Annotated in this window: 219 protein-coding genes, 5 tRNA genes, 1 other RNA gene and 3 pseudogenes (2 of these 228 cut by a window edge); 120 read left to right on the top strand and 108 right to left on the bottom strand. The window is 42.5% G+C overall.

Annotated features, from left to right (window positions below; translation table 11 throughout):
* Both F899_RS11655 and F899_RS11650 read right to left on the bottom strand, forming a co-directional pair.
* Positions 1 to 383: the 5' end (the start) of a DNA primase gene (locus tag F899_RS11655; RefSeq protein WP_005222907.1), read on the bottom strand. 1552 nt of this gene lie to the left of the window's left edge; the window shows 383 of its 1935 coding nt (coding positions 1-383); its start codon is at positions 381 to 383; its stop codon lies off the left edge, out of view.
* Between the two features lie 190 nt (positions 384 to 573).
* Positions 574 to 1563: an outer membrane protein assembly factor BamD gene (locus tag F899_RS11650; RefSeq protein WP_004814916.1), complete on the bottom strand. Its 990-nt coding sequence runs from the start codon at positions 1561 to 1563 to the stop codon at positions 574 to 576.
* A 71-nt stretch (positions 1564 to 1634) separates the two neighbouring features.
* On the opposite strand from F899_RS11650, the gene rluD reads away from it, so the two are divergent.
* From rluD to F899_RS11635, 3 genes are read left to right on the top strand one after another with little or no spacing between them, the layout of a single operon-like run.
* Entirely contained in the window at positions 1635 to 2687 is a 1053-nt protein-coding gene (gene rluD, locus F899_RS11645; RefSeq protein WP_005222903.1) for a 23S rRNA pseudouridine(1911/1915/1917) synthase RluD, read from the top strand.
* A gap of 40 nt (positions 2688 to 2727) precedes the next feature.
* The gene (gene pgeF / locus F899_RS11640; RefSeq protein WP_005222902.1) at positions 2728 to 3468 is read left to right on the top strand and encodes a peptidoglycan editing factor PgeF; all 741 of its coding nucleotides are present in this window, start codon (positions 2728 to 2730) and stop codon (positions 3466 to 3468) included.
* Between the two features lie 40 nt (positions 3469 to 3508).
* On the top strand, positions 3509 to 4069 hold the full coding sequence (locus F899_RS11635; RefSeq protein ID WP_004814919.1) for a flavodoxin family protein: 561 nt from the start codon (positions 3509 to 3511) through the stop codon (positions 4067 to 4069).
* 59 nt (positions 4070 to 4128) lie between these two features.
* Here F899_RS11635 and smpB read toward each other — a convergent pair whose 3' ends face one another.
* On the bottom strand, positions 4129 to 4608 hold the full coding sequence (gene smpB, locus F899_RS11630) for an SsrA-binding protein SmpB (RefSeq protein WP_004891982.1): 480 nt from the start codon (positions 4606 to 4608) through the stop codon (positions 4129 to 4131).
* A 139-nt stretch (positions 4609 to 4747) separates the two neighbouring features.
* Here smpB and coaD point away from each other — a divergent pair, with 139 nt between their 5' ends.
* From coaD to F899_RS11610, 5 genes are all read left to right on the top strand, one after another.
* A complete protein-coding gene (gene coaD / locus F899_RS11625) occupies positions 4748 to 5239 on the top strand; it encodes a pantetheine-phosphate adenylyltransferase (RefSeq protein ID WP_004814921.1) in 492 nt (163 codons plus the stop codon).
* A gap of 1 nt (position 5240) precedes the next feature.
* Entirely contained in the window at positions 5241 to 5504 is a 264-nt protein-coding gene (locus F899_RS11620; protein WP_034434081.1) for a YfhL family 4Fe-4S dicluster ferredoxin, read from the top strand.
* Between the two features lie 26 nt (positions 5505 to 5530).
* Positions 5531 to 5908, top strand: an RNA gene (gene rnpB, locus F899_RS15205) — RNase P RNA component class A.
* A gap of 72 nt (positions 5909 to 5980) precedes the next feature.
* A tRNA-Met gene (locus F899_RS11615) sits at positions 5981 to 6057 on the top strand.
* A gap of 128 nt (positions 6058 to 6185) precedes the next feature.
* Positions 6186 to 7076 carry a hypothetical protein gene (locus F899_RS11610; RefSeq protein ID WP_005222899.1) on the top strand — a complete coding sequence of 297 codons (891 nt, stop codon included), beginning with the start codon at positions 6186 to 6188 and terminating at the stop codon, positions 7074 to 7076.
* Here the strand turns inward: F899_RS11610 and F899_RS11605 are convergent.
* Complete coding sequence (locus tag F899_RS11605; protein ID WP_008305086.1) at positions 7071 to 7694, bottom strand: CatB-related O-acetyltransferase; 624 nt, start codon at positions 7692 to 7694, stop codon at positions 7071 to 7073. The two genes, F899_RS11610 and F899_RS11605, sit on opposite strands and share 6 nt — an antisense overlap.
* A gap of 103 nt (positions 7695 to 7797) precedes the next feature.
* On the bottom strand, positions 7798 to 8193 hold the full coding sequence (locus F899_RS11600; RefSeq protein WP_004891993.1) for a RidA family protein: 396 nt from the start codon (positions 8191 to 8193) through the stop codon (positions 7798 to 7800).
* A gap of 141 nt (positions 8194 to 8334) precedes the next feature.
* On the opposite strand from F899_RS11600, the gene F899_RS11595 reads away from it, so the two are divergent.
* Positions 8335 to 8916 carry a TetR/AcrR family transcriptional regulator gene (locus F899_RS11595; protein WP_004891996.1) on the top strand — a complete coding sequence of 194 codons (582 nt, stop codon included), beginning with the start codon at positions 8335 to 8337 and terminating at the stop codon, positions 8914 to 8916.
* A gap of 78 nt (positions 8917 to 8994) precedes the next feature.
* On the opposite strand, the gene greA is transcribed toward F899_RS11595, so the two are convergent.
* The 3 genes from greA to carA all read right to left on the bottom strand — a co-directional run bounded on the left by greA (position 8995) and on the right by carA (position 13955).
* On the bottom strand, positions 8995 to 9471 hold the full coding sequence (gene greA / locus F899_RS11590) for a transcription elongation factor GreA (RefSeq protein ID WP_005222895.1): 477 nt from the start codon (positions 9469 to 9471) through the stop codon (positions 8995 to 8997).
* A gap of 97 nt (positions 9472 to 9568) precedes the next feature.
* The gene (gene carB, locus F899_RS11585) at positions 9569 to 12799 is read right to left on the bottom strand and encodes a carbamoyl-phosphate synthase large subunit (protein WP_005222893.1); all 3231 of its coding nucleotides are present in this window, start codon (positions 12797 to 12799) and stop codon (positions 9569 to 9571) included.
* A 13-nt stretch (positions 12800 to 12812) separates the two neighbouring features.
* Positions 12813 to 13955, bottom strand: coding sequence for a glutamine-hydrolyzing carbamoyl-phosphate synthase small subunit (gene carA / locus F899_RS11580; RefSeq protein WP_004814933.1), 1143 nt, complete (start codon positions 13953 to 13955; stop codon positions 12813 to 12815).
* Between the two features lie 308 nt (positions 13956 to 14263).
* On the opposite strand from carA, the gene F899_RS11575 reads away from it, so the two are divergent.
* Both F899_RS11575 and F899_RS11570 read left to right on the top strand, forming a co-directional pair.
* A complete protein-coding gene (locus F899_RS11575) occupies positions 14264 to 14755 on the top strand; it encodes a hypothetical protein (protein WP_005222891.1) in 492 nt (163 codons plus the stop codon).
* Positions 14756 to 14854: 99 nt separating this feature from the next.
* Entirely contained in the window at positions 14855 to 15076 is a 222-nt protein-coding gene (locus F899_RS11570) for a hypothetical protein (RefSeq protein WP_051061899.1), read from the top strand.
* 102 nt (positions 15077 to 15178) lie between these two features.
* On the opposite strand, the gene F899_RS11565 is transcribed toward F899_RS11570, so the two are convergent.
* Complete coding sequence (locus tag F899_RS11565; protein ID WP_005222888.1) at positions 15179 to 15718, bottom strand: DOMON-like domain-containing protein; 540 nt, start codon at positions 15716 to 15718, stop codon at positions 15179 to 15181.
* An 11-nt stretch (positions 15719 to 15729) separates the two neighbouring features.
* A complete protein-coding gene (yhbY, locus tag F899_RS11560; protein WP_004814942.1) occupies positions 15730 to 16053 on the bottom strand; it encodes a ribosome assembly RNA-binding protein YhbY in 324 nt (107 codons plus the stop codon).
* A 196-nt stretch (positions 16054 to 16249) separates the two neighbouring features.
* On the opposite strand from yhbY, the gene rlmE reads away from it, so the two are divergent.
* The 5 genes from rlmE (at position 16250) to F899_RS11535 (ending at position 20993) form a co-directional block, all read left to right on the top strand.
* Complete coding sequence (gene rlmE / locus F899_RS11555; protein WP_005222886.1) at positions 16250 to 16900, top strand: 23S rRNA (uridine(2552)-2'-O)-methyltransferase RlmE; 651 nt, start codon at positions 16250 to 16252, stop codon at positions 16898 to 16900.
* Between the two features lie 129 nt (positions 16901 to 17029).
* Positions 17030 to 18919 carry an ATP-dependent zinc metalloprotease FtsH gene (gene ftsH / locus F899_RS11550; RefSeq protein ID WP_004814946.1) on the top strand — a complete coding sequence of 630 codons (1890 nt, stop codon included), beginning with the start codon at positions 17030 to 17032 and terminating at the stop codon, positions 18917 to 18919.
* 108 nt (positions 18920 to 19027) lie between these two features.
* Positions 19028 to 19642 carry a GNAT family N-acetyltransferase gene (locus F899_RS11545; protein ID WP_005222883.1) on the top strand — a complete coding sequence of 205 codons (615 nt, stop codon included), beginning with the start codon at positions 19028 to 19030 and terminating at the stop codon, positions 19640 to 19642.
* Between the two features lie 76 nt (positions 19643 to 19718).
* Positions 19719 to 20573, top strand: a complete 855-nt coding sequence (gene folP / locus F899_RS11540) for a dihydropteroate synthase (RefSeq protein ID WP_005222881.1) — start codon at positions 19719 to 19721, stop codon at positions 20571 to 20573.
* Between the two features lie 105 nt (positions 20574 to 20678).
* A complete protein-coding gene (locus tag F899_RS11535) occupies positions 20679 to 20993 on the top strand; it encodes a DUF5713 family protein (RefSeq protein ID WP_004814952.1) in 315 nt (104 codons plus the stop codon).
* Positions 20994 to 21022: 29 nt separating this feature from the next.
* Here F899_RS11535 and F899_RS11530 read toward each other — a convergent pair whose 3' ends face one another.
* The 3 genes from F899_RS11530 to F899_RS11520 all read right to left on the bottom strand — a co-directional run bounded on the left by F899_RS11530 (position 21023) and on the right by F899_RS11520 (position 22765).
* Positions 21023 to 21712, bottom strand: a complete 690-nt coding sequence (locus F899_RS11530; RefSeq protein WP_005222879.1) for a hypothetical protein — start codon at positions 21710 to 21712, stop codon at positions 21023 to 21025.
* 92 nt (positions 21713 to 21804) lie between these two features.
* Positions 21805 to 21890, bottom strand: a tRNA-Leu gene (locus F899_RS11525).
* Positions 21891 to 22036: 146 nt separating this feature from the next.
* Positions 22037 to 22765: a hypothetical protein gene (locus tag F899_RS11520; RefSeq protein ID WP_004814955.1), complete on the bottom strand. Its 729-nt coding sequence runs from the start codon at positions 22763 to 22765 to the stop codon at positions 22037 to 22039.
* 174 nt (positions 22766 to 22939) lie between these two features.
* Between F899_RS11520 and F899_RS11515 the strand changes: the two genes are divergently transcribed.
* Positions 22940 to 23446 (top strand): hypothetical protein, encoded by a 507-nt coding sequence (locus F899_RS11515; RefSeq protein WP_005222876.1) that lies wholly within the window; start codon positions 22940 to 22942, stop codon positions 23444 to 23446.
* Between the two features lie 31 nt (positions 23447 to 23477).
* On the opposite strand, the gene F899_RS11510 is transcribed toward F899_RS11515, so the two are convergent.
* The 3 genes from F899_RS11510 to F899_RS11500 form a co-directional block, all read right to left on the bottom strand.
* Positions 23478 to 23756: a hypothetical protein gene (locus F899_RS11510; protein WP_005222873.1), complete on the bottom strand. Its 279-nt coding sequence runs from the start codon at positions 23754 to 23756 to the stop codon at positions 23478 to 23480.
* A 43-nt stretch (positions 23757 to 23799) separates the two neighbouring features.
* Positions 23800 to 25125 carry a polyamine export protein PaeA gene (locus tag F899_RS11505; RefSeq protein WP_004892036.1) on the bottom strand — a complete coding sequence of 442 codons (1326 nt, stop codon included), beginning with the start codon at positions 25123 to 25125 and terminating at the stop codon, positions 23800 to 23802.
* 127 nt (positions 25126 to 25252) lie between these two features.
* Positions 25253 to 26242 (bottom strand): LysR family transcriptional regulator, encoded by a 990-nt coding sequence (locus tag F899_RS11500; protein WP_004814962.1) that lies wholly within the window; start codon positions 26240 to 26242, stop codon positions 25253 to 25255.
* Between the two features lie 675 nt (positions 26243 to 26917).
* Here F899_RS11500 and F899_RS11495 point away from each other — a divergent pair.
* The 4 genes from F899_RS11495 to F899_RS11480 all read left to right on the top strand — a co-directional run bounded on the left by F899_RS11495 (position 26918) and on the right by F899_RS11480 (position 34004).
* Positions 26918 to 28519 (top strand): isocitrate lyase, encoded by a 1602-nt coding sequence (locus tag F899_RS11495; RefSeq protein WP_005222870.1) that lies wholly within the window; start codon positions 26918 to 26920, stop codon positions 28517 to 28519.
* Between the two features lie 256 nt (positions 28520 to 28775).
* Positions 28776 to 31877, top strand: a complete 3102-nt coding sequence (locus F899_RS11490) for a multidrug efflux RND transporter permease subunit (protein WP_005222868.1) — start codon at positions 28776 to 28778, stop codon at positions 31875 to 31877.
* 125 nt (positions 31878 to 32002) lie between these two features.
* Positions 32003 to 33331, top strand: a complete 1329-nt coding sequence (gene mgtE / locus F899_RS11485) for a magnesium transporter (protein WP_004892043.1) — start codon at positions 32003 to 32005, stop codon at positions 33329 to 33331.
* Positions 33332 to 33410: 79 nt separating this feature from the next.
* The gene (locus F899_RS11480) at positions 33411 to 34004 is read left to right on the top strand and encodes a DUF4112 domain-containing protein (protein ID WP_004892045.1); all 594 of its coding nucleotides are present in this window, start codon (positions 33411 to 33413) and stop codon (positions 34002 to 34004) included.
* 69 nt (positions 34005 to 34073) lie between these two features.
* On the opposite strand, the gene htpX is transcribed toward F899_RS11480, so the two are convergent.
* Positions 34074 to 34979: a protease HtpX gene (htpX, locus tag F899_RS11475; RefSeq protein WP_004814968.1), complete on the bottom strand. Its 906-nt coding sequence runs from the start codon at positions 34977 to 34979 to the stop codon at positions 34074 to 34076.
* 170 nt (positions 34980 to 35149) lie between these two features.
* Entirely contained in the window at positions 35150 to 35956 is an 807-nt protein-coding gene (locus tag F899_RS11470; RefSeq protein ID WP_008305700.1) for a lytic transglycosylase domain-containing protein, read from the bottom strand.
* Between the two features lie 559 nt (positions 35957 to 36515).
* Here F899_RS11470 and ttcA point away from each other — a divergent pair.
* Both ttcA and F899_RS11460 read left to right on the top strand, forming a co-directional pair.
* Complete coding sequence (gene ttcA / locus F899_RS11465) at positions 36516 to 37442, top strand: tRNA 2-thiocytidine(32) synthetase TtcA (RefSeq protein WP_004814970.1); 927 nt, start codon at positions 36516 to 36518, stop codon at positions 37440 to 37442.
* Positions 37443 to 37668: 226 nt separating this feature from the next.
* Entirely contained in the window at positions 37669 to 38052 is a 384-nt protein-coding gene (locus F899_RS11460) for an SCP2 sterol-binding domain-containing protein (RefSeq protein ID WP_004814972.1), read from the top strand.
* A 62-nt stretch (positions 38053 to 38114) separates the two neighbouring features.
* On the opposite strand, the gene F899_RS11455 is transcribed toward F899_RS11460, so the two are convergent.
* On the bottom strand, positions 38115 to 39230 hold the full coding sequence (locus tag F899_RS11455; RefSeq protein ID WP_004892055.1) for an MltF family protein: 1116 nt from the start codon (positions 39228 to 39230) through the stop codon (positions 38115 to 38117).
* A gap of 367 nt (positions 39231 to 39597) precedes the next feature.
* Between F899_RS11455 and greB the strand changes: the two genes are divergently transcribed.
* Entirely contained in the window at positions 39598 to 40092 is a 495-nt protein-coding gene (gene greB, locus F899_RS11450) for a transcription elongation factor GreB (protein WP_004814978.1), read from the top strand.
* Positions 40093 to 40180: 88 nt separating this feature from the next.
* Positions 40181 to 40271, top strand: a tRNA-Ser gene (locus F899_RS11445).
* Positions 40272 to 40308: 37 nt separating this feature from the next.
* Here F899_RS11445 and F899_RS11440 read toward each other — a convergent pair.
* Positions 40309 to 41268: a LysR substrate-binding domain-containing protein gene (locus F899_RS11440; protein ID WP_004892057.1), complete on the bottom strand. Its 960-nt coding sequence runs from the start codon at positions 41266 to 41268 to the stop codon at positions 40309 to 40311.
* 241 nt (positions 41269 to 41509) lie between these two features.
* Between F899_RS11440 and F899_RS11435 the strand changes: the two genes are divergently transcribed.
* The 5 genes from F899_RS11435 (at position 41510) to epmA (ending at position 47861) form a co-directional block, all read left to right on the top strand.
* Positions 41510 to 42733: an acyl-CoA dehydrogenase gene (locus tag F899_RS11435; protein ID WP_004892060.1), complete on the top strand. Its 1224-nt coding sequence runs from the start codon at positions 41510 to 41512 to the stop codon at positions 42731 to 42733.
* A gap of 226 nt (positions 42734 to 42959) precedes the next feature.
* Positions 42960 to 44390: an MFS transporter gene (locus tag F899_RS11430; protein ID WP_004892063.1), complete on the top strand. Its 1431-nt coding sequence runs from the start codon at positions 42960 to 42962 to the stop codon at positions 44388 to 44390.
* Positions 44391 to 44442: 52 nt separating this feature from the next.
* Complete coding sequence (locus tag F899_RS11425) at positions 44443 to 45681, top strand: CaiB/BaiF CoA transferase family protein (protein WP_004814986.1); 1239 nt, start codon at positions 44443 to 44445, stop codon at positions 45679 to 45681.
* Positions 45682 to 45822: 141 nt separating this feature from the next.
* Positions 45823 to 46890, top strand: coding sequence for a 4-phosphoerythronate dehydrogenase (locus tag F899_RS11420; protein ID WP_004892065.1), 1068 nt, complete (start codon positions 45823 to 45825; stop codon positions 46888 to 46890).
* The gene (gene epmA / locus F899_RS11415; RefSeq protein WP_004814990.1) at positions 46887 to 47861 is read left to right on the top strand and encodes an EF-P lysine aminoacylase EpmA; all 975 of its coding nucleotides are present in this window, start codon (positions 46887 to 46889) and stop codon (positions 47859 to 47861) included. The genes F899_RS11420 and epmA overlap by 4 nt, the downstream gene beginning before the upstream one ends.
* A gap of 174 nt (positions 47862 to 48035) precedes the next feature.
* Here the strand turns inward: epmA and F899_RS16005 are convergent, their stop codons facing one another.
* The 8 genes from F899_RS16005 to ahcY form a co-directional block, all read right to left on the bottom strand.
* The gene (locus tag F899_RS16005; RefSeq protein ID WP_305790509.1) at positions 48036 to 48119 is read right to left on the bottom strand and encodes a hypothetical protein; all 84 of its coding nucleotides are present in this window, start codon (positions 48117 to 48119) and stop codon (positions 48036 to 48038) included.
* A gap of 60 nt (positions 48120 to 48179) precedes the next feature.
* On the bottom strand, positions 48180 to 48305 hold the full coding sequence (locus F899_RS15940) for a hypothetical protein (RefSeq protein WP_017401631.1): 126 nt from the start codon (positions 48303 to 48305) through the stop codon (positions 48180 to 48182).
* A gap of 199 nt (positions 48306 to 48504) precedes the next feature.
* Positions 48505 to 49737: a multifunctional CCA addition/repair protein gene (locus F899_RS11405; RefSeq protein ID WP_004814992.1), complete on the bottom strand. Its 1233-nt coding sequence runs from the start codon at positions 49735 to 49737 to the stop codon at positions 48505 to 48507.
* Positions 49738 to 49820: 83 nt separating this feature from the next.
* Positions 49821 to 52100, bottom strand: a complete 2280-nt coding sequence (locus F899_RS11400) for an NADP-dependent malic enzyme (protein WP_004814993.1) — start codon at positions 52098 to 52100, stop codon at positions 49821 to 49823.
* A 138-nt stretch (positions 52101 to 52238) separates the two neighbouring features.
* Positions 52239 to 55115: a putative bifunctional diguanylate cyclase/phosphodiesterase gene (locus tag F899_RS11395; RefSeq protein WP_005222862.1), complete on the bottom strand. Its 2877-nt coding sequence runs from the start codon at positions 55113 to 55115 to the stop codon at positions 52239 to 52241.
* Between the two features lie 195 nt (positions 55116 to 55310).
* Entirely contained in the window at positions 55311 to 56021 is a 711-nt protein-coding gene (locus tag F899_RS11390) for a 16S rRNA (uracil(1498)-N(3))-methyltransferase (RefSeq protein WP_005222854.1), read from the bottom strand.
* Between the two features lie 106 nt (positions 56022 to 56127).
* Positions 56128 to 56964 (bottom strand): methylenetetrahydrofolate reductase [NAD(P)H], encoded by an 837-nt coding sequence (gene metF / locus F899_RS11385; protein WP_005222853.1) that lies wholly within the window; start codon positions 56962 to 56964, stop codon positions 56128 to 56130.
* Positions 56965 to 57155: 191 nt separating this feature from the next.
* Positions 57156 to 58538, bottom strand: coding sequence for an adenosylhomocysteinase (ahcY, locus tag F899_RS11380; RefSeq protein WP_004814998.1), 1383 nt, complete (start codon positions 58536 to 58538; stop codon positions 57156 to 57158).
* 227 nt (positions 58539 to 58765) lie between these two features.
* On the opposite strand from ahcY, the gene F899_RS11375 reads away from it, so the two are divergent.
* Entirely contained in the window at positions 58766 to 59803 is a 1038-nt protein-coding gene (locus F899_RS11375) for a DUF4917 family protein (protein ID WP_004892078.1), read from the top strand.
* 26 nt (positions 59804 to 59829) lie between these two features.
* On the opposite strand, the gene F899_RS11370 is transcribed toward F899_RS11375, so the two are convergent.
* From F899_RS11370 to radA, 6 genes are all read right to left on the bottom strand, one after another.
* Positions 59830 to 60354 carry a tetratricopeptide repeat protein gene (locus F899_RS11370; RefSeq protein ID WP_004815000.1) on the bottom strand — a complete coding sequence of 175 codons (525 nt, stop codon included), beginning with the start codon at positions 60352 to 60354 and terminating at the stop codon, positions 59830 to 59832.
* A 97-nt stretch (positions 60355 to 60451) separates the two neighbouring features.
* Positions 60452 to 60790 carry a DUF3325 domain-containing protein gene (locus tag F899_RS11365; protein WP_004815002.1) on the bottom strand — a complete coding sequence of 113 codons (339 nt, stop codon included), beginning with the start codon at positions 60788 to 60790 and terminating at the stop codon, positions 60452 to 60454.
* Positions 60787 to 62475: a PepSY-associated TM helix domain-containing protein gene (locus F899_RS11360; RefSeq protein WP_004815005.1), complete on the bottom strand. Its 1689-nt coding sequence runs from the start codon at positions 62473 to 62475 to the stop codon at positions 60787 to 60789. The genes F899_RS11365 and F899_RS11360 overlap by 4 nt, the downstream gene beginning before the upstream one ends.
* A gap of 1 nt (position 62476) precedes the next feature.
* Positions 62477 to 62821: a hypothetical protein gene (locus F899_RS11355; protein ID WP_034425018.1), complete on the bottom strand. Its 345-nt coding sequence runs from the start codon at positions 62819 to 62821 to the stop codon at positions 62477 to 62479.
* 248 nt (positions 62822 to 63069) lie between these two features.
* Entirely contained in the window at positions 63070 to 64077 is a 1008-nt protein-coding gene (locus F899_RS11350; protein ID WP_004815009.1) for a Tim44 domain-containing protein, read from the bottom strand.
* A 121-nt stretch (positions 64078 to 64198) separates the two neighbouring features.
* A complete protein-coding gene (gene radA / locus F899_RS11345) occupies positions 64199 to 65584 on the bottom strand; it encodes a DNA repair protein RadA (protein ID WP_004815011.1) in 1386 nt (461 codons plus the stop codon).
* Between the two features lie 187 nt (positions 65585 to 65771).
* Here radA and F899_RS11340 point away from each other — a divergent pair, with 187 nt between their 5' ends.
* Positions 65772 to 66200 (top strand): hypothetical protein, encoded by a 429-nt coding sequence (locus tag F899_RS11340; protein ID WP_005222850.1) that lies wholly within the window; start codon positions 65772 to 65774, stop codon positions 66198 to 66200.
* Between the two features lie 75 nt (positions 66201 to 66275).
* Here the strand turns inward: F899_RS11340 and F899_RS11335 are convergent, their stop codons facing one another.
* On the bottom strand, positions 66276 to 67622 hold the full coding sequence (locus F899_RS11335; protein WP_004815015.1) for an alanine/glycine:cation symporter family protein: 1347 nt from the start codon (positions 67620 to 67622) through the stop codon (positions 66276 to 66278).
* 322 nt (positions 67623 to 67944) lie between these two features.
* On the opposite strand from F899_RS11335, the gene F899_RS11330 reads away from it, so the two are divergent.
* From F899_RS11330 to xerA, 5 genes are all read left to right on the top strand, one after another.
* The gene (locus tag F899_RS11330) at positions 67945 to 69348 is read left to right on the top strand and encodes an amino acid permease (protein ID WP_004815018.1); all 1404 of its coding nucleotides are present in this window, start codon (positions 67945 to 67947) and stop codon (positions 69346 to 69348) included.
* 131 nt (positions 69349 to 69479) lie between these two features.
* Positions 69480 to 69713 carry an LPS translocon maturation chaperone LptM gene (gene lptM, locus F899_RS11325; protein WP_026056785.1) on the top strand — a complete coding sequence of 78 codons (234 nt, stop codon included), beginning with the start codon at positions 69480 to 69482 and terminating at the stop codon, positions 69711 to 69713.
* A 24-nt stretch (positions 69714 to 69737) separates the two neighbouring features.
* Positions 69738 to 70982 carry a diaminopimelate decarboxylase gene (lysA, locus tag F899_RS11320; RefSeq protein WP_005222848.1) on the top strand — a complete coding sequence of 415 codons (1245 nt, stop codon included), beginning with the start codon at positions 69738 to 69740 and terminating at the stop codon, positions 70980 to 70982.
* A 12-nt stretch (positions 70983 to 70994) separates the two neighbouring features.
* Positions 70995 to 71840, top strand: a complete 846-nt coding sequence (dapF, locus tag F899_RS11315) for a diaminopimelate epimerase (protein ID WP_004815025.1) — start codon at positions 70995 to 70997, stop codon at positions 71838 to 71840.
* Positions 71841 to 71949: 109 nt separating this feature from the next.
* Entirely contained in the window at positions 71950 to 72876 is a 927-nt protein-coding gene (gene xerA, locus F899_RS11310) for a site-specific tyrosine recombinase/integron integrase (RefSeq protein ID WP_004815027.1), read from the top strand.
* A 26-nt stretch (positions 72877 to 72902) separates the two neighbouring features.
* Here the strand turns inward: xerA and F899_RS11305 are convergent, their stop codons facing one another.
* Entirely contained in the window at positions 72903 to 74612 is a 1710-nt protein-coding gene (locus tag F899_RS11305) for an amidase family protein (protein WP_004815030.1), read from the bottom strand.
* 320 nt (positions 74613 to 74932) lie between these two features.
* On the opposite strand from F899_RS11305, the pseudogene F899_RS16055 reads away from it, so the two are divergent.
* Together F899_RS16055 and F899_RS11300 are read left to right on the top strand one after the other, a co-directional pair.
* Positions 74933 to 75031, top strand: a pseudogene (locus tag F899_RS16055) (recombinase XerC); the annotation flags it as partial.
* A 197-nt stretch (positions 75032 to 75228) separates the two neighbouring features.
* Complete coding sequence (locus F899_RS11300) at positions 75229 to 75609, top strand: hypothetical protein (protein WP_004815031.1); 381 nt, start codon at positions 75229 to 75231, stop codon at positions 75607 to 75609.
* 56 nt (positions 75610 to 75665) lie between these two features.
* Here F899_RS11300 and F899_RS11295 read toward each other — a convergent pair whose 3' ends face one another.
* Positions 75666 to 76160 (bottom strand): Lrp/AsnC family transcriptional regulator, encoded by a 495-nt coding sequence (locus F899_RS11295; RefSeq protein WP_004815034.1) that lies wholly within the window; start codon positions 76158 to 76160, stop codon positions 75666 to 75668.
* A gap of 114 nt (positions 76161 to 76274) precedes the next feature.
* Here F899_RS11295 and F899_RS11290 point away from each other — a divergent pair, with 114 nt between their 5' ends.
* The 6 genes from F899_RS11290 (at position 76275) to F899_RS11265 (ending at position 83663) form a co-directional block, all read left to right on the top strand.
* On the top strand, positions 76275 to 76880 hold the full coding sequence (locus F899_RS11290; RefSeq protein ID WP_005222846.1) for a LysE family translocator: 606 nt from the start codon (positions 76275 to 76277) through the stop codon (positions 76878 to 76880).
* A gap of 553 nt (positions 76881 to 77433) precedes the next feature.
* Complete coding sequence (locus F899_RS11285; RefSeq protein WP_004815037.1) at positions 77434 to 78186, top strand: electron transfer flavoprotein subunit beta/FixA family protein; 753 nt, start codon at positions 77434 to 77436, stop codon at positions 78184 to 78186.
* An 18-nt stretch (positions 78187 to 78204) separates the two neighbouring features.
* On the top strand, positions 78205 to 79137 hold the full coding sequence (locus F899_RS11280) for an electron transfer flavoprotein subunit alpha/FixB family protein (protein ID WP_005222844.1): 933 nt from the start codon (positions 78205 to 78207) through the stop codon (positions 79135 to 79137).
* Between the two features lie 42 nt (positions 79138 to 79179).
* Entirely contained in the window at positions 79180 to 79617 is a 438-nt protein-coding gene (locus F899_RS11275) for a hypothetical protein (RefSeq protein ID WP_228127803.1), read from the top strand.
* Positions 79618 to 80203: 586 nt separating this feature from the next.
* Entirely contained in the window at positions 80204 to 83179 is a 2976-nt protein-coding gene (gene gyrA / locus F899_RS11270) for a DNA gyrase subunit A (protein ID WP_005222840.1), read from the top strand.
* 67 nt (positions 83180 to 83246) lie between these two features.
* Positions 83247 to 83663, top strand: coding sequence for a DUF4878 domain-containing protein (locus F899_RS11265; RefSeq protein WP_034434269.1), 417 nt, complete (start codon positions 83247 to 83249; stop codon positions 83661 to 83663).
* Positions 83664 to 83688: 25 nt separating this feature from the next.
* On the opposite strand, the gene F899_RS11260 is transcribed toward F899_RS11265, so the two are convergent.
* From F899_RS11260 to F899_RS11240, 5 genes are all read right to left on the bottom strand, one after another.
* Entirely contained in the window at positions 83689 to 84783 is a 1095-nt protein-coding gene (locus tag F899_RS11260) for an ABC transporter permease (RefSeq protein WP_005222836.1), read from the bottom strand.
* Complete coding sequence (locus F899_RS11255) at positions 84780 to 85910, bottom strand: ABC transporter permease (protein ID WP_005222834.1); 1131 nt, start codon at positions 85908 to 85910, stop codon at positions 84780 to 84782. The genes F899_RS11260 and F899_RS11255 overlap by 4 nt, the downstream gene beginning before the upstream one ends.
* Positions 85910 to 86995: an HlyD family secretion protein gene (locus tag F899_RS11250; protein WP_005222832.1), complete on the bottom strand. Its 1086-nt coding sequence runs from the start codon at positions 86993 to 86995 to the stop codon at positions 85910 to 85912. The genes F899_RS11255 and F899_RS11250 overlap by 1 nt, the downstream gene beginning before the upstream one ends.
* A gap of 11 nt (positions 86996 to 87006) precedes the next feature.
* Positions 87007 to 88470 carry a TolC family protein gene (locus tag F899_RS11245; RefSeq protein WP_005222831.1) on the bottom strand — a complete coding sequence of 488 codons (1464 nt, stop codon included), beginning with the start codon at positions 88468 to 88470 and terminating at the stop codon, positions 87007 to 87009.
* A 129-nt stretch (positions 88471 to 88599) separates the two neighbouring features.
* Positions 88600 to 89526 (bottom strand): hypothetical protein, encoded by a 927-nt coding sequence (locus F899_RS11240; RefSeq protein WP_005222829.1) that lies wholly within the window; start codon positions 89524 to 89526, stop codon positions 88600 to 88602.
* Positions 89527 to 89780: 254 nt separating this feature from the next.
* On the opposite strand from F899_RS11240, the gene serC reads away from it, so the two are divergent.
* A complete protein-coding gene (serC, locus tag F899_RS11235; RefSeq protein WP_005222827.1) occupies positions 89781 to 90863 on the top strand; it encodes a 3-phosphoserine/phosphohydroxythreonine transaminase in 1083 nt (360 codons plus the stop codon).
* 608 nt (positions 90864 to 91471) lie between these two features.
* On the opposite strand, the gene F899_RS11230 is transcribed toward serC, so the two are convergent.
* A complete protein-coding gene (locus tag F899_RS11230; protein WP_004815058.1) occupies positions 91472 to 92401 on the bottom strand; it encodes a hypothetical protein in 930 nt (309 codons plus the stop codon).
* Between the two features lie 229 nt (positions 92402 to 92630).
* Between F899_RS11230 and F899_RS11225 the strand changes: the two genes are divergently transcribed.
* Both F899_RS11225 and F899_RS11220 read left to right on the top strand, forming a co-directional pair.
* The gene (locus F899_RS11225) at positions 92631 to 93134 is read left to right on the top strand and encodes a YaiI/YqxD family protein (protein WP_163165409.1); all 504 of its coding nucleotides are present in this window, start codon (positions 92631 to 92633) and stop codon (positions 93132 to 93134) included.
* Positions 93135 to 93149: 15 nt separating this feature from the next.
* Positions 93150 to 94052, top strand: coding sequence for a DMT family transporter (locus tag F899_RS11220; protein ID WP_005222823.1), 903 nt, complete (start codon positions 93150 to 93152; stop codon positions 94050 to 94052).
* A 10-nt stretch (positions 94053 to 94062) separates the two neighbouring features.
* On the opposite strand, the gene F899_RS11215 is transcribed toward F899_RS11220, so the two are convergent.
* Positions 94063 to 94629: a PilZ domain-containing protein gene (locus F899_RS11215; RefSeq protein ID WP_004815068.1), complete on the bottom strand. Its 567-nt coding sequence runs from the start codon at positions 94627 to 94629 to the stop codon at positions 94063 to 94065.
* A 26-nt stretch (positions 94630 to 94655) separates the two neighbouring features.
* Between F899_RS11215 and F899_RS11210 the strand changes: the two genes are divergently transcribed.
* The 3 genes from F899_RS11210 (at position 94656) to F899_RS11200 (ending at position 99117) form a co-directional block, all read left to right on the top strand.
* The gene (locus F899_RS11210; RefSeq protein ID WP_004815071.1) at positions 94656 to 95891 is read left to right on the top strand and encodes a lipoprotein-releasing ABC transporter permease subunit; all 1236 of its coding nucleotides are present in this window, start codon (positions 94656 to 94658) and stop codon (positions 95889 to 95891) included.
* The gene (gene lolD, locus F899_RS11205; RefSeq protein WP_005222821.1) at positions 95884 to 96567 is read left to right on the top strand and encodes a lipoprotein-releasing ABC transporter ATP-binding protein LolD; all 684 of its coding nucleotides are present in this window, start codon (positions 95884 to 95886) and stop codon (positions 96565 to 96567) included. Before F899_RS11210 ends, lolD begins: the two co-directional genes overlap by 8 nt.
* Positions 96568 to 96663: 96 nt before the next feature.
* Positions 96664 to 99117: a DNA internalization-related competence protein ComEC/Rec2 gene (locus tag F899_RS11200; RefSeq protein WP_005222819.1), complete on the top strand. Its 2454-nt coding sequence runs from the start codon at positions 96664 to 96666 to the stop codon at positions 99115 to 99117.
* Here the strand turns inward: F899_RS11200 and F899_RS11195 are convergent.
* Positions 99104 to 100114, bottom strand: coding sequence for a lysophospholipid acyltransferase family protein (locus F899_RS11195; protein ID WP_005222817.1), 1011 nt, complete (start codon positions 100112 to 100114; stop codon positions 99104 to 99106). The genes F899_RS11200 and F899_RS11195 overlap by 14 nt on opposite strands.
* A gap of 128 nt (positions 100115 to 100242) precedes the next feature.
* Between F899_RS11195 and sppA the strand changes: the two genes are divergently transcribed.
* The gene (sppA, locus tag F899_RS11190) at positions 100243 to 101265 is read left to right on the top strand and encodes a signal peptide peptidase SppA (protein ID WP_004815079.1); all 1023 of its coding nucleotides are present in this window, start codon (positions 100243 to 100245) and stop codon (positions 101263 to 101265) included.
* Positions 101262 to 102068, top strand: a complete 807-nt coding sequence (locus tag F899_RS11185) for an alpha/beta fold hydrolase (RefSeq protein WP_005222815.1) — start codon at positions 101262 to 101264, stop codon at positions 102066 to 102068. The genes sppA and F899_RS11185 overlap by 4 nt, the downstream gene beginning before the upstream one ends.
* Before the next feature lie 56 nt (positions 102069 to 102124).
* On the opposite strand, the gene purN is transcribed toward F899_RS11185, so the two are convergent.
* Together purN and purM are read right to left on the bottom strand one after the other, a co-directional pair.
* Positions 102125 to 102754, bottom strand: coding sequence for a phosphoribosylglycinamide formyltransferase (gene purN / locus F899_RS11180; RefSeq protein WP_005222814.1), 630 nt, complete (start codon positions 102752 to 102754; stop codon positions 102125 to 102127).
* A 4-nt stretch (positions 102755 to 102758) separates the two neighbouring features.
* Positions 102759 to 103829: a phosphoribosylformylglycinamidine cyclo-ligase gene (gene purM / locus F899_RS11175; protein WP_005222811.1), complete on the bottom strand. Its 1071-nt coding sequence runs from the start codon at positions 103827 to 103829 to the stop codon at positions 102759 to 102761.
* 134 nt (positions 103830 to 103963) lie between these two features.
* On the opposite strand from purM, the gene cxpE reads away from it, so the two are divergent.
* The 5 genes from cxpE (at position 103964) to F899_RS11155 (ending at position 110358) form a co-directional block, all read left to right on the top strand.
* Complete coding sequence (gene cxpE / locus F899_RS11170) at positions 103964 to 105184, top strand: chloramphenicol efflux transporter CxpE (RefSeq protein ID WP_005222810.1); 1221 nt, start codon at positions 103964 to 103966, stop codon at positions 105182 to 105184.
* Positions 105185 to 105198: 14 nt separating this feature from the next.
* Positions 105199 to 105903 (top strand): DnaA regulatory inactivator Hda, encoded by a 705-nt coding sequence (gene hda / locus F899_RS11165; protein WP_004815088.1) that lies wholly within the window; start codon positions 105199 to 105201, stop codon positions 105901 to 105903.
* Between the two features lie 123 nt (positions 105904 to 106026).
* Positions 106027 to 107334: a rhombotarget A gene (gene rbtA, locus F899_RS11160; RefSeq protein WP_005222809.1), complete on the top strand. Its 1308-nt coding sequence runs from the start codon at positions 106027 to 106029 to the stop codon at positions 107332 to 107334.
* The gene (locus tag F899_RS15825) at positions 107318 to 107896 is read left to right on the top strand and encodes a hypothetical protein (RefSeq protein WP_005222808.1); all 579 of its coding nucleotides are present in this window, start codon (positions 107318 to 107320) and stop codon (positions 107894 to 107896) included. The genes rbtA and F899_RS15825 overlap by 17 nt, the downstream gene beginning before the upstream one ends.
* Before the next feature lie 11 nt (positions 107897 to 107907).
* Complete coding sequence (locus F899_RS11155; protein WP_005222807.1) at positions 107908 to 110358, top strand: CSLREA domain-containing protein; 2451 nt, start codon at positions 107908 to 107910, stop codon at positions 110356 to 110358.
* A 90-nt stretch (positions 110359 to 110448) separates the two neighbouring features.
* On the opposite strand, the gene F899_RS11150 is transcribed toward F899_RS11155, so the two are convergent.
* The 5 genes from F899_RS11150 to F899_RS11130 all read right to left on the bottom strand — a co-directional run bounded on the left by F899_RS11150 (position 110449) and on the right by F899_RS11130 (position 113736).
* Positions 110449 to 110847, bottom strand: coding sequence for a DUF3106 domain-containing protein (locus tag F899_RS11150; protein WP_004892165.1), 399 nt, complete (start codon positions 110845 to 110847; stop codon positions 110449 to 110451).
* The gene (locus F899_RS11145; RefSeq protein ID WP_004815094.1) at positions 110837 to 111154 is read right to left on the bottom strand and encodes a hypothetical protein; all 318 of its coding nucleotides are present in this window, start codon (positions 111152 to 111154) and stop codon (positions 110837 to 110839) included. Before F899_RS11145 ends, F899_RS11150 begins: the two co-directional genes overlap by 11 nt.
* Positions 111151 to 111765, bottom strand: a complete 615-nt coding sequence (locus tag F899_RS11140; RefSeq protein WP_004815096.1) for an RNA polymerase sigma factor — start codon at positions 111763 to 111765, stop codon at positions 111151 to 111153. Before F899_RS11140 ends, F899_RS11145 begins: the two co-directional genes overlap by 4 nt.
* Positions 111766 to 111933: 168 nt before the next feature.
* Positions 111934 to 112710 carry a TrmH family RNA methyltransferase gene (locus tag F899_RS11135; RefSeq protein ID WP_004892167.1) on the bottom strand — a complete coding sequence of 259 codons (777 nt, stop codon included), beginning with the start codon at positions 112708 to 112710 and terminating at the stop codon, positions 111934 to 111936.
* 51 nt (positions 112711 to 112761) lie between these two features.
* Positions 112762 to 113736 carry a class 1 fructose-bisphosphatase gene (locus F899_RS11130; RefSeq protein WP_004892169.1) on the bottom strand — a complete coding sequence of 325 codons (975 nt, stop codon included), beginning with the start codon at positions 113734 to 113736 and terminating at the stop codon, positions 112762 to 112764.
* Between the two features lie 181 nt (positions 113737 to 113917).
* Between F899_RS11130 and F899_RS11125 the strand changes: the two genes are divergently transcribed.
* Positions 113918 to 114103: an NF038105 family protein gene (locus F899_RS11125; RefSeq protein WP_004815102.1), complete on the top strand. Its 186-nt coding sequence runs from the start codon at positions 113918 to 113920 to the stop codon at positions 114101 to 114103.
* A gap of 78 nt (positions 114104 to 114181) precedes the next feature.
* Here the strand turns inward: F899_RS11125 and pal are convergent, their stop codons facing one another.
* The 8 genes from pal to F899_RS11090 all read right to left on the bottom strand — a co-directional run bounded on the left by pal (position 114182) and on the right by F899_RS11090 (position 121807).
* Positions 114182 to 114754 (bottom strand): peptidoglycan-associated lipoprotein Pal, encoded by a 573-nt coding sequence (gene pal / locus F899_RS11120; protein WP_004815103.1) that lies wholly within the window; start codon positions 114752 to 114754, stop codon positions 114182 to 114184.
* A 40-nt stretch (positions 114755 to 114794) separates the two neighbouring features.
* A complete protein-coding gene (tolB, locus tag F899_RS11115; RefSeq protein WP_026056787.1) occupies positions 114795 to 116078 on the bottom strand; it encodes a Tol-Pal system beta propeller repeat protein TolB in 1284 nt (427 codons plus the stop codon).
* Positions 116079 to 116282: 204 nt separating this feature from the next.
* Positions 116283 to 117521 (bottom strand): cell envelope integrity protein TolA, encoded by a 1239-nt coding sequence (gene tolA, locus F899_RS11110; protein ID WP_005222803.1) that lies wholly within the window; start codon positions 117519 to 117521, stop codon positions 116283 to 116285.
* A 3-nt stretch (positions 117522 to 117524) separates the two neighbouring features.
* Positions 117525 to 117974, bottom strand: coding sequence for a protein TolR (gene tolR, locus F899_RS11105; RefSeq protein ID WP_004815110.1), 450 nt, complete (start codon positions 117972 to 117974; stop codon positions 117525 to 117527).
* Positions 117974 to 118672: a protein TolQ gene (tolQ, locus tag F899_RS11100; RefSeq protein WP_004892180.1), complete on the bottom strand. Its 699-nt coding sequence runs from the start codon at positions 118670 to 118672 to the stop codon at positions 117974 to 117976. The genes tolR and tolQ overlap by 1 nt, the downstream gene beginning before the upstream one ends.
* A 27-nt stretch (positions 118673 to 118699) precedes the next feature.
* On the bottom strand, positions 118700 to 119107 hold the full coding sequence (ybgC, locus tag F899_RS11095) for a tol-pal system-associated acyl-CoA thioesterase (protein ID WP_004815113.1): 408 nt from the start codon (positions 119105 to 119107) through the stop codon (positions 118700 to 118702).
* A 225-nt stretch (positions 119108 to 119332) separates the two neighbouring features.
* Entirely contained in the window at positions 119333 to 119728 is a 396-nt protein-coding gene (locus F899_RS15435; RefSeq protein ID WP_005222800.1) for a hypothetical protein, read from the bottom strand.
* A gap of 741 nt (positions 119729 to 120469) precedes the next feature.
* Positions 120470 to 121807: an amidohydrolase gene (locus F899_RS11090; protein ID WP_171063885.1), complete on the bottom strand. Its 1338-nt coding sequence runs from the start codon at positions 121805 to 121807 to the stop codon at positions 120470 to 120472.
* Positions 121808 to 122167: 360 nt separating this feature from the next.
* Between F899_RS11090 and F899_RS11085 the strand changes: the two genes are divergently transcribed.
* Entirely contained in the window at positions 122168 to 123397 is a 1230-nt protein-coding gene (locus F899_RS11085; protein WP_005222795.1) for an acetamidase/formamidase family protein, read from the top strand.
* A 247-nt stretch (positions 123398 to 123644) separates the two neighbouring features.
* Positions 123645 to 124361 (top strand): hypothetical protein, encoded by a 717-nt coding sequence (locus F899_RS11080; protein WP_005222793.1) that lies wholly within the window; start codon positions 123645 to 123647, stop codon positions 124359 to 124361.
* Positions 124362 to 124385: 24 nt separating this feature from the next.
* Here the strand turns inward: F899_RS11080 and F899_RS11075 are convergent, their stop codons facing one another.
* The 4 genes from F899_RS11075 to F899_RS11060 form a co-directional block, all read right to left on the bottom strand.
* Positions 124386 to 125354 (bottom strand): IS30 family transposase, encoded by a 969-nt coding sequence (locus F899_RS11075; protein WP_005804963.1) that lies wholly within the window; start codon positions 125352 to 125354, stop codon positions 124386 to 124388.
* Between the two features lie 123 nt (positions 125355 to 125477).
* A complete protein-coding gene (gene ruvB, locus F899_RS11070; protein WP_004815124.1) occupies positions 125478 to 126485 on the bottom strand; it encodes a Holliday junction branch migration DNA helicase RuvB in 1008 nt (335 codons plus the stop codon).
* A gap of 244 nt (positions 126486 to 126729) precedes the next feature.
* A complete protein-coding gene (ruvA, locus tag F899_RS11065; RefSeq protein ID WP_004815126.1) occupies positions 126730 to 127332 on the bottom strand; it encodes a Holliday junction branch migration protein RuvA in 603 nt (200 codons plus the stop codon).
* 117 nt (positions 127333 to 127449) lie between these two features.
* Complete coding sequence (locus F899_RS11060; RefSeq protein ID WP_004815127.1) at positions 127450 to 128790, bottom strand: deoxyguanosinetriphosphate triphosphohydrolase; 1341 nt, start codon at positions 128788 to 128790, stop codon at positions 127450 to 127452.
* Positions 128791 to 129294: 504 nt separating this feature from the next.
* Between F899_RS11060 and purL the strand changes: the two genes are divergently transcribed.
* Together purL and F899_RS15935 are read left to right on the top strand one after the other, a co-directional pair.
* The gene (purL, locus tag F899_RS11055) at positions 129295 to 133128 is read left to right on the top strand and encodes a phosphoribosylformylglycinamidine synthase (protein ID WP_004815130.1); all 3834 of its coding nucleotides are present in this window, start codon (positions 129295 to 129297) and stop codon (positions 133126 to 133128) included.
* 788 nt (positions 133129 to 133916) lie between these two features.
* Positions 133917 to 134042, top strand: coding sequence for a KGW motif small protein (locus F899_RS15935; protein WP_004815134.1), 126 nt, complete (start codon positions 133917 to 133919; stop codon positions 134040 to 134042).
* Between the two features lie 303 nt (positions 134043 to 134345).
* Here F899_RS15935 and F899_RS11045 read toward each other — a convergent pair whose 3' ends face one another.
* A complete protein-coding gene (locus F899_RS11045) occupies positions 134346 to 136088 on the bottom strand; it encodes an FAD-dependent oxidoreductase (protein WP_004815136.1) in 1743 nt (580 codons plus the stop codon).
* Positions 136089 to 136258: 170 nt separating this feature from the next.
* On the opposite strand from F899_RS11045, the gene F899_RS11040 reads away from it, so the two are divergent.
* The 3 genes and pseudogenes from F899_RS11040 to F899_RS11030 all read left to right on the top strand — a co-directional run bounded on the left by F899_RS11040 (position 136259) and on the right by F899_RS11030 (position 139090).
* On the top strand, positions 136259 to 137140 hold the full coding sequence (locus tag F899_RS11040) for a LysR family transcriptional regulator (RefSeq protein WP_004815141.1): 882 nt from the start codon (positions 136259 to 136261) through the stop codon (positions 137138 to 137140).
* 17 nt (positions 137141 to 137157) lie between these two features.
* Positions 137158 to 137475: a YqfO family protein gene (locus F899_RS11035; RefSeq protein WP_004815142.1), complete on the top strand. Its 318-nt coding sequence runs from the start codon at positions 137158 to 137160 to the stop codon at positions 137473 to 137475.
* Positions 137476 to 137622: 147 nt separating this feature from the next.
* Positions 137623 to 139090: pseudogene (locus F899_RS11030) on the top strand (carotenoid oxygenase family protein).
* Positions 139091 to 139330: 240 nt separating this feature from the next.
* Here the strand turns inward: F899_RS11030 and F899_RS11025 are convergent.
* Together F899_RS11025 and F899_RS11020 are read right to left on the bottom strand one after the other, a co-directional pair.
* The gene (locus F899_RS11025; RefSeq protein WP_004815147.1) at positions 139331 to 140125 is read right to left on the bottom strand and encodes a nitroreductase family protein; all 795 of its coding nucleotides are present in this window, start codon (positions 140123 to 140125) and stop codon (positions 139331 to 139333) included.
* 73 nt (positions 140126 to 140198) lie between these two features.
* Positions 140199 to 140999, bottom strand: a complete 801-nt coding sequence (locus tag F899_RS11020) for an enoyl-CoA hydratase (protein ID WP_004815149.1) — start codon at positions 140997 to 140999, stop codon at positions 140199 to 140201.
* A 101-nt stretch (positions 141000 to 141100) separates the two neighbouring features.
* Here F899_RS11020 and F899_RS11015 point away from each other — a divergent pair, with 101 nt between their 5' ends.
* Positions 141101 to 141670 (top strand): nicotinate-nicotinamide nucleotide adenylyltransferase, encoded by a 570-nt coding sequence (locus F899_RS11015; protein WP_005222785.1) that lies wholly within the window; start codon positions 141101 to 141103, stop codon positions 141668 to 141670.
* A gap of 47 nt (positions 141671 to 141717) precedes the next feature.
* Positions 141718 to 142278 carry a YceI family protein gene (locus tag F899_RS11010; RefSeq protein WP_005222783.1) on the top strand — a complete coding sequence of 187 codons (561 nt, stop codon included), beginning with the start codon at positions 141718 to 141720 and terminating at the stop codon, positions 142276 to 142278.
* A 36-nt stretch (positions 142279 to 142314) separates the two neighbouring features.
* Here the strand turns inward: F899_RS11010 and F899_RS15820 are convergent, their stop codons facing one another.
* The 6 genes from F899_RS15820 to dapD all read right to left on the bottom strand — a co-directional run bounded on the left by F899_RS15820 (position 142315) and on the right by dapD (position 146217).
* Positions 142315 to 142515: an ArgP/LysG family DNA-binding transcriptional regulator gene (locus tag F899_RS15820; RefSeq protein WP_265596643.1), complete on the bottom strand. Its 201-nt coding sequence runs from the start codon at positions 142513 to 142515 to the stop codon at positions 142315 to 142317.
* 381 nt (positions 142516 to 142896) lie between these two features.
* A complete protein-coding gene (locus F899_RS11005) occupies positions 142897 to 143355 on the bottom strand; it encodes a peroxiredoxin (protein WP_005222781.1) in 459 nt (152 codons plus the stop codon).
* An 82-nt stretch (positions 143356 to 143437) separates the two neighbouring features.
* Positions 143438 to 143845 carry a hypothetical protein gene (locus F899_RS11000; RefSeq protein WP_004815159.1) on the bottom strand — a complete coding sequence of 136 codons (408 nt, stop codon included), beginning with the start codon at positions 143843 to 143845 and terminating at the stop codon, positions 143438 to 143440.
* 16 nt (positions 143846 to 143861) lie between these two features.
* Entirely contained in the window at positions 143862 to 144530 is a 669-nt protein-coding gene (queC, locus tag F899_RS10995; protein WP_005222776.1) for a 7-cyano-7-deazaguanine synthase QueC, read from the bottom strand.
* A gap of 30 nt (positions 144531 to 144560) precedes the next feature.
* Positions 144561 to 145271, bottom strand: coding sequence for a 7-carboxy-7-deazaguanine synthase QueE (gene queE, locus F899_RS10990; RefSeq protein ID WP_005222774.1), 711 nt, complete (start codon positions 145269 to 145271; stop codon positions 144561 to 144563).
* Between the two features lie 124 nt (positions 145272 to 145395).
* Positions 145396 to 146217 carry a 2,3,4,5-tetrahydropyridine-2,6-dicarboxylate N-succinyltransferase gene (dapD, locus tag F899_RS10985; RefSeq protein WP_004815162.1) on the bottom strand — a complete coding sequence of 274 codons (822 nt, stop codon included), beginning with the start codon at positions 146215 to 146217 and terminating at the stop codon, positions 145396 to 145398.
* A gap of 377 nt (positions 146218 to 146594) precedes the next feature.
* On the opposite strand from dapD, the gene carO reads away from it, so the two are divergent.
* Positions 146595 to 147293, top strand: a complete 699-nt coding sequence (carO, locus tag F899_RS10980) for an ornithine uptake porin CarO (RefSeq protein ID WP_005222772.1) — start codon at positions 146595 to 146597, stop codon at positions 147291 to 147293.
* A 233-nt stretch (positions 147294 to 147526) separates the two neighbouring features.
* Here the strand turns inward: carO and F899_RS10975 are convergent, their stop codons facing one another.
* The 7 genes from F899_RS10975 to F899_RS10945 form a co-directional block, all read right to left on the bottom strand.
* The gene (locus tag F899_RS10975) at positions 147527 to 148450 is read right to left on the bottom strand and encodes a CysB family HTH-type transcriptional regulator (RefSeq protein WP_004815164.1); all 924 of its coding nucleotides are present in this window, start codon (positions 148448 to 148450) and stop codon (positions 147527 to 147529) included.
* Between the two features lie 54 nt (positions 148451 to 148504).
* Positions 148505 to 149566 (bottom strand): sulfate/molybdate ABC transporter ATP-binding protein, encoded by a 1062-nt coding sequence (locus tag F899_RS10970; protein ID WP_005222771.1) that lies wholly within the window; start codon positions 149564 to 149566, stop codon positions 148505 to 148507.
* 11 nt (positions 149567 to 149577) lie between these two features.
* Entirely contained in the window at positions 149578 to 150471 is an 894-nt protein-coding gene (gene cysW / locus F899_RS10965) for a sulfate ABC transporter permease subunit CysW (protein ID WP_004892240.1), read from the bottom strand.
* On the bottom strand, positions 150468 to 151301 hold the full coding sequence (cysT, locus tag F899_RS10960) for a sulfate ABC transporter permease subunit CysT (RefSeq protein ID WP_004815168.1): 834 nt from the start codon (positions 151299 to 151301) through the stop codon (positions 150468 to 150470). The genes cysW and cysT overlap by 4 nt, the downstream gene beginning before the upstream one ends.
* 86 nt (positions 151302 to 151387) lie before the next feature.
* Positions 151388 to 151993: an RBBP9/YdeN family alpha/beta hydrolase gene (locus tag F899_RS10955; protein WP_005222770.1), complete on the bottom strand. Its 606-nt coding sequence runs from the start codon at positions 151991 to 151993 to the stop codon at positions 151388 to 151390.
* Positions 151994 to 152024: 31 nt separating this feature from the next.
* The gene (locus tag F899_RS10950; protein WP_004815172.1) at positions 152025 to 153038 is read right to left on the bottom strand and encodes a sulfate ABC transporter substrate-binding protein; all 1014 of its coding nucleotides are present in this window, start codon (positions 153036 to 153038) and stop codon (positions 152025 to 152027) included.
* A gap of 177 nt (positions 153039 to 153215) precedes the next feature.
* Positions 153216 to 154223: a sulfate ABC transporter substrate-binding protein gene (locus F899_RS10945; protein ID WP_005222769.1), complete on the bottom strand. Its 1008-nt coding sequence runs from the start codon at positions 154221 to 154223 to the stop codon at positions 153216 to 153218.
* A gap of 160 nt (positions 154224 to 154383) precedes the next feature.
* On the opposite strand from F899_RS10945, the gene pabC reads away from it, so the two are divergent.
* The 4 genes from pabC to F899_RS10925 all read left to right on the top strand — a co-directional run bounded on the left by pabC (position 154384) and on the right by F899_RS10925 (position 157359).
* Positions 154384 to 155196: an aminodeoxychorismate lyase gene (gene pabC, locus F899_RS10940; RefSeq protein WP_005222768.1), complete on the top strand. Its 813-nt coding sequence runs from the start codon at positions 154384 to 154386 to the stop codon at positions 155194 to 155196.
* Between the two features lie 3 nt (positions 155197 to 155199).
* Positions 155200 to 156252 carry an endolytic transglycosylase MltG gene (gene mltG, locus F899_RS10935; RefSeq protein ID WP_005222767.1) on the top strand — a complete coding sequence of 351 codons (1053 nt, stop codon included), beginning with the start codon at positions 155200 to 155202 and terminating at the stop codon, positions 156250 to 156252.
* A gap of 9 nt (positions 156253 to 156261) precedes the next feature.
* Positions 156262 to 156867, top strand: a complete 606-nt coding sequence (gene tmk, locus F899_RS10930) for a dTMP kinase (protein WP_005222766.1) — start codon at positions 156262 to 156264, stop codon at positions 156865 to 156867.
* Positions 156868 to 156936: 69 nt separating this feature from the next.
* Positions 156937 to 157359, top strand: a complete 423-nt coding sequence (locus F899_RS10925; protein WP_005222765.1) for a PaaI family thioesterase — start codon at positions 156937 to 156939, stop codon at positions 157357 to 157359.
* Between the two features lie 397 nt (positions 157360 to 157756).
* Here the strand turns inward: F899_RS10925 and nadB are convergent, their stop codons facing one another.
* The gene (gene nadB / locus F899_RS10920) at positions 157757 to 159400 is read right to left on the bottom strand and encodes an L-aspartate oxidase (protein ID WP_171063884.1); all 1644 of its coding nucleotides are present in this window, start codon (positions 159398 to 159400) and stop codon (positions 157757 to 157759) included.
* A gap of 228 nt (positions 159401 to 159628) precedes the next feature.
* On the opposite strand from nadB, the gene F899_RS10915 reads away from it, so the two are divergent.
* From F899_RS10915 to F899_RS10865, 11 genes are all read left to right on the top strand, one after another.
* Positions 159629 to 161014, top strand: coding sequence for a Do family serine endopeptidase (locus tag F899_RS10915; RefSeq protein ID WP_005222762.1), 1386 nt, complete (start codon positions 159629 to 159631; stop codon positions 161012 to 161014).
* A gap of 121 nt (positions 161015 to 161135) precedes the next feature.
* Positions 161136 to 161591 (top strand): acyl-CoA thioesterase, encoded by a 456-nt coding sequence (locus F899_RS10910; RefSeq protein WP_005222761.1) that lies wholly within the window; start codon positions 161136 to 161138, stop codon positions 161589 to 161591.
* 235 nt (positions 161592 to 161826) lie between these two features.
* A complete protein-coding gene (gene lepA / locus F899_RS10905) occupies positions 161827 to 163644 on the top strand; it encodes a translation elongation factor 4 (protein WP_004815191.1) in 1818 nt (605 codons plus the stop codon).
* A 20-nt stretch (positions 163645 to 163664) separates the two neighbouring features.
* A complete protein-coding gene (gene lepB, locus F899_RS10900) occupies positions 163665 to 164492 on the top strand; it encodes a signal peptidase I (protein ID WP_005222760.1) in 828 nt (275 codons plus the stop codon).
* A gap of 27 nt (positions 164493 to 164519) precedes the next feature.
* Positions 164520 to 164891 (top strand): DUF4845 domain-containing protein, encoded by a 372-nt coding sequence (locus F899_RS10895; protein WP_004815195.1) that lies wholly within the window; start codon positions 164520 to 164522, stop codon positions 164889 to 164891.
* The gene (rnc, locus tag F899_RS10890) at positions 164863 to 165561 is read left to right on the top strand and encodes a ribonuclease III (RefSeq protein WP_004815197.1); all 699 of its coding nucleotides are present in this window, start codon (positions 164863 to 164865) and stop codon (positions 165559 to 165561) included. Before F899_RS10895 ends, rnc begins: the two co-directional genes overlap by 29 nt.
* Positions 165561 to 166589: a GTPase Era gene (era, locus tag F899_RS10885; protein WP_004815199.1), complete on the top strand. Its 1029-nt coding sequence runs from the start codon at positions 165561 to 165563 to the stop codon at positions 166587 to 166589. Before rnc ends, era begins: the two co-directional genes overlap by 1 nt.
* Positions 166590 to 166606: 17 nt before the next feature.
* Positions 166607 to 166804, top strand: a complete 198-nt coding sequence (locus F899_RS10880; RefSeq protein WP_005222759.1) for an NF038104 family lipoprotein — start codon at positions 166607 to 166609, stop codon at positions 166802 to 166804.
* An 11-nt stretch (positions 166805 to 166815) separates the two neighbouring features.
* Complete coding sequence (gene recO / locus F899_RS10875; RefSeq protein ID WP_005222758.1) at positions 166816 to 167526, top strand: DNA repair protein RecO; 711 nt, start codon at positions 166816 to 166818, stop codon at positions 167524 to 167526.
* A gap of 13 nt (positions 167527 to 167539) precedes the next feature.
* Entirely contained in the window at positions 167540 to 168265 is a 726-nt protein-coding gene (gene pdxJ / locus F899_RS10870) for a pyridoxine 5'-phosphate synthase (protein ID WP_005222757.1), read from the top strand.
* 12 nt (positions 168266 to 168277) lie between these two features.
* A complete protein-coding gene (locus F899_RS10865) occupies positions 168278 to 168931 on the top strand; it encodes a MiaE family protein (protein WP_005222756.1) in 654 nt (217 codons plus the stop codon).
* 337 nt (positions 168932 to 169268) lie between these two features.
* Here the strand turns inward: F899_RS10865 and F899_RS10860 are convergent.
* Positions 169269 to 169344: transfer RNA gene (locus F899_RS10860), tRNA-Asn, on the bottom strand.
* A 236-nt stretch (positions 169345 to 169580) separates the two neighbouring features.
* Here F899_RS10860 and F899_RS10855 point away from each other — a divergent pair.
* Positions 169581 to 170024, top strand: a complete 444-nt coding sequence (locus tag F899_RS10855; protein WP_005222755.1) for a hypothetical protein — start codon at positions 169581 to 169583, stop codon at positions 170022 to 170024.
* Positions 170025 to 170046: 22 nt separating this feature from the next.
* Here F899_RS10855 and F899_RS10850 read toward each other — a convergent pair whose 3' ends face one another.
* Entirely contained in the window at positions 170047 to 170478 is a 432-nt protein-coding gene (locus F899_RS10850) for a PaaI family thioesterase (RefSeq protein ID WP_005222753.1), read from the bottom strand.
* A gap of 154 nt (positions 170479 to 170632) precedes the next feature.
* Between F899_RS10850 and F899_RS10845 the strand changes: the two genes are divergently transcribed.
* Entirely contained in the window at positions 170633 to 171043 is a 411-nt protein-coding gene (locus tag F899_RS10845; RefSeq protein ID WP_005222745.1) for a GFA family protein, read from the top strand.
* A gap of 106 nt (positions 171044 to 171149) precedes the next feature.
* Here the strand turns inward: F899_RS10845 and F899_RS10840 are convergent, their stop codons facing one another.
* Together F899_RS10840 and map are read right to left on the bottom strand one after the other, a co-directional pair.
* Positions 171150 to 172385 (bottom strand): pyridoxal phosphate-dependent aminotransferase, encoded by a 1236-nt coding sequence (locus F899_RS10840; protein ID WP_004815219.1) that lies wholly within the window; start codon positions 172383 to 172385, stop codon positions 171150 to 171152.
* A 254-nt stretch (positions 172386 to 172639) separates the two neighbouring features.
* The gene (gene map / locus F899_RS10835) at positions 172640 to 173467 is read right to left on the bottom strand and encodes a type I methionyl aminopeptidase (protein ID WP_004892289.1); all 828 of its coding nucleotides are present in this window, start codon (positions 173465 to 173467) and stop codon (positions 172640 to 172642) included.
* 208 nt (positions 173468 to 173675) lie between these two features.
* Here map and rpsB point away from each other — a divergent pair, with 208 nt between their 5' ends.
* From rpsB to F899_RS10820, 3 genes are all read left to right on the top strand, one after another.
* Positions 173676 to 174422, top strand: coding sequence for a 30S ribosomal protein S2 (gene rpsB / locus F899_RS10830; protein WP_004892292.1), 747 nt, complete (start codon positions 173676 to 173678; stop codon positions 174420 to 174422).
* Between the two features lie 141 nt (positions 174423 to 174563).
* Positions 174564 to 175442, top strand: a complete 879-nt coding sequence (gene tsf / locus F899_RS10825) for a translation elongation factor Ts (protein WP_004815225.1) — start codon at positions 174564 to 174566, stop codon at positions 175440 to 175442.
* 85 nt (positions 175443 to 175527) lie between these two features.
* A complete protein-coding gene (locus tag F899_RS10820; RefSeq protein WP_034434069.1) occupies positions 175528 to 176043 on the top strand; it encodes a DUF3465 domain-containing protein in 516 nt (171 codons plus the stop codon).
* A gap of 33 nt (positions 176044 to 176076) precedes the next feature.
* Here F899_RS10820 and F899_RS10815 read toward each other — a convergent pair whose 3' ends face one another.
* The 7 genes from F899_RS10815 to F899_RS10785 form a co-directional block, all read right to left on the bottom strand.
* Positions 176077 to 176532 carry an Mpo1 family 2-hydroxy fatty acid dioxygenase gene (locus F899_RS10815; protein ID WP_004815228.1) on the bottom strand — a complete coding sequence of 152 codons (456 nt, stop codon included), beginning with the start codon at positions 176530 to 176532 and terminating at the stop codon, positions 176077 to 176079.
* A 230-nt stretch (positions 176533 to 176762) separates the two neighbouring features.
* Positions 176763 to 177374 (bottom strand): septal ring lytic transglycosylase RlpA family protein, encoded by a 612-nt coding sequence (locus tag F899_RS10810; RefSeq protein ID WP_004815231.1) that lies wholly within the window; start codon positions 177372 to 177374, stop codon positions 176763 to 176765.
* Between the two features lie 288 nt (positions 177375 to 177662).
* Positions 177663 to 178664: a lytic murein transglycosylase B gene (gene mltB, locus F899_RS10805; RefSeq protein ID WP_005222739.1), complete on the bottom strand. Its 1002-nt coding sequence runs from the start codon at positions 178662 to 178664 to the stop codon at positions 177663 to 177665.
* Positions 178665 to 178959: 295 nt separating this feature from the next.
* Positions 178960 to 179610, bottom strand: coding sequence for a hypothetical protein (locus F899_RS10800; protein WP_005222737.1), 651 nt, complete (start codon positions 179608 to 179610; stop codon positions 178960 to 178962).
* Positions 179611 to 179629: 19 nt separating this feature from the next.
* Positions 179630 to 180445 carry an NADPH-dependent 7-cyano-7-deazaguanine reductase QueF gene (gene queF, locus F899_RS10795; RefSeq protein ID WP_005222735.1) on the bottom strand — a complete coding sequence of 272 codons (816 nt, stop codon included), beginning with the start codon at positions 180443 to 180445 and terminating at the stop codon, positions 179630 to 179632.
* Positions 180445 to 181218 (bottom strand): ABC transporter permease, encoded by a 774-nt coding sequence (locus F899_RS10790; protein ID WP_004815236.1) that lies wholly within the window; start codon positions 181216 to 181218, stop codon positions 180445 to 180447. Before F899_RS10790 ends, queF begins: the two co-directional genes overlap by 1 nt.
* Entirely contained in the window at positions 181215 to 182150 is a 936-nt protein-coding gene (locus tag F899_RS10785) for an ABC transporter ATP-binding protein (protein ID WP_005222733.1), read from the bottom strand. The genes F899_RS10790 and F899_RS10785 overlap by 4 nt, the downstream gene beginning before the upstream one ends.
* A 189-nt stretch (positions 182151 to 182339) precedes the next feature.
* On the opposite strand from F899_RS10785, the gene F899_RS10780 reads away from it, so the two are divergent.
* The 11 genes and pseudogenes from F899_RS10780 to F899_RS10725 all read left to right on the top strand — a co-directional run bounded on the left by F899_RS10780 (position 182340) and on the right by F899_RS10725 (position 194039).
* Positions 182340 to 182415, top strand: a tRNA-Arg gene (locus F899_RS10780).
* Between the two features lie 278 nt (positions 182416 to 182693).
* The gene (locus F899_RS10775; RefSeq protein ID WP_005222732.1) at positions 182694 to 183626 is read left to right on the top strand and encodes a LysR family transcriptional regulator; all 933 of its coding nucleotides are present in this window, start codon (positions 182694 to 182696) and stop codon (positions 183624 to 183626) included.
* A gap of 99 nt (positions 183627 to 183725) precedes the next feature.
* Complete coding sequence (tcuA, locus tag F899_RS10770; protein WP_005222730.1) at positions 183726 to 185120, top strand: FAD-dependent tricarballylate dehydrogenase TcuA; 1395 nt, start codon at positions 183726 to 183728, stop codon at positions 185118 to 185120.
* Between the two features lie 3 nt (positions 185121 to 185123).
* Positions 185124 to 186269, top strand: a complete 1146-nt coding sequence (gene tcuB / locus F899_RS10765) for a tricarballylate utilization 4Fe-4S protein TcuB (RefSeq protein ID WP_005222728.1) — start codon at positions 185124 to 185126, stop codon at positions 186267 to 186269.
* A 96-nt stretch (positions 186270 to 186365) separates the two neighbouring features.
* Positions 186366 to 187358, top strand: a complete 993-nt coding sequence (locus F899_RS10760) for a Bug family tripartite tricarboxylate transporter substrate binding protein (RefSeq protein WP_005222727.1) — start codon at positions 186366 to 186368, stop codon at positions 187356 to 187358.
* 53 nt (positions 187359 to 187411) lie between these two features.
* Positions 187412 to 187858 (top strand): tripartite tricarboxylate transporter TctB family protein, encoded by a 447-nt coding sequence (locus F899_RS10755; RefSeq protein WP_155757029.1) that lies wholly within the window; start codon positions 187412 to 187414, stop codon positions 187856 to 187858.
* Between the two features lie 13 nt (positions 187859 to 187871).
* Positions 187872 to 189370, top strand: a pseudogene (locus F899_RS10750) (tripartite tricarboxylate transporter permease).
* A gap of 49 nt (positions 189371 to 189419) precedes the next feature.
* On the top strand, positions 189420 to 190472 hold the full coding sequence (locus tag F899_RS10745) for an AbrB family transcriptional regulator (protein WP_155757028.1): 1053 nt from the start codon (positions 189420 to 189422) through the stop codon (positions 190470 to 190472).
* 14 nt (positions 190473 to 190486) lie between these two features.
* On the top strand, positions 190487 to 191425 hold the full coding sequence (locus tag F899_RS10740) for a DUF4116 domain-containing protein (RefSeq protein WP_005222722.1): 939 nt from the start codon (positions 190487 to 190489) through the stop codon (positions 191423 to 191425).
* Positions 191426 to 191485: 60 nt separating this feature from the next.
* Positions 191486 to 192697: a DcaP family trimeric outer membrane transporter gene (locus F899_RS10735; RefSeq protein ID WP_005222720.1), complete on the top strand. Its 1212-nt coding sequence runs from the start codon at positions 191486 to 191488 to the stop codon at positions 192695 to 192697.
* Positions 192698 to 192879: 182 nt separating this feature from the next.
* A protein-coding gene (locus F899_RS10725; RefSeq protein ID WP_155757027.1) for an IS3 family transposase occupies positions 192880 to 194039 on the top strand; the annotation gives its coding sequence in 2 pieces (ribosomal slippage) (positions 192880 to 193114 and positions 193114 to 194039; 1161 coding nt in all).
* Between the two features lie 459 nt (positions 194040 to 194498).
* Here the strand turns inward: F899_RS10725 and F899_RS10720 are convergent.
* Both F899_RS10720 and F899_RS10715 read right to left on the bottom strand, forming a co-directional pair.
* Positions 194499 to 194726 carry a hypothetical protein gene (locus F899_RS10720; RefSeq protein WP_004815297.1) on the bottom strand — a complete coding sequence of 76 codons (228 nt, stop codon included), beginning with the start codon at positions 194724 to 194726 and terminating at the stop codon, positions 194499 to 194501.
* 114 nt (positions 194727 to 194840) lie between these two features.
* Positions 194841 to 195050, bottom strand: coding sequence for a cold-shock protein (locus F899_RS10715; protein WP_004815299.1), 210 nt, complete (start codon positions 195048 to 195050; stop codon positions 194841 to 194843).
* Positions 195051 to 195577: 527 nt separating this feature from the next.
* Here F899_RS10715 and katE point away from each other — a divergent pair.
* A complete protein-coding gene (gene katE, locus F899_RS10710; RefSeq protein WP_005222714.1) occupies positions 195578 to 197698 on the top strand; it encodes a catalase HPII in 2121 nt (706 codons plus the stop codon).
* Positions 197699 to 197912: 214 nt separating this feature from the next.
* Here katE and F899_RS10705 read toward each other — a convergent pair whose 3' ends face one another.
* Positions 197913 to 198458: a serine O-acetyltransferase gene (locus tag F899_RS10705; protein ID WP_005222713.1), complete on the bottom strand. Its 546-nt coding sequence runs from the start codon at positions 198456 to 198458 to the stop codon at positions 197913 to 197915.
* A gap of 509 nt (positions 198459 to 198967) precedes the next feature.
* Here F899_RS10705 and F899_RS10700 point away from each other — a divergent pair.
* Positions 198968 to 199192: a hypothetical protein gene (locus F899_RS10700; protein ID WP_004815310.1), complete on the top strand. Its 225-nt coding sequence runs from the start codon at positions 198968 to 198970 to the stop codon at positions 199190 to 199192.
* A 472-nt stretch (positions 199193 to 199664) separates the two neighbouring features.
* On the opposite strand, the gene F899_RS10690 is transcribed toward F899_RS10700, so the two are convergent.
* From F899_RS10690 to F899_RS10680, 3 genes are all read right to left on the bottom strand, one after another.
* A complete protein-coding gene (locus F899_RS10690; RefSeq protein ID WP_005222708.1) occupies positions 199665 to 200015 on the bottom strand; it encodes a hypothetical protein in 351 nt (116 codons plus the stop codon).
* A gap of 206 nt (positions 200016 to 200221) precedes the next feature.
* Positions 200222 to 200875 carry a hypothetical protein gene (locus tag F899_RS10685; protein WP_005222705.1) on the bottom strand — a complete coding sequence of 218 codons (654 nt, stop codon included), beginning with the start codon at positions 200873 to 200875 and terminating at the stop codon, positions 200222 to 200224.
* Between the two features lie 87 nt (positions 200876 to 200962).
* Entirely contained in the window at positions 200963 to 201661 is a 699-nt protein-coding gene (locus F899_RS10680; RefSeq protein ID WP_004815320.1) for a DUF3820 family protein, read from the bottom strand.
* A gap of 345 nt (positions 201662 to 202006) precedes the next feature.
* On the opposite strand from F899_RS10680, the gene F899_RS10675 reads away from it, so the two are divergent.
* Both F899_RS10675 and glyA read left to right on the top strand, forming a co-directional pair.
* Positions 202007 to 203236, top strand: coding sequence for an alpha/beta hydrolase (locus tag F899_RS10675; protein ID WP_005222703.1), 1230 nt, complete (start codon positions 202007 to 202009; stop codon positions 203234 to 203236).
* A gap of 154 nt (positions 203237 to 203390) precedes the next feature.
* Entirely contained in the window at positions 203391 to 204644 is a 1254-nt protein-coding gene (gene glyA / locus F899_RS10670) for a serine hydroxymethyltransferase (protein ID WP_004815326.1), read from the top strand.
* Positions 204645 to 204780: 136 nt separating this feature from the next.
* On the opposite strand, the gene F899_RS10665 is transcribed toward glyA, so the two are convergent.
* Complete coding sequence (locus F899_RS10665; protein ID WP_005222701.1) at positions 204781 to 205329, bottom strand: hypothetical protein; 549 nt, start codon at positions 205327 to 205329, stop codon at positions 204781 to 204783.
* Positions 205330 to 205451: 122 nt separating this feature from the next.
* Here F899_RS10665 and rnk point away from each other — a divergent pair, with 122 nt between their 5' ends.
* The 5 genes from rnk to ahpF all read left to right on the top strand — a co-directional run bounded on the left by rnk (position 205452) and on the right by ahpF (position 210779).
* On the top strand, positions 205452 to 205850 hold the full coding sequence (rnk, locus tag F899_RS10660) for a nucleoside diphosphate kinase regulator (RefSeq protein WP_005222699.1): 399 nt from the start codon (positions 205452 to 205454) through the stop codon (positions 205848 to 205850).
* Between the two features lie 228 nt (positions 205851 to 206078).
* On the top strand, positions 206079 to 206870 hold the full coding sequence (locus F899_RS10655) for a hypothetical protein (protein ID WP_005222697.1): 792 nt from the start codon (positions 206079 to 206081) through the stop codon (positions 206868 to 206870).
* A 16-nt stretch (positions 206871 to 206886) separates the two neighbouring features.
* Positions 206887 to 208014 (top strand): toxic anion resistance protein, encoded by a 1128-nt coding sequence (locus F899_RS10650; protein ID WP_005222695.1) that lies wholly within the window; start codon positions 206887 to 206889, stop codon positions 208012 to 208014.
* Between the two features lie 40 nt (positions 208015 to 208054).
* Positions 208055 to 208975, top strand: coding sequence for a hypothetical protein (locus F899_RS10645; protein ID WP_005222693.1), 921 nt, complete (start codon positions 208055 to 208057; stop codon positions 208973 to 208975).
* A gap of 238 nt (positions 208976 to 209213) precedes the next feature.
* Entirely contained in the window at positions 209214 to 210779 is a 1566-nt protein-coding gene (ahpF, locus tag F899_RS10640) for an alkyl hydroperoxide reductase subunit F (protein ID WP_005222690.1), read from the top strand.
* Between the two features lie 268 nt (positions 210780 to 211047).
* Here ahpF and F899_RS10635 read toward each other — a convergent pair whose 3' ends face one another.
* The 3 genes from F899_RS10635 to F899_RS10625 form a co-directional block, all read right to left on the bottom strand.
* Positions 211048 to 211302, bottom strand: coding sequence for a YfhL family 4Fe-4S dicluster ferredoxin (locus F899_RS10635; protein WP_004815339.1), 255 nt, complete (start codon positions 211300 to 211302; stop codon positions 211048 to 211050).
* Positions 211303 to 211304: 2 nt separating this feature from the next.
* On the bottom strand, positions 211305 to 212714 hold the full coding sequence (yegQ, locus tag F899_RS10630) for a prephenate-dependent tRNA uridine(34) hydroxylase TrhP (RefSeq protein WP_004815341.1): 1410 nt from the start codon (positions 212712 to 212714) through the stop codon (positions 211305 to 211307).
* Positions 212715 to 212842: 128 nt separating this feature from the next.
* The gene (locus F899_RS10625; RefSeq protein ID WP_004815344.1) at positions 212843 to 213259 is read right to left on the bottom strand and encodes a Cd(II)/Pb(II)-responsive transcriptional regulator; all 417 of its coding nucleotides are present in this window, start codon (positions 213257 to 213259) and stop codon (positions 212843 to 212845) included.
* An 85-nt stretch (positions 213260 to 213344) separates the two neighbouring features.
* Here F899_RS10625 and F899_RS10620 point away from each other — a divergent pair, with 85 nt between their 5' ends.
* Positions 213345 to 213959 carry a cation efflux transmembrane domain-containing protein gene (locus tag F899_RS10620; protein WP_004815345.1) on the top strand — a complete coding sequence of 205 codons (615 nt, stop codon included), beginning with the start codon at positions 213345 to 213347 and terminating at the stop codon, positions 213957 to 213959.
* A gap of 62 nt (positions 213960 to 214021) precedes the next feature.
* On the opposite strand, the gene F899_RS10615 is transcribed toward F899_RS10620, so the two are convergent.
* Positions 214022 to 214801, bottom strand: coding sequence for a ferredoxin--NADP reductase (locus F899_RS10615; RefSeq protein WP_004815348.1), 780 nt, complete (start codon positions 214799 to 214801; stop codon positions 214022 to 214024).
* Between the two features lie 105 nt (positions 214802 to 214906).
* Between F899_RS10615 and tsaA the strand changes: the two genes are divergently transcribed.
* Positions 214907 to 215614 carry a tRNA (N6-threonylcarbamoyladenosine(37)-N6)-methyltransferase TrmO gene (gene tsaA, locus F899_RS10610; RefSeq protein ID WP_005222688.1) on the top strand — a complete coding sequence of 236 codons (708 nt, stop codon included), beginning with the start codon at positions 214907 to 214909 and terminating at the stop codon, positions 215612 to 215614.
* 43 nt (positions 215615 to 215657) lie between these two features.
* Here tsaA and F899_RS10605 read toward each other — a convergent pair whose 3' ends face one another.
* Positions 215658 to 216917, bottom strand: a complete 1260-nt coding sequence (locus F899_RS10605; protein WP_005222687.1) for an MgtC/SapB family protein — start codon at positions 216915 to 216917, stop codon at positions 215658 to 215660.
* Positions 216918 to 217145: 228 nt separating this feature from the next.
* On the opposite strand from F899_RS10605, the gene F899_RS10600 reads away from it, so the two are divergent.
* The 4 genes from F899_RS10600 (at position 217146) to F899_RS10585 (ending at position 221472) form a co-directional block, all read left to right on the top strand.
* Positions 217146 to 218903: a type IV pilus assembly ATPase TfpB gene (locus F899_RS10600; RefSeq protein WP_005222686.1), complete on the top strand. Its 1758-nt coding sequence runs from the start codon at positions 217146 to 217148 to the stop codon at positions 218901 to 218903.
* Positions 218904 to 219006: 103 nt separating this feature from the next.
* Positions 219007 to 219369, top strand: coding sequence for a NirD/YgiW/YdeI family stress tolerance protein (locus F899_RS10595; RefSeq protein WP_005222685.1), 363 nt, complete (start codon positions 219007 to 219009; stop codon positions 219367 to 219369).
* A 119-nt stretch (positions 219370 to 219488) separates the two neighbouring features.
* The gene (locus F899_RS10590) at positions 219489 to 220154 is read left to right on the top strand and encodes a response regulator transcription factor (protein ID WP_004892490.1); all 666 of its coding nucleotides are present in this window, start codon (positions 219489 to 219491) and stop codon (positions 220152 to 220154) included.
* A 7-nt stretch (positions 220155 to 220161) separates the two neighbouring features.
* Positions 220162 to 221472 carry a sensor histidine kinase gene (locus tag F899_RS10585; protein WP_005222684.1) on the top strand — a complete coding sequence of 437 codons (1311 nt, stop codon included), beginning with the start codon at positions 220162 to 220164 and terminating at the stop codon, positions 221470 to 221472.
* Positions 221473 to 221568: 96 nt separating this feature from the next.
* On the opposite strand, the gene hemP is transcribed toward F899_RS10585, so the two are convergent.
* On the bottom strand, positions 221569 to 221739 hold the full coding sequence (hemP, locus tag F899_RS10580; RefSeq protein WP_004815360.1) for a hemin uptake protein HemP: 171 nt from the start codon (positions 221737 to 221739) through the stop codon (positions 221569 to 221571).
* A 142-nt stretch (positions 221740 to 221881) separates the two neighbouring features.
* Here hemP and F899_RS10575 point away from each other — a divergent pair, with 142 nt between their 5' ends.
* Positions 221882 to 222781 (top strand): thiamine phosphate synthase, encoded by a 900-nt coding sequence (locus F899_RS10575; protein WP_005222683.1) that lies wholly within the window; start codon positions 221882 to 221884, stop codon positions 222779 to 222781.
* 29 nt (positions 222782 to 222810) lie between these two features.
* On the opposite strand, the gene F899_RS10570 is transcribed toward F899_RS10575, so the two are convergent.
* Positions 222811 to 223350 (bottom strand): tetratricopeptide repeat protein, encoded by a 540-nt coding sequence (locus tag F899_RS10570; protein WP_005222681.1) that lies wholly within the window; start codon positions 223348 to 223350, stop codon positions 222811 to 222813.
* Between the two features lie 13 nt (positions 223351 to 223363).
* Complete coding sequence (gene mrcB / locus F899_RS10565; RefSeq protein WP_004815363.1) at positions 223364 to 225757, bottom strand: penicillin-binding protein 1B; 2394 nt, start codon at positions 225755 to 225757, stop codon at positions 223364 to 223366.
* Positions 225758 to 225983: 226 nt separating this feature from the next.
* Between mrcB and F899_RS10560 the strand changes: the two genes are divergently transcribed.
* Positions 225984 to 226886, top strand: coding sequence for an NAD(+) kinase (locus tag F899_RS10560; RefSeq protein WP_004815364.1), 903 nt, complete (start codon positions 225984 to 225986; stop codon positions 226884 to 226886).
* A gap of 3 nt (positions 226887 to 226889) precedes the next feature.
* Positions 226890 to 227162 (top strand): YeaC family protein, encoded by a 273-nt coding sequence (locus F899_RS10555; protein WP_004815365.1) that lies wholly within the window; start codon positions 226890 to 226892, stop codon positions 227160 to 227162.
* Positions 227163 to 227220: 58 nt separating this feature from the next.
* Here F899_RS10555 and F899_RS10550 read toward each other — a convergent pair whose 3' ends face one another.
* Entirely contained in the window at positions 227221 to 228222 is a 1002-nt protein-coding gene (locus tag F899_RS10550; RefSeq protein ID WP_005222670.1) for a glycosyl transferase family protein, read from the bottom strand.
* Between the two features lie 414 nt (positions 228223 to 228636).
* Here F899_RS10550 and F899_RS10545 point away from each other — a divergent pair, with 414 nt between their 5' ends.
* Positions 228637 to 229980 carry a dicarboxylate/amino acid:cation symporter gene (locus F899_RS10545; protein ID WP_004892515.1) on the top strand — a complete coding sequence of 448 codons (1344 nt, stop codon included), beginning with the start codon at positions 228637 to 228639 and terminating at the stop codon, positions 229978 to 229980.
* Between the two features lie 167 nt (positions 229981 to 230147).
* Positions 230148 to 230686, top strand: the beginning of a protein-coding gene (locus F899_RS10540) for an acyl-CoA dehydrogenase family protein (protein WP_005222669.1). The gene runs 604 nt beyond the window's last position; only the first 539 of its 1143 coding nucleotides appear in the window; the start codon lies at positions 230148 to 230150; its stop codon lies beyond the right edge, outside the window.

Genomic DNA, 230686 nt, shown 5'->3' with positions numbered 1-230686 from the left:
TTGGTTGCTGCCTTTGGCGCAGACGGTTTTGTTGCAGCTTTAGGCTTCGCTGCTTCACGCTTATATTTAAGCTTGCTGGATTCCTGATTATCTTTAGGTAATTCAATGCCGGTCTGACTGGACAGGTCTTTCATCACTTCAATGAAATTACGGTTACCAATGTCCATTAAAAAACGGATGGCATTACCATTGGCCTGACAGCCAAAACAGTGGAAATACTGCTTGTCACGGTAAACGTGGAAAGAAGGCGATTTTTCCTGATGGAAAGGGCAACAGCCCGAATAGGTACGGCCAGTTTTTTTTAATTTCACGAACTGACCAATCACATCGACAATGTCGGTGCGATCGAGAATCTGATCAATCGTATGTTGAGGAATGGCCATAGTTTGCTGAGCTTCTCGTGCTGCGTTTATAAGGTGTAAATCATTGAAAAATTAAGAGTAGGAATTAAGCCGGCTCTATATAAATTCCTTTGTATACCTTTTGCACGATTTGTTCAAGCGTTGCTCAGAAATGGCAAAAGGGCAAGTATGATACCTTGCCCTTTGCAAAATTGCACCTGTAACAGTCGGCTTATTCAGCAGTCGGCTCAGGCTGTTCAGTTTCAGTGTTTTTAGGACGATCTAACAAACCAAATGACATGCGATTGGTCAGGCTGCGTTCCTGTTTTGGTTCCGGAATATTGTCAGAACCTGAGTAGGTACGCGCTTCCTTACCGAAGATCCCTAAGGTTGCACGGTTAAAGAAACTGCCTTCACTGCGTGCCGAACTTAAGTCCACTGTACCATCGGCATTCACCAGATTTGGATAGTTCAGTTTCAGCACTTCGATATATTGCTGTGAAGTCGCTTTATCACCGAGCTTGTCATAGCCATAGGCAATGGTCGCCAGAGCTTCCGGAGTTTGTGGCACTTGTGGGTAGTGTTCAATCACCCATTGCGCACGTTCAACAGCCGCAAGGTAGGCTTTACGCTTGATATTAAAACGCGCCGCATTCATTTCGTGCTCAGCCAGTTCCTGACCAATAAACTTCATACGTTGAGCAGCATCAACTGCATATTCGCTTGAAGGATAGCGACGAATGAAATCGACAAAATTCTGATAAGCCACTTTCAGATAGCTGACATCGCGGTGTGACTGTTTCAGTTTGGTATAGCGCAGCAGACCGTTATAGTTCTGCTCCATGTTGGCTACACCACGCACATAGTAGGCATAGTCCACATTTGGATGTTGTGGGTTCAGGCGGATGAAGCGTTCAGCCAATGCCACTGCACCTTCAAAATCCTTTTGCTGGAATTTGACATAGATCAGATCCAGTTGCGCCTGAGCTGCATACTGACTGGTAGGGAAATAGGTTTCCAGACCTTCAAGCTGACGTGCAGCATCACTATATTGCTGACGATCAAGCGCTTTTTGTGCTTTTTGAATATAAACCTGTTCGCTGGCTTCAGGGCCTTTATCCACGACGTCTTTTTTTGTTGGATTACTGCTACAGCCTACCATTGCCGATGCAACGCCTAACGTAATTGCAAGCATTGTCATTTTATAATGTGGTAGCGACATAAAAATTCCTCTGTTAATACGGGCAATGAGCTACAATTGCACTATTAAACCACTTTTGTCTGAATGAGCAAATGAGTCAAGCACAATCTTCCAATTCTAATTTCCCTGAAACTGATTTTAATTTACTTGAAGATTCTGAGGATGCAGATAACCATACTTCAGACACAACTGCAACACGTTTAGCGTTGCAATTTCAAGTGGATGAAACCTATCTGGGCCAGCGTATCGATCAGGTTGCCGCGATCGTATGGAGCGATTTTTCCCGCGAAAAGCTGAAACAGTGGATTAAAGACGGTAATTTATTGGTCAATGGCCAGCCTGTAAAGCCTAAATACAAATGTGATGGTTTTGAAACGCTTACATTAAATGTTGAGCTTGAAGCACAAACCCGCAGCCTTCCTGAAGATATTCCACTGGATATCGTCTATGAAGATGATGACATTATTGTGGTCAACAAACCAGTTGGCATGGTCGTACATCCGGGTGCAGGCAATAGTTCTGGTACTTTGGTAAATGCGTTATTGCATCATTATCCAAAATCAGCAGAACTGGCGCGTGCCGGTCTGGTGCACCGTATCGATAAAGATACCTCGGGTTTACTGGTCGTTGCGAAAAACCTTGAAGCGCAATTCTCTTTAAGCCGTCAGCTTGAGAAAAAATCGGTGTACCGTGTTTATGATCTAGTTGTATATGGCAACATCATTGCCGGCGGTACCATTGATGAGCCAATCAAACGTCATCCGGTAGATCGTGTCAAAATGACCGTACTTCCAGGTGGCAAAGATGCAGTCACGCATTACAATGTGAAAGAACGCTTCCAGCACTTTACCCGTGTTCAAGCGCGTCTGGAAACTGGTCGTACTCACCAGATCCGTGTGCACTTTAGCTATATCGGTTATGGTCTGGTAGGTGATCAGGTGTATATGCCGCGTGTCCGTATGCCAGCTGGTGCTTCAAAGTTGCTTGAAGATACCTTGCGTGGCTTTAAACGTCAGGCACTGCATGCTGCGACTTTAGGTCTGAAACATCCACGGACCAAAGAAGAAATGACCTTTAATGCGCCGTGGCCAGAAGATTTCACCAATCTGGTTGAAGTGCTGCGCAGCGAAAACAAGGCTTATTAATTTCTTCATTTCCAGCATTGGTCATTAAAAGGGAAGAGACATGCAATTTGTACAAGGTTTGCCTCAAGGCGTTTATGTGGGTCAGACCCGTGTTCATCATGAACAGGTACAGCCATCGGAGCAGCCAGAACTGGCGGGCTTTAACCTGGCATTGCATGTCAATGACAATCCGGCGCGTGTGCAAAAACACCGCATCCAGTTGCTAAAAGACTTCCAGCCTTTTGGCGTGGATAAAATCACCTGGATGACCCAAACCCATAGCACGATTTGTCATACCATCAATAAGCAGATGCCATTTGAGGCGCTGATCGGTGATGGTCTGGTGACGCAGCGCAAAGCGCACGCCTTGATGATGATGACCGCAGACTGTTTACCTGTGGTACTGGGAAATGCAGATGGCACAGAAGTTGCCAATTTACATGCAGGCTGGCGCGGGCTGGCAGGTGGGATTGTGGAAAATACCATTGCTGCCATGCAGAATCACCCAACCTGGGCATGGCTCGGTGCGGCGATTAGTCAGCCGTGTTTTGAAATTGGCGCAGAAGTAAAAGCAGCTTTCTGTTCCAAATATCCTGAACTGGACAGTGCATTTCAGGCAGGAGAGCAGACAGACAAGCACTATGCCGATCTGTATGCAATTGCCCGTTATATCCTGAATCAACATGGTATCAAAACCGTGCTGGGGGGTGATCAGTGCTCTTACCGTCAGGCAGATGAATACTTCTCTTATCGCCGTGAAGCCAAGACCGGACGTATGGCAACATTCGTGTTTATGGCTTGAAAATGTTAAACTTGACTGAAATTCTTGGTTTTTAAGTATTATGTCCCTATCTTCCCAATCTGTTGCGATTGTTTATCACAGTCCTTATGGACACACGGCTAAAGTGGCAAATTTCATTGCCGATGGTGCACGGGAAACCGGTGTTCAGGTGCATATGATGAATGTCGAACATATAGACTGGGAGGTGCTGGACGCCGCAGATGCCATTATTTTTGGCTGTCCAACTTATATGGGGAGTCTGACTTCGGCGATGAAGCTGTTTATGGAACAGTCTTCGAAACGCTGGCTGGCACGTGCATGGCAGGGCAAGCTGGCAGCAGCTTTTACCAATGGCGGCGGTCTCAGTGGCGACAAGCTGGCTGTCTTGCAGCAGATTAATCTGTTTGCCATGCAGCACGGCATGTTATGGGCAGGTTTGCCATTAATGCCAACTGGACGTAGCGTAACTGACCTGAATCGTATGTCCAGCTTTTTAGGTTTGATGACTCAATCGGATAATGCACCTGTTGAAGTAACCCCACCTGAAGGGGATTTAAAAACTGCGCTCTGGTTCGGTGAATATATTGCCTTGACGCTGGCCCGTATGAATCTGAAGGCTTAGTTGGATTCATAAAAAAACCTCCATTTTATGGAGGTTTTTTTATAGGTATTATGTAACCATTATCGATGGAAAATTCGCGCTTTGTCACGTTGCCAGTCACGGTCTTTCTCAGTTGCACGCTTATCATGCAGCTGTTTACCTTTTACCAAGGCAATTTCCAGTTTGGCATTTGGACCTTTCCAGTAACAAGCCAGTGGTACGCATGAATAACCCTTCTGGTTAATTGCACCCAGAAGTTTTTCAATTTCACGGCGATTCAGCAACAGTTTACGGGTACGCGTCGCTTCAGGTACTACATGGGTAGACGCACTCAATAGTGGCTGAATCTGGGCACCAAACAGGAAAGCTTCACCGTTTTTAAAGGTGATATAGCTCTCCACGATGGTCATACGACCAGCACGCAAGGATTTTACTTCCCAGCCTTGTAAGGAAAGTCCAGCTTCAAATTTTTCTTCAATAAAATAATCGTGACGGGCACGTTTGTTTAGCGCAATCGTTCCGCCGTTATTTTTTTTAACTACAATACTTGCTTTCGCCATAATCTGATACTTCCAAACTTGCTGCTATTGTACCGCAACTTTAATTGAGTTGAAGTTTTTAAATTGATGGAGTTTCTTCGCCAAAAAATCAAGATTTTGTTAAAATGGAAAACTTACACAATAAACAGAGTAAAAATGGATGACTAAAACTCGTGTAATTTATCCGGGGACCTTTGATCCGATCACTAATGGCCATATTGACCTGGTGACCCGTGCAGCAAAGATGTTTGATGAAGTGGTGGTTGCAATTGCGATTGGACATCACAAGAATCCGGTATTTAGTCTGGAAGAGCGAGTTGAGCTGGCCCAAGCGTCGTTGAGCCATTTGAACAATGTTGAATTTGTAGGATTTGACGGCCTGCTGGTGAATTTCTTCCGTGAGCAGAATGCTACAGCAGTCCTGCGTGGTCTGCGTGCAGTGTCAGATTTTGAGTATGAATTTCAGTTGGCCAATATGAACCGTCAGCTGGATTCACATTTTGAAGCGGTATTTTTAACCCCTTCAGAACAGTATTCCTTTATTTCATCCACTCTGGTGCGTGAAATTGCCCGCTTGCGAGGGGACGTAACCAAGTTTGTTCCGCCAAACGTGGTTGCTGCCTTCGAGCGTAAACTTCAACAAGGTTGGTAGCGTGTCTTTATATATCACCGATGAATGCATCAACTGTGATGTCTGTGAACCTGTATGCCCGAATGAGGCAATTTATATGGGGGAACTCATTTACGAGATCAATCCTGATCTGTGTACCGAGTGCGTCGGACATCATGATAAACCGCAGTGTCAGTTATTCTGTCCTGTAGACTGTATCCCGCTGGATCCGAACCATGCAGAGACGCAGGAACAGCTTCAAGCCAAGTATGAAAAACTGACTGCTCAAAAAACATCAAGCAATTAGTTGCCAGATTTGATACTATGCGGCTCGAAGTGAGCCAGACGATCGCTGCTGTGGAGATCTCCGTGATTGAAGCAGGGGAGGAAAGTCCGGGCTTCATAGGGCAAGGTGCCAGGTAACGCCTGGGCGGCGTGAGCCGACGGAAAGTGCAGCAGAGAGTAGACCGCCTTCATTATGGTTCTGAGCAATCGGAATCGGAGGTAAGGGTGAAAGGGTGCGGTAAGAGCGCACCGCATGACTGGCAACAGTTCATGGCATGGTAAACCCCACCGGAAGCAAGACCAAATAGGGATCCTTTAGGCATGGCCCATGCTGGATCCGGGTAGGTCGCTTGAGCGTATGAGTGATTGTACGCCTAGAGGAATGATCGTTCTCGACAGAACCCGGCTTATCGGCTCACTTCACCAAATTTTGATCAATCAGTGCATTATGGGGTTGACGTTTTTTTTAGAAAAACTCATAATGCGCGCACAGTTTAAGGCTATGTAGCTCAGTTGGTTAGAGCACCGCACTCATAATGCGGGGGTCACAAGTTCAAGTCTCGTCATAGCCACCATATTCTGAAAAACCCACTCCAATTGAGTGGGTTTTTTTATACCTATAAGAATTACAATGATAAAATGAGTGGAAATTAAGCAACTCGGTTAAAAATACTTAATAAAATTTTATGAAGTGAAGATTTAAATGATTTTAGAAAAGCGTAAAAAGTTAGCAGAAGATTGGGGCAGTAGTGGAATCTCTCATATTGAAGAATCTATTTGGAGTTCGACGATTCAACAAAAAGATTTGAATAAAATTAGAGAGTTTTTATCTAAGAATAATTTTAAATATGTCGATATTAGTATTGTTAGACCACTGAATAATAAGACTGAGCAAACTAAGTTTAGAACTCATTATGATGAACTTGGTCGGTGCTTTAGTACGAATTATGGTATTTGTATTCCAGCTAATAGTAATAATTTAAAACTAACTGTTGGATTGGAAAGTGAATTAAAAAATCAGGAATGTCAGGATAAAACGCTTTATATAATAAATAGTTTAAGAATTATATTTGGAATACCTATTGCTCGCGAATTAATGTTTACATCATTGGCTCAAATTGAAAGTTTTCTAGATACAGGTATAAATTCTGAATTGGGATATGCTTCAAAATTTGATGTTCAGAATCTAAATCTCTATGAAGAGATTGAATATTCAGAACTACGTGAATTGCCAATAGATGCACTAATTCTTTTAGATAAAGCATTTCAGCAAAAGTTTCCTAAAGAACGTTTTATATTAATGTGGGTAGCATTTGAAGCAATTATTAATTCTTTACCAAATTTGAAAATGAATGGAAATAAACGTCAAAAGTATTTTCAAGAAGAATTAGCATCTGAAATTCTGAACCAAGAAATTATAAGATTACGAGACTTTAGACATATTGTATTTAAAGAGGCTAAATTTAAAGATGAAGAAGTTGAGGAAATTAATTGGTCTTTATATATGGCAATACAGCTAGCAATTTTAAGTGATTGTCCGCAAAGACAGGCTTTTTTAAATGGATATGAGCAATATGTTCTTAATAAGTCATAAATTTTTAAAATATTGAACCAATTTATCAATATCATCCGTCTGCAACTGTTCATGCATTTTTAAAAACTGCTTTTGATCGATATCATAAATTTTAAGGGAAAGCAGTTTGTCTATATCTTCCTGTGGGAAACGATATTTAATAATTTTTGCAGGTACGCCACCAACCACTGCATAAGGTGGCACATCTTCAGTCACGACAGCCCCCGTTGCGACCACAGCACCTTCACCAAGCTTTACACCCGGCATAATCATGGCACGAGAGCCGATCCAGCAGCCATCACCAATGATCGTATCACCAGCAAGCTCAAAACCCCGTGTATCGAACGGAAACGCTGAAATCCAGTCGATACGGTGCAATTGGTTGCTACCCATCATAATCACACATTCTGCGCCAAAACAGACGAAATTACCGATATAAAGCTGATCAATCGGCTTCTCAGGCGTTGCAGGCTTATCATGTAAATAACGCACAACACAACGCTCAAAGCCCTGATCCCAATAGGCTGAATAGTAGGAATAATTCCCTTTAATATGAATATTCGGGTTCTTCACGGTTTTTGAGATGAACTCAAATTCACACCAATGATTCACAGGCGAATTAATTAACTTTTCAGACATAGAGGCAAGAACAATAAAATGGGTCATTATACCGAATTGCGCTGCAAGCTGAATTAACAATCTCAATCTAGTCCGTGAAGAAAATTTTAAAGTAAATGCTGATCTAAGTGCTTTGAGGGATACGTGCAATGACTTTAATTTCAAAATCAAAACCAGCCAGCCAAGTCACGCCCACAGCCGTCCAGTTTGGGTAAGGCTTTTGGGTAAAAATCTGGTTTTTAACTTTCATAATGCTTTCAAATTGCTGCTCAGGATCAGTATGAAAAGTGGTGACATCGACAATATCATCAAAAGTACAACCAGCCGCTGCCAATGTCGCAGCTAAATTTTCAAAAGCCCGTTCTACCTGTTTTTCAAAATCTGGTTCAGGAGAACCATCTTCACGGCTACCGACCTGACCTGAAACAAAGAGTAAATCTTGCGATTTGATCGCAGCAGAATAACCATGTTGTTCATACAGGGCATGGCGGTCTTGGGGAAATATTGCAGTTCTAGTCATGGCTATTCTCTTTAAAAAAATTACTATGAAAATCCTTTCTTAAAGCGTCTGGCAGTTTCACATACGCTTCGTATGTAAACATAATTGACATACGTAGCGTATGTCAATTAAAATTTTTATAATGCTGAAGTGAGAATAGAAATGTCTGTTCGTGAATTAAAAATGGCCGAGACCCGTAAAAAACTGATTCAAGTGGCACGCCGTGCATTTGGGGAATATGGCTATGCAGAGACTTCAATGGATAAACTCACGGCAGAAGCAGGGCTGACCCGTGGTGCGCTATATCATCATTTTGGTGATAAAAAGGGCTTATTTTCTGCGGTGGTCGATCAGATTGATTCAGAAATGGCTTCATCTGCCCAGCAACATCTGGAGCAGCCTGATGATCTTTGGGAAGGATTGATGCTTGAAGGACGCACTTATATTGAACATGCATTAAATGCTGAGTTTCAACGGATTGTGCTGCGCGATGGCCCGGCCGTACTCGGTGATCCAGCACATTGGCCAAGTCAAAATAAATGCCTACAGTCAACACGTGAATGTGTAGAACAGTTACTGGCTGAAGGTCGATTAAAACCAGTCGATGCGCTTGCTACTGCGGTCTTGCTAAATGGCGCAGCAATGAATGCAGCACTGTGGGTGGCATCCAGCGATGATCCTGCACAGGTTTTACCTCAGGCTTTACAGGCATTTGAAGCATTGGCTTCTGGCTTCTTAAAATAAAACCGATAGAAATTTTCAGGATTAATAAAAAACCCCTCAAGCGAGGGGTCTTACAGCCTAAAAATATCTAAATAGAAATTAGATATATTCAACTTTGGAAATTTCGTATTCCACTTCACCTTGTGGTGTCACGATTTTCACTTCATCGCCTTCGTTTTTACCTAAAAGGCCACGTGCGATCGGAGAGTTCACAGAGATCTTGTTGATCTTAAAGTCTGCTTCGTCATCACCCACAATTTTGTAAGTTTTTTGTTCTTCAGTGTCCAGATTTTCAATGGTCACTGTTACGCCAAATACAACACGGCCGTTTTGTTCTAGTGCTTTAACATCAATCACCTGGCAAGCACCAAGTTTACCTTCGATGTCCTGAATACGACCTTCACAGAAGCCCTGTTGTTCACGTGCAGCATGATACTCTGCATTTTCCTTTAGATCTCCATGTTCACGTGCTTCAGCAATTGCGGCTGTAATACGCGGGCGATCAACAGTTTTTAGCTGATGTAATTCTTTTTCCAAGGCAAGTTTGCCTTCAGGAGTCATAGGATAACGTTGCATAGTTGTCCCTCAAAATTAGGTATGTAAGTAAAATACAAAGTGTATAAATGAAAAAAAGCCCGCCACCGAGAAGGTGGCGGGACTTCTCAGTAACGAATTAACCTACTGTTAAATCTTGCAAACGATATACATCCATCGGCAATTTAATTGCTAAAGCTTGGCATACTGCATCCGCACCATTCAAGGTAGTTGTGTTATACACTTTACCTTGAAGTGCGGAACGACGGATCGAGAATGAATCTTCCTGCGCTTTTTTACCTTCAGTCGTATTGATTACAAGGTGGATTTCGCCGTTTTTGATACGGTCCACAATGTTTGGACGACCTTCAGTTACTTTGTTTACGCGTTCACATTCAAGACCAGCTTCGCTAATCACTTTAAATGTACCATCAGTTGCAAGAATCTTGAAGCCTAGGTCAATCAATTGTTTCGCAATGCCTGCTGCACGAGGTTTATCTGAGTCACGTACAGAAATGAATGCGTGTTTCACTTCACCTTCTGTCGGAAGACCAGGTAGACGTTCGTTCGCACCTAAAACAGCTTTATAAAATGCTTCACCGAATGTTTTACCAACGCCCATGACTTCGCCTGTAGATTTCATCTCAGGACCAAGGATCGGGTCAACGCCAGGGAATTTGTTGAATGGGAACACTGCTTCTTTGACAGAGAAGTGTTCAGGGATAATCTCTGAAGTAAAGCCTTGTGACTCTAGAGATTGACCCGCCATACAACGTGCAGCCACTTTCGCTAAAGATTCGCCGATACACTTAGAAACGAACGGCACAGTACGTGATGCACGTGGGTTCACTTCCAGGATGTAAACGTCTTCGCCTTTAACCGCAAACTGAACGTTCATTAGACCAATTACGCCAAGTTCTTTTGCCATTGCAATTGTTTGACGACGCATTTCGTCCTGAATCTCTTTAGACAGAGAATAAGGAGGAATCGAACATGCTGAGTCACCTGAGTGAATACCTGCTTGTTCAATATGCTGCATGATGCCGCCAATCACAACGTCTTTACCGTCAGAGACACAGTCTACGTCAACTTCGATTGCATCATCCAGGAAACGGTCAAGCAGAACAGGCGCTTCGTTTGATGCTTGAACTGCATCACGTAGGTAGCGTTTAAGTTCTTCATCGTTATAAACGATTTCCATCGCACGGCCACCAAGGACGTAAGATGGACGTACCACAAGTGGGTAGCCTACTTTAGATGCTTCAGCCATACCTTCTTCAGCAGATTTTACGATGCTGTTGTTTGGTTGACGAAGTTGCAGACGTTGAATCATTTGCTGGAAGCGTTCACGGTCTTCTGCGCGGTCAATCGCATCAGGCGATGTACCAATGATTGGCGCACCCGCTTCTTCTAAAGCACGAGCCAGTTTCAAAGGTGTTTGACCACCATACTGAACGATAATGCCTTTTGGCTTCTCGATACGTACGATTTCAAGCACATCTTCAAGTGTAATTGGTTCGAAGTACAAACGGTCAGATGTGTCGTAATCCGTAGAAACAGTTTCAGGGTTACAGTTCACCATGATGGTTTCATAGCCGTCTTCACGCATTGCAAGGGCAGCGTGTACACAGCAGTAATCGAATTCGATACCTTGACCGATACGGTTAGGGCCGCCACCAATCACCATGATCTTGTCACGAGTCGATGGATTTGCTTCACATTCTTCATCGTAAGTTGAATACATGTAAGCTGTATCAGATTCGAATTCTGCAGCACAGGTATCGACACGTTTGTAAACTGGCGTTACGCCCAGGTTCCAACGGTGTTTACGGAATTGTTTTTGTGAAATACCCATCAAGTTCGCAATGCGAAGATCTGATAAACCTTTACGTTTGAACCCACGGATATTGTCCGCATTCAAGTCACCAAAACCTAAAGTTTTGATCTGGTTTTCAGTTTTGATAATGTCTTCGATTTGGATCAAGAACCAGCGGTCGATGTTGGTCGCAGCAAATACTTCGTCTAGAGTGAAACCGTGACGGAATGCATCGCCCACGTACCAGATACGCTCAGGACCTGGAACTTTAAGCTCTTGTAAGATTTTCTCACGCGCGCCTTCAGTACCCGCTTCGATTTTCTCATCAAAGCCAGATGCACCGACTTCAAGACCACGAAGCGCTTTTTGCATAGACTCCTGGAAGTTACGACCAATGGCCATCACTTCACCTACAGATTTCATCTGAGTCGTCAAAGTTGCATCAGCTTGCGGGAATTTCTCGAAGTTGAAACGAGGAATTTTCGTTACAACGTAGTCAATCGCAGGTTCGAATGATGCAGGAGTTGTACCACCAGTGATGTCATTTTTCAGTTCATCAAGCGTATAACCCACAGCCAGTTTCGCAGCGATTTTCGCAATTGGGAAACCAGTTGCTTTAGACGCAAGCGCAGATGAACGAGAAACACGCGGGTTCATCTCGATCACAACCATACGGCCATCTTTCGGGTTAATACCGAACTGAACGTTAGAACCGCCTGTTTCTACACCAATTTCACGAAGTACAGCTAGAGAAGCGTTACGTAGTAACTGGAATTCTTTATCTGTAAGGGTTTGAGCAGGCGCAACAGTGATCGAGTCACCTGTGTGCACGCCCATTGGGTCGAAGTTTTCAATGGTACATACAATGATACAGTTGTCGTTTTTGTCACGAACAACTTCCATTTCATACTCTTTCCAACCAATGAGTGATTCATCGATCAATAACTGTTTGGTTGGAGAAAGATCGAAACCGCGTTCACAGATTTCAATGAATTCTTCTTTGTTGTATGCGATACCGCCGCCTGAACCACCCATGGTGAATGATGGACGGATAATCACAGGGAAACCGAAGCGCGCTTGAATTTCTAAAGCTTCTTCCATTGATTCGGCAATGTCTGCTTTTGGACATTCAAGACCAATTTTACGCATTGCCTGGTCGAACAGTTTACGGTCTTCAGCTTTTTCAATTGCTTCTTTGGTCGCACCGATCAACTCAACATTGTATTTTTCTAAAATGCCGTGCTCATCAAGGGCAAGGGCACAGTTCAATGCTGTTTGACCACCCATTGTAGGAAGAACTGCGTCTGGACGTTCTTTCTCAATGATTGCTGCAACAGTCTGCCAGGTAATCGGTTCGATATACGTTGCATCTGCCATTGCAGGGTCAGTCATAATGGTTGCCGGGTTAGAATTCACCAAAATAACACGGTAGCCTTCTTCACGAAGCGCTTTACACGCTTGCGCGCCTGAATAGTCAAACTCACACGCCTGACCAATCACAATAGGACCAGCACCGATAATTAAGATGCTTTTAATGTCTGTACGTTTAGCCATGATGCTTCCTTAATTACTTCTTAGATGCTTCGATAAGTTCGATGAAATGATCGAACAATGGTGCGCAGTCATGTGGACCAGGGCTTGCTTCAGGGTGACCCTGGAAGCTGAACGCAGGTTTGTCTGTGCGATGGATACCTTGGTTAGTACCATCAAACAGTGAGCGATGAGTCACACGCAATACCGCAGGCAAGGTGCTTTCATCCACTGCGAAGCCGTGGTTTTGAGAAGTAATCATCACTGTACCAGTTTCAATGTTTTGTACAGGATGGTTGGCACCGTGATGGCCGTGAGGCATTTTCACAGTCTTGGCACCGCTTGCAAGCGCAAGAATCTGATGACCCAGGCAAATCCCGAATACAGGAATATTGCGGGCATCTTCTACAATTGTTTTTACAGCTTCAATTGCGTAGTCACATGCAGCTGGATCGCCAGGGCCGTTCGACAGGAACACGCCATCTGGATTCAGTGCAAGTACGTCAGCAGCAGGAGTTTGCGCAGGCACAACGGTCAATTTACAACCGCGATCTGCAAGCATACGTAAGATGTTGGTTTTGACACCGTAATCGTATGCAACAACATGGAATTTAAATTCTGGTTGAGCGAAGCCTTTACCTAAAGTCCATGAACCTTCAGTCCATTCAAAACCTTCAGGATCACAGCATTCTTTTGCAAGGTCTAAACCATTCAGACCACCGAATGCGCGTGCTTTTTCAAGTGCTTCTTCTTCAGTGATGTTTTCGCCTGCAAGGATACAACCGTTTTGTGCACCTTTATCACGCAAAATTCGAGTTAATCGTCGCGTGTCGATGTCAGCAATAGCCACTACATTGTGCTGTTCTAGATATTCACCTAGTGATTGTTCAGCACGGAAGTTACTGTGTAATAAAGGAAGGTCACGGATAATTAAACCGTTTGCCCATACTTTATGAATACGACCTGATTCTGCGTCTTCTTCGTTGCAACCCGTATTACCGATATGTGGGTAAGTTAAAGTTACAAGCTGCTGTGCATAACTTGGATCAGTCAAAATTTCTTGATAGCCAGTCATGGCAGTGTTGAAAACGACTTCACCAGTCGTACAACCCGATGCGCCAATCGAAGTACCTTTAAAGATAGTTCCGTCGGCAAGGGCTAAAATTGCTGGGGTGCTCAAACCAAAGCTCCTGAAATTTAGGCTGTAAAAAAGCGAGTAGACGAAAAAAAAGGAAGGTTAATTTTTAAACCTACCCTCCTATGTCTGCTCGCTTGAACTTAACACGGCATTATACGCAGTAACACCTGCTAAGTCCAATAGCTTTGCTGCAAAAGTATGAGATAAATGGCTTGCTTTTTGCTTGAAAGTCTGTTTCGTGATCAATGTTAAAAAATGTAACCATTTAATAATTGTCAGACAAATCAAGTCTTAAATTTTATCGAATTTACTAATATGAAAGCGTCAAAACATAACTAAAGGCAAAAGACATGGCTACCACAACTAAAACTACAACATCTAAAAAAAATCTGAATGTCGTTGTCACTGAAACTGCCGAGCAGCTTGAAAAAGCAGCAATAGAGGCGAAAGAGCAGGCAGTGGAAACGCTTGGCGAAAGCAAAGAAAATATTGAAGCTGAAGTAAAAAAACTGAGCAATACTGTGACTGATCAGCTGACCCAGTTTAAACAGGATTTACTACAGCGCATCGATACCCTGAAAGAGCAGTTGTTTGGCTCACAAAAAGAGTTGAATGAACTGACCAGCTTTATCAAAACCGAATGTAATGCGGTCATTGATGATCTATCGAAACTCGGTAAAGAATTAAAAGAAGATGTCACCCAGATTTCGACCAAGCATAAGGATCATCTGGCAGATACCCTAAAACGCTCTAGAGACAGTACGATTGAAGTTTTGAAAAAAGTTAAACCCGTCGTTGTAAAAGGAGAAACCGAAGAAAAAGAAACTGATCTAAAAAGTTAAACAAGCAACAAAACAAAAAATCAGCCGAAGGGGAGCATCTATGTTCTCCTTTCGTATTAGACGCAACACTGACTCATAAAACAACAATAGGGGGTCATGATGCAACATCATCTTATAGCGGCAATATTGCTACTTGCCTTGATCATGGTTTTAAATCTTGAAACCTGGAAAAGCCGTCTAGCCTATCTTGCCATGGTAATACTGAGTTTTAGCTATTTCAGTGTTTTACAGGCCGCAGTTTCCATTATTGCGGTTACTATGATTCTGATTTTTTACGCTGCTGTGACAGCAGTACAGAGAAATGCAAGACTACATCACTAATCCACTTACCCTGAACTTCAGGCAAAATAAAAAACGTGAGACCGATGAGCCTCACGTTTTTATATTTTTATCATTTGTGTACTACAGGAGAGTATTTACATCCTAGAACACATGTAACCAGTCACGCTTGTTATGAAAGTCTGCCTGTGGACTGCTGTGCTGCATGGCATAGTATTGATCGCCTTGTGAGGTTTTCAATACAGCAGACAAGCCCAGGAATAGATCAGTCCATTTTAGCTTGTTCAGGGTCATGAAATCGGTTAGATCCAGGCTGACATTGAGTCCATAATGGGTACGCTTGAGCTGGTTCAGGTCGATATCATAAGCCGCTTGTGGCGGCATTTCTTCTGGATAACGGTATTCTTCAAACTGATAGGCTTGCCAGGCCTGAGAAGGAGAGAGATTGATTTCGCGATAAAAATCTTCGTCCTTTACCCCAATAAAAATTTCAAAACACGTCTGTTCCCAGAGGAAGTCCTGACGGGGATGTGCTGCGACCAGTTCTGGCCAAAGCACATACTGGTTCGGATCGCGTAGCCAAAAACCCACATTTAACGTAGATGGGCCTTGCTGTTCAATCGCGCCGACCAGCGAGATCGCCTGAAAACGACGATCGAATGCATTCAGTTCGTAACTAGCCATAGATCCTGAACTTAGTTAGACAAGTGCGCAAAGCGAACAAGGTTAGACAGTTTTTGGTTCTGTTTCGGCGCTTTTTTGTAAAGCAACGCGATTTTACCAATGGTTTGTACGATTTCAGCACCTGTTGCTTCAACAATCTCAGTAATGAGAACAGCACGTGCTTCACGATCTTCAGCCACAACTTTCACTTTAATCAGTTCGTGGTCGTTAAGCGCACGCTCAAGTTCTTCGATCACATTTTCAGTCAGGCCTTTGTCACCAAGCATTACCACCGGGTTTAATGCATGTCCGATTTGACGTAAACGTTTACGTTCCTGAATAGATAAAGACGCCATGAGAGATAACCTGATTTTTAAAACGGCTTAGTATAGCAAAAGCAAAAAACAAACGCTTTATATTCTCAGGAAATAATCGGTGCCATCACATAAAAAATCCAACCAACTGTCTTAGATTTAGATACAGATCAATACTGCAAATCATGTGTTTTTCACGTACAATTAATAATTGGAAGTTTTTTTTATTTAGAGAGTTATGGCAACACGCATTACCAACCAGAAGTTATCCAAAAGTAGTCGTGCGTGGATGAGAGAGCATCTCGATGACTTTTATGTGAAGAAAGCGCAAAAAGAAGGTTATCGGGCACGTGCAGCGTATAAACTTCTTGAGATTCAAGAAAAATACGGCATTATCAAACCAGGTATGACGGTTGTCGATCTGGGCGCAGCGCCAGGAAGCTGGTCGCAAATTGCTGGTAAACTGGTCGGTTCTAAAGGTCTGGTGATCGCATCGGATATCCTGGAAATGGATGCACTGCCAGATGTGACCTTCCTGCAAGGTGACTTTCGTGAGCAGGAAGTGTTCGATAAATTGTTAAATATTTTAGATGGACGTACGGTAGACGTTGTAATTTCCGATATGGCCCCCAATACATCAGGTAATAAGGCTGTAGATCAACCGCGTCAGATCTATCTCTGTGAACTGGCCCTGGACTTTGCCAACAAGGTTTTAGGTCCTAAAGGTCAGTTTATTGTTAAAGTCTTCCAGGGCACTGGCTTTGATGAATTCCGTAAGGAAGTTGTTAATAGTTTTAATGTTCTGAAAACGGTAAAACCTGCTGCATCGCGTGCTCGCTCGAAAGAAGTCTTTCTGGTGGGGCAGGGGCGCAAGAAGGCTTCTAAATAAAGTCTACTTGCCAACACGCTAAAAATTGTGCATTTTGTACGTTTTTAATAATTGCAAGTTGAACAAACTTGGAAATTCAGGTCACCCGCGAGGGCATGATCAAATTAGATTGGAAATGGGAATAAAGCTTTGAGCGATCTTTTTAAGAATGCCGTATTGTGGCTCGTGATACTGGGTGTGCTGGTGCTCATCTTCAGCAACGTCAGTGATCGCAATCAGCCGACAACAATGAACTATTCAGAGTTTGTTGCAGCGGTGAATGACGGCCAGATTAAGCAAGTGACAATAGATGGCGAAAGAATTCGTGGTGAGAAATCAAACGGTTCCGAATTTGAAAGTATTCGTCCGGCAGTTCAGGATCCTGAACTGATGCCAAATCTCATCAAGAACAATGTGGTTGTTGAAGGTACTGCACCACAACGCCAAGGCTTGTTGATGCAGTTGCTGATTGCAAGTTTCCCTGTGCTCTTAATCATTTTGTTATTCATGTTCTTTATGCGCAACATGGGTGGCGGTGCAGGCGGCAAGAACGGCCCGATGAGCTTCGGTAAGTCAAAGGCAAAAATGCTGTCTGAAGACCAGATTAAAGTCACCTTTACTGATGTTGCAGGTTGTGATGAAGCAAAACAGGAGGTCGTGGAAATCGTTGACTTCCTGAAAGATCCTGCGAAATTCAAACGTCTGGGTGCCACTATTCCTAAGGGCGTCCTGATGGTGGGTCCTCCGGGTACGGGTAAAACCTTGCTTGCAAAAGCGATTGCAGGTGAAGCGAAAGTTCCATTTTTCAGTATTTCCGGTTCTGACTTCGTAGAAATGTTCGTGGGTGTCGGTGCATCTCGTGTACGTGATATGTTCGAACAGGCGAAACGCCATGCGCCATGTATCATCTTCATCGATGAGATTGATGCTGTTGGTCGTCATCGTGGTTCAGGTACAGGTGGTGGTCACGATGAACGTGAACAGACCCTCAACCAGATGCTGGTTGAAATGGACGGTTTCGAAGGCAATGAAGGGATTATCGTCATCGCGGCAACTAACCGTGCCGATGTACTGGATAAAGCCTTACTTCGTCCCGGTCGTTTTGACCGTCAAGTGATGGTTGGCTTGCCAGACATTAAAGGCCGTGAGCAAATCCTGAATGTTCACTTGAAGAAACTGCCGTCTACAACGGGTGTGGATGTGAAAGTCCTGGCTCGTGGTACTCCTGGTTTCTCTGGTGCGCAGTTGGCAAACCTTGTAAACGAAGCAGCATTATTCGCGGCACGTCGCAACAAGAATACTGTCGACATGCATGACTTTGAAGATGCTAAAGACAAGCTGTATATGGGGCCTGAACGTAAATCGATGGTACTTCGTGAAGAAGAGCGTCGTGCTACGGCTTACCATGAAGCAGGGCACGCAATTGTTGCGGAAATGCTGCCAGGTACTGACCCTGTGCATAAAGTAACGATCATGCCGCGTGGTTGGGCATTAGGTGTAACCTGGCAGTTGCCTGAATTTGACCAGACCAGCCATTACAAAGATAAAATGCTGAATGATATTTCGATCTTGTTCGGTGGTCGTATTGCAGAAGAAGTCTTTATTAACCAGATGTCGACTGGTGCCTCAAATGACTTTGAACGTGCAACCAAAGTTGCGCGTGCGATGGTGACCAAATATGGTATGTCTGACAAGTTAGGCGTAATGGTCTATGAAGATGACTCGCAACAGTCATTTATGGGCAGCATTGGCAGTCGTACGATTTCTGAAGCGACTCAACAGCAGGTTGATGCTGAAGTACGCCGTATCATCGATGAGCAATATAAAGTGGCTCGTGATATTCTGGAAAATAACAAAGATATCGCGCATGCCATGGTGAAAGCGTTAATGGAATGGGAAACAATTGATCGCGAGCAAATCCGAGACATTATGGAAGGTCGTGAGCCTAAGCCACCTAAGGTCTATGTTTCAGATAATCCTGTAATTGATGTAACACCGAAGGATGGGCCGTTGACTCCTCCACCATTACCAGCTAATTAAGCAGAAAATAAAATAACCACCTTCGGGTGGTTTTTTTATGGCAATGATTTGGATTGTTTTGGCGTGATGCTATATTCAGCTATAAAAAACTAATGAGCAAAAATAAAAATGACAATACCTGTTTTGGAATCCCGTATTTATCAGTTACGTTTAGAAGCGCTGACTTGGAAGCATTTTACAGATTTAGAAGGAGCTTGTGCTGAAGGAGATTTGGGCGAAGTGCTTTATAATTCTGTACCTTACTTAAGCGAATTAAAACAATATGTACAGCAAGCTTTGGTTCAACAAGCTCAGGGTACAAGGATGGCTTTTGCTGTGATTGATTTAACATCGGGTCGAGCGATTGGAACCACCAGTTATCATGATATCAAGCCTGAAATTCCACGTGTGGATATTGGTTATACCTGGTATGCACAGCGTTATCAGCGTACCTATGTGAATCGGGTCTGTAAATATCTTCTTTTAAGTCATGCCTTTGAAGAGCTTAATGCTCGGGTAGTAGGCTTTCGTACGGATCATCTGAATCTAAAAAGTCAAAAAGCAATTGAAGCTCTAGGAGCTAAACGGGATGGCATCATTCGATGTCATATGTTGCGTAAAGATGGTCAGACAGTGCGGGATAGCTATATCTATAGTATTTTAAGAAGTGAATGGGTAGAGGTAAAATCACAGTTACAATCTAAGCTTATGCAATACTCAAATAAACCGCAGTTTGAAATTTAATTCTGGCTTGTTTCAGCTTTGCTTTATATCGCTATCCATACGACAATACGCCAGTTATTGGATTTAGGATGAAAACATGCAGCTGATGCCGTTATTACCACGCGTATGGACATTTGAACACTTAACACTGGATCTGTCCCAGCCGCATGTGATGGGAATTCTGAATGTTACACCGGATTCATTTAGTGATGGGGGCAAACATAATTCTCAAGATGCTGCAGTAGCGCGTGCATTAGAAATGATGGCAGAAGGTGCAACAGTTATTGATGTGGGTGGCGAGTCGACCCGTCCGGGTGCATCGGCGGTTGAAGTAAAAGAAGAAATTCGCCGTGTAGTGCCTGTGGTTGAAGAACTGGCCAAGCACAATGTCGTGATTTCAATTGATACTTCCCAGCCAGAAGTGATTAAGGCTGCAGTGAAAGCTGGAGCACATATCTGGAATGATGTTCGTGCACTGACACGACCGAATGCCTTGGTAACTGCTGCTGAGTTGGATATTCCGGTCATTATTATGCATATGCGTGGTGAACCTACTACGATGAATAATCTGGATCAGTATCAAGATGTCACGCTTGATGTCATTGCGGAATTAAAACAGCGCGTGCAGGATGCTTTAGATGCCGGGGTGAAAGCTGAACACATTATGATTGATCCCGGTTTTGGATTTGCCAAAAATGCTGAACAGAACCTGAAACTACTGAATGAATTGTACAAACTAACTCAACTTGGTTATCCAATATTGTCGGCGTTGTCACGTAAACGCTTTATTGGACAGGTGCTGGATGGAGCAGAAGCCGTAGAACGCGCAGTGGGGTCAGTAGCAGCACACTTGCTAAGTATTCAACAAGGTGCCTGCATGGTACGTGTACATGATGTTAAAGCGACAGCAGATGCGATTAAGGTCTGGAAGGCAATGCAAGCCGCGGTTTAATTATTGGCTAGATTGCATGTTAGGCGGCGTGCTGTTTGGCTTTTAAGCGGCAATATGGTATATAGGGCACGCTTAATTTTTAGTTATAGTTTTAGAGTGCCTGTAATGTTTGCAGATTTACTTCTCCCAATGTTCGATGATGAATATTATCCCGATATTCTGGTTGCTGAAGTAAAGCAGCACATCGAACGTTTTGCCAAAAAGGTGACAAAATCTGGTTTATCTAAATATGAGATTTATCAGTTTGCCAATGCGACTGTGGCAGAAATCAATGAAATGAAGCCGCAGTTCGAAGACCTGGATTCCTCTTTAGATGATACCGCAGCAGATTATATTGCTGAAGCCATGATGATGGTGGTGCAGGAACAGGGATACTTCGAAGTTGAAATGGAAGAACTGGTCGCTACCCGCGAATGGTAAAAAAAAGCCCTGTTTTCACAGGGTTTTTTTTAATGATCTAAAAATGCTTCTTTAAAATTTTTATAATGAATTTCATCCAGCAGTTTCTGTTCTTCCTGCATGCAGCGTTGATGTAATTCCAGATAATATTTTTTTAAATCCTTTTGCAGTGGCACAGGTTCCGGCTCTTTGCTTTGCGACTGTTGATAAGACCAGTAAGCCAATTGACGGATGTGCTGCAAACGTACCAGCAGGGTGCTGCGGGTAGAACTTCTAAAGCCGGGCTCAATTAACACCGCTACAAAACTGCTGAAGGCAAGTAGACCCAGGCAAGGTAAAGCAATGAACGCTGAATGAAAATACTGGTAATTGATCAGTGACAGAACAACAATCAGGGTTTGAATATATAAACAGGATTGCAGGCGCTTTGCGTAGCGTACAGAACTGTACTTGGCCTGAAACTGGGCACGCCAGATATAAGGATAGAGCATACTAATAAGTACGATCGTACCTGCACTAATGGCCTGATTCTTTGAATCCATAAAGTCTGGATAAAAAGGCAGGGAAAAGCACAGACCACAAAATGCTGTAATCAGCATCAAAATCCCGATACGCAAATATAAATACGGATCAATGGTTTGATTCAAATATTTATAGCGGCTATAGCTAAGTCTGCAAAAGAATGCATCAGGATGGCGTAACTGTAATCTGGCTAGATCGAAAGAGCGGGGTGCGGACATGAGGAGGCACACTCTATTTATAAATTTCAGGCACAAAAAAACCAGCTCATTGCTGGGTTTCTGCATTTGCACCATTTTAAACTGAATCAAAATGGTGCCCGAGGCCAGACTCGAACTGGCACGCTTTGTGGGCGGGGGATTTTAAATCCCCTGTGTCTACCGATTTCACCACTCGGGCATGCGCGCCATCATAGATGAGCAGCGAGAACTTGGCAAGATGATTTCTTATTATTTGTTTTATTTTCAGGCAATTTAGCCATTAAAATTTAAAAGAAAGCAAAGCTGATGTTATTCAAAGCTTTAAATTTCAATAAATTAATCGATTTACAGCATTTCATCCAGATAACTGTCCACATCAATATGTTTAATGCTTTTACAGTACTGGTGTTCAGATTTGAATAACTGGCTATATAGGTCGGCATAGCGGTTTAGCTGACGCTTGAGTACTTCATATTCAGGACTTTGAGCCGAAGTCATATAGAGTTTTAATCGGGTTCTCAGGCTTTGTTTGTATGCCCAGAAACACACACGACGCAGTTGATGCAGCTGATAATATTCACTGTCCTGACTGTTTTGACGAAACAGATTTTCCTTATAAAAACGCACAAAGCCAAAACTGACACCAAAGAACAGGAGCGCCCACATCACAAACTGACTTTGTAAAAATTGAATATTCAGGGCAGACAGAATGACGATTACAGCAAGCTTGACAGGACTATGTCGTAATAGTTGATAAAGTGAATGCGAAGAATGTCGAATCTGTTTAATGACCAAAGGAACAATCACCATCAAGAATAAAAGAATTGCCAGAATGGCATAGGCTTGTGCCTGAAAGTTACTCAGCTCAGTAAAATTACTCAGGAAAATATCTTTCAGTACGAAACTGATTGGCACAAAAATCATGCTCGCCAATAGCCAGGGAATAAATTCACGACGGTCATCCAGTACACCTCTGGTCTTGATCTGGCTATAAAACAGGTAATTGTGCTTAAAAGCCGCTGGATAGAGCCGCTGAAGTTGCTGAAGCAGCACATTGACTTGTTGGTTTTGCATGTATGAAGTCGGGCAGGAGATGGATGAGTAAGATTACTATAAAGTAAATTGCTGAATTTTTCCGAAAAATTGCAATGCGCAATTAAATCATCTCACTTGCAACAGGATTTTGTCTTTTTGTCCGGGAATTATGCGAAAATAGCCTATTGTAAATATTATTTGTAAGGGCAGTTCATGACTGATCAATCTCCTGAGACTTTAAGCGACATCGAAATTCTGGACCTGTTACAGGCAATGAAAAACGATGAATTAGATACCGAAGCGAAAGAAGCTATTCGTCAGGGTGGTAAAGCGGGTCGTCAGGAAGCGCATAAACAGGCGCTGGTTAGATTGCATCAGTCATTTGAAGAAAAATTTGTTGAAGCAGTGTCTATCGCGCTTCATTTGAATGAAGCTCAGATCAAAAAGATTCGTTACAAGAAAGACCGTATCCGTATTTTAAAGGCGCGTGGTATTGATTACCTGGCGATTGATGGTGCGGAAACTGCATTTGTATTGGCACAGATCGCGCAGGCTATTGTGCGTGAAGATGCAATCGTGACGCATGACCTGCATAATATTTTCCCATTCTGGAAAGAAGGCTGGCCAATGGTGCAGTTCGATAATGCCTATAAAATTCTGGAAGATGATATTCGTATTCACTACCAGGCAGTATTAGATGCATTGATCAGCAAATACTGATTCAAATGAAAAAGCACCTTAGGGTGCTTTTTTAATCTCTATAGATCAGGGCAATCAGCCAGCTGACCGGTAGAATAAACACTCTCCACCAGCTAATAAGTGGCCAGTAAAAATATTCACCCCACGTCAGGGTGGAATCAAAGCCACGTCGTCTGCGTTCATGCGGATAAGGAATTAAAATTACAGTAAAAACCAGCAGGCCAATTCCTGCCAGTATTAAAATCGGATTCTTTTCCTGCATAAAAAAGAAATACAGCAGATAAATTCCGGAATAAAAACTGAGACAGGCCAACAAGGCAGACAGATTCATCCAAGTTCCTTTTTATTATTGATTTTAAAAGAGAAGAATCAGATTAGCCTGATTCTTCCTCAATATTATTTTTATTGGGTTCCAGTAAGCGAGTCACCAGTAACTGGTCAATTTTGAAATGATCGACATCGACAACTTCAAATTTATAACCCGCATGAATCACGATATCAGCCGGACGTGGAATCTTGCGCAGCTTGTACATCATAAAACCAGCCAGCGTTTCATAATTTTCTTCATCTGGCATTTCATCAATGCCTAAGGCATGTTTCATGTCTTCAATTGGCGTACTGCCTTCAATCAGCCATGAATCAGCATCACGTTTAAAGATCTGCTGATCTTCTTCCATTGGTGTTACCCAGTCACCCATTACGGTAATCATGATGTCAGACAGGGTAATCACACCCACGACAAGTGCATATTCGTTAATGACCACTGCAAACTTTTCTTTGCTCGAACGGAAGCGGTCCAGAAGTTCGGATAAGGTCAGAGTGTCCGGAATCATCAACACATTACGAATGGTAGATTCATTCAGCTGATTGATTTTCTGGTTGTTGAGAATACGGACCAGAATGTCTTTGGCATCGACATAGCCAATTACCTGGTCGATATTTTCATTACAGACCAGAAATTTGGAATAAGGATATTGCGCCAGCTTTTGACGAATACTGTCTTCAGCTTCAGTCAGGGTAAAGAACACCACATTTTCACGTGTGGTCATACTGGAAGGAACATTACGTTCTTCAAGTTCAAACACGTTTTCAATAAAGTGGTGTTCCTGCTTTTGTAGTACGCCAGCCTGAGCACCGGCATCCATCACGGCAGAAATATCTGCAAAGGTAATATTGTCATCCCGGATCGTATTGACTTTGAATAACCGGAACAACAGATTGGCAATGGCATTAATTATCCAGGCCAATGGCTTGCAGATTTTAATAAAAATTTGAATCGGGTTGATAACTGCGACTGAAATTTTTTCCGGTGCAATCATTGCCAGGCGTTTTGGCATCAGATCAGCAAACAGAATGAATAATGAAGTCACCAGAGTGAAAGATAAGGCGAAGCTAATGTTCTCGGTCCAAGGACCATCATATATACGCGAGACAAATTCGGCGATATAAGGACGGAAAGCCCCTTCACCCAGAATACCGCCGAGAATGGCGACAGCATTTAAGCCAATTTGGGAGGCAGCAAAGAAGTCTGCTGAGTTTTCCTGTAAATCCAGCACTTTCTGGGCACGGACGTCGCCTGATTCGGCCAAAATTTTAAGTTTGACCTTACGGGCACCTGCGAGTGCGATTTCAGTCAGTGATAAAAAACCAGCCCCCGCGATGAGTATTAAGATAATCACGATGTTTTGAAAGAGGCTCACGTAATCCACCTGTGGATTGATATTATCTTGGAATATTTTTAACACAAAAAAGGACTTGAGGTGTAAAAACAGATCTCAAGTCCTTACAGTATAAGCTTAAAAAATAATAATTTATGCGAAATTCATTTTAATAAGGTGAAAATTGCGAATTATTCTGCATAAATTCACGATTCTCTTCTTCAATCATCTGGCGCGCTACATACAAAATCAGCTGACGCAACCAGCGATGTGCCGGATGATGATGCAGTAATGGACACCATGCCATCTTCAGTTCAAATTCAGGAATATAGAAAGGGGGATCTTTAAGTAGCAAATTATGGTTCTTGGCTTGCAGGCGGGCAATACGCGTTGGTAGCGTTGCTACCAGATCTACATTTGACGCCAAAAGTCCCGGCATCTGATAGTGACGGGTAAATACTGAAATCTTACGTTTTTGCCCAATACGTTCCAGCGCCTGATCAATCCAGCCAAGTCCGGCCTGCTTTTCAGGATTAACCCCGAAACCCACGCCCATGCCGGTTTTAGATACCCAGATATGCTGTGCATCTAAATAGCTTTTCAGGTTCAGGTTACCAGCAGCAGGGTGTTTATTATTTAACAGACAAGAAAAGCTGTCACGCCACACCAGTACCTGATGGAAACTTTGCGGAATTTCATTAAACCGGTTAATCGCCAGGTCAACCTTACCTTGTTCCATGTCACGATAAGACACATCACTAGGTGTCAGGAAGTCCAGAACAACATTGGGTGCTTCAGAGCGTAAAGCCTTGACCAGGCGCGGTACCAGCGTCGCTTCAGCATAATCTGAAGTCATGATACGAAATACACGATTTGAGGTATAAGGGCGGAACTCGGTACGGGGTTCCAGAATCATGGACAGATCAGATAGGGCATCGCGAATACGTGGCTGCAGTTCGAGTGCACGTTCAGTCGGTGTCATCCCTTCAGAAGAACGGATCAGGAGGGGATCATTAAATAAATTGCGCAGACGACGCAAAATGTTACTCATGGCAGGCTGGGTCACGCCAAGTTGCTCAGCTGCACGTGTGACATTTTTTTCGCGAAGAAGTACATCAAGATAAATTAATAGATTGAGATCGACCCGCTCCAGATTCATAAAAAAAATACCGAAAATAAAATCATGAAATTATAGTGATTATGCCATAAGTACTGCGGCTTGTGTACGTGACTGATGAAAAAAAAGCCACCGAATTTATAGCAGTTTTTATTCATTTTCAAGCAAGAGGAGTCTATTAATCAAGTCTGGGTTTTTTCTGTCAATTTGGTCAATTACCGGATCGAACTGGATACCTGTTTTTAGTTAAATCAGGGTAAGTGAAAATGATTTCAAGACAAGAAATGAGTCAATGATTAATAATATATAAATTATGTGAAATATATAGTTTTGCATTAATTCAGTTTGCCGGAAATATAAAGGAAGACTGGCAAAAAAGACCAAAAAAATTAGGTCATCAAGCGAGTCAAGACTTAAGTCTAATGAATATTTTATATTCAATAAGCTGAAATTTTAGACAAAAATCTATTTTAAAAATTCAGAAATAAACTATTAATTACAATAATTTATATAAAAATGATCAATATATGATTAGACTTTCATCTACATATTTTTTAAATAAATAGTGATAATTCTTGCAGAATATTGGATTAATTTTTTTATTGCATCTAATCTCTAAACATCGCAACGAGCTGACTAAAATCTAAACAAAGTTTTGAGGGTCTGATTTTAGAACAACGTTGCAGAAAAATCCTAATATTATTACAGGAATATATCATGACTACATATCAAACAGCGATTGATGCAATCCGCGAATTAAAAGCGAAATTCGGCAACACTTGGGCAGACATCAGTCCTGAAGATGCTGCGCGTATGCAACTTCAGAACCGTTTCAAAACAGGTTTAGACATTGCAAAATACACAGCAGCAATTATGCGTCGTGATATGGCTGCTTATGATGCTGACTCTAGCAAATACACTCAATCTCTGGGTTGCTGGCACGGTTTCATCGCACAACAAAAAATGATTGCGAACAAAAAATACTTCGGTACAACTGAACGTCGCTACATCTACCTTTCTGGCTGGATGGTTGCAGCACTTCGTTCAGAGTTCGGTCCACTTCCTGACCAATCTATGCACGAAAAAACTTCTGTTCCTGCATTGATTGAAGAAATCTACACATTCTTACGTCAAGCTGACGCGAAAGAATTGAACGATCTGTTCCGTTCACTTAAAAAAGCTCAAGAAGCTGGTGACACTGCTAAAGCTGCTGAAATCACTTCTCAAATCGACAACTTCCAAACTCACGTTGTGCCAATCATTGCGGACATCGACGCTGGTTTCGGTAACGAAGAAGCAACTTACTTACTAGCGAAGAAAATGATCGAAGCGGGTGCTTGTGCACTTCAAATCGAAAACCAGGTGTCTGACGCGAAACAATGTGGTCACCAAGCGGGTAAAGTAACTGTTCCACACGAAGACTTCATCGCGAAAATCCACGCGCTTCGCTATGCATTCCTGGAAATGGGTCTAGACGACGGTATCATCGTTGCACGTACTGACTCTGAAGGCGCTGACTTGACTCAAAAAATCCCAGTGGTTAAAGAGCCAGGTGACATCGCTTCTCAATACATCAGCTACTTAGATACAACTGAAATTGACATTTCAGAAGCGCAAGAAGACGAAATCCTGATCAAACGTGATGGCAAACTTCACCGTCCAAAACGTCTTGCTTCTGGTCTGTACCAGTTCCGCGAAGGCACTCAAATCGACCGCGTTGTACTTGACTGTGTAACTAGCCTTCAAAACGGTGCTGACCTTCTTTGGATCGAAACTGCGACTCCAAACGTAGCTGAAATCGCTCACATGGTTAACCGTGTTAAAGAAGTTGTTCCAAATGCGAAACTTGTTTACAACAACTCTCCATCATTCAACTGGACACTGAACTTCCGTCAACAAGCGTACGACCGTTGGGTTGCTGAAGGTAAAGACGTATCTGCATACGACCGCGCTAAATTGATGAGCGCTGAGTACGACGATTCTGAATTGGCTGCTGAAGCTGACGAAAAAGTACGTACATTCCAAGCAGACGCTTCTCGTGAAGCAGGCGTGTTCCACCACTTGATCACTCTGCCTACTTACCACACAGCTGCTCTTTCTACTCATGAGCTTGCTCAAGGTTACTTCGGTTCTGAAGGTATGTTGGCTTATGTTGCTGGCGTACAACGTAAAGAAATCCGCGGCGGTATCGCTTGTGTGAAACACCAAGCAATGGCTGGTTCTGACATCGGTGACGACCACAAAGAAATCTTCGCTGGTGACAACGCGCTTAAAGCGGGTGACGATGCGAAAAACACAATGAACCAATTCTCTGCTTAATCAGCTCTGAATCGATTCTAAAAAAACCCTGCGCAAGCAGGGTTTTTTTATGCCTAAAATAAAATGAATAACCTTATAAATTGTTGAAACAGCTAGATGAAAGGCAAAATCTTCATATTTTCTTCATGATTCAATTTTATACATATTTTTCTGTGATCAAGCCTTGCATTCTCTAGGCCACTGCCTGAATATCCTTAAGCTGACTCAATAATGCAACGCTTTCCATAATTCATTAAATTCAAAGTGATTCAGACTTATGCTGTCTAAGTTTTTCATTCATCGTCCTATTTTTGCAGGTGTGTTGGCCATTGTAGTCATGGCCATTGGACTTTTTGCGGTGATGAATTTACCTGTGGAACGTTATCCGGATATTGCACCACCGCGAGTGACCGTATCGGCAACCTATTCCGGCGCATCTGCGGAAACGGTGGAGGAGAGCGTGACCCAGGTACTGGAACAGCAGATTAAAGGCATTGATCACTTGCTGTATTTCAGTTCCAGCAGCGATTCCTCCGGGCGTAGCCGGATCAATATCAGCTTTGAAAACGGGACTGATCCAGACACGGCTCAGGTACAGGTACAAAATGCGATTAATGGGGTGCTAAACCGCTTGCCTGAAGATGTACAGCGGCAGGGTGTGAATGTGTTCAAGTCGTTGGGCGATACGCATATGGTGATCAGCCTGTATGACGAATCCGGGCGCAGTGACAATATTGCCTTGTCGGACTACCTGATGACACATCTGGAACAGGACATTTCCCGGATTGAAGGCATTGGTGAGGTGGATGTTTTTGGCTCGCAATATGCCATGCGAATCTGGCTGAATCCACTGAAACTGAAACAGTATAACCTGATGCCTAGCGATGTGCGTGCTGCGATTGAATCACAGAATACCCAGGTCGCAGCTGGTGCTGTGGGCGATCTGCCTACGGTCGAGGATCAGTATCTGAATGCCAAGGTAACTTCGGGCACGCGACTCAGAACTGTAGAAGAATTTGAAAATATCATTGTAAAGTCTGCCCGGGATGGCAGCTTTATCTATTTAAAAGATGTAGCACGTGTTGAACTCGGTGCAGAAAATTATCAATCCTATAGTACCAATAATGGTTATGCATCCGCAGGTCTGGCGATCTCGCTGGCTTCCGGTGCCAATGCCATCGCGACCTCAGAACGAATCAAGGCGGAAATTGCCCGTCTGTCTAATCAGTTGCCGGAAGGCTATAAGATTGCCTATCCACGAGATAACACGCCATTCGTTCAGGAATCCATTAAGGAAGTCCTTAAAACACTGGTTGAAGCCATCATCCTGGTGATTGTGGTGATGTTTATTTTCCTGCAAAACTGGCGCGCTACCCTGATTCCAGCAGTCACTGTGCCAGTGGTTTTACTCGGTACTATGGCAATCTTGTATGCTCTTGGGTTCAGTATCAATACCCTGACTTTATTTGCCCTGGTTCTGGCAATCGGCCTGCTGGTGGATGATGCTATTGTCGTGGTGGAAAACGTTGAACGTCTGATGCATGAGAAGCAGCTGACCGCCAAGGAAGCAGCACTGGAATCCATGCAGGAAATTAGTGGGGCTCTGGTCGGTATTACTTTGGTATTGACGGCAGTATTTATTCCTATGGCGTTCTTTGGTGGTTCCACCGGGGTTATTTATCGTCAGTTTTCCATTACGCTGGTTGCTGCCATGACCTTATCACTGATGGTGGCCCTGATTCTGACACCAGCCCTGTGTGCCCTGATTCTCAAACCAAATCCGAATCCGGCACGCTGGGTGCAATGGTTTAACCATAAATTGGAAAGTGTTAAGCAGCGTTATCTGAAACTTTCTAATGTCACCCTACAACATAAGGCCATCTGTTTAATTTTATTTGCCGGTTTGGTTGCTGTATTTGGTCTGTTCTATAAGGCTTTGCCAACCAGCTTCCTGCCAAGTGAAGATCAGGGAACGCTTAGCATTCAGGTGCGCCTGCAAGAAGGTGCGCCGCTAAAAAATACGGTGGCCACCGGAGAAAAGATTCGTGAATATTTCCTTGAACAGGAAAAAGACAATATTAATCTGGTGATGATGCGTTATGGCCGTAACTTCTCGGGTACCGGTCAGAATCTGGCAACCGGTTTTGTGGCACTGAAACACTGGGATGATCGTCCTGGCGAGGAAAATACTGCGCAAGCTATTCGTGAACGTGCCTTAAAACATTTCCGTGGTTTTAAGGATGCACAGGTCAATATCAATATGCCAGCTTCAGTCAGCGGTCTGGGACAAACTGATGGACTGGAATTCTGGATTCGGGATATAGAGGGAAATGGCCGTCAATATCTGGAACAGCAATTTAAAGAACTGGAAGAAAAAACCAAACAATATTCAACGTTTGAAAATCTGGGTAAGCGCTCCAATCCGGAGAAGGCTGAATTAAAGGTTAATATTGACCAGAAACAGGCCATGGCCAATGGCCTGACCCAATCCGCGATCAACAGTACACTTTCTGCTGCCTGGGGGGGTAACTATGTCAATGACTTCATCGACCGAGGCCGGATTAAACGGGTAATGATGCAGGGTGATGCAGAATTCCGTTCCAAACCTGAAGATCTGGCGATGTGGCATGTGCGCAATGACCAGAATCAGATGGTGCCGTTCAGTAATTTTGCGACGGTAGACTGGAGCGGTGGCCCGGAAGTGGTAAATCGTTTTATGGGTTATACCGCTTTGCAGATGGAAGCGGATGTCACCAAAGATACCAGTACTGGTGAAGCAATGCGGGATGTAGAAGCATTAGTGGCCGATCAAAAAGGTATTGATGTGACCTGGAGTGGATTGTCCTTCGAAGAAAAACAATCCAGCAATCAGGCCATCTGGCTGTATGCGATTTCGATTGGCTTTATCTTCCTGTGTCTGGCTGCACTCTATGAAAGCTGGAGTATTCCAACTGCGGTAATGTCAGCAATTCCACTGGGTATTGGTGGGAATATTATTTTCAGTTATTTCGCAGGCTTTCCGAATGATATCTATTTCCAGATTGCCTTACTGACCACAATTGGTCTGTCCTGTAAGAACGCCATTCTGATTGTAGAATTTGCTGCTTTGGCAGAGCAGCATGGCAAATCCGTTGTCGCGGCAGCATTGGAAGGTGCAAGCTTGCGTTTACGTCCAATTTTAATGACGTCGTTGGCCTTTGGTGCCGGAATTCTACCACTGGTGTTTGCCTTTGGTGCCGGGGCGGTCAGCCGTCAGGAAATCGGGGTTAGTGTTCTGGGTGGGGTAATCTTTGGAACTGTGTTAGTACTGATCTTTATTCCATTTATGTATGTGATGATCCGTAGCCTGTTTCAGAAGAAAAAGCAGGAACTGAATTAAGATGCCTGTCATCTACCTTCAGCTATAAAGATCAATGAAGTAACACCATGCTTCACTCAGCTGAGGCATGGTGAATGAAATTAGAATATAAAAATACATGATAACAAGAGGGCAGCAGCGCGCAGATGGATCAGCAAGTTGAACAGGTACGGGAATTATTAAAATTGCATCAGACAGGTGCAGACCAGCAGCTAGCACAATTGAATATCGCCGATCAGGCAAGGCTATTAGCCGAACTGAAACCAGCTGAACGGCAGCATCGCTTTGAGCAGCTGCAACGCCCGGTAGAAGTCTTTGAATACTTGCCTCTGCATCAGCAGCTTCAGCTTACGGCATCATTATCTCTCGAAGAACTGGTGGCCTTACTGGATGCAATGCATTCGGATGACTTTATTGACCTGTATAAACAGCTGCCTCTTTCGGTACAGCAGCAATTGCTGGGCAAGCTTTCAGCACAGTCATGTCAGGTACTGAAAGTACTCCATGCCTATCCGGAGGAAACTGCCGGTGCATTGATGAGTTCGGATTATTTGACGCTGCCTCCTGAACTCAGCATGAACGAGGCGATTGAAACGCTACGTGATATCGCTGGAAATCATGACACGCTGTATCTGATCTATATTGTAGATGCACAGCAACATCTGCTGGGGGTAATTTCATTACGTCAAATTATTCAGGCACTGCCTACCGCGACTATTGCCGAGGTTATGACGAAAGAAGTGATTTATGGCACGGTGGATGAAGATCAGGAAAAGATTGCACGCACACTGGCTTATTACGACTTTATTGCCTTGCCAATTGTTGATACTTCCAAAAAGCTGGTCGGGATTGTGACTTATGACGATGCCATGGATATTGCCGAGGCCGAGAGCACGGAGGATTTCCAAAAAGCAGGTGCGGTGTCACCGCTAGATCAACACAGTATCAAAACTGTGCCGATTTTATCGCTGTATAAAAAGCGGGTATTCTGGCTGGTACTGCTGGTGTTTGGCAGTTTGCTGTCCAGTTTTGGTATTGCCAAATATGAGGACATCATTGCGGAACATATCGTATTGGTATTTTTCCTGCCGCTGCTGGTGGGAAGTGGCGGGAATGCGGGTTCTCAGTCTGCTACATTGATGGTTCGGGCATTGGCAACTGGTGATGTACAGTTTTCAGACTGGTTCCGTCTGGTTGGACGGGAGTCTCTGGTGGCGCTGTGTCTTGGTCTAACTATGGCCTGTGCAGTGTCGATTCTGGGTTATATCCGGGGCGATCTGATGGTTGCCGTAGTACTTGCCATCAGTATGACCGGGATTGTTTTACTCGGCTGTCTGATCGGCATGAGTCTGCCATTTGTCTTGAATAAGCTGAAACTCGATCCTGCCAGTGCTTCAGCGCCACTGGTGACATCGATCTGCGATGCCAGTGGGGTGGTGGTGTATTTGTTCGTGGCATCCAGACTTTTGTTTTAAGTTAATAAAATTACGCTATATTTTTGATATCTAATTAGGTTAGGCTGAATCATTACACAATGATAAACGGGTTGTTCCGATGATTGAGACAGACAACAGCAACTCACCAAAACTGACACAACAGGAAGTCATTCGCCTGGAACGGGATTTGGCCAAGTTTGCCAATATGATGGACTCCGTAGTCCGGATTCCGTTTACCAAGCAGGGTGTTGGTGCTGATGCTGCACTCAGTACCGTACCTGTGGCGGGAGATCTGGCTGGTTTTGCCTTGACCTGTTATGCCATTTATAAGGCACGTCAGATCGGAGTGCCACAGTCCAAACTGAATCCGGTCATTAAATTGGCAACCATGGACGCCGTGGTCGGTTTCATTCCCGTGGCTGGAACCATCTTCGACATTTTTATCCGTCCTAGCCGTAAGGCCTTAGATATCGTGCATGATCATATCCGTGAGGAATACCAGATCCACACGGATCGGCATGTGGTACATCCTTTTCTGCATGAAAAACTGGAACAGAAACAGCAGCAGTCTGCATTCTGGCGCAATCCAGTGGTTGCCTGGATCTGGATTCATATTCCGGATATTCTGGGTACCATCTTCCTGATTCTGTTTGTACTGGCAATTGGCTGGGGCGGGATGGCCCTGTATCAATGGATCAGTCAAACTGCTTAAACACAAAAGTATAAATAAAAGAAAAGCCTCCGTCAGGAGGCTTTTCGGTATAGCGTTGTGCTCAGTAGATTAAGGACAATCAAGCTGATGCAAAGCGGCTACACGTTGTTCAATCGTTGGATGTGTCTGGAACAATGCAGCTAAGCTGAAACCTTGTTCTTGACCTGCTGAAATTGCAAAGGCTTTCATTTCTTTCGGCATGGCATCTGGCATTTCAGATTCTGCCTGTAAGCGTAATAGCGCAGAAATCATGGCCTGTTTACCTGCTAAACGTGCACCGGCTTCATCGGCACGGTATTCACGATGACGTGAGAACCACATCACGATAGCGGATGCCAGGATACCAAATACGATATCAAGCACAATGGTAATCACGAAGAAAGCAATTCCTGGTGCTTCACCATCTTCACGGCCAAATACGTTACGGTCGATAAAATCACCAGCAACACGGGCAAAGAACATGACGAAGGCGTTGACCACACCCTGAATCAGAGCAAGTGTTACCATGTCACCATTGGCAACGTGACCAATTTCATGGGCAAGTACAGCACGTAACTCATCTTTGTTCATGCGTTCTAGCAAGCCTGTAGAAACAGACACCAGTGCATCGTTTTTGTTCCAGCCGGTCGCGAAGGCGTTTGACTGGTAAGATGGGAAAATACCCACTTCTGGCATTTTAATACCAGCGCGCTGAGATAGCTGTGCTACTTCCTGTAATAACCATGCTTCTGCCTGGTTACGAGGAGCATTCGGATCAATCAGTTCAGTACCAGTAGTCTTCTTCGCCATCCATTTAGACATGAATAGTGAGATTAAAGAGCCCACCATACCGAACACAAAACAGATCACTAGCAGGTTGCCTAGATTCAAGCCACCCGCGCCATGGTAACTACCGACACCGAAGAGTGACAAGATAATGCCAGCTACAACCAGTACCGCGAGGTTGGTTAGCAAAAACAAACCAATCCGCATCATTGAGAAATCCTCTTATTATAGAAAAATAATCTGATTAGCAAATTACAATCATTACCCTCAATATGAGGTGAAATGACTCAAATTTCAAGAAAAAAAATAGTAAATTACGCAGAATTTACCTCCTCACCATGATCAATCAAAACTTAGGATGAATGATGAAGAGGAGGGGCTTAATCGTTGATATATATTCTGGCGGATGCAGTGGCATGTGCGGTGGCATAAGATCCGGCAGGCGCATCAGTGAAGCTGCCATCTGCATTGGCAATGATCTGACGCTGATAATTGCTGGCTTTGATGGTAGGTGCTGCTGACGTTTTATAATTGGCAGAGCTGGCCAGAATCTTGGCGGTTTCAACCGGTGCCGCAGCGGCAGTCAGATTAACGCCACTGGAATATAGATTGTGATACCGGCTGGTCACACGGCGTACATAGTCTTGTGTTTCGCGGAAGGGGGGGATACCGCCATATTTGCTGACATTGCCTTCACCAGCGTTATAACCTGCCAGTGCTAAAGCGGTATTACCATTAAAACGTTTCATTAACCAGGCCAGATATTTGGCACCTGCCATAATATTCTGATGCGGATCATAAGCATTGGATACATTAAAGCGGCGTGCGGTAGCAGGCATGAGCTGCATTAGTCCCTGAGCACCGACTGGAGAACGGGCATGGACATTAAAGCCGGATTCAGTATGCATTACAGCCTTGATCAGACCTTCAGAAATACCGTGCTTTTGTGCAGCCTCACGGATAATTGAATCAAAGGCATTTTTGTTTTTGCTATAGCTCGGCAATACCGAAGCCTCACTTGAGCCCCAGTTGCTATAGCTATGAATGTTACTGTCCGGATAATAGGTCTTTTTTTCTACTTTTAGATTACTGTAGCGACCTTTATTATTCGTCAGCAGGGTAACACCATTGCTATCTTTCATTTGATAGATCGTCTGACCTGCATGCGAAAAAGCAGCAGTTCCCATCAAAATATAAAGACAACTTAGTACAGAAGTCCCCTTAAACCACAAATTTTTATTCATTGTAAGTATATGTATTGAACATTTGTCCCCAAAACTTACTACAGAGTTTAACAAAATTTACTGTAATGAAAAGTGATGAGCGACGCATTTATAAACAAGTTTGTAAATGCAAGTCCCTAATGTTGAAGAACTAACCAAAAAAAATATTTATTTTTTTTTAATATGGCTTTCTTGACACACTTAAGTTATTGATTTTAAATATAAAATAAATTGGTTAAAAAATGATCAATTTAAATAGAACCCTTATTTTTGGGGCCGATAAAGCTGTCAAGTCGTTTTAAATCCACAAAGTTATCCACAGGTTTTGTGGAAAACTGTGGAAAAGTCCAAAACATAAGCATCCTGGATAAAAAATGAACTGTTTCGTTCAATTTATCAATCTAAATAAAACATGAAGTTTAGAGTATTACTTCAATAACAGGAAAATAAATTCTTTTGATGCGAGAAGCACCCGAATCGGATAAAATTGCGCGGTATTTTTATTTATGGGTTATTCTCGTCTATGTACTCGCCAGTTGAATCCGAGCAAGGATTTAATTTCAAACCGGAATTGCCAACAAGCTCTGCCTATTACCGTTTGTTGAAAAAGCTTCGCCGTCAGGTCGGACACGCTATTCGTGACTTTAAAATGATCGAAGATGGCGACAAGGTCATGGTATGTATTTCTGGTGGTAAAGACAGCTATACCTTGTTAGATATCATGCTGCAGTTCAAGCGTATCGCACCTATCAACTTTGATGTGGTTGCAGTAAACCTGGACCAGAAACAGCCGGGCTTCCCTGAAGATGTATTACCACGTTATCTTGAAGAAAATAACATTCCGTATTACATCCTGGAAAAAGACACTTACAGCATTACCAAGAAGCTAACGCCTGAAGGCAAGACTTACTGTGCCGTATGTTCTCGTCTGCGCCGTGGCTCGCTGTATGGTTTCGCGCAAGAAATTGGTGCGACCAAAGTTGCGCTCGGTCATCACCGTGATGACATCCTGGCGACGTTCTTCCTGAACCTGTTCCATGGCGGCAGCTTAAAAGCGATGCCACCAAAACTGTTGTCTTCAGACAAGAAGAACATCCTGATCCGTCCACTGGCTTATGTGGAAGAGAAGGACATCATCAAATATGCCGAGATGCGTCAGTTCCCGATCATTCCGTGTAACCTGTGTGGTTCTCAGGAAAACCTGCAACGTGCCATTATTAATGACATGCTGCGTGACTGGGATAAAGCTCATCCGAAACGTCTGCACAGCATTTTCGGTGCACTGCAAAATGTTTCACCGTCACAACTGGCTGACCGTGAACTGTTTGACTTCGAGGCACTCGACAGCCAACGTGAATTCGACTTTAAAGATTCTTGCTCAACTGAAGAAGCAGTAGAAGGCGAAAGCAAACGAATTAATATGGTCAACCTCGGTTTTGCTGCGGATTAAGACCTTTTTGACGGGTATTCATTCAAGTTGAATGCCCGTCAAGCCTTATCAATCAAGGCGATGTACATAAAAACAGAAAGATAATGACAAAAATTGAACGCTGCGTACAAAATTCGTTAGCCATTCGACAAATGATCATGTTATAACAATCTGCAAGCGCAATAGCGTCAACAATGATGTTGTCTGGATAGACGACACACACGAACTAATAAATTGAGGAAAGATCATGCCTGCTTTTTTAACTGATGATTGGTTTTCAACTGTAGAAACTCTGACTGCTCAAGCAGGTGACCTAAACCTGGCGCCAGCGCTTGCGAATCTTGCAATCAATCTGGTGGTTGCGGACGCTACAGGTAATACTGAATTATCTTTAGATGGTGGAGCGATCAAAAAAGGTCTGTCTTCAAATGCGAAGACTACGCTGAACATGGATGCAGAAACTCTGCGTAAAGTATTCCTTGAGTTTGACATGGCTGCTGCAATGCAAGCATTCATGACCGGTAAGATCAAGGTTCAGGGGGATATGTCTCAGCTGATGGCATTGCAAACTGCAAAACCAAGCCAAGAGCAAAAAGATCTGTTCAAGAAAGTGCTTGAACAAACAACCTGATCAGTCCTATCTGCATAAAAAAAGCTTACCCCAGGGTAAGCTTTTTTTATGGCTTGAATAAATTAGATATTCACAAGCTCTGAACTTTTAATCTGTTCCAGATAAGAACGGATACGGGTTACATATTGCAACGCCTGACGATAACGGCCATTACTGGCTTTGTTATGCTCCAGATAGCTATACAGGTTCACCCAGTTATCCGGATCCTTACCCTGGTTACGGATACTGTTCTGAATTTTCTGAACTGCACCCGGACCCATGTTATAGGCTACTAAGGCATACCAGTTACGGTCCGGCATAGGAATATGCTCAAAGCGTGACAGCATCTTGTCATAGTATTTCGCACCGCCCTCAATACTTTGAACAGGATCGGTACGGTTATTTACACCCATTGCCTTTGCGGTTGAGCTTGTCAGCATCATCAGACCACGGACACCGGTCGGGGACACGGAGTTTGGCTTGAGATAAGATTCCTGGTAGCCGATCGCGGCGAGCAGATGCCAGTCCAGGCCGTATTGCTGTGCAGATCGCTGGAAGCTGGCCTTGTAAATGGGGAGGCGCTGGCTAAGATCCTGATGGATATTATCCTTGAAATGCTCCTCGACTACATTCTGATTGTAAAAGGAAGCGAGCTGATTGATTGCGCCGCTTTGCTTGCTGTTACATACGAAATTACTTGCAGTCTGGCTCAATGGATCATTGGCTGATTTGAAAACCCAGTTCAGGTTGGCATTCAGGCCTTTAGACGACAGAGAACTGCCATCACCACAAGTTGCAGAGAATGACGTCAGTTTACGCGCTTCAATGCTGCTGATACTGCTTGTAGTCATTGCCATGTTGGCTTTGCCTTGAGCAACCATTTTCAATGCAGTGGCATCATCGCTGACTGTTTTGAAATCCAGTTTTACATTCATGTTTTTGGCATAGTTACGAACCAGATCATAACCAAAACCATGCAGGTGACCGCCTTCTTCAAACACTGTGGTCGGGCTCTTCACAGCAACGACAGTAAGCTTATTGCTGTTAACGACACTATCAAACTGATGTGCTGGTGTTTTACTTGCATTGATGGCGTGGAATGGAACAAGCGCAGTGCTCAATACAAGAATTTTTACAGGGAGAGAGGAAAATAAAGATCTTAGGCAAAGCCTCGACCCAGAAGATGAACTACTGTGCATGTTGTCTCCGCTACAAGTAATTTATGCCCTCGAAAGTTTTAGGCAAAAGACACCACAGAACTTTCTTAAAGTTGATAAATTCAATTAGGGTTGGGCAGTCATGACGTCATTCAAAATGACTTGGGATTAAACGGCAATGTGTAGAAAAACTACACAGAGTAAAAAATAAACAAAGTTAATTAGATGTGCGCATGGTAATGATCAAAAAATAGATTGTCAAATTTTGTACGCAAAAATGTTTAAAAATGTAATTTAAGTATTTAAAATCATTGGAAAATTTTTTTAGTATTATGTTTGCTTGTTAAAATAGCCAATAAAATAGGGCAGTTAGCAAGGAAAATGATGTCATGAGTGGTGTAAGAAAACGATGAAATCCAATTTGATTACCCGTGGTGGGCATGACAAATTAGTGGCAGAACTTAAATATCTGTGGCATGAAGAACGACCGGAAATCACTAAAAAAGTGAACTGGGCCGCCAGCCTCGGCGACCGTTCTGAAAACGCTGATTACCAGTATAACAAGCAGCTGTTACGCAAGATCGACCGTCGTGTCCGTTATTTGGGCAAACGTCTGGAAGAGCTACGGATCATTGACTTTTCACCTGAGCAGGAAGGGAAGGTTTACTTTGGTGCTTGGGTCGAAATTGAAAATGAAGCCGGAGAACAAAAGACTTTACGTATAGTGGGAGTCGATGAAATTTATGACCATCATCCACAGCATATTTCGATTGATTCGCCAATGGCACGTGCGCTGCTTGGCAAGCAGGTTGATGATGAAGCAGAAGTAATAACACCCTCTGGTAAGAAAGTCTGGTTCATCAATACCATCCGCTATGAAAAGCCTGAAAATTCAGCAAATTGACCGAATTGATTTTATTTTGTGCATTTGATAGCTAAATTTCTCAAAAATATTTGCCAAGCCGGATTTTTATTTATATGATGGCGCCCATGGAAGCGTGGCAGAGCGGTTTAATGCACCGGTCTTGAAAACCGACGAGGGCTTATACCCCTCCGTGAGTTCGAATCTCACCGCTTCCGCCAGATTTGCAAAACCTCAGTCGAAAGATTGGGGTTTTTTTTATGGGGCTTCAGAATCAGCCTGAATGGGTTCTTGCTGTAGTTCTTCTTTCATCCAGTTTACAAATCTGGCAATGAGCGTGGAATGTTCATTATGGGCATGAATCAGGTGATAGGCCCGGCGTCGTTCCAGTTTCTGATCAGAAATTTTCACCAGTTCTCCACTGGCGAGTTCTGTTTCAATTAACATCTGCGGAATCAGGGCCATTCCCATATCATGTTTGGCTGCAACGGCAAGCATAGAAAATAATTCATGCCGCTGTCCGCCTAAAGGATTTGGATGTTTTACCTGATGCAATTCGAACCAGTCCTGCCAGATTGTGGGGCGGGTCGTCTGTTGTAAAAGCGGTAACTGTAATAGCTGTTCAGCACTCAGTATTAAATGTGGTGTGTTAGCTGTTACATTCATTTTTAAATGTGTTTTGATGAGACTGGGTGAACAGACAGCAACCACATCTTCATGCATCAGGAAATGGCTGGTAATTCCAGGCCACTGTGCGACCTGTTCTGGTGTGCCTGCATAAATGGCAGCATCGAAGATAGTTTCATGAAACAGGAAGGGGCGTGTGCTGGTTTCCAGATGTACAGTAATTTCCGGATGACGCTGCTGGAAACGATGTAGCTTAGGTAATAGCCACCGGGTTGCAAAAGTAGGAACAACCCCCAGTTTCAGCGTACCGCCTTGACCTTTATGTTCTATGACATCCAGCGTAGCTTGTTCCAGACTTATTAATAAAGGTTTGATACTTTCATAATATTGCTGTCCTGCTGCGGTCAGTTCCACGCCATGACGCGTACGGCTAAACAATTGTACCTCGAGTAATTCTTCCAGATGCTGGATCTGGCGTGAGATCGCACTCTGCGTCAGAAAGAGCTCCTGTGCAGCATGGGTATAACTGGCATGGCGTGCTGCAGATTCGAAGCACATGAGGCTTTGGGTAGAAGGGATTTTCCGGCGCATAATTTCCTCCTTGAAAATATCGTCCTATCACAAAATGACATATTAAACTTAAACCTATATACAACTTTGGTCTACAGCGTTGAGTTAATCAGGCTTCAAGGGTTGTTGATTAAAAGGCTTATATCTCAGTTATGCAATTAACGCATATCTACATGCTAAATACTCGTTTGAAAGCTATTTCATTCCTGCCTAGGATCAAGTCAGAAGATCGAGAACAATGGACAGTTAAGCAGAGGATGCGATGAATCAAATGGTCAATACAAAAAAAGCCCAGAAAAACTATTTTGACTGGCAAGACCCATTTTTACTGGAGCAGCAACTGACAGAAGAAGAGCGCATGATTATGCAATCTGCACGCGCTTATTGTCAGGGGAAGCTTCAACCACGTGTATTGGAACAATTCCGTCATGAACAGACTGATCCGAATATTTTCCGTGAGATGGGTGAGCTCGGCTTGCTAGGACCGACGATTCCTGAACAGTATGGTGGTGCCGGGTTGAACTATGTCAGCTATGGCCTGATTGCACGTGAAGTTGAACGTGTCGATTCAGGTTACCGTTCTATGGCCAGCGTACAAAGCTCGCTGGTGATGGTGCCAATCAATGAATTTGGTTCTGAAGAGCAAAAACAGAAGTATTTGCCAAAACTGGCAACTGGTGAATATATCGGCTGTTTCGGCCTGACTGAACCAGATCATGGTTCAGATCCGGGCAGCATGATTACCCGTGCCAAGAAAGTCGATGGCGGTTACCGCTTAACTGGCGCAAAAATGTGGATTACCAATAGTCCGATTGCCGATGTATTTGTAGTATGGGCGAAAGAAGTCTCTGTTGAAGGTAATGTTGGGGATATTCGTGGCTTTATTCTGGAAAAAGGCTGGGAAGGTTTATCTGCACCAGCGATTCACGGCAAAGTGGGTTTGCGTGCTTCGATCACCGGCGAAATCGTGATGGATAATGTATTTGTTCCAGAAGAAAATGCGTTTCCGGAAATTCGTGGCTTACGTGGACCATTTACCTGTCTGAACAGTGCACGTTATGGCATTGCCTGGGGTGCGATGGGCGCAGCTGAATTCTGCTGGCATACTGCGCATCAATACACCATGGACCGTAAACAGTTTGGTCGCCCATTGGCAGCCAACCAGCTAATTCAGAAAAAACTGGCGGATATGCAAACTGAAATCGCGCTTGGCTTACAGGTCGCTTTACGTTTTGGCCGTATGAAAGATGAAGGGATTGCTTCGGTAGAAGGAACTTCACTGATCAAACGAAATAACTGTGGTAAAGCCCTGGATATTGCTCGTGTTGCGCGTGACATGATGGGCGGTAACGGCATCTCTGATGAATTTGGTGTGGCACGTCATCTGGTCAACCTGGAAGTGGTGAATACCTATGAAGGTACCCATGATGTACACGCACTGATTCTCGGTCGTGCCCAAACAGGTATCGCAGCTTTTTCTAATTAATTTATTTTCTAAATTCGGGATGCTCAGGGTTGAGCATCCTTAGGGCTTTTGTCCCTAAAAAACGGTCAATAACTTAAATAAAGGATTCATCGTGAAGCTTTCTTGTCATTCTCAGTATTAATAAGCAGAAGTTCATAAGATGTAAGCAGAAAAAGAATAAAGAACGCTGCTGTAAACCTGAAGACAGAGGAATGTCGATGACTCATTTGGGAAAATGAGGTAATACATGAACAACGAAAATCAAAATAGTCTCCATCAGGACGCTGTTGCCTTGGGTATAAAGCTGCCGAATAATGTCGGCACAGCTCATCGCATTCATGCCCATACCTGGAAACTGGCATTTATCTTCGCATTCGTCTCTCTGGTGATTGACGGTGTGGATATTATGCTGTTGTCATTTAGCTTGACCAGTCTCAAAGCAGAGTTTGGCCTGACTTCATTTCAGGCCGGAATGCTGGGGAGTGCCTCTTTGGCCGGGATGGCACTTGGCGGGATTACGGGTGGATGGGCATGCGACAAGTTTGGACGGGTAAAAACCATCGCCTGGTCAGTCGTGTTTTTCTCAATTATGACCTGTATCTTAGGTTTCACTCAAAGCTATGAGCAATTCATGGTACTTCGTTTTATTGGTGCATTCGGCTTGGGTTCACTGTACATGGCCTGTAATACCTTGATGGCAGAATATGTACCGACCAAATACCGCACTACAGTACTAGGTACCTTACAGACGGGTCAAACTGTCGGTTATATCGTGGCGACTTTGATGGCTGGTGCGATTATTCCAGACTATGGCTGGCGCATGCTGTTCTACGTGACAATCATTCCCGCCGCTTTTGCATTGCTATTTATGCGTTTTGTGCCAGAGCCAGCATCCTGGCAGGAAGCGAAAATCGAGCAGGCGAAACGTAAAGCGCTGAAACTGGAAAATCCAGAAACAACAGTTACTGCTCAACAACCATCAGAAAGCATTTATAAGCGTATCTTTGGTCATCAGTCGCATCGCCGTATGTTCCTGTTATGGATGACAACTGCCGCATTTCTGCAGTTTGGTTATTACGGTGTCAATAACTGGATGCCGACCTATCTGGAAACCGAACTCAATATGAATTTCAAAGCCTTGACTGGCTATATGGTCGGTGCTTATACCGCCATGATTCTGGGCAAGATTATTGCCGGTTATGCAGCGGATAAATTTGGACGTCGTATTACCTTTGTATTTGGTACGGTCAGTACAGCGGCTTTCCTGCCAATCATCATTTTCTATAATACCCCAACCAATATTGCCTACTTATTGATTACTTTCGGTTTCCTTTACGGAATTCCATACGGTGTCAATGCAACTTATATGGCTGAAACCTTTTCAACTGATGTACGCGGTACGGCAATTGGTGGGGCCTATAACATGGGCCGTCTAGGTGCTGCGATTGCACCGGCAACTATCGGTTTTATTGCCGCAGGTGGTTCATTCACCATGGCATTTATCGTGATGGGAACTGCGTACTTTATTGCCGGGGTGATTCCAGGATTGTTCATTCGTGAGCGTCAATATGATCCACAACAGTCCAGTCTGGTGAAGCCGGCTGAAGCAGAAAATGGTGATTCAACTGGATCAGTGGCTGCGAAAAAACCAACTCGTCCAGCGACTGCAAGTCAGTAATCATCAACATTATAAAGGCTGGGTTTCCTGGCCAATGAAAAAAGGATTGAGTATGAGTGCATTAAAAGGAATACGTGTACTGGATTTAAGCCGAGTACTGGCAGGACCATGGTGTGGACAAATTCTGGCAGATCTGGGTGCTGAAGTGATTAAGATCGAGCGTCCAGGTGTGGGGGATGATACCCGCATGTGGGGACCGCCGTGGATGAAAACGCCATCTGGTGAAAATACCCGTGAGGCAGGCTATTTTCAGTGTGCCAATCGTAATAAATATTCGGTCACTGTCGATATTGCCTCTGAACCAGGACAGGAACTCATCCGGGATATTGCCAAAACTGCCGATGTGGTGATTGAAAACTATAAAGTGGGTGCATTAGCGCGCTATGGGCTGGATTATGAAAGCTTAAAGGCCATTAATCCGAAGCTGGTGTATTGTTCGATTACTGGCTTTGGCCAGAACGGGCCTCGTGCCGAAGAGCCGGGTTATGACTTTATTATTCAGGGCATGTCAGGTCTGATGAGCATTACCGGTGAAGCAGATGATGTCCTGGGTGGTGGTGCGCAGAAGGTCGGTGTAGCGGTTGTGGATATTCAAACCGGGCTGTATGCGACCATTGCCATTCAGGCTGCGCTGTTGGCTCGTCATCATACAGGTAAAGGTCAATATATTGATATGTCTTTGCTGGATGTACAGGTAGCTGCTTTGGCCAATCAGGGGATGAACTATCTAACTTCAGGCACGGCACCAAAACGAATGGGAAATCATCATCCCAATATTGTGCCTTATCAAACCTTTAAAGCCAAAGATAAGGAATTTATTATCGCCTGTGGCAATGATAAGCAATTCCGGGATTTATGCATGGCAATTGAGTTACCTGAACTTTTGCAGGATGAAAAATTCCAGCGCAATCAGGATCGGGTGAAACATCGTGATGAACTGATTCCCTTATTGTCAGAATATTTTCTTGCAAAGAATGCCAAAGACTGGGTTGATGCCATTCACGCGGTCAAAGTCCCCGTCGGTGTGATTAACTCGATTGAAGATGCTTTGAATGAGCCCCAAGTTGCTGCACGGGAAATGCTGGTAGATTTACCGCATCCTTTAAACGCCCAGTTTAAAATGATTGGTTCACCGATCAAGCTGTCGGATACACCTGTACAATATCGTCATGCACCGCCAAAACTGGGACAGCATACCCAGCAGATTCTGTCGCAGTTCCGTAGTCCCGAAGAAATTGCCGCGCTCAATGCGCAGGGTATTATTGATCATGTTGTATCTGCGGCTTCCTAAACTGTTAATGTTTTTTTCTACTTAAACCGAAGCCAGTCTTCGGTTTTTTTAATCACTTAAGAAAATAGAAGTCCACATAACTGAATAGTCATCAGCAGCATCACGCGTTAAGATAACGGCATTGTGTTGTTGGAAGGCATTATGAAAATTGTCGCAGATGAAAATCTGGCATTTACCAATTATTTCTTTGCAGAATTTGCCGAGATTCAGCATTGTGCAGGGCGTACACTGACTGCGGCAGATGTGCAGGATACAGATGCCTTACTGGTGCGTTCAGTGACCAAAGTCAATTCACAGCTACTGGAAGGCAGCCCGGTCAGGTTTGTTGGTAGTGCGACGATTGGTACGGATCATCTGGATATTGCTGCACTTGAACAGCAGGGGATTGCCTGGAGCAATGCCGCCGGTTGTAATGCCCAAGCCGTGGCTGAGTACGTGATTACTGCCTTATTAAAACTTCGTCCAGCCCTCCTGGATGCTGGCGCCAATTTTACCTTGGGAATTATTGGGCTAGGCAACGTGGGTACGCGACTGGCTTATATGGCAGATCTGCTAGGCTGGCGTGTGATCGGTTGTGATCCTTTTGTACAACGAGACCATATTGAACAGGTTGATCTACAAAGCTTATTGGCGCAATCCGATGCGATCAGTATTCATGTTCCTTTGACCAAACAGGGTGAGCATCTGACTTATCATATGATCAATGCAGATGCCTTTGCCCAAATGAAGCCTGAAACTATCCTGATCAATTCAGCACGTGGACCAGTCGTTGAAGAAGCAGCATTAATCGCTGATATCCAGGCAACTCGGCGTCAGGTGGTACTGGACGTATTTGAACATGAACCGTTGATTTCGGCTGAAGTGCTGGATCTGGCCAGCTTGGTAACGCCACATATTGCCGGTTATAGTCTGGAAGGTAAGGCGCGTGGTACACAAATGATCTATGAGGCTTTCTGTCGTCATTTTGGCTATGAAATTAATAAGCAGTTTGAAAGCCAGTTACCAGAATGTGTGCCATATTTTGCAGGACAGGATCTAAAAGCAGCTCTCAAACAGCACCTGGGTGAAATCTATGATATCCAACGTGACGATGCCAATCTGCGTGCTTGCTTAAAAGACGCTAAAGTCGATCAACAGGCTTTTGACCATTTACGTAAGACCTATCCGTTACGTCGTGAATGGGCGGCACATGGAGGACCGAAAGCATGACGATTGCTTATCAACCGAGCTGTGATGTAAATGCGATGCGCGCACGTGCTCATTTATATGCACAGCTGCGTCAGTTCTTTGCGGAACGTGATGTGCTGGAAGTAGAAACCCCGATTTTGTCTCAAGCGGGTGTGACCGATGTGCATCTGGCATCTGTGCAAGCACAACGTCATGTACTGGGTAAGCTCAATACCCATTATCTGCAAACTTCTCCTGAATTTGCGATGAAACGCCTGTTGGCAAGTGGTAGTGGCCCGATTTACCAGATCTGCAAAGTGTTTCGTGATGATGAGCATGGGCGTAAACATAACAGCGAATTCACCATGCTGGAATGGTATCGTCCAGGCTTTAGCCTGAAAGACCTGATGTTTGAAGTTTCAGATCTGTTAAATGTGGTATTAAAAGCCCGTTTTGGTGAAGTCCGTCCAACGGTACTGAGCTATAAGCATGCTTTTATGGATCGACTAGATCTGAATCCCTTACAGGCAACTTTACAGGAATTGAAAGACTGCTGCCGTCGAGTCGGTTTAAATCTGGATCTGGGGCAGGATCGTCTGGCCTATATTGACCTGTTGTTCTCGCATATGGTGGAACCGAGCTTGGGATTTGACACAGCGGTATTTCTGACCGATTTCCCGCCTGAACTTGCTTCATTAGCAAAAACCAAACTCAATGAAGATGGTGAACTGGTTGCAGCACGTTTCGAACTTTATATAGAAGGTCTGGAACTGGCGAATGCCTATGATGAGCTGATTGATGCGGAAGTGTTACGCTCACGCTTTGAAGCAGATAATGTAGAGCGTAGCTCTCTCGGTTTACATGTCATGCCGATTGATGAGTATCTGTTGGCTGCTTTACCGAATATGCCGGAATGTTCCGGGATCGCACTTGGGGTGGATCGTCTGTTGATGATCGCCACCAATCAGATGAAGCTTGAAAAGGTAATTACTTTCCCGGCAGATATTTCATGATCCTCTTCCTGATCTAATCAGCCTGTTATCTGAGCAGGCTGATTAAGCCAGATATTTCCGAAAAATCGATACTGTAAGCATCAAAACCCAGATTCTTATAAAAAGCATGTGCAGTTAAACGTTCCTCACGATTGCCGCTATTTACTTGTATCAATTTTAAAAGACGTTGTTTAGCTAACTCTTCAATCGCTGCAATGAGCCTTTTCCCACACCTTGCCCGCGATGAGCCTGATCAACTACAAAAGCCTGAATTCGCAAATATTCCCCATCAAATTTCCAGGTGTCTTTCTGAATTAAACCTGCATAGCCTATAACCTGTTATTCATGTTCAACGACCAGCGTCAAATCATTCGCATCCTGATGAATGCGTTGCCAGCGCTGCTGAATATTTTCTACTGTGGTGGGATAGCCAAGTTGTGTAGTAAGTGCATGGATTGCATACAAATCCTGTCAAAGTTGCAAAGGACGAATCAGAAAATTCATAAGTTTTTATCCAGACAGAAGCGAAAGAGAGATAACCTGATTTTAGGCGGAAGGTGAGGTCAATGAATTCTAATAATTTTGAATATGAATATAAGTGCGCAGAATAAAAGTATTTTAGATATCAATATATACAAAGAAGAAAGCTCCCGAAGGAGCTTTCTTAAATTAAGGCAGTATGGCGTTCTTTCAGCTCGGCTAAGGCATGGATACGACGTTCAATCAGCATCTCGCCAATATCAGGACCTTGAATATCTGCTGGTAAATCCTGAGCCTTGATGCCACGAACCACTTGCATGGCTTCCCGCACATATTGCGCTTGTGGATAGGCACGGTCTTCCAGACCTAAACGGCCACGAGAATCACATTCACAGGCTTGCACAAAAGCTTCTACACGTTCCGGGCGACGTAATACATCCAGACGCTGCAATAGCCGCCATAAAGTACCTGGTTTCAGATTGAGTGCCTGATGACATTTTAAATGTTCTTTACAGACTGCAATTGCCAGTTGTTTGGTATAAGTTGGTACTTTGAAACGTTCGCACAATTCAGTTACCGGCTGTACACCACGCTCTTCGTGCATGATATGACGTGGCAATTCCTCGGCAGGTGTTAAGGCTTTACCTAAGTCATGCACCAGAACAGCAAAACGTACATCCAAATCATAGTTCTGGCGACAAGCCTGTTGTAGCGACATCATGGTATGAATACCGCAGTCAATTTCCGGATGATATTCCGGACGTTGCGGGACGCCGAACAGGGCATCAATTTCTGGGAACAGTACTTTTAATGCACCACAGCTGCGTAATACTTCAAAATAAATATCCGCATGTGATTCCATCAGGGCACGGGATGTTTCTTTCCAGACCCGTTCAGGTGTTAGCGTATTTAATTCCCCTGATTCAGTGAGTTGACGCATCAAATCGAGTGTTTCTGTGGCAACATGGAAGCCCATTGCATGATAACGCGCAGCAAAGCGCGCTACACGTAATACGCGGAGTGGATCTTCAATAAAAGCATCAGAAACATGACGTAAAACGCGGTCAGCAAGATCCTGTTGACCATTATAGGGATCATGCACATGACCGGCTTCATCCATGGCCATGGCATTGATCGTCAGGTCGCGACGGATCAAGTCCTGTTCAAGCGTGACGCTGGTATCGGTATGGAATTCAAAACCATGATAACCAGTGCCGGATTTACGTTCGGTACGTGCTAATGCATATTCTTCTTTTGTTTCAGGATGCAAAAATACAGGAAAATCCTTCCCAACCGGCTGATAGCCCAGATTGAGCATTTGATTGGGGCTTGCGCCCACCACTACATAATCTTTTTCGTGATAGGGGTGTCCGAGCAAATGATCCCGAACTGCACCGCCTACTAAATAAACTTGCATGAAAAAACCTCTATTCTTAGAAGCATCATGCTACAGAATAGAGGTTTTCTCAAGTCAAGAAACTCGGCGTTCGCCGCGTTTGCTTACAGGGCGTCTTGTTCCGCTTGTTGGATTTCTGCAACAGTCAAAGCAGTCATATTCACGACACGGCGTGTAGTCGCTGTCGGCGTTAAAATATGAACTGGTTTCGCTGCACCCAGTAAAATCGGGCCAATGGTCACATTGTTACCAGAAGTTGCTTTTAACAGGTTAAACGAAATGTTAGCTGCATCCAGGTTTGGCATGATCAACAGGTTCGCAGCACCTTTGAAGCGTGAGTTCGGATAAGCAAACTGGCGGATATTTTCATCCAGTGCCGCATCGCCATGCATTTCACCTTCAACTTCTAGTTCAGGCGCAATCTCAGACAGAATGTCGTAGACCTTACGCATTTTCTGTGCACTGGCATCGTTCTGGTCAGAACCGAAGCTAGAGTGAGACAATAGCGCAATACGTGGTGTCATACCGAAACGACGTACTTCTTCAGCAGCAAGAATGGTCATCTCAGCAAGCTGTTCAGCAGTTGGATTACGGTTGATATAGGTATCTGCAATAAACAGGTTACGCTCTTCAAGCATCAAGGCATTCAAAGTAAAGAAGGTATTGTGACCGTCTTTTTTACCAATGATATTGCTGACGAAGTCCAAGTGGATGTCATAGCTTGAATAAGTACCACACAACATACCATCTGCAAGGCCGTGTTTGACAAGCATAGATGCGATAAGTGTTGAACGACGACGAGCTTCACGTTGTGCGTACTCTGGTGTTACCCCTTTACGCTGCATAATGCTGTAGTAGTCATCGGCAAATTTTTCGTAATCTGGATTCTTTTCTTGGTCAACGATGGTGATGTTCACCCCGTTTTCTAAGCGTAAGCCCAATTTTTTGATATTTGCTTCAATTACTGCTGTACGACCCACCAAGATTGGCTTCGCCATGCCTTCATCCACTGCAATTTGTACAGCACGAAGTACACGAAGATCTTCACCTTCCGCATATGCAATACGCTTAGGATCTGATTTTGCTTGAGCAAAAATCGGTTTCATCATAAATGCTGAGTTATAAACAAACTCAGACAAACGTTGATGATATACAGAGAAGTCTTGAATTGGACGTGTTGCTACGCCAGAATCCATCGCTGCTTTAGCAACTGCTGGTGCAATCTCTAAAATCAAACGTTGATCCAGTGGGCGAGGAATTAAGTAATCACGACCAAATGATGCTGATTTTTCACCATAAGATGCAGCATCTGCTTCGACATGTGCCATACGCGCAATCGCATGTACACAAGCAATCTTCATTTCTTCGTTAATGGTGGTTGCACCAACGTCGAGTGCGCCACGGAAGATGTATGGGAAGCAAAGTGCGTTATTCACCTGGTTCGGATAGTCTGAACGGCCAGTTGCCATGATCACGTCTGAACGTGCTTCATGGGCATGTTCTGGCAAAATTTCCGGATCCGGGTTAGCCAAGGCAAAGATGATTGGATCTTTGGCCATTTTCTTGACCATGTCTTGAGTCAGAATGCCTGCAGCAGACAGACCCAAGAACATATCTGCGCCGTCCATTACGTCAGCAAGCTGAGTACCTTCGATGTCTTGTACATACGCTTTTTTCGATTCATCTAAGCCTTCACGTTTTGTGGTCAATAAACCACGTGAGTCCGCAACGATAATATTTTCTTTCTTCGCGCCTAGTGCACAAAGAAGGTTCAAGCAAGACAATGCAGCAGCGCCTGCACCAGATGCTACGATCTTGATTTCTTCAATTTTTTTACCATTGATAATTAAAGCATTGAGTAATGCTGAACCTACAATGATTGATGTACCGTGTTGGTCATCGTGGAACACCGGAATGTTCATGCGTTCACGAAGTTTCTGTTCGATATAGAAACATTCTGGTGCTTTAATATCTTCGAGGTTAATACCACCAAAAGTCGGTTCTAATGCTGCAACGATATCGACAATTTTGTCTGGATCATTTTCTGCGATTTCGATATCGAATACGTCGACGCCAGCAAATTTCTTGAACAGGACGCCTTTACCTTCCATAACCGGTTTAGATGCTAAAGGACCAATGTTACCCAGGCCAAGAACTGCTGTACCATTACTTACTACCGCAACCAGGTTACCACGTGCTGTATACAGCGCTGCTTTAGATGGGTCTTTTTCAATTTCCAAACATGGCGCTGCAACACCTGGAGAGTAAGCTAGTGCTAAATCATGTTGGTTAACGAGTTGTTTGCTTGGGGTGACGCTGATTTTGCCGGGGGTAGGAAATTCGTGGTAGTACAGTGCCTGTTGTTTTAAAGATTGTTCGTCCATTAGTCTCTCGATGTATCAATAATTACCCAATTACAGGTAACATAACCGCGGAATACAGGAGAATATATCACTAGTTGTGCGCTTAGCCCAGCCAAACACACCCGTTTTTTGAAGAAATAATTGGTCTTAGGTCTGGATTTATACCTGATAGGTATAAGTCTCAGGTGTCATATTTTGTTCAAGAAATTCGGTCGCTTGCTGTTCAGGAAGTGGCTTGGAAAACAGATAGCCCTGTGCAATATCACAACCGAGTTGATGCAGGAAATCTAGCTGCTGCTCTGTCTCAATACCTTCAGCCACTACTTTCATTCCCATGGCTTTGCCCATTGCAACCATTGCACTGACAATAGCATCCTGTTTGGATTCACCAATTTTAGATACAAAACTTCGGTCAATCTTTAAAATATCGATTGGGAACTCTGCAAGATAAGATAGGGACGAATAGCCCGTACCAAAGTCATCCAGGGAAATGTTGATGTCACGTTCCTTGATCTGATTCAGTACATTCATTACGGTTTCAGAATTTTCCACTAATGAAGATTCGGTAATTTCCAGCTCCAGATTCGAACCAGAAATACAGTTCAGTTTGATCGCTTCATCCAGATCATCCAGTAATTGTCCGCGGCGGAGTTGTTGCGCCACAATATTCACTGAAACACAGATATTATGGAAACCCTGGTCATTCCATTTACGGATCTGCTTTGCCGTTTGCTGTATCACCAGTTGACCGATTTCCGAAATCATACTGGTCTGTTCTGCCAATGGAATAAACATCCCCGGTGGAATAATGCCTTTCTCCGGATGATTCCAGCGGATTAAGGCTTCAAAACCGTAGATCTTCTGGTCATTAAGATTGATCTTCGGCTGATAATAGACGATCAGTTCACCATTCTGGATGGCTTTACGCAGATCGCGTTCAATGAAAATTCCTTGTTCCAGCAGGGCAGTATTTTCACTTGAATAAAAGTGAATGGTATTACCACCGAGATTCTTGGCTTCACTCAGTGCCTGTTCGGCACAGTTATTGAGATAGTCCAGTTGACGGCCATGATCTGGATAGAAAGCTACCCCCATTGAAAGTGTAATTTCATAGTCCTGACCAAAGATATTGAATGGCTGGCTAAAGGCTTTCGCAATATGCTCACAATGTTCCTGCACGGAAGGGCGAATATGCGAGATTTCATACAGAATGGCAAAGTCATCGCCATTCAAATGCGCAACAAACATGGCTTCAGCATTAGTTAAGCGTAAGCGCTGTGCCACCTGACGTAATAACTCATCACCACCGTTGTTGCTCAGATATTCATTCAGCGGACGGAAACGGTCGATATTGATCCGAATCACCGCCATCTGCTTGATGGAATCTTTTTGTGTCACCAGGTACTGGTGCAGCTGATAGTTATAATAGAAACGATTTGGCAAGTCGGTCAGGGTATCGTAATTTTCCAGATAAGACAGACGCTGTTCCTGAAGCTTACGTTCAGTTAAATCTGACACAATCCCGATATAGTGAGTGATACGGCCTTCATCATCCATAATGGCATTGATATGCAGCCATAGTGGCATCTCTTTGCCGGACAAGAATTTTTCATTAAGTTCGCCATCAAAAGAACCAATCTTCATGACCTGCTTGATGATATTAGCATGTACACTGCGCTGCTGAGATTTGGTATTTACCGTAATATCAAACAGGTGCTTGCCCAGAATTTGCTGACGTTCAAAACCAGAAAGTTGCTCGAAAAAAGGATTCACTTCGATATAGCTCAGCTCTTGATTAAGTATAAAGATACCTTCAGCCGCTTGCTCTAATACGCTGGCTGCAAGTTTTAATCCTTCCTGAGAATTACGTTCCTGCTGAATGTCACGGCGAATACCGACCATGCGTACAGGTTTATTGGTTTTTGGATCACGGCTAATGACACGCCCGATATCATGAACCCAGCCCCATACCCCTTGGGTATTCTGGATGCGGTAGGTGGCTTCATAGCGTTCTACCTGACCGCGTAAATGCTGTTTCATCATATCTTTGAAATGATGAAGATCATCCGGATGGATCAGATGATGCAGTTGTGCCTGATGCTGACCAGAACTGCGCTGGATTTTTTCTTGTGTATGTGTCGTCAGGGTAATAGTTCGATCTTTAATGTTCCAGTCCCAAGGGCGGATGCCTGCAATTTCATGCGCAAGTTCCAGATTCTGATGCTGGTCCTGTAAGGCAAGATTAATCTGCTCGATATCATAAGTACGTTCCCGCACTTTTTGTTCTAGCAGCTGATTATTGAGCTGTAACTGAAGTTCGATATCTTTGGATTTATTCACTTCAGTTTGTAACTGTTTACACAGTTCATCAGTCCAGGTAACTTGCTGTTCAGCATTTGTCACCAACAGATTATTCTCCGCATATAGACGTGAAGTACGTTGATGAATACGGTAAGTACTATTGGCACACAGCAAAATTACAATGACAGAAAAGTTTAGTGCCAGACTGAAAAACGGATTAAGTGAAGAGGAGGCCGTGATCTGCAGAAAGAAGAATGGGACCAGGGACGGCAAGAATATCAGGCAGAAATAACTCAGTTTTTGCGTGAGATAGGTGAGACCAAAAGCTTGAGTCACCATAATCAGCAAGCCAGTCAGGGTCAGTGCTTCAATCAGTTCAAAAGATGGATTTACACGCGGCAAATAAACATACAGGGTAAAAATCCCAGTTGAAATACAGATACCTACCAGTAAACACTGGATTTGTAGCCAGCGGTGAGCAGTTTCCAGCTTAAATTCATTCGGTTTAAAGTAGACGGTACTAATCAGCCAGCACATGCAGACCACCATCTCGGTAAGAATAAACCAGAGATTCAGGTAATTGTCTGCCGGATGATAATGTAACTGGTAAATACAGAAGATATAAAGACATACCAGCAGGATACTAATTAAAAAGTATCGACTGTGACGAATCGTATTCACGATTTGTGCACTGTTTAGCTGCTGCTGAATATAATCATCCTGATTATGAATCATGATTAAGATGCCTTTAATCTACGTAAGGGTGGTACTGCATTGTTTTTATTAAGCCCCTTAAATAAGTAACTTTTATCATTTAATAGGTCATTCATTTTTATCTTATTAAGACTAAAGTGCCAATATATAAAAATCAATCAAAAGCCCCACAAATTTTTACAAATGCGATAAAGTAAAATTGATCATTGAGAGAAATTAAAATTTGTAGTTCAAAATAGATAAAGCTACGACAGGCGCAGTTTCGGTACGCAGAACACGTTCACCAATACACCAGTTCACAAATCCCTGAGTATTGGCAGCAGAGATTTCAGCTTCACTGAGTCCGCCCTCTGGGCCAATTAGTAATGCCAAGTCTGGTGTTGCATTGTAAAGAACATCCACTTCATCTTTGTTTGGAGCTAACACGAGCTTGGTTTGAGGAAGTTCACTTTGCAACCAGTTTTCCAGTGACATCGGAGGAAGAATTTTTGGAACGATATTCAAACCACATTGTTCGCAGGCTGCCGTAGCAATACCCTGCCAGTGATCGAGCTTTTTTTGGTCACGATCGTACTTGAGGCGCATTTCGCAGCGCTCAGAGGTTAAAAGCTGAATTTCTGAGACACCAAGTTCAACCGCTTTTTGAATGGCATAATCCATACGGTCGCCCTTACTCATGACCTGACCCAGTAAAGCTTTGAATTTTGGCATGCGGTTGCTTGGGTTAAAGCTATTAACCTGTACATTAGCTGACTTTTTGGCAACTTCTACAAGTTCAACTTCATATTCACCACCTTGCCCATTGAACAGGGTAGCTTTTTCACCGACTTTAGCACGTAATACCTTCACCCAATGATGAAAAACGGTTTCAGTTAACTCAACCGTGGAATCAACATTTAAGTCTGCTTCAATAAAAAAACGTGGCATTTAAGGATTACTCTCAAGTGGAAAAAACAAGACGGTATTTTTTTTATGCCCTCTCTGTATTTCTCCCAAAGGGATAAATTAAGGAGGGAAAATACCGCCTCAAAACTTATGCAAGACCTAAGTCTTTTACAAGTTGACGTGTAGGATCAGTGGTGTTCATGGTGTAGAAGTGCAGGCTTGGTGCACCGCCAGCAATCAGGCGTTCGCAAAGTTTAACGATCACTTCATGACCAAATGCTTTGATGGACGCAGTATCGTCACCATAAGTTGCCAATTGTTTGCGAATCCAGCGTGGAATCTCTGCACCTGTACCATCGGCAAAGCGGATTAAATTGCTGGCATTGGTAATTGGCATAATGCCCGGTGCGACAGGAATATTCACACCTTCTTTTTGGATACGTTCTACAAAGTAGGAGTACGCATCTGGATTAAAGAAGAACTGTGTAAGTGCAGCATTGGCACCAGCATGGGCTTTTTCACAGAAACGTTTGATATCAGCGTCAAAGTTGTCTGCTTGTGGATGCATTTCAGGGTAAGCTGCCACTTCAATATGGAAATGATCACCTGAATGTTCACGGATAAAACGAACCAAATCTTGCGCATATGGTAGTTCACCTAAACCGACTTGACCTGATGGTAAATCACCACGCAGTGCCACAATACGGTTGATACCCTGAGATTTATATAAATCCAGTAATTCTGCGATACGTTCTTTGCTATCACCAATACATGAAAGGTGAGGGGCAACTGGCGTCCCTTTACCATTAAAGTCATTGATTGTAGATAAAGTACGTTCGCGTGTTGAACCACCCGCGCCATAAGTCACAGAGAAAAATTCTGGGTTTAACAATTGTAGTTCTTGATGAACTACTTTAAGTTTTTCCGCACCAGCATCAGTTTTGGTTGGGAAGAACTCAAAAGAAATAGGAATCTGTTTCGACATGTTTAAATCCTTTTTATAAATACTTTTTATTCACCCTCTCCCTGACCTCTCCCAAAGGGAGAGGAGTATTCATTACTGAATAACACAGGGTTTTGAATCAAATTATTTACATGTCATAAATAAAACCTGAGATGTAAATGACTTGAGAGTTTCACCCTCTCCCTATGGGAGAGGGATGGGGTGAGGGCTAATTAATATTTATAAGCGTCAGACTTAAACGGACCTTCAACAGCTACACCAAGGTAATCCGCTTGTTCTTGCGTTAACTGCGTTAACACACCACCAAAGCCTGCAACCATGGCTGCCGCAACTTCTTCATCTAATTTCTTAGGAAGAAGTTCAACGCGAATCGCTGCTTGTTTTTGATCTTCAGGTAGATCAGCAAATTTCTCAGCGAATAAATGCATTTGACCCAAGACTTGGTTAGCAAATGAACCGTCCATCACACGTGAAGGGTGACCTGTTGCATTACCAAGGTTCACCAGACGACCTTCAGAAAGAAGGATCAGGTAATCATTTTCGTTTTCTGAACGATACACTTGGTGTACTTGTGGCTTAACTTCAACCCACTTGTAACCACGTAAGTAGTTGGTGTCGATTTCAGTGTCGAAGTGACCGATGTTACATACCACAGCACCTGCTTTTAATGTATCAAGCATTGCAGCATCACATACGTGGTAGTTACCCGTCGTTGTTACGATCAAGTCAGTGTTTAAAAGAAGGTCAGCATTTACGTCTTCTTTCTTACCTGTTTGCACGCCATTTTTGTATGGAGATACAACTTCGTAACCGTCCATACATGCTTGCATTGCACAGATTGGGTCGATTTCAGAAACACGTACAATCATGCCTTCTTGACGAAGCGATTGTGCAGAACCTTTACCTACGTCACCGTAACCAATGACAAGCGCACGACGACCAGATAACAACATATCTGTTGCACGTTTGATGGCATCGTTCAGTGAGTGACGGCAACCGTATTTGTTATCATTCTTAGATTTAGTTACTGAATCATTTACATTGATTGCAGGCACTTTAAGTGAACCGTCTTTCCACATTTCAAGCAGACGTTGAACACCAGTTGTTGTTTCTTCAGTAATACCGTGGATTTTCGCTAATACTTCTGGGTATTTTTCATGAACAAGTGCAGTTAAGTCACCGCCATCGTCCAGAATCATATTGGCATCCCAAGGTGTGCCGTTTACATTGATTTGTTGTTCAAGACACCACATGTATTCTTCTTCAGTTTCGCCTTTCCAGGCAAATACTGGAACACCAGACGCAGCAATGGCAGCAGCAGCGTGGTCTTGAGTTGAGAAGATGTTACAAGATGTCCAACGAACTTCAGCACCCAGTTCTACCAAAGTTTCGATAAGAACAGCTGTTTGGATTGTCATGTGGATACAACCCAAAATTTTAGCGCCAGCAAGTGGTTTAGCAGCAGAGTAACGCTTACGCAGACCCATTAGGGCTGGCATTTCAGCTTCTGCAAGTTTGATTTCTTTACGGCCGTAGTCAGCCAGTGAAATATCGGCAACTTTATAATCTGTAAATGAAGCATTAACCGCGTTCATCACGATCTCCTTATAAAAAACAATAATTGATCATTCAGTTCGCGGATGCCGTTGTTGGTCTGTCTAGAAAAAGATGGACCGATCGTCGAGCCTGGCGCTTTTACATTTCGTACCTGTAAAACGTCGCAGCATCCCTCGACTAGCGGGGTATTGTACTTGGAAATTAATTTGGTTCCAATCCGAAATTGTTTAATATCTGACTAATAAGAAAATTTTGAGATTAAACTATGACGGACAATGAAAAGTATTCAATTAAAGAATGGGTTGAAATTAAAGATAACTATAGGCATAGCAATTTAATTATTGGAAATGGTGCTAGTATTACTTTGCACTCTAAATTTGGGTTTAGCTCATTAAAAGCAGAAGCTGAGAAATTAAAACTTTTCAGTGAAGATATATCTAAACTTTTTGTTGAATTTGATACATGTGATTTTGAGCTAATCTTGAGATTAGTTTGGCATGCAAAGTTGGTAAATAAACATTTGGGAATAGTAGATCCGAAAATTGATTCAGCATATGAGAATATCAAACAAGCACTGATCGAAGTTGTTAAAGAGGTTCATTGTGAACATGCTCAAATAGTTAAGCAATTACCTATTCTTTATAAGTTTACCAAGCAATTTTCTACTATCGTTTCACTTAATTATGATCTTATTTTACATTGGATAAGAATGTATGGAAATGAAAAAAATAATGATGGTCATGTATTTAAAGATGGATTTAAGAATGAAGGGATTATATTTGATCGATGGGATTATTTGAAAACGCCATATTACAGAAGACCTTATGAAAAGGAAATTACTAGAACCTTTTATCAGCATGGTAATCTAACGTTATTTCGCTATGCAAATAAAGTTGAACGTAAAGTGAAAAGAAAGGATCAATCGGATCTATTAGAAATAATCGAAAAAAATTGGGTTGACGATAATATTCCTATTTTTGTTGCTGAAGGGACTAGTGTAAAAAAAATGGATGCAATCAGAGATAGTAATTATTTGAGTAAAGTCTTTTATGAAATTCTTCCTGAGTTTTTAGATGATGGTAAAAATCTAGTCATTTATGGTTGGGGGTTAGGAGAGCAAGAGCACCATTTAGTTAAACAAATCTTTAAAAACAAAGCTGATGGTAAAGTAGCAATTTCAGTTTTTAAAAATGATCAAGACTATTGTTATAGAGTAAAACAGCTAATAAATAAACTTAACTCAAAGATAGAAATAGAGTTTTTAACAGTGAAAGTTCAGGCTGTTGGAACAATCCATAAATAAAGCCCATCATCTGATGGGCTTCTTCTTTATTCTATTTCCTGCTCAGCTTCGTCTGCTTTTTGTGTCCAGTAATCTGCCTGTATGTCATCTGCTACCACACCCAAACCATTGGCATAGATAAAGGCAAGGTCACGCATGGCCTGAACTTCACCCCATTCAGCTGCCTGTTTCACCAGTGCAATAGATTTTTCGACATCTTTTTCAACTACATCACCACGACGATAAAAACCTGCCAGTTCTAAAGTCGCCGCTGGGTGTTTTTCGAAATTGGCTTTGCTAAGCCAGTAATAGGCTAACTCAAAGTGAGCTTTAGAATCTTCCGGGTCTTCCTCCGCAATTTCTTTGGCATAAACCGTATAACCTTCACCGAGCCAGTACATGGCTTCAACCAGACCGCCATTAGCCGCTTTCAGTGCCCATTCTTCAGCCAGGATAATGTCATCTTCATGCTCGCTGTGCATATATAGTTCGGCAAGCTCAAATTGTGCTTCGGCATTGCCTGCCAGTGCGCGGTTTGCCAGAGTGGCAGGGGGAGAAACACGCTCGGTCATGTCAAAATCTCAAAAATCTTTGCATGTAGATTAAAAGGTTCAAAATAAAAAAGCCAATCCGAAGACTGGCTTTTTTATAAAAGGAATTAAATTGAGCTTAAAATACGCAAATTAGTCCAGAAATGAAGGCAATAAGCACAAAGCCAATACTGATTATTTTAATTTTTGATTCAAAGTAAGTTAGGCTCAGACCAACTGCTAATGCTGCAAAAGTCAGACTGCCTAGCCAATAGCTGACCATATTGCTGATCGTACCGCTAAACAGGCAAAAAATTAGCGCAATGATCAGTAGTCCCCAGCCAGCAAGTGTGGCTAATCGGTTTTTGCCAGCATCCAGTTCTTTGCCAAATATCTGTTTTTGATGTTTAGACATTGAAGCAGCCAGGGCAATAAAGCCCAGTGAAGATACAGACCAGATGAATAAGAAGAACATCATACTTCAGTCTCCACAGCTGTAGTCTTGGCTTTTTTAGCAGGCAAGCCTTGGTGATTTTTCACTTTCTTAAGGGCAAGCCAGAACACAACAGCTAGTAGCCACATAGCCAGATCAAAGCTCGCAATGACCCATTGACCATTCGCTATAGTATTCCAGATTGGCTGTCCACCAGTCAGGACATTTATGACCGGAAGCAGGGCAAATAAAGCAGTTGCCAGTGCCAGCAGCTCTAACCAGGCCTGACGATGCGTCCGGATCATGGCATAGAAGAAAGTCAGCACCCATACTATAAAAAAGGTACGGATTTCCCAGTTGGCACGCATTTCCAGTTCCACCGGAATAAAACGATTGGCATAGAAGTAAGCAGCACAGGCAATAGGTAGACCGATAATTGCTGCGATATTGGTCACTTCCACCGTATGATAACCAAAGGATTTATAGCCCTGTTTCTGCTGTTGCGGTGCACGTTTCACACACCATAGAATCAGACCAGTAGCGATCATCAATGTGCCGACAATACCGGACAGGAACAATAACCAGCGCAGGGCTAGATCCACACCGCGTGCTTCATGCAGTGAAGTCACTACGTTATAGATGCCATTCGCGACTGAAGGGGTTTTTAGTTCGGTTTGATCCGGTTTGAGCGCACCGGTTACGCCGTTGAATTCCAGACTTGGGTACACGCTACGATAGGCAACACTGATACCATTCAGAGCACGTAATTCGATTTCAGCTTGGCTGGTATTTGGCCGAATAATGGTGATGGTACCAACCGGATTGTTATTCCATTCTTTGTCCGCAGCTGCCAGAACCGGTGCCAGATCGGTTAAAGGCGCTGGACGGGCAGAGGAATTTTCGTCACGAGATCGACGTGCTTCACCGCGACCTGCCATTTTACCTCGTTCGCCACGACCTGCACGAGATTCAGCTTCCTGACTATTATCTTGAACTAAAGTTTTACGCTGATCTTGGAGGAAAGCACCACGATTTTCATAAATCTGGTTTACGCCCCAAGGCATGATGGTAAATAACAGCAGCAATAAGCCACTGAATGTAATCATAATATGGAAGGGAAGTGCAAATACCGCGGTTGCATTGTGTGCATCTAGCCATGAACGTTGTCCTTTGCCTGGGCGGAAGGTAAAGAAATCCTTAAAGATTTTCTTATGGGTAATAATCCCGCTGATAATCCCCACCATCATCAGTAAAGTCGCAATCCCGACAATCCAGCGTGCCCACATACGTGGCATGCCATATAAATCAAAATGAAAACGGTACAGGAAACCACCACCACGGGTTTCGCGTGCTTCTAGTACTTCACCGGTTGCACTGTCCAAAGTAATTCGTGTGCCGCCGCGGCGTGCACGAGGATCTTCACCAGCGCCACGGATATTGAGCGTGGTATAGTTCTGACGCGCATGCGGCAGCTGAATGGCCCAGCTACCCGCATCAGGATGATTTTTCTGTAAATAGGCGAGTGCCACTCGGGTCTGTTCAATCTGGGTGGCTTGCGGAACAGACTGGTGCAACTCTGGTTTCATCCAGATAGTAATTTCATTCTGGAAAAAACTTAATGTACCTGTCAGAAAAATCGCATAAAGCAGCCAGCCCAAGATTAAACTGGCCCAAGTATGCAACCATGACATTGACTGGCGTGGACCTTCCGGTTTTGCATCTGGTCTCATCTTATTTCCCTAAAAACTGGTAAGCGATATAGAACAACCCAGCTGGAACCAAAATGCCCAGCGTCGCTTTTAGGGTTTTATTGACCATAAATACCCAGATGAAAGCCCCTGTCTGTAAAAGAAAAGCGATCATAGTGGCGGATATGGCAGCACTACTTTGATAATCACTGAAGTACTGAGCAATGACTATGGCTGCAAAAGTGGCTAAAGCATATCCGCCTAAAGCAGCAAGTATGAAACGGTAGAAAATCATAAAGCGATAAGCCGTGAGTTTGGGCTGCACTTTCTTTTTAGATCGGATGACTGGATTCGGGACAGCTAATTTTTCAGTAGCTGTAAGATCCATATGAGGACTGCTGGTCATTGAAAATACTGCTATTTAACTGTGGGAATTTCATTGATGCGAATGATAACAATTATTGTTTATATTTTAAATAACTATTTTTAAAGATCTTTTAAATGATTAAACTGAAGTGTGAGTTTAAGCAGTATAAATAGGGGGATAAATAGATTGTGAAACACAGCATGGGAACCCAATAATGAAAATAAAAACAGCGGCTCGAAGGCCGCTGTTTCATTAAAAATACTTAAGTCTTAGCTTTCTTGCTGGATACCCGCAACCAACCAGTCTTGGTTAGAACCTGCAGGTTTTACAAAGTGCCAAACTTCAGCAAATGGCTGTGGCAGACTGTTCAGGTCTTCACTTACTGTACCGGTAAAGCGTACGCTCACCACGTATTGACCATTTTCATTTGATGAATCTACAACCATGGCATTCAGGTTAGAGAACTCAGCAACGTCCTGATCCTGATTCGCCATAATGTCGTTATACATAGACTGATACAGGTCAGGGGTCAGATAACGCTGAATTTCTGAAATGTTGCTTGCCGTATTCATAGACTGAATATGGTTAAAACGCTGACGCGCAACACGCAAGAAGGCAGCAGGTTCAGTACCATCAGGAAGCTGACTACCGCTTTGAGTATAAGCAGTACCAAACGGCGCATTATTTACCGGAGCAGAACCAAATGGGGCATTATTGCCTGGTGTTTGACCACCGACATTCTGACCAAAGATATTGGTGCTATCGCCACCGCGAGGTGCAGCAGGTGCTTGACCAAATGGTGCTGACGAACCAGCACCATTGTTTGGAGCGAATGGATTGCTAGAAGTTACTTTTTTTTTTGCGCCCATCTTACGGAAAATGAAGAAGGCAACAGCTGCAGCAAGTAAGATCCAGATCCAGCCTGGGATACCACCTTGTTCTTCTTCTTGAACAGCTTCAACTTGTGCTTGAGATGCCGCGTTGTCATCTGCCAAAGCATTCGCTGCGACGGCACCAATTGCAGCACCCGCTACACCCGCAGCAACCATACCACCAACACCTGAACCAGATTTCTGCTGAGTTGCTGCACCTGCAGTCGGAGCCTGTTGTGCAGGAGCTGCCTGACGAGGTTGCTGATAAGTCTGAGTCGGCGCAGCAGAACGTTGCATACCATGGCTTTTACCACCACCGGCACGTTTTGCTTCAGCAGCTAGAGGCGCAACCAGTAATGCTGCAGTCAAGAAACCCGCGATCAAACCGCGCTGTCGAACTTCCATTCAATTTTCCTATGTAAAAAATATATTTGAACACTCTATTTATATAGGCTTTACATGGAATTTCAATCAAAAAACTGTATTTTTTTACCGAAATTCCAAACTGAGTGCTACAAATTGAATCCTACAGTTCATCACTCAAAGTCATGGCTTCACTGAGGGCTTCATGCAGACGGGCAACCGCAATAAAGCGTACGCCCGGAATTTCTTTCTGCGGGGCATTAGCACGCGGCAGGATAATATATTTAAAACCATGCTTGATGGCTTCTTTGAGACGCTCCTGACCATTAGGTACCGGACGGATTTCTCCTGATAGACCAACTTCACCAAACACAGCCAGTTGCTGCGGCAGAGCTTTACCACGGATACTCGATGCACAGGCAAGTAGAACTGCCAGATCAGAACCCGTTTCGGTAATCTTTAAACCACCGACGATATTGACATAGACATCCTGACCAGAGGTTTGTACGCCGCCATGACGATGCATTACGGCTAACAGCATATTCAGACGGTTTTGTTCCAGACCTAACGCTACACGACGCGGTTGACCATGCGCATCATCGACCAGTGCCTGAACTTCAACTAGCAGTGGACGTGTACCTTCACGGCTGATCATCACAATTGAACCGGGTATGGCTTCATCATAACGACTCAGAAAAATGGCAGACGGGTTGGAGACTTCACGCAAGCCCTTATCGGTCATGCCGAATACACCAAGTTCATTCACCGCACCAAATCGGTTTTTTACCGCACGGATCATTCGATAACGCGAATCTGACTGACCTTCAAAATATAGAACGCAGTCCACCATATGTTCCAGCACACGCGGACCTGCGAGTGCACCTTCTTTGGTGACATGACCGACAATAAACAGGGCAGTTCCGCTATTTTTGGCAAAACGGGTCAGGAGCGCTGCTGATTCACGAATCTGTGATACACCACCCGGTGCAGACTGCAAGGTTTCAGTATAAAGCGTTTGAATCGAGTCGAGGATTGCAACCGCTGGTCGTTCCTGTGCCAGTACTTCACAAATGCGTTCCACACAGGTTTCTGCCATAACTTTAAGATGTTCAGTTGGCAAGTCTAGACGCTGGGCCCGTAATGCCACCTGTGATAAAGATTCTTCACCTGTCACATAGAGCGCAGAGCTATTACCCGCGGCCATATGTGTGGCAGTTTGTAGCAGAATAGTCGATTTACCAATCCCCGGATCACCACCAATCAACACAACGGAACCTGTCACCAGACCACCACCCAGAACCCGGTCGAATTCTCCAATTCCGGTCGGCATGCGACTTTCATGTGAAACGGAAACTTTATTAAGCGTGGTAATCGCAGCGGCCTGACCAGCATAGCCGCCAATTTTAGGCTGGGCACGATGAGTCACCGCAGGTGCAATGTTGACTTCCAGCAAGCTGTTCCACTCACCACATTCAGCGCACTGACCAGACCATTTAGGATGGTCTGCACCACATTGCTCACAACGATAGACACTTTTTGCTTTAGCCATAGTTTCCGAAAAACAAGATTGGGAATAGGGCTACAGCATAGCGGTGAATGCCACTGAAAACCAAGATCTTCACCTGAAAAATTCGCTGTTTTACGTCAGCGTGTGACGTATCTGCATCTGCTACTCTACATGAGCATCAAATACACCCTATAATGACCTTAATCATCACGGGAACAGGAAACCAAACATGCCACAACATATGCAACATATTGATGCAATCGCACGTGAAAAAGACCGTGATGTATTATTTGTACATTTTGAAAATTATGAACATGTAAATGCAGATGCTGACTCCTATCACCTGCGCCAGAATCTGATGGAGTGGCTGGAGCAACGCCAAATTGCTTTTGCACCATGTATGGGGATTGAACAACCCGGTATGATTGAAAGCTATTCAGGTGATCTTTATATCGATGTGCCATTTGATGAAGCCAACCCGATCTATCAAATGCTGAGTGACTATCTGGAAGATAGCGAAGGAGAAATGAAAATTCCTGGCGTACTATTTTTTGTCTTATCTTTGGAAACTGCGCTTGAGATTAAAGCAGAGCGTGAGGAATTTCTGAATCTTAATCAAAATCATGATGACGATGAATTTTCAGGTCGTCTGAACTGATTTTGTTTAGAACACTGGGACCGTAAAAAAAAGCCACTTTTACAGTGGCTTTTTTCTTTAGGGCTTTAGATTATATTAATAAAGCTCACCAGACTTGCGTCGGGCAATAAAGTCTTTCGATTCTTTGGCAATCACACCTGAAAGCAGTAACAAGCCGATCAAGTTTGGAATCGCCATCAGACCGTTGAAAGTATCGGCAAATAGCCAGACCAGATCTAGTGTAGCTATACAGCCAATGAATACGGTAGCAATGTAAATAATGCGATAAGGCAAAACAAACTTTTCACCGAGTAGGTAAGTCGCACATTTTTCGCCGTAGTAGCTCCAGCCTAGAATAGTGGAGTAGGCAAAGAAGATAATGCCGAAAGTCACGACCCAACCACCAACGCCTGGTAACAGTTTGTCGAATACACCGATGGTCAGTACCGCACCAGTTTGACCACCAAAATCATTGCCCGCCATGATAAAGCCCATCACCAGCACAATACCGGTAATCGAACAGACAATAATGGTATCAATAAAAGTACCGGTCATCGATACCAGACCCTGACGAGCCGGGTGATCCGTTTTTGCTGCAGCGGCGGCAATCGGTGCTGAACCCATACCGGCTTCATTCGAGAATACACCACGTGCCACACCGTAGCGAATCGCTGCACCAATAGCGCCACCAACTGCTGCTTCACCGGTGAATGCATAGGTAAAGATCATTTTCAGGGCAGGGCCAACCAGCTCCAGATTGTTAAAAATAATGATCAGACCGCCCGCGACATAACCAATCGCCATGATCGGTACAATAAAGGAAGAAGCTCTGGCAATGGATTTAATCCCGCCTAGAATCACCAGTGCAGAAAAGGCTGTGATGATCACGCCTGTAATCCAGGTTTCCAGACCAAAACCATTTTCAACGGCCAGTGCTACAGTATTAGACTGCACCGAGCTGCCGATCCCGAAAGAGGCAACAGCACCAAAAAATGCGAAAATTAAGGCTAGCCATTTCCATTTCAGGCCGCGTTCGATGTAATACATCGGACCGCCAGACATTTCACCTTTCTCATTTTTTACTCGGTATTTTACCGCCAGAACGCCTTCGCCATATTTGGTCGCCATACCGAACAGGGCAGTCATCCACATCCAGAAAACGGCACCTGGGCCACCCAAGACACAGGCAGTTGCCACGCCTGCAATATTACCGGTACCAATGGTGGCAGAAAGGGCGGTCATGAGTGAGCTAAACTGGGAAATATCGCCTTCGTGGGAAGGGTGTTTGCCAAAAACCTGTTTAAAGGCCAGTGGCAACATACGGAATTGCCAGAAAAGTAATCGGAAAGTAAGGAATACACCAGTACCGACAATCAGTACCAGCATATATGGACCCCAGACCCAACCACTGAGGGTTTCCATGATGCTTTGTAAATTTTGCATAAAGTTCTTCTTATTCGTCCTGAGTATCAGTTTAAAGTTCACTTAATTTTAATCAAGCAAATGACATGCCAGACGTGCTCATCCTCAGCACTATTCACGACATTTTTATAGGTTTATTTTTTACACAGTTTCGGAACTTTTACAACAAATATGCAGGAAATTTATCCAGAGCTTCTACGACTAAAGAGAACCTATTCGTTATATAAGAAAAATAAATTAACTTTTAAGATTAAGTGGAAAATACAAATGATGCGAATTTTCTTTTTGTATTCCCCCTTTTTTGCGTTAATTTGTCGCGATTAGACATCGAAGTTGAAAAATAATGTCAGGTCATCATACTGGTTCGCCGTCCGAAAACGGCGAGCTGCAGCGTAGTTTATCCAATCGACACCTGCAGCTGATTGCGATTGGAGGTGCTATTGGTACCGGCCTGTTTATGGGCTCAGGTAAAACCATTAGTCTGGCAGGGCCTTCGATTCTGGTGATCTATATGATCATCGGTTTCATGGTATTTCTCGTGATGCGTGCATTGGGCGAGTTATTACTGTCAAATTTACAATATAAGTCATTTATCGACTTCTCTACGGATCTGATCGGACCATGGGCAGGCTATTTTGTCGGCTGGACCTACTGGTTATGCTGGATTACGATCGGAATCGCTGACCTGTCTGCGATTATTTATTATTTACAGTTTTTTAATAATGGCCTCCCATTTACCCCAGGCGAAGGGGTATTAATCAGTATCGCTTCTATTGTCTTTATCATGGGGCTGAATCTGGCCACCGTGAAGCTCTTTGGTGAAATGGAATTCTGGTTCGCCCTGATCAAAATTATTGCGATTGTAGTACTGATTGCGGTTGGCCTGTGGATGATTTTCACCGGCTTTACCAATGATGCTGGTACGGTCGCATCCTTTGCGCACATCTGGGATCATGGTGGTTTGTTCCCAACCGGTGCCATGGGCTTCCTGGCTGGTTTCCAAATTGCGATTTTTGCCTTTGTGGGTGTTGAGCTTGTAGGTACCACGGCTGCCGAAACCAAAGACCCGGAGCGTAACCTGCCAAAAGCGGTGAACTCGATTCCGATCCGTATCATTATTTTCTATGTACTTGCTCTAGTCATTGTAATGTCTGTGACGCCATGGGATCAGATTAATCCAAGTGTTTCTCCGTTTGTGAATCTGTTTAGCCAAGCCGGTATTGCAGCTGCTGCGATCATCATGAACCTGGTGGTGTTGTCCTCGGTGATGTCATCGATGAACAGTGGGGTATTCTCGACCAGCCGTATGCTGTTCGGTCTGTCGCGTGAAGAACAGGCACCGAAAGCTTTCGGTCGTTTGAACCCGCGTGCTGTACCTGCTAATGCTCTGTATTTCTCTGCAGTCTGCTTATTATTAGGCGCGGCATTACAGTATTTTGTACCGAATACTGTTGAAGCCTTTACATTGGCGACAACATTATCAACCATCCTGTTTATCTGTGTATGGCTGATGATTATCTGGAGTTACATGATTTATTACCGTACCCGTCCAGAGCTACATGCCAAATCAGTATTTAAGCTACCAGGTGGTTTGGTGACTTGCTGGATCGTGATTATTTTCTTTGTCGGCATGATTGGTGTGCTGGCATTAGAAGATGATACTCGCCGTGCCTTGATGGTCAGTCCGATCTGGTTTGTTCTACTGATTTTGGGCTATTTAGGCTTCTATAAACAGAAACATAAATAATCCATATCAATAAAAACGTCAGCGATCTGCTGGCGTTTTTTTTTGTCTAAAGATACTCTCTAGCGTTTAACGCTTTGGTCATGGCGAATGATCGCGTTATACTCATCGAAACTATTCAATTAGGTGGTCAGATGCGCCAAGTCATTTGCTACATCAGTATCTTAGCAGCAGGTCTTGCTCTTGCAGGTTGTGGTCAGTCAGGTGCCTTGCACTTGCCAAATGATCCGGATTACGACAAGCGTGCCAAATATCTGCTCTATAAAAATACCGAAGCTGAGTCTAAAACTTCCGATGAAGAACGAGATGCCCCTGTGCAACAACAGTTTGCTGCGCCCGAAACATCAGATTCAACCATTACACCTTAACGCTTTCAAAGAAAGGATACCTTCATGAGTTTCACCCGTATTAATGGGGTATTGCATGCCGAGCAATGTTCACTGCAACAGCTGGCAGAGCAATTTGGCACACCACTCTATGTTTATTCAAAAGCGACTTTTGAAAAGCATTATCTGGACATGGATCGTGCATTTGACTTTATTGATCACCAAATCTGTTTTGCCGTGAAGTCAAACTCCAATCTTGCGGTATTGAATGTATTGGCAAAGCAAGGGGCGGGTTTTGATATCGTCACGGGCGGAGAGCTGGCACGTGTACTGAAAGCGGGTGGTGAACCTTCTAAAATCGTATTTTCGGGTCTAGGTAAATCAGAAGCGGATATCAAGAAAGCGCTAGAAGTTGGTATTGCCTGCTTTAACGTAGAATCTTATGCCGAACTGGATCGTATTCAGAAAGTTGCAGCGGAATTGGGTGTAAAAGCGCCGATCTCACTGCGTGTGAATCCAGATGTGGATGCGAAAACTCATCCCTACATTTCAACGGGTCTGAAAGAAAATAAATTCGGCATTCCATCGGATAGCGTATTTGAAACTTATCAGTATGCAGCATCTTTAGCCAACTTGAATGTCGTCGGAATTGACTGCCATATCGGTTCACAGCTGACTGAAACCCAACCTTTTGTAGATGCGCTGGATCGTGTCATCGTGATGATCGACCAGTTAAAAGAGATGGGGATCAACCTTAAACACATCGATATCGGTGGTGGTTTAGGAGTGACTTATAAAGATGAGACACCTCCATCTGTTCAAGAATATGCCAATGCGCTGCGTCCGGCTTTAGAAAAGCTGGGCCTGAAAGTCTATATGGAACCGGGCCGTAGTATTTCTGCCAATGCAGGCGTGCTACTGAGCAAAGTGGATCTGCTCAAACCGACCAATCACCGTAATTTTGCAATTATTGATGCGGCCATGAATGACCTGATTCGCCCAGCTTTATATGAAGCATGGATGGATATTCAGTCTGTGACACCGCGTAATGATGTCGAAACGAAAGAATGGGATGTGGTGGGTGCGATCTGTGAAACTGGTGATTTCCTCGGTAAAGAGCGTGAGCTTGCGATCAAGGAAAATGATGTGCTGGCAGTACTCGGTGCTGGTGCTTATGGTTTTGTGATGAGCTCGAATTACAATAGCCGTGGCCGTGCTGCTGAAGTGATGGTCGATGGTGATCAAGGACATCTGATTCGCGAACGCGAAACGATTGAATCACTGTGGGAACGTGAGCGTTTATTGCCTTAAGGAGACAGAATAATGTTACTTGAATTTACCAAGATGCATGGTCTGGGCAATGACTTTATGGTGGTTGACCTGATCAGCCAGCGTGCTTATCTGGATACCTTGACTATTCAGCGTCTGGCAAATCGCAATTTTGGTATTGGGTTTGATCAGTTACTGATTGTAGAACCACCTGATGTACCGAGTGCTGATTTTAAATACCGTATTTTCAATGCCGATGGTTCTGAAGTAGAACAATGCGGCAATGGCGTGCGCTGTTTTGCCCGTTTTGTGCATGAGCGTCAGCTGACGACGAAAACCAAAATCAAAGTACAGACCAAATCTGGCATTGTGGAACCTGAATTGGGCGCCAATGGTTGGGTGCGCGTCAATATGGGCTATCCAAAATTCTTGCCTCAAGAAATTCCATTCCTGGCCGATGAACCGGATAACCTGTATGACATCGATCTGGCAGAGGGTGAAAAACTGACGATTGATGTAGTGAACATGGGTAATCCTCATGCAGTAACAGTCGTACCGGATGTGATTAATGCAGATGTAGCTCGTATTGGTCCACAAGTAGAATCGCATGCGCGTTTTCCGGCACGCGTCAATGCAGGCTTTATGCAGATCATTGATGAAAAGCATGCGCGTTTACGCGTATATGAGCGTGGTGTAGGTGAAACACTGGCATGCGGTACGGGTGCTTGCGCAGCCGCAGTATCTGGTATGCGCCGTGGTCTACTTGCCAACAATGTCGAGATTGAACTGGCGGGCGGCAAGTTGCAGATTGAATGGGTCGAGGGGGATGTAGTCTGGATGACTGGTCCAACCGCAACTGTTTATGAAGGTCGCTTAGACTTACGTTATTTCCAAGCTTAATTTAAAAAGCCCTGAAGAGTCAGGGCTTTTTTATATAGGCCGAATAAATTATTTTTGCATTATTTGATAGACTGATGTTTGTCGGATTCAAACAGCCAAGGAGGATAGAATGCAGCTTAATCCACAGCAATTGTTATCCATATGGCTCAAAGAACGTGAAATCCAGAACCAGTCTAAACATACTTTGCAGGCGTATGAACGTGATGTTTCGGACTTTCTGAATTTTTGTCAGCGTCATGCTTTAGCACTTGGAGATGTTGAATCAACAGATTTACGCCAGTTTATGGCGGAAAAAGTTGAACAACAGGGCCTAAGTTCCAGCAGTCTGCAGCGGCTACTTTCAGCAATTCGCCAGTTTATGAAATGGGCTGAACAGGCACAGTATGTCAGTTTTAATCCGGCAGATGATTTTCAGCTGAAAAGACAATCCAGACCTTTGCCCGGTATGGTTGATATTGAAACCATTCATCAGATTCTGGATCAGCCTGAACCTGAAGGTGAGGTGCAGCAGCAGATGTGGAAGCGTGATAAGGCAATTCTGGAACTGCTTTATTCTAGTGGGCTACGTCTGGCTGAGGTACAAGGCCTCAGAATTAAAGATATTGACTTCAACCGTCAGCTGCTTCGCATTACGGGTAAGGGGAATAAAACCCGTATCGTGCCATTTGGTTCCAAAGCCAAAGATAGTGTCATGGCGTGGTTACAGATTTATCCTCTATGGCATGGTGATTTTGTGCCAGAAGCACATGTCTTTATCACTCAGAAGGGTAATCCGCTAGGAGCAAGGCAGATTGAAAATCGGGTCAAGCTTCAGGCGCAACGGGCAGGCGTCAATGTTGACCTGCATCCGCATTTACTGCGTCACTGTTTTGCCAGTCATATGTTATCCAATAGCCGAGACTTGCGTGCAGTACAGGAAATGCTGGGACATAGTAATCTGACCACAACCCAAATTTATACTCATGTCGATTTTGATCATCTGGCGCAGATTTATGATCAGGCACACCCAAGGGCACAACATAAAAAGGAGGCTTAGCCTCCTTTTTATTTAAGTTATATAAATTAGTAAACTGCTGCACTTAATGCTGGTGTATGTGTAGGTGTAACACGAGCTGGATTTACTTTCTCAAAAGCAGTCGCAATATTGAATAATGTTGGTTCATCAAATTCACGTCCGATAAATTCGATATTAACATTTAATGGATAAGCACTACGACGCTCATAATTCACAGTTCCGGCTGGTATAGATAATGCTGGGAATCCACTGAATGGACTTAAGCGGTTGTTACTACCTGTTGTTGGGCTGCCACCTAAATTGCCAACAAATCCTGTGATTGATGGATACGCAAGTGCATCATAACGTGGACCTTTAGGCGTACCATCTAAGGTACGGTTGCCTAAAGCAGTATTTAAACGTAATCGAACATAAGGTGCACGGAAGGTAGTATTGTTGTAATAGCGATTGATAAATGTCTCACTGTTCGGATCTGTATTGTAACCTTGGAAACTAGAAATCATCTTACCGTTATTTAAAAGTTCATCATATGACTTGAAAGCAGTAGTAGCTGTAGATAAATAATCAGTTAATGCTTGCTTGAATTCTACTCCTGAAAGACTTCTAAAAGTTTCTGTGAAACCTTTATCATTCATAACAGCTGTACTTCCTATGATTGTTTTGAAATCTGAAACTTCTATTTCCTCAACAATTGCACCTTCTTCACGCATCTTTGCAGCCGCTTTAGCAATAATATCTTTAACTAGTGCACCTTCTTCACTATTTGCATAAGTATCTTTAATTAAACCAATACGTTTACCTTCTAAAGATGCTCCAGTAGGAACGTAGGTTTCTGGCGGGTTAATTAATGCACGATATGCTGTTTCTGATGCTAGTAGTGGTGCATCATGTGCAAAATCACTACGTTGGTTAGAGCTTGGTGATGAATCATAACCAACCATTGCATTGAATAATTTTGCACAATCAACCGTTTGACGACACATTGGGCCTGCTGTGTCTTGAGTAGGAGCCAGTGGAATAATTCCATCTAAGCTTAGCAGGCGAAGTGATGGGCGTAAGCCAACAAGACCTTGTACAGATGAAGGTACACGAATCGACCCACCTGTATCTGTCCCTATACCAACGGTTGCTAAGCTAGCAGAAATGGCAGCACCCGTACCTGATGATGATCCGCCTGGGCCTTTTGTTAAATCATAAACGTTTTTAGCCTGACCACCTACTGTAGACTTACCCCCAAAACCAAAAGCAAACTCATCCAGATTAGCTTTCCCGATAATTAAGCCACCCTTTTCTTTAATATTTTTAATAATATATGCATCATCAGGTGGGAAATTATCAAGTAATGCAGAAGATCCCGCAGTATTGGCCATATTTACAACATCAATATTATCTTTAGCTAAGACAGTTACGCAGTGTAAATCGCCCTTAAATTTACCATTTTTATTATAATATTCATCTAATTCGGCGGCTTCTTCTAAAGCATAAGGATTGACCGAAATAACACTGTTAAGAGTAGGGCCTTGTACATCATAAGCTTCTATTCGTTCAAGATAACTTTGCACAACATCAACACATGTTGCCCCTTTGGTTTTAATGGAGGTGTGTAAGTCCTCAATAGTTGCTTCAACTGGCTCAAATGGAACAGGTTCTACCTGTGGGGCAAAATTAGCAGCTTTTTTTGAATCATTGTCGTCATTACATGCAGTGAGTAATGCTGTAAGAGAGATACATAAGAGCGTTTTAGATACTGTATGCATTTAATTATTCACCTGGTTATAGAAAAGTACCAGGGATGAATTGCAAATCATGTGCCACTATTTATGTAAATAAGAAAGTAGATAAAATAAGACTTTTAAATAAATTAACTATTTAGACAAATGAAGAAGTTGCTTGAAACTAGTGCAATTTAAAGTAATATTGGCGATAAATGTAACAAAATAGAGATATTACTAAATATTATAAATGTTGGTTCTATATGATTTGCATTGCTCAATAAAGAAAAATATTCTTAGATTTTATTGAAAAAGAGATAGCTAGAATGAGCTGAATGATTGGTTGAAGAATATAGTAATCTAAAACCGTTCGGATTTATATCCATATCAATTTTGATCATCTAGCGCAGATTTATGATCAGGTGCATCCACGGGCACAACATAAACCTGAAAATCTTAAATAATCATTATTAAAAATATAGGTTGGCATAAAAATTTCATAAAGAATATTTATGCTGAGAGAAATAGAATGACCATGCAGATTATTTCACCATGGTCTTATTCGCGAAAAGCTAAAATTCAGGTATAACAAAAGAACAGAATTTAAGCTGAAAAATAGGGTATGGCTGAAAAGAATTCAGCCTGACAGGACTGGAAGTATATGGGCACAGAAATTATTGTAGATATACAACAAAAATATGATCGGTTAAGCGAAGCACAAAAAGAAATTTTTGCAGGTTATGGTCTGCGCCAGATCAAACATTTTGTGGAAATCAGTCTACCAAATATTGAAACATCTTTACCCGAAGGTGCTCATGTGCAGGGAATTAATACAGATGGTAAGGTTCAAGCCTATAATCCTGATAGCCATGAATACTATATCTGGATTTCAGACTTGCAATGGCAAGCGACTACTCGTGCGACCCAGGCAGTGGACTTAAAAGAAGATGCCATCGAAATCTGGAAGATCTTCGATTTAAAATCTTATGAACTGATTGACCTCAGTCATGTGCACCGTGACTTTCTGGACAGTCGTGTCTAAAACTGATCTTCAGTAAAAAAAGGACGATATCAATCGTCCTTTTTATTTGACCAATATTAAAGATCATCTAAAGGTAGTTGAAAACTCTGCTTGATAATCTGACTCGGTAAATCAGTTTTGACGCTGGTAATCCCATTCTTTTTAGTTAAATGCGTGGACTGGAATTTACGATAACTTTCCAGATCGGGCACCACCACTTTGAGCATTGCATCACATTCACCCAAAATGATATAGCACTCCATTACTTGGGGCAGTTCTTTCATGGCTTCAATAAAGGTGTCAATCGTTTCAGCATCCTGACCCACTAGCCAGATACGAGAAAATAAAATCAGCTGGAAACCAATCTTCTGCTGGTCCACGATCGTGGTATAGCTCTGGATTACCCCCGCATCTTCAAGCAGTTTTACCCGACGCAAACACGAAGAAGGCGAAAGACCAATTTCACGTGCCAGATCGTTATTCTGAATCCGGCCATTGGCTTGCAAGTGTTGAATGATATTTTTGTCAATACGATCGAGTTTTACTCGAATAGACTTGGAAGATATCTTCATAAAATAGAATAATATTCTAAAAATAATGCATATTATAAAATAAATTGAAAGCCTATTTTGTAAAAAATCGCAGATACTAATTTCACTTTCCGACATGTACAGAGGAACAAGGAAATGTCTGTATTTGCACTTTTTGCACTGACCGTGCTTCCCCTTATTTTTACACCTGGACCAGATATGCTATTTATCCTGTCTCAAGTGATGGGTAAAGATGCAAAAGCAGGCATGATGGCGACTATAGGGGTATGTTGCGGTTATCTGGTGCATTCGATTCTGGTGGCGTTAGGAATTGCAGCAATTATTGTGTCTTTTCCAGTGCTGTTTGAAACCATTCGCTGGTTAGGAATTGCTTATCTGTTATTTCTGGCATTTAGTCTGGTGAAATCGGTATTCAGCAAAAATACGCTGACCATTGAAAAGAAATCATCCAGCAATCCAGTAAAAAAAGGGTTCATTACTGCGTTACTGAATCCGAAAGGCATGCTGATTTACTTTGCAATCCTGCCGCAGTTTATAGATAAAAGCGGGAATACGGTGAGCCAGGGTTTAATTCTGTCCTTTATCTTTATTGCCATGATCTTTGTGGTGTATTGTGCCTTAAGCCTTTTATTTGCCCGACTTACCCGTTCGGCTCAGATTGATGAACGTAAGCAAAAGTGGATTGATGGGACTTCAGGTGGTTTATTGGCACTCGCTGCTTCATGGCTAATCATTAATTAATGAGCTATAAAATTCACCAATGTTCATCAAATAAGTCATAAATTCATTTTAAAAATTTAAAAGCACGTGATCACAGCGTGCTTTTTTTAATATATTTCCTTATAAAAATTATTTTCTGCTATTTCATTGATCTATTTATAAGAGGGAATTTTGACCAAATCTGGAAAAATGAACCGAACCCATCACCATATGTCATAAATGACAGATTTAGATAGGAGTAATTTGTATTCTTTATAATAATAGTGACAAGAAATGAAATTAAATTTTATAAAATAGATCAAATCTTTTGATGTGCATAATCAAATAAAAAGATACTAAAAATCAATAGTTAAATTTTAAATAAAATGATGGGAATTTGTTCTGTATAAATGTCAAATCTTGAAATGTGAACGCGACGTTCAAGGAAAATTACGCATTTTTACACCCTATTGGTGAATTGTGACTTGACCGAAATGCCGAACGCATTGCAAGATAGGGCACCTAAAAAAATTTAAGTGAAGAGTTATTATAACTTTTCTAAATATTTACATTTGCTAAAACAGCCGAGGATTACATGAAGGCTCTTGTTGCTGTAAAACGTGTGGTTGATGCCAACGTTAAGGTTCGCGTTAAGCCGGACAACAGTGGTGTTGACTTAACAAACGTTAAAATGTCAATTAACCCATTCTGTGAAATCGCAGTGGAAGAAGCGGTTCGTTTAAAAGAAAAAGGAACTGTTTCAGAAATCGTTGTTGTTTCTATTGGTCCTAAAGAAGCTCAAGAACAAATCCGTTCTTCTATGGCTCTTGGTGCTGACCGCGGTATCCTGGTTGAAGCTGATGACAGCCAATTAGGTGCGTTAGAAGTAGCGAAAATTCTTAAAGGCGTTGTTGAAGCTGAACAACCGCAATTAATCCTTCTTGGTAAGCAAGCGATTGATGATGACTCTAACCAGGTTGGTCAGATGCTTGGTGCACTTCTAGGTGCAGGCCAGGGTACTTTTGCTTCTGAAGTGAAAGTTGAAGGCGACAAAGTACAAGTGACTCGTGAAATCGATGGTGGTTTACAAACTGTTGAATTGAACTTGCCAGCAATCATTACCACTGACTTACGTTTGAACGAGCCACGTTATGCTGCTCTTCCAAACATCATGAAAGCGCGTAAAAAACCGCTGGATACTAAGTCACCTGCAGATTTCGGTGTAACCACTACAACTAAACTGAAAACAGTAAAAGTTGAATCTCCTGCAGAGCGTAAAGCTGGTGTACAAGTGAAGTCTGTAGACGAACTTGTAGAAAAATTGAAAAACGAAGCGAAAGTGATCTAATACAGAAGGATAAAAATCATGAGTATTTTAGTTATCGCTGAGCACGACAACAAAGCATTAAACGCTGCTACTTTAAACGTTGTTGCTGCGGCGCAAAAAATCGGTGGTGATATCACTGTATTGGTTGCTGGTTCTGGCGCTCAAGCAGTTGCTGACCAAGCGGCTAAAGTTGCTGGCGTAAGCAAAGTATTGCTTGCGGATGATGCTGCTTATGCAAACCAGTTGGCTGAAAATGTAGCGAAACTGGTTGCTGAATTGGGCAAAGGCTATAGCCATATTCTTGCAGCTTCTACCACGACTGGTAAAAACATCCTGCCACGTGCAGCTGCATTACTAGACGTAAGCATGATCACAGACATCATTGCTGTTGATTCTGCAAACACATTCAAACGTCCGATCTATGCAGGTAACGCGATTGCAACTGTAGAATCTTCTGAATCAGTAATTGTTGCAACTGTTCGTGGTACTGCATTCGATCCAGTTGCTGCTGAAGGTGGTTCTGCTGCTGTTGAAGCTGCTACAGCGACTGGTGATGCTGGTATTTCTAAGTTCATTAACGAAGAAATCGTTAAATCTGAACGTCCAGAATTAACAGCTGCTCGTATCGTTGTTTCTGGTGGTCGTGGTGTGGGTTCTGGTGAGAACTATCACAAAATCCTTGATCCACTTGCAGACAAACTGGGTGCAGCTCAAGGTGCATCTCGTGCGGCTGTTGACGCAGGCTTCGTTCCTAACGATATGCAGGTTGGTCAAACCGGTAAGATCGTTGCGCCTGACCTGTACATCGCTGTAGGTATCTCTGGTGCGATCCAGCACTTGGCAGGTATGAAAGAATCTAAAGTGATCGTTGCGATCAACAAGGACGAAGAAGCACCAATCAATGCAGTTGCTGACTACTGGTTAGTAGGTGACTTGAACACTGTTATTCCAGAATTAGTATCTAAAATCTAATTCCTGAATACAGTTTAAAAGACGCTCTTGCGTGAGTGGTAAGTGAATGCTTACTGCTCTGCTCAGGGGCGTTTTTTATTTATAATGAAAATGAATAAAATAATAATCAAATTTTTTATGTTGCCTCTATATCAGCCTTTAATCGAAAATGCTCGATTTTATCGATTGTTTTGTTCAACTCTAATACTATTTGTTCTTGCTGTATTGGCTTATTTGATCATCTTAATACAGATCGCTGGACTGTGGCTTATTTTTGCTGCCTGTAGTTTTGTAGGGTTTATCCATTTGATCTATTTGAATGTGCTTTCAGATGCACAGGTGCTTGCGAAAGCAGAGCAATGGATCGAGCTTGATAATCAGCGATTTCAGAACAGTGCTTATGGTATTCAAGGCGATGCGCTGATGGTATTGGCGCTTATTCTTCCTTTTGTATTATCTACGTGGTTGTTATATGGATGTTCTAAATTATTTAAAAATTAAGTATGAAAATTTGAATAATGATTAGAAAATTGGACTGAAAATAAAGATTAGATGTGTTGCTTTTGGTACTTAATAGGGCAGATATTAAGCGAGCTTTAGAAGATTTAAAAGTAATACTAATATTCATATTTTAATTTACTTGCCGGTTTGGCAGCGTCTCCCTGTGAACTTTGATGGTCTGTCGCCCTGACGCATGCTGGTGATATTAATTATTATCCAGTATTTAATTACCTGGCTATTGATGCAGCTGGATTGCATGCAGGAAAATCTTCTTTGTATGCTTGATCAAGAAAGGAACAGTGGATTCAGTACAAGATATTTCCGTGCATAAAATGCGATAATTCAAGCTAAGAATGAACCTCTGTGTGCAGAGGTTTTTTTATGCGTTAAAAATTGTGAAGTGGTTAAAATTTCTACCAAAAATCCTTTGGATAGTTGGGTCTGAAACGGCTTAATTTAGCCTGATTTATGCTATACTGTCCGACTGAATTTTAAATATTGGTTCAGCGTTTTTTGAACCAATTTATAGCTGGATTTACGACATATAAATACAGGTCAAACAGGGCCTGTAGAATAAGGAGTATGCATGAGCGTATCGGAAATTAGACCGATTGCCATTGAGGATGAACTTAAAAGCTCATATCTCGATTATGCGATGAGCGTGATTGTGTCACGTGCATTGCCAGATGTACGAGATGGTTTAAAACCGGTTCATCGTCGTGTGCTTTTCGCAATGCACGAATTAGGCAATGACTATAACAAAGCATATAAAAAATCTGCACGTGTAGTCGGTGACGTGATCGGTAAATATCACCCGCATGGTGATTCTGCTGTTTATGAAACGATTGTCCGTATGGCACAAGACTTTAGCTTGCGTTACCAGTTGGTTGATGGCCAGGGTAACTTCGGTTCTGTCGATGGTGATAGTGCAGCGGCAATGCGTTATACCGAAGTACGTATGCGTAAGCTGACCCATGAGCTCCTTGCTGATCTTGAAAAAGATACAGTGGAATGGGAAGATAACTACGACGGTTCTGAGCGCATTCCACAAGTCATGCCGACGCGTATTCCTAACCTGTTGATTAATGGTGTTGCTGGTATTGCCGTAGGTATGGCGACCAATATGGCACCGCATAACATGACTGAAGTCATCAATGCGTGTTTAGCCTATGCCAATGATCCGAATATCAGCATTGAAGGGCTGATGGAACATATTTCGGGTCCAGATTTTCCTACTGGCGGTATTATTTACGGTAAATCGGGTATTGTAGATGCCTACCGTACCGGTAAAGGCCGTTTGCATATCCGTGGTAAATACCACATCGAAGAAGATGCCAAAACTGGCCGTAGCACGATTGTATTCACTGAAATTCCTTATCAGGTCAACAAAGCGAGAACCATTGAGCGTATTGCTGAGCTGGTAAAAGAGAAAAAACTCGAAGGGATTTCTGAACTTCGTGACGAATCTGATAAAGAAGGGATGCGTATTGCGATTGACCTGAAGCGTGGTGAAAACGCTGAAGTGATCGTGAACAACCTGTTCCAGAATACCCAGTTAGAAAACTCATTCAGCATCAACATGGTTTGTCTGGACAATGGCCAGCCGAAATTGATGAATCTGAAAGACATCATTGCTGCGTTTATTCGTCACCGTCAAGAAGTCGTGACACGTCGTACTATGTATGAACTGCGCAAAGCACGTGAACGTGGTCATATTTTAGAAGGTTTAACCGTTGCTCTGGCAAATATTGATGCCATCATCGAAACTATTAAAACTTCTGCCAACCCGGCTGAAGCGCGTGAGCGTTTGCAAACAGGTGAGTGGGCAGCAGGCGGTGTAGCAGCCTTGCTCGAAAAAGCGGGTGCTGTTTCTGTACGTCCTGATGAAATTGAAGGCGAAGATCCAAACCGCCCGTTTGGTATTGATGGCGATGTGTATCGTTTATCTCCGACTCAAGTTAACGCGATCATGGAACTACGTCTCCATCGCTTAACTGGTCTTGAGCAGGATAAACTACAAGCTGAATATTCTGAAATCTTGGGTCAAATTGCTGAATACACTGCCATCTTAAATGACTTCAACTTATTGATGAATGTAATTAAGGAAGAGCTGGCACTGATCCTTCAGCAATATGGTGATGCACGTAAAACAGATATTGTTGAATCTCGTATCGACTTCTCTCGTGAAGATCTGATTCCTGAAGAGCAAATGGTTCTGACCGTTTCAAAAACAGGCTATGCGAAAACTCAACCATTATCTGACTATGCTGCTCAGCGTCGTGGTGGTCGTGGTAAGTCTGCAACCAGCATGAAAGAAGATGATTACATCCAGCACATGGTAGTGACGTCGAATCATGCCACTGTGCTTTGCTTCACCAATGTCGGTAAGGTTTACCGTCTGAAAGTTTATGAAGTACCACAAGCTTCGCGTGGCGCCAAAGGTCGCCCAATGGTGAACTTGTTGCCGCTGGATGACAACGAAACCATTACTGCTATCTTGCCAGTGATTGATGCACCGAAAAAATTCAAAGAACGTCTAGCTGACTTCAAAGCATTTGTGAAGGCTAATGCTGCCCAACTTCAAACTAATGAAGTGATCAATAGTCACTTTGCTGCACTAGAAGCTGCTCTTGCTGAATCTGAAGATGGTGCAGATGATATTTCTGATGCACTGCGTGTTCAATTAAAAGAATTAGGCTTAGCACTTTCTACGACTGATCTTGATGATGACATCATCAATGACTTTGCTCAGCAGGCTGAAGCTGTTCGTAAGAACTTCTATGTGTTTATGGCGACTGAGTACGGTACGATTAAACGTGTAGAACTGGAACAATTCTCAAATGTTCGTTCAAACGGTTTACGTGCGATTGAACTGAATGGCGATGACACCTTAATTGGTGTTGCGATTACCGACGGTGAACAGCAAATCATGTTGTTCTCGAACGAAGGTAAAGCAATTCGTTTCGCAGAGACTGACGTACGTTCAATGGGTCGTTCAGCCAAAGGTGTACGCGGTATGCGCGTGACCATCGGTGCTTCTCAGGTTGAAGATGCAGAAGATGCAGATGTTGAATCTGATGATGAAGATACAACTGAAGCTAACTTCATTAGTCGTATCGTATCTCTGGTTGTTGTACCTGAAACCGGTGAAGTGCTGTGTGCTTCTGCAAATGGTTATGGTAAACGTACCCCAGTGGATGACTTCCCGACCAAAAAACGTGGCGGTAAGGGTGTAATTGCAATCAAGACCTCAGAACGTAACGGTGAGCTGGTCGGTGCGGTTGCGATTGACGCATCTAAAGAACTGATGCTAATTTCTGATGGCGGCACTCTGGTTCGTACCCGTGCTTCTGAAGTGGCACAAACTGGCCGTAATGCACAAGGTGTTCGTCTGATCCGTCTGGCTGAAGATGAAAAACTGGTTGGTGTAGAAGCGATTGAAGCCGTTGAAGATGAAGAATTGGATGTATTGGAAGAAACAGAAGTTTCTGAAGATCATCTGGCTGAAACTCCTGAGGCTGTAGATGCGGCTCAAGATGGCGAAAATACAGCAGAAGACTAAGTCTTCAATTCTTATAAAAAGGGCGCTTCGGCGTCCTTTTTTACAGACTTTACTGGAAATGACCATGATGAAAACTAAATTGATGTCACTTGCTGGGCTAGCTCTTCTTGCCGGCTGTAGCACTAACGAGCAGGTAGCAGATCCAAGTACAGCCCAAGCCCAGGCAGCAGAAATTGCCTATAACGACTTGCGTGATGGTAAATATGAAGAATTTTTAAGTTATCTGGATCCGAAATTACAGCAGTATTTTCAGGAAAATCAGAAAACCATGAAGAAGTTTTCGCATTCCATTCCTGACGGTGAGTATAAGTCTAAGACATTGATGGTAAAGACTTTTGTTGAAAAATCAGGTCAATCAAGTGAATACAAGGTCAGCTATGAAATCGCTTATCCAAACAATCTGGTGCAATACGATGTCAGCTTTGACAAGCCCAACGGCAGCAGCAAAATCCAGAACTTTTATATCCGCGTATATGGGGAATAAGCTTTTAGCTTAACAGGGTTCAAGCTTATTTAATGCGTGAGCATAGGCGATAATAACCTAAGCTAAAGCAAAAAAATCCAACAACCAGCAGATAGGCGAATTTCCCCAAAATCATGCTGGTCGGTACGCCCATCTGATTCAGTTGAATAAACATCTGTACGATCTGTGTGGAAGGCAAGGCCTGTCCAAACATTTGCATCCAGACGGGCATCGCAGCATGTGGCCAGGCGACCCCGGACAGCATAAATAAGGGAATTGAGGTAAAGACAATAACATGTCCGGCACGCTCTGGCATATCCAGAAAACTGGCGAACAGGGTTGTTATACCGATGATGCAGAATACAAAAACCGGAACAGCCAGCAGCATGCCCCAGAAATTCCCGCCACGTGGATAGTCAAACAACCAGAAGGTGAAGCCAAACAGGTAGTAGCACCCCAGACAGCCAATGGTCAGAATTGCCAGACTGATTCCACATAAGGTCGTCAAATTGATTACCTGTTTATTTTCACGATACAGCGCAATCAACATGCTCAGTCCCAGAAAAATCGTCTGATGAATAATCAGTGGGGCAACTGCTGGAAATACATAGCTCCCATAGCCAGAAAGTGGATTAAATAGTGGAATCTGGTGAATCGATAGGGCAGGAGAGAAATGCGAAATTTCGCTAAAGCGTTCTGCATATTCACTTAAGGTATTTTCGACAGAACCAACCAGGCCTAAACCAATCTGTTTGGTAATCAGGAAATTCGCTGCACTTAAATACAGTCCAATCCCGCCATTTTCACCATGTCGAATGGATTGTGAAAGGTTGTCTGGTAATAATAAAATCCCGTCAGCCTTTTGAGCCTCTACCCACTGTTTGGCCTCCGCAAAATTTCCGGTGACTGCCTTGATCTGTACATTCGGGCTTTGGCTAACATGACTGATAATAGTATTGGTTAGGTCGCTTTGCTCTTCATCGACAATAATAATGGGCAAGGCTTCGGCGTGTTCAGCCTTATACGCGGTTGGATAGAAAAAACTGTAAAACAGTACAGATAGGATTAACGTAGTAAAAATACTGGTATTGCTAACAATATCTTTAAAAGTTTTACAGTAAGCGGCCCAGAGTGCTTTCATGTGGACACTCCTTTCGCTATTTTCTTTAAAAATACATAGGCCAATACAGCATAAAGCACCACATAGGCGGTCAGTATGAACATTGGTTGAGCTGAGAGATATAAGGGACTACCAATCACCCATTGTTCAGTCTGTAATTTGGCATAAGGTGTATAGGGAATAATATTGGCCCAGAGCTGGGTAAACAGTGGCGCATTATTGAGAGGCAACGTTACACCGGCGAAGCTGAGCGATGAGCCACCATAGACTGCCAGCAAACCAAAAGATTTGCTTAGATCCTGCGTTGCCAGTACGACCGCGCTACTGATAAAGGCATAGGCACTATAGAATAGGACTTGTGCCAATAAAATCAGCCATAATGAACCAGCAATAAACCAGCCACGAAACTCCACCATCCACAGCATCCAGACCCAGGTCCAGAAACAGAAAATCGCGATATAGACCAGATTTTTAGACAGTAATACTGACCAGAGATTTTGTCCATTAATCCAATGATTAAAAGTATGACGCTTGATTTCCTGTCCTACAGCAAACGCCACACAGCAGCACAATAATAGATGCAAAATTGCCGGAACCATATAAGGTTCCAGATAAAATTCATAATTTAATTGCGGGTTATACAGCGGGGAAATTTTAATATTAGGTGTCGGTGCATCCAGATAAGGTAGGGTATTACCCAGATACTGCCTGCCAGTAAATTCCGCCATTGCCTGAAGCGTGCTCAATAACATAGCCGAAGAAATAGTATTGCCAATACTAAAATAGCTCTGATTAAAGGCAATACTAATTTCAGCATCCTGGGCTGTGACTAATCGTTGTTCTGCGCCCGCAGGAATATGGATATAACCCCAGATTTTATTCTGATTCAGCAGTTTTTCTACTTCAACGGTCTGATCAGAAACGATATATATCTGTAAGGTATGATTTAGCGATAAATGATCATAAATCCGGGTACTCAGGCGGCTTTGATCCTGATCAATAATCGCAATCGCTAAATGATCGGGCTTGCCTTGAGCAAACATGCTGCCGAGTAAAATCAAAATGCAGGCAGGGGCAAGTACAACCAAGGCCAGATCCCATTTTTCCCTGAGTAAATAGCACAGTTCGCGCCGGATACCTGCCCACATTATTTTGAAGACTCTTGCAGCTTAAACAGCACACTCATGCCAACTTTCAGTTCAGGAATTGTAGTCGCTGGTACAAGGTGGACTTTGAAGCTGCGAACATCATAGCCACCAGTCTGACGTGTGGTTTTAATGGTGGCAAATTCACCTTCAGCACTAATACTTTTTACTTTAAATATTGCGTTTTTATTGAGTGCCGGGATAAAACCTTCGAGCTGCTTTTGTTCACCTAGAGAAGCATATTGGTCTTCACGAATATTCACACTGACCCAGCGTTCTGCCGAAATCAGACTGACCACAGGTACTGCGGTTGCAACCAGCTCAGAGAGATTGCCATAGGTTTTAGATACTGTGCCATCAATAGGCGCCAGTAGTTCGGTCTCTGCTTCCAGGGCATTGGCTTCAGCGACTGCTGCACGGGCAATGTCGACCTGTGCATCTGCTGAACTCTTCTGTTCTGGTGTGCTGCCACGTTTAGCGCGAATATATTGCTGATAAGCAGCTTCGGTCATCTGGGAGGCAGACTGTGAGGCAGCAAATAGCTCATCTCGGCGTTGACGGGAAATTACACCTTCTTGAAACAGGTTTGCACCGCGCTGATAAGAGGTTTTTGCCAGCTGTTCCTGTGCTTTGAGAGATTGCCAGTTGGCATACAGTGAAGCGACATTTTCTTCTTGTGATCCGCGTTCGGCTGTCGATTGTAAGGCTAAGGCAGATTGCAAGCTTGCTAATGCCTGCTGTTTTTTCGCTTCTATTTCAGGGCTATGCAACTTAACTAATACCTGACCTTGCTTGACGTCATCACCTTCCTGCACATAAATTTTTTCAATCCGGCTTGGAACTTTGGTCGCGATCTGTACGGTTTCAGCCTCAACCCGACCTTGCAGTTCGATGTCTTTGGGCTGATAAGTTTTCCACAAGCCAAAGCCAATTAAAACCAGGATGACTGGAATCAGACCTAACAGCAGGTATTTCTTGGTAGATTTGTCCTGTTTAGTTTCAGCAGGACTTTCTTTGGGTGAATCGATGTGATTCATTTCTGAAGCCGGTTCATCAACAGGAAATTCTGGCTTTTGCTCATCAGTCATGTTTGGCTCCATTAACGAATATAGTGAGTATTGGCATGTTGCATATAGTCTGGAAATTCAGTAATTGAGCCATGGCTTTGCAATAAAGTGGCAAGTGATATGACGTATTTATAGGCATTCAGGGCCATTTCAGCTTTCAGGCCACTCAACATATTTTGCGCATCAATTACCTGTGTCGCGGTGCCAACATCTTCCTTAAAAGACAGTTGCTGAATACGCAGATTTTCTTGTGCTGCTTTCAGGTTTCGTTGTAATAACAGATCACTTTGCTGGGCGCTGACTGCTTCACTAAATGATTTATAAATCAGGCTCTCAATTTCCTGCTGGGTACGGGCCGTCATCAATTCTGCTGCATGGCGCTTCAGTTCGGCAGCCTGAATATTCTTGTTTTTATCAATGCCGGAAAATAAGTTATAACGTGCTGCAACGCCGACAATCCAGTTCTGGTTTTCATCTAGGCTATATTCACCAAAGGCAAATACATTGGGTCTTTTTGTTGCCTGCTGGGCTTTAACATTGGCTTTGGCCAGCTCAGTATCCATTTTCATCTTTTTAATAAGCGGGGAGTTCTGGCTAAAACTGCTGAGCAGAATATTTACATTTTGAGGTTCAGCACGATTTACAAATAAAGGTGTGCTCAGTTCGGTAATATGGCTGTCCTGTAGAAAATTATTCAGCTGGAATAAGGCAGCATTCAGATTCGCCTGCGTATTTTGTTGTGTTCGATCAGCATTGTTGCGCGCCACTTCAAACTGCATACGCTGACCCTTACTGATGAATCCCTGCTGTTCCATTTTCAGCGCATTACGGTAATGTTGTTGCATGGCATTTGAGTTAAAACGTGCGGCTTCCAATAACTGTTTTTGCAGTTGCACATTAAAATAAGCCTGAATCAGTTCAAAGCGTTGTGTATCCTGCTGTTGCTGGTTGCTCAATTCACTGCGTCCCGCCTGAATACTGGCTATTTCTTTGGCACTACGGGTAAGTCCGCCGGTATAAAGTGGCATCATCACTGAAATAGTAGGGCGAATAACTTCATCTCTAAGTACAACATTGGATGAATCTGGAATTAAACCAACACCATCCTGAATAGGTTGCTTCAGGCTTTCTTTAAGCGGGTCGGCAATAGCCTGGTCTAAATTAAACTCATCAATTTTATTATTTAAGCCATTGGTAAGTGACTGCTCAAGGTTATTTTTAACAGCACCTAAAGGAATGTCTAATTCATTACGAAAGGCATAGGCACGGACATTCAGATCAATCCGTGGCAAACCAATGCCTTTAACCGCTTCTGCTTCCAGTTTTGCAGCCTGTTCCAGATTCTGGAAAGCCTGACTGGTATAGGAACGTTGCAGCAGTTGTCGTTCTGCATCCTGAAAGCTGATAGTTTGTGCATAGGCAAAGCCGCCATACATCATGGATGCAAGTAAAGACAGACCCCAGTAAACATATCGTTTATTTTTCTTCATATTCATAAAGTAAAGATGCAAAATTACATTAAATCAGTTTTATGGGCATTATAAATCAAGTGCTTGTAGGTTAGGAGAAAAGGAAGGTTATAGTATTGTTTCTATGATAAAAGAAAAGGATGCATTTGCATCCCTTCAATCCTCTTTCTTACCTTTTCTTTTTAAATAACGTTTTCTAGCTACTTTTTCTCTATATTCTTTAAGAAGTCTTGGATTTGAGGCTATTAATTTATCCATATTCTTTTTATTACCTCTGTATTCAGGATGTTGTTCCCTAAGCTGTTTTGCTTTTACTCTTTTTTCTCCAGTACTCTTAATCGAATAAATAAATGAAGCTAAAGGGAATTTAGTTAAAGCTTCATTCTTATATATAGGAGTGGCGATATTGGTAAATAAGTAGTTGTGACTGTAGCTAATTATGCTATCTAGAATCTGAGAAGGAAGTAGTACAACAGGACCATAACATTTGTTTATTCCCCATGGAGCATGAGGTAATTCAAATTTAGATTTTTTCCACTCTCGTGTACTGTCGCAGAAATAATAAAAATATTGACTAGTTTCTTCTAAAGGAATCCCTAATTTTAAACACTGATCTTTAGTGTATTCAGCAAAGTGTTTTAGGCAAATATTTGTAGTAATGTCTGAAATAGTATCTGCACCAATTCCTTCAGTTACTAAGATTAAATCTTCCAAATCTTCTAAATTTCCAGTTTTAGCGGCTTCAGAAGCTTTTAAGCACGATATAATTCTTTCAACTTTAATATCTTTAGAACCTCTACCATTAACGCTATTTTTTGAAACACCAATTCCAGTAAATTTAGGTTCTGAAAAATGGGAACAGAGTCGAAATGCTTTATCATTATCTTCATTTTTTAATGCAAGCATTAGTTCTTCCATGAAAATTTTTTGTGTTTGTAATGCTCTTTTTGAATAATCATCATTAGCCCAAGTTAGATAATAGCTATCAATAAATTGTGGGCTATCTTTTTCAAGGTCAGGGTTAAAAAATTCCACTTTTACTGAGAGAGGAGAAATTTTAAAAAAATCCAAAAATGTACTCATATTACAATCCTAGTTAATTGATTTGTATAAAATATCACCAAATCAAGAGATTGTTTATTAAGTAATCAATTTTCGCGACGCAGATTGTCGTTTAAATATTAATCAATAGCTTGGGTTGTTTAATTTATCCCTCGAATCTACATTGATTTTTTGACTCTATCTTCATTCATGGATTGAAATAATTTTGTGCAAGCTAAGCCCAGATATGGTTAAATGCCATCATTTTATTGTGTTTCACTCTGAAAGGAAAAATCATGCGCGCGTACAACTTCTGTGCTGGTCCTGCTGCATTACCTACTGCCGTTCTTGAAAAAGCTCAAGCTGAAATGCTCGACTGGCAGGGCAAGGGTCTTTCGATCATGGAAATGAGTCACCGTAGTGCAGACTATGTCGCGGTTGCTGAGAAAGCAGAAGCAGATCTACGCAAACTCATGAACATTCCTGAGAATTATAAAGTATTGTTCTTACAGGGTGGTGCATCGCTACAGTTCTCTGCAATTCCGTTGAACTTGTTGGGTAAAAACAACAAGGCTGACTATATCCATACTGGCATCTGGTCTGAAAAAGCATTGAAAGAAGCAAAACGCTATGGCGACATCAATGTCATTGAAGCAGGTACTAAAACTGCTGATGGTAAATTAGCGATTACTGAGCAAAGTACCTGGAACTTGTCAGATGATGCTGCTTATGTGCACTATGCAGATAACGAAACGATTGGTGGCCTGCAATTTGCCCATATTCCTGAAACTGACAAGCCATTGGTATGTGATTTCTCTTCAAGTATTCTATCTGCGCCAATCGATGTAACTAAATTTGGCCTGATCTATGCCGGTGCACAAAAGAATATTGGTCCTGCTGGTCTGACGCTGGTGATTATCCGTGAAGATCTATTGGATCAAGCGAAACCGGAAATTCCAAGCATCCTGAAATATGCAGATCAAGCGAAAAACGGCTCTATGGTGAACACTCCATCAACTTATGCCTGGTACCTGTCAGGTCTGGTATTTGAATGGTTGTTAGAGCAGGGCGGTGTAGACGCAATTTATAAAGCTAACCTCGCAAAAGCTGAACTGCTGTATGGTTATATCGACTCTAGCGATTTCTATGCAAACCCGATTGCTAAAGAAAACCGTTCAATGATGAACGTGCCATTTACTTTGGCGAAACCTGAACTGGAAAAACAGTTCCTGAAAGAAGCTGAAGAAAATCATCTGTTGAACCTTGCAGGTCACCGTTCAGTAGGTGGTATGCGTGCAAGTATCTACAATGCGGTTCCGCTTGAAGGTGTTCAGGCACTGGTAAAATTCATGGATGAGTTTGCAAAACGCAATGCTTAAATCCAGCATGCAAAAAACCCAGCTCAGGCTGGGTTTTTTTATCTTCCGATTCTGAAAATTAAAACACGAAAAGATGAAGTAGAAAGGCGCAGATCAGCATGCCCAAGGCAAAAAACAAGCATGACATCATGTCAATGTCATAGCTCGAGCGAAGATGATGCTCGACTTGATGTAAATTTTCTTCCTGTACGATTTTCATAGATATTATTGTCCGATCTATTTATCGTTAATTACTATTTGTTATGAGCCTTTTTATCATAAAAAATTGGTTAAATAAAGTACATTCTTAATTTAACTGCATAAAGTTATTATTTTTTTATCCATTAAATAAATCTATTTATTTAATCCTGCGAAAGCAAGAGTCACTGTTTACAGGGTATTGCCAATATCATAAATAATATTCGTTATTTTAAAAAATGAATTTATTTGAATTTAAAATTGTGGATAAGTGATTAATTTGTGAATTTATAAAGTGTATTTAGAAGAGTAAGTTGTGGATAAAATAACCAGCTCAATAAAAATCATTAATTAAAATCTTTATTTAAAAAAACAGGAGATATTCAACGGATGTGAATATTTCCTGTTTTTGAATTTAAACTGTAAAATTTTTAGGCTTTGCTATAAATGTTGGCCTGAATCCATAGATTGCCACGGATATATTGCCCGATACTAAAGTCTTTATGTGCTGGATTGCGTGTAGCAACACGGAGCAGGGTGGCAGGACGACCTTCATCATGAATCAGGGTGACATCATAAAGTGTGTATTCCTGATCCATAAATTGCATTGAAGTCTTACCGACAATATTGCCCTGGAACCACGCTTCATCTTCCTGACCAATGGTTTCACCATAGAGGTAAGCCACCATTTTAGAGAAATCCACAGTAACCGGAGCTTTATCATCTTCAGATTTAGGTTCCCACGCATCAATCTGTTCCTGCAGATTTTCAGGTGCAACGCCATTGTTGGCTGCCAGAATATCATTCAGCGCACGGTGGTGCTTGATTGAAGCCGGATCATCGACAATCAGATGTTCATGTTCCGCTACAGGCTCGAGTTCATAAGCCCAGGCATTCAGATTCACCAGATAATTTTGATCTTTATCGTATTGTGTATGATTGACGCTATACAGACTGTCAAACGCATACACAATATTGTTCAGACCCAGATTCAGGCGTAATACGGCTTGAGTATTAGACTTGCAGCTGATAATCCGTTCAATTTGTGCCTTCACTTTATAAGGACTGTCGAAGCATGGAAAAGCGGTTTTCACAGCTTTGGGTTTATTGCTTTCCACCTCAATGATCTGGCTTAACTGCACAGTGGCCTTGCTCGGACCCTGAATCAGCCAGGTGTTTTCATCCATATCGCATTCTTGTTTGCAGAGACCCATCGGCATGACCGGGGCATCAAGTGCCTGAGTTAACCACTTCGGTACATCGGTACCTGGATTGTCTGTAAGGAGATTCCAGTGTTCAACATGACTACCGAAGTTTTGATCATCGATAGTGATGATCTCAGGACTATTTGAATTTTTCATATGCACAATTGATCTGGGATTGCTTATTTATAGTTAATCGAGGGTCATTCTGATTTTTCAAGTCAATCAGATGAATTTTAAAATTAAATTGCCATCAGATTCTTGTCAATTCTTATTCGCAGTCTAGAGATCAGCATAGTTGTAATTGTCCAAAGGGTGTACCAAACATGGTCATATCAAAAGGGTATAAAGAAAACCGGAACGATGAGCACTGCATTTGCTAGAATAGATGACATTCATTTCTATCCCGGACCCATGCGTGTTGCCATTTAAACTTTGGGTAGATGCCGATGCATTACCCCGTATTCTTAAAGATGTCATTATTCGCGCTTCAGACCGTTATCAGCTTGAAGTGACTTTTGTAGCAAACCAGCCTGTAGGGATCACTCCTTCAATTCGTATTAACTCGATTCAGGCACTCAGTGGTGCCGATGCGGCAGATCAGGAAATTGTAGATCGCATGAATGAACATGACATCGTGATTACCCAGGATATTCCGCTGGCGGCACAGGTCATTGAAAAAGGTGGTATTGCCATTCATCCACGAGGTGAAATCTATACCACGGCGAATGTCAAAGCGCGTCTGCATTTACGTGATTTTATGGATACGCTGCGTGGCGCAGGGGTACAAACTGGCGGACCGCCACCAATTTCTGAGCGTGATAAACGCGAGTTTTCCAGTTCACTCGATCAAACCATTCAAAAGCAAAAGCGTAAAACAGCTGCAAAATAACGAGAAAATTTTCAAATGCCCAAACAAAGTAACCTGATGGTAACCTATGCCTTACTGGTTTTCATCTGGTCCACCACACCACTGGCAATTGTCTGGAGTGTGGAAGATCTGCATCCAATGTGGGCATTGGCAATCCGGTTCTTTCTGGCTCTGCCTTTGGCTTTGGGACTACTTTGGCTGTTTAAAACCCGGTTACCATTTGATCGTGTTTCCTTGCACAGCTATCTGGCAGGGGCCTGCAGTTTTATCGGCTCGCAGACCTTTACCTATTGGTCTACAGACTATCTTAGCTCCGGTATCATTGCCCTGATGTTTGGTCTTTCACCTGTGATTTCCGGCCTGATTGGGCGCTTCATGTTTGGGATGCATCTTTCTCTCAATCAATGGCTAGGGATGACAATTGCCTTAATAGGACTTTCCATCATTTGTCTGGGGGATGCAGATCAGCATATTCAACCAGTCGGGATTGTGATTGCGCTGATTGGTGTGCTGGTTTATTGCATGTCCATGTATTGGGTGAAAAAGATTAATGCGCCAATTGACCCGATGGCACAGGCAGCAGGCTCAATTGGCTTGTCGGTAATCTTCTCTATCGGTATGCTGCCTTTTATCTGGCAATACGCACCTACTGCCATGCCACATGCCAAGAGTCTATTTGGATTAGGGTATGCCGTAATAATGGCTTCGCTGATTGCGATGTTCTGTTATTTTAAACTAGTACAGAAGATCAAACCGACTACTTTGTCGCTTACCAATGTATTGACACCGATGTTGGCACTAATGATAGGCGCTTTACTGAATAATGAAAAATTGCCCCTCATTGCTTTGGTGGGGGTCGTAATTTTATTGTCTGGTCTTGTTGTATATTTCCTGAAAGAAATTCGGGCGAGCATTCAGGCCCGTCATAAAAAGCAATAATTTAGTCAGATTATGGAATTTCGTAAGCTTTCACACATTCGCTAATTTTTGCCCGATCCTGTGGATGTAGAGTAATGAAATAAGCCCCAGTGCGGAATTGGCCATTATCTTCGGCACGGCTATAAACCACTTGCGCTGTCGCTGCAATATGGAAGAAGTTCTCCGGATGGCTTAAGGTCAGGTGAATATAGGTGCCTTCCTTGATGAGATGTTTACTAAAAAAGCTTAAGCCAGACTCGGAAAAGTTCACATCTTCAGGGACAGGTAACATGCTCTGTACAATTGAATCGTATAAAGACCCGGTGATCAGGTTTAATTTTTGGTTAAATAAGGATAAGATTCGAGCAATTTGTTGATCTTTTTCAGCTAATTGTTCTAATTCGTAGTTGAGTGCATGATCAAATTGATCTAACTCAGCAAGTAGTAGAAAATAGCGGGGCAATACGAAATTAGCATCGTAAGGATCATTTAAGGCTACATCATCGGAAATAATCTGATAATTAATTCGTAAGGCAGCATCGATGCGTGACATGACACGTCTTTCAGTAACTCCATGCTGATGCTGTAAATTTTCCATAATTTATTACCTCGGACTAGATGGTTATGTTCAAACCAATCTCGCTGTACATAGGGTTGAAATATACTCGCGCACGGCGCAGTAACCACTTTATTTCTTTTATCGCTTTAGTCTCTATGATCGGCCTCACGCTTGGTGTGGCAGTCCTCATTACAGTACTGTCTGTAATGAATGGTTTTGATCGAGAATTAAAAAATCGTGTCTTAGGAATGATACCTCAAGCTACTGTTTCTTCAACACAAATTTTAACAAATTGGCCTGAACTTGCAAAAAAAATTGAACAACATGAACATGTTCAAGGTGTTGCTCCATTTACCCAGTTACAGGGAATGTTGACTGCGCAAGGGCAGGTTGCCGGGATCATGGTCACAGGAATCGAACCAGATTATGAAAAGAATGTTTCTATCATTCAAAATCATATGGTTGAAGGCAGTATCGATCAGCTGAAAAAAGGCGAGTTCGGAATTGTGCTCGGCAAGCAGATGGCAGACTCCATGGGGGTCGGTTTAAACGACAGTATTACCCTGGTATTACCGGAAGCCACGCCGTCACCTGCTGGTGTAGTGCCACGCTTTAAGCGCTTTAATGTGGTCGGAATATTCAGCATTGGTGCAGAAGTGGATTCAATGATGGGCTATATCGCCTTGAATGATGCGGCAACTTTGCTGCGTCTGCCAGATGGTGCGCAAGGGATCCGCATGAAGCTGGATGATATCTTCCTGGCACCACAAGTTTCACGTGATATTGTCATGAATTTGCCAGCAAACTTCTATGCATCTGACTGGACTTATACTCACGGTAACCTGTTTAGTGCCATTCAGATGGAAAAGGCAATGGTGAGCTTGCTGCTGTTCCTGATTGTCTTGGTCGCAGCGTTTAATATTGTCTCCTCTCTAGTAATGGTGGTAACCGACAAAAAATCGGATATTGCCATTTTACGTACCTTAGGTGCTTCACCTGCGACTATTACCAAAATCTTCATGGTGCAGGGCACTGTCATTGGTGTAATTGGTACCTGTGCCGGCGCAATTCTGGGTATTATTGCTGCGACTAGTATTAGTAGTCTGGTGGGCTGGCTGAACAATACCTTAGGTCTGCATATGTTTGATGCCTACTTCATTAACTACTTGCCGTCTTATCTACGCTGGCAGGATGTAGTCCTGATTGTCGTATTGTCATTGGTCTTAAGTTTTGTAGCAACAATCTATCCTGCGCTACGAGCAGCCAAGATTCAGCCTGCGGAGGCATTACGTTATGAGTAATATCATTCTAGATGCCCAGAATATTCAAAAATCTTTTACCGATGGTAAATCTACAGTTGAAGTGATCCGTGGTCTGTCTTTGCAGGTGCAGGCGGGTGAATTTGTTTCAATTGTTGGTTCAAGTGGTTCAGGCAAAAGTACTTTGCTGCATGTGCTCGGTGGTTTAGATCGTCCAACTTCGGGTCACGTGATGGTGAACGGCCAGCGTTTTGATACGCTGTCTGAAGCTGAGCGCGGTTATGTGCGTAATGAGCACTTGGGCTTTGTGTATCAGTTCCACCACCTTCTGCCTGAGTTTACCGCGCTTGAAAATGTGGCGATGCCACTGATGCTACGTAAGGCCAGCAAATTCAAGGAAGTAAAAAAACAAGCTGAGTATCTGCTGGAACGTGTGGGCTTAAGTCATCGTTTAACCCATAAACCGGGCGAGTTGTCTGGTGGTGAACGCCAGCGTGTGGCCATGGCGCGTGCCTTAGTGGGGAAACCAAAATTGATGATGGCCGATGAACCGACCGGGAATCTGGATCGTAAAACTGCGGTAAAAATTTTTGAGCTACTGACCGAATTACGTCAGGAGTTCAATATGGCCATGCTGATCGTAACCCATGATGAGCAATTGGCTCAGTCAGCAGACCGTATTCTGCATATGCAGGATGGATTATGGGTGAATGACTGATATTGTCCTAAAAATATTGGAATAATCCTCTTTGATTGAAGCTCACTCCGGTGGGCTTTATTATTGCGTCATAAAATAACAATAAAAAGAAAAATCATGCTGCAATGGCTAGGTGTAGGCTGGATTCTTGGCTTGACAACAATGGGGTGGAGTAAAGCTGAATACCAGTTATCAGCAGGATCAGTCTGCTTGATTATGCTGGTATGGCTGCTTATCTACCGGGTCATCCATTTAAGGCTGCATCATGTTTATCTACGTTTTATTTCTATTTTATTTTCCTTAAGTCTGAGCTTTTTATTAGGGCAGGGCTTTGCCAATCATGCTCTTGATCAGCAATTGCAATTTATCGAGAAAGAAGTTGGGCAGCGAGAAGTTATCGTTTATATCTCCCGGCTTAACAAAATAAATACTAACATTATTCAGCAACCCTTACAGGTATTACAGCCGAATGGGACGATAGTGCAGTGGCTGGGTTCTGTTAAACAGGAAGGACCAGTGCAGGCTGCGTTTAATATGTCAAATCAACTCCAGCTGGGACAGTATTATCGACTGAATGGGGATGTACGACCGGCACATGCCTATGCCACGCCTGGTGCATTCGATGTGGAGAAATGGTATCTCGAACAAAACCTGATGGCAGGATTTCGTATTCAACAGATTCAGCCTTTAACCCAGCAAGAAGTTTATGCACTCGGTTTTAGCCAGCATTTACGCCAACAGCAAAGTTTAAGATCCCAGCTACTTCTTTGGATTGAACAAAAACGATTAGAGTTAAGAGTATTTATTTACCAACAGCCAATACGAAACAAAGGGTTGATGTTGGCTCTGCTAACGGGAGATGAGAGTTTACTGGATCCAGCAATTGAACAGCAGTTTCGCCGTTTTGGTATGAGTCACCTGCTGGCAATTTCTGGGCCGCATGTAGTGATTTTTGCACTGATATTCTGTGCGAGTCTACAGTTTTTGACAGCCAGGCTTTTTCCAGCTCTCTATCTGAAATGGCCCAGACAATATTACCTGAGTATACCTTTTTTACTTTGTGTCTTGCTGTACTGCGCCTTTGTCGGCTTTGAAATTCCGGCCTTACGTACCTTGTTGATCTGTGTGATGATCACGGCCAGTATCTGGTTGAGGCAGTATGTACAACCTTTAAAGTTACTGATCTTAAGTGCAGCAATATTACTGTTACTGGATCCTTTTAGTATTTTGTCCGCAGCTTTCTGGTTGTCTTATGGTGCCTGTTTTGTCTTGCTGCGAATTTATCAGACCATCCAGCGACAACCACGAGATGTAATCCAAAGTACAGGACAACGTCTATATTTCGCAGTAAAAGTTTTAGTCGAATCTCAGTGGAAAATTTTTGTCGCGTTATTTCCCTTAATGATTATTTTCTTTAAACAGCTGGCCTGGATCGCACCATTGAGTAATTTGTTCGCGATTCCATGGATTGGTCTACTTATTGTGCCACTGGATATTATTGCTGCTCTATTTTTCTTTATTGCAGAACCATTCGCGGCACTGGTTTTTCAAATGAACGATCTGATGATCAGTATGTTAGTTGGTTTTTTAAATCTACTGGATCATCTGTTTTCACCTGAACTGATCCTGGTCGTAATGACACCATGGCTACTGATATTGAGTGTAGTCATTCTTATAATTCTTTTTATGCCGCGTGGAGCGGTACCCAAGTCATGGGCAGCGTGTGGACTGGTCCCCATGATGGCGATACCGCTTTATCATTCGCCATTTCAATTGCATGTGCTGGATGTGGGGCAGGGTCAAAGCATCTTTATCCGTCAAGGCCAACATAACATGATGGTAGATACTGGTGGCAATTATGATGAAAGCCGTTTTAGTGTTGGTGAGCAGATCATTCTTCCATTTCTATCTGTGCAGGGAATATCTAAGCTTGATCAGCTGGTATTGACCCATTTGGATCAGGATCATAGCGGAGCTTATATACATATCCGTGGTCAACTTAAGGTTTCAGAGCTTATCGCCAGTGAACAGCCTGAACTGAATGAAAGCACTCAATTTAAATTATGTCAGCAGGGACAGTCCTGGAACTGGAATGAACAGGTTTATTTTCAGGTGTTATCACCGCGGTCAGAATCACTTAATCAGTTTAAACCTGATAAAAATGAAAATTCCTGTGTTATCCATATACAAGTTAAAGATGCCTGGCCTTATCAGCATTTTTTACTGATGGGCGATACAGGCTGGCAAACTGAGTTTCAGTTGCTAAGAGATTATCCGGATTTAAAAGTCGATGTGTTGATCTTGGGGCATCATGGTAGTCAGCACAGTTCAGCCTATCAGTTTTTACAGCATTACCGCCCCAAAATCGCGATTGCTTCTGCTGGGCGATTTAATCGTTATGGCCATCCAAGTCGATTGACTCAAGCACGATTACAAGCTTTAAATATTCCACTGTTAAGTACGCCAGAGCACGGTAGCATCGAGTTTTTTAGTAAAGAAAAACAAATACATCTTGCATCTTATCGATCAAAATATAGATGGTTGCAAAGAGAAGATTTTAAGATTCAATAGCAGTATTCGTATTTAAAGTCTGTAAAGTTTCTGCTGCAAGTTTTGCCTGTTCATCCTGATAAGCCCGGCGCAGATCATTAATTTTAGCCAGTGCTTCATCTTGTGGAATGCGATAAATGGTGCCGCCCAGAGACTCATGCGCTTTAAAGCGTTTATAGCTCCAATGGTAGTGCTCCGGGTAACGATGAATCAATTCTTCCATTTTCTTGAAAATAATCTCGGTACCCTGATTCGGGGTAGAGCTATAAATTTGCTCATCGAGGGGTTCGAAGAACACATCAAAGCCTCCTTCAGTATTACGCATTGCAAAAAGGAACAGGCATTTTGCCTTGGTCTTTTGAATCAGTTTGGCGCTGAGGTTGCTTGAGCTGAGTGGTACACCAAAAAAAGGAATATATTCACCGCCTGCAGTTGGGGTATGGTCTGGAAGGATGACTGTCGTGCCACCTTGTTTCAAGGCTTTAAAAATCTGACGAACGCCTGTTTCATCGGTGGGTAATAAGGTGGCCTGCTCACGACTCCGTGCCTCACGAACAAAGTCATCCACGGCAGGATCTTTGACCGGCTTATACATGATGCTCATTTGAGTAAATTGAGCGAGATAAGCATTCATGATTTCCCAGGTACCAAAATGCGGCACAATCAGTACCAGCCCTTTATTTGCTGCAAGTGCTTCCTCAAGTAAATGTTGTCCTTCTACATGATGGACACGTTGAAGATTTCTTTCATTGCTCGAACCCCAAATACTAAAAAACTCAAAATAAGACATCAATTCATTCCGGATTGAGGCACGCGTAATCTCTTCGCGTTGCTGCTCTGAAAGCTCCGGAAGTGCAATTTTCAGATTAAAGCGAATGGTTTCTGAGGTCTTGGAAGTCTTCAATAGATTTACAATGCCCGCAAGACTGCTTGCCATCAATCTCGTAATTGGAAGTGGAAGTCGGCTGACGAATTTAAGCAAACCATAGGTTGAATTCTTTGAGCTTTGTGCAGTCATTGAATTGATATTAAGAGCAATGGGAAGGAATAATTGAAATTTATTATAGGATAAAACTGCTGGTTTAGACAGAAATACTCAAATCGGTGTATATAATGGGCACAATATAATTATGTGTTGGATTGTTTATGTCCGATTGGCCACCAAAACCTGAAAATCAAATACAAAATACGCCACAACCTCAGCAACCAACAGGACCTGAGTGGAAACTGCTTGAAAAAGCGGTACTTGCCTCTGTAGAAGAGCAACGCCGTGCACGTCGTTGGGGAATCTTCTTTAAATTCCTGACGTTTGCCTATTTGCTGTTTATTATACTTGCCATGGGCAAAAGCTGCAGTACAGCATCGACTGATGCCACTAAAACTTCAGATGAGCATCTGGCGGTGGTTGATATTATTGGCACGATTGCATCAGACAAGCAAAGTGTGAATAGTAACAACACCATCAAGTCGCTGAAGAAAGCTTATGCAAGTAAGCAGGCGAAAGCAGTGGTTCTGAATATCAATTCTCCAGGGGGGTCACCAGTGCAATCTGATGAAATCTGGCAGGAAATTCAGTACCTGAAAAAGCAGTATCCGCAGAAAAAGCTGTATGCTGTAATTGGTGATACTGGCGCTTCGGGTGCTTATTATATTGCTTCTGCTGCAGATGAAATTATTGTCAATCCATCGAGTCTGGTCGGTTCAATTGGCGTGATCATGCCGAACTATGGCGTGAGTAACCTGATGCAGAAACTGGGCGTGGAAGACCGTACCATGACTTCGGGTGAAAATAAGGCACTACTTTCGATGACCCAGCCAGTTGATGCTGCACAGAAAGCCCATGTTCAAGGTGTGTTGGATAATGTGCATGCTCACTTTATCAATGCAGTGAAACAAGGTCGTGGAGCAAAGCTTAAATCAACTGATCCTGCAATTTTCTCTGGTCTGTTCTGGACGGGTGAACAGGCAGTACAATTAGGTATTGCTGACCGTACCGGTAGCTTACAAACCCTGAAGCGTGAGCTGAAAACTGATAAAGCCTTGAACTACACCGTTGAATATAGCCCATTTGAGTCTATCTTAGGTCGTATGGGGGCTTCCCTAGGCGAAGGTATTGCCAGCTCGGTTGCTCAGAAACTCAGTACTGAAAGTCAGACCAAACTGCAATGAAGCCAATTATTCATTTTGCGCACGCCAATGGCGTGCCTTCTCGTGTCTATCAGAAACTGTTTGATGGACTAAAAGATGAGTATGACATTATCTATGTGCCGTTGCTGGGTCCAGATAAACGTTATCCGATTGATAATCATTGGAATAGCCTGACCCAGCAAGTGATCGACAGTATCGTACGCCAAGCACAAGGTCGCCAGGTGATTGGTCTGGGGCATTCGCTAGGTGGAGCCTTAACCATGATGGCTGCTCGGCAACGGCCCGAACTGTTCGAGCAGGTGATCATGCTGGACCCACCTTTGATTATGGGACCATCTTCATTGATGCTGCATATGGCAAAAGTATTCAAGCTAAAGGCTGTAGATACGATGTCACCTGCTGCTTTGTCTTTACGCCGTCGTGATCATTGGGAATCCCGTGAGCAGGCAGCAGAATTACTACGTTCAAAGGGCTTTTATAAAGATTTTGATCAGGATTGTTTTCAAGCCTATATTGATCATGCCTTGAAAGATGACCCAGTGCGGGGTGGGGTTGAGCTGACCATTCCCAAAATGGACGAAGTGAATATCTTTCGTACCAATCCATCCTTATGGTGGTTACCGCAAGCAAAGGTCAAACTGCCGATGCATCTTGTTGTAGGTGATGAAAGCCTGTTTCATAAAAGACAGTTTCCAAGATTGGTTCAGAAGAAGTTTGGTATTCCCTTTACGGTAACACCAGGTGGACATATGTTTCCTTTAGAAAGACCGTATGAAGTCGTCGGTCTGATCAAGCAGCTCATTGCAGAGCAGTCTTTAAAGTGAAAAATGAATCATAAAAAAACGCATCCGGGGATGCGTTTTTTTATGCAGTGTATTCTTTAGAGTTTGCAGAATTGAACCGGTTCCTGCATCAACTGACCGCGATACATCACGCCAGCAGCAGTATGCTGAATGACACCTGTACAGATCCATTCCACCACTTGCGGGTAAATCAAATGTTCCAGTACATGCACGCGCTGAGCTAAAGAGTGTGTCGTATCTTGATGAGATACTTTTAAAATACCTTGAGCCAAGGCCTGACCGGCATCCAGTTCAGCGGTTACATAATGTACGGTACAGCCGTGCAGGGTATCCCCAGTATTCAGCACCCGTTGATGCGTGTGCATACCTTTGTAATTCGGCAAGAGAGAAGGATGGATGTTCACCATTTTACCTTCCCAGGCTTTAACAAATTTTTCACTTAAAATTCGCATAAAGCCTGCCAGTATCACTAAATCCACATCCCAATCTAACAGTTGCTGATGCATTACATCATCAAAGGCTTCACGATTCGGATACTGCTTGTGTTCAATGACTGCAGTCTGAATTCCAGCTTTTTGCGCACGCGCTAAAGCATAAGCTTCAGGCTTGTTGGAAATTACGCCGACAATTTGCCCTGACAGATTGGCATCAATCAAGGCTTGCAGGTTAGATCCACTGCCTGAAACAAGAACAGCAATTTTAATCATGCGATTATGCGAAGATCACACGGATTTTTTCATCAGCGCCTTCTACAGACTCGGCATTGTCCGCAATGTGACCCATCGTCCATGCTTTTTCGCCAAGGCTGTTCAGTACGTCTACAGTCTTGTCTGCATCTGCTGCGTCAACAACAAGTACCATACCTACGCCGCAGTTAAATGTACGATACATTTCAAACTGTTCTACACCACCTTCGCGTTGAAGAAGCTTGAATAGTTCAGGCCATTCCCAAGAAGACTCATTCACAACTGCTTGAGCCCCGTTTGGAAGTACGCGAGGCAGGTTACCTGGCAAACCACCACCAGTGATGTGTGCCATTGCATGCACATCTACCTGTTTAAGCAATTCAAGAATCGGTTTTACATAAATACGTGTTGGTTCCATTGCTACGTCAGCAAGTGGTCGACCATCGATGATCTGGTTTAAATCAACGTTTTTCACGTCAAGAATTTTACGAAGTAGTGAGTAACCATTTGAGTGTGCACCTGAAGATGCAACACCAACTAGCACATCGCCTGCTTTAACTTTAGAGCCATCAATAATTTTACTTCGCTCAACAACACCCACACAGAAACCTGCAAGGTCGTAGTCTTCGCCTTCATACATGCCTGGCATTTCAGCAGTTTCACCGCCAACCAATGCACAACCAGCAAGTTCACAGCCAGCACCAATGCCAGTAACAACATTTGCTGCGACATCAACATTCAAGTGACCAGTTGCATAGTAATCCAGGAAGAACAGTGGTTCAGCACCACAAACGAGAAGGTCGTTTACACACATTGCAACCAGATCCTGACCAATTGTGTCATGACGGTTCAAATTCAATGCTAAACGTAATTTTGTACCAACACCATCAGTGCCAGATACGAGAACAGGTTCTTCATAACCTTTAGGGATTTTACAAAGTGCACCAAAGCCACCAAGACCGCCCATAACTTCAGGACGTTTAGTGCGCTTAGCGACGGACTTGATTCGGTCGACTAACGCGTCTCCCGCTTCAATATCGACACCTGCATCTTTGTAGCTTAAACCAGTGTTTGGGGTAGAAGTTGAGTTGCTCATAATGAAGTCTCCGCATTCGCGGCGCTGATTATACCCGAATATACGAAACTCTTATGTTATTTATGTCCTAAAATGCTATCTTTATTCAAATATTTTACTTTTTATAATGATTAATAGAGAAAAGGCAAGACTTTATGGTAGATCGTACCTTACGTCGCATTTTTATCTTGGCTGGTATCGCCTTGATTATTTGGGTGTTATACCTGCTTAAGCCTGTTGTTGTTCCATTTGTCGTCGCATTTTTTATCGCCTATCTATTTAGTCCTTTGGTTGATCGTTTACATCGTATTGGTCTGCCGCGCTGGCTCTCTATCAGTATTGTTTTTATCGGGATCGGGGTGGTGCTGACCCTAGCCATGTGGTACTTGGTGCCGTTGGTGTGGAAACAGTTAATGTATGCCCGCGACAGCATTCCTGCTGGAATTCACTGGGTCAATTATACTTTCCTGCCATGGTTGTCTGATACCTTTAATCTCGTGCCAATGGAAATTGACACCAACCAGATTTCCAGTGTGGTCATGGATTATGTCCAGACCAATTATAGTGCCGACAGCATTCAGGCAATGGCCTTGAAATTGGCACAATCTGGCATTAGTTTTATTCAGATTGGTGGAACGATTGTTCTTGTTCCCATCATTGCTTTTTATTTCCTGCTCGACTGGGAACGCATGCTCGACAGCATGCGCCGACTCATTCCACGTCCATACGAGCGTAGTACTTTGGAAGTTGTTGGTGAATGTCACGAAGTTTTGGGTGCATTTGTGAAAGGACAATTTCTGGTCATGGTATTACTAGGCGTTGTTTATGCCGTCGGTTTACAATTGATTGGCCTGGAAATCGGCCTAATCATCGGGATGGTCGCGGGCCTTTGCAGTATTATCCCGTATCTGGGTTTTGCAGTTGGGATTATTGCAGCAGTAGTGGCGACTTTATTCCAGTTTGGAATTGACTGGTGGCAACTGGTTCTAGTGGGTATTGTATTCATGGTGGGTCAGGCGGTAGAAGGCTATATCCTGCAACCATTCCTGCTTGGCGATAAAATAGGCCTGTCACCAGTCGCTGTGGTATTTGCCGTATTGGCAGGTGCTCAACTGGCAGGATTCCTGGGTATGCTGATTGCCTTGCCAGTCGCTGCGGTGATCGTTGTATTGCTGCGTCATGCCCGTGAATTCTATGAAAAAAGTGCACTCTACGATAATAGAACCCTCATCATCCAAAAAGCCTCTACTGGCTCTATCAATATTGAAACCCCTAATGTAGATGTAGATATTGACCTGAAATCGCCTCATGAGAAAGCACTGCAAGCAGATGAAAAATCGAGTAAGATTGAAAAAACCCAGCTTAAAGATGGATAGGCCAAAAAATAGATATGCGTCAATTGCAACTTGATATTGAACCCCAGCTCGATGCCCGAATCAGTGATTTTTCGGGTCCGGGATGGGGGCATGTAATTGATGCGATTCGCCAGCTCCATGCGGGTCTGATTAATCGTTTCTATGTCTATGGGGGTGCGGGAACAGGTAAGAGTCATTTGCTTTCTGCTATTTGTGATTCTTATCTGGAAGTGGGGAAAACTGCAATTCAGGTCTCTTTATTGGAACTTTTGGATGCGCCTACAGAAGCCATTACCTCACTTGACCGCTATGATCTGGTAGCTTTAGATGATATTGAAGCGATTAGTGGCGTACCCCACTGGCAAAAGGCAGTTTTTCACTTAATTAATTATAATAATGAAGGCGGTGGTCAGCTGGTTTTTTCTTCAAGGTTTGCTCCGATTGAACTTAAGCTGGAATTACCGGATTTACAATCTCGTTTGACCCAAGCGGTAAGTACGCGCGTTCCGAACGGAAGTCTTTATGCTGACCGTTTTGCCTTGGTATCATCAGTATTGGATAGACGTGGGATTCATCTGGATCAGCAAATTTTTGATTACCTGTTGAGTCATGGTCCGCATCAGACCTCAGTACTTTTACAAACACTTGAACAAATTATTCAACTTTTAAAGGGCGAAAAACTTAAAGTGAGTAATGCTAATTTAAGGCAGATCTATGCATTGATTGACGAATATCGATAAATAATAAAAATTCTTGAGTAATTACTCAAGTTATGACAGATTAGAGCAAAATAATTCAAATATCGCTAGAATGATGCGATTTTAGAATAAAAAGAAAGAATATAAAAAAATTAGGAGAAGGTCATGCTCAAGAAGAGCTTAGGCATTGTTTTGCTATGTATTATGGGGCAGGCATACAGTGCTGAAATTGTCGTCACCACCACTGAAGATATCGTCAGGGATGATAAAGAATGTTCCCTACGTGAGGCCGTGCAATATATTAATCAGGGGATGGATAAGCCTTATCTGGGCTGTGGGGATGACAAGCCTGTTCCTGTTATTAAGTTAAAAGAGAAGGAAATTTATAAGCTAAATTCTCCATTACAAATAATACGCTCTATGTATATCCATACCACTTATGAAAAGAAGATGGGGGATAACCTAGAGGATGGTTTGAGCAATGCAACTATAAGAATTATGGACAATCTGCCTGCTAATACCTTGGGCGGAATTTTCAATATTGCTAATTCTGAAACAGTTTCAGAAAAAAATCAGACCGTATCTGTCAGACTGCGTGAAGTTACACTAGAAGGATGTGGTGCTATCAGTTGTAAAGTGAGCAAAGGGGGCTTAATTTATAACCAAGGTAAGCTCACCCTAGAGTATGTGAAATTACATCGCGGTATGGCCAACGATGGAGGCGCAATTTATATCGCTGGCATAAATAAGACCGATCAAACTAAAAATGGTAGCCTCACGGTTCAAAACTCCTTACTCGAAAACAATACAGCGAATGAAGGGGGGGCTATTTATAATGAATTACCAAACTTCCATATCAGGCAATCTGTAATTAGTAAAAATACAACGACAGCTACAAGTTCTCGTTCATCCAATATTTATACTGAAGATGTGTTATCCAATGAAGAAACTGATGTACTTGTTTTGCCACAATCTTCAATTTACAGTTCTACTCTGTATGGAAATACAGGGGCAGCAGTAACTATTCTTGATGCTATTGCTATTAATAACACCACAATTATAAATAATTCAATTGGGGTCAAGTTTGATGTAGTAAACAAACCTGGTTATCTAGCAAATAGTATTGTATTGAATAATCCAGGGAGTACTTCTGCTAACACTGATCAGAACTGTCAATTTAGTTCTGAGCAAGTCAAAATGAGTTCCATTTTGCAGAATAACTTGGTAGGGAATTCCTGTGGTACGGGAGCTTCTATTTATGCGAATGAAATTCTGGATGATGCTTATACGGTTCTTGCTGGTGATCAGTTAGAGGGCAAGTGTCCGAATATTACCACTTCAGCAAATGCGATTTTATGCCCCTATTTTAAAAATGAAAAACAATTTTTGGGGTATTTCAGGCCAAGAATCCTGATGACATATACAAGTTTGAATACCACTCCAATCTTGAATAAAGGTGAACAGAAATACTGATAAAACTAAAGCTGGATGTGTAGGTTATGACCAGCGTGGTAAGTCACCATTCGGTAAATGTGATCGAGGAGCAATCGAAATCCAGGATTCCAGAGATACGAGTCTGGTGGGACAGGATTTACTGATTGGTAAGTTAAATAATCAGGTGGCCCGGATTTCTATCATAGAAGCATTAGGTGATAGCGATCTTCTGCCTAAAGAGAAATGTAAGGAAGTGGTACTAGACCATCCTCAGGGTGAAGAATGGCAAGACGGCTGTTTACTGATTGAACAACAGGCTCATGTAAGTTCTAAGGGAACCGTTTCTTTGGATTTGGATGGTAATTTGGTTTATACCCCAAGAAACCCTAAAGCAGGCGCAGATCTATTTACTATACGTGTAGTGACTACGATGAATCGTTTTGATTCAAATGCAGCTTATCTTCCAATTCGAGTAAATATCGTAATGGAAGCAGAAAATAATATGAAAAGCGATAAGGTTAAAACATCAGGTGGGGCAACCAGTATATTCTGGCTGGTACTATTGATGGGCGGCTTGACCTGGCGAAAACTAAAAAAATAATTTGGAAATATATGATGAAGAATTATAAAAAAGGACTTTTCACAGCTGTCTTTTTGTCGACTATGTCATTGATGGCAGCTGAAAGTAGAATTATCCAAGTAACGACGACTTTGGATATAGATGATCTTAAATCATGTTCACTACGACAAGCAATCAGAACAGCTTATGAAAATAAAAGTTATGGAAGCTGTAATGTAGGCAATCGTTTACCTGGACAGCCTGATTATATTCAGTTAGAAAAAGGTGAATATATACTTACTCGGGGTGAGCTCAAGTTAAATTCACCAATATCTTTGTATGGTGCATTACCATTTGATGAGCAGGCTAAAGATTTATTAAAGGGAACTTTCCCGGCCCAACAGCCAATTCAGACCAGTATTAATGCACAAGGCCAGTCACGAATTTTCAATACGGTTACTTCTGGAACTACACTTGAAATTAATAATATTGCGCTAAAGAATGGTTATGCCAAGGCATCTAGTACCGATCGTGGCAATGGTGGAGCTTTATTTATTGGGGGAATAGTCAAAATCTACAATTCCGCCATTCTCGATTCCAAAGCGGATAATGAGGGCGGAGCGATCTACTTTGTCGGTAGTGATAGTGAAAGAACTGTATCTCTCATTAAAACCCTGATCATGCGTAATCATGCACCACTGGGTAGTGTCTGGGCAATGGATTGTGAGCGTAAAGGACTACCAACGACCTCACCAACTAGTATCAGTCATAGCAGTATTGTCGAGAATGGTAATTATCAAACGGGAATGAGTTCCAGCACAAGCATTATTGATTATTGTGGCGCAGGCAGTATTGATATTCATGCTTCTACTATTGCTAAAAATAGGGTAGATGAAGAAGATGGTGCAATTATTCAGTTCAGCTCTCGTGCTGAAAAGCCTCTTAATGGTTTAGCTTTATTAGGTTTAGTGAGTAATACGATTGTAGAAAATGAAGCTGCTGCAACCCTCTTATATGATGATAAGGGAATGAAAGCATTTAACTCTAATATATTGGCATTTAATACCGGTCAATCCTGTAGTTATGCCTTAAATGGAGGGAATACGGCAGATCAGTCAATTAATATGATTCTGACAAATAATGCATTAGATAGTACATGTACGGTTCCGGCCGTAAAATTAATAGATGCTGCGAAAAACATCATCATCCCTGCAGCCATAGAACGTTCAGAATTGCTCTCGGATTATAAACCTGCCTCTCCATATAATATATATTTGCCACTGTATTACCCTATAGATAAAAACAGTAATACAGATTTTGTAAATGCTGGACATCTTAACTGTAGTGAAAGTGATCAGCGTGAAATTTTCCGTGTTTCGAATGGAACATTATTGCTCAATCCAGAGAATGCCAATACCTGCGATATTGGTTCTGTTGAATTGATGCGCCTAACTGCAGCGGATATACAGTCATTAAGTAATATCGCATATAGTGAAATGATTACTGTTTATGAAGATCGAATCCAGCAGCTGAAAGCTATGCTGGATGATCCTGGAAATGCACCAAGAAAATTGCAAATTCAGGCTGAACTCGATGACTTTAATTCTTTATTAACAAATACGAAAATATCTGCAAAATACCGTGCAATTTATATCGATCCATTTGAATTGGCATTACCTAAACAAATTGAAAAAGATGGTGAACTACGAAATAAACCATTTGATGCAGATCAGTATTCGATAAGTACTCAAGCCAAAGGTGTAGGAAAATTGGATGCCAGTGCTACAGGTGGAACTAACTTATTTCCTTTTGGTCCAGACGAACAACAAGTATGTGAATGGGTGCCTGAGCTGAAACGTATTATGTTTTACCGTAAGGATGGTGCTATCACACCGCCTGGTGTGAGTGAGTATTGTGTTTATACTCTTACAGAGAATCTTTCCGATAGTGAAAGAGCGAATGGTGTAGTGGCAGAAAGTTCATCGGGTGTATTAGCTGCAACCTTTAACAATATTGCACCTGTAGCTAAAAATGATATTTATACCATTCGTCCAGAAAATGATTTAAGGGTAGAAGTCAATCCATTAAGTAATGACTTCGACGATGATGGACCAATGGATAATTTAGCGCCACAATACAGGAAAACTCCAACTCATTTGGATAACACGGCAGCACCTATTCGCTTTGAAGATATTGATCCTTCATTAATCAATATGTATGCAGAACGTGAGGGAGTATGTCTGGATGGAACGACGAGTGAGAAATGTTATGGTGGTAAAATTACTTTCGAGATTAAAAATAATTTAAGTCAGTTTGATTATCCAATTAAGTATCACTATTATGATACAGAAGGTATAAAGTCAAATACTGCAACTATTATTTTAAGAAATAGCGCGAAAAATACCAATAGCGATAGCAGCGGTGGCGGTGCCATTAATATCATTGCTTTATTCGGTCTGCTTGGCATTGCAGCTTATCGTTCACGTCGTTTATTCAAGAGCTAAAGCATTATAGAAACAATAAAAAAGCCTCAATTGAGGCTTTTTTAATATCTTTTATTTTTGGCAATAATTTTAATAGTCGGGCTGGGAGAGTTAGTTTTCAGCAACTATCAAATGTTTGTTGAAATATTCTTCACGAATCACAGGGCGTTGTTCAGGCGTTGCTTTTTGCATACGTGAAGCTAACTCTTTGCGTTCATGAGAACTCATTTTCTGCCAGGTTTCGCGCATCTTTTGCTTTTCAGCTTCGGGCAGTTGGGTAAACCAGTCCATGCGCTGTTGTAAGCTTACGCTTTGCTCTGCAGGAAGTTCTTTTAAGGTCTGATAACGCTTAATTAAAGCAACCTGTTCTGCATCTGAAAGACTATTCCAGGTTTCATTGACTTGTGTATCAGCATCTTTGGAAAAAATCCAAAAACGCTCAAATCCGGCAAAGCTGGTTTGCAGAAAGCCGAATGCACAAAATGCGAGTGCTAGTTTTTTAGCTGCCATGTGGAACCTGGTCCTCACCTAAAACCATTAACATTTCTAAGTCTTCAACCATTTGGGGTGAAAGCTTAGGTACGGACACTACCTGGGTTTGAGGCTCCTCTTGGTTAGCGACATTTGGTAAAACAACAATACCTGCAATGGCAGCTGCAAGTGCAAAACCTGACATTTTGAAGAATGCAAAACGAGAATGCTTGGTCTCCTGAATTTCTTCAAGAACACGGTTCATCACAACAGGTTTGTCCTTATGCTGCTGTGCCATACCATCAAGTTTGGAAGTTACTTTTTTTAAGAAATCATCTTGATTCATTCGGATGACCCTCCCAGAAATGGATTTAAATGTGCAAGTGAGGCACGCAGACCCTGGATTGCACGGTGATAGTGAGTTTTCACACTGCCTTCGCTGCAGTTCATAATTTGTGCGGTGGTATGCGTATCAAAGCCTTCCCATGCACGAAGCATGAAAGCCTGTTGCTGACGAACAGGCAATTGGGCAATGGCTTGCTGAATTTCTTCGGCTGTAACGGCTTGATCCAGAAACTCCAATGGGGATGGCGTTGCTTCATCGACGACATCATTGAGTTCGGCATCATCGTCATCGAGCTGAACTTTTTTAAAAAATGAAAATGGCTGATTACGACGCATTTCTTTACGTCGCCAGTCCTGTAACTTGTTATTTAAAATGGTGTAAAACAGGGGATACCATTCTTCAGTGGATCGGTCTGCATAGGATTTATGCAGGGAAATAAACGCTTCCTGGACCAGATCCATGGCAATGCCATGCTGGCTTTGGGTCGCACTTTCCATCATCACCAATGCACGACCCGTTACGTCTTGCATAAAATTCTTCAGGCGTGACTCAGCTGTACTCTTTAGAGTACTGGCATCTTGCGACTGAAGCTGTTTTGGCGCTAAATCCATAGAGATGGAAAATCCTGTCATTGGATACCCACCATTATTTTCAAGTACATGTCTATATAACGTTGAAAATAATGGTTTGGTTGACATTACACTTGATTATTTTTTCTAGTGTAATCTATTTTTTATGCAGGTCGCTGAGAAATAAAATAAAGTAACTTAAATGTGTGATCAGATACGTTGACGGACCATTTCAAAGAAACAGATTGAACCTGCAATGGCAACATTCAGTGATTCCTGACCGCCTGGTTGAGGGATAGTGACGGCTTCGGCATGTTCCAGTGCATAGTCAGAAACGCCTTGACCTTCATTGCCCAGAATCCATACACAGGCCTTACGCAAATCTTTGCTATATAAGCTGCTAGAACGGTGAGAGCTGGTCACATAAACAGGAATCTTAAAGTTATTAAGCACTTCTTCTAAAGTGACATTTTCAAAACACTGTAAAGAAAAATGTGCACCCATTCCTGCACGTAATACCCGTGGAGACCAGAGCGATGCAGAACCTTTGGTGCAAATGATCTGATCAATGCCAGCCGCAGCAGCTGAGCGGAGCAAAGTACCGACATTGCCCGGATCTTGAACATTTTCAAGAATCAGTGTGTCTGCGGTGAAATCCAATGCCTGACTAGAGCTTGGAATATCCACGATCGCCATGCAGGCAATCGAAGTCCCTAATGTACTCAAGTCTTTATATAAAGATTCACCAATAACAAAAACGACACCGGTGTATTTCTGTAAAATGATCTCAAAGTCCGGATGTTGCAGGGCATGTTCGGTGGTGAAAATAGAATTGATTTTCTTGCTTTCATGAAGCCATGCAAGACAAAGGTGTGTGCCTTCAAGCACAGTTTGTCCTTGCTTTTTTCGATACGAATTCTGTTCAATCAAGCCACGCAAGTGCTTAATTTTAGGATTATCTTTAGATTCAAGGAAGATCGTTGGCATGGGAGAGAAGTCCACGGCAGTCAGCAGAACGCCAACTGCCGTTTTTAAATATTAGTTATGGTAGCTAGTGACAAGATCCACTTCGTTTTTCGAACCGATGATCACTGGAACACGCTGATGCAAGTCAGTAGGCTGGATGTCAAGAATGCGAACACGACCAGTCGTAGATGCACCACCTGCCTGTTCCATCAACATACTCATTGGATTTGCCTCATACATCAGACGTAAACGGCCAGCTTTTTTCGGATCTTTCAGGTCATATGGATACATGAAGATACCGCTACGACACAGGATACGGTGAATGTCGCCTACCATACATGCAACCCAGCGCATGTTAAAGTCTTTTTCACGAGGACCAGTTTTGCCTGCAAGAAGTTCATCGATATAACGTTTTACAGGTTCTTCCCAATGACGTTGGTTTGATGCATTAATTGCATATTCTTTAGTATCTGCAGCAACCTGAATATTTTCAGAAGTCAGCAGGAATTCCTGGGTTTCTGGATCGAAAGTGAAAAAGATTGTACCTGCACCTACAGTCAGTGCCATCATGGTAGATGGACCATACAATACATAACCGGCTGCAACCTGATTGACACCCGCTTGCATGAAGTCTTCTGCCTGAGTTACAGCATTCTTAGCAGGTAAAATCGAGAAGATGGTGCCAACACACATATTGATATCAATATTGCTTGAACCATCAAGTGGATCGAACAATACCAGGAACTGACCATTTTCCTGTGCAGGAGTGAACTCATCCAGTTCTTCAGATGCCAGACCACCTACATTTGGATGAATTTTTAATGCATCGATCAAATAGTCATTAGAGATGACATCCAGTTTTTTTTGTTCTTCGCCCTGAACGTTCTCATGCTGAGCACTGCCCAATACGCCAGCCAATGCACCTTTTTGCAGTGCTTGATCAATTGTCTTACATGTATTTGCAATTGTTTCAATCACTTGTGCAAGTTCAGGTGTGAGATTCCCAGTTTTTTGCTGTAAAAATTGGGAAAGGCTTAGGTAAGACATGTCAGAAAAACTCCGAATAAAAATTTATCAGAATGATAAAAATGTAATTGGGCTATATTTTAGATGAGAACGAGGTAAAAGAAAAATTAAACTGAGACTATTTGCTATGATTTTACACTTGCAAGTCCGCTAGAAAATGCTATGTTGATTAAAAGGAAAACATAGGTTCAGGAGCACAAATATGACAACATTAAAGTTTGATGCGACTCCTACGCCGAGCGAAGCCATTAATTTAGATGAAATTTCTGAAGATAAGATGAAGGAAGCCTGGAAGGCTTATGAGGCTAAGCCGGAGTATAAAGAGTTCAATAAACACGACATGATTGAGTCGATGCAGCATCCCGAGGACGAAGAAGCTCAACACTAAAATATTTTTCGCATTCAAAAAAAGCACTCATCAATGAGTGCTTTTTTATTTGCAGAACTGAGAACAGTTCCGGCAGTTTTATTTGAGTAGTGGTGGAACCGCTTCGTAGTTAATTTCTACACGACGGTTTTCTTTCCAGGCATTTTCGTCATGACCTGGATTCACTGGCATTTCTTTACCATAGCTCACCGCTTCAAGTTGACCTGCATTCACGCCAGTTGTTATCAGGAAGCTTTCTACCGCTTTGGCACGACGTTCACCAAGTGCCATGTTGTATTCACGTGTACCACGTTCATCGGTGTGACCTGTCAAAGCAACACGTGAATTCGCATTTGCCATCAGGAATTGGGCATGGGCTTGCAGGGTAAGAAGATCGTCATTTGACAGTTCGCTACTGTCATAGTCGAAGTGCACCACACGTTTTGCCAGGTAAGCTTTATTTTCAGCAGTCACACCTTTAGAAGATGCACCAGCCATGCTTTGTGCATTTAGTGCAGCATCTTCGCTCAAACCTTGAGTGTCGACAGTTGTTGCTGAACCTGTGCCAAGTTCACCAGTTTGCGTTTGTGTTGCCGGTTTACGGCTGGCACAGCCAGTCATCACTAGTGCAGCAGCCAGTAATGGAAGTGCGAATAATTGTACTTTTTTCATCTTCATCTCCATGAAGTTTTGAGTATGTTGAAGTAATGGATTATTTAGGTGCCCAAGCTGGTTCACGAACTTCACCTTGTTCACTTGGCAGGTTCATACGGAAACGGCCATCAAGTGACATGATCGATAGCAGCCCACGTGAACCTTCACGTGTTGCATAGACTACCATCTGACCATTTGGTGAGAAGCTTGGTGATTCATCCAGACTGGTAGGCGTGAGGATATTATTCACACCTGAATTCAAGTCTTGAATGGCAACTTTGTAATTACTGCCACTTGGACGGTGAACTAATGCCAGTTTTTTACCATCTGCGCTTAAAGTACCGCGAGCATTGAAAGCACCACGGAAAGTAAGACGCTTGGTTGCACTGTTGGCAAAATCATAACGATAGATCTGTGGTGAACCGCCGCGGTCAGAGGTAAAAATAAAAGATTTGCCATCTGGTGCATAACGCGCCTCAGTATCAATCGCTGAGTCATTTGTCAGTCGTTTTAACTGGCGAGTTTCCAGATTCATTTCATAGATTTCAGGATTGCCATGCATAGAAGCTGTAAATAGCATGCTCTTACCATCTGGGGAAAAACTTGGCGCACCATTGAGACCACGGAAGCTGGCCAATTTTTCACGTTGACCAGTTGCCAGATTTTGTAGGTAAATTGCCGGACGTTTGGTTTCAAATGAAACATAGGCAATCTTTTTCGCATCTGGTGTCCAGGCTGGGGACAGGATTGGATCACGTGAAGTCAGGATGGTTTTTGGTTGTTCACCATCGGTATCAGCAATCTGCAGGGTATAACGCTGATCAGGTGTCGCAGGATTGCGCAGTACATAAGCAATACGGCCGCTGAAATCGCCCGGAATACCGGTCAATGCCTGGAAAATGGCATCACTGATCATGTGAGCAGCTTGACGGGTGCGTGTAGCCGGTACTGTTAACAGTTCATTCAATAGATACTGTTTTTTCTCAATATCATAAAGCTGATATTGAATTTCATAAGAACCATCAGCATTGGTTTTGGATGAGCCTGTTACCACATAAGGGACACCTGCAGTCGCCCAGGCATCCGCATTCGGATTATTCAGGGTTGCTGTTGCCGGCAGGTTTTTTGAAGCACTAGTAAACTTGCCAGAACGGTTCAGGTCATTTTCCACAATCGGGTAGATGCTCTGGTCCTGACTGAATGGCACGATCGCAATCTTTGGAGCTGCTTCAGGAGCCTTGGTAATTTCAAGATGCAGTTGCGCCTGTGATTGTGTTGCAGTCAGTGTGCCCAGCGCAGCGAATATGGCAAGGCAGAGTAAGTGTTTGCGCGTTTTTTCCATCATTCGTTATTTACTCAAATCAACGGATTTATTGTGAATATGATTGCGTTACATCATCGCATGAATTTGGCTGAATGAAACCGCTCAGCAATGATCAAACTGTTATAACACTGTGAAAAGTGAATATTATTTTGCCGCTTTTTGCTGAAGTTTAACTTAAAAAAATAAAAGCCATAACTGTTTTTCAGATTATGGCTTAAATTTTCATTGTGCAGTGAAGGTAGAGGTGAAACTCCGGGCTTCACGCCGTGCATCTGGATCTGATGGCATCGGGTAGGGTGCAGCAGCACGAACTGCGGCTTCTACACTGGCTTTCATGTCCGGATCGCTAGCATTCACGATCACAGAAACCACAGAACCGCTGTCACTCAGGGTAACGCGGGCAGTCGCTTTCTGACCGGAAGAACCAGTAGGCGTATCCCAGGCACGCTTGATCTTATTTTCAAAGTCGCGTTTTGCTGTAGAGGCAATCCGTTTTACTTCAGCTTTTTTCTGGGCAGCTTCTTCAGCAGCCTGTTTAGCAGCAGAAGCCTTTGCCTCAGCTTCAGCCTGTGCTTTAGCTTCGGCATCCGCTTTAGCTTTTGCATCGGCAGCAGCTTTATTTTTGGCGGCGGCATCCGCTTTAGCTTTAGCATCTGCTTCGGCTTTGCGTTTGGCCTCAGCATCGGCTTTCGCTTTTGCAGCGGTATCCGATTTTTCCTTGGCAGCGGCATCTGCTTTGGCTTTCGCGGCAGCATCAGCCTTACGTTTTGCTTCGGCATCCGCTTTCGCTTTTGCATCAGCGGCAGCTTTATTTTTCGCAGCAGCATCGGCTTTTGCCTTAGCAGCAGCTTCAGCCTTGGCTTTCGCCTGTGCATCCGCTTGCTGTTTAGCTGCTAAGTCAGCTCGCTTTTGTGCTTCTAGTTTTGCTTTTTCTGCAGCAGCTGCTTTCTGCTGAGCTTGCTGTTCTGCACGGCGGGCAGCTTCTTGTTCAGCTTTTGATTTATTTGCAGAATCAGCTTTTGCTTTAGCAGCCGCTGCCTTGGCCTGTTCTGCAGCCTCAGCACGTTTTGCTGCTTCTGCTGCTTGTTGTTCAGTCTTGCGTTGTGCTGCTTCTGCGACTTTCGCTTCTTGTGCGGCCTTTTGAGTATCTACTTTTGGTGCCGGTGGCGTCACTGGAGGGGCAGCAGTTGGAATTACTGGGGCTGCTTCCGTAGGCTCAGCAGTCTGCGTGATCTGTTCTGCCACATTTTCATGGGCAGTTTCATCAAACTCGGTTTCTTCACGTGTGACCGGTTTTAGGTCTTCAGGATTTACCAGTACAGTTTTAATCTGTTTTGGCGGTTCCGGCGGTTTGCTCATCCCCAGATAAAGTAATCCCACCAAAGCGACTGTATGGACTCCGATCGTGAATCCAATCGCAAGCACTTTCTGCTTAGAGGGTGGCTTTTTGAAATCTTTCATAAATTACTTTATAGGGGCGGTAAGCAAGCCGACTTGTGCGAGACCGGCATCCTGTAGGGCAGACATGAGTTTCATGACTTCGCCATAAGGACGAGTCTCACTCCCATTAATCAAAACGCTAAGCTGTTTGTTCGCAGTCTGTGCTTCATTTTGTGCATTGGTCAGGACTGTTTTTAATTCATCGAGCGTTAACACATCATTTGCGTGATTTTTATCTTCTAATTTAATCGTACCATCTGCTTCTAAAGTCACGATGGCAGGGCGGTCCTCAGCTTGAATCGGATTGCTATTGGCTTGTGGCAAATCAACCTTAATACCGGTAGTAATCATAGGTGCCGTCACCATAAAAATCACCAGAAGCACCAACATCACGTCAATATAAGGCACGACGTTCATGTCACTTTTCAGTGGTTTTTTAATACGCTCAAAGCGTCCTGAACGTTGAATAGCCATTAGTCATTGTCCTGAGGCTGGCCAAGTGACTGACGTTGTAACAGGGCCACCATTTCTTCTGCGAACAGGGCACGATCAGAATAAACTGCTTCACCTTTAGCTGTGTAATGGTTGAATGCCAGGACTGCTGGAATGGCAGCAAATAAACCAATTGCGGTTGCAATTAAAGCTTCCGCAATGCCTGGCGCTACAGTTGCTAGCGTGACCTGATCCATATCTGCCAGACCAATGAAAGCATTCATGATGCCCCAGACTGTACCGAACAGACCGACATAAGGCGCAACTGAACCGATACTGGCCAAGGCACCTAAGCCATTTTCCAGGCTACCCTGATCACGGCTTAAGCCCACGCGCAGAATACGTTCAGTGCCTTCAATCGACTGGGTAGTAGAGGCATTGCGTTTTTTCAGTTTAAGAAACTCACCCAGGCCCTGATAGAAAATATCTTCCAGACCAGTACGTTTAGAGTTCAGCTGAGCATTGTTATAAAGCGTATTCAGTTCAGCGCCAGACCAGAAGATCTTCTGAAAATGTTCATCTTCTGCCTGTGCTTTTTTGTAGCCCATGTAAAGCTTGGCAATCAGATACCAGCTATACAGAGATGCCAGTAAAAGAGACAGCATAACCAGTTGTACGACAGGGCTTGCTTGTAAAATAAGATCTGATACTTGTAGGGATGATGCTAACTCGGTTGCCATAGTGTTTACATGTGCCAATTCATTTTTTTAATCTTGTTCCAATTCTTGTCGAATCAGGTCGCGTATTTCATCAGGTAGGCGACGTGGACGCATATCAGCGCCGATACAGGCCAGCTCTACCTCACCCGATGCAAGCATGATTTCACCACGATAAATATTTTGTTGCAATACAAAAGATGAAGCTTTAAGTGAAACGACACTTGCAGTGACGGTAATTAAGTCATCCATCATAATAGGACGCGAATATTTCACGTTAATTTTATGTACAACAAAATTGTAATCTTTTTGATGCCAGTAGTGGCTGATGCCTGATGCACGCAGCCATTCGGTACGTGTACGTTCCATAAAGCGAATATGATTGGCGTGATAGACAATGCCACCCGCATCTGTGTCTTCAATATAAACGCGGATATTGAATTCAAATTTATTCGCCATAATGCTTTTCCATTGGTTTTACATGCAGATTAATGCTGCTTTCTGCACCTAATTTTGAGCTTAGAATTTGCCAAAATCAGGCTACAAGTCAAGTGATATCAGGCTGGGCAGTTTAGCATACTGACTTCTTTGACCAATGGCACAAGATTTCAAAGACGTGAAAAATTTTACCTGTAGGGGCGGTATTAGAGAGACCGCTAGCGATAAGAACTAATCAATTAATTTTTAAACAGTCCTGCACTGAACTGGATGATTGTCATGGTGGCCTTTAAAGAAAATGGATTGCGTATCGCGGTTTATGGACAGTACATAACTTGGACTGTTATGAGGGTGATCACGATCTACCCAGCGAATTTGAGGAAGTTGAAGTAGGGGTTGAGCGTTGACGTAAGTCACTGAAGCTTCACCATTCCAGCAGGAATTTTTGGCACAGATGGAGACATGTTTATGATGATCGACTGAGATTGTTAATTTATCTGGTGAAGAACTAGATGGGTTTTTAATACAATTTGGATGCGGGCAAAGACTTTGCAAAATTGCATTATTGCACTCCCAGACATCTTGGGCAGAAGTTATTACTGGATATAAAATAGCGCAGGTCGCTAATAAGAACACTTTCATGACTTAATCCTCATTGAATACTTTTTTATAGTCTTAGAATGCCTATCTGCTGATTTTTATTTATATTTTAAAAAGGATGTATGGAAGAAAATTTAATCAGAATAGACAGTTTAAGCTTTATATTTTTTCTGAAGAATTTTAATCAATTTTTATTTTAAGTGAGTATTGCTTCTCATTTTTTAAATTTAAAAGTTTTATATAGACCAATCAATATCTTCAGAGAGAGGATTTGTAGCGAACGGTAAAGAGTAAGCATAATATGTAATAAAGAATTAAAGTTTTAAATCTTATAATATATTTAACATGCTTGAATATTAGACGATAAGAGAGGAGGTATTGAAGCAAAAATATATTTGAAAATACAAGTTATTTAGACAGCTTTTAAATAGATGAATGGCATGCTATTAAATAATAGCTAAAATAAATTAATCTCATTTTATACAGTTTTTAATTAAACTAATTGAACAACATTAAGAATCACTAGCAAAAGGTAAGTAAATCACCTGTTCTGATTTAAACACTAAACTCTAATTGCTTTGATCTGTTTTTTTATTATAAAAGTTCATAGACTGATTTTCTTTCTAAGGGGAGCTGAAAATAGTACGGTAAATATCTACCTATGATTATTCCGGAATATAAGAGAAGAGAGCTGATGTTTAAATCAGAACAGATAAAAAAGTGTTGTATAGAAAGATGAAAAAATGAATGAGTTCCAAAACTCATTCATTTGGATACATCAGATTATTTTTTCTTTTTCCAGTTGGCCTGGACCTGTTCAGCTACTTTCGGGTAGTCGAGGACAAAGCGAACATGACTTTCTACACCGGTTTTCAGGGTCGCATCATCCACAATGAAATTCGGGTTATGGTTTGGTGCGGCCTGCTTGATATCCTGATCGGCTGGTGTTGCTCCAACAAACACAAACAGGGATGGCATCAGCTGGCCATAGTAAGCAAAATCTTCACTAGCGCTAGCATTGTTGTCTAAAACATGCAGTTTATCTTCGCCATGCACACTCGCCAATGTCGGGCGCATCAATTCAGTCAAAATTTTATCATTGGTGGTGACCGGTGCATAGGGAGAAATTTCAACCTTGACCTTGACATCGTTGGCAGCAGCATTGTGTTCCAGCATTTTCGGCAAGTCTTTTAAAATGCCTTGACGCACATCTTCACTATTGGAGCGGATGGTGCCAACCATATTGACCTGATCTGGAATGACGTTACCTATTGTACCGCCCTGAATGCTGCCAATACTGACCACGCCCATCCCTTTAGTCAGGTCGGCTTTACGGCTGATCAGACTTTGTAAATTGGTCACCATCTGGGCAGAAGCATAGATCGGGTCTTTCCCTGCCCAAGGCATGGAACCATGTACCTGACTGCCATTCACCTGAATACGTAGATGATCGGCACTATTCAAAATCGCGCCATCTTTATAGAAAATATTGCCACTCGGCATACCTGCCATTACATGCATCCCGAAAATCACTTCAGGTTTTGGATTATTCAAGGCACCGTCGGCAATCATTTTACGTGAGCCAATCTGATCGCCATGGGTGAAATTATCAATATCTGCACCACCTTCTTCAGCTGGCTGGAATACAAACACCACTGTTCCTACAATTTTATCTTTATTGGCGGCCAGAACTTTGGCTGCCCCTAGGAGCATGGCAGTATGTGCATCATGACCACAGGCATGCATCACATAAGATTCTTTGCCTTGATAAATCGCTTTTTGCTTGCTGGCGAAAGGCACAGGTGCAGTTTCCTGGATGGGTAAGGCATCCATATCCGCACGCAGGGCCATGACTGGACCCGGTTTTGCACCTTTCAAAACTCCAATCACACCGGTTTTGGCATAGCCTTTACGTACTTCAATACCATAGGTCTTCAGTTCCCTTTGCACCAGTTCGGAGGTTTTAAATTCCATATTGCCTAGTTCCGGGTGTTGGTGGATATGCTGGCGTAATTTGATGGTATGAGCTTCAGCTTTCTGCACAGAATTATCAATCCAGTCTGCCAGACTCATCTGACTGGCAAACGCAAGTGGAAGACAAAGACAAAGCTGCTTATACATATTCATATCTGGGGAGAACCTTAAGAATCGGAGATGGTTAAAAGGATATTCTAGAATGGCATACTGGCTTTAAATTAACCAAAACCTGCACGGTATATAGTCAATACTTCTAAGGTATAAAGAGGGAGTTACCTTGCTGTTTAAGGAAATTATTCAGTAAGTTTTATTGTAATTTTATGTATCACAGGGACATGTGGTTTTTCTCTCTTCATATACCTGCTTTCTATATTGAAATTTATTCAAAGAAGTATAGATCGATCAAATGATTAAATTTTGAATATTTATGATGGGGTATGTACCAGATTGGCATTGGGATTGCATGAAGTTCGCTTGCATTAATTTTTCATGGAATTTGAACATATGTTAAAACCTTTAGCTTTGTCTCTTGCTGTTGCAGCAAGCTTTTCTTTTATTTCTGCACATGCGGTAGCTGAAGATTTTAAAATTTTAAAACAGCTTGAAAGTAAACCAGTCTTACTCAAAAGTGGGGAATATAAAGGGAATTATTATGTTCCAAGCACCTTGAATACCATCACTTGGGGCTATTTACCTAACAAAGATGCCAAACCTGTGTTGACCATTCCATCGGGCAGCACTATTACCTTTGATACAGTTTCGCATGAAGGCTTGCTTGAAGACCAAGGGCGTGATGCTGAAAAGTATTTCACTTCTAAAGGTGTGAAACCTGAGCATATTTTGCCTGAAGCGAAACTAATTACAGGTTCAAAGCTGAAACACGATTTCCATAAAGACGGTCCACATATTATTACCGGACCTGTCTATGTTAAAGATGCGATGCCAGGTGATATTTTAAAAGTCGAGATTTTAAAGGTTGAGCCACGTGTGCCGTATGGTGTGATTTCGAACCGCCATGGCAAAGGCACATTGCCTGAGTTTCCTAAGCGTCAAAAGCATGATCATGCATCGCCTGCAAACCCAGAAGCCTATGGCAATGTTTCCATCTTTACTCCAATTGAAAAGAATAAAGAGGGTATTTGGGAAGGCGTTTTAAAAACCGAGTCAGGCAAAGCAATTCGTTTCCCATTGAATCCATTTATGGGCACGATGGGTGTTGCACCAAATACGAGCGACCCTGTGCATTCTGTGCCACCATCGTTCTATGGCGGTAACATTGATATTAATGATTTAACCGCAGGTGCAACGGCTTACTATCCAGTTCAAGTACCGGGTGCGTTGTTCTATACGGGTGATAGTCATTTTGTTCAAGGTGATGGTGAGGTCGCATTGACCGCACTTGAAGGTTCTGCACGTGCGACCTTTAAAATTACGGTATTAAAAGCGGGGAGTGACAAGATACCAGGTAAATCGTTGAAGCAGCCTTTGGGTGAAAATGATGAGTTTTGGATTACACCAGGTTTAGATGAAGACCTTGATGAAGCGATGCGTAAATCAACGCGTGAAGCGGTACGTTTTCTGGTTGATGAATATGGGATTTCAGAAGAAATTGCCTATGCGTATTTAAGCGCTGCGACGGATTTTGAGGTGTCTCAAGTGGTCGATAAAACCAAAGGGATTCATGCCATGATTCGTAAAGCGGACTTTAAGGAGTTTAAGAAAGAAGAAAAATAAGCAGAATAAAACTTAGAAAAAGGTTTGTGCTTTTGCCAACTGATTTAGACATGGTCAGTTGGCTTTTTCTTTTGTAGTAGGAAATAGCAAAGTATGAGGTAACATTATTTAATTTTTATATATTTTGAAGAATTATGATAAAGTTTTACTACTATAAGCTAAATCATATAAGACTATCTTAATGGGTTTAAGAAGTAATTTTTTATCATAGCTTTTTTAATAATAATTAAATTTTTATGGGGTGAGAATGACGCAAAGAAAAAATGATAAATTTAGTCTAACGCTAAAACTTTTAATAGGCTTTTTAATCGTTTGCCTTTTTATATTGTTTTTATATTATGCATCAGTCTATCAAATTGCTATAAAAGAAAATGCAGTTGCATCGACGCTATCAAATATGTATGTAGTGGCAGCTACACTATTTACACCGATAGCAGCTTTGATATTCGTAAAAGACTGGAAAGAACAGCATAATAAAAATTTAGAAACGGATTTTGTTAAAACCGCTTTAGGTCATTTACGAAAAGTTGAGATACTCGAAAAACAAGTAAATATTGCCGTATCTGAGCTCCGTAATGAATGGAAAGAAGAAGACTTTGGACATTCATTTTTAGCTTTAAAAAATATTGATAGACAAGAATTATCTCAACAGTCATTTTTACTTTTAGAGTCGTTAAAAGAATTAGAGATTTTAACTAAAGACCCAGAGATTTCTATTATTGTTGAAACATATCAGGATTTTAATTTCGTATATGTACTTACTTTAGGTATGATAGGTTTAGTTGTAGATCGAGATAACTTTAAAGGCGATGAATCTAATTTTAATGATTTAAAAGAAATACTGAATATATCGGCACCTACTAAAAATGTGAAAATTGCCAATAAAAAATTATATGAAATTTTTGTTGGGACGGTTGAGTTAGGGATTAAATTAAAATTATTTATTTTATTAAAAGCAAAATAAAAAAGCAGCCTAAGCTGGGCGAATTCAAACATGAGGTGCGACAGTTTCAAAAGCCATATGATAATCAACAAGCTGAGCAAATTTCTCTAATGGTGTAAGCCAATCTAACGCCTTTCTAGGACGAGTATTCAGTGACATGGCAACTTGATTTAAATAATGCTGATCTGCCTGATTTAAATCAATCCCTTTAGGTAAATATTGCCTAATTAAACCATTCATATTTTCGCATGTGCCTTTTTGCCAAGGTGAATGTGGGTCACAGAAATATACATCTATGCCTAAATCTTCTTCGAGTATTTTATGTTCTGACATCTCGCGTCCACGGTCATAGGTCAACGTTTTACGCAGTTCTGCAGGTAAATATTTCAGAGCTTCAGTTAAAGCCTTGCGCACTGATTCTGCCTTTGCATCAGGTAATGTTGCCAAGATACAGAGCCGTGTATTTCGTTCAATAAGTGTTGCTATCGAACTTTTATTGTCTTTACCTTTAATTAAATCAGCTTCCCAATGACCCGGTATTTTTCTTTCTTGAACTTCGGCTGGGCGCTCATGAATAGTTTTAATATCCTGTAATATAGAATCTTTTTTAGGTTCACCGTTAGCTTTTCGCTTTTTATTTTCATGACGCAGACAGGATAATAAGTCTTTTTTCAACTCACCCTTTGGTAATGCGCGTATCGTTGAATAAATCGTTGTATGGCTTACATTCATTGTTTGATCCAAATCAGGAAATGTCTTTAAACGCTTTGCTATTTGCTGAGGAGACCATAAACAACGGATCGCTTCAACAATAAATTTCCAGAGGATTGAATCGATTTTGAGTTTTCTGTGACCACGTCTACGTCTAGCGAAGGTGTTATCAGAAGCATATCGAGCTTGATAAACGTCATTGATGCTATTTCTTTTAAGCTCACGATAGATCGTACTAGGATGTCTTTTAATGAGTTCAGCAAATTTTCTGGCTGAAAAGCCTTCTTTTCTTGACTCAAGCATTAATGCAGTACGATCTTCAAAGTTAAGATGATGGTATGACAATTTTATATACTCCATAAACCCTTTAAATTAATTAGGTGGTTTATGTCGCACTTCAAGTTTTACTCTGCCCTGCTTTTTAAATCACTTATCTTTTGGCTCAGGCGGTGTTAACCCAAACTGCAAATACGCCATATTAGTTGCTATACGACCACGTGCAGTACGCATGACATACCCTTGCTGAATCAAATACGGCTCAATGACATCTTCCAACGTGCCTGAATCTTCAGCCATCGCTGCAGCCAACGCTTCAACACCGGCAGGACCACCATCAAAACGTTCAAGCAGCATCGACAAATAACGGCGGTCGAGCGTATCCAAACCATCTTTATCCACATTCAGCATATCAAGTGCACGTTGTGCCATATCTTGAGTGACTTCGCCTGTACCTTTGACTTGAGCATAATCACGCACACGACGGAGTAAACGGTTGGCAATACGTGGTGTACCACGAGAGCGACGAGCAACTTCAAGCGCACCTTCATTAGTCATTGGCACATCCATCAAACTCGCTGAACGTTTCACAATATGGGTTAAGTCTTCAACTGAATAGAACTCTAGACGCTGCACAATCCCGAAACGGTCACGCAGCGGAGAGGTGAGCAAACCTGCACGTGTGGTAGCAGCTACCAAGGTAAATCGCGGTAAATCCAGTTTAATCGAACGTGCCGCAGGACCTTCACCAATCATGATGTCGAGTTGGTAATCTTCCATCGCCGGGTAAAGAATTTCTTCAATGACGGGTGAAAGACGATGAATTTCATCAATAAATAAAACGTCACCTTCCTCTAAGTTGGTCAGCATGGCTGCCAAGTCACCCGCACGCTCTAAAACTGGTCCAGAAGTCGACTTTAAGTTACCACCCATTTCACGCGCGATAATATTGGCCAGCGTGGTCTTGCCCAGACCGGGAGGACCAAAGATCAGGGTGTGATCCAGGGCTTCTTCACGGCCACGGGCTGCACCGATAAAAATTTCCATTTGCTCACGAACCACTGGCTGACCAATGTAGTCATCGAGGGAGGTTGGGCGAATCGCACGATCAAACTGATCTTCGGGTTTTTCAGAACCACTGATGAGACGGTCTTGCATATCTTTTGAGTCTTTCTCTATGGTTTATTTGAGGTGAATAAAGTCATAGCCTCAAAATACGCTTGGAATTTTTATGCCATTGTGCAGGCATACTCTTACTTTTAACAGGGCAAAAGTAACAAAACCCTTTGTTAGATTGAGGATATGTCCCTATATCCCAATCTAACAGCGACATCCATGTCGCTAGTCAAGTATTGAAAATAGGAGAATAAACAAACTTATTTAACATTAAGTCATTTTCCTATTATTTATTCATCGACTTTAATGCCGCACGGATAATATCACTGGCTTCAGTAAAATCACCTTTGGCTGCATTAACCAGTTTTTGGGCTTCCAAAGGTTTGTAACCCAATGACTGTAATGCAGCTTCCGCTTCTGCCACTGCAGAATTGCCAGTAAATTGAATTTGCTCAGTGGTAGAGTTGCTTGATGCTGTACCTGAAGCCATGGCTTTAAAGCGGTCACGTAATTCAATCATTAAACGTTCTGCAGTTTTCTTGCCTACGCCGGGCACTTTCACCAGTGTATTCACATCTTCATGTTCAACGGTATGAATCAGCATTTCTACACTCAGGGTAGACAGAATGCCAAGTGCCATTTTAGGGCCAACGCCGTTCACCTTTAATAAAGTACGGAAAATGGTTTTTTCCTGGGCATTGATAAAGCCATAAAGTAACTGGGCATCTTCACGCACAGCCAGATGCGTCCATAAGGTAATTTTCTGGCCTTTTTGCAGCTGGCAAAAGGTAGTCAATGGCGTATCAATTTCATAACCGATACCATTTACATTCAACAAAACAGTCGGTGCTTCCAGTGCCAGCACTTCACCAATCAGACATCCAATCATTTTTTATAAATACTCAATTTCAATACGGGCATATTAGTCAGCATTCGGGCCAAAGGCAAAATACTGCAAATCAAAAAGTTGCGATTTGTCGAGATTATCAGCAAATCGTGTAAATCATTAAATTAATCCAGCTTTATTGCCATGCAGTTCCTGAGCCAGGTTATAAGCCTGATGATCCGAAAACTTGGAAATAATATCCAGTACCTGCATGATATTGTCATAATGATCTGCATGGAACTGTGCACCTGAACGGTTCAGAATCGCCATCAGGCGCTGTTCCTTAAAGCTCAGGTTTTTATGGGGTGTGGTTAAGGGAATAAAGGCATCCAGAATGGTTTGCAGACTCTGATGGGCAATAATTTCCAGACCGGCTTTTTGCGGATGTTCAAAGATTTTGTCTCTCGCCAGTTCTTTGGCCCGGTTAATCCCGATCTCTATGTCTGAACTGCAATAACCTAGCAATGAGCCTTTTAGCTGACCCATCAAAATTTCCTGCTGGTGATGGGCAAATGCCGTCGTGACTTCAGCTACCAGACGTTTCATTACCCGACCACGCAGGGCAGCAATTTTTTGCTGCCAGGTTGTATCCGGCATCCCGATCTCGGAAGGTGTTCCATAATCGCCTAACAAGTTTAAAAATACTGGTTCTACTTCGGCATAGCTGAGCATATTCAGACTGATGCCATCTTCGAGATCAATCAGGGCATAACAGATATCATCGGCAGCTTCGAGCAGATAGGTTAGGGGATGACGACAGTAGCGATATTCACCCAGCTGTATCAGTCCAAGCTGTTCAGCAATTTCTTTTAAAATCTCTTTTTCAGACTGATAACAACCAAATTTCGGACGATGGCTGGCTGGCGTATTGCCAGTAGGATCGATGGTCTGAGAGAGCCATGGATATTTCAAGTAAGCACCTAAAGTGGCATAGGTCAAACGCATACCGCCATCGTTAGGATGATAGTCAATCTTGGTCAGCAGGCGCAGACCTTGAGCATTACCTTCAAACTGACGAACATCGGCTTCCTGCTCCGGACTTAAGTTTTTCAGGAAATCAGTATGAGAGGCATCATCAAACCATTCACGAATAGCGTATTCACCGGCATGGCCAAAAGGCGGATTACCAATATCATGTGCCAGACAGGCAGCCTGAATGATGGCACCGACATCGGCAGGAGAAATCCAGGGAGGTAACTGATCCTTGATTTTTTCCGCAGCCAGCATACCCAGGGAACGCCCAATACAGGACACTTCCAGTGAATGGGTTAAACGGGTATGAATGCCATCATGCTGAGTCAGAGGGTGGACCTGGGTTTTACGATTTAGCTGGCGAAAACTTTGCGAAAAAATAATACGATCATAGTCTTTATGGAACGGGCTACGCGCCAGTTCAGAACTTTGCTTTTTGCTGCCAATACGGACAGTGGAGAGTAATTCCAGCCAACGCATTTGAGTCATTTATCATTATTCAATCAATTCTTTAACGCATGATGCCAAAAATGGAGCTAAAAATATATGGAGTTGCGACATAAGTTGCCGTCTTAAAGTGAGATAAGAGTAAAGAGTTTTTAAAAGATGATTTTAATATTGAGATACTTCAATAGACGACAAGAAATATTTATTTTCAAATAAAGGGAGTTTTTTTAAGGTATTCGGCACACTGAAGCAAGTAAGAAGGTTTAATTCTAGATAAATTTGTTGTTGAAAAATAATACAATTTTGCGACTAAAAATAAAACTTTAACGGTTTTGATTTTTCTGCAAGAAAATGTGTTAATCTAATCGACTACATTAAATTTTTTTAACTGAAAATAAAAGTATTATTTTAAAAATCCTGATAGTTTAGCGATCAGATTTATTAATTCCTCACTAGCTGATTCCAGTATTTCACAGTAGAATATGCGCTCTCTCAAGTCACATTGTGGCATGGTTCACAAGACCATCCCGTGGAGCCAAAATCAGCATGTTTATCGTTGCCGGTGCACCTGCACATTCTTCTTTTAAGAAAACTCAACTACTTTCGCGTTTGTCGTCAATTAGTTCTGTTCAATCACTAGAAAGTCAATTTGTTTATCTTTTTGACCAAGCGCTCAACGAGCAACAACAGCAATCCGCTTTACAGCTTCTCAACGATGGTCAATCATTTGAACTGCACCAGGCTGCAAGTGATGAAATCCAGATTTTAGTCACACCGCGTGTCGGCACGATTTCGCCGTGGTCCTCGAAAGCGACTGATATTTTCAAGAATTGTAATACACCGGTTCATCGTCTTGAACGCGGTGTTTTATTTACGCTGAAGGGTGTAAAAGAGCTTTCTACAGAAGCATTACAGGTCTTGCATGACCGCATGACTGAAAGCGTATTTAATGCAATTGATGATGCGGCTGCACTATTCATCGAAACTGCGCCAAAACCTTTGAACTCGATTGATATTCTGGGTCAAGGAAAAGAAGCACTGGTAAAAGCCAATAACGAGTTTGGTTTTGCACTGTCTGATCAGGAAATTGATTATCTGACAGAAGCGTTCACTAAACTGGGCCGTAACCCGAATGACATCGAACTGATGATGTTTGCTCAGGCAAACTCTGAACACTGCCGTCATAAAATCTTTGGTTCTGAATGGACCATTGATGGTGAAGTTCAGCCATTGTCATTGTTCCAGATGATCAAAAATACCTATAAAGAATCACCAACAGACGTATTGTCAGCATATAAAGACAACGCATCCGTGATTGTTGGTTTTGATACTCAGCGTTTCTACCCAACGCAAGAAGAAAACGGTCAACACGTTTATAAATACAAGAGCCAGGCTGCTCACATCCTGATGAAAGTGGAAACCCACAACCATCCAACAGCGATTGCACCATTTGCCGGTGCAGCGACAGGTTCAGGCGGAGAAATCCGTGATGAAGGCGCGACTGGTCGTGGTGGTAAGCCAAAAGCTGGTTTAACCGGTTTCACCGTATCTAACCTGAATATTCCTGGCTTTGAACAGCCTTGGGAAGAAAACTACGGCAAACCATCACGTATGGCATCTCCACTTCAAATCATGATTGAAGGTCCATTGGGTGGTGCCGCATTCAACAATGAATTTGGTCGTCCTGCATTAAATGGTTACTTCCGTACGTTTGAACAAAATGTAAATGGTGAAGTCAAAGGCTTCCATAAGCCAATCATGATTGCCGGTGGTTACGGTAACATCCGTTCAGACCATGTTGAAAAAGATGCAATCCAGCCAGGTGATCTTCTGATTGTTCTTGGTGGTCCTGCGATGCTGATCGGTCTTGGCGGTGGTGCAGCGTCTTCTGTAGACAGCGGTAAACTTGGTGAAAACCTGGACTTCGCTTCTGTACAGCGTGAAAATCCGGAAATGGAACGCCGTTGTCAGGAAGTGATTGATACTTGCTGGCGCATGGAAGATCACAACCCGATCGTGTCTGTACATGATGTGGGTGCGGGTGGTATTTCAAATGCAATGCCTGAACTTGTGAACGATCACGAACTTGGTGCGGTACTTGATCTGCGTAAGATTCCATCGCTTGAGCCAGGTATGTCTCCAATGGAAATCTGGTCAAACGAAGCACAAGAACGTTATGTGCTTGCGATCCGCCCGTCTTCATTAGAATTATTTGAATCAATCTGTGCACGTGAACGTTGTCCGTTTGCGGTATTGGGTGAAGCGACTGAAGCGCGTCACTTGACTGTTGAAGATCCGTTATTCGGCAACAAGCCTGTGGATATGCCAATGCAGGTGATGCTTGGCGGTACACCACGTATGAGCCGCTCATACGAAACAGCTGAACGCAAAGGCGACGACTTTGATGCGTCTAAAGTGACTGATCTGAAAGATGCGATTTATCGTGTTATCAAGAACCCAACTGTTGCCTCTAAATCATTCTTGATCACCATTGGTGACCGTTCGATTACCGGTATGGTTGCACGTGACCAGATGGTTGGTCCATGGCAAGTGCCTGTAGCCGATGCTGCAGTCACCACAACAAGCCTTGTAGGTTACACTGGTGAAGCAATGGCAATGGGCGAACGTCCACCAGTTGCATTGTTAAACCCAGCAGCTTCTGCGCGTTTATCTGTTGCTGAATCAATCTCGAATATCATGTCTGCCAAGATTGAGCAAATCAGCGATATTAAATTGTCTGCGAACTGGATGGCTGCTGCTGGTCAACCGGGTGAAGACCAAGCATTGTTCGAAGGCGTTAAAGCGATTGGTATGGAAATGTGCCCAGCATTGGGTATCGCGATTCCAGTGGGTAAAGACTCATTGTCTATGCGTACCACGTGGAATGACGAAGGCGAAGACAAATCTGTCACTTCTCCAATGTCAGGCGTGATCACTGCATTTGCACCAGTCACTGATGTTCGTAAAACATTAACACCTGAGCTTAAAAACCTTGAGTCTGTACTGGTACGTATCGACTTGTCTAAAGGTCAATTCCGCCTTGGCGGTTCGATCCTGGCTCAGGTTTACAAAGCAATCGGTTCAGTAACTCCCGATGTCGATAGCTTCGATGACTTCAAAGCATTCTTTGCTCTAGTTCAAGACTGGAACAACCGTGGTCTGATCAAGGCTTACCATGACATCGGTGATGGTGGTTTACTAGCAACTGTTACGGAAATGATGTTTGCTTCACGTCTGGGTGTGGCATTAGAAGAACAATCGGTTGCAGGTCTATTTGCTGAAGAAATTGGTGCAGTGCTTCAAATCGCGAAAGCAGATTGGGAAGCGTTACAAGCTGAAGTTGCAGCATCTACATTGAAAGATGCAATCAGCGTAGTTGGTACTGTGAACAATACAGACCAATTGTCTGTAAACGGTCTTGTACTTGAACGTGCTGATCTGCAAGTAGCTTGGACTGAAGTTTCTCACCAAATCCAACGTTTACGTGACAACGTAGAAACTGCGGACCAAGAATTTGCATTAGTTACAGACAAAGCGCACAAAGGTTTGATTGCTCAACCGACATTCGACCTGAATGAGCAAATCGAAGCACCGTTCATTAACTCACGTCGTCCAAGTATGGCTATTCTGCGTGAGCAAGGTGTCAACGGTCATGTCGAAATGGCAGCTGCGTTCGACAAAGTTGGTTTTAGTACAGTTGACGTACACATGAGCGACCTGCTGGCAGGCCGTATCAGCCTGGATGATTTCGAAGGTCTGGTGACGTGTGGTGGCTTCTCTTATGGTGACGTATTGGGTGCAGGCGGAGGCTGGGCAAAATCAGTACTGTTTAACCAGCAACTGCGTGACCAGTTTGAGAAATTCTTTAACCGCCAGGAAACCTTCTCTTTAGGTATTTGTAACGGTTGTCAGATGTTGTCTCAATTGGCTCCATTGATTCCAGGGGCGGATGCATGGCCTCGTTTCCATCGCAACAAGTCAGAAGTATTTGAAGCGCGTAGCGTAAACGTTCGTGTAGAGAAATCTCATTCTGTATTGCTTGAAGGTATGGAAGGCTCAATCCTGCCAATCGCTGTGGCTCATGGTGAAGGTCGTGTGGTTGCATCAGCTGAAAGCATTGCTGCGTTGAATGCCAATAACCAGGTAATCATGCGTTATGTAGATAGCCAGGGTAATGCAACTGAGCAATATCCACTGAACCCGAACGGTTCGCCTGAAGGGATCTCTGGTGTGACCTCTAAAGATGGTCGTGCAACGATTCTAATGCCACACCCTGAGCGTAACTTCCGTGCAATCCAGCATTCTTGGAAACCAGAAGACTGGGATCAGGACGGTGCTTGGTTACGTATGTTCCGTAATGCTCGTAAATTTATTGGTTAATTAAATCAGTGAGTTGAGAAAGCCACCGGAAGGTGGCTTTTTTTATTTGCCAAAACTCGTTTTGTATAATTTTCATATGTCAGTTGAATTTAGCTGAATTGTATTATGAATTTAGAGGTAGAGTTTATTACAGCTTTATTTGATGCATAAAATAATTATAAAAATAATGACAGTGTTTATATTCACGTTTTTAGCAGGTTGTGAGTGGTATATGTGGGGAGTGAACTTTCATCGAATCGATACGGCTAAAAAATAGGATAGTTGCCAAAGCTCAGCGCAAGCAGTATTAATGGTAGATAAAACTGACACGATTCATGTGAGAAGATTAAATTTTGAAGTCGCACGAGCAATCTCTTACATATATGATGTATTTCCTCTAGAAAATCATGTTTCATCGAATGTTGTGAAAAGTATGAGGACAATCACAACCAATACTAAACAACGCTTTCACGAAAAATTAGAATTTTCTAAAGCATTGGATGGTACTTCGATGATAATGCCGCGAGATGATTATTGTAATTAATAGTTTTTAAAACAATAACTAAAATTTATCATATGGAAAAATAGTAATTTATTCAGTAAGATGTAGATACTCAGCCACCCATTCGGTGGTTTTTTGTTTTAAAGCATTTTGCTTTTATTTTTAATCTCTCACTGAACTGGTTTGGATTTTGCTTTTATATAGGTATAGAGGTGATATTGTGTAATTTATGCACAATAGATATGCATTTTAAAGCAAAGATGATATAGATCATTTCAGTATCAACACTCATGTATGAGGTGATGACATGGCTAAAACACTCAGAATAATAGATAGAACGGAACTACGTCAGAAAGGTTGGTGGTTATTTGGTTTTGTTGTTGGTTTACAGGTGCTATTTTTGCTAGGCAGTTATTTGCTACAGGGTTCTTGATCATCAGATTTAATAAAAGCCACCGAGAGGTGGCTTTTTTCATTTTTGATTTTATGTGTGTATTACTTTTAATGAAGCGTCTTGGTTACTTTGAAGAATGAGGAATATATTCCGTAAAGTAACCAAAATCCTTTGTTAGCCTGATGGGCATCTATGTCCTACAAGTTGACGAGTAGCATCTATGCCGTAGGGTATTTGTAAAATAATGAGATATTAGGGAAAAGATTTATGATCTTAATGATCGACAACTGTGATTCTTTTACCACTAATAAAGAAAAACCACCTGAAGGTGGCTCTTTATCTCTAAACAGTTAATTGAATCTGTTTCAACACCGCTTTCAGTGTATTCACAAAATCAAACTGATCATTGGTACTGTCCTGATAACGCCATGCGACATAACCATCTGGACGAACCAGAATTGCACCAGATTCATGAATTTCGGACTTGGCATTCCAGGTGCCATACACATCGCGGTAGTCACGTGAACCGATCTGAATGACATCTAAATAAGGTAAGTTCAGTGATTCGGTCGCCTGTTTCCAGCCTTTACCCGATAAACCAGTCAGCAGGGTGAAACGACCTTTACCGGTAATATCCAGGGTGGACTGCTTTTGACCATTGGCATTAACCAGCCAGGTATGTGGCACTTTAGCACCTGGACGCGTCGTTGCTTGCAGATACAGCTGTTGATCACGCTCAAATCTTTCAGGCTCAGCTTCGCTAATGACTGCATTAGAGGTATAGCGCTGATTTAACTCTACACCTTGCGCATTAAACTCATAATTTTTTACTGCTAATGCTTTGAACAATTTCTGACGGATTTCAGCACCTTGTTCATCTTCAGCAAAGATGCGTTCCAGCATTTGTTTTTGTGTGGTCACGCCTTGATCAAAACCAAAGACTTCTTTCAGGTATTTATAGTCAAAACGTGACTGGTTCGCACGCGCCACGATCTGTTTGCCCACAGGTGCACGTTCAGTTGTATAGGAATCCAGCAGGGAAGGCGCAGCCCAGCCTTTGACTGTATAAGCCAGTTTCCAGCCCAGATTAAAGGCATCCTGTATACAGGTATTTGAACCTAAACCACTGGATGGTGGATGACGATGCACTGCATCTCCGCCACAGAACACACGGCCTTTGGAATATTCGGTTGCCCAGGTCTGGTTCACATACCAGTAAGACAGTTTTTGAATTTCGACATCTTCTACTTCAGCACCAACAAATGTATTGAGGCGTGCCCGAACCTGTTCTTCAGTGACTTGCGGCTCACCTTTGGAAATGTCAAAGCCCCAGCCCATAATCCATTCATTCCATGGTGTAATTGCACGCAGTAAGCCCATACCAAGATCACCAAAACTCGCTTCCGGATTGACAATCCATTGCAGGATGGCAGGGCGGTGCTGCACATATTTAGTCAAATCAGCCTTAAAGGTCACATACACTGTACCGGCACGGGCCATGACACCTTCCAATGGCAAACCAAGTTGTTCCAGTACGCGTGACTTGGCACCATCCATACCGACCAGATATTTCGCTCTTAAGCTAAATTCAGTATTGGTAATCCGGTTCAGGAAAGTTGCTGTGACGCCATCTTCATCCTGTACATGAGAGAGATATTCAGTATTAAAGTTATAAATGGTGCCACGTTCACCCGCATTCTTCACCAGTAAAGCTTCCATTTTTGGTTGAATCAGATCAACCAGTGGGCATGGACTACCTTTGATATAGTCACCATGACGTTCATCACCGGTACCCCAGGCACTCATGCGGGCAATTTCTTCGCCAACCAAGCTGGTGGTAATCAGGCTCTCACCCATTTGATCCCAAGGTGTAGCAATTTCTTTGACCTGTTCTTCAACTCCTAAATCACGTAATACCTCCATGGCACGTTGGTTAGTAATATGTGCGCGTGGACTATTGGCCAGCCAGCTAAACTGAGTAAACAGTTGTACCTTGATACCGTAATTAGCCAAAGCCAAACCCAATGTTGAACCTGCAGGACCGGTACCAATGATCAAAACATCAGTGTCATAATGCTGTGTCATACAAGACTCCATGTATATGCGTGAAGAACAAGCCATCTATATGGTCATGCAGTCTAGTAAAACAGGATCTGTTCATATAGCGATATTCATATAAACTATCGACCTATTCTTATTTGCAATGCGCGGGTCATAATCTTAAGATGCTGACCTGATCAGAAACCGGGCAGCTTATGGAACTTCGACATTTACGCTATTTTATAACTGTGGCGCAGCAACAAAGTTTTACCAAGGCTGCCGAAAAGCTGTTTACCGCTCAACCGTCATTAAGCCAGCAAATTAAGGATCTGGAACAGGAAGTTGGGGTGAACCTGTTTGATCGTTCATCCAGAAAAGTCAAACTTACCGATGAAGGGCGGGCTTTTCAGATCTATGCGGAAAAAGCACTAGAAAATGCCAAGCTGGCAGTGGCAGCAGCACGCCAGGTCGCACAGCAGAAAAATAATCAGATTCATATTGGCTTTCTGAATGTTGCAGAAATCAAGGTGATGCCTCAGATTCTGGCGCAGCTTAAAAAAACCATGCCTGACTTAAAAATTCACTTACATAGCCTGACCTGTATGGAGCAGATTCAGCGGCTAAAAAATGCTGAACTGGATTTATGTATTACCCGTTTTCATCTGGATCATCCAGATTTTGACAATATTCATTTATTGACCGAACAGATTTACTTGCTAGCTGCTCAGCATTTGCATCCTACAGATCGAATCCTGAAATTACAGGAACTGAAAAATCAGAATATAATTATGTGTGAGCAGAATGCTTCACCCGTATTTTATGAAAAGCTGGATCAGTTGCTCAATATTGATCAACTCGAACATGAGCAGCTACTGTGGGTGACCAATGTGTTGCAACATATCAATCTGACCAATATGGGGATGGGTTTTAGTTTTGCTCCTGAGTATTTGCTGAGATTTTTGAATGATCATGTGAAAATCATCCAGACGGATCAGGTGCTCCCAAAACTAGGCTTGTATGCAACATTTAACAAGAATTCTCAAAATCCTGCATTGAAGATAATTACCCAAGCCCTTAAAAATACAATAAATATCTGAATTTCAGGAAGGAATATATGTTAAAGCTGATTTATTACGTACCGGACGAAAACTTGGAAGATACTAAAAATGCAGTGTTTGCAGCAGGAGGCGGTGGCATTGGGGAATATACCAATTGCGCCTGGCAGGTTTTGGGAACCGGACAGTTTAAGCCGCAAGAAGGTGCAGATCCTCATATTGGTGAAGTCGGTCAACTGGAACAGGTAGAGGAATGGCGGGTAGAAATTCTGGTGCCAGATGAAAAGGCAGTCAAGGTCGCTAAAGCCTTAAAAGAAAGCCATCCTTATGAAGAGCCGGCTTTTGAGTTTATCCAGCTGCTGGATATTAAAGTCTAAACTCAAAGTATTATTCATATCATATTCATTACGGCGTGTTCATCCTGGCGCGCCGTCAGTCTACATTTAAAAAACAGTCAAACTGCTTTTGTTATTATAAAATTTGCCATAGCACTCCAGATAAAAAATACAATAAGGAAAATAACAATGCATTGGCCAAAACCGCTTAGCAGAATGCTCAAAAATACGCTTAGTAAATCCATTCAATACAGTGCAGAAATTCTGCATAGTCGTATTCTCTATTCCAATGATAATCCTTATCTGGATAGTATATTTGCCCCGCAACGGCAGGAGCATTTCTCTACTCAACTCATGGTAGAAGGACAGATTCCGGCAGAACTCGATGGTGCACTAATGCGGATTGGCCCAAATCCAATTCTGGTCAAAAATCCCAGAAATTATCATTGGTTCACTGGCGATGGCATGATTCATGCCTTGAGACTGAAAGGCGGTAAGGCACATTGGTATAAGAGCAGTTACGTCGGAGTTGCCAGCGTGCAGAAGAAACTTCACCGACCACTGATTCCAGGCAAAACGCGAGGTGTTGCTGATGCCGTGAATACCAATGTCATTAACTTTGCTGGAAAAATCTGGGCTTTAGTTGAAGCGGGTGCTTATCCAGTTGAAGTCAATAGTAAGCTGGAATCCGAACGACATCATCTTTTTAAAAATGAAGAGGATTTACCATTCACAGCTCATCCGCATGTTGATCCTGAAACAGGGGATATTCATGCAGTTTGCTATGATGCCTTGAGCCAAAATAAAGTTTTTTATCTGCATATAGATTCGCACGGTAAATTAAAACACCAGGTCGAGTTTCCAGTGAAACATGGACCGATGATTCATGATTGTGCTATTACCAAATCTCAGGTGCTGATTCTGGATCTGAATGTGAATTTCTCGGTTCGCAGTGCTTTAAAAGGTTCAATGCTGCCTTATCAATGGAATCCAAAACGACAGGCACGTATAGGTGTATTACCTTTTGGTGGCAAAGTCACTGACATGCGCTGGTATGAGATTGATCCCTGTTTTATTTTTCATACCGTGAATGCCTATGATCTGAATACTGGCGATATAGTGATGGATGCGGTAGTGCACTCCAAAGCATTGATCCGCTCGATTCAGGGACCGATTGAAGATCAGGATATACGACTAGAGCGCTTTATTTTTGAACAAGGAACAGGAAAAGTGACACGAACCGTATTATCAAATATCAAGCAGGAATTTCCACGGATTAATGAAGCATTTATTGGGCGACAGTATCGTTATCTATAGTATTTATTTTGGTGAATTTGATGATCCTTCCCATGTCAGCAGCAATACGGTGATGTGTTTTAATTTAAGAACCAGAACCACAGAAAGTTATTCCTTTGGAGAAAACTGGGTCACTGGTGAGGCAGTCTTTGTCGCACGGGAAAATGCTCAGGCAGAAAATGATGGATGGTTAATGTCTTATATCCATGCTTTAGATTGTAGCCCCTCGAAAGTGGTAATTCTGGATGCCCAGCATATTACAGAAGGACCCATTGCAACGATTCATTTACCAGTTCGGGTGCCGGTCGGATTTCATTGTAACTGGATTGATTATCGGAAATTAAGAGCGAACTATTCTTAGACTAGTGGGTCAAAAATTTAAAAAATCTTTGTAGGCGTTAAGATGGCATAGCCTCATAAAGTGTGAGAAGTTGTAATATTCGTTCATAGGCTGATGTTACTTTGAGGGATGAGGAATATATTCCGTAAGGTCACCAAAATCTTTTGTTAGGCAGAAGATTCATCCCTGAATCTCTGCCTAACAGCGACATCCATGTCGCTAATCATCTAGCAAATAAAAGATTTAAATTTTAAATGCTGTTTAAACCTTTTGAATGAATAACTCACGATCAAAACGGTACTGCGGGAAGAATACCCCATCTTTAGCACGTTCACCTGCACCAATCACCATGACTGGATACTGTTCGTCATTTAATTCCAGAATTTCACGAACCATGGGCTCATCGAAGCCTTCCATCATACAGCTATCAAAACCATAAGCGCGTAAAGCTAAAACCAGATTTTCACAAGCCAGCGCCGTGGTTTTAGTCGCCCATAGTTTTGCATCAGCGGGGCTGAAAGCAGAAACCGGCATCTGCTTATCCAGAGTACGGGCTACTTTGAAAGCGACTTTCTTAAAGTTACCAAAGGCATTCAGATAGCCTGTCTTGTAGTTATAGGGAATGTACTTATAGTACTTTTTGATTGCTGGAGGCGCCTCAGGAAATGGAAACTCACTAATATTCAGTTTCGCCATTTCATCAATGCGGTCAGTACGAGCAATACAAACAATCAGTTCAGAAGCTGTTTTAGCGGCCAGTTGGCTCATGCAGGCTTTCACCAGATGCTTTTTCTTGGATGGGTTCTGCACAACATAAAATGTCCATGGCTGCAGATTTGATGAATTTGGTGCCAGTAGTGCCAGATCCAGACAGGCATCCAGTACCTCAGCAGGGATTGGTTTTTTGGTAAATTTACGCACTGAACGGCGGCTTTCAATGACCTTACGGAAATTCTCTACATCAATATCCTGTGGTGCCGGCTCGTAATAACGCTTCTTGTCAGGATTTGAACTATCAGTTGTTTGAGAAGTCATTTGGGAGTTTTCATTTGTCATAAGCTGGGTTCTTTCAGAAATATAAAAGATTGAGGCAGTCTAAACTGCCTCAATTAAAAGATAAGTTTCAGAATTAGTTGAATTGTGTGAAATCAGGTTTCCGTTTTTGTATAAAGGCCTGAACTGCTTCCATCATTTCAGGTGAGCCTACACGCTTCATAAAGATTTCTGCCTCATCATCAATGCATTCAATAATTTCAGCCAGATTATGCTTCATTAGTGCTTTGGTCTGCTTAATAGAAGCCAAGGGTAAAGCGGCAAGAGTTTGAGCCTGTTTTTGTGCAGCTGCATACACATCTTCTTCGATGCTATTGATCAAACCTGCACTTAAGGCTTTTTCACTATTAAATCTTTGAGCTGTCAGGAGCAGTTCAGCGGCTCTGTGATAGCCAGCCTGTTGTACCAGCAGTTTGCTTGATGCACCTTCAGGAGACAGACCAAGGCTGACAAATGGAATCTGGAACAGGGCCGTATTATCGCTATACACCAGATCGGCGTGCAGCAGAATCGTTACCCCGATGCCAATGGCAACACCACGCACTGCAGCAATCAAAGGCTTGGAGAATTTTGCAGCAGACTTGAGCAGAACAAAGGGCGGTGTATCACCGGCTTTACCCTGTAAAGGTGTCTGGATGAACTTCATAAAGTCCTGCATGTCATTGCCGGCACTAAAGTCCGCATCCTGACCACGTAGAATCACCACACGCACGCTACTATCCTGGTCCGCTTCATCCAGGGCCTGAGCAATCCATAAGTACAGCTCGCCGTAGAGCGCATTTTTCGCTTCAGGACGGTGAATGGCTAAGGTCAGTATGCCATTGTCTAAATTCGCATTTAAATGCTGATGCGGTTGTTGAATACAGCTCAGTGTCATCGTACTATCCTTGCTTTATTAATATGAATTTATTGGCGCTTATTATGTCGTAAAAATTTCCCTACGACATAACTGATGCGTTCATAAAAGTAAGATGTGCTATGAAATATAAATTTGATTATCTGGTTTTTATTGGTCGCTTCCAGCCTTTTCATCTGGCACATATGCAAACCATTAAAATTGCTTTGCAGCAAAGCCAGCAGGTGATTCTGGCTTTAGGATCAGCGCAGCAGGAACGTAATATTAAAAACCCATTTCTAGCCTCTGAACGTGAAGAAATGATCCTGTCGAATTTTTCCGAAGCAGATCAAAAGCGTATTAAATTCGTACATGTCATTGATGTCTATAATGATGAAAAATGGCAAAAACTGGTAAAATTACTGGTTGCCGGAGTGGCAGAGCTAAATGCCAAAGTTGGTCTGATTGGACATTTTAAAGATGAGTCCTCTTATTATTTAAGATTGTTCCCAGAATGGGAAATGGTGGAACTAGACAGTCTAGTCGGTGCCATTTCAGCAACACCATTACGGGAAGCCTATTATCGTGGTGACATTATGGAATCAGCATTTCCTTTAGGAACCAGCGAGTTTTTACATAAGTTTAAAAATACTGAGACTTATCAACAATTGGCACACAAGTTTAAAACGAATGATAAAACGAATCTGAGCTAAAACTGTTTTAAGGTGAGGAGTTCATTTGATTGTTAGGGAGCAACACAATGAATCTTATCCTAAAAAATATAGCCTATGCAGGATGCCTTTCAGTAATAAGTATATCAGCAGCCTACGCCAGCTGGAGCTTGACGCCTAAAAGTAGTGTGGGTTTTAGTATTAATTCATTGGGTTTGACTGTGGTAAAGGGAAGTTTCCAGCAATTCCAGGCCTCGATGCAGTTTGATCCTCAAAAACCACAACAGGCTTCAACTGAATTTACCATGCAGGTGGATAGCCTGCAGCTGTCCAAGCCAAGTCTAAAAAATATGATTATGGGTGAGGATTTGTTTGATGCTTCACGTTATAAAACTGTGAATTTTAAAAGTACCCAGTTTAAACCAAGTGGAACGAACCGCTATCAGGTATTGGGTAATTTGACTTTACGGGGTGTGACGCGTCCAGTTGTTTTTGATACCACACTAACACCAAATAAAACCAACCCGAATCTACTTGATGTTAATTCGAAAACAGTGATTAACCGTTCAGATTTTGGTATGAAAAAAGCCACAGCTGGTGTAGGTGAAAAGGTCAATATTCATCTGATCGGGCAGTGGAAAGCATCATAATTTAGCTGTTCATTTCTTTAAATGTGGCAGAGCAGTCTAAATTGGAATGGGATAATTTAAATGTTGCTCTGCCTGTTCTAGAATAGTTTGGGTGAGTTGTTGTAAAGCTGGTGACTGCTGTTTCCAGTGATGCCAATACAGTTTCACATCTGTTCTGCATTCTAGAAGTATTTCTAGCAAAGCGTTTTGTTGAAACCGATCTGCAATCTGATAATCCGGCACCAGACCATAACCCAGTCCGGTAAAGACTGCTTCTGCAAAAGCAGTCGAAGAAGGAATATAGTAAGAAGGATAGCTTTGTTGAGAAAGACCGTGATGAGTCAGTCAAGCTTCACCACGCATGTGATCCTGATCATTATAAATAATTGCAGGCGCCTTACGTAGAGACTCGCGATGGATGCCTTGACTAAACCATCGCTGAAAAAATGCAGGTGTCACTACCAATAACGCATAGCACCAATCAGTTGAGCCTGATAGCCTTTCATGGCTTGTTGCTGTGAACTGATATCTTGATGTACTGATTGCGATGGTAATGTGGGGAATTGCAGTATGCCTGATCTTTGTGTGAGTGATAAAAAATGAGTCTAATTGGGACTCATTTTTTATTTTAAATAGATTTTAAGCTGCTTGGAGTGCTTTTAAATCTTCTAAAACCTGTTCAGCATGCCCCGCTGCTTTTACTTTACGGTATTCCTTCACCAGTTTGCCATTATGGAAAATGAAAGTAGAGCGCTCAATGCCCATAACTTTTTTGCCATACATGTTCTTTTCTTTAATCACGTCAAAGTGAGTGCAGAGTACTTCTTCTTTATCACTGATCAGGTTGATGCTCAGGTTCTGCTTTTCCGTAAAGTTTTGGTGAGCTTTAACTGAATCGCGTGATACCCCTAGAATTGTCGTATTTAGTGCATCAAACTGGTCTTTTAGACAGGAAAAACCCACCGCTTGTATAGTACAGCCTGGGGTGGAGTCTTTTGGATAAAAATAGATGATTAACCACGCTGCATCTAATTGAGCCAAGTTGATTTCACCAGTCGTAGTAGGGAAAACATGGTCAAGCAAGCCGATCTCAGACATAAAAAACTCCATTGCTGTTGTAATTTTTACAAAAAAATAAGCCACATTATAGTGGCTTATTTATGCAAAGAATAATCAGAAATTATTTTTTGGCAGCAGCAGCTTTTTGGGCCTGTTCAGTTAAGGTTTTTAACTTACCAGTTAACTGTGGGCCAAAACATGCTTGCAAATCTTTATTTTGCTTTTGTACAAAAGCTAAAGTTGCTGGACTTTTCTTCTGGTTAATCGTGCTTTGAATTTCCCATTTCTGTGCATTGGTTAATTTACCATCTGCTTCAACAGCACAAGTACAATATTTGCTCACTTCAGAACTGGTCAGTTGTTTGCCTTTGCCAGTTTCTTCTTTACAAACATTGATCAGAGCAGCTTTAATATTGGTACTTTTGTAAGCATTTTGCAGTTTGCTGTCATCTGCTTGAGCAGTAGTTGCAAACAGCGCAGCGGCCGAAACTAAAGCTGAAAGAACAATATTTGACTTAAAATTTTTCATAAACTTTACCTTGTTATTACGGTATATAACGTGTCGGATCTTCAACACCTGCATCTGCAAAACCTTGTTTACGCAGACGGCAACTGTCACATGTACCACAAGCACGTCCTTGGTCATCTGCCTGGTAGCAAGATACCGTTTGGCTATAGTCTACGCCATGATCAAGGCCTAAGCGAATGATATTTGCTTTGGATAAATGTAACAGAGGTGTTTCAAATTTGAGCGCCTGACCCTCTACACCGACCTTGGTCGCAAGGCGTGCCATATTGGCAAAGGCTTCAATAAATTCAGGACGACAGTCAGGATAACCGGAATAATCGACAGCATTAATTCCGATCACAATTGCTTCTGCACCAAAAACTTCAGCTGCAGCCAGTGCATAAGACAAGAAAATTGTATTGCGTGCTGGGACATACGTCACAGGAATACCTTCCTGAAGTTGGTCTGGCACATCAATGCTGTGATCAGTCAGGGCAGAGCCACCGAGGTTGCCTAAGTCAATATTGATGACACGATGTTCTACACCTGCACGACCAGTCAAAGCTCTTGCTGCATCAAGTTCAGTGGTCGAACGCTGGCCATACATAAAACTTAAGGCAATACATTCGTAGCGTGCCTGCGCCCAGGATAAACACGTGGTTGAGTCTAATCCGCCAGATAACAATACAATGGCACGAGGGCGCATAGCTAAATCTCCAAAATATTTGATAAATAATTAACGACCAGTTTCGTCATTCCATAACAGTTTATGTAACTGTAGCTGGAAGCGAACAGGGAGATGGTCTTCTAAAATCCATTGGGCCAGATCACGTGCCAGCTGTGGCATACGCGCTGTACCTTTTTCCACTTCAAAAGCAGGCGAGAACCAAACCGTACTGACTTTTTCACTAAGCTGGTATTGTTCAACCTGCTGTTTGGACCATTCATAATCTTCACGATTACAGATTACGAACTTGATCTGATCGTGCTGGGTTAAATGGTCGAGATTGGAAAGCAAATTTCGTGCAACTTCACCCGAAGTTGGCGTTTTCAAGTCTAATACTTTTGATACACGAGGGTCTACCTTAGACACATCCAGCGCACCGCTGGTTTCCAAGGAGACTTCACAGCCTGCATCGGCCAGGCGCTGCATTAACGGCAAGGCATTCGGCTGCACCAGTGGTTCACCACCAGTCACGCAGATATAAGGTGTCTTAAAATCGAGTGTGGTTTGAATGATTTCTTCTAAAGATTTACGCTCACCACCTTCGAAAGAATAGGTGGTATCGCAATAGGTACAACGCAGTGGACAACCCGTCAAACGGATAAAGACTGTTGGCAGACCTGCTGTATTGGCTTCACCTTGTAATGAATAAAAGATCTCCGTGATGCGTAAACCCGCAGACGGATCAGAAACAGGGATAGCAGAAGATCGAAGCGTACTCATAACAAAATTAACCAGGGAAGAAAGAACAATGTATAAAAATAAAAATCCCTACGATCATTACTGACCGTAGAGACGAAGAGCGACTAAAGCTCTGAGGAACATTAAGTTCCTAAAAAGTTAAGACTTAGTCTTCACGTAACAGATCATTCAGGCTAGTTTTCGCACGTGTTTTCGCGTCAACTTTTTTCACGATCACAGCAGCGTACAGGCTGTATTTACCGCATTTAGAAGGAAGGCTGCCAGATACAACGACTGAACCAGCAGGTACACGGCCGTAGTGGATTTCGCCAGTTTCACGGTCATAAATCTTGGTGGATTGACCAATAAATACGCCCATAGAAATCACAGAGCCTTCTTCTACGATTACGCCTTCTACGATTTCAGAACGTGCACCGATAAAGCAGTTGTCTTCGATAATGGTTGGGTTTGCTTGAAGTGGCTCAAGAACACCACCAATCCCTACACCACCTGAAAGGTGAACATTTTTACCGATTTGCGCACATGAACCTACAGTTGCCCATGTATCAACCATCGTACCTTCATCAACATACGCACCGATGTTCACATAAGAAGGCATCAATACCACATTTTTCGCCTGGTAAGAACCTTTACGTGCTACAGCAGGTGGTACTACACGTACACCAGCAGCTTTGAACTGTTCTTCAGTCCAGTCACCAAATTTAGTATCTACTTTGTCATAGAAGCGAAGATCACATGCTTCCATTGGTTTGTTGTCATTCAGTTTGAAAGACAACAATACGGCTTTCTTAATCCATTGATGAACAACCCATTCACCATCGATTTTTTCAGCTACACGTAAAGAGCCATTGTCCAGGCCAGCAATTACTTCCTCAACTGCTTGACGAACTTCAGCAGGACAATCCGCTGCTGTGAAATTCGCACGGTCTTCAAACGCTTGTTCAATGATTGTTGAAAGCTGAGACATGATCTTCCTTCCAGAAAAAAAATTTCCAAGATTTTACACTATATTGAGCAAAGATTAGATGGAAAACACGACTTATATCAAAATTAATTCTTCCGAATTATGGAGAAAATGGATGTGTCAAGTTTCATTAAAAGATTAATGAATATTATATTTATATAGCTCATGATTTAATCAATAAACAGAAAATTTCTAGTAAAAGCATCCAATTAAGGTGACTGTGCAAAAAACCTCATGAAAATCATATAAAAGGCATCAAATGTATCAAAAGTTTACATAAACTCAGCAAAACTTGAATAAAGAGTGATCAGATTGTGAATTAAGATGCAGGCATAACGAAGAGTAAAAACGTTAAAAATAATTTTTTTGAGGAGACATAGATGAAAACTTTTGCTAAATATTTTGCGCTGTCTGTACTTGCTGCAGCAACCACTTCTGTCATGGCAGCTGATGAAGTCATTGTAACCGATGAAGGCGTTGCTGAATTCTCTTTCTTTAAGCCAGCATCTGTACGTGCTGAAGTCGGTACTACTGGTTACGGTGGTGCAATCTCTTGGAGCGCTAACCCATATGTAGGTGTAACCTTAGGTTATAACGGCGGTGATATCTCTTGGTCAGACGATGTTGAAGTAGACGATGTGAACTATGATGTAGACATGGACAATAATTTGACTTATTTAAATGCAGAAATTCGTCCTTGGGCTAACTGGTTCTATATGGCATTTGGGGTAGGGTATCTTGATCAACAATATGGTTTATTAGCACGTAATGATGGCGGTACTATTGAAGTAAATGGTGAAGATACAGGTCTAGAGCGATTAGGTTATGATCTAGATTACAGTAATAAAATTGCCCCTTATGTAGGTATCGGTTTCTCTCCAGCAATTACTAATCGTTGGGGCTTGTTTGGAGAATTAGGAGCGTATTATGCCGGTAATCCAACCGTTACCAATGTAAATTATTATGGTGGAACTCCAACTGATGTTGCTCTAGTAGAAGAGCACATTAATGAAGTACGTAATGATGATAAATACGAATGGCTTCCAGTAGCTAAACTGGGTGTAAGCTTCCGCTTCTAATGATTGGATTCATGAAAAAACGAGCTTTGGCTCGTTTTTTTATATCTATCAAGTTATTAAATAATTTATGTGTTTAATCTTACTTCAATAAATCCAGCTAAAAGTCCATAAGGTTGTTAATTTTTAAATATTCTTCTGAAGCTCAATTATGCCTGTATTTCAAACATACTTACTTGAACCAAACATAAAAAAGAGGCTAAATAGCCTCATTTCATTTATTTAGATTTTATAGATTAGTCATCCGGATAAGCTACTTTTTTTAGTGCTCGAATGTCTGCATCTGGAGAGCAAAGCGAGATAAATTCGTAGCCATAACCACGTAATAAATGGCCTTTACGTACAGCAATCCATGTTGTATTTACACCAAAAATATCAGTTTTAATTTGTTTTAAGCGATAATCACGTTCTGGGTCGTATGCCACATCGTTGACAATACCGACCCCCATATTTAGCTCAACATAGGTCTTGATCACGTCGGCATCGAGTGCGGACATTACGATATCCACATCAAAACCTGCTTCTTCAAAAGCGGTATCGATTTTAGAACGGCCTGTAAAACCACCGTGATAAGTGATGATCGGATAATTTGCCAGATCTTCAATACGGATATTATCTTTTTTGGTTAACGGGTGGTTTTGAGGCGTGATAATGCTGTGTTGCCAGTTATAGTACGGCACACTGGCCAGGTTATCTTCAGTAGTTAAGGCTTCAGTCGCAATGCCAATATCCGCTTCACCTTGTAGCAGCATTTCGGTAATTTCAACCGGACTGGCCTGTTGCAAAATCAAATGAACTTTTGGAAATTCTTTTTTGAACTGATTCACGATCGGCGGTAATACATAACGTGCCTGGGTATGCGTTGTCGCAATGGTCAATGTCCCTTCATCAACCTTGTTAAAGTCATCTGCCAGACGTTTGATATTGTCAGCATCGACCAGCATGCGCTCCACAATTCCGAGCAGTGCCTGACCTGGTTCAGTCAGACCAAGTAAACGCTTACCTTTACGGATGAACAGCTGTACACCAAGTTCATCTTCCAGGTCTTTAATATGCTTACTCACACCCGATTGTGAGGTATACAGTGCTGCAGAAGCTTCAGTTAAATTAAAGTTTTGGCGAACAGTTTCTCGAATAATTCTTAGTTGTTGGAAATTCATTTTCTATATACCCTATAAGCGGATGGGGCTGAAATGGCCCCATCTGAATGTGTCTTAAGCAACCTGATTTGCAAATAAATGCAGGTTCAGTGGACTTAACCATACAGTTTGATTTGGTCGGAATTGATGCGCCCGCGCTTCTTCAGGCGTCAGTGAAATTTCAATCAGGTTACCCTGACGGTCATTCAGTTCTGCAACGACTTTACCGGCAATCCATAATTCACGAATGAAAGTCGCCTGAATTGCATTTTCTTGTGGCTGAGCGGAGATACGCAGTTCATCAGGGCGGGCAAATACAATGACATCACCTTGTGGATGCTGTTGTGCCGCAGCAAATTGGATGCGATCTTCACCCAACTGAATGATGCCGCCATTATTCTGACCTTCGAAACGGTTGGCTTGACCCAAGAAGTCGAAAACGAATGGCGTTTTCGGGGTTTCATATACTTCACGTGGTGAACCAATCTGTTCGACATTCCCTTTGTTCATCACCACAATTTGATCTGCAACTTCCAGTGCCTCTTCCTGATCATGCGTCACGAAAATAGAAGTGATATGCAGCTCATCATGCAGGGTACGTAACCAGCGACGCAGTTCTTTACGCACTTTGGCATCTAGCGCACCAAAAGGTTCATCTAGTAATAGTACGCGTGGTTCAACCGCTAGGGCACGCGCAAGCGCAATACGCTGACGCTGACCACCAGACAATTGAGCAGGGTAGCGATCTGCTAGGAAGCCGAGTTGTACCAGATCCAGTAAACGGGTGACACGTTTCTTGATTTCAGTCTCTGATGGACGGGTTGAACGTGGGCGAACACGTAAACCAAATGCCACGTTGTCATACACTGTCATATGACGGAACAGCGCATAGTGCTGGAATACAAAACCGACTTCACGTTCACGCACATGGACATTAGTTGCATCCTGACCTTCCAGAATGACCTGACCACCATCTGCAGATTCAAGACCAGCAATAATACGCAGCAGGGTGGTTTTACCACAGCCTGAAGGACCCAAAAGAGCTACTAGCTGGCCATCCGGGAAATCCAGGGAAATATTATTCAGTGCATGGAATGCACCAAAGTGTTTTTCAATATTTTTAACTTGAATACTCATGTGGGCATTCCTTAAGAAACTGTTAAATCGTCATTACGTTTGTTTTGTTTTTCCTGGCGCATTTCTACCCAAGTTTTAAGCACCAAGGTCACAATTGCGAGGAGAGCCAGGAGCGAGGACACAGCAAACGCAGCACTAAAGGTATATTCGTTATAGAGAATTTCGACGTGTAGCGGCAAAGTATTGGTTTCACCGCGGATATGACCAGATACTACTGATACCGCACCGAACTCACCCATGGCACGTGCATTACACAGAATCACGCCATAGATCAGACCCCATTTAATGTTTGGCAGGGTCACTTTCCAGAAGGTTTTCCAGCCTGATGCACCGAGTACAATTGCAGCTTCTTCTTCTTCGGTGCCTTGAGCTTCCATTAAAGGAATCAATTCACGCGCTACGAAAGGTACCGTAATAAAGATGGTGGCCAAAACAATTGCGGGTACGGCGTACAGGATCTTAATGTCATTATCCATTAACCAGCTACCCATCCAGCCTTGGGTACCGAAAATCAGCACCAGCATCATACCAGCGATGACCGGTGATACCGAGAAGGGTATATCGATAATCGTGGTCAGAATGGACTTGCCCGGGAAGTTAAACTTCGCCACTGACCAGGCAGCAGCCACACCAAATACCACGTTTAACGGTACTGCAATTGCAGCAGTTAATAGTGTTAGTTTTACCGCAGATAATGTGTCTGGATGAACCAGTGCCTGAGTATATACCCCGACGCCTTGCTTGAATGCTTCAACAAAGACCAATACCAGCGGCAGAATCAGGCAGCTTAAAAAGAAGATTAGCGCAATTGTGAGAAGGGTATAACGTACCCATTTTGGCTCGCGAGTTGCATCACGGGATTGCAGCTTTTCAGCAAGTGCATTGCTGTTGGTATTTAAACTCATCGTGCAGTTCTCCCTGTGCGACGGCTAGCCCAAGCTTGTAATAAGTTAATCAGGAATAGCATCACAAATGAAATCAATAGCATCACGACAGCAATCGTGGTTGCACCCGCATAGTCATATTCTTCCAGACGCGAGATAATCATGAGTGGAGCAATTTCCGTTTTAAACGGCTGGTTACCGGCAATAAAGATGACCGAACCGTATTCACCCACGCCACGTGCAAATGCCAGGGCAAAGCCTGTAATCAATGCGGGTAGCAGAATCGGGAAAATAATTTTGGTCACGATTTGGAAGCGGTTTGCCCCGAGCGCAGAAGCAGCTTCCTCAAGTTCAGTTTCCAGATCAGACAGTACTGGCTGAACCGTACGCACCACAAAAGGAATCCCAATAAAGATCAGCGCCAAGGTAATACCTATCGGGGTATAAGCCACTTGAATACCTATTGGTTCCAGATACTGACCGATCCAGCCTGTAGGTGCATACAGTGAAGTTAATGCAATACCGGCTACAGCAGTTGGCAGGGCAAATGGTAAATCTACCAGAGCATCAATAATACGTTTACCTGGGAAGCTATAACGTACCAGACACCAAGCCAGTAACAGACCAAAAACAACATTGATCAGGGCTGCGATAATGGCGGCACTAAAACTCAGCTGAAGTGACTTGAGAATACGTTCAGAGCTCAGGATTTCCCATAAGCCATCCCAGCCAATGCCAAGCGATTTAATAAATACGGCAGACAGCGGAATAAGAACGATTAATGACAAATACGCTAGGGTAAAGCCTAGAGATAGACCAAATCCTGGCAGCACTCGGGATCGCTGCGACATGATTACTCCTCAAAAGAGAGAATGCTGATTGAAGACAACCAGCGAATATTAAAAATGAAATTTGCGACAAGCATAATTTGCAACATCTAAAATGCAAATTTAAAAAAATACTTGCCTTCATCAGCATTACTGATATGTTGCATCGACATCTCTGAATTCAGGTATTGTTTAATTTCAGGGAAGGGGCCAAAGCCCGAAGCAACATTGACATGACCGACGGCGCCCAGATTAACCGGCTGGATTTTCCAGGATCTGGCAAAAGCATGTGCATCTTCAAAACTCAGCCAAGGATCATTTTCACTGATCAGCATGATGGTCGGAACCTGAAGCTTGAGTTGATGGAAATAAGCGCTGTAATCTGTTTGGCTATCACGTGCAAAGCCATTTTCACCAAAACGGGCCGGATTGGCCGGAGCCACCAGAACCAGCTTTTTAATTTTTCGACAAAGTTCTGGATGCTGGTCAAGTGCTGCAAGACTGGTCAGGCAGCCAAAGCTGTGCGCTACGATTTCAATATCATCTTCAATCTGCTGTACAGATTTGACAAACTGCGCTACCCAGCTATTCAGTACCGGATGATTCCAGTTTTGCTGTTGAACACGGGAGCATTGCATCAGGCCACGTTGTAACCAGGATTGCCAGTGATCATGTTCACTGCCACCTACACCTGGAACAATGAGGGTATGTATCATGCGAATGCTCCTTGTCTGTTCAATACAAAACTTATTTTGCTGTATTGGCTTTTACGATTTGATCGAAAATGCCGCCATTTTCAAAGTGAGCTTTTTGCACTTTGTCCCAACCCCCAAATTCCTGATCAATAGTCACCAGTTTTAGTGGCTTGAAAACCTGACTGTACTTTGCCAATACTTTTTCATTGCGTGGGCGGTAGAAGTTACGTGCTGAAATTTCTTGACCTAGTGGTGAGTAGAGGAAGTTCAGGTAACCTTGTGCCAGGTATTTGTTGCCTTTTTTCGCTACTGTTTTTTCTACGATCGCAACTGGTGGCTCAGCCAGAATAGACAAAGAAGGTGTGATGATTTCAAACTTGCCGGGTTGTTCACGAAGTGCCAGATGCGCTTCATTTTCCCAAGCCAGTAATACGTCACCGATACCGCGTTCAGCAAATGTCGTTGTTGAACCACGTGCACCTGAATCTAGGACTTTGGTTTGCTTGTAGATTTTGCGAACAAATTCTTGTGCTTTGGCATCATTACCGCCTGGTAGGTGTTTTGCATAAGCCCACGCTGCCAAATAATTCCAACGCGCCCCACCAGAGGTTTTTGGATTTGGTGTAATGATTGCGACATTAGGTTTAACCAGATCGCCCCAGTCTTTAATATTCTTTGGATTGCCTTTACGCACCAGGAATACGATGGTTGATGTATAAGGTGTAGAGTTGTGAGGCAATTTTTTTTGCCAATCCGCAGGGAGTAATTTGGCTTTTTCTGCAATAACGTCGATATCAGCAGCCAGTGCTAAGGTCACTACATCAGCTTCCAGACCATCAATCACAGCACGTGCCTGTTTACCAGAACCACCATGTGACTGTTTAAAGTTAATAGTTTGGCCCGTACGGCTTTTCCAGTATTTGCCAAATTCTTTGTTGACGTCTTCATAGAGTTCACGCGTCGGATCATAAGAGACATTCAGAAAATCCCGCGCTGCTGCACCAAAAGAAGTTGCTGAAACAACAGCAGCCAAGACCCCAATTTTTAATTTTGTTGTAATGCTCATGTGAACCTCAAACTCTTACACGTTTTGTAACATGAGTGAAGAATAAACTTATTCTTTATGCATAAAAAATAATTAAAAATGAATTTTATATGAAAATAAAAGATAAGTGGATGAGTAAGTATCTGAAACAAGAATGGCCTTATTAAATAAGGCCATTAACGCTGCATTTATAAGACGTTATTTTGCGCTATTTGCTTTGACGATCTGGTCAAAGATACCGCCATTGTCAAAGTGTTGCTTCTGAACCTTAGTCCAGCCTCCAAATTCTTTATCAATCGTAACCAGTTTTAGTGATTTAAATACATGACTGTATTGCTTTAAAACGGCTGCATTACGAGGGCGATAGAAGTTCTTTGCTGCAACTGCTTGGCCAGCAGGTGAGTACAGATAGTTGAGGTAGGCTTTAGCCAGATTTTCATTACCATCTTTCTTAGCATTCTTTTCTACAATTGCTACAGGTGGCTCAGCCAGAATAGACAGAGAAGGTGTGATGATTTCAAACTTGCCGGGTTGTTCACGAAGTGCCAGATGCGCTTCATTTTCCCAAGCCAGCAATACATCACCAATGCCGCGTTCAGCAAATGTCGTTGTTGAACCACGTGCACCTGAATCCAGGACTTTGGTCTGTTTATAAATCTGGCGAACAAATTCTTGTGCCTTGGTATCATTACCCCCTGGCTGGTGTTTTGCCCATGCCCAAGCTGCCAGGTAGTTCCAGCGCGCGCCACCAGACGTCTTCGGGTTTGGCGTAATGATATCTACACCCGGTTTAACCAGGTCGCCCCAGTCCTTAATGCCTTTCGGATTGCCTTTTTTGACTAAGAAAACAATTGTTGAGGTATATGGTGTCGAGTTTTGCGGGAATTTCTTCTGCCAGTCTGCCGGTAACAGGCCACGTTTAGCAATTTCATCAATATCTGCTGCCAGAGCCAGTGTAACGACATCTGCATCCAGACCATCAATCACGGCACGTGCCTGTTTGCCTGAACCGCCATGCGATTGTTTAAAATTAATATCTTGGCCAGTAGATTTTTTCCAGTAAGCACTGAATTCTTTGTTAAAGTTGTCGTACAATTCGCGAGTTGGATCATAGGATACATTTAAAAAATCCTTTGCAGACACACTAAATGCAGTCGCTGAAATCAGTGCTGCAAGTACCCCAATTTTTAATTTACGAATGTTCATATTTGCCTCAAGTGTTCTTGGTTTTTGTTGGATGGGGCAAGAATAGCTGGAGTTTTTTTACATAAAAAATAATTAAAAAAGAATTTTATGTGAGTAAAACAGATATGTGGATGCAGTATAGCTTTGCATGCTGTGACATTGACCTGAGAGGTGGGAAATCATGCTGTGTTTTAAAAATGCACAACAAGTCAATCAGATAGATTTGCTTGATCGCGCCTTTCATTATGGCGATGGCTGCTTTACGACAGCCCGGATTCGCAATAACCGTATTGAACTGCAGGAACGGCATTTATCACGCCTGCATATAAGTAGTCAGAAAATGCAGCTACAAGCGGACTTAAGCCTGATTGATGCGACCTTAGAACAATTACGTGAATTAACTTCTAACTTAAACGGGACCTTGAAAATTATTCTGAGTCGGGGCATTGGCCAGCGCGGCTATAGCTTGCCAGACCATCCAGCAGATGTTTGGCTGTATTACTATCCGCAAATGCTTCCTGAGCATCACTTTGAGCAGATTGAAAGTGGTGTCTTAAATACTGCACTTGGTCTGTGTATGCCGCAATTAGTCGGGTTAAAAACACTGAATCGTTTAGAGCAGGTCATACTCAAACAGGAAGCAGATCAGCAGGGCTGGAGCGAAGCACTGGTTTGTGATGTGCAGGGTGAAATTGTTGAAGGGGTGAGCAGTAATTGTTTTTTAAGGATAAACAACACGTGGATTACTCCGGAACTTCGCTATAATGGCGTTACCGGGGTAATGCGTGCCGAGATTCTGGAACGTATGTTGCAGCAAGGCATTATGTGTGAACAGCGCAGTCTGGATTTGAATGAAATTTCTTCTATTCAGAGTCTATTCTTCTGCAACGCACTGAGCCCTATGAAAATTGTTACTCAATTTGAACAAAAAACACTGGATACAGAAGTCTGTATTGAGTTATTTCATCGTCTTCATTTACATCAGATCATTTAAAATATGTCCGCCAGCAAATCCACACGAAAAAAGAAAAATAAAGCGAAATCAGCTTTTCCACTTAAAGGTGTATTGGTCGTTGTCCTGGGTCTTGTATTGATCTTGGCCGTGATTCTCAAAAGCAGCCTGTTTAGAGATTATCCGGTTGAAGGTAAAAAACAGATGCTGGCGATCAGTGCTGGGGATACCTATTCTGGCTTTATTGACCGTGTGGCGAAAGAAGGTCATGTCAGCTTTCCGATCCTTTTGAAAGTTTATCAGCGTTTTATCATTCATGACACGATGAAAGCAGGTGTTTATGAAGTACGCGATGGCATGAGTATCCGTCAGGTGCTGGAAATGATTTCCAATTCGGAAAATGCCCAGATGAACCGTATTCTGGTAATTGAAGGTACCACTTTCAAACAGCTGATCGATACCTTAAAGAAAGATGATTTAGTCACGAAAGAAGTGGTAAATCTGCCAACTGATCAATTGCTGAAAGAGTTAAATATTCCGTTTGATCATCCTGAGGGTTTATTTGCACCGAATACCTATTTCTTTGCCAAAGGTGAAACCGACCGTAAGATTCTGACAGATTTGTATCGTCATCAGATGCAGTCTTTAGATGAGGCTTGGAAAAACCGTGCCAGTGGTTTGCCTTATCAGAATAAATACGAAGCGCTGATTATGGCCTCGATTATTGAAAAAGAAACCAGTCTGGATAGTGAACTGGAGCAGGTGTCTGGTGTATTTGTACGCCGTCTGAAAATGGGGATGCGCTTGCAAACTGACCCAACCGTAATTTATGGCATGGGGGATAAATATCAAGGTAATATTACCCGTCAGGATCTGCGCACACCGACAGCATATAATACCTATACCATTTCAGGCTTGCCGCCAACACCAATTGCCCTGCCGAGCAAAAAAGCGATTGAAGCAGCGATGCATCCAGATAATTCCCAAAATCTATATTTTGTCGCAACGGGTAATGGTGGGCATAAGTTCAGCACGAATCTACAAGATCACAATAGAGCAGTGCAGGAATATCTCACTGTTTTACGTTCAAAAAATTAAGGAGTGAGCATGTTTATCAGCTTTGAAGGCACTGAAGGTGTAGGGAAAACCACGCTCATTCGTCGTATCTATGATGATTTTGTTGCACAGGGCAAAGAAGTGGTGTTGACCCGTGAACCGGGTGGCACGCCAATGGCTGAACAAATCCGTTCACTGTTACTGGCGGTGAATCATGAAGAAGCCATGTGTAATGACACTGAGCTGTTATTGATGTATGCCGCACGAGCTCAGCATTTAGCACAGGTTATTCTGCCTGCGCTTGAGGCAGGTAAGATAGTCTTGTGTGACCGTTTTACTGATGCCAGTTTTGCCTATCAATGTGCAGGGCGTGGACTCAGTGAAGCCAAGCTGAATTTGCTGAATGATAATTTCGTAGCACGTATGCCAGATGTCACTTTCTGGCTGGATGCGCCAATTGAACTAGGCATGAACCGTGCCCGTGAACGTGGTGCACTAGATCGTTTTGAACAGGAGAAAGTCTCTTTCTTTGAGAAAGTAAGAAGCGGTTATGAAACTTTGTGGCAGCGTCATCCGCAACGTATGAAGCGTCTCGATGCGACTCAAGCTCCAGAGCAGGTTTTTGCTCAAGCCATGGCAGAATTACAGGTGGTCTGAGCAGTCAGATTAAAACCAGTTCAATTCTTTAAAAATCTTCTATATTGTTTTCAATATGGAAGATTTTTTATGAAAAGTACACTTGAACAGATTCAGCAGTTTTTAGAAGTAGAATTTCCACAAAGCCTTGAGCATTGTGAGGTCATGGATATACAGCCTCAAACCTCAACTGTTCGTTACCGTGTGAGTGATAGTCAGCTGCGCCCGGGTGGTACGATTTCTGGGCCAACCATAATGACGATCGCAGACTTTGGTTTGTATGTCGCAATTTTAGGAGAGATTGGTCTGGTGGGATTGGCTGTCACCACCAATATCAATATTAATTTTTTGCGTAAGCCGGATGGACAACGTGATCTGATTGGAAAATGTCGCCTGATGAAAGTTGGAAAAGCGCTTATTGTCGGGGAAGTTTGGATCTATTCAGAAGGTATAGAAGAACCTGTCGCACATGTCACCGGAACTTATTCGATTCCGCCTAAATCAGTATCTTAATCACATAAAATAAAAGAAATATATTTTTTTCATAATGATAAAAATAAATAAATTCAATTGGTTGTGTTTTAATTGTTATTTATACAGCTGATTTTGAAACGGCGATACAAAAGCTGGCCTTACGCAAATAATGAGGCACAATTGACCGGAAGATTGGGAAGGTCAATGGCAACCGCAGATCATAAAATGGACAGCTATTTTAGCAGAAACAGCATCTACTTGCGGAAAAACTGCTAGAGAGACTTAATGAGCATTATTCACATCAGACTGCACGCCATAGTTATGCTTATACTCAAGTGATGAGTTCAGATTTATCTCGAAATCTTGGAAGCCGCAATCAAGATATGTAGCAAATAAAAAACCGGATCATGAGATCCGGTTTTTTACACTTAAGTATTTAAACTTCTGCTGCATTCACCAATGGTTGTTCCACTTTAAAACTTGGTGGAATCAGTACGGTTTTGCGTAACTCAGGTAACTGTTCCGGATAGTCCAAGGTATAGTGCAGACCACGGGATTCTTTACGTTGCATGGCACAGCGCACAATCATCTCCGATACCAGCACCAGATTACGCAGTTCTATCAGGTTTTTGCTGACCTGATAATCCTGATAATATTCGGTAATTTCTTTTTTCAGCATTTCAATCCGGTGCAAGGCACGTTCCAGACGCTTGGTGGTACGGACAATGCCTACATAGTTCCACATGGTCTGACGCAGCTCATCCCAGTTTTGCAGAATCACTACATCTTCATCCGGATTCGTTACCTGGGAATCATCCCAAGCTGGGACTTCAGGTACGGATTGATCCGCTTTAAAATTTTCCTGAATATGCTTGGCTGCACTCATGCCATAAACAAAGCATTCCAGCAGTGAATTACTGGCCATACGATTCGCGCCATGCAGACCGGTATAAGACGTCTCCCCAATAGCATATAGACCAGCAATATCAGTCTGACTATTCTCATCAACCACCACACCGCCACAGGTATAGTGCGCTGCGGGTACCACCGGAATCATTTCCTTGGTGATATCAATTCCCAGCTCTAATAGGCGTGCATACAGCGTCGGGAAGTGCTCTTTAATAAAGTCTTCATCTTTATGGGTAATATCCAGCCAGACATGACGGATCCCCAGGCGTTTAATTTCATAGTCAATGGCACGCGCCACGATGTCACGCGGTGCCAGTTCAGCGCGTTCATCAAAACGCAGCATGAAACGTTCACCATCTGGTAGACGTAAGTATGCCCCTTCACCACGCATGGCTTCAGTAATCAGGAATGAACGCGCTTGCGGGTGGTATAAACAGGTCGGATGAAACTGGTTGAACTCCATATTGGCAACACGACAACCGGCGCGGTAAGCCATCGCAATACCGTCACCCGTAGCAATATCTGGATTAGATGTATAAAGATAAGCCTTCATTGCACCACCACAGGCTAGGGCAGTAAATGGTGCCAGGAAAGTATGTACCTGTTCGGTGTGTTCATCCAATGCATACAGGCCGAGTGCCCGGTTTTCACCTGCATGACCAAGCTTTTTGGAGCAGATCAGATCAATCGCAATATAATTTTCAAAGATATGAATATTCTGCTTTTCTTGAGCGCGCTGTACCAAAGTAGTGGAAATTGCACGTCCTGTAGCATCTGCTGCGTGAATAATGCGGCGCTGAGAATGGCCCCCTTCACGAGTCAAATGCAGTTGTTCCTGTTCATCTAGTGTGAACTGCACGCCATGCTTAAGCAGGAAATCGACTGCAGGCTTGCCACCTTCAACGGTCTGCTTGACTGCATCCATTTCACACAATTGTGCCCCGGCAATCATGGTGTCATCGATATGCTGCTCGAGAGAATCCATTTCATCAAGTACAGCTGCCACACCCCCCTGGGCATAAAATGTACTCGCATCCGTAAGCGTTGATTTGGCTAAAACTGCAATATTAAAATGTTCTGGTAAAGATAAGGCTAAACTTAAGCCGGCGCCGCCGCTGCCCACAATAATCACATCAAAATGATGTGTCGTGTGTAAATTAGACATGACTATTCAGCTAACTGAAAAAAAGTCCGGCTATCACAGCGCTTTTTTGTACAAAAGGCAAGCATTTATCTACCCATAAATTTATGAAAAAAAGTAATGAAAGCTGAAACTTAAGTCTTTAAAAATGGCATAATATCAGCAAGTAGAATAAGAACATTTCGTTACTTAAATTTTGTATAGTTTATGATAAAACTAATTTAAATAGGTTTATCAGTTATTTGAGTGAATAAATATATGAAAATCTTGGATGTTAAACACGGAATATTTGCGGCAACATTAACAATGACGGCATTGCAGGCGGGGGCAGCCACTCCAGTTGATTTTTCAAATCTGGTTGCACAAGTCAGTCCGGCAGTGGTGAGTGTCAATGTTGTTAAAAAAATGTCCGAAGAAGAGCTATTACAACAACAAATTCCAGATATTTTACGCCGTTTCTTTGGTAATCAGGTCATTATTCCTCAGCCACGTGCACCTCAAGAAAAAACAGGGTATGGCAGCGCCTTCTTTATCAGTAAAGACGGCTATTTGCTGACTAATCACCATGTGATTGAAAATGCATCCAAGGTGACCATTACCTTAAATGACCGTCGTGAAATTGATGCAACAGTTGTAGGTAGCGATGAACGTACTGACGTGGCTTTACTGAAGGTCAATGGTGCAGGTTTCCCGGAATTACGCACGGGAGATGTTGGGCGTTTACGTGTCGGTGAGCCTGTACTCGCTATCGGTTCACCATTTGGTTTTGACTATTCGGCTTCTGCCGGAATTGTCAGCGCCAAGATGCGTAATATGATGGGTGAAACTGCAGTGCCATTCATTCAGACTGACGTAGCTTTAAACCCGGGGAATTCTGGTGGACCACTGTTTAACCAGCACGGTGAAGTAGTCGGGGTGAATTCACGTATCTTTAGCGGAACTGGCGGTTATATGGGCTTGTCATTCTCCATTCCAATTGATGTCGCAATGGAAGTGGCAGACCAGTTGAAACGCAATGGTAAAGTTACCCGTTCTTATCTGGGCGTAAGCTTGCAGGATATTGACCGCAATCTGGCAGAATCTTATAAGCTGTCTAAGCCGGAAGGTTCATTGGTAACCCAGATTGCACCCAACTCGCCAGCGGCCAAAGCAGGCTTACAGGCGGGAGATGTCATTCTTAAATATAACGGGACTGATATTTCTCGTACCAGTGAATTGTTGAATTACTTAAACCGTTCTGCACCAAAACAGCAGATCCAGTTAGAAGTATTACGTGATGACAAACGCCGTAATATCAATGCGACTTTAAGTACAGCACCGGACGATACCCCAGCGAATGCCAGCAATCAGGCACAACCAAACAAAGGGCCAGTCATTGGGGTCACTATCCGTAACCTGACACCAAATGAAATGAGTAGTTTAGATATCAAAGGTGGTGTAGTGATTCAGGATGTGCGTCCAGGTGGGGTTGCGGCACAAGCACGTATTATGCCGAATGATGTGGTGACCAATATTAATGGAAAGACTGTTCTGAACAGTAACCAGTTTGTGGAAACTGTATCTGAATTAAACAAAGGCAGCGTCGCGCGAGTAACACTCATCCGTCAAGGACAGCGCGTGATCGTCGGTATGCGAGTCTCATAAACGCATCATTGGTTGGTAAAAACCGTCTGAACTCAGGCGGTTTTTTAATATTTGGCAATTTACCCTGCAAATAAAATCTGTAGACTCTAAGTCGCTATATGATCTAAAGGATAAGCAACGCGTGAAGGGTATTTTTGACCTGAAGTTAACAGTAAAACCAGAACATATTGATATCTTGGGGCATGTAAATAATGTGGTCTATGTGCAGTGGATGCAGGATGTTGCAACCGCGCATATTGAACAGATCGGTTTGGGTCTAGAGCAGTACCTGGAACTAAAGCATGCCATGGTCGCAGTTGAGCATCATGTGCAATATCGCAAGGCAGCATTTGAAGGTGATGAGCTGATTTTGCGTACTTGGTTAAATGATATCAATGCACTCTATTCATTCCGCCAATATGCCTTCTATCGCCCGGCAGATCAGAACCTAATCTTTACAGGGAGTACGCAATGGGCCTGTGTAGAAATTGCCACTGGTCGTCCGAAGCGGATGTCACCGACATTTACCCAAGCCTATCAACCCTTATTAGCAGATATCAATCCTTTGGATTTTAGTCAGTTGTATCTGACAGATTAAATATCAACAATGAAGCAGACTTAAATGTGGTTGTGTGTATTTAAACGACAATCGCTCTGATGTTGCCAAAACTTGGTCAGAGCGATTTCATGGCAAACAAAGTAGTGGAATGAGCTACGAAAATATAATTCTTTTTCTGTAACTGCATTCTGCTATAATCCTCGGCAATTTCTATTCGGCTTTTGTTGTGCAATCCCTTTATATTGCATGGCGCGTTTTTTTCTCAAGGTAGCCCATGGCGCAAGCTAAAAAATCTGTTGATATTAAAAACATTCGTAACTTCTCGATTATTGCGCATATTGACCACGGTAAATCGACCCTGGCGGATCGATTCATTCAAACCTGTGGTGGTTTGCAGGATCGTGAAATGCAGGCTCAGGTTCTCGATTCTATGGAACTTGAACGCGAACGTGGGATTACCATTAAAGCGGCATCGGTGACCTTGTACTACACACACCCGAATGGCCAGGAATATCAGCTAAACTTCATTGATACTCCGGGACACGTGGACTTCTCGTATGAAGTATCGCGTTCACTTGCTGCGTGTGAAGGTGCATTGCTGGTTGTAGATGCAGCACAGGGTGTAGAAGCACAGTCTGTTGCAAACTGCTATACCGCAATTGAGCAGGGTCTGGAAGTATTGCCAGTTCTGAACAAGATTGACTTGCCGCAGGCTGAACCTGAACGTGTGATTCAGGAAATTGAAGACATCATTGGTATTGAAGCCACTGAAGCACCGACCTGTTCTGCAAAAACAGGCCTAGGTATTGAAGGTGTGCTGGAAACTCTGGTGAATGTGATTCCTGCGCCAACAGGTGACCGTGATGCACCGCTGCAAGCATTGATTATCGACTCATGGTTTGATAACTACCTGGGCGTTGTGTCTTTAGTTCGTGTGAAACAGGGTCGTGTGCGTAAAGGCGACAAGATGTTGATGAAATCAACTGGTCAGACGCACATCATTACTTCAGTAGGTATCTTCAATCCAAAGCATACCGAAACCGATATTCTTGAAGCGGGTGAAGTAGGTTTTGTGATTGCGGGTATTAAAGACATCTTTGGTGCGCCAGTTGGTGATACGATCACACTTGCCTCTACTCCAGATGTTGAAGTATTGCCAGGTTTCAAGAAGGTTAAACCACAGGTTTATGCTGGTCTGTTCCCGATTGATGCCAGTGACTTTGAACCTTTCCGTGAAGCGCTGCAAAAATTACAGATTAACGACTCTGCCTTGTTCTTTGAACCTGAAAGTTCAGATGCACTTGGTTTTGGTTTCCGTTGTGGCTTCTTGGGCATGCTGCATATGGAGATCGTGCAGGAGCGTTTAGAACGTGAATACGATCTGGATCTGATTTCATCTGCACCGACTGTAATTTACGAAGCGGTGATGAAAAATGGTCAAACGATCTATGTCGACAGTCCATCAAAAATGCCAGACGGTTCAACAGTAGAAGACCTGCGTGAACCGATTGCAGAATGTCATATCTTAGTACCACAAGAATATCTGGGCAATGTGATGACCTTGTGTGTTGAGCGCCGTGGTGTGCAAAAAGACATGAAGTTCATGAGTAATCAGGTATCCATTACCTTTGAAATTCCGATGGCTGAAGTGGTCATGGATTTCTTCGACAAACTGAAGTCTTGCTCACGTGGTTTTGCCTCACTGGACTATAACTTTGTGCGCTTTGAAAGTTCATCATTGGTTAAGGTTGATGTTCTGATCAATGGTGACAAAGTGGATGCCTTGGCGATGATCTGTCACCGTCAGGATGCACGTCACCGTGGTATTGCCCTGGTTGAAAAAATGAAAGACCTGATTCCACGTCAAATGTTTGATGTCGCGATTCAGGCAGCCATTGGTGCGCAAATCATTGCCCGTTCTACTGTAAAAGCGATGCGTAAAAACGTATTGGCGAAGTGTTATGGTGGTGACGTGTCACGTAAGAAAAAACTTCTGTCTAAACAGAAAGAAGGTAAGAAACGTATGAAGCAGGTGGGTAGCGTAGAAATCCCACAAGAAGCGTTCTTAGCTGTATTAAAAGTCGAACGCTAAAATAATAAGGATATAAGCCCATGGATTTTGATTTTAATTTAATTCTTGTTCCTGCCACGCTGTTTTTTATTGCAATATGGCTGCTTGATAAGTTTGTTCTGAAACAGCGACAGACCAAAGGCAAGGGCAATGAAAATTTTATCATTACCTGGGCTTATGACTTCTGGCCAGTGCTGACCGTTGTGCTGGTTCTGCGTTCATTCTTGTACGAGCCTTTTAATATTCCATCTGATTCCATGGTGCCCACCCTGGAAACAGGTGACTTCATTCTGGTCAATAAATTCGATTATGGTGTGCGTCTGCCCATCATCAATAGCAAAATTATTGATACTGGAAGTCCAGAACGTGGTGAAGTAGCGGTATTCCGTTATCCACCACAACCTGGCATTAGCTATATCAAACGTATTGTAGGTTTGCCGGGTGATCATATCGTTTATGATCATGGTCAATTGATTATTAATGGTGAAAAAGTCACTAAAGTTCCTGTTGAATTTAGCCGTGAAAAAGACCGTTTAGATACGCCTGAATCAATTTATCACAAAGAGACTTTAGGTAAGCATACCTTTACCATGCGTGAGCTTGAAGGGGTAAATGTGGCGCGTCAGGCACCATTTATCAACTTTGTGGAAAATGGTAAATATTCAGGTGAAAATGGTTTATATTGGGAAGTAAAAGTACCAGAAGGTCAGTACTTTGCGATGGGGGATAATCGTGATCAAAGTGCTGACAGTCGCTTCTGGGGATTTGTTCCGGAAGAAAATTTAACCGGTCGCGCATTCTATGTATGGATGCATAAAGAATCAGGTTTTAAATTACCTTCGTTTAGCCGAAACGGAACAATTGACTAATTTATTGTTTCAATTGGGAAAATAAAAATGAGACATCAACAAGGTGCATCGTATATTGCAATATTGTTTGCAATTATGGGGTTTGCTTTTCTGGCAAAAATCGCAATTGCGGTATGGGGACCGTATTTCGATGATCGCCTGGTAGATAGCCAGATTGAGGAGCTACTAAAAACAGCTCCTGCAAATATCACGCCGGAGAAATTTAATTCGGAACTGTCTAAGCGTTTAGAGATGAATAATATTCGCGATTTTGACATTAAGCAGAATGTTATTCTCGACAATGCGCAAGCGATGGTCGTAAGAAAGAATTATGAAGTTCGCAAGAATTTTCTAATGAATATCGATTTAGTGATGAAGTTTGAGAAAGAGTTTGATCAAAGCACAGTCAAAGCTAAATGATGAACGTCTTGCCAAGCGGATCGGCTATCAGTTTAAACAGGCTGATTTGCTGAAACTGGCATTGACCCATCGTTCAGTCAGTCATAAACACAACTACGAGCGCCTGGAATTTCTGGGCGATTCGCTTTTAGGGATGATCATTGCCAATTATCTCTTCACTGCTTATCCACACGAAAATGAAGGCCGTTTAACGCGTATGCGTGCGACTCTGGTTCGTCAGGAAGCATTAGGAAAAATCGCCAATGATTTAAAGCTGAGCCAGAATTTAATTCTCAGTACCGGTGAATTGAAATCTGGCGGTCATCATCGTGAGTCTATACTGGCAGATACGGTAGAAGCCATTATTGGTGCGATCTATGTCGATTGCGGTGATCTCACCGTGTTAGAGCCGATTGTGTTAAAATGGTACGAACCGTATTTAGACCATATTGAGCCGACCGATCAGCTTAAAGACCCTAAATCTCGCTTACAAGAGTATTTACAAGCACGTAAGAAACCTCTCCCAGTTTATGAGGTTGTAGATATTCAAGGTGATGCCCCAAACCAGCATTTCAAAGTGGAGTGTCGGATTGAAGACTTACCTATCCTGATCGGCGAGGGTTCAAGTCGCCGTTTCGCTGAACAAGCAGTTGCAGCGGAAATTTTAAAACTATTGGAGCATAAGTCTTAATGACTACTCATTCCGATCACATCGATGCTGATCACGAGTCGCAAAGCGACAGCAATGACTTAATTAGTCAATTTTTTAGCGAACAAGGCACTGAAATCCCTTCGGATTACCGCAGTGGTTTTGTTGCGATTGTTGGTCGTCCAAACGTGGGCAAATCAACCTTGATGAACCATATTTTGGGCCAGAAACTTTCGATTACTTCACGTAAGCCACAAACCACACGTCACAAGATTGTGGGCATTGATTCACGTGAGAAATCTCAGGCAGTATTTGTGGATACTCCAGGGATGCACAAGAAAGAAGTACGTGCCATCAATAAAATGATGAACCGCGCTGCGCATTCTGCATTGCGTGATGTAAACCTGGTTTTATTTGTTGTTGATGCAGATAAGTGGACGCCAAACGACGACCTGGTTTTGGAAAAGCTGAAAAATGCGGATATGCCGGTCATTCTAGTGATCAATAAGATTGATACACTAGAAAATAAAAACCATGCATTACCTTTGATTCAAGAACGTGCCAAGCTGATGAACTTTGCTGAAATCGTACCGGTTTCTGCGCTTCGTGGTGCTAACCTTGAGCATCTGCGTACAACGATTGCGAATTATCTGCCATTCCAGCCACCGTTATATTCACTGGATCAGCTGACTGACCGTTCAGAGCGCTTCCTGGCATCTGAAATTATCCGTGAAAAGATCATGCGTCAGTTGGGCGAAGAGCTGCCATATGACCTGACTGTTCAGATCGAATCCTTTAAAACGGAAGAGCCGACCCTGAATGAGAAAACCGGTCGCATGAAACCGGCATGTACCTATATTGATGCGACGATTTTTGTTGATCGTCCTGGCCAGAAAGCCATTGTGATTGGTGAAAAAGGTTCTAAGTTGAAAAAAATTGGCATGGATGCACGTGTCGATATGGAAAAAATGTTCGAACAGAAAATCATGCTGACACTTTGGGTGAAAGTCAAAGGTGGCTGGTCTGATGATGAACGAGCGTTAAAAAGCTTAGGTTATAGCGATATTTAATTTTGCAGGAACGGATCATGATGAAATTGCTGACAATTACTGCATGTGTTTTATTCTTGCAGGGTTGTATTCATAAAGTTGTGACCGTTCCAGTGAAAGTTGCTTATAAAACTACAAAAGTCGCAGTCAAAGGTACTGCGGCTGTTGTGGGCGCCGCCATTCCGGATGGGGATGACGAAGAAGATGAGAAAAATTCAAAAAAGAATAAAGATTAAAGAAGCAGCCTATGCGTAATGAAGTGCTGCACGGATACCTGATTCATCACCGAAAATATCGTGATCGCAGCCATATTGTGCATTTATTTACCCAGGAATACGGCCGTATCGATGGGATTTTAAGACAGACGCCACCACCACAATATCAGCCAATCAGCGTGCAAGCATCCGGTAAATCTGAACTCAAAAATTTTACTAAACTCGAAATTGTCAATCAGCCTATTTTCTTTTTTGGGGATGCATTCTTTTCAGGATTTTATCTGAACGAGATTCTGCTGCGACTTTGCCCACTCGAAGTAGAAATGCCGCAGACTTATGCTAAATATGGCGAAACTTTAGTGGCTTTGCAGCAGCTTTCTACACAAACTGATCCGAATACCTATCTCAAGCAGATCTTGCGCCAGTTTGAGCATGTTTTGCTGGAAGAACTTGGTTATGGTCTGGACTTTTCAGTTGATGCGAATCAGGCAGTTATCGCTCCTCAACAGCATTACTATTTTCAGCTCAATGATGGTTTCATGCCTTCTGCCAAAGCCTCACGTTCAACCATGTCTGGACAGCAGATTTTAACTATGTTGAGCCATGAAAACGGTAGGGATTTTAATCCAGAACAGTTACAATTATTGACGAAGCTTTATCGACAGGTCATCACTGCCTTACTTGGTGATCGGCCACTCAAAAGTCGGCAATTGTGGATACAAAATTCTCAATCTCAATCGTAGTTAGGAAAATATTATGGCTGCATTACTTGGTGTCAATATTGACCATGTCGCAACTTTAAGACAAGCACGTGGTACGACGTACCCAGACCCAGTCAATGCTGCATTGATCTGCGAACAGGCGGGTGCAGAGGGGATTACCCTGCATTTACGTGAAGACCGTCGTCATATCCAGGATGATGATGTACGTCGTATGCGTCCGGTATTGACCACGCATATGAATCTGGAAATGGCTGTGACTGATGAAATGGTGGCTTTTGCTAAAGAAATTCAACCGCAGCATGTCTGTTTTGTGCCTGAAAAACGTCAGGAAGTCACTACTGAAGGCGGTCTGGATGTGGTTGGTCATTTTGAAGATGTAAAGAAGGCTACTCAAGAGCTAACTACGATTGGCTGTGATGTGTCGTTATTTATTGATGCAGACATTGCCCAGATTGATGCTGCGGTCGCGTGTGGTGCACCAACGATTGAAATCCATACCGGTGCTTATGCGGATGCTGAAACACCTGAAGCACAAAAAGCTGAACTAGAGCGCATTATCAAAGGGGCAGAATATGCTGCTTCTAAAGGTCTGGTGGTGAATGCCGGGCATGGTCTGAATCTGGATAATGTCACTCCAATTGCTGCAATTCCGCAAATTCATGAATTAAACATTGGTCACTCGATTATTGCAGATGCAGTTTTTGTTGGTCTGGCACAAGCTGTACAACAAATGAAGGCTGCAATTAAAGCTGCACGTTAAGATTAAAAAGTTATGTCGAATATTGATTATGATGAACTTATGAAGCCAGTCATTGGTTTCCTGGGTTGTGAAACTCCTAAAGCCTGGTTGGATGAAGCCTTACAGAATCTGGAGATCCTGATGCAGGATCATGCCAACTGTGAGAAGAAAGCTGCCAGTACTGCAATGAACCTGATGTTTCGTTATAGCTTTTTCGTAGACTTACAGGTAAAGCTGGCACAGCTGGTACGCGAAGAAATGCTACATTATGAACAGGTGCTGGAATTCATGAACAAGCGTGGTCAGCAGTGGACTGGTCTTAGTGCAGGACGCTATGCCGGTGGCTTACGCAAAGAAATCCGTACTTATGAACCGGAAGCGTTGATTGATGTGCTAGTCATTGGTGCTTTTGTAGAAGCTCGCTCTTGTGAGCGATTCTATGCACTGGCACCGCATGTGGATGAAGAACTTGGACGTTATTATCGTTACCTGCTCAAGTCCGAATCGCGCCACTTTGAGGACTATCTGGCACTCGCTATGGATGTAGCGAAAAAAGCAAAACTGAAAAATCCAAAAGAAGATATTCAGGCACGTATTGAACATATCAGAGAAGTGGAAAAAAATCTGATTTTAAGCCCTGATGATATGTTTCGCTTCCATAGTGGTGTGCCAATAAAAGTTGCCTAAAGCATCCTTAAAAAAATCCTCCGAAATGGAGGATTTTTTTATATTTTTCGAAAGTAAAGCTGAGTGTGTTTTAAGTTTAAAAAATAGCCTAAGCAATTTTAAATATCTACTATTACTGTGTGGATTTAAAGGCAACTCTACTTAGGGATATATTAATTGTCAAAAAATGTACGAGTTAAAAATAAGATCCTTCATATCTGATGGAAGTATGTTTATCAATCACGATCATTCTAGTTTCATGGAGGAAAGAGAAGGGGGAGATGAAAAGTTTTTATGTGAATAAAGCTTAAAGCAATAAAAAAAGCCCAAGTCTAAAATGCTTGGGCTTTCTTGAATTTGGCTCTCCCACCTGGGCTCGAACCAGGGACCTGCGGATTAACAGTCCGTCGCTCTACCGACTGAGCTATGGGAGAATCTGAATGCGATTATAGAGGGATTTTGACAGGGGTCAAGCAAAAACTTCCATATTTATTGCAAATATAGTTTGTCTGATTTTAATTTAGACAATCAAATTTAAAATTCAAAAAAAGCTTGTCAGCGCATAAGCGAATTGCTAAATTGAAAATATAAAGTCGTTTGACCAGATGGTCAAACAGTGTGGATTTAAACCTACTTGCCAGCACAAAAATGGCTAAACCGGAGAAAGCGAATGAATACGCTCACTATCCCTCAAATTTTCGCCCAACTGTCTTTTTATCAAGAAAACTACCTTGATATTATTCAAGATTTTACCCAATATTTTACTCCTGTTCATGGCGCTGAAATCCGTTTATGGCCCTTAGCTGCAAAACAGTTGTATTTGGGTGACTTGTTACAATTGTGGTTTGCAGAAAAATGGCTGGTTGAGAAGGAACGCCAATTTAGCTTTGAAGTATTCCTGAATGCGCCTGAAACACAGCCAAAAGATCTGTTTATTTATGCTATTTCGGGCAATTTCATCACGGGTTCAAATCAGTCTAAAGTTTGGCAGACATCTACTGCACAGACTCAAGAATTAAGTCTAGCGAATGTCTCTAGACATTATTTTGAGTATCAGGCTTTGACTCAACCAAAAGCTGTTCAAGCACCGCATGCGAAGTGGGGTATGCTTTAAGCCTTTCTTAAACTAGAAGTTTTTAACCAAAAATCATACAGGTGGCTGTTGCATGAGCATAAAGCTTGCCATCTTCATCGATAATTTTTCCTTCTGAGATTGCAAGATTTTTGCTGGTATTAATGATTTGACCAATAGCCGTCAATGGTTTGTTTTGGGGAATGGGGCGACACATTTTAATATTGAGATCAATCGTGCCATATCCTGCGCCTGCTTCTAAAACGGTATGAATTGCACAGCCTGTTACGGTGTCCAGTACTGTTGCAGCAAAGCCCCCGTGTACACCGCCTAAAGGGTTTAAATGGTGTTGATCTGCCTGCACCTCAAACGTGACCTGACCACTTTCAATTAAAGTGGGTTTCATGGGAATGATTGTTGCCATAGAAGGCATCGGCAGGTTGCCATTACACATTTCTTGCATAATCTGTAAACCTGATAGATTCTTGATATCCATTGCTTGCTCTTGTTATTTTAGATTTTGGAATGATCTTTAAATTCTAGATGGATGGAGGCTCAGGCATCAATTAAAAATTGTATGATTGGAGTATGCAGGGTTTATACCTTGGCTTAAAAATAAATATAAAAAATAAGTTCAATGAGGGATACTGATGAAAGCAAGATGTTTATGTGGTGCGACTCGGTTTGAAGTACAACTCAGGAATCATGAAGTTGCTGCCTGTCATTGCTCGATGTGTCGTCGCCAGACCGGTGGGCCATTAATGGCTATTGATATCGAAGATATTCATTTTGTCGATCAGCAGTATTTATCTGTTTTTAACTCTTCAGAATGGGCGGAGCGCGGCTTTTGTAGTATTTGTGGTACTTTTATTTTTTGGCGAACCAAAGATCATTCATTTGCCAATATCAATGTGTTTACATTGGAGGAATTACCTGAGGATCTGGATTTTAATCTAGAGATCTATGTGGATCACCAGCCAGCCTTCTATTTATTTAATAATCAAACCCAAAAAATGACTGAAGCTGAAGTCATCGAGATGTTTAATTCGGATCGCTCATAATTTTAGTTTTGAAAGTGCAAAATTTAAGGTTAAATTTAAAGAGAACAAATAAAAAACCCGCGATAAACGCGGGTTTTTTATTTAAAAACTTGAGAAAGTCTCTAAATTATTTAGCAGCTTTTTCAGCTTCGATAGAAGCAATCGCAGCATCTACGCCTTCGATTGAATCAGCAGCTTTCTTGATACGAGCAAGTGCATCAACCAGTACTTCGTCAGCAGTTGCGTAAGAGATACGCATGAAGCCGCCTAGACCGAATGCATCACCAGGAACGACTGCAACACCAGTTTCTTCCAGTAACCAAGCAGAGAATTCTGTGCAAGATTTAAGACCTTTGGCACGAATCAAGGGTTTGATGTTTGCATATGCATAGAATGCACCGTCCGCAGGTAGGCAAGAAATACCATTGATATCATTTAAGCCTTTTACAACCAGGTCATGACGACGTTTGAATGCTTCAATCATTGGCTCGAGTACGTCTTGAGGACCATTCAATGCAGCTTCCGCAGCAACTTGTGAAATAGAAGTCGGGTTAGAAGTTGATTGAGACTGGATTTTCTTCATTGCGCCAATCAGTTTCGCAGGACCAGCTGCATAGCCGATACGCCAGCCAGTCATTGCATAGGCTTTAGATACACCGTTTAATACGATTGTACGGTCATAAAGGTCTGGAGCGACAGTTGCGATATTATAGAACTCGTCATCCCAACGGATTGGTTCATACATGTCATCAGATGCGATATACACTTCTGGGTATTTGCGCAGTACTGCAGCTAAGGCTTCTAGTTCAGCTTTCGTATAAATCATGCCAGTCGGGTTAGAAGGGCTGTTTAATACCACTAGACGAGTTTTGTCAGTAATCGCCGCTTCTAATTGTTCAGGAGTAATTTTGAAACGTTGTTCTTCACCACATTTCACAATAACAGGAACACCTTCAGCAATGATCACCATATCAGGGTAGCTTACCCAGAATGGTGCAGGGATGATGACTTCATCACCTTTGTTTAACAAGGCAAGTGCCAGGTTAAAGAATGATTGCTTGCCACCACAAGAAACCAGGATCTGGTTTGCTGCATAGTCAAGGTTGTTGTCACGTTTGAATTTGGCAATAATGGCTTTTTTAAGACCTGGCGTACCGTCTACAGCGGTGTATTTGGTGAAACCGTTGTTAATCGCTGCAATTGCTGCATCTTTGATGTGTTGTGGTGTATCAAAATCTGGTTCACCTGCACCCAAGCCAATTACGTTATGACCAGCAGCTTTAAGTTCAGCAGCTTTGTTAGTCACAGCAAGCGTTGGGGACGGTTTGATGGCATTTACACGATCAGAGAGACGTACGTCCACGGCGGTATTCCTTCTTATAGGGATTAAAAAATAAAAAGCACAATATCTTAGCCTATATTGGTGCACATTAGGCAAAAGAATTTATAAAACTTTACGGAAAAAGTGTTTTGATAGCCGAAGTTTATCTTGAACTTCGATGTTAAGGCGCAGTAACTGAAGGCTTTCAGGCTAAACTTGAAATCTATAAAATATGTGAAATATAAAATAAAAAAGGCTACCTGAGGGTAACCTTTTTTGTGCGCTTCCTGTAAGGATTATGCCGTAAAACGTGACAAATCTTCTTCAGGGCGGGCAGTCAGGACTTCTACGCCATGTTTTGTTACTAAAAGAGTATGCTCATATTGCGCAGATAATTTGTGATCCTTGGTCACAACCGTCCATTTGTCACCCAGCAATTTGGTTTGCCAAACACCTGCATTGACCATTGGTTCAATCGTAAATGTCATACCTTCTTCTAAGATCATACCGGTATTTGGCTGGCCATAATGCAGCACCTGCGGTTCGTCATGGAAAGTGGTACCGATGCCATGACCGCAGTATTCACGTACTACGCTAAAACGTTCAGATTCCACATATTTTTGGATCGCATGACCGATATCACCCATGGTTGCACCTGGCTTAACTACTGCGATCCCACGATACATCGCTTCTTGAGCGACTTTACATAGGCGGTTCGCCAGAATAGAAGTTTCACCCCCCACGATGTACATCATGTTGGTATCGCCATGAAAACCATCTTTGATGACAGTCACGTCAATATTAAGAATATCGCCTTTTTTCAAGATCTTGCCTTCAGAGGGAATACCGTGACAGACCACATGGTTGACTGATGTACAGATGGTATGCTGGAAAGCAGGACGGCCTGGCGCTGCGCCATAGCCCAGACATGCTGGAATCGCATTCTGTACATTTACAATATAGTCATGACAAATCGTATCCAATTCAAGCGTTGATACACCTGGTTTGATATGCGGTTTGATCATATCCAAAACTTCTGCCGCCAGTCGTCCAGCTACACGCATCTTTTCGATATCTTCAGCGGATTTAATTAAACGACGGGGAGCTTGATAAGTAGTGTTCATGATCTCTAAAAACTTTTGGAAATTTGTGTGCGACTATGGTATAAATAGCCGCCCATTTTATCAAATGATTTTTCGTGAATATATTTGCGTAGCTTGATGAATGGTGTATTAAAAATCCGCACATATATCGTCACATTACTCTGGGTGCCCGCAAGGGTGGAGAATGCGGATATATGGAGGCCTAACCCAAATCTTTAAGGTATAGAAAATGGCAGATTACAACGTAAGCATGCGCGACCTTCTACAAGCTGGCGCGCACTTTGGTCACCAAACTCGTTTCTGGAACCCAAAAATGCGTCAATACATCTTTGGCGCGCGTAACAAAATTCACATCATCAACCTTGAGCACACTGTTCCTGCGTTAAATGATGCTTTGAACTTTGCTAACCAATTGGCTAGCAAAAAGAACAAAGTTTTGTTCGTTGGTACTAAACGTGCAGCTTCTGCAATCATCCGTGAGCAAGCTCAACGCGCTGGTCAACCATACGTTGATCACCGTTGGTTAGGTGGTATGTTGACTAACTGGAAAACTCTTCGTCAGTCAATCAACCGTCTAAAAGACCTTCAAACTCAATCTCAAGACGGTACTTTCGCTAAGCTGACTAAACGTGAAGCTCTTGAGCGTACTCGTGAGATGGAAAAACTTGAACGCGGTCTTGGCGGCGTTAAAAACATGGGTGGTTTACCTGACGCACTATTCGTAATCGACGTTGATCACGAAGCAATTGCAATCAAAGAAGCTAAAAACCTTGGTATTCCTGTAATCGGTATCGTTGATACAAACTCTAACCCAGACAACGTAGATTACGTTATTCCGGGTAACGACGATGCGATCCGTGCAGTTACTCTTTATGCTTCTGCTATGGCTGACGCGATTCTTGCTGGTAAAGAATATGCTCAATCACAAGCAAATGCACAAGCTAAAGCAGAAGAAGCTCCAGCTTCTGAGGCTTAATGCGTTAGACGCTAGCTTGTCATTTTTGCGACACGTGATGGTGGCAAAGTAAGCGTCGTGTATGCAGGCGGCCCATGAGAATCCTCTGGGCCGTTTCTGTTCTATAAAGAATTCATTTTCTACCGAATTTAGGAGATAAACATGACTGCAGTTACAGCAAGCATGGTTAAAGAATTGCGTGATCGTACAGGTCTTGCAATGATGGAATGTAAAAAAGCTTTGACAGAAGCTGGTGGTGACATCGAACTTGCGATCGATAACCTGCGTAAATCTGGTCAAGCAAAAGCAGCTAAAAAAGCTGGTAACATTGCTGCTGACGGCGCGATCACGATCGCTCAGGAAGGCAACAAAGCAATTCTTTTAGAAGTAAACTGTCAAACTGACTTCGTTGCTAAAGACGAAAACTTTGCTGGTTTCTCTGCTAAAGTTGCTGCTGCTGCTCTTGCTGCTAACGAAACTGATGTTGCTAAAATCGCTGAACTTAAACTTGAAGATGGCGCTACTGTTGAAGAAGCTCGTATCGCGCTTGTTCAAAAAATCGGTGAAAACATCCAAGTACGTCGTGCGAAAATTGTTGAAGGCGAAAACCTTGCAGTTTACAAACACGGTCTTAAGATCGGTGTTGTTGTGTCTTATACAGGTGACGACGCGACTGGTAAAGGTATTGCAATGCACGTTGCTGCGTTCAACCCGGTTGCAGTTTCTGCTGAACAAGTTCCAGCTGAGCTAATCGCGAAAGAAAAAGAAATCGCTGAAGCGAAAGCACTTGAATCTGGCAAACCAGCAAACATCGTTGAGAAGATGGTTGTAGGTTCTGTTGAGAAATACCTGAACGAAGTTGTTCTTGAGCGTCAACAATACGTTATCGACAACGACAAAAAAGTTGCTGAAATCCTTAAAGCAACTGGTACTACAGTTGCTCAATTTACTCGCTTCGAAGTGGGTGAAGGCATCGAGAAGAAAGCTGAAATGAGCTTTGCTGATGAAGTTGCTGCTGCTCAAGCTGCTGCTGCTCAATAATTTTTACCTTTAGGTAAAAGTTAGAAAAAGCCCCATTTAATGGGGCTTTTTTTATGATTAAGTCATTACTGATCAGGGGAGAATGATGGCAAATAAAGCAAATATAGGGATTGGGGCAGTCATCGCACTATTGGTTGCTGCTTATTTAGGGCTTGATCTATCTGAGTCCAAGCAACTGACCAATACTTTCACACCTGTACAGGAAGCTACTGAACAATATAAACAGCAGCCTGATCGTGCAAATATTAATACGGTAGATACGGGTACTGCACCTATACAACAGGCTTATCAGCAAAGACAAAGTGATATTCAGGTTCAAGGTGCAGGCGAGGTGATTGCGATATTAAAAGATGATAATGAAGGGTCTCGTCATCAGAAGTTTATTTTAGAACTGAACAATGGCCATACCCATACCGTGCTGATCGCTCATAATATTGATCTGGCACCGCGTATTTCAAATATTCAAAAAGGCGACGTGGTCGAATTTTTTGGTGAATATGAATATAGCGAAAAAGGTGGGGTCATTCATTGGACGCATCATGATCCAAGCCGAAAACATGTTAATGGCTGGTTAAAACATCAAGGAAGAACCTATCAATAAGGTCCTTCCCATGAAGGAAAATGGAAAATAGCGCTAAATGCGCTTCATTTCGCTTATTTGGCGACTTTTCCAAAAAGGAATTACTTTGCCTAGATAGGCATCCATGCACCAAATCGGGCCAATAAGAAGGAATTGGAGGTCTTTAAAGAAAGAAGGCTTTTTCCCTTCCACTTTATGGCCATAAAACTGGCCAACCCAGGCAAAAACAAATAGCCCGATATAAAAACCGACGCCGACTGGCAGGATCCAGATCAACCAGGCCATAACTAAAGTCAGTGCTGCCATAGCAACCGCCAATACAATATCAAGGCGCGTATAAAAGATCATCGCCAAGACAACCAGTAATGCAGTGAGTAATGCACTGAAGTGAGCAAGAATACCGATAATAGAAAAATAGATAGTGGGCACACAGACCCAGTGGATCAGCTTGTTAGTCTTGTTCTGATGACTGTCGCTGTATTCATCAAACCATTCCGTTACAGTTTTCATTTTCCACTCCTGCTGCTTCTATTTCTTAAAATATAAAGCAGAACAGGGTGGTGGTCAAAACGCACTCGTCAGGAAGTCAGCTTACTGGAAAAAGACCAATAGACGAGCAGGGCGGATAAGAGCAGTAACAGTACACCTGAAATAAGTTCTAATTTAAGCACAGCAAATCATTCCATAAAAAAAGCCACATTATCTGTGGCTTTTGGTCAAATGCGTTAATAAGCTAAATCTTAAGAGTTTGGCCCTTGTACACGCTCAATACTAACTTTGGCAGTACCCGCATTGGTGATGCCAATTTGCTTGGCTGCACCATAAGATAAATCAAGTACACGGTTGCCATGGAATGGACCACGGTCATTTACTTTCACTACCACACTCTTACCATTGTTCTTGTTAGTCACACGAATGTAACAATTCAATGGGAGGCTGCGGTGAGCTGCAGTCATTCCGTTCATGTCGAAAGTTTCGCCGCTAGCCGTTTTACGGCCGTGGAACTGACGACCATACCAAGATGCTGTACCAGTCTGGCTGAATTTACGAACTGTGTTGGAAGCAACAGTGTTCAGTTTTTCAATCACTGAAGGCTCATCTTCAGGGATTTCAATTTTAGCTGCAATCGTTTCACGGCGAACTTTATCGCCAGAACGCTCAGTGATTGAAAGGCTGTTTAAATTTGTAAAGTTTGAATTGAAGCTTTGAGCTTCACGATTCAGAACACGTGTGGCAACACGCGAACGGTCATTATCATTATTTAATGATGATGACTGAACCAATTCTGCCTGCGACTGCGTCAGTGTGACGGTCGTGGCAATGGCCATTAAGTATTTGATTGAAGAATGCATCGAATCAACTCCTAGCAGCGGGTTCAAAAGGTTAATCTAAAGTGCTGAAAAACCAAGTAAACGAGCCTGATATTTAACTTATGCAACTACATTTGACGAAATGGATAATATTCATGCCGGTAATAGCCTGTCTAGTCTTTAATTAAAATAGTCTTGAAAAGAACGTAAAATAAACAATAACTGGTTAAAAAATAACCATAATTGTAACAAGGTATGAAAAAAGTCCAGAATTTGAACTATTTATCATAAATATTTGTTGACTTTTGTGTCTTGCGGTAAATAAGAGCCTTATCGACTCACGATTTCTGTACCTAACAACCACAAAGCAGTGGCGTACATTCGGCTGCGATTATAGGTGGTAATCACCTGAAAATTTGGATAAGTAATGTAGTAAATCGGTCCATAATTTTCTTGCAATTGAATGACATTGACCAAATCCAGATCGTCGATTTTTACGATCGGATTCATAGGACTAATTCCTTGAGTTTTTAATACACCATAGGGTGTTGGCTGGGTCAGGTCTTTGGCAATTATTGCATCCGGATTTGAACCAGCATAACGTGCAGGGAAAGCAATTGGCTGGTTGCGTTGCCAGCCATGCTGAGCCAGATAATTGGCAATTGAACCAATAGCGTCCACAGCAGAGTTACGAAGATCAATATGACCATTGCCATCATAGTCGACACCAAACTTGGGAATATTGCTTGGCATAAACTGAGGATAACCGATCGCACCGGCATAAGAACCCACTACAGAGTTGGTTGGCACCCCATCTTTATATGACCAGGCAATCAGAGCAGAAAGCTCATCCTGAAAGTATTCATTGCGGCGATCACCATTAAATCCAAGAGTGGCTAATGCATCACGGGTGATAAAAGAACCTTTGTTGCTACCAAAACCGGTTTCTACTCCCAGAATCCCCAGAATAATCGCCTGTGGTACACCAAACTGCTGTTCAGCACGATTCAGGGTATCGGCATATTGCTGTTTAAAACGCACACCACGCTGAATAGTACTTTCAGCCAGAAAATTGGTTTTATAGCTATACCACGGTTTGCTTTCACCAGGACGGCTCATGATGCTCAGCACATTCGGCAAATTGCGTGTACCATTCATGGCCCAGTCAATCTGTTCATTACTTAAACCATACTGTTGCATGGTTTTGATTTTAAAAGCGGAATAAGATGGATGCGTTTGGAAATCATTGGCTTGGCTAAAACTACTAAAACTTAGTACAGCGAATACCAGAGAAAGTCGTTTAAGTTTTTTATAAAAATGTGGTTTTAACATCTGACAGTGATTTCCAATTTCATGAATGAGTTGGCAATAGGGGGCATCCTGCACTTCTATTTATGCCCGAAAAAAGAGGCAAAAAATCGATAAAATCTTGTAAACAGAACACAATTGCTCAGGACTATTAAAGATAACATTGACTGGATAATGACATCCAACCGCTTTGACAAAAAGAGACAAAGTATGGCTATTTTTAACGCATTTTTCTTGTGAAGATGCATTTACTGTAACAAGCTATTTCATTGGTAATAAAAAAGCCCGACATCAGTCAGGCTTTTTTGATCAACTTACATTAGGAATAGAACAAAGTATCGTGGTATTCCGCCATTGCCTTTAGTTCATCCTTGTTTAATTTCAGGATGATTTTATCCGCAGCAATGTTGATTGCCTTGATCACTGCAGAAGCACCGATATCCGCCGCTTTACGTTTAATCATGCCCAGATCCAGGGTTTTGTTAAAATCCACCATGAAATGACGCACAGTCGCCTCACCAAACTCTTTATAGAGATTGCTCAAGGTCTGTTTATCGATTTCATTGCCTGCTTTTACTTCAGCAAACTGGTACTTAAGGTTAGTGACCAGATTGGCATCCAGAGATTCACCGATACGGATGTTGCCTTCAGGATCCTTAAACAGACTGCGTTCAGAAAAGGCAATGGATTCACGTACCACATCATTGGGAGCTTTGCCCAATAACTGCTTGAGCAAGACTGCTACTGTGGACTTGATATATCCTGCCAGTTTTTCCGCAGTATCACGCTTATCACTTGCTGGAAACTTGCGTACAAGTTCAGTCAAAATAGCATCAATGATCTCATCATTGATCATTAATGCCGTTTTGTCACGAAGTGGATACAGCGGTTCGCTGGAATTTTTATTTTTCTGTGCAGTCTGAATTGTATTTAAAAGTTCTGCTGAAGGAATAAATCCAAAAAAAGGCATCGTTAAACCTCAATGTTTCTTATTGTCGCGCTAAACGAATAGGGCGAGGCATCCATGTGGAGTCCGATACACGGCAAGGGTTGATATCCAATCCACCACGGCGTGTATAGGTCGCATATACCATCAGCTTTTCCGGTTTTAGATTTTGCCAGATATCGGCAAATATCTGTTCCACACATTGTTCATGGAAACCGTTGTGCTGACGATACGAAATAATATAAGCCAATATGCTCTTATAACAAGGTTTTTTACCTTGATAGCGTATAAATACTGTACCCCAGTCTGGTTGTCCAGTGACTGGACAGTTACTTCTTAATAAATGTGAATATAGCTGAACTTCGACATTTTCATCACTTTCATTATCTAGAGCCAATAACGTCGCATCAGGATGATTTTCCAGACGTTCTGGGATCAGTTCATCCAGGCAGATTCCTTCAGGCTTGGAAATGTCCAGTTCATCTACATGGAATAGATCTAGCTTTACGTCCGCTTCAGCGGCTTTAGATAAATCCTGTTCGACTGTCGCAATAAAAGCTGATTTAGACTCAAACTTGGCAAAATTCAGGCTATTGAAATACAGCTTAAGAGACTTGGATTCGATCAAGTTTGGAGAAGATGCGGGTAAAGTCATTCGACCAATTGCGACCTGTGGTACACCGGCAGCATTTAACCAGGATATTTCAAAAATATGCCACCAGTCCGTACCTTGTTGAATTGCTTCAATATGAGCATATTTCTCACGCGCAGGCGCACGTGAGATTGGGTACAGAATCTCCGGTTGATATTCTGTTGGATAGTTGGTTTCTTTACCAAGAAGAGAATGTTCTACACTCATTATTCACGCATTCCTGAACCACGAGACAATAAATAGTAAGCAATACCGTATAACACAGCACACCAGAAGGTAATCACAGCCAATGAAATGGAAACATTGACATCGCTATGACCTAAAATGCCGAAACGGAATGCATTCACCATATAGACGATCGGGTTAATTAAAGAGAGATTTTGCCAAAAAGGGCTTAAAACACTGATGGCATAGAATACACCACCTAAATAAGTCAGGGGAGTCAGCACAAAAGTGGGGATAATCGAGATGTCATCAAAGGATTTGGCATATACCGCATTAATAAAGCCACCCAATGAAAACAGTAGCGAAGTAACGAGTACTGTATATATAGTGACGAACCAGTTAGTAATATATAAGTCAGTAAAAAATAGACTCATGCTGGTCACAATAATTGCCACCAAAATACCACGTGCCACGCCACCTAGAACATAGCCCCACAGGATTGCATGTAGCGGTACCGGACTCATAATCAGTTCTTCAATGCTCTTTTGAAATTTAGAGCTAAAGAAGCTGGAAGATACGTTGGCATAACTGTTGGTAATGACCGCCATCATGATCAAACCGGGCACAATGAACTGCATATAGCTAAAGCCGCCCATTTCTCCAATCCGTGAACCCACCAGATTGCCAAAAATCACGAAATATAAAGTCATGGTAATGGCAGGTGGAAGTAGGGTTTGTGGCCAGATCCGCATAAAGCGGCGGATTTCTTTATAAATGATGGTATAGAGGGCAACGCCAAGCTGATTTAAATTCATTGCGCAGCTCCATTGAGGTTTTTCTCAACCATTTTCACAAACAATTCTTCAAGACGATTGGATTTGTTACGCATACTACGTACTTGGATGTTCTGTGCTTCGAGTAACTGGAACAACTCATTCATACTATGTGCTTTATCTAAAGTGACTTCCAATGTCATTGGGTCGACCAGATTAAACTTCACACCAATAATATCGAGCTGGAGAGGTTCGATTGGTTCGGCCAGATCGAAGATAAAGGATTCTTCATTTAGCTGATTGAGGAAGTTCTTCATGGTGGTGTCTTCTTTAATGACACCACGGTCAATGATTGCAATCCGGCGACACAGCATCTCTGCTTCTTCTAAGTAGTGAGTGGTCAGAATGATTGATGTACCTTTATTGTTCATCTCATTTAGAAAGTCCCACATCGAGCGACGCAGCTCGATATCGACACCCGCCGTTGGTTCATCCAGAATTAACAGTTTTGGTTCATGCATCATAGCACGGGCGATCATCAGACGACGTTTCATCCCGCCTGAAAGCATCCGTGCCTGTGTAGCGCGTTTTTCCCACAAACCCAGTTTGTTTAAATATTCTTCGGCACGTTCTTGAGCAATTTTCTTTGGAATACCGTAATAACCCGCCTGCGTAACAAGGATGTCGAACGTTTTCTCGAACTGGGAGAAGTTGAATTCTTGTGGTACTACACCTAAACACTGTTTCGCTTCAGAAGGGTGGGTATCAAGGTTATGACCAAAAATTTCAACAGTCCCAGAAGTTTTTCTTGTTAAAGAACTAATGATGCCGATGGTTGTAGATTTACCTGCACCATTCGGGCCGAGCAGGGCATAAAACTCACCCTCTGGTACATCCAGATTAATACCTTTTAATGCTTGAAAGCCATTGCGATAGGTCTTTGACAAATCCCTTAAGGTCAATGCATCAGTCATGGAGATCTCAAATGGTGAAAAATTGAGATATTGTGAGTGATCTGTATAAATAAGCCAAGTGATTGAGTGGGAATTCTTTTATAAAGGTGTGAGAAGATTGTTCAAAGCGTAGTCACTAAAATCACTAGCTTATATATAGTTGTTTACCTTATGCGATTTTTTGTTATGATGTGCGCACTCCTCATATAAGCGCTCATAGCTCAACTGGATAGAGTACAGGTCTCCGAAGCCTGTGGCGTGGGTTCGAGTCCCGCTGAGCGCACCATCTCCTTGTTTGATTACATTCGAATTAATCCTAATGTTATTAAAAATTAATAACTTATATTTTTCTGTTGTCCGATAATATCCGAAGGCGTTTTAGGATACTGTAAAAAGATGCCTAAATTAATTATCAGTCTTACAGACTCAAAAATAAACAGCATTAGTAAAAAAGATGAATATCTAAAACTTCAATACCTCTTTTTTATCATTCTCTTGAGTAGGTTTACACCGTATATTGTATCTACCTAACATATTGCTATTAAAACGTATCAAGGGAAATGAGTGGAATTAAAACAGCTAAAATACTTTATCACAATTGTAGAGTCTGGAAGCCTGGGCAAAGCTGCACAAAAACTAGATGTTGGAACATCTGCTTTAAGTCAGCAAATTGCTAAACTGGAAGATGAACTATGCACCCGCCTGTTAAGCCGTACTTCTACCGGGGTTACACCTACTCCAGCAGGGTTAGCTTTTTTTAAGCAAGCGCAATTATCATTACGTCATGTACAGTATGCAATCGAGGCCGCGCATTCTTCTCGTCTAACAGGTCATGTAAGCGTGGGCTTTTCACCAAGTATTGCATCTGTACTGGGCATACCATTTATGCAACTCATGTCCGAACGCTATCCGGATATCAAGATTCATTTAGTGGAAAGCTTATCTGGAAACCTCACCAATCTTGTCAATTCAAGACAACTTGATATTGCTATTATTTTTACACAGGATGTAGATGCCAATTGGTCTGTTCAGCCTTTATTAAAGGAACAAATGTTTTTAATGGCTAACAGAGCCTTATTACAAGAATATGATTTAGAAAATTGTATTCAAAACGGCCAAATTGATTTGGAAAGAGTAAACCGTTTACCACTCGTTTTACCTAGCCAAAGACATGGTTTACGTAAGTTCTTAGACCAGAAAGTAGAATTATTAGATGTTAATTATGAGGTCGATGGGCTGCATTTACTGATGAACTGTGTCAGTCACTTAAATATGGCCACGATTCAGCCTGTGAGTGCTCACTTCGATTATCTTAAATCTGATATTTGCTTGTTGAAAGTAGTCGAACCGGAACTTGCCAGAATCAACTATTTAATTAGTATTTCAGAAGAAGAACTTTCTCCAGCAAGTCTTGCCACCAAAGTTGCAATAAAAATTTGTGTTAAGAAATTAATAAATAAAGGTTTATGGTCGGGTGCAGAACTATTAGACTTTTAGCCTATTTAATTTTATTAAACACCTATTTAAATTCAGCCTATCACTGAAATCCCTATTTTTAGTCTTAAATTGCATCAAATTCGAAAGGGAAGACATCGAATGCATGATGTAATTGTGATTGGCGGTGGGAATGCCGCATTATGTGCAGCACTCACTGCACGAGAAGCGGGTGCTTCAGTATTGCTTTTGGAGGCAGCTCCCAAAGAATGGCGAGGTGGAAACTCACAGCACACACGTAATTTACGTTGTATGCATGATGCACCTCAGGACGTGCTGATTGATGCCTATCCTGAAGAAGAATACTGGCAGGATTTATTAAAAGTTACTGCTGGTAAAACTAATGAGCATCTGGCTCGTCTCGTTATTCGTTCAACTGCAACCTGTCGTGACTGGATGCGTAAGCATGGCGTAAATTTTCAGCCACCTTTATCGGGTGCTCTGCACGTAGCGCGAACCAATGCCTTCTTTATGGGTGGGGGAAAAGCCCTGGTCAATGCCTATTTCAGAAGTGCACAAAACCTCGGTATTAAGATTCGCTATAACACTAAAATTACCAAGCTGATCATTGAAAATGGTGAATTTATTGCAGCGATTGCAGAAGATGGCACACGCTTTGAGGGTGCTTCCTGTGTTCTTGCTGCGGGTGGATTTGAGTCGAACCGTAAGTGGTTACGTGACGCCTGGGGCCAAAATGAAAATGGCGAATGGCCAGCAGATAACTTCATTATTCGTGGCACACGCTTCAACCAAGGTAACTTGCTGAAATTCATGATAGACCAAGGTGCAGATATTATCGGTGATCCATCACAATCGCACTGTGTTGCTGTTGATGCACGTGCACCGCTTTATGATGGTGGCATTTGTACACGAATTGATTGCGTATCTTTAGGCATTGTAGTGAATAAAAATGCCGAACGCTTTTATGATGAAGGCGAGGACTTCTGGCCAAAACGTTATGCGATCTGGGGACGCCTGGTAGCCAAACAACCGAACCAAATTGCCTACTCGATTATTGATTCAAAATCAGTGGGGCGTTTCATGCCACCTGTATTTGAAGGCACTAAAGCGAATACGATTGAAGAGCTTGCTGAAAAACTCAATCTAGATGTTGTAACACTATCTAAAACCGTCGCGGACTATAACCAGGCTTGTGTCAAAGGCGAATTCAACCATACTGTTCTCGACAACTGTCATACCGAAAACCTGACACCAGCTAAAACTCACTGGGCTGTGCCTTTGGATCAGCCACCATTTTATGCTTATGCATTACGTCCGGGGATTACTTTCACATACCTAGGATTGAAAGTCGAAGACGATGCGGCAGTACGTTTTAATAATAAACCAAGTCCCAACTTGTATGTAGCAGGCGAAATGATGGCAGGGAATGTGTTGGGCCAAGGATATACCGCAGGTGTAGGCATGTCGATTGGCACAACCTTTGGACGTATTGCTGGTAAAAATGCGGCAAAAGCTGCATTAAAGCAGGGAGTTTAAAATATGAATGCAAATGTAAAGACTTTAATTCCTGTAGTGCAGCTAACCGATAATGAACAACAAGTAAAACAGGCTTTGCAGATTTGTAATGCCTGCCGTTATTGTGAAACGTTCTGTGCTGTATTCCCTGCCATGACGAAACGTCTTGAGTTCACTCAGGCAGATATTCACTACATGGCTAATCTGTGCCATAACTGTGGTGCCTGTCTGCATGCCTGTCAGTATGCACCGCCACATGAATTTGGTGTGAATATTCCACAAGCGATGGCGCAAGTCCGTCTGGAAACCTATCAGGAATTTGCAGTACCTGCTTCTTTTGGCTCAATTTATAAGAAAACCGGTATTCCATTGGTTTCTGCAATGTCTGTGCTTTTCTTCTTGCTCATGTTGGGTGGTGTTTGGCTAAATGGTACTGATTTATTCGGTCGCTACCAAGGTAATTTCTATGCGATTTTTCCGCATAACTTCTTGGCAGTGTTGTTCGGCTCAGTATTTATTGTGGCATTCATTCTACTCGGTTTAGGGATTGCGAAATTCTGGAGACAGACTTCAAAAATTATTCCAGAAGGTGTGGCACAACCAGATATTCTACAAGCCTCTAAAAATGTACTAACGCTAAAATATCTGGATGGTGGACATGGTAAAGGCTGTAATGAAGAAGATGATCGATATACGAAAATCCGTCGTGTCTTCCATCATTTCACCATGTATGGCTTTTTACTCTGCTTCGCCGCAACCAGCGTGGCAACCCTCTATCACTATTTCCTTGGTCTGGAAGCCCCCTATGCCTACACCAGCTTGCCGGTCATTTTAGGCACCTTAGGTGGTATTGGCTTAATCATTGGCCCGATCGGATTGCTTTATCTGAATATTAAACGTCATCCATTACATGGTGATGTCAATCAGAAGCCAATGGATCGTGGATTTATTTTCTTACTCTTACTGATCAGTATCACCGGTCTATTGCTACTGGCATTCCGTGACACCGCTGCAATGGCGTTGCTACTGATTATTCACCTTGCAACCGTAATGACTTTCTTCTTGACGATTCCTTTTGGCAAGTTCGCCCATGGTTTCTACCGCAGTGCTGCGTTATTGAAGTTCGCTGTTGAAGAGCGCATTGCCAAGCATCGAGCAAAAGCAAAGTAAATACCCAAGCCAACTGATGACCTCTCTGGTCTAGGTTGGCATCAGGTAAAAATGGACATACATCAACAAATAATTCAGCAATAAGGATAGTTTGCTATGAAAAAATTGAAATGGGTAGCATTGGCTTGTACAGGCGCTGTATTGGTCGGTTGTGGTACAGGAAATGCATCTAAAGATCCTGGTCAGCCAAAACGCCCTGAATGTATCGCACCAGCTAAACCGGGTGGGGGATTTGACATGACCTGTAAGCTTATTCAGTCAGGTTTTAAACAGACTGAAACCCTAAAAGACCCGATGCGTGTGACTTATATGCCGGGCGGTGTCGGAGCAGTCGCGTATAACAAGATTGTGAATAACGATCCGGCAAATAATAACGCGGTGATTGCATTTTCTACTGGTTCACTTTTGAACCTGGCACAAGGGAAATTCGGTAATTTTACTGAAAAAGACGTGAAATGGCTGTCTGGTGTGGCCGTAGATTATGGTCTGGTTTCTGTACATAAAGATTCACCATTAAAAACGCTGGACGACTTAATGAAAGCCCTGCAAAAAAATCCAAAAGCAATCAGCTTTGGGGGGGCAGGTAGTGTAGGCGGCCAGGACTGGATGCAAACTGCCATTCTGGCGAAGAAAGCTGGTGTGAACCCTGCTGATATGAGCTTTGTGGCACTTGAAGGTGGTGGTGAAGTCCTGACTTCGCTGCTTGGTCAACATATTCAGGTGGGTGTGGGGAATGTCAGTGAAGTAGGCGCTCACCTCGAAGCAGGTAATATCCGAATTCTGGCTGTTTTCTCTGACAAACGTTTAGAGGGTAAATTCTCTCAGCTGCCAACTGCAAAAGAGCAGGGCTATGATCTGGAATGGCCTGTAATCCGTGGCTTCTATATGGGGCCAAAAGTCAGTGATGAAGCCTTCAACTGGTGGAAAAATGCTTTTGATCAAATGATGGCTAACCAGAAGTTCGATGCAGTACGTGAAAATCAGGATCTGCTTCCATTCGAGTTGACCGGTGAAGAACTGACTGCGTATGTCTATAAGCAGACTGCGGAAATGCGTCAGTTATCTGAAGAATATAAATTGTCAAAATAACAAAAGGACTGAGTTGAAAACCATTTTCAGCTCAGTTTTTGTTTTGAGGGTAGATGATGAAATCTGAACGTATTCTTACGGGCATCATTGCGGTCTGCGGATTATTTTTACTGATCTATGCTTGCAGTTTTGAGGCTCCAATTTCCTACGATCCAGTAGGACCCAAAGCCTTTCCAATTTTACTCATGGGCTTAATTACAGCAAGTGCAGTCTATCTGACCGTACGTCCAGCCATCATGTTTGAACCGGTTGAACTGGGATGGACCAAGCATTTGCTGGGCAAACTGGTGCTGTGTGTACTGGCCTTGACTGTGTATGCAGTTATTTTTGAAGGGTTCGGCTTTATCGTTGCGACCTTACTCATGACCATTGCAGTGGGCAAGCTTTTCAATGGCAAAACCATTCCAGTGGCGATCACAGGTCTGGTGCTCAGTACGTGTACCTACTACCTGTTTGACCGTGTACTAGATGTGCCGTTACCACTCGGATTCTTCGGTTAAGGATGACAACGATATGGATATATTAAATTTTTTAATGATGGGATTTGAAGTTGCCTTACAACCACAAAATCTTCTCATTGCTTTTATCGGTGCATTTATTGGTACGATTGTCGGTCTATTACCGGGTTTAGGACCAATTAATGGTGTAGCCATCCTGTTACCGTTTGCTTATGCACTCGGTTTACCTGTAGACAGTGCTTTAATTCTCTTGGCAGCAGTTTATTTAGGTTGTGAATATGGTGGTCGTATTTCTGCAATTCTACTCAACGTACCGGGTGATGCTGGCGCGATTATGACCACGCTGGATGGCTATCCGCTAGCACAGCAAGGTAAAGCAGGCATTGCACTATCGCTGTCATCAGTCAGTTCGTTTATCGGGAGTACGATTGCTTTTATTGGAATCGTATTGTTTGCACCGTTATTGGCAAAGTGGGCGATTGCTTTTGGACCAGCAGAATACTTTGCATTGATGGTATTTGCCATTGTCTGCTTAACCGGTCTGGTAAGTACGCAGCCCTTTAAAACCCTGATCATGGCGCTGATGGGCTTAGCGCTATCGACTGTTGGGATGGATGCCATTACCGGTGTATATCGCTTTACTTTTGATAGTGTTGGTCTGAGTGATGGTATTGCCTTTACTACGTTGGTGATCGGCTTATTTAGTGTGAGCGAAATTTTATTACTGCTAGAACGTACTACCATTGGCAAAGTTGTGCTGAAACAAGGTAAACGCTCATTATTTAACGTCAAAGAATTCTTGAGCGCATTGGCTACTATCATCCGTGGCTCTCTGATCGGATTCTTCTCTGGAATTTTACCAGGCGCAGGTGCAACTGTAGCAAGTGCGATGGCCTATACCACTGAACGTAAAATGGCACGTGACAACAGTCAGTTTGGTAAAGGGGATTTACGTGGTCTGGCAGCGCCAGAAAGCGCTAACAATGCAGCAGCTTGTGGTTCATTTGTACCAATGCTGACTTTAGGTGTACCTGGTTCAGGAACAACTGCGGTCATGATGGGTGCGTTAATGATGTATAACATTACCCCTGGCCCACAATTATTTAGTGAACAGCCAACATTGGTGTGGGCACTGATCGTATCTCTAATGATCGGTAACATTATTCTGCTGGTCTTAAACCTTCCATTGGTTGGCTTCTTTGCCCGTATGTTAAGTGTGCCAAGCTACATTCTGATTCCGATTATTGCGACAGTGAGCTTTGTTGGTGTTTACGCCATTCACTCCAATATCTTCGACCTATTGCTATGCATGGGCTTAGGTGTAGCGGTTATGTATTAAGAAAATTTGATTTCCCATTGGCACCGCTAATTCTTGGCTTTGTTTTAGGCGAGTTAATGGAGTCGAATCTACGTCGTGCGTTATCTATTTCTCAAGGTGAACTCAGCATCTTGTGGAGCAGTAATATCAGCATGGGACTTTGGGTGATGTCAGCATTGTTACTGATTCTTCCAGTAGTACGTAAATACCTGTTCATCAAAAAGCATCAAGCTTAACTAGACAATAATAATGATCAGTTTGTGCTGATCATTATTGCTTAGGATTATGAAAACAATAATGTTAAATGCCAAAGGATTGGCCATTGCTCTGCTTGGGGCAATACTCGCGAAATATCTGCATATTCCTTTGCCATGGCTACTCGGGCCGTTGCTGGCTGCATTATTCATGGGAAGTGTTGGAAAGCCATTGTCCTGCCATTCTCACTGGCGTAAAGGAGGGCAGATTATTATTGGTATGGCACTCGGTCTATATTTTACCCCAGCCTTGGTACAAGCCATTTCTGCGTATTGGGGCTTCATTCTGCTCGGTATTCTGTGGTCGCTGGTGCTGGGTACCATGTTGGCAGTGCTGCAATATCGGATCAATAAACTGGACTGGGCCACTGCATGGTTTTCTTCAGCAATTGGCAGTGCCAGTGAAATGGTTAATATTGCCGAGCAATACAATGCCCAGGTCGATAAAGTGGTGGCTGCACATAGTCTGCGGATTGTGATTTTGGTAGTGCTTGTCCCAATTTTTATGGGACTGTATTTTCAGGTCGAATGGTCTGATCTGATCGTGCAGGATACTGAACGTTATGGATTTGATCAGGTTCTGCTGCTTTTTTTACTGGCTTTATTTACAGGCAAAATCTTTCAATATTTTAATTTTCTTAATGCTTGGATTTTAGGTCCACTGACGATCATTGGTCTTTTGTCTTTTTTTGGCATTTTACAATTTCGCTTTCCAGAGTGGTTTATTGCCTTTGGGCAACTCTGTATTGGCTGGTCGTTAGGCAGCAAATTTCCATTTAGTTTCTTAAAAAACAGTAAAAAATTTATCGGATTGACTGTTTTATTCAATTTATTGGCATTGGCATTGTCTATTATTTTTGCCTTGTTATTAATTCATTTAAGCCATGCCGATGCCCAGATTCTGATTTTGGGATTATCTCCTGGTGGGATTGCTGAAATGTCCTTAATGGCAAAAGCCTTGGGACTCGCTGTGCCGATCGTAGTGGCTTTTCAGCTTTCACGCCTGATTTTTGTGATTTTAACCACACGCTTTTTTTATCAACGCAGTCTGCAACTGCTTTTTAAATCTACGAATAAATCTTAGGAGATGGATCACGGATGAATAGTGACGTGTATATACGGGTTTCTTATAAAAATTGGCTGTATCAGTTACAGCATGATGGCTTACTTTTAAAATATATTCCTCATCAGGATATCCAGTTGTGTACAGTGGCGGTTAAAACTAATCCTAGAGCGCTTAAGTACGTACAAGTGCAAAATGATGAAATGTGCTTACTCGCTGTTTCAAACTGTGGTGATACGCTCAAATATGTCAAAAATAAAACTCATCGAATATGTCTAAAGGCTTTAGAAAATGAAGGATTAGCGATTCGCTATTATATTGATAATCCAACAGCAGAGATGTGTTTAACTGCAGTTAGACAAAATGGTTTTGCTCTTAAATTTATTCAACAACAAAATGAATTCCTGTGTAAAACAGCTGTCTTTAACAATCCTTATGCAATTAAGTATGTGCACGATAAAACTCAGGAAATATGTCTATTAGCAGTTCGAGCTGATGGAAATACATTGCAATATATTCCTGAGCCCACTGATTTAATTTATGAAGAAGCTGTCAAATCAAAGCCAGAAGCAATTCAATATATTCATGATCAAAGCGAGTATATTTTAAGACTTGCACTTAAGAAAAAACCTTATGTTATTCAATATGTCAAAGAATGCCATGAAGCTGTCTGGCTAGATGCAATTCGAAAAAATTCATCATTTATCAAATTCTTAAAAAATAAAAATGAAAAATTAATAATTCATGCCATTCGGCAAAATCCAACTTCTATTAAATATCTTGATGAACAACCAGAACATTTATGCAGGTTGGCTATTTCCCTGGATTACGAAGCTATTGCAGCAGTGAAACATCAAACCGAAAGCCTATGTCTGTATGCACTTTCCAAGTCTAAGCATGCGATTAATTTTATTAAGCAAAAATATAAAAGTGAAATCGTGAAAAACAAGTATCTAGAACTATATGGAGGATAAAACAAAAAAACTGATTTTTAATGTATTGGATGAAATTGGATTCACTTTTAAAGGATTAATATGAAATTTTATAATTTAGCTTTTATATTTATTGGTAGTACAGTTATTTCCACAGCATATGCTGATCAAACAGCGCCTACAGAAATTGAGAAATTGAAATCAGAAGTTGCTGAGCTCAGACAAATGTTACAGGCCCAACAAATCTCAGGGACAAGCAGAGATTTTCAGCAGGAACAAAAAACACCAGCAGTAAATAAGTGGTTATCAAAATCTGGTGCAGAAATTAAGCTCTATGGCTTTGTTCGTGCTGATGCTGCTTATCAAATCGAAGGCGCAAAAGGCATGTTTAATAGCATCAATAGCGTAGCGCTAGAAGGAGATGTCAATAAGAAATCTACTGAAGATCGTTTAGATTTGACATTAACAACCACCCGCATTGGTTTGGATTTTAAGTCGCCATTTCAGGATGCTGATGTCGGCGCTAAAGTTGAAATCGATTTCCGTGGCGGTACAGATAAGGATACGGTCAGATTACGTCATGTCTACATGACTTATAACAACTGGTTAATCGGTCAAACTACGTCGACCTTCTTGTCGACCGAAACCTCACCAGAAATGCTCGATTTCAATACTCCACTCGGTGGAGGAACGACACGTACTCCAATGGTGCGGTATACAGATCAACTAAATGCCAATACCCAGTATTTTGTTGGATTAGAAAAAGGTAATGACGAAAACAGGTTACCTGCAGCTACGGCAAAATTGAGTCATAAATTTGCGGAAGGCACCGGTTTAGTCACTGCACGAGGACTTTTACAAGAAGTACGAGTACGTGATCTGGATGATGAGACAGAGCTAGGTTGGGGGATTGGTCTAGGGGTAAATTATAAGCCAGATAATCAACTTATTTTGAATGCTAATTACTCGCATATCTCTGGAGATAATAAATTTTTATTAGCAACTTCTGATAACAAACGTTATGTACAGCGTGGCAATGATATAGACCTCATTGATTTTGATGCTTTTACATTGGGTGCAACCTATAAATTTACTCCTCAAATCAGAAGTACTTTGGGCTATGGCTCTGTAATTTATGATGATAACAACGCCAACGGTAATAATCATTTACAGCAAGGCTGGTTAAATGTCATGTATAACCCGATTAAACCCGTTACGTTGGGTATGGAATATGTCTATGGTGAACGCGAGACTGTTGAAGGTAGAACAGGAAATGATAACCGTATAGAAATCATGGCGAAATATGATTTTTAAAATAGCGGGGCTAAAAGGGTAGAGAGATTTCTCTATCCCTTTTAATGGAGTTTGCTAGCTTATTTAAGCTTAGAACTATTTTATTTCACACTTAATATCTATAGGAAACTGATCCTAGACAAAATAATGGACAGCACGTCCCTCTAAAGATAACGTAACTTTAATCTTTGGAGATTCAAGAAATGGCTAAACGTTTTAGTCCAGAATTTAAACAGCAAGCGATTGATTATGCACTTTCAAACTCACACGAGTCTGTAGCTGCAATCGCCCAGAAATTAGGTGTGGGTTATTCAACATTAGATAAATGGATTCGTGAAACCAATCCGGCAGGTTCAAGCAAACGTCAACTTTCACCAGAACAACAGCGGATCGTGGAATTAGAGAAAGAAGTCAAACAGCTCAAGGAAGCCAATGACATCTTAAAAAAAGCGCATGTGTACTTTCTAACAGATCATGCCAAGAAAAGTACACGGTAATTCAAGATCTAGATATGAATGAAGTCACCGTATCTTCTGCCTGTAAATACCTAGGTGTCAGCACTTCAGGCTATTATGCCTGGCGAAAACGTCAAGCCAATACGGCACAGAAATATAATGACTTAAAAGCCGTATATTGGCAGCATCATGCACGATTGGGTGCACCTTCATTAGTACATGACATGCATGATTTAGGTTACAACATGAGCGAACGTACTATTGGAAGGATGCTAAAAAAGCTTGGTTTACGTAGCAGGATTGCGCGTAAATACAAGCATACGACTGATTCAACCCATCGTTTGCCTACAGCACCCAACTTGTTGGATCGCCAATTTACAGTTACTCAGCCTAATAAAGTCTGGACAACAGACATTACCTATATCCACACTAAAGAAGGTTGGTTGTATTTATGTGTGATGCTAGATTTATTTAGCCGTCGTATCGTGGGGTGGCAAACCAGCCATCGAATAGACCGCCAGTTGGTGTGTGATACGTTTAACTATGCAATGGCTCGTCAGGGTTATCCAACTGGTGTTATGGTTCATTCGGACCAAGGCTCACAGTACTGTAGTCGTGATTTTAGAGCGCTGTTACTGAAAAATGATTGTACTCAGAGTATGTCTAGACGTGGAAACTGTTGGGATAATGCAGTGACTGAAAGCTTCTTTCCTACATTAAAAGGTCATGTGGTACATGGCAGTGTGTTTTCGACTCGAAAAGAGGTGAATGCGGTCTTGTTTGATTATATTGAGATTTATTACAATCGGGTCAGAAGGCATTCTGCAAACGGCTGGTTAAGTCCAGAAGCCTTTGAACAGAAATATTTCAAGAATTTAGAGGGATCGATTGTCCACGATACTGTCTAGGATCAGGGATCGATTGTCCACGATACTGTCTAGGATCAAACATCCTATAGAGTTCTTTCATAAATTATTTTTTAATCATTAAAATGAAATTCCTTTCTCCTTGTAGGAGATGAGCAGCACTGCTGCGCAAAGGAGAAGTTATATCTAAGAAATCCTTTATCCTCTTGCGAAGTAATACTTCTCATCCTAAAGGGAGACGGAACTTTCAATATCCATTTAAATATAAATAATAACGATCATTTTTTGATTTATGAAATAGATCTTATATAGAAGATGTTTTTTTAATAAACAGAATAGTCATTAATGGTAAGTTATTACTCAGAATAAATTAAAATTCAAAATATAAAAAAAGGAAGTCATCTATAAGACACTTCCTCATAAAAAAATAAATTTTATCGCTATCTTTGATTAAAAATAGATCAGGATTCAAATGCATCTTTTTTTAATGCAAGTAAAGAATTACATGATTCTCTCTTTAAACTTAAATAGCTCATTACTTTGAGCATAGAAAGACCGACCGTCCATATTTAAGTCAACTTCAAGACCTGACTGTAAAAGAACTTTCTTGCCAACTTCGACCCATTTAAAGCCTTGGCGGGTATTTTGCTGTTTATTTAATGGGATAAGAGAAACCAGGATTTCAGTGCCATTGGCTGCTTTAGCAATTAAATTATTAAATTGATTCATTGTGTTACCTATTATTTTAATGTTTCTTCTATTTTTGAAAATAGAATAAAACTAGGGATTTCAAAAAATGAGAGGGAGCCTGATGTGCAGGCTCCCTCTAATGAATATTGTCGATTAAAGAGCGACAATATTCACAGCATTAGGACCTTTTTGACCTTCAACAATGCTGAAAGAAACCTGTTGGCCTTCAAATAAAGTTTTGAAACCTGAACTGCTAATTTCTCGGAAATGAGCAAAAACGTCTGGACCTGATTCTTGTTGAATAAAGCCAAAACCTTTAGTTTCGTTGAACCATTTTACTGTGCCAGTAACTGTATTAGACATAAAATAACCTTTTGATTTTTAGTATTTTTCGAATTAAATAAACGAAAATATGCTGAGAATAGGAAAGAATTGAAATGATGATCTGAAAAAACGAATGCTTATAAAATAATTAAAAACGACGATACTTAAAGAAAATAGAATAACAACACTTTGTATTTGATAGTCATCATACATGATATATCAAAATATTCAATAAAAAATTAAATTATTATACAAATAATTTATAAGAGACTGTTCATGTACAGATTATTAATCGTCTTAAGTCCTACTTGAAACTATTTTAAGTCACGTCTTAGCATTTGCTGAATACAGACTTCTCCTTAAACATTAATTGATCTATACACGGTGTCACAAAGCGCTACAACTTCCACGTATGCCCCATAGTATTTTAGAAAGGCGCCTAATAAGCGATATAACTCCTTTGAATGTGAGTGAACAATCGCCGTCATTTAAATAATAGAAGATAAAAAACAAAAGCTTAAGGCCAAATTTGTTTTCTATCAAAAGGGTAATAATAAGGAAGTCACATGAAAGAGACCAAGAGTGAGCTAGCAGGTACTGATCGTCCGGATTTGAAAAATCATAATGAGAAGAATGCCCAGCTTGATGCATACCGTCGTGATGCAACTGGGCAGGCTCTGACCACCAACCAGGGGGTGAAAATTTCTGATAACCAGAATAGCCTGAAAGCTGGTACCCGTGGTGGAACTTTGCTGGAAGACTTTATCTTTCAGGAAAAAATGACGCATTTTGACCATGAGCGTATTCCTGAACGTATTGTGCATGCCCGTGGTGTGGCAGCACATGGTGTATTTAAGGCTTATCCTGGCAATGAGCGCTTTACCAAAGCTGGATTCCTGACCGATACTGAGCGCGAGACTCCTATGTTTGTGCGCTTTTCTACCGTACAGGGTCCACGAGGTTCAGCGGATACAGTACGTGATATTCGCGGTTTTGCGATGAAGTTCTATACTCAGGAAGGGGTATATGACCTGGTGGGAAATAATGCACCAGTATTCTTTATCCAGGACGGAATCAAGTTCCCGGATTTCGTGCATGCGATGAAGCCTGAACCACATACCGAGATTCCTACTGCACAGACTGCGCATGATACATTCTGGGATTTCGTTTCTCTTGTACCTGAAACTGCCCATGCCGTGATGTGGGCAATGTCTGACCGTGCTATTCCACGTAACTTCCGTTCAATTCAGGGCTTCGGTGTCAATACTTTCCGTATGATCAATGCGGATGGTGAAGCAGTTTTTGTTAAATTCCACTGGACACCAAAACAAGGTCTGACCCAGCTGACTTGGGATGAGGCACAAAAACTGGCAGGTCGTGACCCAGATTTTCACCGTCGTGATTTGTATGATGCAATTGAGTCAGGCAATTATCCGGAATGGGAACTAGGTGTACAGATCGTGCCTGAAGCCGATGAGCACAAGTTTGATTTTGACCTGCTGGATGCGACTAAACTCATTCCTGAAGAGCTTGTACCGGTTACACCAATTGGTAGCTTTGTACTTAACCGTAATGTGGAAAACTTCTTTGCAGAAACCGAGCAGGTGGCCTTCTGTCCGGCACATATTGTACCGGGGATTGATTTCTCGAATGACCCATTACTACAGGCACGTGTGTTCTCCTATACCGATACACAGTTGATTCGTCTAGGTGGACCAAACTTCCACCAGATTCCAATCAACCAGCCAGTTTGCCCATTCCATAATAATCAGCGTGATGGTTATCATCAGCGTGCGATCCATCGTGGACAGGCCTCTTATGAACCAAATTCTATCGATAATAACTGGCCAACGGAAACCACACCGGCAGCGTCGAATGGTGGTTTCGAAAGTTATGCCGAGCGTATTGACGGACGTAAGATTCGTGAGCGTAGCCCATCATTTAGTGACCACTTTACCCAGGCACGATTGTATTACCGCAGTCTGACGCCATATGAACAACGTCATGTGGTGAATGCGTATGTTTTTGAACTGAGCAAGGTGCAACGTTTGTATATCCGTGAACGTGAAGTGCTAGAAATTCTGTGCAATATCGATCTGGATCTGGCTCAGCAGGTGGCAACCAAACTGGGGATTGTAATTCCGCCAGAAAAACTGAATGTGGAATTGCCGGAAGTAACGCCATCTAAACGCATTTCTCTGGAAGCCTTCCCGGCACCCGATATTAAGGGCAAGAAAATTGCTGTTCTAGTGCATGACAAGGTTAATCAGGCGAATGTGGATGCGGTATTGGCTTGGGCCAAGGAGGAAAGTGCCATTGCTGAGGTACTCGCTCCGACACCTGCACCTGTATTGAGCAGCAATGGTGCAGAAGTAATGGCAGATGGTATGCAACGAGGTGAGCCATCAGTACTTTATGATGCCGTTGTTATGGTCGATGGTGATAATTATGACCAGGTGTTGAAAGACGGCACGGCAAAACACTACATCATTGAAGCTTACGTACACTTAAAGCCAATTGTACTCTTGGGTGAAAAAGCTGATCTGATCAATACTTTAGGTTTGGTCGCTGATGAAGGCACGCTTTCACATCAAGATTTCAAATCCGTCGCTATGGAATTAAAGCAACTAATTATGAAACATCGTGTTTGGGCGCGTGAACCAGTATCAGAAATGATTCCAGGTTAAAACAGCCAAGTCAAAAAAACTCCCTCAATTGAGGGAGTTTTTTTAAGTGGTATAATTTAAATCAATCAGCTCGTATCTACATCTGTTTATCCATAAATGCATTCTGTTTAAAGACAATCCAAATGAGCGCCACAAAACCTATCCAGATGAGTAAAATCCTTATAAATTTTTAGGCTTGATAACTGGATTCATTATTTATTTCAGATGAACTGCTTTATTTTTCACTAAGTGGCCAGCGGCGGTTTACGGAGTTACCTGCATTATTATAATGAATCACTTTGGCATAATTTCCCACGGCTGTCGCATTTTCAGGAATGTTTTTAGTGACCACACTACCGGCACCGATCGTGGCATTGTTGCCAATTTTGACATCATCAATAATGCAAACATTCGGCCCAATATAGACATTATCGCCGATATAGGCTGCCTGTTTTCCGCCATTGGCACCAATGGTCGTAAATTGTGACAGATTCACATTGTTGCCAATAATTGTAGTGGGGTTTACCACTACAGGTCCACCATGGCCGATATATAATCCATAACCAATTTGCGTACTGCAATGAATGTCGATGCCGTATTTCTTTTTCTTATAATAAAAAATAGGATAGGCTAATTTCGCAATAAATAAGTTGGAAGAGGCCAGACGCAACCAGAAACTAAAATTAAAACCGCGGTTAAACAGATAGTTTTTAATCAGAGATTTTGCTGAAGTATTGCCGCAATAGCGATACAGATCACTAAGAATAAGTTGCCAGATCATGACTGAGCATCGGATAGAAAAGACAGCGTATTTTGCGCTGAAATGAAAAAATTCGGAAGTCTGCAAGACTAATGGAGTTTATAAAAATCACAATTGAAAAATTGTATGAATCTACTTTTAGAAATGTAATCAGGACTTGTGCCACCATGAAGTGCAGCCTATATTAAGCTTACGGTAGGTCAAAAAACCATGCGACGCTACCAATAAGTTGGACGGATCAATGACAGTTAGTTGAGCTCGAATTTCGATTCAGGCAATAAATCTAGCACTAGCCATCCAACACAGAGCCCGCAGCGATGCGGGCTTTTTAATGTCTGGTTTTTAGTTTTGCCTGTGCGATTAAAGCGAGTAGCAACAAACTATTCATTTGGTTTTGCAATTCATCTTATGCCGGAATAATATCCTGCTAAAAAATCTTACATATTCGTTTGAAAGCCTTTTAAATAAATATGTTATAAGAATTTAGAAGATGAGAATTAATAAATCCAAATTAAAAGGAGGGCACCGCAATGACAAAAGAGATGATTGATGTGCAAGTCAAAAACCAGTATGGAAAAATCCTTGATGTAAAAGCATTATTGCGCGCCGGTGCCCAGCATAGAGATCCTTCCCAACGTTTAGAACAGCAAGTTGAATACATTGTGGTGGACGATGAAATTATCCGGCCAACGATTGAATTGCTATTTGCCAGTGAGCAAACAGACTGTATTTATCGTGTTATGGAACCAAAATAGGAAACTATTTTTTAGTTAAGCCTGGCAATATAGAAGCTATAGCTCATCTAAGGATGGGCTATTTTTTTTAAATCCTATTGTTTCAGATTAACTGATTAAAAATAAATGCCAGCAGATGATAACGAACCAAGGGATGAGGATCGGATACTTCGCTACGGTTTATACGGATTTGTTGGCATACCTGTCCTAAGTCATGTTTCTGTGCAAGGAGATATTCTTGAGACAGAGGATCGGGTTGAAGCCTGAGCTGGTGACTTTGAGACTTCAAATTAAAAGCATTCAGGCATTCTTCTATATTTTGGTGAAGCTGAAATAGGACGAGGGCTTGAGTGTTATGTTGATGAGCATATCGCATAATTTAGATTCTATTCTTATCTATTATTATGCACTTAGCTTAACGCGATTTTTAACTCAATGCCTGAATAGTAGATAGTTCAAGCATTTAGTTAATAACTTGTCAACGAGCTTAAACTTAAAAACTTTTTAGAGTGACATTCACATCATAACGAGTAAATTCTTCCAGAATCTGCTGAAGCGTTTGTTGTCCCAATGCATCTGCAGCTGCAATTTGTACTTCCTGATTGGTCTTGCTGTCAAAGCATTCAATCGTCTGAATCAGCCATTGATGTTCATAGGCAGTTTTCTCAATCAGTATGCGACGTGGTTGCAACGCATCACTGATCTGGCGAGGCAAGACATACGTGATCGCCAACTGAATATGTTCTAGTTCATCGGCAGCACTGACAAAAGTAATGACCCAGTTTCCCACCTTGCTCAGTTGCATGGGATTATCAAAAGCATCGAATTCAAAATAGTTTTGCATAAGCGTGGGAAGAATAAAAAGTAATACATTCTATATGGCTTTAAATCCTTAATATAGCTATGCATCTATAGTCGAAAGTAAATGAATACAACTACTTTTGTACGAATTAAAATTATATTTTTCAATTAAATAGAAAAATTTTTTCGCCGGATTTATTCATCTTTAAACTTAAACTAGACTTAAAAAGACTGAATCTATGGAGAGTTTTAAGCCTGAGCACGCAGCATGGATAAAGCATGGCTAATTTGCTTGAACAGTTGGTTTAACTCTTGTGAAGGCATGCGGCTTTCCTGGAGAAGTGTCAACCATTGTACCTGACAGACTCTTAAGGCATTGATATCTGGTGCTTGAGCAATATTTTGAATGTGTTGTTTGGCCAATAAGCCACAGTATTTTTTTAAACTGTCCAGCATTAAGCTGCGTACCTGTTCTTGGTTGAGTGTTATATAGGGGATGTCAGCAGGTACGTCAGGCACGTGGGGCGTGGCAACTAATGTCGTGGTAATCGGCGCTTCAAGATCAGCAGATGGGGCAGGACGAGTGATTGAAGTCTGAATATTTGATTCAGGAAAGTGTGAAGTTGATGCTTTTGCTGAGTTACTAGCAGGGGCTGAAGTGTGTACTGACTCTGTACCGAATGCTGCATTTGAAGTCTCTAACTCTTGTATTTCAATTAATCCTATATCACATAATTGTTGCAGCAAATCATGTGGTGCAATACGCGCTTTAAACTGAGGTGTGAGTAAATCAAAATCTTCAGTGCCAATTAAAACCAAAAGACGTCTTTGACGTGCATTAAGCTCGACATTGCGATGTTGAAGAACATGTAGACCCTTTGCAGTTTTTGAATAGCGCATCATACCTGAATGCCTTATATACAGAGTTCAAGTAGATGCTAATATGAGAAAATTACACTAATATGAAGATGCTGTTAAATTTGCTTAAAATTAAAGTGTTGTAATTGCAGTATTTTCTAAAGCCTTACGCAGATAAGGATCGAGATCCTCCTGACGAAGCAGCCATTGCACATAGTCAGCAGGCAGTTCAGCAATCGCAGTGCCACGATGCTTACCAAAATTGATGGTACGTGGAATACGCGCATCTTCAGAAGCTTCATATAGTTCTTCAATACTGCTGATTTTCAGGTGATGCACAATATGCATCAGGATATTCGCAGTCAGAATAATATCCATATCAGCACGATGCGCTTTACGGATCATTTCACGGGCACGGTCACTGCCACGGGTGATCATATAAATCAGGGCAGAGATATTGTGGGCCTCAGCATCTGGCCATACGCGACGAGCCAAAGCGAGCGTACAAATCGCTTTAATATTAGATGAATTTACACCGCATTTTTCTAAGGCACGAATATCATAATCAATATTATGACCAATGATATAAGTAGTTTCCTGTGGAAGTTCGAAACTGCTGTAATGTGGCTGTCCTTCCAGATCTGATTCCAGAATATGATGCACAGCCATGGCTGCAAAAGAAATTGGTTCATCACAGCTATAGAGCTGATCAAACAGTCGGCTTTTATCCAGGCTGATTTTATGGTCCAGAATGTCCACAGGCGCATACGCAATTTCAATCGGCTGACCGTTTAGTGTATGGGTTTCAGTGTCGAGAATGATGGCCTGCATGACGAAAATTTGCCTGAAAAAGGTGAGGATTAAAATCTAACATTATTATTTCACTACTGACAATTGGAATGCCTGATTTTTACTTTTAATTGAAGGCTTTTTGACTGATACAGAATATTTTTAAACTGAACTAATAAATAAAGGTTTTTGTAGTTTCTGTAATTATCTCCAAAGCTTAAGTTTATTATGCCGAAATCAATCGAAACTTGGACTGTATTTGTTAGATAAATAACAAAATAATCTCTTGCCATTAAGACAATAACTTGGGAAATTAATCTCTAGTTTTATCATTTGATAAAACTATAAAAATCATAAGAGACAATAATTAAGACAAGGATAAGATCGATGAAACGTCATGTATTGACTGGTTCTCTACTCGCCCTAAGCGTAGCTTTAACTGCGTGTAATGATAGCGATGATGATGGTGATTATGAGTCCAAATCCGCTATTCCGGTAAATAATATTGCCAATCCGGTTGTAGCAACGCCTGTGGCTTATACCGAAACGGACCTGACTGCTGTTGCCGATGAAAGTGTGGTTATGACTTATAAGATGTTAGGTATCAATAATAACGAAACCCAGGCAACGGCACTGGTTTTTACTCCAAAAGGAACACCTCCTGCGAAAGGTTGGCCGATAGTTGCATGGGCACATGGTACGACCGGTGTGGCTGATCAGTGTGCACCAAGTCGCAATGAACTAAATCCTGATATCAAAGATATGATTGCCAGATTCCTTCAAGCTGGATACATGGTCGTTGCACCTGATTATGAAGGCTTAGGAGAGCCGAGTGGCACAGAACTTCATCCTTTCCTTAATCTTAAGAGTGAAGCCTATTCAATTACTGACGCAGTGGTAGCTGCAAAAAAATATTTAGGATTGGAAGCTTCTAATCAATGGATGGCTGTCGGACATTCTCAAGGTGGTCAAGCGGCTTTAGGTGCTGCTCAATATGCAGCACGTGCATCTCAAATGACTTATAAAGGTACGGTAGCTTTAGCACCTGCTTCTAATTTTAGTTTGATTTTGGCAGGTGGTGAGGCTCAAGCTGGACAGGAAACAAATCTGAATAAAAAAATTGAAACTTTAGCCTCTTTAGATACTTTTACTGCACTGATTGTAGCTGGATTGCGTAATCCGAACCCGAATCTGCAATATAGCCAAGTATTTCAAAATCCAACGGACGACATTGCTAAGAATGCTGAATCAGATTGTTATGAAGTATTGGGCGGAAAATTCGGTAATGAAATGGGAATTTATTTTAACGATAAAAAAACCTTAGAAGGATACCCGCGTACTCAAGCTAATTTTATGAGTATCCCAGTGGTCAAAACCTTCCTCGAAAAAGATTCTCAGCCTTTACAGGTAAAAGTGACTACACCAGTAATTATTTATCAGGGAGGGGCAGATAAGACTGTTCCAAAAGCTGCAACAGATGTTTTAGTTAGATCAGCAAATCAGAAACAAACCTCATTAGGATATATTACGAACAATTCATGGGATCACAGCAGTGTCTATACATCGAATATTCCTAATATTATTGAAGATGTAAAATCTCTAATGCCAATTCAATAACTTATTTTTATCTATATAGCTCATATTTTTTTAAGCATGAGCTATTTTTATTGCAAACTGAATAAAGTTCCTAGTCGAAAATAGCAAAGTTCATGCTACAATACGCGCCAATCTTAGCACGGCTTAAAAGCCCTAATTTAATAGGACCTCGCTAATGTTTGCCAATATCTCTATTGCTGAATTTGATCCAGAAATCGCTCAAGCAATCTCTAACGAAGATGCTCGCCAAGAAGCGCACATCGAGTTGATCGCTTCTGAAAACTATTGCTCACCAGCAGTAATGGAAGCTCAAGGATCAAAACTCACTAACAAATATGCAGAAGGCTACCCAGGCAAACGCTACTATGGCGGTTGTGAATATGTAGATGTCATTGAACAATTGGCAATTGACCGTGCTAAAGAATTATTTGGTGCTGATTACGCTAACGTTCAGCCACATGCTGGTTCTCAGGCAAACTCTGCAGTTTACCTAGCGCTTCTTAACCCAGGCGATACAGTATTGGGTATGAGCCTGGCTCACGGTGGTCACTTGACTCACGGTGCGAAAGTAAGCTTCTCTGGTAAAACTTATAACGCAATTCAATACGGTCTAAACCCGGAAACTGGTGAGATCGATTACGAAGAAGTTGAACGTCTGGCAGTTGAACATAAACCACGTATGATCGTGGCTGGTTTCTCTGCGTACAGCCAAATCGTAGATTGGCAACGTTTCCGTGAAATCGCAGACAAAGTAGGCGCGTACCTGTTTGTTGATATGGCTCACGTGGCTGGCCTGGTTGCTGCTGGCGTTTATCCAAGCCCAGTTCAAATTGCTGACGTAACCACGACAACGACTCACAAAACACTTCGTGGTCCACGTTCAGGTTTGATCCTTGCAAAAGCAAACGAAGAAATTGAGAAAAAACTTCAATCAGCTGTATTCCCAGGTAACCAAGGTGGTCCTCTGGTTCACGCGGTTGCTGCTAAAGCGATCTGCTTCAAAGAAGCAATGGCACCTGAATACAAAGCTTACCAGCAACAAGTTGTGAAGAATGCGCAAGCAATGGCTGAAGTTCTGATTGAACGCGGTTATGACGTTGTTTCTGGCGGTACAAAGAACCATCTGTTCTTGTTGTCTCTGATCAAACAAGACATTACTGGTAAAGACGCTGATGCTTGGTTAGGTGCTGCTCACATCACTGTGAACAAAAACTCTGTACCAAACGACCCACGTTCTCCATTCGTCACTTCTGGTATCCGTATTGGTACACCTGCAGTAACCACTCGTGGTTTTGGCGAAGCTGAAGTACGTGAACTTGCTGGCTGGATCGCTGACATCCTGGACAGCAAAGGCGAAGAAGCTGTGATCGCTGCGGTTAAAGAAAAAGTTGCAGCTGTATGTGCAAAATTCCCTGTATATGCTAAATAATTGTAGCTGAAGCAGAAAAAAAGCTCCCGATTTGGGGGGCTTTTTTATTTTTTAATTCAATCAACTAAATAGCTTGTTTACTTAATAATCAATCGCGATCAACAAGCTCAAAAAATCTGCTTTCACAGCTTATGCTTTAAATTCGGAATACAGTAGAGTAATCGTATTGATCTATGGCTTGCGGATGTCGATAATCAAAAATAAAGCTTTGAATATCTTCACTGATACTGGTCTTCATTTCCATACTTGAAAAATGCTTCAAAACATAATCAATCGGAAATACGATCTGCCCATGAAGCTCCAAGCCATAGTAATATTGTGAATTGGCAAACTCGGTACCTGGTATTAAAGCCACCATTTGGAGTTCTTTAAGGCTTAGCCAATGTTCAGTACAGTTCAATTCAGAACTGATAAAATAACCGATCCGGCTGGTGATCAAGAGCACAGTATTCAGCTTTTGAATGGTCTTGTTAAAGTCAGCTGTTAAAATTCCTAAATGCTTCTTAAATGCCTGAAAAAATTGATCAAGACGAAGCAGGCTTTCTGGACTATTATCAAAGTTAATGGTCTTTAATGCCTGACTGACATAAAAGGTACGTTCCGAATCCGGATGATGCAGCTGAGCACGCAGACCTTGCATGAAATCCGTGCTACTGTATGTTGAAGTAGATTGTGCAAATACCATCTTATTCTTCTTTTTATTTCGTTATTTTAGTTTTAAATATATTGCAAATATTTTTTAAATCAAGAATTTAATTTTAATCTGTTTATGAAGATTCATTGAAATGCTCGATCAGGAGAGAGTGCATGCAAAAAACCAAGCTTATTTTGTCGGAACAGGATCTGAACCGTCTGGAGACTATGCTTGAAAATCAACCCAAGCTGACTCCAACCATGCAGCAGCTAGAGGATGAACTGGCACGGGCAGAGGTAGTTAAACCTCAAGATATTCCTGCCAATATCGTTACCATGCATGCACGCGCCTTGGTCACAATTGCTAACCAGACCAAAGAAATTACGCTGGTCTATCCGCATGAGTTCAAGGGCGAGCCGGGACAGCTGAATATTGTAGCGCCTGTCGGTGCCGCGATCCTTGGGCTGGCAGAAGGGCAAACCATTGAATGGCCGCAGCCAGACGGTGAAATGATGAAAGTCAAAATAGAAAAGGTACTGTATCAGCCAGAACGTGAAGGGGACTATTTATAAAGTCGTTCTGATCTCTTGCATAATAGAAAAGCCTCATATCAGTGGGGCTTTTCTATTTGGCTTTGATATTTTGTAATTTTATTAAGATAGCTAAAGCTTAAATCCAACAATATCTTTAACTTATATAAAAAATTCTATGCCTTAAAGGCTTTCCTTTGCAAAATGCTACATGTTATGTTGACGGAAACCACGTACTATAAAAATTGGTTCAATTGAGTTTAAAGGGCTATGTCACAGATAGATGTTTTGATCCCGATCCAGGATGTTGCAGCAGATCCGAGTGAGATTTTAAGCATCAAGCGTAATGAGCTTGTCCCTTTGCTCAGCGATCAGTACAGGTTGAATCATTATGCCGATCAGCTGATTCAAGCCCAGGCAGTCCTGTTAAATGGGGTTGATCCGCAACTCACCCAACAGCTCAGCCAGACCATTGAAAAAATTATTCAGGCGCTGGCAAATTCCAGAAAATATCTGAAACAGCGCAAGTTTAATGGCTTGCAAAAATGGCTAGGAATTGATCTGGATTATGGCTCCAGTCAGGTTGAGTATTATAAAAATCTGGATCGCTTGCTGGACCAGGCCAGTCATCTCAGCCGTAAACTACAGATTGAAATCCAGAAATCCCAGTCACGATTTCAACAGCTTACAGGTTTACGTGAACAGATGGCTAAACATATTCTGGCCGCAGAAGAATTTCTGCAGGAATATCCACAGTTTGTGAAAAACCAGCATCCGCTGGATAATTTCTCAGAACGTTTATCCAAGAAAATCCATACCTTAAAAACCCTGCAAGCCAGTAATGATATTGCCATTACCCAGATGCAACTGTCCCAACAGCTTTCCTTTAGCCTGCTGGACCGGTTTAAGGAAGCACAGCAGGTATTGATTCCGGCCTGGCAATATCATGTCAAACAAAGCAACAGTAAACACTCGACAAGTGATCTGGAAAAACTTGATAATAGTCGGGAAAATCTGATTAAAACGTTAAGAAAATCGCTCGAAAAACCCTCGAAAATATAACAAGATAAGGTGAACTATGACCAATCCTGATACTGTGAATCTGCCTGTCAAAAAAGACAATGAAATTGCTGAACAGAAATTTCAGCAAATGGACCTGAAAGAACTGGGTTTACAGCCTGAGGATTTTCAGGAAGTACTGGCAGTGCGCAAGGAATTACAGGAAATGAGCCATAACGCTGTTGCAGAATACGGCAAGAATATTGCCAGCAAGACTGCGACCTATACTGATGAACTGCTCAATCTGGTTCAAAACCGGGATCTGGATACAACAGGCCAGAAACTGAATCAGGTGGTTCAGGTGGCACAGCAGCTGAATGCTTCCAGTATTCTGAGCAAAAATAAAACCTCAGGTTTCTTGGGTAATCTGCTTAATAAATTCAAAGGTGCCAAACAGAATTTTGATACTCATTTTAATACCACCAAAGAACAGATTGATGTACTGGTTAAAGAAATTGAGACTTCACAATCTGGCTTGAAAGCACGTGTATCGACTTTAGATAAAATGTTCGATGGTGTGCAGGATGAATACAAGCAGCTGGGCATTCATATTGCTGCAGGGCGCATCCGTGAACATGAATTACAGCAGGATATTGCTGCATTGACAGCATTACCACAAGATCAGACCACTACCCAGAAAATTTATGACCTGAATCATCTGGCCAATAATCTGGAAAAACGTATCAGTGATTTGCAGGTATTGCAGCAATCCGCGATGCAGACCTTGCCCATGATTCGCATTATTCAATCTAATAATCTGATGCTGGTCGACAAGTTCTATGCGATTAAAAACATTACCTTACCGGCTTGGAAGAACCAGATCAGCCTGGCGATTTCCCTGCATGAACAAAAGAATAGTGTCCAGCTTGCCAATAGTATTGATGATGCGACCAATGAGCTGTTACGTCGCAATGCTGACCTGCTACATCAGAACTCTGTCGACACGGCTCGTGCCAACCAGCGTTCAGTCATTGACATAGAAACACTTGAACATGTCCAAAATACCCTTATTAATACAGTAAATGATGTGATTCAGATTCAGAAAGAAGGCATGCAGAAACGTACTGAAGCAACAGCACGTTTAAAAGCCTTGCAGGATAATCTGAATTATCTGGTCATTGAATCAAGTACGGACAGGTCGGAATAATATCGAGCACCTGTCCCCGGATTTATTAGAGGAGTCAGGTTTGCCACCATTAGATGAGTATGCTGTAAATCCTCGTGAGATTGAGCAGGGTGTCGTTGCACTGAAAAAGCGTCAGAATCGCCTGACCTTACTTAGTGTCACGACGGCCACCGTCGCTATTGCATCCTTAATTGGCCTGTTTCTGCATCAGGAACTGGTCTATGGGTTTTTCGGACTCAGTACCGAAGTGCAGCAATTGCATCTACCGGTTAGTGTCGATGCCAATTTAGCCAGTATTGGTGACAGCCCAGACTATTTCTTTAGTCTATTAAGCTGGTTTGGCTGGCTGATTCTGAAATTGTTTGCTTCTTTTATTGGTGCATTCTTTGTCGTGCACTTCCTGAAAAAAATCCGTTATTTTTATGTTCGCTTTCAGTCCTTTGTAATGAAATTTGTGGGCTGGTTGATTGCTTTTATCCTGATCTGGGGCGGACTGAGCTACTGGCAGCACGACCTGAATGGTGATCATGATGATACATATCAAAAGGCGGTATATTACGATAGCAATATCAATGACAGTGATATTGCCCATTATTTAGTGGATTCGGAAGATATTAAAGCACCGGTGAAGTCCTATTTGCTTGCCCAGACCGCTTTATTGCATGAACCAGCCGATTTATCAGCCGCCCGACCGCATGTACTGCGACTAATTGAGGCGGAGAAAAGCGACAATCAGTTTGATCAATATGGTTTTAAGGCAGAGCAGCTGTGGACCATGCAACAGCAGGTATACGGCAAGACCCTGACACCGGCAGCTGAATCGGTCAGTACCCAGGTACAACAAGCCAATCAGTTGGCCGATATTGTTCAGGTAGTTATCAGTATTATATTGGCCGTATCTGTAGTGATGAGTTTGATTTTCTTTGCATTGGCCAATGCCATTAAAAAACGTTCATTGCGGATTGAACAACGCTTGAACTAAACGAATAAAGCTCCAGTCATGGAGCTTTTCTTTTTATTGCTTTCTCTTTGTTGGGAGCAGACAAAATATGGTTGTTTAATGAAATAGCCATATGCCAATGTATTGAAATTATGATAAAAATTATTTAATAATCTAAAAAAACGATCATTTGTATAAAAACAAACTGTTTTACCTGTTTTTAAATTTATCCTATTATTCTTTCATCGAATAAATTATTACTCCTTTGGAGATGTTAGCAATGTTAGATCAAAATACTTCAGCCCAATTAAAAACCCTTTTAGAACGCCTTGAAGGACCAATCGAACTGGTAGCCACTTTAGATGCTTCAGATAAATCTGCAAAAATCAAAGAACTTGTAGAAGAAATCGCTGCACTGTCTGATTTAGTGACTGCCCGTTTTGATGGTACCAACAAACGTGCACCAAGTTTTGGTGTGGCTAAAGCCGGTGAACAGCCTCGTGTTTTCTTCGCAGGCCTGCCAATGGGTCATGAGTTCACATCGCTGATTCTGGCATTGCTGCAAACTTCGGGTTATGCACCGAAAGTATCGAATGAAGCTCTTGAATCGATCAAAGGTTTAGGAATCAAGTCTGACTTTGATGTGTTTGTCTCTTTAAGCTGTCATAACTGTCCGGATGTGGTTCAGGCACTCAACCTGATTGCTATCTATAACCCGGGTACAACAGCAACCATGATCGATGGTGCTTTCTTCCAGGAAGAAGTGGAAGAACGTAAAATCATGGCTGTACCTATGGTGTTCCAGGACAATGAACACATCGGTCAGGGTCGTATGACTTTGGAAGAAATCATTGCCAAGCTGGATACGGATTCTGCTGCCAAAGATGCGGAAAAGCTGAATGCCAAAGAAGCGTTTGATGTTCTTGTGATTGGTGGTGGTCCTGCGGGAAATACCTCTGCAATCTACGCAGCGCGTAAAGGCATCAAAACCGGGATCGTGGCTGAACGTATGGGCGGTCAGGTCATGGATACCATGGACATTGAGAACTACACTTCAGTGCAAAAGACCCAAGGTCCAAAATTTGCTGCCGAGATGGAAGCCCACGTACGTGAATATGGTGTCGACATCATGAACCTGCAACGTGTATCTGACATCAAGGGTGCAGATGAAACTGCCAACGGTCTGGTTGAAGTGACTTTAGAAAATGGTGCCAAGCTTGAATCTAAAACCGTGATTCTGTCGACTGGTGCACGCTGGAGAGAGATGAATGTTCCGGGTGAGCAGGAATACAAAACCCGTGGTGTTGCCTACTGTCCACACTGTGATGGTCCATTGTTCAAAGGCAAACGTGTTGCGGTGATTGGTGGGGGGAACTCAGGTGTAGAAGCTGCAATCGACCTTGCTGGTATTGTTGAGCATGTCACCCTGGTGGAATTTGATACCAAACTTCGTGCGGATCAGGTACTTCAGGACAAGTTGAACAGCTTGCCAAACACCACGGTGATCAAGAATGCGCTTTCAACAGAAGTAGTGGGTGATGGTTCACAGGTAACTGCACTGAAATACAAAGACCGTGCGACCGATGAAGAACATACGGTTGAGCTTGCAGGGATCTTCGTTCAGATCGGTTTGTTACCGAATACGGATTTCCTGAAAGAAACCAAAGTTGAGTTAAGCAACCGCGGTGAGATTGTGATTAACGAGCGCAATGAAACCAACGTAAAAGGTGTATTTGCTGCGGGTGACTGCACCACAGTACCTTACAAGCAGATCATCATTGCCACAGGTGAAGGCGCGAAAGCATCACTGTCTGCATTTGACTACATCATCCGTTCGGGTCAGTAATAAAGGAAAGCACCTGGGTTCCCCAAAACCCAGGTGCTAGAACATCAATCGACTCTATTTCTTATTCCCTTTTTACAGGAACTCCGGACGCTAACACCAGAGTTTCTTTTTTTATATTTGCTTTCCTTCGTTTTAGATCAGTCAGAACCATCCCCAATTGCTTCTGACTGTTCCTTTCCTCTGCGCTGTTTTTGTTTTAATTTATTATTATGCCTTCCCCAAGGTTGTTCTTTAGATGAGCATAAAATATGCCATCTTTAAGATTTCATTAAGAGTTGAATAGATTCAGTCCCTTAAATTTCTCCATCAATTGTTCTTTGGTCTCCACATGCTCCGGATGGGGCACAATGCACTCAATTGGACACACGGATACACAGGTTTGATGATCATAGAAACCGACGCATTCCGTACAGCGATTGACATCGATTTCATAGATTTTGTCACCTTCATAAATGGCATCATTCGGACACTCCGGCAGACACATGTCGCAGTTGATGCATTTATCGGTAATCAAGAGTGCCATGCTTAGCCTGCCTGATAAGCGAGTGAAGATGCGGAAATATCTGCAGTCGATGTCGGCAGGTTGCGAATCAGCAGGGCATATTGCATATCAATATCTGCTGGAATCGGAATTTCGACGATATGCCCCGAACCTTTGGCATCTTCAATCAGATTGCCTTTACGGTCTTTGATTTCCGTCAAGGTGAAGGTAATGTTGCCTTTAGGCGTCATCAGCTCCAGTGAGTCACCGACTACAAAACGGTTTTTCACATCGATCTTGATGTAATCTCCATTTCGCTCTAATACTTCACCACAGAAAATTTGATGATCAAAACTGGAAGAACCATTTTCATAGTTTTGATATTCACTATGAACATGGCGACGCAGGAAGCCTTCGGTATAACCTCGATTTGCCAAACCTTCCAGTTGGGTCATCAGTGATGGGTCAAATGGCTTGCCAGCTAAAGCATCATCAATGGCTTTGCGGTAAATCTGTGCAGTACGTGCACAGTAGAAATAGGATTTAGTCCGACCTTCGATTTTTAGCGAATGCACACCGACTTTGGTTAATCGTTCTACATGCTGGACTGCACGCAAATCTTTTGAGTTCATGAAGTAAGTGCCATGTTCATCTTCTTCGGCAGCAAACATATCTTCATCGTTACGCTGAAGTAGGACCGGCTCGTCAAACTGATGTTGAGCTACTTTATGAGCTTCATCCATATCTTGGGAGCAGCAGCCTGAATCCAGATTTTTCACCGGTATTACATCACCGGTCACATCTTCTTTGGCATCCAGAACTTTGTATTCCCAGCGGCAAGCATTGGTGCAGGCACCTTGGTTGGCATCACGTTTATTCATGTAGCCAGACAACATGCAACGTCCGGAGTAGGCCATGCACAGCGCGCCATGCACGAAGACTTCAATCTCCATATCTGGTACTTGCTGTTTGATTTCTGCAATTTCTTCAATGGATAGTTCACGTGACAGAATCACACGAGTAAGCCCCATGTTTTTCCAGAACTTTACCGTTGCCCAGTTCACGGCATTGGCTTGGACAGACAGGTGAATGTCCATATGCGGGAAATGTTCACGCACCAGCATGATCAGGCCCGGATCGGACATGATCAGTGCATCTGGCTGCATCGCCACCACAGGTTCTAGGTCACGGATAAAGTTTTTCAACTTGGAGTTATGTGGCTGGATATTCACCACCACATAGAATTTTTTGCCAAGATCATGTGCTTCTTTGATGCCTATAGCCAGATTGTCATGGTCAAATTCATTGTTACGAACACGCAGGCTATAACGCGGCTGGCCGGCATAGACTGCATCTGCACCATAGGCAAAAGCATAACGCATATTTTTCAGTGAGCCAGCAGGTGAGAGAAGTTCAGTAACAGGGATGATACTCATGACGAAATCGAAAGACATATAAAAAGTACGGCTTTTATTTTATTCATTTAAAAACAAGATTCAACCAAGTAAATCACTCGGAAATCATGGTTTTTGTTGATATTTTCAACATTATCAAATAAGTAAAACTGAAATAAATATACAGACTATTGATCTTCGATTTCAGACCGTTCCAGGGTTTTCAGGATTTGACAATGGTCAACCGTAGTCGGCGTATTACAGCTATTTCTTAGCTCGGTAAGCTGAGTTTTAAAAGCTGCTAATTCTTTCATTTTATTGGTGATATCCTGTAGATGCTGGTCAATAATATTGTTGACTGCTGTACAGTTCTGCTCGGGATTTTGCTCCAGTTCGATTAAGGTCTCGATTTCCTTTAAGGACATATCCAGATCACGACAACGCTTGATAAAAATCAGTCTTTTAAGCGCTTCATCATCAAAATAACGATATTGATTATTTGCTCGAAAATTCGGCGTGATGAATCCTTTTTTCTCATAAAAACGCACCGTGTCAGTAGTTAAATGTGACTTTTTGGCGATTTCTGAAATTAGATACAAAGACATATACACCTCGGGCTTGACCTTGGAGTTACTCCATAGTTTCTAATCAATGTATCGTATTTCGTATAAAAATACATCGGAGAAGAATATGGCCTGTAGCTGTAGTCATGAACCGGCACCCATCAAGCCAAACAGCAAGTTTAGAATGGCTTTATGGATTGCCTTATGGATTAACCTCAGTATGTTTCTGGTAGAGCTGGTCGGGGGAGCCTATGCTCATTCTTCAGCTTTATGGGCCGACTCGCTAGATTTCTTTGGGGATGCAGTGAATTATGGGATTTCACTGGCTGTATTAGGCGCAAGCCTGTACTGGCGAGCCACTGTAGCCTTAATTAAAGGCCTGACTATGGCAGCCTTTGGTCTGGTGGTGATGGCTAAAGTCATCTATGCCTATCTGCTCGGTATTTCTCCTGAAGCCATCACGATGAGTATCATCGGCGCAATTGCTTTACTGGCCAATGTGATCACGGCTGTGATTCTTTATGCTTTCCGTGACGGAGACTCAAACATGAAGTCTGTGTGGCTGTGTAGCCGAAATGATGCAATTGGCAACGTAGCAGTTATTTTTGCGGCCATTGGTGTATTTGGAACCGGTAGTCTATGGCCCGATATGATTGTGGCGGTGATTATGGCCAGTCTGGGACTAACTGCAGGATATCAGGTGGTGAAGCAGGCATTACAAGAACGTCGTACAACTGCATGATAAAAATTAATACTAAATAAAAAACCGGGCAATTTTGCCCGGTTTTTTAGATTCAAGGCATCTTATTTTTCAACGAACGCACGTTCAATTACATAATCGCCTAGAACACCCATACGTGGAGATTCTTTCAGACCGTGTTGGTCAAGAAGGGCAGCAACGTCATCAAGGAAGGCTGGGCTACCGCATAGCATTGCGCGGTCAGTTTCAGGGTTAAAACGTGGCAGACCGATTTTTTCAAACAGTTCACCAGTTTCAATTGCAGTCGTTACACGGCCTTGATTTGGATATTCTTCACGAGTTACCGTCGGGTAATACACTAATTTTTCTTTAGCGCCCAATTCTGAGAAGAACTCATGATTTGGAATTTCGTTCAGAATCAGATCTTGATAAGCCAATTCTGAAATGAAACGTGTACCATGAACCACGATAATTTTTTCAAAACGTTCATAAGTTTCAGGATCACGAATAGTCGACAGGAAAGGTGCAAGACCAGTACCTGAAGACAGCAAGTACAGATTCTTACCAGGATTCAGGTCATCCAGAACCAGTGTACCTGTCGGTTTTTTAGAAACAAGGATTTCATCGCCAACTTTTACTTTTTGCAGAATAGAAGTCAGTGGACCATCAGGCACTTTAATCGAGAAGAATTCCAGTTCTTCTTCATAGTTTGCACTTGCAATTGAATATGCACGCATTAAGGGCTTGCCATTGACCTCAAGGCCGATCATCACAAACTGACCGTTTTTAAAACGTAATGCAGTATCACGAGTCGTTTTAAAAGAGAATAATGTGTCATTCCAATGGTGGACGTGAGTAATCTTTTCGACGTTAAAAGCAGCCATTAAAGGTCTCAATAAGTTATCAAATTAGAACAGGTTGCTATTCTAAACCAAATTCATTCTCGATAAACTGAATATATTTAATTGAGCTTATCAAAAAAAGTGATTATGACTGAACTGACTATACCTGTAATCGGTATAATGAAATCTCCCTATAAAGAAAAATTTGGTATTCCACGTCAGCCTAATCTGGTGGAAGTGGAATCCTATATTGAAATGCAGGGGCCTTATAATGATCTGCTGGCTTTTGAGGGGATTGAGGAGTTTAGCCATTTATGGCTGCTCTGGCAGTTCCATGACAATAAAAATCAGGAAAACAGCAAGTTTCGTCCACAGGTACGTCCACCACGTTTAGGTGGCAACCAGAAAATAGGGGTGTTCGCGACACGTAGTATGTATCGTCCTTCGCCGATTGGTTTATCCGTGGTCAAACTGAAAGAAGTGAAAAAAGTCGGCAAAACAGTCCGTATTTATGTAACAGGCAGTGATCTTTTAGATGGTACTCCAATTGTCGATATTAAACCTTATATTCATTATTCCGATACTGTGACAGAAGCGCAAAGCGGTTATGCTCAGGAGGAGCCGGTACGCAAATATGTGGTTTGGTCGGAACAGGCAGAGCTGGAAAGAGAGCGGTTAGTCCAAACGAAAGGCCTTTCGGAACAAGTCATTCGGGAACTGGCAGAGGTTTTATCCCTTGATCCACGTCCAGCCTATCAGGAGGATCCGGAGCGAATTTATGGTATGCACTTTGCAGATTTCAATATCAAATTTATTGTAAATGAAACGTCTGTTCTGATTGTAGAGATTGAGTGATGGCTAAAGGGCTAGGGTACTTATACTTTCTGCTCAAATCATTCTAAAGTTTTAGCGTCCACCACAAAATTCCGATCAAAACTGCCATATGTAGAATCTGTACAGGTACAAAATACATCGCATATTTGAATCCGCCTGACAGGCCGGAATTTACAGATTTTGCTAAAGCATGGGCTGCAAGGCCTATGAGCAGGGCCTGAATTAGCCGTGTATTGCTCGGGTCACCCTGAATGACCACACTGGCCATGGCTGCATGAATCTCGAATAGTGAAGCCAGCAGGGTACCTGCCAGCAAGCCGGCATCGCCGAGTAAGAGTTCCAGCCCATAAATCGCAGCCTGAATCAGTGTCAAAGTGACTGCAATGATGACCGCTTCTTTCAAGCTAAACATCCGGCTATCTTCTTCTTTTTCACAATTTTCTGGCGGTTTGGCTTTACGCAGCAATAGAAATGCACAGGCAGCCAGAATGGCCATTGCCACTAAGGAAGGAAGCATAATAATTTTAAGCCAGCTAAAAGATACGCCTCCGACCACAATGAACAGCAGTACTAAAGTCGAGATACAGGACATGAGTGCGGCACCCGCATTGGATCGAGCATCCATCTCACCTTTACGGACCTGTAGGCCCAGTTGGGCTACTGTGGCTGTGCTGGAAACAAAACCAGAGGCAATCGAAGAAAGCATCAGGGCATTTTTTGTAGAAAGTAAACGTTTGGCAATATGCGCTAGCGCCTGTACCACCAAAATTAAAGTTAAGAGTTTCAGAATCAGGTAGGGATTAAGCACCTTGCCCCATAGCGGTGTATCGGGTGTCAAAGGTAAACCAATCAAGACCAATGCCAGTAACAGTAAACCATCCCGGAATTCAGCTTCAGTAATCCATTTTCCAGCAATGTTATGCATGGAATGTTTGGCCATCAGAATGACGGTAATGAGTACTGCAAGTCCGGCAGCCAGCGGAATATTCCATAGACAGATTGCCCCAATAAAATAGGCCATCACAAAAGCAAGTTCGGTGGTAATTCCAGGATCATCCGGCTGATTTCGGATAGAGGAAATGACCATGCCACCAATAATTAGTGCGCCCACCAGGCCAGTGATTATTCCGAATAAAAAACAGATAGCTCCCAATAGGGCGCAGATAGCAAAAGAACGTAAGCCTGCAAAGCTTGGCTGTTGCTCCCGCTGTTTATGCCGTTCTCGTTCCAGGCCTATCAATAAGCCACAGCCCAATGCTGAAGTCAGGATAGTGAGCAGTTCCTGAAAGGAGCTGTCATTCATGGGCACTGCGCTAAAATCCATATCCGGCCTCAGCTATGAATAAGTAATTATTTTCAAAGGTATCTCTAAAATATAGGCCATAAGCTAGAGGATGAACAAGAGAGAAATGTGAGAGATAAGCTAGGGCGAAAAGATTGGTAGCGCTAAAGATTGGCATTAGCTAGCAGAAACAGCCAGAAGACACAGCAGGAGAATGCGAAAAATAGCAAAAACTTGTTATAGTGAAGGCAAGTTTAGGGACCTATAACAATGAAATTTGACTTTGAAATTGATACCGCGTGGTGTCTGGAGCAACTTTTTAAAGACGGTAAGATCAGTGATAGAGACCGTATGCTGGTACAGACGACGCATCGTCAGCGTGAACAGCTGAAATGGCATCCTTTACAGTGGATTGCCAATTTTAATCTGGTCGACCGTTCTCATCCCCAAAGTACACTTACCCTAAACCGTTTATGTCAGTGGTTGTCAGAAAAAACAAATCTGCCATTTTATATTATTGATCCTTTAAAAGCCGATGTTCAGGCACTTACCGCAGTAATGTCGCAGGAGTACGCACTCCGTAACCGTATTCTCGCTGTTGAAATACAGCCAGACAAAATTCTGATTGCTACAGATCAGCCTTATAAAATGGAATGGGTGTCGAATCTACAGCAGAATATCAGCCCGCGCCGTATTGAACGGGTGCTACTGAATCCGGAACAGTTGCAGCGATATATTGTCGAGTATTATCAGGTTAGTCGCGCTGTCAGTGGATCACAAAAATCCTCGGCTTATGACCGTGAAAATAAGGGGGTAGAAGCACTTTTACAGCTCGGTGATTCGCAAAATCCAGATGCCAATGACCAGCATATTGTTAAACTGGTGGACTGGGTATTACAGTTTGCCTTTGAACAGGGTGCCAGTGATATTCATATGGAACCACGCAAAGATACCGGGAAAATCCGTTTCCGTATTGATGGCGTGCTGCATACCATTTATAAAATGCCAGCCAATACGCTTACTGCAGTGATTTCACGTATTAAAATTCTGGGCCGGATGAATGTGGCAGAAAAGCGCAAGCCACAGGATGGCCGTCTAAAAACCCGTACGCCTAAAGGGCAGGAAACGGAACTGCGTTTATCGACCTTACCCACCGCTTTTGGTGAAAAACTGGTAATGCGTATTTTCGATCCGGAGGTATTAGTACGCAGCTTCCAGCAACTGGGTTTTGAAGGGTATTTGCTGAATGAATGGAATACACTGACCAGTCATAGTCATGGCATCATTCTGGTGACTGGACCTACAGGCTCGGGTAAAACGACTACGCTGTATTCAACTTTAAAGCAGCTGGCGACTGAAGAGGTCAATGTCTGTACCATTGAAGATCCAATCGAGATGCTAGAGCCAAGCTTTAACCAGATGCAGGTAAATACCGGGATTGATCTGGGTTTTGCCGATGGTGTACGGGCATTAATGCGTCAGGATCCAGATATCATCATGGTCGGTGAGATTCGTGATCAGGATACTGCCAATATGGCGATTCAGGCAGCATTGACCGGTCACCTGGTTTTATCCACATTACATACCAATGATGCACCGTCGAGTTTAACCCGTCTGCATGATCTGGGTGTACAACCATTCCTGACTGCTGCAACGATTCTGGGTGTGTTGGCTCAGCGTCTGGTGCGTAAATTGTGTCCACACTGCAAAGTAGAAGGCTTTATGGATGAGCAGGAATGGCAGCATTTAGCAGCAGATTATCCATTGGCCCGTCCAGAATTTGTGTTCCGTCCAGTAGGTTGTGAGGAATGTCGTCATACGGGTTATAAAGGGCGTATAGGGATCTATGAATTTATGCCACTGAGTTTGGTAACCAAACAGCTGATTGGTGCAGATGCCAACTTGAACCAGTTACGTGTTCAGGCGAAAAAAGAAGGTGTAGAACCACTTAGAATTGCGGGTGCACGAAAAGTCATTGAAGGTGTCACCACGCTAGAGGAAGTACTACGTGTAGTGCCACTGAATTAACTTTTAAAACCCATTTTTGAAAATGAAGTTTTCTTAAGATTCAATTCATCTTTAGCTGTTTTAATAGCTTCATCGAAACAAGACAGCTTAAAAGGTACTGAATATGAAAAATATGACCAAAGCATTTGTAGCAGTGGCACTTATTGGCTCAGCAACAACTGTGACTATGGCAGAAAGTACAGTAAACCAAGGCGCTTTTGCCAAAACTGTATCGGTAAAACAAGCACTCACCATGAAAGATGACAGCAAGGTACAAATCAAAGGTCATGTGGTGAAGTCAGTAGGCGACGAAAAATATCAATTCCGTGACAACACAGGCAGCATCAATGTCGAAATTGATGATGAGTTATGGCAAGGCAAACCGATTTCTGCCAAAACACCAGTAACCATTATTGGTGAAGTAGATATCGATTACAAACCAGCGAAGCGTGTTGAAATCGATGTTGATGAAGTGCGTTTCAATTAAGGCATTGGCGATAGCTGAATGACCTGACTAGAGAAAACCACATGCAATATTACAAAAAGCATGTGGTTTTTTTTGTTTAAAATTCATGATTATATGTTGAAAATAAGGGAGAATTCAGCGTGCGTATTCTTTTGGCGGAAGATGATGCCTCACAGGCAGAAAGCATTCAGACCTGGCTGGAAATGGATGGCTATGTAATTGACTGGGTTGAGCGTGGGGACCATGCCATTCTGGCGCTTGAACAGCATCAGTATGACTGTGTGTTACTGGATCGTGGTTTACCGCGAGCCAGTGGAGATCAGATTCTGACGACGCTACGTAAACTGCAGAAAGATACGCCAGTTATTTTTATTACCGCTCGAGACAGTATTGATGACCGGGTAGAAGGACTTGATTTAGGTGCCAATGATTATCTGGTCAAACCTTTTAGCCTGGAAGAATTGTCTGCACGAATTCGTGCCCAGATCCGCTTGCAGCAAAAAAATCTGAGCCATGTGCTGACCTGGGAAGACCTGCAGCTGGATATACAGGCTAAAACTCTGACTAAAGCAGGTGAAGTGGTGAACTTAACGGCCAAAGAATTTCAGATTTTGCATAAATTGATGCAAAAGCCAGAGCATGTAGTGACCCGGGAACAGCTGGAAGAATCTCTCTATGCCTGGGGGGATGAAATTGAGAGTAATGCCATCGAGGTTTTTATTTATCAACTGCGCAAGAAAATTGGAAGTCAGATGATCAAGACCATACGTGGGCTGGGTTATCGTATGCATAAAGCTGAAGGGTAGATCAATCATGGCTCAGGTGATTTCACTGCAACACAAGCTGATCAAGAATGCTATGTATAGTTCCATTCTGGCGGGTTGTCTGGCCTGGTTGTTATTACTGGGCATTTCTGGCTATCAGTCTATGCAGATTCATGATGAACTGATGGAAGATATTGCGGAACTGTTACTTGGCGATGTGACTCAGTCCCAAGGTCACAATGTGGATGATATCAGTGAAGAGTTTGAGATCCAGTATCGACTTTGGCTGAATCAGGACCAGCTAACCACTTCCGAAAAGAACAATCTGTTGCAACATCAGTTACGTTATCAATCAGGCCTACATTTTTATTTTGAAGATGGACAGTTATTACGAACTTTGATAGCTGAAGATAATGGACTTAAAGTTCAGGTCATACAGCCAGTATCCATACGCTTTGAACAGATCTGGAATAGTATTCTGGGTTTTGGTTTAATCCTTCTAATATTGTGGCTGGTGAAATGGTTATTACTACATCTATTGATTAAGCGACAGTTAAAGCCGCTTAACCGGATTTCACAGGATATTGCCTCCAAATCCGCCCAGGATCTAAGTCCGGTTCAATCACCCGAACCGCAAATTGCTGAGCTACAACCCATTGTCAGTCAGTTAAACCGGATGCTGGCTCGGGTAGAGCAGTCCTTGAGTGCAGAACAGCGCTTTACTGCAGATGCTTCGCATGAACTACGCTCACCCTTATCAGCGATTCAAATGCGCCTGCAGGTGTTAAAACGCAAATATCAGACTCATGAGACATTGTCTCAGGATCTGGCGCAGATTCAGAAAGATGTCAGTCGCGGTACTCAGGTTCTGGAAAACCTCTTGTTACTAGCTCGACTGGACCCTGAACAAAATCATAACCTGCCACAACAAAAGTTGGATCTGCCTGAGCTTATTCAGGATGCTTTAAAAACACTCACGCCGTTTGTAGAAGAGAAACAGCTGGACCTAAAACTTGAGCTAAATCCTGCTGATATTTCAGGAAATGCCGAACTCATTTTCAGTTGCGTGCGAAACCTGATCGACAATGCCATCAAATATACGCCGTCTGCGGGTACAATTCTGATCCAGTGCCAGCATCAGGCGGATAAAACAGAAGTGGTGATTGAGAATTCAGGAGAGGGAATTTCTGAGGAAACTTTACAGCGACTGGGTGAGCGTTTTTATCGCGCTTTGGGCACTAAAACCCAAGGATCAGGTCTGGGATTATCCATCTGCCAGAAAATCATGCAATTGCATCATGGTGACATTCAATTTATGGCTTCTGATCTGGGCGGGTTAAAAGTCGTATTGCGTTTTTAGATCTAGAATCAAGAAACAGACCAAATAAGAAAAAAAGCAGTACGCGCTGATTCATACTGCTGATGACCACGTTTATTATTGTGTGAGTTATTTTATTTATTTAGTGAGAATGAGACGATTATTTCGGGTCAAGCGTAGGCGGTATTCTTCACCGGCATGCATGATGCGAATTTCGCGTCCGAGAGCAAACAGGTTATTTGAATGCAGCATTGGTAATGCATGATGAGCGTCATTGTTACGTGTAAACAGGCTAAAAGGTGCGTTCATTCCATCGACTCCGTGGTATGTGCTTGGATTGATTTAAATGATAATCATTATCGAATAGAGCTGTCAACGCCTAAATTTTTCAATTCCTAAAAAATCCGCTATCACTTACAATTTGTAATATTTCCAGCCAGTTTATCTTCGTATGTCCAAAGCAAATATTCATGTCGCGATTGCCTTGTTATTTCACCAAAATCAGGTTCTGGTTGGCTGGCGGGAAGCGAAACAGCATCAGGGAAATAAACATGAATTCCCTGGCGGCAAAGTAGAAGAAGGTGAAACACCGCTGCAAGCCTGCCGTCGTGAGATCCAGGAAGAAGTCGGTATTAATATCGAGCTTTGGCATCCTTTCGATTTTATTCGTCATGAATATGAAGATGTGATTGTGCATCTGCATTTATTCCATGCCAGTGTAGCTGAAGCACAGTTAGCCCAGATTCAGCAACCCTGGAAGTGGTATAGCCGCGAGCAGTTACAGCAGCTGAATTTTCCGAAAGCCAATGCAGTGATTTTAAAAAAACTGTTATGGCCACAGATGATTAAAATCAGCAGTGATCTGGCAGATCTGCATCAGCTCGACAAAGCGCAAATGCTGTATTGGCGAGTTGACGCCAACGCAGAACAGGCCGAGAAATTGGCAACCCTGCCGTTAGAAAAATTATCCCAATTGATTATTAATCATGACTTATATCTGCTGCTGGATGAACAACAGCAACAGAGTATTCAGACTTTACATCTTAAACAGGCACAGCTGAATCAACTAAGTACCAGTGATCTGGTTATAGGGAAACGCTATATTGCGGCGTGTCATGATCATGCGTCTACACAACGGGCAGAACAGCTGGGCTGTGAAGCAATTTTTCTGAGTCCTGTGCTTCCAACAGCGACTCATACAGAAGTAGAGCCACTGGGATGGATTACCTTTGAGAAGATTGCCAAACAGATTCAGATTCCTGTGTATGCACTTGGTGGAATCAACAAAGAAGATTTGAATCTGGCTCAATCCCATCATGCCTACGGGATCGCAGGCATTCGCGGGATATAAGTAAGTTAATTACTAAAAGTAATTATAGCTTAAAGAGCGCTCAATGCCTTCTGTGCTTTTTGAATGGTTTGTGGATTTTTCTGCAGCTGACCAGCTTTAAGAATTACCTGCCAGAGCTGCTTTTTCATAGCATTACTTTGGGCATAGCTAAGGCCGCGCTGCGCAAACGCTTGCGCATTGGCGGGTTTATTCTTGCGGTTCGCCAGCATCCCTAAATACAGATAGGTTTCAGGAGACTGTGGTGCCAGTCGCTGTGCCTGGGTAACATAGGTTTCAGCCTGATCAAACTTTTGTGCTTTATACGCTGTCTGAGTCTGCTGCATCAATGTCTTGAAAGCAGGTAACTGACGGCCATCATCAAACTGCTGTGGTTTAGGTTTCTGCTGCGGCACGACCACTTTTTGACGTTTGATTTCAGGATGATCATAAGGCGTAATCACTACACCATCAGATTTCTGCACCCGTGGTTTTTCAGGTGCAGGCTTGGCTGGAGCAGATGGTTCCTGCTGTATGGACTGACAGCCGACTAAAGCAACTAAAATTGAACCAATCAGGATTTTTTGAAACATATATCTCACTCAATTAGGGTGAATAACTACCGCTTGAGATGATACGTGTATCTTGTAAAGAATCACGTTGGTTTTCCGTTTCAGTTTCTTCAATCCAGATCCCAATTTCATCGCTTGGATCGTCAGAACCTTGAGGTTCTTCTGAATCAATCGTATGTGGGGCAGGGGCATAATGCGATGCGCCACAAGCAGTAGCCTGATTTGGCATGCTGTGACGAGTCAGTGGAATATACATGGCACCTTCACAGCCTTGAGCAGACAAATGACCTGTCGCGCGATCGACCCATTGCCATTGTACCTCACCTGGTTGATGCAGATTTACCGGCTTCTGGCGTAGCTGCTTCATGACACTGGTCCATACCGGTAGCGCACCAGATGATCCGGTCAAACCAGTAATCTTATTGTCATCCAGACCTAACCAGACCACAGCTAGGTAATTACCAGAATAGCCTGCGAACCATGAGTCACGGGTATCATTGGTCGTCCCTGATTTGCCAGCCAGACCAAGATTACGTGGCAGGGTACTATAAGCAGATTGACCGGTACCGCTGCTCATGACCTGCTGTAAACCATTGTTCAGGATATAGGCATAAGCCGGATCAATGGTTGGCTGAACCGTCAGGCCATAGCGATCGACCAGACGACCATTGGCATCCACCACGGAACGAATGGCTTTGACCGGATATTTAAAACCGCCAGTTGCAAAATTGCCATACAGACTCATCACTTCCATAGGTGACATATCTACCGCACCCAGATAAATGGAAGGGTAGGACGGAATATCAGAAGTCACACCAAATTTCTTCAGGTGATTGATAAAGGTTGACATACCGAATTCCTGCGCCAAACGTACCGCGGACAGGTTATAGGAATTTGCCAGTGCTTGAGACATTGGAACCACACCATGCGGGCGGCCACTATAGTTCTTGGGTGTCCAGGTCTTGCCATCAGTTTTAATACTTAGCTCGCTGTCTTCGATCGGGCTCCCCCAATGGTAACGGTTTGATTCAATTGCGGTCAGGTAAATCACAGGTTTTAATAACGAACCCACCTGACGCTTGGCATCCAAGGCACGGTTAAAGCCGGTAAAGTCCTGGGTCGAACCAACTGCAGCAACCAGTTCACCATTTTCTGGATGAGTGACCAGCACCGCACCTTGCAAATCTTTTAAACGTTTCGGATTTGATCTGCTTAAGTTCGCTACTGTATTTTTGAAGCTTTGCTGAATACGGGTCTGTGCCAATGGATCCAACGTGGTAAAGATGCGTAGGCCCTGATTAGTAATATCACCTTCCTGATATTCGGTACGCAGCTGACGACGCACAATATCCAAGAAGTCAGGAAAACGTGCTGGACCCAGGGTTGGTTTTGTAATGACATTGAGAGGGCGTGCCTTCTCGGTTTCATATTGCTCTTGGGTCAGATAACCCATAACCAGCATATTGTTCAGCACAATATCACGACGTCTTTTCGCCGTTTCAGGGTTACGCCATGGATTGTAGAGGGAAGGACCTTGTACCAGACCAACTAAAAATGCCTGTTGGGAAATATTTAATTCGCGCAACGGCAGACCAAAATAGAATTGGGAAGCCAGACCGTAACCATTAATAGAATAATTGCCATTCTGGCCCAGATTCACTTCATTTAAATAGGCTTCAAGGATTTCATCCTTGTCATAATGCAATTCAATCAACATCGCCATAAAGGCTTCATTGACTTTACGTTTTAACGTACGCTCTGGACTTAAATAGAAGTTTTTGACCAGCTGCTGGGTTAAAGTCGAGCCACCCTGACGTTTACCGCCGGTAATATTGCTGACCACTGCACGTGCAATCCCGCGTGGAGATACACCATGATGGTGGTAGAAATTACGGTCTTCGGTGGCGATCAGTGCTTCAATCAAAGATTTAGGTACTTTATTCAGCTTGATCAGTACCCGGTCTTCATTATGTTGGGGGTAAATCCCGCCAATTAATAAAGGTTCCAGACGGGCAATTCCGGACGTGGAGGGCTTGGTGGCACTTACGTCATTAATCTGTTCACCATTGAAGCTGACTTTTAAAATCTGCTCAGGCTCAACCCGGTCACCAAAGTCAAAACCACGGGTATGTACATATAAAGTATTACCAGAAGTCACATAACTGCCGGACTTGGTATAGCTTTCAGCACTCTTATATCCAAGCAGTTTGAGCTCTTCCTGAAGATCCTGTTGGCTGACAGGTGCATTGACATAGATTTCCATCGGACGTGCGAAGACTTTCGCAGGAATGTCCCAGCGCTGGCCTTCAAATTTGTCACGTACAATATTATCTAGACGAATCAGATAGATACTAAAGGCAACAAAAGCTGAAATGACCAAAACGGAAAAGATTAAGGCAATAAACCCCAAACCACGTTCATACTTCATAAATGATGATAAGCGTCTGTAAAATTCTGCTAATCATGCGAAGCTTTTAGGGAATTTGCAATATTTAAAGAGAAATTGGTTAAAAAATATCAATTAAAAAATACACTTAGTCTGCATAATATTATTTCTAACTTGCTCTACTTATACATAAAAACCAGGGAAAATTGTCAACGAGCCAGAGCTTAATGCTATTATAGGAGCGATTCGTAGCGGAGCGACGAGACTGGTGCTAATTTCACATAAGACATTCCGAAATATCGGGTTAGTAGGACGTCCTGATAAATCTTCAGTAGTTGAAACCTTATGTCTTATTCATGATCATTTGTTGAACGTGGGCCTGCATCCAGTGTTTGATGCAGATACCGCTGCGCTGGTACCTTATGAAAATACCCAGACAGTGAGCCGCGCCTTGCTTGGTGAGGTGGTCGATCTGGTCATTGTGGTTGGTGGTGATGGTTCATTGCTGCATGCTGCCCGGGCACTGGTCAAATATAATATTCCTGTCATCGGTGTGAACCGTGGCCGCTTGGGCTTCCTGACGGATATCAAGCCGACAGAAGTCATCTTCAAGCTGGATCAGGTCCTTAAAGGTGAATTCCAGCTTGAGCGACGTTTTCTGTTAGAACTGGAAATCCGGTCTAAAGGCGAAATTATCCATGATGCGATTGCCCTGAATGATGTCGTACTTCATTCCGGTAAATCCGTGCACATGATCGACTTTGAGCTGAATATTGATGGGCAATATGTCTATCGTCAGCATAGTGATGGTCTGATCGTGTCGACACCAACAGGCTCAACTGCCTATGCACTTTCTGGTGGTGGACCAATTGTACATCCAAGTATGGATGCGATTGTGCTGGTACCCATGCATCCGCATACCCTGTCATCCCGACCGATTGTGGTTGGAGGACATAGTGAAATTAAGCTGGTGATCCGTAAAAATCGCGTGATGCCAATGGTCAGCGCAGATGGACAGCACAGCATTTCTTTGAATGTGGGAGATACGGTTCACATTCGTAAACACCCATTTAAACTGCAACTTTTACATCCACCGGGTTATGATTTCTATATGGCGTGTCGGACCAAGCTCGGCTGGAACCAAGACTTTGATTATCAGAATCGGGATTAAATCATGAATATTGAACAAATGCTTTCTATGCTCAATCCTGAGATTGTAGACCGACTGCGTACTGCGATTGAAATTGGTAAATGGCCGAACGGTGTGGCATTGACGGAAGAGCAGCGTCAGACGTGTATGCAAGCCGTGTATGCCTGGGAAATTAAACATCTGCCTGAAACTGAACGTAGTGGTTATATCGACCGCGGTACCAAAGAAGAAGGTGAAGAATGTGATGATGATCATCACAAGAATGAACCGGAATTCAGACCCATTCGTTTCGTTTAATTGAAACCAAAAAGACCACAAACGTGGTCTTTTTAATGTCTGAAATAAATGATTTTGTTCAAACCGAAAGACGAGTATTCCAGAGTTCTTTAGCTTTCTGCATCGCTGCTTCATAGCTGTCACATTTGCCCATGGTATATAGCGCAATACCGATAGTTTCAACCACTGCGGTTTCGCCATACTCATGCGAACGTTGACCATCCCAGACTTCTTTAAATACAGCCAGATTCAGCTCTTCTTCAATCGGACTGCGATTGTCCGTCAGTTTAGGCAGTTCGTGTTCATACAGTTCGCCATTCTTGATACCACAAATTAAGGTTTTGGCATCAGGGTTACGTTCAAACTCGCCACCTTCACCTTTAATCACAGCACTATTTTGATAACCGAGCTGAAAAGCAGCGCGCTGGTGTGAACCACGATAAGCCGGATGGAAAATGGCCTGTAAAGTCGCTTTGGCATTGAATGGATTAATCAGGCGCGCCAATGTATGAATAGGAGAACGTAAACCCATAACATTTCGCAGTCCGATCAGCTCAGCCAGGATAGGTGAAATCACATCTAAAGGCAGATAAGCAAAATGTCTTTCTTGCAGCTGCTGTTCGACTTCAACCTCACTGTGGCAAATAGAATAGCCTAGGTATTCTAATACTTGCTCAGTATAAACCCGATTCAAAGTATGCCCAGCTGCACCATGCATGACAATATTATAGCCATGCTTGGCCAAGGTGAGGGCAGACAGGATAAACCATGGATAATGCTTGCGCTTGCCAGCATAAGATGACCAGTCCAAGTCTACATCTAGATCTTTAAAATTAAGCTGATCCCGGGTTGCCTGAACAAAACCTGCCAGTTCTTCGACGGATTCTTCTTTTACGCGCAGTAGCATCAGGAAGGCACCTAGCTGCACATCCAGCACCTCATTTTTCAGGATCATACTAAAAGCTTGATAGGCTTCATCATAACTGAGCGAGCGTGCACCATTCTTTCCTTTACCAATAATACGAATAAACTGGGCAAAAGGATGTTCAGCATCTTTATAAATATTTCGCTTTGTGGTCATAGAGATAGGTCAATCATGTTTATCAAGTATTGGCATATTTTACGCTGATATTGGTATTTCACCTTCTTATTTTGCAGAAGAATTATAGTTTTATAAGACTATAGTCTAAGGAATATTGATTATTATTTAGACAAATTTAACATTTTGGGTTAAACAAAAGTCTAAAAAGCGGTTAAAATTTCTCTTGATTTTTTGTGTTTGCTTCATCTCCTGATCAATACACTAACTTCTGCTGAAGAGCGGTGTTCCTGTAATTGTTAAACGTACATACACAATCTATTTTCGGTATCAGATTAATTTCTTGATACGTAAGCACTTTTTTGTTTAAGGCAATGAAGTATTGGATGCTTATTTTCTTAAATAAGTGAAAACTGAATATTGCTTCTTGTTAGAAGTATATTGTGAACTAAGGTCATGGCTAAAAAACCTATTTATAAGTCACTTTATTTTCAAGTGATTGTTGCCATTATTGCCGGTATCCTCGTGGGTCACTTCTCACCAAGCGGTACGCAAATTATCAATGGTGCTGAACAATATGTTCCTGGTTTGGGCGAACAGCTGAAACCATTGGGTGATGGCTTTATCCGCCTGATCAAAATGATTATCGCACCAGTAATTTTCTGTACGGTAGTGAGTGGTATTGCAGGTATGGAAAGCATGAAATCTGTCGGCAAGACAGGTGGTATTGCTTTACTATACTTTGAAATCGTATCGACGATTGCCTTGGTGATCGGTCTGCTTGTGATCAATATTGCCAAACCTGGTGTTGGTATGAACGTTGATCCAGCAACTCTGGATACGGAAGGTATCTCGAAATATGTTGCATCAGGTGAGTCACAATCGACCATCGATTTCTTCATGAATATCATTCCAAATACGGTAGTGGGCGCATTTGCTGAAGGGGAAATCCTTCAGGTACTGCTATTTGCTCTCCTGTTTGGTTTTGCCCTGCATCAGCTGGGAGATAATGGTAAGCCAGTACTGAAGTTCATTGACCAGATTTCACATGTATTCTTTAACATCGTGAACATGATCATGAAACTTGCACCTATCGGTGCGTTCGGTGCCATGGCATTTACGATCGGTAAATATGGTATCGGTACACTGGCGCAGCTGGGTCAATTGATTCTGTGCTTCTATATCACCTGTATCCTGTTTATTTTCATTATTCTTGGTTCGATTGCACGTTTCACCGGCTTCAGTATCATGAAAATGATCCGTCTGATCCGCGAAGAATTGCTGATTGTACTGGGTACTTCATCCTCTGAATCTGTATTGCCGCGTATGCTGAAAAAGCTGGAACTGGCAGGTGCAGAAAAATCAGTAGTCGGTCTGGTCATTCCAACAGGTTATTCTTTCAACTTGGACGGGACTTCTATTTACCTGACCATGGCGGCAGTCTTCATCGCTCAGGCAACCAATACCCAGCTAGATCTATCTCATCAGATTACCTTGCTTCTTGTGCTATTGATTTCATCTAAAGGTGCAGCAGGTGTAACAGGTTCTGGCTTTATCGTAATGGCTGCAACCCTGTCTGCAGTAGGTCATATCCCGGTAGCGGGCTTGGCACTGATTCTGGGTATCGACCGTTTCATGTCTGAAGCACGTGCTTTGACTAACCTGATTGGTAACTCATTGGCGACTCTGGTTGTTGCAAAATGGGTCGGTCAGCTGGACAAAGAAAAACTGGATTATGCATTAAACAATCCGGCAGAAATTGATGAATTAATGCAGCAAGAAGGCGTTAAATCTCACTGATTTCAGTCTGTTTAAAAAAAGGAAGCTTCGGCTTCCTTTTTTAAATTTTTATTAAAATAAATTGACTGTAAAGTTTGAAAAAAAATCGTATTAGCGCATGACACTGACCTTAAAAATCGCTAGCCTGTCTGTGGAAATATAATGATAAACACCACAAGGATAGAACAATGCTGGCATATGATGCAGACCTGGAATTATTCCGCGATAACTTTAAACGCTTTATGAGCGAACAGATTGCACCGCACTATGAGCAATGGGAACGTGAGGGCAAGATTCCACGTTCAGTATGGAATGCGCTGGGTGAAAATGGCTTTCTTTGTGTGGATGTTCCAGAAGAATATGGTGGCTATGGTGTGCCAACCCATTACTCCTTAATGTTACTCGAAGAGTCGGCACGTGCAGGGTTTAGTGCACTCTCTATTGGTTTGTCATGCCACTCGGATATTGCTGCACCCTATATCCTGCATATCGCCACTGAAGAACAGAAGAAATACTGGCTGCCTAAAATGGTGACTGGTGAGGTGGTCGGTGCCATCGGTATGACTGAACCAGGTGCCGGTTCTGACTTGCAGGCAATTCGAACCAGCGCCATTTTGCAGGACGACCACTATCTGTTAAATGGTTCCAAAACTTTTATTTCGAATGGTCAGCATGCCGATCTTGTGGTGCTGGCTGTAAAAACCGACCCACAGGCGCGTGCCAAAGG

The sequence above is a fragment of the Acinetobacter sp. CIP 101934 genome (assembly GCF_000369585.1).
In the GTDB taxonomy this organism is placed as follows: Bacteria; Pseudomonadota; Gammaproteobacteria; order Pseudomonadales; family Moraxellaceae; genus Acinetobacter; species Acinetobacter schindleri.
Note: the sequence above shows the minus strand (reverse complement) of the source record. Positions and strands in the feature narration are given on the sequence as shown.

Coding starts and splice junctions, on each gene's coding strand:
- F899_RS11650 (WP_004814916.1), bottom strand. CDS start 1,563: ATGTCGCTACCACATTATAAAATGACAATGCTTGCAATTACGTTAGGC.
- rluD (WP_005222903.1), top strand. CDS start 1,635: ATGAGTCAAGCACAATCTTCCAATTCTAATTTCCCTGAAACTGATTTT.
- pgeF (WP_005222902.1), top strand. CDS start 2,728: ATGCAATTTGTACAAGGTTTGCCTCAAGGCGTTTATGTGGGTCAGACC.
- F899_RS11635 (WP_004814919.1), top strand. CDS start 3,509: ATGTCCCTATCTTCCCAATCTGTTGCGATTGTTTATCACAGTCCTTAT.
- smpB (WP_004891982.1), bottom strand. CDS start 4,608: ATGGCGAAAGCAAGTATTGTAGTTAAAAAAAATAACGGCGGAACGATT.
- coaD (WP_004814921.1), top strand. CDS start 4,748: ATGACTAAAACTCGTGTAATTTATCCGGGGACCTTTGATCCGATCACT.
- F899_RS11610 (WP_005222899.1), top strand. CDS start 6,186: ATGATTTTAGAAAAGCGTAAAAAGTTAGCAGAAGATTGGGGCAGTAGT.
- F899_RS11605 (WP_008305086.1), bottom strand. CDS start 7,694: ATGTCTGAAAAGTTAATTAATTCGCCTGTGAATCATTGGTGTGAATTT.
- F899_RS11600 (WP_004891993.1), bottom strand. CDS start 8,193: ATGACTAGAACTGCAATATTTCCCCAAGACCGCCATGCCCTGTATGAA.
- F899_RS11595 (WP_004891996.1), top strand. CDS start 8,335: ATGTCTGTTCGTGAATTAAAAATGGCCGAGACCCGTAAAAAACTGATT.
- greA (WP_005222895.1), bottom strand. CDS start 9,471: ATGCAACGTTATCCTATGACTCCTGAAGGCAAACTTGCCTTGGAAAAA.
- carB (WP_005222893.1), bottom strand. CDS start 12,799: ATGGCTAAACGTACAGACATTAAAAGCATCTTAATTATCGGTGCTGGT.
- F899_RS11575 (WP_005222891.1), top strand. CDS start 14,264: ATGGCTACCACAACTAAAACTACAACATCTAAAAAAAATCTGAATGTC.
- F899_RS11570 (WP_051061899.1), top strand. CDS start 14,855: ATGCAACATCATCTTATAGCGGCAATATTGCTACTTGCCTTGATCATG.
- F899_RS11565 (WP_005222888.1), bottom strand. CDS start 15,718: ATGGCTAGTTACGAACTGAATGCATTCGATCGTCGTTTTCAGGCGATC.
- yhbY (WP_004814942.1), bottom strand. CDS start 16,053: ATGGCGTCTTTATCTATTCAGGAACGTAAACGTTTACGTCAAATCGGA.
- rlmE (WP_005222886.1), top strand. CDS start 16,250: ATGGCAACACGCATTACCAACCAGAAGTTATCCAAAAGTAGTCGTGCG.
- F899_RS11545 (WP_005222883.1), top strand. CDS start 19,028: ATGACAATACCTGTTTTGGAATCCCGTATTTATCAGTTACGTTTAGAA.
- folP (WP_005222881.1), top strand. CDS start 19,719: ATGCAGCTGATGCCGTTATTACCACGCGTATGGACATTTGAACACTTA.
- F899_RS11535 (WP_004814952.1), top strand. CDS start 20,679: ATGTTTGCAGATTTACTTCTCCCAATGTTCGATGATGAATATTATCCC.
- F899_RS11530 (WP_005222879.1), bottom strand. CDS start 21,712: ATGTCCGCACCCCGCTCTTTCGATCTAGCCAGATTACAGTTACGCCAT.
- F899_RS11520 (WP_004814955.1), bottom strand. CDS start 22,765: ATGCAAAACCAACAAGTCAATGTGCTGCTTCAGCAACTTCAGCGGCTC.
- F899_RS11515 (WP_005222876.1), top strand. CDS start 22,940: ATGACTGATCAATCTCCTGAGACTTTAAGCGACATCGAAATTCTGGAC.
- F899_RS11510 (WP_005222873.1), bottom strand. CDS start 23,756: ATGAATCTGTCTGCCTTGTTGGCCTGTCTCAGTTTTTATTCCGGAATT.
- F899_RS11500 (WP_004814962.1), bottom strand. CDS start 26,242: ATGAATCTGGAGCGGGTCGATCTCAATCTATTAATTTATCTTGATGTA.
- F899_RS11495 (WP_005222870.1), top strand. CDS start 26,918: ATGACTACATATCAAACAGCGATTGATGCAATCCGCGAATTAAAAGCG.
- F899_RS11490 (WP_005222868.1), top strand. CDS start 28,776: ATGCTGTCTAAGTTTTTCATTCATCGTCCTATTTTTGCAGGTGTGTTG.
- mgtE (WP_004892043.1), top strand. CDS start 32,003: ATGGATCAGCAAGTTGAACAGGTACGGGAATTATTAAAATTGCATCAG.
- F899_RS11480 (WP_004892045.1), top strand. CDS start 33,411: ATGATTGAGACAGACAACAGCAACTCACCAAAACTGACACAACAGGAA.
- htpX (WP_004814968.1), bottom strand. CDS start 34,979: ATGATGCGGATTGGTTTGTTTTTGCTAACCAACCTCGCGGTACTGGTT.
- F899_RS11470 (WP_008305700.1), bottom strand. CDS start 35,956: ATGGGAACTGCTGCTTTTTCGCATGCAGGTCAGACGATCTATCAAATG.
- ttcA (WP_004814970.1), top strand. CDS start 36,516: ATGTACTCGCCAGTTGAATCCGAGCAAGGATTTAATTTCAAACCGGAA.
- F899_RS11460 (WP_004814972.1), top strand. CDS start 37,669: ATGCCTGCTTTTTTAACTGATGATTGGTTTTCAACTGTAGAAACTCTG.
- F899_RS11455 (WP_004892055.1), bottom strand. CDS start 39,230: ATGCACAGTAGTTCATCTTCTGGGTCGAGGCTTTGCCTAAGATCTTTA.
- greB (WP_004814978.1), top strand. CDS start 39,598: ATGAAATCCAATTTGATTACCCGTGGTGGGCATGACAAATTAGTGGCA.
- F899_RS11440 (WP_004892057.1), bottom strand. CDS start 41,268: ATGCGCCGGAAAATCCCTTCTACCCAAAGCCTCATGTGCTTCGAATCT.
- F899_RS11435 (WP_004892060.1), top strand. CDS start 41,510: ATGAATCAAATGGTCAATACAAAAAAAGCCCAGAAAAACTATTTTGAC.
- F899_RS11430 (WP_004892063.1), top strand. CDS start 42,960: ATGAACAACGAAAATCAAAATAGTCTCCATCAGGACGCTGTTGCCTTG.
- F899_RS11425 (WP_004814986.1), top strand. CDS start 44,443: ATGAGTGCATTAAAAGGAATACGTGTACTGGATTTAAGCCGAGTACTG.
- F899_RS11420 (WP_004892065.1), top strand. CDS start 45,823: ATGAAAATTGTCGCAGATGAAAATCTGGCATTTACCAATTATTTCTTT.
- epmA (WP_004814990.1), top strand. CDS start 46,887: ATGACGATTGCTTATCAACCGAGCTGTGATGTAAATGCGATGCGCGCA.
- F899_RS11405 (WP_004814992.1), bottom strand. CDS start 49,737: ATGCAAGTTTATTTAGTAGGCGGTGCAGTTCGGGATCATTTGCTCGGA.
- F899_RS11400 (WP_004814993.1), bottom strand. CDS start 52,100: ATGGACGAACAATCTTTAAAACAACAGGCACTGTACTACCACGAATTT.
- F899_RS11395 (WP_005222862.1), bottom strand. CDS start 55,115: ATGATTCATAATCAGGATGATTATATTCAGCAGCAGCTAAACAGTGCA.
- F899_RS11390 (WP_005222854.1), bottom strand. CDS start 56,021: ATGCCACGTTTTTTTATTGAAGCAGACTTAAATGTTGATTCCACGGTT.
- metF (WP_005222853.1), bottom strand. CDS start 56,964: ATGTCGAAACAGATTCCTATTTCTTTTGAGTTCTTCCCAACCAAAACT.
- ahcY (WP_004814998.1), bottom strand. CDS start 58,538: ATGAACGCGGTTAATGCTTCATTTACAGATTATAAAGTTGCCGATATT.
- F899_RS11375 (WP_004892078.1), top strand. CDS start 58,766: ATGACGGACAATGAAAAGTATTCAATTAAAGAATGGGTTGAAATTAAA.
- F899_RS11370 (WP_004815000.1), bottom strand. CDS start 60,354: ATGACCGAGCGTGTTTCTCCCCCTGCCACTCTGGCAAACCGCGCACTG.
- F899_RS11365 (WP_004815002.1), bottom strand. CDS start 60,790: ATGATGTTCTTCTTATTCATCTGGTCTGTATCTTCACTGGGCTTTATT.
- F899_RS11360 (WP_004815005.1), bottom strand. CDS start 62,475: ATGAGACCAGATGCAAAACCGGAAGGTCCACGCCAGTCAATGTCATGG.
- F899_RS11355 (WP_034425018.1), bottom strand. CDS start 62,821: ATGGATCTTACAGCTACTGAAAAATTAGCTGTCCCGAATCCAGTCATC.
- F899_RS11350 (WP_004815009.1), bottom strand. CDS start 64,077: ATGGAAGTTCGACAGCGCGGTTTGATCGCGGGTTTCTTGACTGCAGCA.
- radA (WP_004815011.1), bottom strand. CDS start 65,584: ATGGCTAAAGCAAAAAGTGTCTATCGTTGTGAGCAATGTGGTGCAGAC.
- F899_RS11340 (WP_005222850.1), top strand. CDS start 65,772: ATGCCACAACATATGCAACATATTGATGCAATCGCACGTGAAAAAGAC.
- F899_RS11335 (WP_004815015.1), bottom strand. CDS start 67,622: ATGCAAAATTTACAAAGCATCATGGAAACCCTCAGTGGTTGGGTCTGG.
- F899_RS11330 (WP_004815018.1), top strand. CDS start 67,945: ATGTCAGGTCATCATACTGGTTCGCCGTCCGAAAACGGCGAGCTGCAG.
- lptM (WP_026056785.1), top strand. CDS start 69,480: ATGCGCCAAGTCATTTGCTACATCAGTATCTTAGCAGCAGGTCTTGCT.
- lysA (WP_005222848.1), top strand. CDS start 69,738: ATGAGTTTCACCCGTATTAATGGGGTATTGCATGCCGAGCAATGTTCA.
- dapF (WP_004815025.1), top strand. CDS start 70,995: ATGTTACTTGAATTTACCAAGATGCATGGTCTGGGCAATGACTTTATG.
- xerA (WP_004815027.1), top strand. CDS start 71,950: ATGCAGCTTAATCCACAGCAATTGTTATCCATATGGCTCAAAGAACGT.
- F899_RS11305 (WP_004815030.1), bottom strand. CDS start 74,612: ATGCATACAGTATCTAAAACGCTCTTATGTATCTCTCTTACAGCATTA.
- F899_RS11300 (WP_004815031.1), top strand. CDS start 75,229: ATGGGCACAGAAATTATTGTAGATATACAACAAAAATATGATCGGTTA.
- F899_RS11295 (WP_004815034.1), bottom strand. CDS start 76,160: ATGAAGATATCTTCCAAGTCTATTCGAGTAAAACTCGATCGTATTGAC.
- F899_RS11290 (WP_005222846.1), top strand. CDS start 76,275: ATGTCTGTATTTGCACTTTTTGCACTGACCGTGCTTCCCCTTATTTTT.
- F899_RS11285 (WP_004815037.1), top strand. CDS start 77,434: ATGAAGGCTCTTGTTGCTGTAAAACGTGTGGTTGATGCCAACGTTAAG.
- F899_RS11280 (WP_005222844.1), top strand. CDS start 78,205: ATGAGTATTTTAGTTATCGCTGAGCACGACAACAAAGCATTAAACGCT.
- gyrA (WP_005222840.1), top strand. CDS start 80,204: ATGAGCGTATCGGAAATTAGACCGATTGCCATTGAGGATGAACTTAAA.
- F899_RS11265 (WP_034434269.1), top strand. CDS start 83,247: ATGAAAACTAAATTGATGTCACTTGCTGGGCTAGCTCTTCTTGCCGGC.
- F899_RS11260 (WP_005222836.1), bottom strand. CDS start 84,783: ATGAAAGCACTCTGGGCCGCTTACTGTAAAACTTTTAAAGATATTGTT.
- F899_RS11255 (WP_005222834.1), bottom strand. CDS start 85,910: ATGTGGGCAGGTATCCGGCGCGAACTGTGCTATTTACTCAGGGAAAAA.
- F899_RS11250 (WP_005222832.1), bottom strand. CDS start 86,995: ATGACTGATGAGCAAAAGCCAGAATTTCCTGTTGATGAACCGGCTTCA.
- F899_RS11245 (WP_005222831.1), bottom strand. CDS start 88,470: ATGAATATGAAGAAAAATAAACGATATGTTTACTGGGGTCTGTCTTTA.
- F899_RS11240 (WP_005222829.1), bottom strand. CDS start 89,526: ATGAGTACATTTTTGGATTTTTTTAAAATTTCTCCTCTCTCAGTAAAA.
- serC (WP_005222827.1), top strand. CDS start 89,781: ATGCGCGCGTACAACTTCTGTGCTGGTCCTGCTGCATTACCTACTGCC.
- F899_RS11230 (WP_004815058.1), bottom strand. CDS start 92,401: ATGAAAAATTCAAATAGTCCTGAGATCATCACTATCGATGATCAAAAC.
- F899_RS11225 (WP_163165409.1), top strand. CDS start 92,631: ATGACATTCATTTCTATCCCGGACCCATGCGTGTTGCCATTTAAACTT.
- F899_RS11220 (WP_005222823.1), top strand. CDS start 93,150: ATGCCCAAACAAAGTAACCTGATGGTAACCTATGCCTTACTGGTTTTC.
- F899_RS11215 (WP_004815068.1), bottom strand. CDS start 94,629: ATGGAAAATTTACAGCATCAGCATGGAGTTACTGAAAGACGTGTCATG.
- F899_RS11210 (WP_004815071.1), top strand. CDS start 94,656: ATGTTCAAACCAATCTCGCTGTACATAGGGTTGAAATATACTCGCGCA.
- lolD (WP_005222821.1), top strand. CDS start 95,884: ATGAGTAATATCATTCTAGATGCCCAGAATATTCAAAAATCTTTTACC.
- F899_RS11200 (WP_005222819.1), top strand. CDS start 96,664: ATGCTGCAATGGCTAGGTGTAGGCTGGATTCTTGGCTTGACAACAATG.
- F899_RS11195 (WP_005222817.1), bottom strand. CDS start 100,114: ATGACTGCACAAAGCTCAAAGAATTCAACCTATGGTTTGCTTAAATTC.
- sppA (WP_004815079.1), top strand. CDS start 100,243: ATGTCCGATTGGCCACCAAAACCTGAAAATCAAATACAAAATACGCCA.
- F899_RS11185 (WP_005222815.1), top strand. CDS start 101,262: ATGAAGCCAATTATTCATTTTGCGCACGCCAATGGCGTGCCTTCTCGT.
- purN (WP_005222814.1), bottom strand. CDS start 102,754: ATGATTAAAATTGCTGTTCTTGTTTCAGGCAGTGGATCTAACCTGCAA.
- purM (WP_005222811.1), bottom strand. CDS start 103,829: ATGAGCAACTCAACTTCTACCCCAAACACTGGTTTAAGCTACAAAGAT.
- cxpE (WP_005222810.1), top strand. CDS start 103,964: ATGGTAGATCGTACCTTACGTCGCATTTTTATCTTGGCTGGTATCGCC.
- hda (WP_004815088.1), top strand. CDS start 105,199: ATGCGTCAATTGCAACTTGATATTGAACCCCAGCTCGATGCCCGAATC.
- rbtA (WP_005222809.1), top strand. CDS start 106,027: ATGCTCAAGAAGAGCTTAGGCATTGTTTTGCTATGTATTATGGGGCAG.
- F899_RS11155 (WP_005222807.1), top strand. CDS start 107,908: ATGATGAAGAATTATAAAAAAGGACTTTTCACAGCTGTCTTTTTGTCG.
- F899_RS11150 (WP_004892165.1), bottom strand. CDS start 110,847: ATGGCAGCTAAAAAACTAGCACTCGCATTTTGTGCATTCGGCTTTCTG.
- F899_RS11145 (WP_004815094.1), bottom strand. CDS start 111,154: ATGAATCAAGATGATTTCTTAAAAAAAGTAACTTCCAAACTTGATGGT.
- F899_RS11140 (WP_004815096.1), bottom strand. CDS start 111,765: ATGGATTTAGCGCCAAAACAGCTTCAGTCGCAAGATGCCAGTACTCTA.
- F899_RS11135 (WP_004892167.1), bottom strand. CDS start 112,710: ATGCCAACGATCTTCCTTGAATCTAAAGATAATCCTAAAATTAAGCAC.
- F899_RS11130 (WP_004892169.1), bottom strand. CDS start 113,736: ATGTCTTACCTAAGCCTTTCCCAATTTTTACAGCAAAAAACTGGGAAT.
- F899_RS11125 (WP_004815102.1), top strand. CDS start 113,918: ATGACAACATTAAAGTTTGATGCGACTCCTACGCCGAGCGAAGCCATT.
- pal (WP_004815103.1), bottom strand. CDS start 114,754: ATGAAAAAAGTACAATTATTCGCACTTCCATTACTGGCTGCTGCACTA.
- tolB (WP_026056787.1), bottom strand. CDS start 116,078: ATGGAAAAAACGCGCAAACACTTACTCTGCCTTGCCATATTCGCTGCG.
- tolA (WP_005222803.1), bottom strand. CDS start 117,521: ATGAAAGATTTCAAAAAGCCACCCTCTAAGCAGAAAGTGCTTGCGATT.
- tolR (WP_004815110.1), bottom strand. CDS start 117,974: ATGGCTATTCAACGTTCAGGACGCTTTGAGCGTATTAAAAAACCACTG.
- tolQ (WP_004892180.1), bottom strand. CDS start 118,672: ATGGCAACCGAGTTAGCATCATCCCTACAAGTATCAGATCTTATTTTA.
- ybgC (WP_004815113.1), bottom strand. CDS start 119,107: ATGGCGAATAAATTTGAATTCAATATCCGCGTTTATATTGAAGACACA.
- F899_RS15435 (WP_005222800.1), bottom strand. CDS start 119,728: ATGAAAGTGTTCTTATTAGCGACCTGCGCTATTTTATATCCAGTAATA.
- F899_RS11090 (WP_171063885.1), bottom strand. CDS start 121,807: ATGTATAAGCAGCTTTGTCTTTGTCTTCCACTTGCGTTTGCCAGTCAG.
- F899_RS11085 (WP_005222795.1), top strand. CDS start 122,168: ATGTTAAAACCTTTAGCTTTGTCTCTTGCTGTTGCAGCAAGCTTTTCT.
- F899_RS11080 (WP_005222793.1), top strand. CDS start 123,645: ATGACGCAAAGAAAAAATGATAAATTTAGTCTAACGCTAAAACTTTTA.
- F899_RS11075 (WP_005804963.1), bottom strand. CDS start 125,354: ATGCTTGAGTCAAGAAAAGAAGGCTTTTCAGCCAGAAAATTTGCTGAA.
- ruvB (WP_004815124.1), bottom strand. CDS start 126,485: ATGCAAGACCGTCTCATCAGTGGTTCTGAAAAACCCGAAGATCAGTTT.
- ruvA (WP_004815126.1), bottom strand. CDS start 127,332: ATGATTGGATGTCTGATTGGTGAAGTGCTGGCACTGGAAGCACCGACT.
- F899_RS11060 (WP_004815127.1), bottom strand. CDS start 128,790: ATGACTCAAATGCGTTGGCTGGAATTACTCTCCACTGTCCGTATTGGC.
- purL (WP_004815130.1), top strand. CDS start 129,295: ATGTTTATCGTTGCCGGTGCACCTGCACATTCTTCTTTTAAGAAAACT.
- F899_RS15935 (WP_004815134.1), top strand. CDS start 133,917: ATGGCTAAAACACTCAGAATAATAGATAGAACGGAACTACGTCAGAAA.
- F899_RS11045 (WP_004815136.1), bottom strand. CDS start 136,088: ATGACACAGCATTATGACACTGATGTTTTGATCATTGGTACCGGTCCT.
- F899_RS11040 (WP_004815141.1), top strand. CDS start 136,259: ATGGAACTTCGACATTTACGCTATTTTATAACTGTGGCGCAGCAACAA.
- F899_RS11035 (WP_004815142.1), top strand. CDS start 137,158: ATGTTAAAGCTGATTTATTACGTACCGGACGAAAACTTGGAAGATACT.
- F899_RS11025 (WP_004815147.1), bottom strand. CDS start 140,125: ATGACAAATGAAAACTCCCAAATGACTTCTCAAACAACTGATAGTTCA.
- F899_RS11020 (WP_004815149.1), bottom strand. CDS start 140,999: ATGACACTGAGCTGTATTCAACAACCGCATCAGCATTTAAATGCGAAT.
- F899_RS11015 (WP_005222785.1), top strand. CDS start 141,101: ATGAAATATAAATTTGATTATCTGGTTTTTATTGGTCGCTTCCAGCCT.
- F899_RS11010 (WP_005222783.1), top strand. CDS start 141,718: ATGAATCTTATCCTAAAAAATATAGCCTATGCAGGATGCCTTTCAGTA.
- F899_RS11005 (WP_005222781.1), bottom strand. CDS start 143,355: ATGTCTGAGATCGGCTTGCTTGACCATGTTTTCCCTACTACGACTGGT.
- F899_RS11000 (WP_004815159.1), bottom strand. CDS start 143,845: ATGAAAAATTTTAAGTCAAATATTGTTCTTTCAGCTTTAGTTTCGGCC.
- queC (WP_005222776.1), bottom strand. CDS start 144,530: ATGCGCCCTCGTGCCATTGTATTGTTATCTGGCGGATTAGACTCAACC.
- queE (WP_005222774.1), bottom strand. CDS start 145,271: ATGAGTACGCTTCGATCTTCTGCTATCCCTGTTTCTGATCCGTCTGCG.
- dapD (WP_004815162.1), bottom strand. CDS start 146,217: ATGTCTCAGCTTTCAACAATCATTGAACAAGCGTTTGAAGACCGTGCG.
- carO (WP_005222772.1), top strand. CDS start 146,595: ATGAAAACTTTTGCTAAATATTTTGCGCTGTCTGTACTTGCTGCAGCA.
- F899_RS10975 (WP_004815164.1), bottom strand. CDS start 148,450: ATGAATTTCCAACAACTAAGAATTATTCGAGAAACTGTTCGCCAAAAC.
- F899_RS10970 (WP_005222771.1), bottom strand. CDS start 149,566: ATGAGTATTCAAGTTAAAAATATTGAAAAACACTTTGGTGCATTCCAT.
- cysW (WP_004892240.1), bottom strand. CDS start 150,471: ATGAGTTTAAATACCAACAGCAATGCACTTGCTGAAAAGCTGCAATCC.
- cysT (WP_004815168.1), bottom strand. CDS start 151,301: ATGTCGCAGCGATCCCGAGTGCTGCCAGGATTTGGTCTATCTCTAGGC.
- F899_RS10955 (WP_005222770.1), bottom strand. CDS start 151,993: ATGATACATACCCTCATTGTTCCAGGTGTAGGTGGCAGTGAACATGAT.
- F899_RS10950 (WP_004815172.1), bottom strand. CDS start 153,038: ATGAGCATTACAACAAAATTAAAAATTGGGGTCTTGGCTGCTGTTGTT.
- F899_RS10945 (WP_005222769.1), bottom strand. CDS start 154,223: ATGAACATTCGTAAATTAAAAATTGGGGTACTTGCAGCACTGATTTCA.
- pabC (WP_005222768.1), top strand. CDS start 154,384: ATGCTGTGTTTTAAAAATGCACAACAAGTCAATCAGATAGATTTGCTT.
- mltG (WP_005222767.1), top strand. CDS start 155,200: ATGTCCGCCAGCAAATCCACACGAAAAAAGAAAAATAAAGCGAAATCA.
- tmk (WP_005222766.1), top strand. CDS start 156,262: ATGTTTATCAGCTTTGAAGGCACTGAAGGTGTAGGGAAAACCACGCTC.
- F899_RS10925 (WP_005222765.1), top strand. CDS start 156,937: ATGAAAAGTACACTTGAACAGATTCAGCAGTTTTTAGAAGTAGAATTT.
- F899_RS10915 (WP_005222762.1), top strand. CDS start 159,629: ATGAAAATCTTGGATGTTAAACACGGAATATTTGCGGCAACATTAACA.
- lepA (WP_004815191.1), top strand. CDS start 161,827: ATGGCGCAAGCTAAAAAATCTGTTGATATTAAAAACATTCGTAACTTC.
- lepB (WP_005222760.1), top strand. CDS start 163,665: ATGGATTTTGATTTTAATTTAATTCTTGTTCCTGCCACGCTGTTTTTT.
- F899_RS10895 (WP_004815195.1), top strand. CDS start 164,520: ATGAGACATCAACAAGGTGCATCGTATATTGCAATATTGTTTGCAATT.
- era (WP_004815199.1), top strand. CDS start 165,561: ATGACTACTCATTCCGATCACATCGATGCTGATCACGAGTCGCAAAGC.
- F899_RS10880 (WP_005222759.1), top strand. CDS start 166,607: ATGATGAAATTGCTGACAATTACTGCATGTGTTTTATTCTTGCAGGGT.
- recO (WP_005222758.1), top strand. CDS start 166,816: ATGCGTAATGAAGTGCTGCACGGATACCTGATTCATCACCGAAAATAT.
- pdxJ (WP_005222757.1), top strand. CDS start 167,540: ATGGCTGCATTACTTGGTGTCAATATTGACCATGTCGCAACTTTAAGA.
- F899_RS10865 (WP_005222756.1), top strand. CDS start 168,278: ATGTCGAATATTGATTATGATGAACTTATGAAGCCAGTCATTGGTTTC.
- F899_RS10855 (WP_005222755.1), top strand. CDS start 169,581: ATGAATACGCTCACTATCCCTCAAATTTTCGCCCAACTGTCTTTTTAT.
- F899_RS10850 (WP_005222753.1), bottom strand. CDS start 170,478: ATGGATATCAAGAATCTATCAGGTTTACAGATTATGCAAGAAATGTGT.
- F899_RS10845 (WP_005222745.1), top strand. CDS start 170,633: ATGAAAGCAAGATGTTTATGTGGTGCGACTCGGTTTGAAGTACAACTC.
- map (WP_004892289.1), bottom strand. CDS start 173,467: ATGAACACTACTTATCAAGCTCCCCGTCGTTTAATTAAATCCGCTGAA.
- rpsB (WP_004892292.1), top strand. CDS start 173,676: ATGGCAGATTACAACGTAAGCATGCGCGACCTTCTACAAGCTGGCGCG.
- tsf (WP_004815225.1), top strand. CDS start 174,564: ATGACTGCAGTTACAGCAAGCATGGTTAAAGAATTGCGTGATCGTACA.
- F899_RS10820 (WP_034434069.1), top strand. CDS start 175,528: ATGGCAAATAAAGCAAATATAGGGATTGGGGCAGTCATCGCACTATTG.
- F899_RS10815 (WP_004815228.1), bottom strand. CDS start 176,532: ATGAAAACTGTAACGGAATGGTTTGATGAATACAGCGACAGTCATCAG.
- F899_RS10810 (WP_004815231.1), bottom strand. CDS start 177,374: ATGCATTCTTCAATCAAATACTTAATGGCCATTGCCACGACCGTCACA.
- mltB (WP_005222739.1), bottom strand. CDS start 178,664: ATGTTAAAACCACATTTTTATAAAAAACTTAAACGACTTTCTCTGGTA.
- F899_RS10800 (WP_005222737.1), bottom strand. CDS start 179,610: ATGCCTTTTTTTGGATTTATTCCTTCAGCAGAACTTTTAAATACAATT.
- queF (WP_005222735.1), bottom strand. CDS start 180,445: ATGAGTGTAGAACATTCTCTTCTTGGTAAAGAAACCAACTATCCAACA.
- F899_RS10790 (WP_004815236.1), bottom strand. CDS start 181,218: ATGAATTTAAATCAGCTTGGCGTTGCCCTCTATACCATCATTTATAAA.
- F899_RS10785 (WP_005222733.1), bottom strand. CDS start 182,150: ATGACTGATGCATTGACCTTAAGGGATTTGTCAAAGACCTATCGCAAT.
- tcuA (WP_005222730.1), top strand. CDS start 183,726: ATGCATGATGTAATTGTGATTGGCGGTGGGAATGCCGCATTATGTGCA.
- tcuB (WP_005222728.1), top strand. CDS start 185,124: ATGAATGCAAATGTAAAGACTTTAATTCCTGTAGTGCAGCTAACCGAT.
- F899_RS10760 (WP_005222727.1), top strand. CDS start 186,366: ATGAAAAAATTGAAATGGGTAGCATTGGCTTGTACAGGCGCTGTATTG.
- F899_RS10755 (WP_155757029.1), top strand. CDS start 187,412: ATGATGAAATCTGAACGTATTCTTACGGGCATCATTGCGGTCTGCGGA.
- F899_RS10745 (WP_155757028.1), top strand. CDS start 189,420: ATGAAAACAATAATGTTAAATGCCAAAGGATTGGCCATTGCTCTGCTT.
- F899_RS10740 (WP_005222722.1), top strand. CDS start 190,487: ATGAATAGTGACGTGTATATACGGGTTTCTTATAAAAATTGGCTGTAT.
- F899_RS10735 (WP_005222720.1), top strand. CDS start 191,486: ATGAAATTTTATAATTTAGCTTTTATATTTATTGGTAGTACAGTTATT.
- F899_RS10720 (WP_004815297.1), bottom strand. CDS start 194,726: ATGAATCAATTTAATAATTTAATTGCTAAAGCAGCCAATGGCACTGAA.
- F899_RS10715 (WP_004815299.1), bottom strand. CDS start 195,050: ATGTCTAATACAGTTACTGGCACAGTAAAATGGTTCAACGAAACTAAA.
- katE (WP_005222714.1), top strand. CDS start 195,578: ATGAAAGAGACCAAGAGTGAGCTAGCAGGTACTGATCGTCCGGATTTG.
- F899_RS10705 (WP_005222713.1), bottom strand. CDS start 198,458: ATGATCTGGCAACTTATTCTTAGTGATCTGTATCGCTATTGCGGCAAT.
- F899_RS10700 (WP_004815310.1), top strand. CDS start 198,968: ATGACAAAAGAGATGATTGATGTGCAAGTCAAAAACCAGTATGGAAAA.
- F899_RS10690 (WP_005222708.1), bottom strand. CDS start 200,015: ATGCAAAACTATTTTGAATTCGATGCTTTTGATAATCCCATGCAACTG.
- F899_RS10685 (WP_005222705.1), bottom strand. CDS start 200,875: ATGATGCGCTATTCAAAAACTGCAAAGGGTCTACATGTTCTTCAACAT.
- F899_RS10680 (WP_004815320.1), bottom strand. CDS start 201,661: ATGCAGGCCATCATTCTCGACACTGAAACCCATACACTAAACGGTCAG.
- F899_RS10675 (WP_005222703.1), top strand. CDS start 202,007: ATGAAACGTCATGTATTGACTGGTTCTCTACTCGCCCTAAGCGTAGCT.
- glyA (WP_004815326.1), top strand. CDS start 203,391: ATGTTTGCCAATATCTCTATTGCTGAATTTGATCCAGAAATCGCTCAA.
- F899_RS10665 (WP_005222701.1), bottom strand. CDS start 205,329: ATGGTATTTGCACAATCTACTTCAACATACAGTAGCACGGATTTCATG.
- rnk (WP_005222699.1), top strand. CDS start 205,452: ATGCAAAAAACCAAGCTTATTTTGTCGGAACAGGATCTGAACCGTCTG.
- F899_RS10655 (WP_005222697.1), top strand. CDS start 206,079: ATGTCACAGATAGATGTTTTGATCCCGATCCAGGATGTTGCAGCAGAT.
- F899_RS10650 (WP_005222695.1), top strand. CDS start 206,887: ATGACCAATCCTGATACTGTGAATCTGCCTGTCAAAAAAGACAATGAA.
- ahpF (WP_005222690.1), top strand. CDS start 209,214: ATGTTAGATCAAAATACTTCAGCCCAATTAAAAACCCTTTTAGAACGC.
- F899_RS10635 (WP_004815339.1), bottom strand. CDS start 211,302: ATGGCACTCTTGATTACCGATAAATGCATCAACTGCGACATGTGTCTG.
- yegQ (WP_004815341.1), bottom strand. CDS start 212,714: ATGTCTTTCGATTTCGTCATGAGTATCATCCCTGTTACTGAACTTCTC.
- F899_RS10625 (WP_004815344.1), bottom strand. CDS start 213,259: ATGTCTTTGTATCTAATTTCAGAAATCGCCAAAAAGTCACATTTAACT.
- F899_RS10620 (WP_004815345.1), top strand. CDS start 213,345: ATGGCCTGTAGCTGTAGTCATGAACCGGCACCCATCAAGCCAAACAGC.
- F899_RS10615 (WP_004815348.1), bottom strand. CDS start 214,801: ATGGCTGCTTTTAACGTCGAAAAGATTACTCACGTCCACCATTGGAAT.
- tsaA (WP_005222688.1), top strand. CDS start 214,907: ATGACTGAACTGACTATACCTGTAATCGGTATAATGAAATCTCCCTAT.
- F899_RS10605 (WP_005222687.1), bottom strand. CDS start 216,917: ATGGATTTTAGCGCAGTGCCCATGAATGACAGCTCCTTTCAGGAACTG.
- F899_RS10600 (WP_005222686.1), top strand. CDS start 217,146: ATGAAATTTGACTTTGAAATTGATACCGCGTGGTGTCTGGAGCAACTT.
- F899_RS10595 (WP_005222685.1), top strand. CDS start 219,007: ATGAAAAATATGACCAAAGCATTTGTAGCAGTGGCACTTATTGGCTCA.
- F899_RS10585 (WP_005222684.1), top strand. CDS start 220,162: ATGGCTCAGGTGATTTCACTGCAACACAAGCTGATCAAGAATGCTATG.
- hemP (WP_004815360.1), bottom strand. CDS start 221,739: ATGAACGCACCTTTTAGCCTGTTTACACGTAACAATGACGCTCATCAT.
- F899_RS10575 (WP_005222683.1), top strand. CDS start 221,882: ATGTCCAAAGCAAATATTCATGTCGCGATTGCCTTGTTATTTCACCAA.
- F899_RS10570 (WP_005222681.1), bottom strand. CDS start 223,350: ATGTTTCAAAAAATCCTGATTGGTTCAATTTTAGTTGCTTTAGTCGGC.
- mrcB (WP_004815363.1), bottom strand. CDS start 225,757: ATGAAGTATGAACGTGGTTTGGGGTTTATTGCCTTAATCTTTTCCGTT.
- F899_RS10555 (WP_004815365.1), top strand. CDS start 226,890: ATGAATATTGAACAAATGCTTTCTATGCTCAATCCTGAGATTGTAGAC.
- F899_RS10550 (WP_005222670.1), bottom strand. CDS start 228,222: ATGACCACAAAGCGAAATATTTATAAAGATGCTGAACATCCTTTTGCC.
- F899_RS10545 (WP_004892515.1), top strand. CDS start 228,637: ATGGCTAAAAAACCTATTTATAAGTCACTTTATTTTCAAGTGATTGTT.